Origin of the sequence: Parazoarcus communis SWub3 = DSM 12120, from assembly GCF_003226565.1 — a bacterium.
Lineage (GTDB): Bacteria > Pseudomonadota > Gammaproteobacteria > Burkholderiales > Rhodocyclaceae > Parazoarcus > Parazoarcus communis.
On sequence record NZ_QKOE01000004.1, the window covers coordinates 114,011 to 328,750 of the forward strand.

Here is a 214,740-nt window from a genome sequence, read left to right on the forward strand (position 1 = left end):
AACGGTCTTGCCGGCGGCGACATCGATCACCGAAACCTTGGCGTCTTCCTCGTTGGAAACATAGAAGCGCTTGCCGTCCGGGCTGAAGTCGAACATCTCGGGATCTTCCCCAACCGGAATCGAGCGCACGACTTCCAGCCTGGCAATGTCGATCACGTCCACCCGCTCGTCATTGCTGGCGATGACGTACAGGGTCTTGCCGTCGGCACTGCGTTTCATGTCGCGCGGGCGCTCACCGGTCTGGATCGTCCGCACCACCTGGTGGGTCTTGCCATCGAGCACGGTCACGGCATTGTCGTTCTCGCTGCTGACAAACACGTAACCGGTGCCTTTGGCGTGGGCAGCGGGCAGGCTGAGCGCCAGCATCAGGCTGGCGGCGACGGCAGAAACAAGGGGGCGGATGCGCATGGGGGTCTCCTGGATGAACGATTCTTCTGATGTAGTTTCAGGCGTTTGCCGGGGCGGGCGTGCCACTGGTGAGCTGGAGGAAGGCGCTGGCCAGCGATGACGCGCCCGTATGAGCGACAACCTCAGCCGGTGAGCCGGAGGTCAGAACCTTGCCCCGGTGCAGCACGACAACGCGGTCGGCGGCTTCGGCTTCATCCACCAGGTGCGAGGCCCACAATATGGCAACGCCCTGATCGCGCAGCGCAAGCACTTCATCCAGCAACTGGCGGCGGGATGCCGGATCGAGTCCGACAGTGGCTTCGTCCATCAGCAGCACCGCCGGGCGGTGCAGCAGGGCACGTGCGAGCTCGACCTTGCGCCGGTTGCCGCCCGACAGGGTGCGCACCTTGGCATGCTGTTGTGCGATGAGGCCAATCCGCTGCAGGACGTCCTCGATGCGGCTTGTCGACTCACGGTCGGCAATGCCATGCAGCCGGGCATGAAAGCGCAGGTTGGCTTCCACGCTCAGGTCCAGATCAAGGGTCATTTGCTGGAACACCACCCCGATACGGCCCAGGGCCTGTACCGGGGTATGTTGCATGTTGTGGCCGTCGACCCGGACCTCGCCACCGTCGGCATTGAATAACCCGGTGAGCAACTGGAACAGCGTGCTCTTGCCGGCGCCGTTCGGGCCGAGCAGGGCAAGGAACTCGCCAGGCGCAACGTCGAAGCTGACGCCCTTGAGCGCTTCGTTGGCACCGTAGGACTTGCGCACCTGGTGTAGCTGCAGCATTGGCGCAGTGCTTGCGGGCAGATCAGGCATGTAAGGCATCCTCGTCGGCAGGCTGACCCGTGGGGGGGACAAGGCCGGTCAGTAGGGTGGGGTGGTCCTGCATCAGCCGGGCGTGCAGATGGCTGATGGCTTCGTCCTCGGGGTGGCGCGGGCGGGGAAGATCGATGCGGTGTTCGAGCAGCATCGTGGCGGGGGCCGCCGACAGGAACACGACCCGGTCGGCCAGCGCCAGCGCCTCGTGCACGTCGTGGGTGACGAACAGCACGGTGGTGCCGCAGCGCTGCCACAGGTCGATCAGCATGGTGCGCAGGCGGTTGGCGGTGGGGCGGTCGAGTGAGACGAAAGGCTCATCCATCAGCAACAGGGCAGGCTCGATGACAAAAGCGCGCGCCAGGGCGACGCGGCGCTGCATGCCGCCGGACAGCCGGCCGGGATAGACGTCGAGCACATCCCCCAGCTCCATGGCTTCAAGCAGGGCTTGCGCACGCTTGCGGGCGCTTGCGTCCTTACCCGCCACCAGGCAGACGTTGTCGATGACACTCAGCCACGGCATCAAGCGCGGCTCCTGGAACATGAAACCGGTGCGTTCGCCGGGGGCGCGGCCATCGACCCGGATGTGGCCGGCGAAATCGGTGTCCAGGCCACCCACCAGATTGAGCAGGGTGCTTTTACCGCAGCCCGAAGGGCCGACGACACAGACGAACTCTCCGGTGCGTACCGACAGGCGCAGGGCGGACAAGGCGGTGTGGATGTGGCCGCCGCGATCGGGGTAGTGCTTGTGACGGATATCGATGTCGAGCATGGGTCAGTTTCTCCAGGCGCTGAGCCGGCGTTCGAGCGGGCGCATGGCCAGGGCTTCGATCAACAGCACCACGGCGGCGAATACCAGGGTGTAGGCGAGGATGCCGGTGATGTCGAAGAACTGGAAGAATACGTTGAGCTGGAAGCCCACGCCATTGCTGCGGCCGAGCAATTCCACCACGAGCACGATCTTCCAGATCAGCGACAGCCCGGACCGCGCGGCCGCCATCAGGTAGGGCGTAAGTTGTGGCAGATAGACCCGGGAGAAGCGCGTCAGTGGCGGCAAGCGGTAGGCCTGGGCAACCTGCATCAGCCTGGGGTCGATTGCGCGCGCGCCCTCGCGCACGGTGACGATGACTGTCGGTATCTTGTTGATGGCCACGGCGACGATGGCTGCGGTATCGTTGAGGCCGAACCACACGTAGCACAGGATGATGGTCACCAGCGCCGGGATGTTGAGCCCCAGCACCAGCCAGCCATCGAGGAACAGGTCCAGCCGGCGCCAGCGCCCCATTGCGATGCCGATTGCGGTGCCGATCAGCATCGCCGCCGTGAAGGCCAGCGCCACCCGCCACAGCGTGATCGCAAGATGCTGTGGCAGCGCCAAGGACTGGCTTTCCTCGACGATGCGCCCGAGCACGGCAAGTGGTGTGGGCAGCGTGCTGGTCTGCAGCAGCATTGCAGCGGCCTGCCACAGCAGTGCGAACACCAGCAGTGAAATGAGGCGCAGGCCAGCGTCACCGCCTTGTCGGGTGCGGACGGCAGGTGCCTGCTGACGCGCGGCGATCAAGTCGGGCAAGGGGGCGCCGCCTGTGCGGCTGCGGATGTTCATTGTCCCGGGGCGCCTGACCAGAAGGTGCCTTCGGCCAGGGTGTGGGTCTTGCCGACGAGGGTGGTGCCGCCCGTCGCTGCCAGGATGGCGAAGGCCTGTCGTGCAGCCTGCTCGCCCTCGGCTGGGGGGCGGCTGGGAATGCCGGCGCGAAATCCGTCGCGCAGGGCGAGGAAGGTGGCATCGTCCTCCACCCGCATCATCGGACGCAGGCGGTGCCACACCGCGTCGTCGTCGCGCATATGGGCTTTGGCGGCCAGCGAGGCACGCAGGAAACCCGTGATTGCCTTAGGGTTGTCGCGCGCCCAGCGCTCTCGGAACACCCAGCCGACCAGCGGTAGCTCGCGCTCGATGCCCAGGCCTTCGAGGATCTGCGCCATGCTCAGCATCTCGACCAGGCCGGCGCCTTGCAGACGCGCGCCGTAGTGCCAGAAATTGAGCGCGGCCGGTAGCTCTCCGCGCAGTGTCAACTCGTTGAGCAGCGGTGGGGCGACGAAGTCGGCCTGTACCAGGCTGGCGGCATCTTCACCGAGCGTGCGGCGAGCGTAGGCGCGCAGCAGCAGCCAGCTTTTGTCGAGTGGCCCTCCGGCCACCCCCACGCGTTTGCCGCGCAGGTCAGCCAGGCTGGCGATGCCGCTGTCTGGCTTCACCATCAGGCCGCCGACCGCGAGCGAATAGGGCACAAAGGTGAAATCGCGGCCTTCTGCGCGCTGCCTTGCGACCCAGATCCAGTCGTTGACGATCACATCGACCGCTTGCCCCTGAATCGCGACGTTGGTCGCATCCTTCAGTGCCAGCGGCACGATCTCCAGGCGGATGCCCTCGCGCTCGGCAAAGCCGCCGCTGCGCATGACTTCGAGTTCCCAGCTGACGGTGCCGAACTGCAGTACGCCGACGCGCACGGTCACCGGTTCGGCTGCCTGAGCCGGCAGCAGCAGGCTGCAGGCGAGCGCCAATAGCAGGGCGCGGGCTGTGATGATCAGCCTCATGGGTCTCCTCCGTCCAGGCAATGGATTTGCCTTGTTTATCGTAGCCTGCTTGACCGCCCGGTAATGCGGAATCGGGCACATGGATGGTCGGCCGGCAACATGAGCAAGCAGGCATCATGCCAATACTGGCCATGATGTACCGGATGCCTGCCTGTGTGTCAGGCGCCTGCAGCTTCGAGGAGTTCCTCGGGGATGTCTTCCGGGCCGAGTTGGCCAGCGTCATCGCCCATCAGCGCCAGTATCAGCCGGAGCCGGTTGTTGAGCTCGCTCAGATTGCCCGGCCAGCGGTTGCGCCGTAACAGCGCGAGCGCATCCGGGCAGACGTGGATGGTCCGCTCGGTGCAGGCGCTGCGCACGAAGTAGCGAACCAGTGCGTCAAAGTCGCTGCGCTCGCGCAAGGGGGGGAGTTCAATCGTGCGACCCTGATGATGTTCGAAGGTTGTGCGATCCATCCAGTTGGATGTGGTGACGTCGAGGGGGCAGCGGGTGGCCGCAACAATGCGGGTGGTCGCGCCAGCAGCGGCGAACAGCCGTGACTGCGCCGCAATGGGCATGGCGTCGATGTCGGTCAGGTAAAGCGTGCCGCCTTGCGCCTGACGCAAGGCATGGTCGATCTCGCTGTCAAGCAGCGGGCTGCTGGCCAATGCGCGGCAGTCGAGGCTGATCAGCGTGCTGTCGATACCGAAGCGCTGGCGGGACAGATGCAGCAGGTGGCGTTTGCCGGTGCCGGTTTCACCGGCGAGCAGCAGCGGACCCGCGGCGCGCTCGGCATGCCAGCTGGAGATGGCCTCGATGGCGTGGGTAATGCGCGTGTCCAGGCCCGGCATGGCATCCCAGCCGCTGCTGACTGCGGCCTGCAGGTGGGCGGGATTTGCGGCGCCTGGTCTGGAGGTCGTATTGCTGCGGGCGCGCAGATCCACCAACGCGATGCAGGTCTGGCCATGGCGGGTGCGCAATGGGAAAGGCGTTCTTCGGCCGAAAGCAGCCCAGTCGACGAGCCCTTGCCAGCGGGTGGTGAAGCTCTCGTCGCAGGATGTCTGTGGATATTCGCCCTGCAGATGGAGCAAGGCGCGTGCGGCGCGGTTGCTGGCAAGCAGTCTGCCGGATTCATCAAATACGGCCAGTGCCTCCAGCGGGCTTCCCAGCAGATCCGGACGAACGTGGAAGTGAATCGCGAGAAAGCCTTCATCGAGGCTTTCGATCAGGCGATGTTCGATGCACTCGGCCGTCGTGCGCAGCAACGCATCCGCATGCGACAGGTTGGCGCGGGCGTCGGTCGAGATGTCGAGGATGCCAGCAACTCCACCGTCGGGCGCAAAGATCGGCGTGGCAACACAGGTGAGGAAGCGGTTGCGCTCAAGATAATGCTGGGCGCCCTCCACCGCGACCGTCTGGTGGGTGACGAGTGCGGTGCCAATGGCATTGGTGCCCATTGTCGCTTCGGTCCATGTGGCGCCAGGGCCGAGGGAGACGCGTGAGGCTCGATCCAGAAACCGGGTGTCGCCGATGGCGCTCAGGATCAGGCCGTGTTCGTCGGTCAGCAGTACGGTGGAGCTGGGGCAGTCGATCTGCTGGAACAGGTTCTCGATGACCGGCCGCGAAAAGGTCAGCAGACGGGCATTGGCCTCGAGGCGGTCACGCAGATCCGCGCGACAGATCAGTGCATCGAACGGGGCGTCTTCCTGGCGCAAGCCATGCCGCTGACTGCGCGCCCAGGAGGCGTGCAGATCCACCGGCTCGGGTGCGGCCGGCATGTTGGCGGAGTGACTTGCATCGTTCATGTGCGTGTCTCATGCAGGAAGTGTGCCTTCCGCGCACGTCAACCTGGGTTTCATTGCTGGAAGTCGCGGTATTCCGATGATCCGGGGAGGTGGCCCCTGCGTCGATATGCATTTTTCTGCATAGTCGAAGTGCATCGCATTGGGACAGGTGTGCGGCAATTGAGCAGTCTGCGCAACAGTTGCGGAACACCCTGAAAACAGCTTTGAAAACAGGGTTATAGAATCCAGTTTATTGATTTAAAAGATTTAATCGGCTTGTTGAGCAGCATGGGCACAAGCTGGCATGTGACCTGCGATAAGTCCTGCAACGCAACTCGGCGTTTCCAACCCCGGATTCAGGAGACAGCAACATGATTTACGCAATGCCCGGCCAGCCTGATGCCAAGGTGCAGTTCAAGGCCAAGTACGACAACTTCATTGGTGGACAATGGGTTGCACCGATCAAGGGCGAATACTTCGATGTGATTACCCCGGTCAGTGGCCAGGTTTACACCCAGGCGGCACGCTCGACTGCGGAAGACATTGAACTGGCGCTGGATGCCGCGCATGCCGCATTCCCGAAATGGGGCAAGACTGACGCGACCACACGCTCCAATATTCTGCTGAAGATCGCCGATCGTCTTGAGCAGAACCTCGAGTTGTTGGCCTACGCCGAGACCGTCGATAACGGCAAGCCGATCCGCGAGACGCTGAACGCCGACATTCCGCTGGCTGTCGATCATTTCCGTTACTTTGCCGGTTGCCTGCGCTCGCAGGAAGGTGGAATCTCGGAGATTGATGAGAACACCATGGCCTATCACATCCACGAGCCGCTGGGTGTGGTCGGTCAGATCATTCCATGGAACTTCCCCATCCTGATGGCGGCATGGAAGCTGGCCCCGGCACTGGGTGCTGGCAATTGCGTGGTGCTCAAGCCGGCCGAGTCGACGCCGATCTCGATCCTGATTCTGGTTGATCTGATTGCCGACCTGCTGCCGCCAGGCGTGCTGAACATCGTCAATGGCCTGGGGCGTGAGGCCGGCATGCCGCTGGCGACCAGCAAGCGCATCGCCAAGATCGCCTTCACCGGCTCGACCTCGACCGGACGCGTCATTGCCCAGGCAGCAGCCAACAACCTGATTCCGGCAACGTTGGAACTGGGTGGCAAGTCGCCCAACATCTTCTTTGCCGACATCATGGACAAGGATGATGGCTTCCTCGACAAGGCCATTGAGGGCATGGTGCTGTTCGCCTTCAACCAGGGCGAGGTGTGCACCTGCCCGAGTCGCGCGCTGATCCAGGAGTCGATCTACGAAGCCTTCATCGATCGCGTGGTCAAGCGTGTTGCGGCAATCAAGCAGGGTAGCCCGCTCGATACCGAAACCATGATGGGTGCGCAGGCCTCGCAGATCCAGATGGAAAAGATCGAGTCCTACCTGAAGCTGGGCAAGGAAGAGGGGGCTCAGGTATTGATCGGTGGCGAGCGTGCCCGCCTTGGCGGTGCGATCGAGGGTGGCTACTACATTCAGCCGACGCTGTTCAAGGGCCACAACAAGATGCGCATCTTCCAGGAGGAAATCTTCGGACCAGTGCTCGCGGTGACCACCTTCAAGGACGAAGCTGAAGCGCTGGCGATTGCCAACGACACCATCTACGGCCTGGGTGCCGGGGTGTGGAGCCGCAATGGCAACGTCGCTTATCGCATGGGGCGCGCCATCCAGGCGGGTCGTGTATGGACCAACTGCTATCACGCCTACCCTGCCCATGCCGCTTTCGGCGGCTACAAGGAGTCCGGCATCGGTCGCGAAACGCACAAGGTCATGCTCGACCACTATCAGCAGACCAAGAACCTGCTGGTCAGCTACGCCGAACAGAAGCTCGGCTTCTTCTGATATTGAAGATTCCCTGCCTGTGCGCCTCAGTCAGGGATGCAAGTGTTTCTCCCTCCTCATGAAAGTGAGTTCCGGGCGGCTTAGGCCGCCCGTTTTTTTTTTGGAGCCGGGCATGGTGGATCGCGTGATTGCCACTGAGGCAGCGCTGGCGCTGATCGAGTTGCTGCGCGCCAAGCATGGTGAGTTGATGTTTCATCAGTCGGGTGGATGCTGCGATGGCAGCTCGGCCAATTGTTATCTTCCGGGCGAGATCAACGTCGGTGGCGACGTGCTGCTGGGCGAAATTGGCGGCTGTCCTTTCTACATCAGTCCCTCGCAGTACACGTACTGGAAGCACACTCAGCTGATCATCGATGCGGTCGATGCCTGTGGTGCCGGATCGTTCTCACTGGAGGAGCCCGAAGGCAAGAGTTTTCTGACCCGATCGCGCTTGTTCACTGATGAGGAATGGAGCTTGCTGAAGGATTCGCTAAGCTGAAAGACATAGATTCAAACCGGGCGCAGGGGGCTGCGTCGAACACCAAGGAGAAGACCATGAAATCTGTAATCGCACTTGCTGCCGCTGCTGGGCTGCTGCTTTCCGGGCCGGCTGCGGCTTCGCTGGAGATCGTCAAGAAGGCCCGCTGCGTGGCCTGTCATGCCGTGGATAAGAAGATGGTGGGGCCGTCCTACCGGGAGGTTGCCGAGAAATACAAGGGGCAGGCCGGTGCGGCCGAGTTGCTGGCGGGCAAGGTGCGTAATGGCGGATCAGGTGTCTGGGGCGCGATCCCGATGACCCCCAACGACGCGAGCAAGATCAGCGACGAGAATCTCAAGGCGGCGATCGAGTGGATTCTGGCGGGCGCGCCGAACTGAGAACTTGTGAAGAAATCGTAGCGAGCGGGTCGAGTGCAAGGCGCGAGCGATGCGAACGACGAGACATATCAAATGGATAGGCGAGGCGTGAGCGAGTGAGCAACGCAGCAATCGACCCGCGCAGTAGATTTATTCACAAGTTCTGAGGTGACACGTGCACCTGTTCCATTATGGAACAGGTGCTTCGCTTTGTAGCAATGATGGAGCAGCGTTTGATCAGCAGTCAGGGCCGCGACCGGGCAGCATTCGGGTCAGAACGGGGATGCCCTGGCGCTGATGAAGGATGACCGCAGCAACATGGGCGACCAGCACCGCCATCAGAGTCCATGTCAGTACGCTGTGAACCGTGCCGAACAGCGCATTGAGTGTTTCGTCCGGATAGCCCGCCTTCGGAATGGAGAGTCCGAACACCCGCATCGGATAAGGTGTGAAGCTGCTCGAAAGATAGCCACTCAAGGGGGTGAGCAGCAGCAGGAGGTAGAGCAGTCGGTGGCCCATCCGCGCCATTCCGTGCTGCCGGGGTGTCAGGCGGGGGTCTGTGGGGGGGCGATGGGTCAGTCGCCAGGCCAGCCTCAGGCCGAACAACAGTAGCGCCAGGACGCCAAGGGATTTGTGCAGGCTGATCGCCGCGCTGCGTTCTGCGCCCTTGGGTAAATCGGTCATGGTCAGGCCGAGGCCAAGCAGTGTCAGGATCAGGGCCGCATGCAGCCAGTGCAATGCAATCGAGCCCGCGTCGTAGCGAGGGGGTCTCATGAAGTCGTCTCCTTGTGAATGCCCGTGAAAAATGCCTTCAACCGCCATCGGGACGGCGGTTGAAGGCGTTGGGGTGCGGGGACGGGCGTAAGGCGGTTTGGCCCGATGAGCGGGCTCTCGGGATGCCTCAGTTGTCGCCCGGTACGCGATGGTTCGCGCCGTGGCGGCTGAAGATGCTGGCGAGTTCGCCGCTGCGCTGCAGGTCGGCCAGGGCGTCGCCCAAGGCCTTTTCCAGTGCCTGGCTCTCGGCCTTCACCGCCATGCCCAAGGGCCAGCCGGTAATGCGCATTTCGGGCATCTGCAGGGTGTCGATGACAAAACCGCTGCTGCCGGAGAGCGCGGCTTCCAGCTCGGTACGAGTGCCGATCACGGCGGCAACTTCGTCGGCTTTCAGTCCGGCAACGGCCAGTGCGATGCTGCGGTAGTGGGTGACGTTGTCACGCAGGCGGCCATTGAGCACATGGAGCATGAAGTCGCTGCCGTGGGTGTCGACTTCGGCGCCAATGCGTTCGCGGGTGAAGACTTCGAATGCGTTTGCCGCCGAGCCTGCAACGGGCGGTACGCGCTGCGGATTGCGTGCGACTGCCATGCTTTCGAGATGGTAGGGCGCAAAGATGCTGACCTTGTCGTTGGCGGCGGCCAGGTGCTTATCTACCGGGACATGCAGCATCACATCGCCTGGGCGGGTGCCCAGGTAGTGACCGCGCCAAACCATGTTGCGCAGGTCGTCGTTCATGTCCTCGTCGGCGGGGAACTCGACGAACTCCGGGCGCAGCCCCAGCTTGCCGGCCAGCGCCTTGCCGATGTCGATGTCGATACCCTTGCCCTTTACCGACCAGGGCGCAAAGTCCGCATACACCGCGATGCGCAGCGCGCCGGCTTGCTGCAGTTCGAGTCCGGCGGCACCGGCAACGCCGGGCAGCGCGGCGCTGGCCAGCAGCGCACTGCCGGCCAGCAGGAAGTGTCTTCTGTCATTCTTCATGAACAGTCTCCAGCCAGGCGCGGATGGCCCACATTGCCTCCTGCGGCAGGATACCCTCGAACGGCGGCATGTACACACGGCCGTCCCGGCTGGCGCCGTTGCGGATGCGCTGCATGAAGATTTCGTCACCATCGGCATCGTTGGGCAGGTAGCGCAGGTCGGGTGCAATGCCGCCGGATACGCCGCCCAGGCCGTGGCAGCGCGCGCAGTTCTGGTTGTATGCGGAGTCGCCGATGCGGATCGCCTCCTTGTCCTTGCTGTAGGGATTGCGTTCCAGCCAGGCTTCGCCGAGTGGCTTCAGCGTCGATACGTCCACTGCCTGGGGGGTTACATCACCGTGGGCGCCGGCCATTGATGCGGCACCGGCCAGCAATACTGCGAGGCTGGCCTTGCGCAGCGCGCGGGTGATCGTCTCCTTGTTGTACTTGTGTTCCACTTTTCTACTCCTCATGGCAAAGATTGAAGCTCTTCAATTTCGGTGTGCCGGTACCTCCGGTTAAGGGGCATACTGCAAGCGGTGTGCCACCATGTTCGACTTCCCGCGCTGGCAAGGAACTTGCTGTTCCATGGCGCGGCTTTGATCGCGGCAGTTGCTGCGATTCGAGGCAGGTGCTAAGTTTTGAGACATCCCCGTACTACAAAAATATGATCTTTTGCGGGGAGTACAAGGAGGAGGAGGAATGACGGGTCAGCTTCTGGCCGGCGGAGCGCGCGAACTGCGCGTCACCGAGGCAAGGCGGCAGTTCTTCGAGGAGGGGGCTTGTCCTGAGGGCGAGCTGCCGGCCGAGGTGCTGCGGTCGTGGTTGCGTTGCCGTGATTCGGGGGTGGACTACCAGGCTGACGGGCGTGGAGACCCTGAGGGACGTAGTGGCCTGGTTGCGGCCCGCGAGCGCAGCGAACTGCTGCTCTCCAACGCCAGTGGTGTCATGGAGCACGTGTTCGAGCAGATCCGCGCCTCGGGCAGCATGGTCATCCTGGCCGACGATCAGGGCATGATCCTGCACAGCCTGGGTGACCCGGACTTCGTCAATCGTGCGCAGCGCGTTGCGCTGCAGCCCGGTGCCCTGTGGAGCGAGTCACTGCGCGGTACCAATGCCATTGGGACGACGCTGGTCGAGGCGGCGCCGGTCGAAGTGATTGGTGCGGAACACTTTCTCGATCGCAACGGCATCCTGACCTGTAGCGCGGCACCGGTATTCAGCCCGACCGGCGAGGTGGCGGGGGTGCTCGACATCTCCGGTGACAGTCGCAGCAATCAGCGCCACACCCTGGGTCTGGTACGGCTGGCTGCGCAGTTGCTGGAAAAGCGCCTGTTCGAGATCCAGTACGCACGCGAGATCGTGGTTGCCATTCACGCCCGGCCCGAATGTATTGGCGGTTTGCAGGAAGGCTTGCTGGCGGTGTCGCCGGAAGGGCGTGTCGTGGGTGCCAACTCGATCGCCCGCGGTCTGCTCAAGTCGCTACCGGCTGGACTCGAGGCGGTGGATTTCAGCGCGGTCAGCCGGCTGGCGTTTGGCAGCTTCATCGATCGCTGTACGCGTGACCCCTATGCCTTGCAGGCCCTCGATCTGCGCTGTGGCGAACGCGTATTCGCGCGCCTGCGTGGCGCACCACCGCTGATCGGCATGGCTGCACGCGGCAATCGTCCGGCAGCGGAGTCGCCGGCTCGCGTGCAGGAGGCCGCGCCCAAACCGTGTAACCGCCGCACCGGCGAGATCACCCTTGAATGTCTGGCAACCGGCGACCCACGCCTGCAACTGGCGCTCGACCGTGCGGCGCGGATCACCGGCAAGGACATTCCCTTGTTGATTCAGGGGGAGTCCGGGGTTGGCAAGGAGCTGTTTGCGCGCGCCTTCCATTTCTCCGGTCCGCGCAGCGATGGGCCCTTTGTTGCGCTCAACTGTGCGGCCATTCCCGAGAACCTGATCGAGTCCGAGCTCTTTGGTTATGTGGGTGGGGCCTTTACCGGCGCCCGCCGCGAGGGGTCGGTGGGCAAGATCCAGCAAGCCCATGGCGGCACCCTGTTCCTTGACGAAATTGGTGACATGCCGCTGGGCATGCAGGCGCGCTTGCTGCGCGTGCTGCAGGAGCGCTGCGTGACCCCGGTGGGGGGGCAGCGCCAGATCCCGGTTGATATCTCGCTGGTGTGCGCCACCCACCGCATGTTGCGCGATGCGGTGCGTGCGGGCAGTTTCCGCGAAGATCTCTATTACCGCGTGAACGGCCTGACCGTTACCGTACCGCCCTTGCGTGACCGCACCGACATCCGATCGATCGTGGCCAACATTCTCGAGGCCGAACTGGCAGGCACGCCACGCGAGGGGCAGGTCAGCATCGGCGGGCAGGTGCTGGATTTCTTCGAACGTTACCCGTGGCCGGGTAATGTGCGCCAGTTGCAGAACGTCATCCGGGTTGCCGCAGCCCTGCTGGACGATGATGAGACCGAGATCCTGCCGGTGCATCTGCCAGAGGAGTTGTTTGGCGCCGACCCGATGGATGATGCCGAGAGTGGGCAAGGGCTGCTGCAGGACGCCGGGCAGCCCCCGCGCTCGATGGCGGCTGTCATGCCGACGGCGCAGCCTGCCCCGTTGATGGCAGCCGGTGGTGCCCGTAGCCTGGATGAGATTGAACTCGAGGCCATTGCGGTGGTGATGCGTGAGGTCGGAGGCAATGTCTCGGCAGCGGCGCGACGGCTTGGTATCAGCCGCAATACCCTGTACCGCAAGATCGGGCGCATGAGCTGAATTTTTGCCGCAGTGAGCGAGGAGGTTCCGGCGCCGGTTCCGGGACGTGAAAGCCTCGCTGTACCGTGTTTTCACCGCCAGCCGGCTTTGTTTCGAAATCAGGTATGAACCGTGCTTCATAGCTCGGGCGTCATGACCTTAAAACAACCTTTCGGAGGAGAAGATCGATGTGGAAATCGCTTCATATTGATCCCGCGAAGTGCACGGGCTGTCTGCAATGCGAGATGGCCTGTTCCTATGAGCACACCGGGGTCTTCAATCCCAGCAAGTCACGCATCAAGGTGTTCAATTTCGAGACAGAAGGGCGCAAGGTGCCCTACACCTGTACCCAGTGCACCGAAGCCTGGTGTCTGAACGCCTGTCCGGTCGATGCGATCCGGGTGGATCTCACCACCGGCGCCAAAATGGTGTTCGACGATACCTGCGTTGGCTGCAAGGTGTGCACGATCTCCTGTCCGTTCGGCACGATCAATTACAACCAGGATACCGGCAAGGTGCAGAAGTGCGACTTGTGCGAAGGCAACCCGGCCTGTGCCGAGGCCTGCCCCACCGGCGCCATCACCTATGTGGATGCTGACTGGACCGGCCTGGACAAGATGCGCGCCTGGGCTGCCAAGGCCAACACCCCCACCACTGCCTGAGGAGGACGACCATGGGTTGGAACCGTAAAGTCCTGCGCGTGAACCTCACCGCAGGCACCTGTACCGAAGAGCCGTTGAACATGCAGTGGGCGCAGGATTACCTGGGCTCGCGTGGCCTCGCCACCAAATACCTGGTGTCCGAGATCGACCCCAAGGTCGACCCGCTGTCGGCCGACAACAAGATGATCATGGCGACCGGTCCGCTGACTGGCACCATGGCCTCGACCGGGGGCCGCTACACCGTGGTTACCAAGGGGCCCCTGACCGGCGCGATCGCCTGTTCGAACTCGGGCGGCTTCTTTGGTGCCGAGCTGAAGTTCGCCGGCTGGGACATGATCATCTTCGAAGGCAAATCACCCAAGCCGGTTTATCTCTACGTTGAGAACGACAAGGCCGAGTTGCGCGATGCCGGCCATCTGTGGGGCAAGAGCTGCTGGGATACCGAAGAAACGATCAAGCACGAGTTGCAGGACCCGCTGGTGCGGGTGTCGTCGATCGGCGTCGCGGGCGAGAACCAGGTGTTGTTTGCCTGCATCGTCAACGATCTGCATCGTGCAGCTGGCCGCTCCGGCGTCGGTGCGGTGATGGGCTCGAAGAACCTGAAGGCGGTGGCACTGCGTGGTACGCAGGGCGTGTCGGGCATCAAGGATTTCCGCGCCTTCATGAAGGCCACCACCGAGGCCAAGAAAGTACTGGCCGACAATGCCGTCACCGGGCAGGGGCTGCCGAAGTACGGCACCCAGGTGCTGATGAACGTGATCAACGAGATGGGCGCGCTGCCCACCCGTAACCACCGCGACGTGCAGTTCGAGGATGCGGGCAAGATCTCTGCCGAGGCCATGCACGAGAAGCGCGAGTCCGATGGCAAGCCGCAGCTGGTGACCAACGCCGCCTGCTTTGGCTGCACCATTGCCTGTGGGCGGATCTCGGAGATCGACAAGGGCCACTTCACGGTCAAGAACAGCCCGAAGTACTGGGGCGCCTCAGGTGGTCTGGAGTACGAGGCGGCCTGGGCGCTGGGTGCAGCCAATGGTGTGGGCGACCTCGAAGCCCTGCAGTATGCCAACCTGATCTGCAACGAACAGGGCATGGACCCGATTTCCTTCGGTGCCACCGTGGGCGCGGTGATGGAACTCTACGACATGGGTGTCATCACCCGCGACATGCTCGGCATCGATGCGCCCTTCGGTTCGGCCGAAGCGCTGGCGAAGATGGTGGAGATGACCGCGCTGGGCGAGGGCTTTGGCAAGGAAATCGGTCAGGGTTCCAAGCGGCTGTGCACCAAGTTTGGCCATCCCGAGCTGTCGATGAGCGTGAAGGGGCAGGAGTTCCCCGCCTACGACTCGCGCGGCATCCAGGGCATGGGCCTGACGTACGCGACCTCCAACCGTGGTGCCTGCCACCTGCGCTCCTACACCGTGGCGTCCGAAGTGCTGGGGATTCCGGTCAAGACCGATCCCCTGACCACCGATGGCAAGCCCGAGCTGGTCAAGGCCTTCCAGGATGCCACTGCGGTGTTCGACTCGGCCGGTATCTGCGTGTTCACCAGCTTTGCCTGGACCCTGGCTGACGTGCAACCGCAACTGGATGCGGCCTGCGAGGGCGACTGGAGCATGGACAAGCTCAACGAAGTCGGCGAGCGTGTCTGGAACATGGAGCGCATGTTCAACAATGCGGCCGGTTTCACCGCCAAGGACGACAACCTGCCGCCGCGCCTGACCACCGAGCCGGCCAAGACCGGTCCGGCCAAGGGCTTGGTCAATGGTCTGGCCAAGATGTTGCCGGAGTACTATCAGGTGCGTGGCTGGACGCCGGATGGCGAGCCCACCGCGGAAACCCGCTCGCGACTCGGTCTTTAAACCTGACCTGTAAGCCATCTGGCGGCGGCAAGCTGCCGCCGCCAGTGTTGATCGTACCGCCCCGCAAGGGGCGGTACGCCCTTGCATCGAGGATGCTGCATGAAACACGTGATACTCGGTAACGGCCCCGCGGGTGTGGTGGCGGCCGAAACCCTGCGCCGCGCCGCGCCGCAGGACGAAATCGTGCTGGTGGGCAACGAGGATGCGCCGCCGTACTCGCGCATGGCCATCCCTTATCTGCTGGAAGAGAACATCGACGAAACCGGCACCTATCTGCGCAAGGCGCCGGGCCATTTCGAAAAGCTCCGTATCCGCGAATTGCGCGGTCGCGCGGTTGCACTGGATACCGACCAGCGCCGCATCCTGTTCTTCGATGGTCACTTCGAAGACTATGACCGGCTGCTGATCGCGACGGGATCGCACCCGGTGCGGCCGCCGATTCCCGGTGTGGATCTGCCCGAGGTGCAGACCTGCTGGACGCTGGAAGACGCCCGCGCCATTGCCCGCCATGCCCAACCCGGTGCCAGGGTGCTGCAACTTGGCGCCGGCTTCATCGGCTGCATCATCATGGAAGCGCTGGCCAAGCGCGGAGTCGAGCTGACAGTGGTCGAAATGGGCGACCGCATGGTACCGCGGATGATGACGCCTCAGGCAGGCGGCATGATCAAGCGTTGGGTCGAGGACAAGGGCATCCGTGTGGTGACCCAGGCGGGTGTCAGCCGCATCGACCGCCACGACGGCGACACGCCCTTGAAGGTGACCCTGACCACCGGCGACACGCTCGATTGCGATCTGGTCATCGTCGCTGCCGGGGTGGCGCCCAATGTGGCCTTTCTGGAAGGTACCGGGGTGCATGTGGCCAAGGGGGTGCTGGTGGATGACAAGCTGGAGACCAGTGTTCCGGGTATCTATGCCGCAGGTGACGTGGCCGAGGCGCCCGACCTGTTTACCGGTGCCCACCTGGTCGCGGCGATCCAGCCCAACGCAGCCGATCAGGCACGGGTGGCGGCGCTCAACATGGCCGGTCGTCAGACCCGGCTCAATGGCGTGCTGGCGATCAACGTGCTTGATACCCTGGGGCTGATCTCCACCTCTTTCGGGCAGTGGTGGGGCGAGACTGCGGACAAGGGTGGTCAGGGCGTCGAGCATGTTGACGAAACGCGCAGCCGCTATCTCAGTCTGCAGTTCAAGGACGACGTGCTGATCGGTGCAACCTCCATCGGGCTGACCGAGCATGTCGGTGCGCTGCGTGGCCTGATCCATGGTCAGGTCAGACTGGGCAAGTGGAAGGATCGCCTGCTGGAGACCCCGCTGGCCTTCGTCGAGGCTTACGTCGCCACTTCGCAGCCGATGGCGTTGACGCGTTGAGGATCGGCATGCGCATTGCCTTCAAGCTGTTTGCGTCGCTGACAGACTATCTTCCCCCCGAGCGCAAGGGCAATCGCCTGGAGCTCGAGGTGGAGGAGGGCGTGACGGTGGCCGATCTGATTCATCGCTACAACGTGCCGGAGCGCAGTGCGCATCTGGTGCTGGTCAATGGCGTCTACATTCCGCCCGCCGAGCGTATCCGCCATCGCTTGAAGGATGCCGACGAGCTGGCGATCTGGCCACCGGTTGCCGGCGGCTGAACATGGCGTTCACCCCGCGGCCGGTGCCCGTTTGCTTCGAGCGGGTACTCAGCGCCACGCCGGCGCAGTTCGAGCGCGACCTGCGCCAGGCCTGGCCTGAGGTCAGCGGCAGCGCTGCAGCTGGGCGTCTTGCCATCGAGGTGGCGCCCATGCGACTTGAACTTGAGCTGAGGGTGCTGGCTTCGCGCAGGATTGCCTTGCTTGAACTGCCGCAACTCAAGGTCTGTTACGCCTTCCAGGGTGGAGACGAGTCCGCCCGCGCACGTCTTCTTGCCCGTCTGGACCTCGCCATGCAGAAGGGAGGCGGTTGAATACGGGCATGCTCCTTGCTAAATACTCTTCGCCAAATATAAATATGACGAGGAGACAAAATGCCTTTCAAGCCAACTTGCCTGGCCGCCGCCCTGATGTCGCCGCTTGCGCTGATGTCGACAGCACAGGCTGCTTCGAACGAGGCCGTGACGCTGACCGCGGTATCAGTCAGCGGCATCCTGCCGGACGATCTTGAAGCCGTGCCAGGTTCGTTTGCCGTTGTCGACGAGCGGACCTTGCGCGAGCGCCAACCCTTTTCGGTCAAGGAGGCGCTGCATGCCGTACCTGGTCTGCATATCGTGGATGAGGACAGCTTCGGCCTGGGGCTGAACATCGGTGTGCGCGGTCTCGATCCGCGCCGCACTTCGCGCACGCTGTTGATGGAGGACGGCATGCCGCTGTTCCTGGCGCCCTATGGCGACCCCTCCGCACATTACTCGACGCCGCTCGATCGAGTGCGCCGCATCGAAGTGGTGAAGGGGTCGGGGCAGGTGCTTTACGGCCCACAGACCATTGGCGGCATGATCAACTTCGTGACCCGCCCGGTGCCAACCGATGGCGTGGCCGGCAGTGTTACCGCAACGGTCGGCAATAACGCCTTCAACAGCCTGCATGCCAATATCGGGGTGGGGGGCGAGCGCGGCGGCATCATGCTGGATGCGTTGCAGAAGCAGGGCGATGGGGTGCGCGACAATCACGACTTCAAGATTCAGGAATACACCCTGAAGGGTCAGCTGAATGTCGCCGAAGGTCATACCCTGGTCGGCAAGGTGGGCTACTACCGCGAGGATTCAAACATCTCCGAAACCGGGCTTGGTGCGGTGGAGTGGCAGGAGGACAAGTTTCAGGCGCCAACCGGCAAGAACGACGAGTTCCGGCACGAGAGAACCAGCCTGCAACTGCAACACATCTTTGACATCAAGGAAGGCGTCAGGCTCAGCACTCAGCTCTATCACGCCCATGCCGAACGGGCCTCCTTCCGCCAGATCAACGAGCCAGGCGAAGCCGGCGGGCGTTCGCGGCTTGAGCGTTGCCCGGGTGGCGTGGACAACACCAATCTGGCCAATGCCGATCTCTGTGGTGGGCGCTGGCGGCCGCGGGAGTACTCTTACTGGGGCATCGAGCCGCGGCTGGATCTGAATCACCGCCTGTTCGGCATCGACAACGTTGCCGTGTTTGGCTTGCGCCATCACGAGGAAGACATCACCCGCAAGCAGTTCCGTGGCAATACGCCTGAATTCCAGAGTCTGGGCTATGCCAAATCTGCTGTGCTGCCGCGCGAGCACATCGAGATCGACGTTGAGGCCAGGTCCTACTATGCGCAGAACACCTTCTATCTGGGTGACTGGTCGCTGACCCCCGGCTTGCGTCTCGAGGAGGTCCGGATTCGCACCGACGTCCGCCGCGCCGACGGCGAGTCGCACTCAAACCCGGAAGCGAAACTGAACAACCGCTTCACCAAGTTGTTGCCCGGCATTGGGCTGGCCTGGAACGGGCTGGCCAATACCACGGTGTTTGCAGGCGTGCACAAGGGCTTTGCACCGCCGCGTCCGGATCGCGATATCGATGCTGACGGACCGGATTCGGCCGTGGTGTCCAAGACTCGCCCGGAAGAGAGCACCAACTGGGAGTTGGGGGTGCGTTCAAGCTACTTCCGCGGTGTGACGACCGAAGCGACCTTGTTCGATACCCGATTTGACGAGATCGTGATCGGTGGCGCAACGCCGGGCACCTTCGTCAATGGCGGCAAGTCGCGCCAGGCAGGTCTGGAACTGGCCGGACGGGTCGATTTCGGCAAGATTTTCGGCACTGCCCACAATGTGTACCTGACCGCGGCCTATACCAATCTGTTCACCGCCGAGTTCCGCAAGGATGATGCGGCTCAAGGCATCCGCAGTGGCAATCGCCTGCCCTATGCGCCCAAGCACCTGGCTTCGGTGTCGGCGGGTTATCAGCATCCGTCGGGTATCGATGCGCGTCTGGGCGTCGACCATGTCAGCCGCCAGTACTCCGATGGCGCCAACACCCGACAGGAAGATCTCTCCGGCATGGAGGGCACGATTCCCGCTTATACGCTGTTGAACGCTTCGGTAAGTTACACCCCGCCGGGTCGTGGCTACACCGTCTTCCTCAGCGGGCAGAACCTGGCCAACCGCGAATATCTGGTGAGCAGGGTGGATGGCAAGGTCGCTGGGCGCGAGCGGCAGATTTTCGGCGGCGTGCGGTACAGCTTCTGAGCTGAACGGGGCCTCCGTCACGGTTGAGGAGGCCCCGTTTCCTGGGGCAGGGGGGCAACATGCCCTCCCGCCGGGCAGGATGCGCCCGCTTCAGTTATCCTGCCGCCGATGTCGATGTTCACTTCCACCTTTACCGATGCCTTTGCACTGCTCGCCACCCTGGATGAACGGGTGGCGGAGATCGTCTGGCTGTCACTGAAGGTCAGCGGGGGCGCAGTGCTGCTTGGCACCCTGATCGGTTTGCCCTTGGGTGCCTGTCTGGCGGTGGGGCGCTTCCCTGGCAAGAATCTGGCCTCGGTACTGGTCAATGGTTTGATGGGGCTACCCTCGGTGGTGGTCGGGGTGGTGGTCTATTTGTTCCTCTCGCGCTCGGGACCCTTGGGCGGCTTCGGTTTGCTTTATACCCCAAGCGCGATGGTCATTGCCCAGACCTTGCTGGTGATTCCATTGATGGCGGCAATCGCCCGGCAGGTGGTCGAGGATGTATGGCAGCGCTACGCCGAAGAGCTGGCAGTGATGCGTTTCAACTGGTGGCAGAGCGTTACCACGCTGCTCTACGATTGCCGCTACTCGCTGCTGGTTGCCGTGCTTGCCGGGTTGGGGCGGGCGATGAGCGAGGTCGGCGCGGTCATGATCGTCGGTGGCAACATCGATCGTGCCACCCGGGTCATGACCACCGCAATCGCGCTGGAAACCAGCAAGGGCGATTTGCCGCTGGCCATCGCGCTGGGTATGGTGCTGGTGCTGATCATCCTGTTGCTCAATGCGCTGGCGTTTGCCTTGCGCCATTGGGCGATGCGGCGTTTCGGCTGAGGGCGAACATGTTTCCGATCCGCATCCAGGGTTTGAGCTTTGCGCCGCAGGACCGAGCTGTTCTCGATGGCGTCGATATGACGCTTGGGGACGAAGGGATCACCCTGATCCTGGGGCCCAATGGCGCGGGCAAGAGCGTACTGTTGCGCATTCTCTGCGGGCTGGTCGAGCCTTCCGCCGGTGAGGTGAGCTGGGGCGGTGGGGCACGGCCGGCGCGTGGCGTGATGATGGTGTTCCAGCATCCGATGATGCTGCGCGCCTCGGTGCTGGACAATGTGGCTCTGGGGCTGAAGCCGCTCGGTGTGGCCGTCGCGGAGCGCCGTCGTCGCGGTATGGCGGTGCTCGAGCGAATCGGTCTGGCCCATCGTGCGCGTGACAGCGCGCCGCAGTTGTCGGGTGGCGAAAAGCAGCGTCTGGCGCTTGCCCGCGCCTGGTTGACCCGGCCCCGACTGTTGCTGCTGGATGAACCCACGGCCAGTCTGGACCCTTCGGCCACCGCCGAGGTCGAGCGCATCATTCGTGAGATCCGTACCGACGGCACTCGCATCCTGATGGTCACCCACAACCTTGGCCAGGCCACACGACTGGGCGACGACATCGTCTTTCTGGCCGATGGCAGGGTCTGCGAGCATACCCTGACGCAGCGCTTCTTCTCGCGGCCGACCTCCAACGAGGCACGTCTGTTCATCCAGGGCGAGTTGCCGTGGAACCTCGGTTTCCGGAGCTGAGGCCGGACGGCCCACATCTATCCTAGGTTGTAGTGTTTCGGCAGCCCCGCGATGTTGCTTCGAAACGACAGTCGACTGAGCTTTGGCGTCAGGTTTGATCTAGTCCAGAAAAAGGCTTCACATACATGGCTAAAGTCATAATCGCGCAATGCCGATATGCATTGCGTGCGATGTCGTTTCTGCATCGAATAACTAACAAGAAAAGCCGGAGCTCGATATGAGTAGTCTGTTTTCCTCAATGAAGGTAGGGGTACGTCTGGGGGTGTTGCAGGGGGTGTTGCTGGCCTTCATGCTGGGCATTGGTTTGCTCGGTCTGTATGGCATGGCGTCTACCGTGGCCAGCCTGCAGCGCATGCATACGGAACAGCTGACGCCGGTGCAGCGCCTGAGCGACGTGCGAGGTGCGGTACAAGGCATCAATCTCGAGTTGCTGCGCGCACTGCAACATCAGCCCGGACACGCACTGGTGGCCTTGCACAACCATCCGACTTCGCTGCATCTGGAGCGGGTGGGCAAGCATGTCGACACCCTGACCCAGTCGTGGCAGGCCTATCAGGCCGGCCGCGCAATCGGTGCGGAGGAACGGGCCCTGATCGTGCAGTTCGATGACGCCCTGAAGGAAATCGTGCCGCTGGTGCGCGACACGACGGCGGCTCTGAGCCAGGACGATTTCTCGATGACGGTGCAGCGCCGTTTCATCGTCGAGGGGCAGGCGATGATGATGTCGCGCTTCGCCTTGCTGGACAAACTGGCAGAGTTGCAGCTCAAGTCTGGCGAGCAGCTGTCGCTGGACGTTGCGGGCGAGTACCGCAGCCAGCAGTGGTTGCTGGGCGGCTTGATCGTTGCCGCAGTGCTGTTGGGGTTTGCCGTGGGCGCCGGGGTATTGCGTTCCATCACCCGTCCGCTCGACGAGGCAGTGGCCATGGCCGAGACCATTGCCGAAGGACGGCTGGATCGGCAGATTCCGTTGAGCGGCGGCAAGGACGAACTCAGCCGGTTGGGTACGGCGCTTGGGGCCATGCAGGGCAATCTGCGTCAAGTCATCGGCGAACTGCAAAATGCTGCCGAACAGCTATCGACCTCGGCCTTGCAGCTGACGGGCTCGGCTGACAGCGTGGCGAATGCTTCGGGTCAGCAGAGCGAGGCCGCAGCGTCGATGGCTGCGTCGGTCGAGGAAGTGACGGTCAGCGTCAATCATGTTGCGGATTCGGCGCGCGAAGCAGCACGACTGGCGCAGGAGGCTGGCGACCAGAGCGAACAGGGCAGCACGGTGATCAATCGTGCGGTGACCGGTATGCGCTCGATTGCCGACAGCATCCAGTCGGCCACCACCCGGATGACCGAGCTGCGTGATCGTACCGGAGAGATCTCACGCGTGGTGGGCGTGATTCGCGAGGTTGCCGACCAGACCAATCTGCTGGCGCTCAATGCTGCCATCGAGGCGGCCCGGGCGGGCGAGCAGGGCCGCGGCTTTGCCGTGGTGGCCGACGAGGTCCGCAAGCTTGCCGAGCGTACCGCGGTATCCACCACCGAAATCAGCCAGTTGATCGGCACCATCCAGCACAGTGTCGGTGACGTGTCCGGGGTGATGGAGCACTGCGCCACCAGTGCGACTGATGGGGTTGAAGTGGCCAATCAGGCCGGCGAGGCCATTGTCCGCATCAATGCCAGTGCCCAGGCAGTCGACAGCGTGGTGGGTGACATCTCCAATGCGCTGCGCGAACAGGGTGCTGCCGCCAACGACATTGCCCGCAACGTCGAACGCATTGCCGAAATGGCCGAGCAGAACGCCGGTGTGGTGGAGCAGACATCCGTCGCCGCACACAACCTGCACGACATGGCCAAGCAGATCGATGGCATGTTGCGCCGGTTCAGGATGTAAGGGGACGCCCCTGCTTGGCAGGGGTGTCTTCAGGCTTGCGAGTCGGTGGCCGTCCAGTGCCCCGACTTGCCACCCTTTTTCTCCAGCAACTGGATGCCTTCGATGCGCATGCCGCGATCGACCGCCTTGCACATGTCGTAGATGGTGAGCAGGCCGGTGCTCACTGCAGTCAGCGCCTCCATCTCGACGCCGGTGCGGCCGACGGTTTCGGCGGTGACGGTGCAGCGGATGGCGCTGCTGGCCTCGTCACTGTCGAACTCGACCGCGACCCGGGTCAGCGGGATGGGGTGGCAGAGCGGAATCAGCTCGGAGGTGCGCTTGGAACCCTGGATGGCCGCGATGCGGGCGATGCCGAGCACGTCGCCCTTCTTGGCATTGCCTGACCGGATCATGGCAAAGGTTGCGGCTTCCATCAGGATGCGGCCGGTTGCAACGGCGACGCGGCGGGTTTCGGACTTGTCGCCGACGTCGACCATGTGGGCCTGGCCTTCGTGGTCGAAGTGGGTCAGTGTGGGGTTCAGCGAGTCGCTCATCTGGATTGGGGCCGCAAGGCTACATGTCGATACACCGGCGCGGGAACACACGCCACGGGGCAGGTATCATAGCACTCCATGATGCGACGATTCCTTGCCCTGCTGCTCAGCCTGACGCTGGCGTTTCCAGCGCAGGCCTTTGACCTGCCCGATCTCGGTGATGTGGCGGCGTCCGAGTTTTCGCCTGCACAGGAGCGGCGGATCGGTGCCGAGATCATCCGCGAGATTCGCTGGCGCGATGCCGCCTACCTGGATGATCTGGAGGTCGAGGAATACGTCAACCGGTTGGGCAGGCGCCTGGTCGCAGTCAGCAACAACCCGCAGCAGTCCTTCGACTTCTTCGTGGTCAAGGATGCCACGCTCAATGCGTTTGCATTGCCGGGCGGGTATATCGGTGTGCATACCGGCCTGATCCTGGCCGCCGAGTCCGAGTCCGAACTCGCTTCGGTGCTGGGTCATGAAATCGCCCATGTCACCCAGCGTCATATTGCGCAGATCGTCGGCAAGCAGAGTCAGGCCGGCATGCTGATGCTGGCCTCCTTGCTGGTGGCCATCCTGGCTGCGCGCAGCAACTCGCAGGTCAGCGAAGCGGCGATTGCAGCCGGACAGGCCGGGGCGCTGCAATCGCAGCTGGGGTATTCGCGCGATTTCGAGCGCGAGGCCGACCGGGTGGGCCTGCAGACGCTGGATCAGGCCGGGTTCGACGTACGCGGCATGCCGTCTTTTTTTGAACGCCTGCAGCGCGCAGGGCGTTTGTATGAGAACAACGCGCCGGCCTATCTCCGGACCCACCCGCTGACCACTGAACGTATTGCCGACATGGAGAACCGGGCGGCGTCGATGCGATATCGCCAGGTACTGGATTCCGCGGATTTCGGCTACGTTCGTGCCAAGCTGCGCGTACTTGCCGTACCGCCCGTCGATGCCGTGCGTGATTTTGAAGAGCGTGCTGCACGCATGCCGGATGATGCCGCTACCCGCTACGGCCTGGCTCGCGCCTTGCTGCGTGCCGGGCGCCTTGACGAAGCCAAGGTTCGCATTGACCAACTGCGGCGCAGTGCCGAGCCGTCACCGTTTGTGGATACACTGTCGGCCGAGTTGGCCATGGCACGCCGGGACTACCGTTCTGCGCTGGCGCAGCTGGAAGGCGCGGTCAAGCGTTTCCCCGCGAGCCAGAGCCTGCGCTATGCGCTTGCCGATGCGCAGATCATTGGCGGGCAGCCGGTGCTGGCTGCAGAGGGCGTGCGTCAGGCCTTGCAGACCCGGGGTGAGGATATCCGCTTGTGGCAGCTGCTGTCGCGCGCCAATGCGGCATTGGGCAAGCGTACTGCCCAGCACCGCGCTCAGGCCGAAGTCTATGCCCTGCAGGGCGGTTATCGTGCCGCGGTGGAACAGCTCGAGATTGCGCGCAAGGCGGGCGATGGCGACTTTTATGATTTGTCGGCCGTCGATGCGCGCCTGCGCGAGATGCGGGCGCTGGTGCGCGAAGAACTACGCGAGCGCGGGATGTGAGCGGTGCCTGGGGGTGATGTGGCTTGCGATACCGGGAACATCGTCCTGACCTGAGTTAGAATCCGCAGGTTTGCACAAATAGATACCGAGGGACGAAACAATGGAGTTCGACAAGGAAGTGGATGCCCGCGGGCTGAATTGCCCGTTGCCGATCCTGCGTGCCAAGAAGGCGCTGGCCGAGGTCAAGCCGGGCCAGATCGTGCGTGTGGTGGCAACGGATCCGGGCGCGGTGAAGGATTTTCAGGCCTTTGCCAAGCAGACCGGTAACGAGCTGGTGCAGCAGGGCGAGACGGCGGACAAGGCCTTCGAGTTCTTCATGAAGCGCAAGTAAGCCGGCATTTGCCGACCTTGCCATGCAAAAAGGGCCGCGATGCGGCCCTTTTTGCATGGTGCCGCGCCCGTGGCCGCGCCCGTGGCCGCGCCCGTGGCCGGGCGCGACTGCCGTTCAGCGTCCGGCCAGCTTGGCCAGCTGCGGGCGGAGTTGCTCCAGCGTGGCCTTGAAACCGGCCAGACGGTCGCGTTCCTGCTGCACCACGGCAGCAGGCGCGCGATCGACGAAGCTGGCGTTGCCCAGCTTGCCTTCGGCCTTGCCGATCTCGCCTTCCAGGCGGGTGATCTCCTTGTTCAGACGTTCGCGCTCGGCTGCGACATCGATTTCGACCTTCAGCATCAGTCGGGTTTCGCCCGCGACGGCCACCGGGGCCAGCTCGTCGGCGCCGATCTCGGCCACGACCTGTACGTCCGACAGCTTGGCCAGGCCGGCCAGGTAGGGCGCGTAGCCGGTGAGGCTGTCGGCATCGCCTGCGGCCACCAGGGGCAGGCGCTGGGCGGGGGAGATGTTCATCTCGCCGCGCAGGTTGCGGCAGGCGTATACCAGGGCCTTGAGCTCGGCGACCCTGGACTCGGCGTCTTCGTCGATGCGGCTCATGTCGGCTTGCGGGTAGGCTGCCAGCATCAGGCTGTCGCAGTCCTTGCGGGCGGCCAGCGGTGCGACCGTGTCCCACAGCTCTTCGGTGATGAAGGGGATCAGCGGGTGGGCCAGACGCAGTACGGTCTCGAGCACGCGCAGCAGGGTGCGGCGCGTGGCGCGCTGCTGTTCCGGCGTGCCGGTCTGGATCTGTACCTTGGCCAGTTCGAGGTACCAGTCGCAGTATTCGTCCCAGACGAACTCATAGACCGTACGTGCGACCATGTCGAAGCGGTAGGCCTCGAACTGCGCGGCTACCTCGGCTTCGGTGCGCTGCAGGCGCGACACGATCCAGCGGTCGGCAAACGAGAAAACTGTTGACCTAAGCCTATCAGCGGCTGTTTCTGCAACCTCGTCGGGAACAACTCCGCAATCCTGGCCTTCACAGTTCATCAACACGAAGCGGGTCGCATTCCACAGCTTGTTGCAGAAGTTGCGGTAGCCCTCGCAGCGTGCCAGGTCGAACTTGATGTCGCGGCCCGGGCTGGCAAGGCTGGCGAAGGTGAAACGCAGCGCGTCGGTACCGAAGGCAGGGATGCCTTCGGGGAATTCCTTGCGCGTCTTCTTCTCGATGCTCTGCGCCTGCTTGGGATTCATCAGGCCGAAGGTGCGCTTCTTGACCAGTTCGTCGATGTCGATGCCGTCGATCAGGTCGATCGGGTCGAGCACATTGCCCTTGGATTTGGACATCTTCTGGCCTTCCGCGTCGCGGATCAGACCGTGCACATAGACGTGCCTGAACGGAATCTTGCCGGTGATGTGCTTGGTCATCATCACCATGCGCGCAACCCAGAAGAAGATGATGTCGAAACCGGTCACCAGCACGGTGGAGGGCAGGTAGAGGTCCAGTGCGTCGTTGCTCCTTGCCGGCCACTCGGGCGTCCAGTCCAGGGTGGAGAAAGGCCACAGGGCGGACGAGTACCAGGTGTCGAGCACGTCTTCGTCACGCCGCAGGCCCTTGCTGCGCAGGTCGGAGGCAAGCATGCGGATGTTACCGGCTTCGTCGTGGCGGCCCTGCTGTTCGGCGTGGTGGGCATTGTCTTCGAGTTCGGCAAGGCGGACTTCGAACTGCGCCAGCGCATCGGCTTCGGAGGCCGCAACGTAGACGTTCTCGAGTGCGTCATACCAGGCCGGGATGCGGTGCCCCCACCACAGCTGACGCGAGATGCACCAGTCCTGGATGTTGTTGAGCCACTGATTGTAGGTGTTGACCCAGTTCTCCGGATAGAACTTGATCTCGCCGGAGGCGACCACCTCCAGTGCCTTTTCGGTAATGCTCTTGCCGTCCGTGCCGGGCTTGCTCATGGCAACGAACCACTGATCGGTGAGCATGGGCTCGATGACCACGTTGGTGCGGTCGCCACGCGGCACCTGCAGCTTATGCGGCTTGATTTCGACCAGTGCGGCTTCAGCCTCCAGTCGCGCCACGACGGCATTGCGGGCATCGACGCGATCCAGCCCGGCCAGGTCTGCGGGCAGGGGCTGGGCGGACTTGGCGTGGCCGTCGCTGCTGTAGCACTCGGCCTGGGCCGGGATGCTGCCGTCCAGCTTGAGGATGACGATCATGTCCAGCTTGTGGCGCTGGCCCACGGCGTAGTCGTTGAAGTCGTGCGCGGGGGTTACCTTGACGCAGCCGGTGCCGAACTCACGGTCGACGTAGTCGTCGGCGATGATCGGAATGTCGCGGCCGACGATGGGCAGACGGACGGTCTTGCCAATCAGGTGGGCGTAGCGCTCGTCCTCGGGGTGCACCATCACCGCAACGTCGCCGAGCATGGTTTCGGGGCGGGTGGTGGCCACGGTAAGGCCGGTGAGGCCGTTGATCGGGCCTTCGCTGAAGGGGTAGAGAATGTGGTAAAGCTTGCCGTCCTCCTCTTCGGACACCACTTCGAGGTCAGAGACTGCGGTACCCAGCTTCGGGTCCCAGTTGACCAGGCGCTTGCCGCGGTAGATCAGGCCTTCGTTGAACAGGCGGACGAAGGTTTCGGTGACGGTCTGCGACAGGCCCTCATCCATGGTGAATCGCTCGCGCTTCCAGTCGGGGCTGGTGCCCATGCGGCGCATCTGGCGGGTGATGGTGCCGCCGGAATACTCTTTCCACTCCCACACCTTTTCCAGAAACTTCTCGCGGCCGAGGTCATGGCGGCTGACGCCCTGGGCATCGAGCTGACGCTCGACCACGATCTGCGTGGCGATGCCGGCATGGTCGGTGCCGGGCTGCCACAGCGTGTTGTAACCCCGCATGCGGTGGTAGCGGGTAAGCGCGTCCATGATGGTCTGGTTGAAACCGTGCCCCATGTGCAGCGTGCCGGTGACGTTGGGCGGCGGCAGCAGGATGCAGAAGGCGTTGGGGTTGGACGTGTCGAGGCCGGCATCGAAGTAGCCGCGGGACTCCCACTCGGGATAACGACGGGCCTCGATGGCCGCCGGCTCGAAACTCTTGGCCAGTTCCATGGTATGTACGGACGCTTGAAGGAAAGGGCGGGATTATAGCGGATGGAAGCCAGCCGCCGTGGAGGAAGGCAGGGATTCGGCGCCGCTCAGCGCTCGAGTTCGTCCAGCCGGCTGGCGATGTGGTTCGACAGGGTCGGCAGCAGTGTTGCGCGCAGGTGGGCAAGGGTTTCGATGCGCAGGCGCTCGCTCAGGCTGTCGAGCTCGCGCGATAGCAGTTGCGGTAGTTCGTTGCTCAGCCAGGTCTCGACCTCGCGCGCGATCAGGGTGTCGATCTCGACCAGGTGTTCGACCAGACGGGCGTGGTGCTGGCCGGACGGGTCGGCGACGCCCGTCTGTGGCACGGGCGCCGGGGCAAGGCTGTCCTGCAACACCGGAATCTCGTCACCGAAGTCTTCCACCACCTCGGTCAGGATGGGGATGTCGTCTTCGTCAGCATTGGCGTCAAGGTCGGGCAGGTGCTCGGTCGGCAGCGGATCGGCAGCGCGGTGGCGCCATAGCAGTGCGTTGGCCTTGTCGATGAGGTCGTCGGCAAGCTCCAGCTCGGGGGCGGCATCCGGCAGGGCATCACGGTGCCCGTCGTGCTGTCGGTTGGGCCAGTCGCTCATAGTGCAGTCCTGGTTTCGGTATCGAATGCCTTGAGCGGAAAGCCGCGGGCCTTGTACTGCATCCAGCGCGTGCGTGCGGGCAGCTTTTCGGCTTCGCTGCGGCCGATGATCTCGACCACGGTGCGGAACTGCTCGACCTCGGGCGGGATGTCCTCTGCCAGATTGAACAGCAGGTCGGTATGCGCCCAGCGGATGCCGGCTTCTGCAGTACCGATCAGCACCGGCGTCTCGGCCGCCAGCGGTGAATCGACTGCGACATGCGGGATGAAGGACAGGGGCGCAGCGGTCCACAACATCTGGTCCAGGCGGCGAGCCTGGGCTGCGTCGGCCAGGCGGATCGCGATGTGACGGCCGCCGGCCTGTGCATTGGCGACCAGCTCGCAGGTCAGCGCGAGCCGGTCCGCCGTGTTGTGGTAGAACTGCACCCGCGGCACCGTGCCTAGTCCTCGCGGCCGTCCGCCCGCCCGGCCAGGAACTCGGCCAGCAGCGGCACGGGGCGGCCGGTCGCGCCCTTGGCGTCACCCGATACCCAGGCGGTGCCGGCGATGTCAAGGTGGGCCCACTTGTAAGCCTTGGTGAAGCGGGCCAGGAAGCAGGCAGCGGTGATGGTGCCGCCGTAGCGCCCACCGATATTCCCCATGTCGGCAAAGTTGCTCTTGAGCAGGTCCTGATACTCTTCCCACAGCGGCAACTGCCAGGCGCGGTCGCCGGATTCGGTGCCGCGGCGCAGCAGTTCGGCCGCCAGCTCGTCATCGTTGGCAAGCAGGCCGCTCGGAATCTTGCCGAGTGCGACCACGCAGGCGCCGGTCAGGGTGGCGATGTCGATCACGCACTCGGGTTTGAAGCGTTCCGCGTAGGTCAGTGCATCGCACAGGATCAGACGGCCTTCGGCATCGGTGTTGAGGATCTCGATGGTCTGGCCGGACATCGAGGTCACCACGTCGCCAGGGCGGGTGGCATTGCCGCCAGGCATGTTTTCGGTGGCGGGGACGATGCCGACGACGTTGATCGGTAGTGCCATGCGGGCAAGGGCCTTGAACGTGCCGATGACGCTGGCCGCACCACACATGTCGTACTTCATCTCGTCCATTTCGGCACCCGGCTTCAGCGAGATGCCGCCGGAGTCGAAGGTGATGCCCTTGCCAACCAGCACGATGGGCCTGGCTTTGGCCTTGCCGCCCTTGTAGTGCATGACGATGAATTTGGGCGGCAGGTGCGAGCCCTTGGCAACCGACAGCAGCGAGCCCATGCCGAGCTTTTCCATGTCGGCACGCTCGAGTACTTCGACGTCGAACTTGAACTGCTTGCCCAGGGTTTTTGCGGTGTCGGCAAGGTAGGCCGGGGTGCACACATTGCCCGGCAGGTTGCCAAGATCCTTTGCCAGCGCCATGCCTTCGGCCGTCGCCTGGCCACGGCGTACCGCGGCTTCGAGTTCGGCATGAACCTTGTCGGCGATGATCAGGGTCAGCTTGCGTGCACCTTTGTCCTTCCTGTCGCTCTTGGCTGCTGCTCGCGGGGCGTCGAAACGGTATGCGGCATCGGCCAGCAGGCGGGTGGCCTGTTGCAGGCGCCAGGCCAGCGAGCGCTTGGGCAGTTCGACGTCGGCCAGGGTGATGGCGGCATCCTTGGCAACCCCGCCGGCCAGGACCTTGCCGGTGCTGGCGAGTGCGTCGCGATAGGCCTTGTCGCCAAAATCGGCCGCCTTGCCCAGGCTGACCACCAGCACGCGCTCGGCCACCGTGCCTGCCAGCTCATGCAGCATCAGCGTGGCCCCGGCCTTGTCGTCGAGGTCGCCGCGCCTGAGCAACTGTGTCAGCTTGCCCTTGGCCGCTTTGTCGATGGCCTGTGCGGCGGGGGTCAGGGTGGCGTCGGCAAACACGCCGACAACGAGAACGGCCGCCCGGACTTTTTCCGGGGAGCTGGTCTTTATGGTAAATTCCACGGGCTTGCTCCTGGGGGATGACGAGATGTCGCGATCAAGGCTGATTATGGGCCTTTGCCGGTGAAGCCGTCAAAACCGCCTGGCAAGCGCTATCCCAAAACGCATAACGGTTCCTTGTTGCGATGATCTTTCGCCGCGCACTCCTGCGGGAATTCACCCACGCGGCCGCAGCGGTGTTCGTTGCGCTGTTCGCCGTCCTGATCACCACGGTGCTGATCCGCCTGCTCGGCCAGGCTGCGGGTGGGCGCGTGCCGGCCGATGCAGTGCTGGCGCTGATCGGGTTCGGCGCACTGACCGAACTGCCCATCGTGCTGACGCTGACGGTCTTCATCGCAGTGCTGCTGTCACTGTCGCGCAGCTACCGCGATTCAGAGATGGTGGTGTGGTTCGCCTCCGGGGTGCCCCTGACGGCGTGGATCGGACCCGTGCTGCGCTTTGCCGTGCCGCTGGCGCTGGTGATCGCCGGAGTAACCCTGTTTCTGGGGCCATGGGCACAATTGAAGAATGCCGAATATCGTGAGCGCCTGGACAGCCGCGACGACACCCAGCGTGTTGCACCGGGCGTCTTTCGTGAATCCGCAGGCGCTCGCCGGGTGTTTTTTGTCGAAGTGGGTGCCGGTGAGGATGGGCGTGTGCGCAATGTCTTCGTCAGCGAGCAGAACGAAGGCAAGCTGACCGTGATCGCGGCGGCAGAGGGCTTCCTGCAAAGCGATGCGCAAGGTAACCGTTATGTCGTCCTCGAGCAGGGGCGGCGTTACGACGGTGAGCCGGGCACGCCCGCCTACCGGGTGATGAGTTTCGAGCGCTATCAGGTGCAGATCGAGCAGCCGCAATCGGCCAGTGCACTGGCCTCCAAGACACGCACCAAGCCTACCCTAGAGTTGCTGCATAATCCGGACGCGCGCAACCTGGGCGAACTGGTCGGGCGTATCGGCATGCCGCTTGCGGCCTTGCTGCTGGCTTTGCTGGCGATTCCGCTGTCTTTCGTCAATCCGCGGGCCGGCCGTACCAATAACCTGTTGATTGCGGTGCTGACTTACCTTGTTTATAGCAATGCGATCACCATCTGCCAGGCCTGGGTGGCGCAGGAGCGCATGCCTTTCGTGCTGGCGCTGCTGCTGCCGCACCTGGTGGTGATCGTCGCGATGGGGTTGATGTTCTACACGCGACTTGCGGTGTCTCCGTTCTGGAGGGCGCGCGCATGAGCCGTATCCTGATGCGCTACCTGGCGCGCGAGATCTTCGGGGCCACCGCCACGGTGCTGCTGGCCTTCCTTGGCCTGTTTGCCTTCTTCGACTTCGTGAACGAACTCGATAGCGTGGGCAAGGACGGCTATCAGCTGCATCAGGCACTGATCTATGTCGCGATGATCCTGCCTGGGCGGGTGTATGAGTTGTTGCCGATTGCGGTGCTGATCGGCTCGCTGTACGCGCTGACCACGCTCGCTCGTCACTCCGAGATTACCGTGATGCGGGCCTCAGGCCTGTCCACCTGGGTGATGCTGCGCTCCTTGTGCCTGATTGGCAGTGTGTTCGTGGTACTCACCTTCGTGTTTGGGGAATACATCGCACCACCAGCCGAGCGTGCGGCACAGCAATGGCGACTGACGGCAACCAGCTCCACGGTGTCGCAGCAGTTGCGCTCGGGCTTGTGGGTGAAGGATGGGCCGATGGTGGTCAATGTCCGCACCTTGCAGCCGGATCGCACCATGGAAGGCGTGCGCATCTACACCTTTGACGAGACCTATGCACTTGAGTCGCTGGGCGAGGCAGCGCGTGGTGAGTATGTCGAGGGTGGATACTGGCGCCTGACCGATGTCGTGCGTACGCGCTTCCATGCCGATCGCACCGAGATCGAGCGCCTGCCTGAACTTGCCTGGCGCTCGGAGCTGACGCCGGAGGTACTGAGCGTGCTGATGGTGGTGCCTGAGCGTATGTCGGTTGCAACGCTCTGGGCTTACATCAGGCACTTGCGCGACAACAGTCAGGATTCCGGGCGCTATGAGATCGCCCTGTGGAAGAAGTTGATCTACCCCTTCGCCGCACTGGTGATGATTGCACTGGCGCTGCCATTTGGTTTTACCCACGACCGCATGGGTGGGGTCAGCGTCAAGGTCTTCCTGGGCGTCATGCTCGGGGTGGGGTTCCATCTGCTGAATGGCCTGTTCTCCAACCTTGGTGCCATCAATGCATGGACACCGGCCTTGTCTGCCGTGACCCCCAGCCTGATCTTCCTGGCTGCTGCCGCTATCATGCTCTACATGGTCGAACGACGCTGAGGCGCTTGCGGCGTCAGTTGCCAGGGCAGCGGCAACTCGCTGCCTTCGAGCTGAAAGCGTGCGGCGCAGATGCCGAACGCCTGGGTCAGCATGGTGTCGGACAAGACCTCGGCCGGCGTACCGGTCGCCAGCATCCGCCCTTCGTGCAGCAAGACCAGCCGGGTGCAGAATCGTGCCGCAAGCGGCAGATCATGCAGCACCACGCCCACGGCCATGCCCGCGCCAGCCTGAGCGCGCAGCAGCGCCATGATGCGGAGTTGATGGGCAGGATCCAGTGCGGCGAGCGGTTCGTCCGCCAGCAGCACGGCGGGACCAACAGCCAATGCACGCGCCAGCATCGTGCGTGCCCGTTCGCCGCCCGACAGGCTGAGGACATTGCGCCCAGCCAGGTGTGACAGGTCGGCCGCCTCCAGTGCGTCGTCAATGGCCGCGGTATTGCGGTCTCCCGGACCGTGGGGCAAGCGGCCGAGCGCCACCGTTTCGCGCACGCTCAAGGGCCAGTGGGCGACGTGGCCTTGTGCGAGATAGGCAAGCAGACGTGCGCGTCGCTCAGGCGCAAAGGTGCGCAGCGCCTGGCCGGCCAGCGTGATCTGGCCCGCAGTGGGGGCAAGCAGGCCGATCAGGGCCTTGAACAGGGTGGATTTGCCGGCTCCGTTGGCGCCGACGATGCCGATCAGCTCACCACGCCGGACGGCAAAGTCGATGTTGTCCAGCAGGACGCGGTCGCGTAGTTCGATGCGCAAGCCTGAACAGGCAATGGCGGTCATGCAGCCTCCTGGCGGGTGCGCAGGATCAGCGCGAGAAAGAAGGGCGCTCCGACCAATGCGGTCAGCACGCCGAGCTTCAGTTCCGGGCCGGTGTTGTGGAGCAGGCGTACCGCCAGATCGGCCGCAGTCAGCAATGCCGCGCCGGCGAGTGCGGAAAGTGGCAGCAGCCGGGCAGGGTCGCCTCCGGCAAGCGGGCGCATCAGGTGAGGGGCGACGAGACCGATGAAGCCGATGCTGCCCGAAACCGAAACCGCCGCACCGACCGCTAGTGCGCTGCCGATGAGGACGCGCACACGCAGCCTTGCAAGGTCGACGCCGAGCGAGTGCGCGGTCTCCTCGCCCAGTGTCAGTGCCCGCAGACCTCGCCCGCAACCCAGCAGCAGCAAGGCGCCGAGCGCGATGAAAGGTAGCGCGAGTTCGACATCATGGCTGCTGCGGTCCGCCAGCGAGCCCAGCATCCAGAACACGATTTCGCTCAGCGCAGTGGGGTTGGGTGACCAGTTCAGCACCAGCGAGATCAGCGCACCGCACAGTGAGGACACCGCGACACCGGCCAGAATCAGTGTCGTGGTGCCAGTACGGCGTCCGGCCAGCGCAAATACGACGCCGATTGCGATCGCGGTTCCGGTGAAACCAGCGAGGGGCAAGGCCAGATAGAAAGTGTCGGCAAAGCCGGTATAGAGCGCCAGTACCGCCCCGAGTGCGGCACCGCCGGACACGCCGAGCAGCCCCGGCTCGGCAAGCGGGTTGCGTAGCAAGCCCTGCATTGCGGCCCCGGTCAGCCCCAGCGCTGAACCCACCGCAAGACACAGGATCGTGCGTGGCAGGCGGATGTCGATCAGGATGCGTTGCGGAATCGGCTCGCCGCTCAGTGCGCCGTGGAGCAGGTGTTGTGGGCTCATGTCCACGTACCCGGTGAAGAGTGAGCTGGCTGCCAGGCTCAGCAGCAGTCCGAACAGGGCCGGTGGGGCAAGGCGACAGGTCATGGGCGGGCCCCTCTGACCCGCAGTTGCTCGGCGGCATCCAGGTTCCACGGGCCGCCGCAGATGGTCTGACGGGCGGGCAGCACGAGTTCGCGCGCGCCCATTCCGGCAATGGCCGGGTGACGCAGCAGACGATTGCCAAGTGTCGGCCCCCCTTGCCGGCGATCGCTGCCGACCAGGTTGGCCGGGCCGTGCTCGACGAGTTTTTCCAGCGGCAGGGGGCCGTAGCCTGCCAGGCCGCTGCGGGCTGCACCATTCAGGTGACCGGCCGCGCTGAAGATGTCGTCGTACAGCGTGCCCGAGCCGGCGCTGTAGCCGCCTGATACAAACTGCGTGGTCACCGGGCGAGGTTCGTGGTGGGTGGCCTTGAGCTGGGCCAGGCGGGTTTCGAAGGCGTCAATGACCTGTTCGCCACGGGCTTGCTCGCCAACTGCCTCTGCGACGATGCGGATCTCGTGTGCGACCTCGTCAAAGCTGCGCGCGCCTGGCACGGCGAGCACCGGGATGCCGAAGCGGCGAAGCAGCGCGGTGGTGTGCCGTGTCGTGTAGGTGCCGACCAGGACCAGATCGGGCGCGAGCGCGAGCACCTCCTCGGCGTTGCCGCGTGCAGTGGGCAGGCCGCGCGCGGCGTCATGCATCGCCATGCTGAACGGATCCTGGCTCAGGAATGACAGCGCAACGATACGCTCGCGTTCGACCAGTTGCAGCAGGATCTGGTCGGTGCACAGGTTCAGCGAGACGATGCGTTGCGGCGCTGCGCTGGCGGTGGAGATCAGCAGGCCAAGGCACAGGCCGGCACTCAGGCGCCACATCGCGTTCAGCCGCCGCATACCAGGCCGCTGCCGCTACGATCGAGTGGGTCGGGCGGGAGCGCCAGGTAATTTTCGCGCAGATAATCCCATGCGGCCAGACGTGACCAGTCCGGTGCCGAAGCCAGACGGCCGTCGCTGCCAAGGAAGGGGTTGGGCAGGAACACCGTCATCTGCTGGTGGCCCGCTACCGTGAACAGGCGCAGCCCCCAGGATTTTGGCGCGCCGTCGCGGCCCAGCACGCGGTAAAGCTCGGCGCGCCCGGTACGGCGTTGCGCGGCGTCCTGCGGGCTGGCGCCGCTGAAATGGCCAATGCACAGGTGAAAATGCCATGCCCCGAAATCGACGGTGGCATAGCCGTCCAGCAGGCTGACCTTGACAGGGGCGTTGGGGGCGCGGATTTCCCATACCGCGCCGGGCACCAGCGTGCCAAAGTGAATATCCTGCCAGTATTGCTGGAAGACCTCTTTCAGCAGCAGCCACAAGGTGTCTTCGTCGGTCGGCAGCGGCCAGCACTGCACGCGGCCGAGGCCGGGTTCGTCGATTGCCGGCGGTGTGGCGGTGGGGGTGATGTCAGTCATGGGGGTTCCTTGAAGTGGCGCGAGGCAAGCCCGCGCCAGGGCGCGTTTTTTGTACGGATGATCAGAAGAAGCGGTATTCGACGCCGACGATGCCGTAGGTGCCAGGCTGCTTGTAGCCCAGCCCCTCGGGGGCATCGGCGTCAAACACGTTCTCCACGCGTGCATACAGCGAGACGTCCTTGCTCACTGCGTAGCGGGCGGCAACATCCACGCGCACGTAGTCGTCGATCCAGTCACGACCGGTCCAGTCCAGACGCTTGTCGGTGTAGTACGCATGGGCGCTGGCAGAGAACGGGCCCTTGACATAGAACAGCCCCAGGTTGGCCTTGTGGCGCGCGATCTGCACCGTGCGCTCGTCGTCGGCGCCCACCTTTCGGGTATGCGAGTCGGTGTAGGTGTAGTTGCCTTTCACCGTCCATGCGTCGTCCAGCGCCCACGCCAGGCTGAACTCGATGCCGCGGGTGCGCTGCTTGTCGGCGTTGGCATACTGGCCATAGCCATACGGGTTGTTGGGGTTGGCGATGCTGCTGTCGTAGATCACGACGTCGCTGACTTGCGCGTGCCACAAGGTGGCTTCCCAGTTCAGGCCCGTATTGGCGAGGTGCTGGCGTACGCCGATCTCGGTGGTGCGACCGCTTTCCGGCTTCAGTGTCACGCTACCGTAGTTAGGATTGAACAACTGCTGCAACGTCGGTGCGCGATAGCTCGTACCGTGATTGGCGAACAGGGTGAGACTGCCGAGGCGGTAACTGGCGCCCAGGCTGCCGGTGGTCTTGTCGCCCCATACATCGTAGTCGTCATGACGCAGACCCGCGGCGAGGGTGAGGCCGCTGTCACCCACGGCGTATTCGCCATTCACGTAGAAGGATCCGCGGTCTGCCTCGCCCTTCAGCGTGCCCCAGCGCCCCCATTGGCGGGTGCTCGACTCGTAGCGCTCGGCGCCTGCCAGCGCCTTCAGGCCGTCTGCTGCGTAGCGCAGGCTGTAGTCGAACTGGGTGCTGCGATCCTTGTTGTGTGCGGTCAGCGGGCTGCCACTGTCGTGGATGGGGACGGCGTCGCCCTGGTTGTAATAATCCATCCAGTTGACGGTGAAGTTGTCCCACGGCGCTGTGATGTAACCCAGCAGGCCGTCGTCGAGGTCGCGACTCTTGCGTTGGGACAGCGTCTGGCCGGCCGCCAGCCGATGGCTCAGGGTGGTGCTCAGGTGGTGTTCCACATAGGCCTGCAGGACGGCGGTCCGGGTTGTGTTGTAGGCGTTGGGATCGGGCAGCTGGCCCCCCCAGTAGGACGGGCGCGCGCTGCGTGTCACCTCGGTCAGGTGGGCGTAGTCGAAGCGGCTGTCGGTGTGCCACAGCGAGATGCCGGCGTCGATCTGTTCGGTGCTGTAGTCCGCGGCAAACTGGAAAGTCTCGTCCTTGAAGCCTTCGTACTTGTGCACCCCATCGCTATCGACCCTGGAGGCATGCACCGAAGTGCGGAGCTGCCCCGGGCCCAACTCGACCGCGTGTTGCCACGATGCCTTCAGTTTCTGCCAGCCCAGTGAGCCGGCTTCCGCGCCGACCGACAGGCGCGGGGCGCCGCCGCGTTTCGTCGTGATGGAGATGACACCTGCGGTGGCATTGGCACCGTACAGCACGGCCTGCGGGCCGCGCAGGACTTCGATGCGGGAGATGGAAGCAGGGTCCAGCTGACTGAGCAGGTTGCCGACGTCACCCGAGCCGGCCTGATTCAGCGTCACGCCATCCACCACAACCAGTACATGACCTGCGCCGAAGCCGCGCATCTTCAGATAGTTGTACTGACCCGGTCCGCCGACCTGCTTGAACTCGATGCCGGCAAGGCTGCGCAGGATCTCGGTGACGTCGGTGTAGCCGCCGCGCGCAATTTCTTCTGCTTCGACGACGGAGGCGGACTGGGTCAGCGTGGACGAGGCTTTGTCGAGTCGACTGGCCTCGATGGTCATCTCGGGCAGCAAGGTGTCAGCCGCCTGAGCCGCTGGCAGCAGGGCGAGTGCCGTGGCGGCACTCAACAAGGCGTGTTTCATGGGGCGAAGCTCCGGAGAGAACTTGCCGCAAATGAGGTTTCCGAGCGTTTCCCCGCCAGCACGGGCGAATGCACGCAGCCAAACCTGTTCAGGTGTAGCAAGGCGTATTCAGTCTGGGTGGGGCAGGTAGGCTTTAGGCAGACTCCAGATGCAGCAAATCATAAACAAGACAATTGTTTACGCTACTGCAACGGTGTTGCCGCCCATCCAGAGCCCTCGCTCGACGGTACAGTAACGACTCGCATTGGCAGGTCTCCTGGCTCACGCTTCAACGCGGACCATCACCTTCCCACCCGGATACGGGCAGTGGTATGTCGATGGCCTACTCGGCGCTTACAGTTGCGAGGACAGCCACGGAGTTTCACCGTGTTCCCTTTTTCATCCCGGATGCCTGAAAGTTTCAAGCGGGAGCGCAATGCTGGGCGGGAATATCGAGCATGCCATAGCCCGCTGTCAAGTCCCAGCAGGTGTGCGGTAGTGCACATGGCATGGCTGGAAATGGGTATGGCATGAATTCGCAGCTTGGGTTGAGTTGTGGATTGCCGCTCGTCCGCGCACCGCGTATAGTTCGGCCTGATACCGATCAGGGAGCCTTGGGGCACGTCCGTGCCCTGGGGTGAAACGGGAAGTCCGGTGACGCGAGTGCAACACGCTTGCCATTCCGGCGCAGCCCCCGCTGCTGTAAGCCTGACGGCGCCGTCAACATGTGACCCACTGGGCATTCTGCTCCGGGAAGGGCGACGGCGACCGGATGATGGCGAGCCAGAAGACCGACCCTTTTCGACTGACAGCTGAATTGCCCCGGGGTGTGGGTGGATTTGCGATGACTTGACGGTGCGGTATGGCCGTTTTTCGCGATTGGCATGGGTGCCGATCATGCGAAAGGCATCTCATGTCCTCTTGTCTGCCGGGGCTTACCAAGTCATGGAGCCAGGACGATGGAAGAGGGCAAGAAGCAGAGTCACAACGCACGCATGCAGCGCAAGAAGGAAGTCGTCGATGCGGCGATCGAGCGAGCGCAGGAAGAGCGCGGCATCGTCATCCTCATTACCGGCAACGGAAAGGGCAAGACCACATCCGCCTTTGGCACCTTGTACCGTGCGCTGGGCCATGGTCATCGGGCTGGCGTGGTGCAGTTCATCAAGGGAACCCAGGCTACCGGCGAGGTCGTCTTCCTGCGTCAGCAACCGGCGAGCGCTGCGGTGCAGTACCACGCGATGGCCACCGGCTTTACCTGGAATACCCAGAACTGGGACGCCGACAAGCGTGCCGCCGACGAAGCCTGGGCGCAGGCCGCCAGCATGCTGGCGGACCCCGCCCTCAATCTGGTGGTGCTGGACGAGCTCACCTACATGCTCAAGTACAACTATCTGGACACCGCGACAGTCGTCGAGGCCATCCGCGCTCGCCCGTCGATGCAGACCGTCATCATCACTGGTCGGGCGGCAAAGCCCGAACTGCTTGAACTGGCCGATACGGTGAGCGAGATCGCCGACTGCAAACACGCATTCAAGGCTGGCGTGAAGGCACAGCCCGGCATCGATTTCTGACCCCTGGCCGGGGTGTGGCGGGTGCTGGCATGGGCTGCGGGTCCGGTCAGCATCTGAACACCTCGTCATGCCTGCCAGGCAATCCAGACGCATTTTATTTGGACCATTGGGAGCAGTGGGCCCCCGATGCGCTCGCCCTCAAGACTTCGAACCGGAGAACATCCATGCGCGCTCAAGCCAGGATTCCTGCCACCATCGTTACCGGCTTTCTCGGTAGCGGCAAGACCACGCTGCTTCGCCATATCCTCGCCAATGCCGGCGGACGCCGCATCGCGGTGATCGTCAATGAGTTTGGCGAGCTCGGCATCGACGGCGAGATCCTGCGCGGCTGCGGCATCGGTTGTGATGAGGATGGCCGCGAGCAGGCCGGCCAGCTTTTTGAGCTAGCCAATGGCTGCCTGTGCTGCACCGTTCAGGAGGAGTTCTATCCGGTGATGCGTGAGCTGATCGCGCGTCGCGACGACATTGACCACATTCTGATCGAGACCTCGGGTCTGGCGCTGCCCAAGCCTCTGGTGCAGGCCTTCAACTGGCCGGAGGTCAAGACCGCGTGCACCGTGGATGCGGTGATCACCGTGGTGGATGTGCCTGCCGCAGCGGCCGGACAGTTCGCCGCCAACCCGTCTGCAGTGGACGCTCAGCGTCGTGCCGACCCCAACCTGGATCACGAGTCGCCGCTGCACGAGTTGTTCGAGGATCAGCTGTCGGCTGCAGATCTGGTCGTGCTGTCCAAGCTGGATCTGGTCGATGACGAGGCGCGAGCCGCGGTCGAGACGCTGTGCCGCGAGGAGCTGCCGCCCGCAGTCAAGCTGGTCGCCGCCGACCACGGCCGCATCGATCTCGACCTGATCCTCGGCCTCGAGGCTGCCGCGGAAGACAGCATCCATCTGCGTGTCAGTCATCACGACCATGAGGATGGCGAGGAGCACGATCACAATCATGAGGCCTTTCAGTCGATCTCGGTCGAGCTGCCGGTGGTGGACCGCGAGCGCCTGCTCGCCATCCTCCACGATCTGGTGCAAACCCATACGCTGTACCGGGTGAAGGGCTTCGTCGCCCTCGCCGACAAGCCGATGCGCCTGGTGGTGCATGGCGTTGGTCGTCGCTTCGACAGCTACTTCGACCGCCGCTGGCGTGCCGACGAGGCGCGCCACACCCACCTGGTGCTGATCGGCCAGGATCTCGATGCTGCACGACTGACTGAAGCGCTGCAGGGCGCCGTGTTGGCCGAGGCTGCCTGATGCATCTGCTCGCCGCCCAGCCGGGGGGATTCGTTGACGACGATTCGGTGGTCACGCGCATCGCGCAGGACCCCGCCGATATCGTCATTCTCAGCGCGGCCGACACCACCCTGGCGTTGCTCGCCGCAGCCTGCCCGGCAGACGGATTTCCCGCAGTGCGGCTGGCCAACCTGCTGCACCTGCGCCAGCCTGCCTCAGTGGATCTCTATCTTGACGAGGTGCTGCAATACGCCCGCGTGATCATCATCGATCACCTGGGCGGCGAGAGCTACTGGCCTTACGGCACCGAGCGGGTCGGTGAGCTTGCCCGTGCGCGCGGTATCGCACTGGTGATGTTCTCCGGTGACAACAGCGAAGATCTCAATCTGCTGATGAAGGGGACGGCCGACATCGACGACGCGCGCACGCTGTGGCGCTATCTGCGCGAAGGTGGGCCGGCCAATGCGCGCAACTTCTACCGTTTTCTGGGGGCGCGCTTCTTCGGCCGTACGGACACGCCTGAACCACCGCGGGCGCTACCCACCGTGGCCGTGTTCCACCCGCGCCACGATCTGGGCAGCGTTGCCGCCTGGCACGACGACTGGCAGCCGGGTGCGCCCTGCGTGCTGGTGCTGTTCTACCGCGCCCACCTGCAGGCCGGCAACACCGCGGCCTTTGCCCATCTGTGCGAGGTCCTTCAGGCACGTCGCATGAATCCGCTGCCGCTGGCGCTGACCTCGTTGAAGGACATGTTGTGTGTAGACGCGTTGCGTGCGCTGGTGGTCGAGCACAATGTCGCACTCATCCTCAATACCACCGCGTTTGCGCGTTCTGCGCTTGACGAGCCTGGCGATCACGCGCTGGCCGGTGACGTGCCGGTACTGCAGCTCATTCTTTCCGGTGGGAATGAGGCGCGTTGGCGGGACGATGCCCATGGCCTCGCGCCGCGCGACATCGCCATGCACATTGCGCTACCTGAGGTGGATGGGCGTATCGTCACCCGTGCGGTGAGCTTCAAGGGCCTGGGCCGCCATTGCGAGCGTACTCAGAGTGATGTCGTGCAGTACCGTGCCGAACCCGGGCGCATGGCTTTCGTCGCCGAGCTCGCACAGCGCTGGTGCCGTTTGCGCGCGCTGCCCAATGCCGACAAGCGCCTTGCCCTGGTACTGGCCAACTACCCCACACGCGAGGGGCGTATCGGCAATGGCGTGGGCCTCGACACTCCGGCCTCGGTGGTCACGATTCTACGTCGGCTCGCAGCCGAGGGCTATGTGGTCGATGGCATCCCGGCCGACGGCGATGCGCTGATGGCGCAGCTGCAGCAGGGTGTGACCAATGACCCGGAACACTGGGCCGTTCGCCCGGCGCATCAGAGCCTGGCTCTGGTCGATTACCTTGCCTTTTTCGACTGCCTGCCAGCGGTCAACCGCAGCGCCGTGGTCGAGCGTTGGGGCCCGCCAGAGGCGGACCCGATGTTGCGTGCGGGCCGTTTCATGCTCGCAGGATTGCGCTGCGGTCGGGTTTTCGTCGGCATCCAGCCGGCACGCGGCTATCAGCTTGATCCTGCTGCGAGCTACCACGACCCCGACCTGGTTCCGCCGCACCACTATCTGGCTTTCTATTGCTGGTTGCGTGAGGTCTGGCGTGCGGACGCCATCGTGCATGTGGGCAAGCATGGCAACCTGGAATGGCTTCCGGGCAAGAGCGTGGCGCTGTCCGAGGAATGCTGGCCGGATCTGGTATTTGGCCCCATGCCGCATCTCTACCCCTTCATCGTGAACGACCCGGGCGAGGGGACTCAGGCCAAGCGCCGCGCCCAGGCGGTGATCATCGACCACCTGATGCCGCCGCTGACCCGCGCCGAGAGCTACGGCCCCACGCGCGACCTGGAGCGCCAGGTGGACGAGTACTACGAGGCACTGATGCTCGACCCGCGTCGCGCGGCCGAGCTGCGCCGGCAGATCCTCGACCATATCGTGCGCCACGACCTGCACCGCGACCTCGGTCTTGCTGCGCCCACCACCGCCGATGAGGAGCAGCAGCTGCTCAACCGCACCGACACCTATCTGTGCGAGCTGAAAGAAGCACAGATCCGCGACGGGCTGCATGTGTTCGGCGCCTCGCCAGCAGGGCGCCTGCGCCGCGATACGCTGCTTGCGCTGGCCCGTCATCCGGTGGGCGACGGTCACGGTGCGCGCCAGGGGTTGACCCGCGCACTTGCCGCAGATTTCGCGCTGGGCGAAGGCTTTGATCCGCTGGATGCCGACTGGGGCGCGCCCTGGGCCGGGCCGCGTCCGGCGATGCTCGCCGATCTTGATGCCGGGCCGTGGCGCAACACCGGGGATACCCGCGAACGTCTCGAGTTGCTGGCGCTCGACGTGCTGGAGAACGGCCTGCCCGCGGCGCTGGCGCATGACTGGCCCCACACCCGCCCGGTGCTTGAGCGCATCGAGGCGGAGCTCGCTCCTCGCCTCGATGCCTGCGGCCGTGAGGAACTTCATCAACTGTCGCGTGGCCTTGCCGGTCGTTTTGTGCCTGCCGGGCCCAGTGGAGCGCCCACCCGTGGTCGCCCCGACGTGCTGCCCACCGGACGCAACTTCTACTCCATCGACACCCGTGCCGTACCCACCCAGACCAGCTGGACCCTGGGCCTGCGCTCGGCTGAGCGCTTGATCGAACGCTATGTGCAGGAGCACGGCGATTATCCGCGTGCCATTGGCCTGTCGGTGTGGGGGACGGCGACCATGCGCACTGGCGGTGACGACATCGCCCAGGCCTTTGCCTTGTTGGGGGTGCGACCCAAGTGGGCCGACGGTAGTCATCGGGTGAGCGATTTCGAAATCCTGCCGATGTCCTTGTTCGATCGCCCGCGTATCGACGTGACCCTGCGCGTGTCTGGCTTCTTCCGTGATGCCTTTGCCAACGTCATCCGCCTGTTCGATGCCGCGGTGCAGGCAGTGGCCGGGCTGGATGAACCTGAAGAGGTGAATCCGATCCGTGCGCGCATCGCCCGCGAAGCTGCGACGCTGGCGGCCGAGGGGCTGGATGCAGACCGTGCGCGCCGTCAGGCGGGACACCGCGTGTTCGGCGCCAGGCCGGGGGCTTACGGCGCCGGCCTGCAAGGGCTGATCGACGGGCGCAACTGGGAGACCGACGACGACCTCGCCCGCGCCTATCTGGAGTGGGGCGGTCACGCCTATGGTCAGGACGACTACGGCAGCGCCGCGCGCGACACCTTCGCACGCCGGCTTGCCGGCATCGATCTGGTGATGCACAACCAGGACAATCGCGAGCACGACCTGCTCGACTCAGACGACTACTACCAGTTTCAGGGCGGCATGGCGGCGGCGGTGCGCCATCTCGCGGGCGCCCAGCCGGCAATGTACTTTGGTGACCACAGCAACCCCGGCGCCCCCGCCATCCGCACGCTGGAAGAAGAGATCAGCCGGGTGGTGCGCAGCCGTGTCACCAACCCCAAGTGGATTGAGGGCGTGAAGCGCCATGGCTACAAGGGCGCGTTCGAGATTGCCGCCACCGTGGACTACCTGTTTGCCTACGACGCCACCGCCCGCGTGGTGCGCGATGACCAGTACGCCCGGGTGACGGATGCCTATCTGGAAGACCCCGGCACCCGGGATTTTCTGCTGCGCCACAACCCTGATGCGCTGGGTCAGATCTGCGAGCGCCTGCTCGAAGCGATGGACCGCGGCCTGTGGGCGGCGCCCGGTGACTACCGCGAACGCGTCGGGCAACACCTGCTTGCCGCCGAGCAGCAGCTGGAGGAACGTTGATCATGGACAGCCTGTTCCCCTTTACCGCGCTGCACGGTCAGCCCTTGCTGCAAACCGCACTGCTGCTGGCGACCGTCGACCCGCTGATCGGCGGCGTACTCATCGAAGGTCCGCGCGGTACGGCCAAATCCACTGCTGCGCGGGCGCTTGCTGCGCTGCTGCCGAGCGCGCGGGAAGTGGGGCGCTTCGTCAACCTGCCGCTATCGACCAGCGAGGAGCAACTGGTCGGCTCGCTGGATCTCGAAGCGGCGCTGCAGGGGGGTGAGGTGCGCTTCCGCCCGGGCTTGCTTGCCCGTGCCCATGAAGGTGTGCTCTATGTGGATGAGGTGAACCTGCTTGCCGACGGCCTGGTGGACCTGCTGCTGGATGTCTGCGCCAGTGGTGTGAACCGCATCGAGCGGGACGCTATCAGCCACGCCCACCCGGCACGCATCACGCTGGTGGGTACGATGAACCCGGAGGAGGGCGAGCTGCGTCCTCAGCTGCTCGACCGTTTTGGCCTTCTTGTGCGCCTTGGCAATGTCCTGCCGCCGGCTGAGCGCCAGGCCATCGTGCGGGCTCGCCTGGCCTTCGACGCGGACCCACGGGCTTTTTCCGAGCAGCACGCCCCGGCCCAGCAAGCGCTGGCCGAGCGCATTGTGGCCGCCCGTGCCACGTTGCCGATGATCGCTTTCAGCGACGCTGACCACGAGCGGGTGGCTGCGCTGTGCCATGCAGCTGCGGTGGAGGGCGTGCGCGCCGATCTGGTGATGCTGCGCGCGGCCCGTGCCCATGCGGCGCTTGCTGCCCGCCGTCAGATCGACGTTGCCGACATCGACGCGGTGGCCGAGCTGGTGCTGGCGCATCGCAGGCATGCTCAGGCGGCACCAGATGCGTCGGCGCCGTCGGCCGGGTCGCAAGCTGCGTCCGCGTCGCAGCACCCCGCTTCCGATCAGGCAAGTCCGGCGCAGGATGCAATGCAGCCATCTGCGGATGCCGGAGCGCCTGCCGAAGGCGATTGGGGGGCGATGCCATCGCAGGTGCTGCCCATTGCCGGGGTCAAGACCGTGAGGCCGTTGAATGCAAAAAAGTCCTGACGCGTCCTGCGGCATCCGGACCGGATGCCGCAGGACGCGGAGTCCATCCAAAACCTGGGCACCGAGGCCGCGTGGCGCGTCAAACAGGCGCGCGGATCGACTGGCTACGCACCTTGGTGGCCAAGGGGCCGGCAATGCTGGCACGGCAGCATCTGCGTCATCGTCCGCCGCCGGCCGGTGGCGCGACCTTGTATTGCCTGTTGCTCGATTGCTCGGCCTCTATGCTGCGCAGTCGACGGCTGGCACTGGCCAAGGGCTTGCTGCTGGAATGGGCCGCCGAGCGCTATCGCAGGCGCGAACCGTTTGCGGTGATTGGCTTCGGCGGCAAGGGCGCGCGTGTGCTGCAGGCCCCGCGCAAGGCGGTTGCCTTCAACGAACGATGGATCGCGCCAATCGCCGGTGGTGGTGGCAGTCCGGCGGATGCCGCGGTGGCACTGGCCGACCAGTTGCTGGCACGTCGCCGGCGCAGCAAGCCGGACGAACGGTTTGTCGTCTGCCTGCTTTCGGACGTGCGCTTCACTGCCCTGCCGCCGCGCCCACAGCAGGCCGACCATTGCACCATCATCGATTTCGACGAGGGGCCCCTTGCCCTCGGTCGGGCGCGGCAGCTTGCGCGCGCATGGCAGGCAGATCACAGATCCGCTGCCGAGCTGGTGTCGGCATGCGCCTGACGCCCTGTTGCATCACTCACGTTTGAATCCAGGAGAACGCATATGCATATCGAACCCGGCATCGTCGAAGGTGGCAAGATCCTGCTCAGCTACGGCACTGCGGCTGCGGCCATCGGTTACGGCGGCAAGCTTGCGATGGAGACCCTCAAGCGGGATGGAGGGGCGTCGCTCGTGCTGCGCGCGCTGCTTGCCACCATGCTGGTCTTTGTTTTTTTCGAAGTCTTTCCTACGCAGGCCGTTGGCGTCTCCGAGGTCCATCTGATCCTGGGCTCCACGCTGCTATTGCTGTTTGGTGCAGGTCCGACGGCCATCGGCCTGGCTGCCGGCCTGCTGGTACAGGGCGTGTTCTTTGCGCCTGATGATCTGCCGCAGTACACGATGAATGTCACCACGCTGCTGGTGCCGCTGTTCGCCATCGCCGCGCTGGCCCGGCGTATCGTGCCGGCAGACAGCGCGTACGTTGATCTGCGTTATGGCCAGGTATTCAAGCTCTCGCTGGCTTACCAGGGGGGCATTGTGGCCTGGGTGGCTTTCTGGGCCTTGTATGGTCAGGGCGTGGGTGCGGACAACCTGAATAGCGTCATGACCTTTGGTGCCGCCTACCTGCTGGTCGTCGTACTTGAACCGCTGGTCGATCTGGCCGTGCTTGCCGCCGCCAGGACCTTGCGCTCGCTCAAGGGCAGCATGGCGCTGGAGAAGCGGCTTTACGAAGGGATGCGTTGAGGCACCGTGATGCTTCCCCGTATCCACGGCCGCTGCCCGGGCGCCTTGCGCCCGATGATGTCCGGTGACGGCCTCGTCCTGCGTCTGCGCCCGCGTCTGGCGCGTTTCACCCGCGACCAGGTGCTGGGCATCTGTGATGCGGCGCAGCGTCATGGCGCTGGCGTGATCGACATCACCAGCCGTGCCAACCTGCAACTGCGCGGCATTGCCGACGCGGACTGGCCGGTCTTGCTGGCGCGCTTCGGGGATGGGGGGCTGCTCGATGAGTCGGCCGATATCGAGTCACGTCGCAATGTACTGGTGACACCCGACTGGATGCCGGGTGACGACAGCGCACGGATTGCGACCGATCTGCTCGAGCGGATTGTCGACTTGCCACCGTTGCCGGCCAAGGTGGGGTTCGCCATCGATGCCGGTCCTGCGCCCAACCTGTTGCGGGATTCGGCCGATTTCCGCATCGAGCGCGGGGCGCATGGCGGCCTGATCCTGCGTGCCGACGGCCGCCCGCACGGCGTGCCGGTAGACGCTGGCCAGGCAGTGGAGGGCCTGATTGCGCTCGCCCGCTGGTTCGTCGATAGCGGAGGCTCCGTGGCGGGACGCATGGCACGCCACCGCGCGCCGCTGCCCGAATGGGCGCGCGGCGATGCCTTGCCCGGCGCGCCAGGGCCTGCACTGCGCACGGGCGCGCATCCGCTGGGTTTCGTATGTGGCCTGCCGTTCGGCCAGGTCGAGGCCGCAAGGCTGGCACGTGCCGTCCTGGCGTGTGGCGCCACGGCCTTGCGCATCACGCCGTGGCGGCGTGTGTTGTTCGAAGGCGTGGGTGACAAGGTTCCGTCGCTCCTGGATCCGGATGTTCCGGACTTCGATGCCGTTGCGGCTGCCGGGTGGCGGGTGGAAGCCTGTACCGGCGCCCCGTTCTGTCCGCAGGCCAGCGTCGATACGCGAGCGCTGGCGTTCCGGCTGATGCGCCTTGCGCAGCGCGGAATGCTGCAAGCTCCGTCATCGGCCGGGCAGCGTGTCGTTCATGTGTCGGGCTGTGCAAAAGCCTGTGCTTACCCGCAGCCTGCGACGATCAATGTCATGGGGCACGCCGGGGCGTTCGACCTGAGCTGGCAGACGGCATCCCCGCTGCATGTCGGCCTGAGTGCCGACGCGGTTGTTTCTCATCTGGAGTGTTGTTGATGCCGTATACCTACGAGACGGATGGTGCGGCCATCTACCGCCAGTCCTTTGCCATGATCCGTGCCGAGGCCGAACTCGGCCGCTTTGCGCCGGACGAGGAGCCGGTGGCGGTACGCATGATCCATGCTGCAGGGATGGTCGAGCTGGCTGCCAGCATCGATTTTTCGCCCGGCTTTGCCGCTGCGGCCAGTGCTGCGCTCGAACGAGGGGCGCCCATCCTGTGCGATGCGCGCATGGTGTCCGAGGGGGTCACTCGTGCGCGCCTGCCAGCGTCCAATGCGGTGGTCTGCACCTTGTCGGATCCGTCGGTGCCGGCGCTTGCCGCGCGCATGGCCAACACCCGCTCGGCTGCCGCGCTGGAACTGTGGCGCCCGCTGCTGGACGGGGCGGTGGTGGCCATCGGCAATGCGCCGACCGCACTCTTTCATCTGCTCAACATGCTGGAGGCGCCGGATTGCCCCCGCCCGGCGGCCATCATCGGTTGCCCGGTCGGCTTTGTCGGCGCCCTGGAGTCCAAGGCCGCGCTGTGGGCTGCCCGTCCGGTTCCTTGCTGTGTGGTGCACGGCCGCCTGGGCGGCAGTGCCATCACCGTTGCCGCCATCAATGCACTTGCGAGTCGTATCGAATGAGCCTGATTTCCATGCCTGAGGCCTCTCAGCCCACATTTGCCACAGTCTCTGACGTGTTGACCCCCAAGCCGGCGGGGCCGGGCACGGTTCATGGTGTCGGCCTGGGCCCCGGTGCCGCCGATCTGCTCAGTGTGCGCGCCGATCGTCTGGTACGTGGCGCGCGGCATGTTGCCTACTTTCGCAAGGCCGGCCGCGCCGGCCGCGCGCGGCGCATCGTCGACGGCATGCTGCGTGAGGATGTGATCGAGTTCGCCATGGAATATCCGGTCACCACCGAGATCGCGCTCGATGACCCGCGCTACAACCAGCAACTGTCGGCTTTCTACGCCAGCTGCATCGAGCATCTGCACGCGATCACGGCCCGTGGCGAGGATGTGGTGGTGCTGTGTGAGGGCGACCCCTTCTTCTACGGCTCCTTCATGCATCTGTATTCCCGCCTGCAGGGCTTGGTGCCGGTGTGTGTGGTGCCGGGTATCACCGGCATGTCGGGTGCATGGACCGTGAGTGGGGCGCCGATCACCTGGGGAGACGACACGCTGACCGTATTGATGGCTACGTCGTCCGAGGAGGTCCTGACCCGCCGCATCCGCGACACCGATGCGCTGGTGGTGATGAAGGTTGGCCGTAACCTGCCCAAGCTTCGTCGTGCGGTGGCGGCGGCCGGACGTGAGCATGAGGCCTGGCTGGTGGAGTACGCCACCATGGCGGAGGAGCGGGTGACGCGTCTGGTCGATGTCGATAAGGTGACCCCGTATTTCTCCATTCTGCTGATCCATGGCCAGGGGCGGCGTCCATGAGCGGCTGGCTGGCAATTGCCGGGCTGGGCCCGGGCGCAGCCGAGTTGATCACACCGGAGGTCGGACAGGCATTGGCGCAAGCCACCGATATGGTCGGCTATCTGCCTTATGTCGATCGCGTGGCCGCGCGGCCGGGGCTGGTGCGGCACGCCTCGGACAATCGCGAGGAGATCGCCCGCGCACGCCAGGCCCTGCAGCTGGCGGCCGAAGGCCGGCGCGTGGTGGTGGTGTCGTCCGGCGACCCCGGCGTGTTCGCGATGGCGGCCGCAGTGTGCGAGGCGCTGGAAGACGGCCCATCGGCCTGGGGTGAAGTCGACGTGCGCGTGCTGCCGGGCATTACCGCCATGCTGGCTGCCAGCGCCCGTGCCGGTGCGCCACTGGGGCATGATTTCTGTGCCATCAACCTGTCCGACAACCTCAAGCCCTGGACATTGATCGAGCGCCGCTTGCGGCTTGCGGTGGAGGCAGATTTTGCCATTGCGCTCTACAACCCGCGCTCGAAAGCGCGCCCGGAAGGTTTTGCCAGGGCACTCGAGTTGCTGCGCCGGGTGGGCGGCGAACAGCGCCTGGTGCTCTTTGCACGTGCAGTCTCGACCCCCGAGGAGCAATTGAAGGTCGTGTCGCTGGCCGAGGCACACCCCGGGATGGCCGATATGCGCACCGTGGTCATCATAGGCTCCAGCCAGACGCGTTTGTTGTCACGCGTGGCAGGTGCGCTGCTCTACACACCGCGTTCGGTGCCGGCGGGTGTGTGATGGGTCAGCCAGTCGAGGACCGCGTCGACGGTGTGAACTTCGTTGCGCGGGGGCAGCGCAGGGCGTTCCACCATCAGTACCGGCACACGCAACTGGCGGGCAGCCAGCAGCTTGGCGCGAGCACCTTCGCCGCCGGCGTTCTTGCTGACGACAAGCTCGATGCGATGGCGCTGCAGCAGGGCAAGGTCGCCCTCGAGGGTGAACGGGCCACGATCGACCATCACATGATGGTCGGGCAGGGGGATGGCGGACGAGGGTGGGTCGACCAGGCGCAACACATAGTGATGCTGAGCTTGCGTTGCGAATTCGGCCAGATGCATGCGCCCCAGCGCCAGCAGGATGCGCTGCGGCGGACCGGTCAGCGCGGCGACTGCAGCGTCGATGTTGGCGACCTGATGCCAGCGATCGCCGGGTTCGGCCGTCCATGGCGGACGGGTCAGGGCGAGCAGCGGTACCCGCGCGATGCGGGCCGCAGCGATGGCGTGAGTGCTCATCTGTGCGGCAAAAGGGTGGGTGGCATCGATCAGGTGGGTGATGCCCTGTTCAGTCAGGTAACGGACCAGGCCGTCCACGCCGCCGAAGCCGCCCACACGTGTGGGCAGCGGTTGAATGCGGGGATCCTTGACCCGGCCGGCGTAGCTGAAGCAGGCGCGCAGCCCGCTCGCGGACAGCGCCCGGGCGAGCAGGCTGGCTTCGGTGGTGCCGCCCAGGAGCAGGATGTTGGGAGTGCGATCGGGCATGAATGAGCGCGGAAGATCCGTGTGGCTGAACATTGTCGGTATCGGCGAGGATGGCATGGCCGGCCTGTCTGCGGCAAGTCGTATGGCATTGGGTGAGGCCGAGGTGATCATCGGCGCGCCGCGTCATCTGCGCTTGCTGGAGACCAGTGGGCAGGCTGCTTCCGGGGCCGAAGGTGCCACAGCGTTCGACGACGGGGGCGCGCTGCGCGGCCGCACTGCTGCAGAACTCATCGAATGGCCGGTGCCTTTTGCCGCGGGTATCGAGCGGGTGCTCGCGCTGCGTGGACGGCGGGTGGTCATGCTTGCGTCCGGCGATCCGTTCTGGTTTGGCGCGGGCAGTGTGATCTGCCGTCACCTTGCGGCGGACGAATGGCGGGCGCTGCCCGCACCATCGGTGTTCAGCCTTGCTGCGGCGCGACTGGGCTGGGCCCTGGAACAGACGGTCTGCGTGGGGCTGCACGCCGCACCCTTCAACCGCTTGCGCCCCCAGCTTGCATCCGGTGCGCGCTTGCTGGTGCTGGTGCGTGACGGCGCTGCAGTTGGCGAACTGGCTGCCTGGCTGACGGCACAGGGCTTCGGTGCCAGCACTGTGCATGTGCTGGAGGCGCTGGGTGGGCCACGCGAGCGGATGCGCAGCCTGCGCGCTGCGGGTGGCATCGCGGACGAAGTCCTGCATCCGGTGACGGTTGGTATAGAGGCGATGGCCGCCAGTGCGGTGGCCATGCCGTGCGCTGCAGGCAGGCCTGATGGGCTGTTCGAGCACGACGGTCAGCTGACCAAGCGGCCGATGCGTGCGCTGACCCTGTCGGCACTGGCGCCACGGCCAGGCGAGCGGCTATGGGACATCGGCGCAGGATCGGGATCCATCGGCATCGAATGGTTATTGTCCCATCCGGCGAACCAGGCGGTCGGTTTCGAGGCCGATCCGCAGCGCGCCGATCGCGCCCGACGCAATGCGCTGGCGCTGGGGGCCGACCGTCTGCAGGTCGTGACCGGGCGGGCGCCCGCGGTGCTGGAGGGCCAGCCGGCGCCAGACGCGGTGTTCATTGGTGGTGGCTTGTCCGAGGCACTGTTGCAAACCCTGTGGGCGCGACTGGCGGTGGGCACGCGCTTGGTCGCCAATGCGGTGACGCTGGAGTCTGAAACCGTGCTGGCCAACTGGCACGCGAAGCATGGCGGGCATCTGCTGCGGGTGGAACTGGCCGAAGCTGCGCCACTGGGTGGCCGGCGTGGCTGGAAGGCGGCGTATCCAGTCGTGCAGTGGAGTGTGACCCGATGATCGTCGCGGGCTTTGGTTGCCGAACCGTGACCACGTCCGCCGCCTTGCATGCGGCGCTGGAGGGCGCGCGACGCGCTTTGCCGGGCGGGATGACCGTCGGTGCACTTGCGGCACCGGCGGACCGGCGCGCGCAGCTTGTCCCGCTGGCCCATGCCCTGGCCTTGCCCCTGCTGAGTGTCGGCGCGGCTGAAGTTCGTGGCCAGACGACGAAAACCATTTCCAGCCGCTGTCTTGCCGTGCGCGGCTGCGGCAGCGTGGCCGAGGCGGTTGCGCTGGCCGCTGCCGGCGCGGGCGGTCGCCTGCTCGTTACCCGTCACATTTCCCCTGATCGCACCGCAACCTGTGCAATCGCTCAAGGAGAGAACCCATGACCGTTCATTTCATTGGTGCCGGTCCCGGCGCCCCCGATCTGCTCACCCTGCGCGGTCGCGACCTGATCGCCGCCTGCCCGGTGTGCCTGTACGCCGGCTCGCTGGTGCCCGAAGCGGTGCTGGCCCACTGTCCGCCAGAGGCGCGCATCGTCAATACTGCGCCGCTGTCGCTCGACGACATTACCGCTGTGTTCGAGCAGGCCCATGCCCAGGGTCTCGATGTGGCGCGCCTGCATTCGGGCGATCTTTCGGTGTGGTCGGCCATGGGTGAGCAACTGCGTCGCCTGCGTGCGTTGGGCATCCCCTATACCGTGACGCCGGGTGTGCCTGCCTTTGCCGCGGCTGCGGCCAGCCTGGGAGCGGAGCTGACGCTGCCGGGCGTGGCCCAGTCGGTGGTGCTGACCCGTACCCCGGGGCGCGCCAGCTCGATGCCCGAGGGTGAGAGCCTGGCTCATTTTGCCCGTTCGGGTGCAACGCTGGCCATCCACCTTTCGATCCACAAGCTCGCCGAAGTGGCTGCGGCGTTGGCGCCGTTCTACGGTGCGGACTGTCCGGTCGCCGTGGTCTGGCGCGCGAGCTGGCCGGAACAGCGCATCGTGCGTGCGACGCTGGCGGATATTGCGGCGCGGGTCGATGACAGTATGGAACGCACTGCCTTGATCCTGGTGGGGTGGGTGCTGGCGGCCGAAGGCTTTGATGAAAGCCGCCTGTATACGCCGGATTATGAGCGCCGTTTCCGTCCGCAGTCCGCCGGTGCAATGCACGGTTGCACGACCGAGCAGGGCTGAGGCAGGCATGGCGGACACCCTCGAACTTCACCTGGTCGGCATCGGTACCGGCAATCCTGATCATCTGACGTTGGCTGCAATCGAGGCCTTGAATGGCGCCGATCTGATCCTGCTGCCGCGCAAGGGTGAGGACAAGGCGGATCTGGCCGACCTGCGCCGCGAGATTTGTGCGCGGGTGCTGCGTGCGGATGTGCAGGTGCTGGAGTTCGACCTGCCAGTGCGCGCTTCAGACGGAGACTACCTGGCCGCAGTAGCAGAGTGGCACGACGCGATCGCGGCCGAGTGGCAGCGCCAGATCGCATGTCATCTGCCGGAGGGGGCGTGCAGGGTGGCCTTGCTGATCTGGGGCGACCCTTCGCTTTACGACAGCAGTTTGCGTATCGCGGCACGTCTGTCGAGTCATGCGAAGACCTTGCAGATCAAGGTCGTGCCGGGTATCACCAGCATGCAGGCCCTGACTGCGGCGCATGCGATTCCCCTCAATGAGCTTGCCGAGCCGGTGTTGATCACGACCGGGCGGCGTCTGCGTGAGCGGGGCTGGCCTGCCGATGCGGCCTCGGTGGTGGTGATGCTCGATGGTGGATGTGCCTTCCAGGCACTTGATCCGGATGGGGTGTTCGTCTGGTGGGGGGCGTATCTTGGCATGCCCCAGCAGGCATTGGTGGCGGGGCCGCTTGAACTCGTGGCCGAGGAGATCGCCGAGCAGCGTGCGGTGCTGCGCGATGCTCATGGCTGGATCATGGACGTCTATCTGATGCGCAAGTCTCCCACATGAGTGATGGCGACCCGTTCTGGTAGCTTGCTCGGCAGCAAGCACGCGGTGCGCTTGGCGTGCAGGGTAAAGGGCGGTGCCATGAAAAAACGGACCCTTGCGGGTCCGTTTCTGGTGCGATTCCGGATGGAAATCAGCCTTGTTGCTTCTTGGCAGCAACCGCCTTGTAGTCCAGCTTTTCCTTGATCCGAGCCGACTTGCCCGAGCGCTGGCGCAGGTAGTACAGCTTGGCACGACGAACGTCACCGCGGCGCTTCACTTCAACCGAAGCGATCAGCGGGGAGTAGGTCTGGAACGTACGCTCGACACCCTCGCCGGAGGAGATCTTGCGGACAATGAAGGAGGAGTTGAGACCGCGGTTGCGCTTGGCGATCACGACGCCTTCGTAAGCCTGCAGACGCTCGCGGGTACCTTCCTTGACCTTCACCTGGACGATCACGGTGTCGCCGGGGGCAAATGCCGGGAAGGACTTGCCTTCGGAAACGCGGGCGATTTCTTCCTGTTCGAGTTGCTGAATCAGGTTCATGTGTTTGACTCCATCTGGTCTATTGGCCATTGGCCTTCCATGCAGAGCAGGTTGCCACCTGATGCATGCGGTTTATGATGAATCCTCAGTCGGCAAGGCCGGCTGAGGTTTCGGCTTGCTCCCGCCGGAATTCCTCCAGCAGGCGCAATTCTTCCTTGGTCAGCACACGCCCGGCGAGCAGTTCGGGGCGTCGCATCGCGGTACGTCCCAGTGCCTGCTTCAGCCGCCAGCGGCGGATCAAGGCATGGTTGCCGGACAGCAGTACATCCGGCACCCGTTCATTCTGGTAAATCTCCGGCCGCGTATAGTGCGGACAGTCCAGCAAACCGTCGGCGAAGGAGTCTTCCACGGCCGAGTCGGCGTCGTTCAGCGCGCCAGGCAACTGGCGCACGATGGCATCGAGCAGCACCATCGCAGGCAATTCGCCACCAGAGAGCACGAAGTCTCCCAGCGAGATTTCTTCGTCCACTTCACGGTCGATCAGGCGTTGATCAACCCCTTCGTAGCGTCCACATAGCAGGATCAGTCCCGGCAACTGTGCCAGTTCCATCACCCGACGGTGATGCAGCGTACGACCCTGCGGCGACAGATAGATGACCGGGCCGCTGCTGCCAAGCTGCTGCTGTTGCTGCTCACGGGCGCGGGCAATGCTGTGCGCCAGTGGGTCGGCCAGCATCACCATGCCGGGACCGCCACCATAGGGGCGGTCGTCGACCGTGCGATGCGGGTCGCTGGTGAAGTCCCGCGGGCTGTGGAACGCCAGTTCATAAAGGCGTCGGTCCAGCGCGCGCCGGGTGATGCCGCTGCCGGTAAGGGCCGCAAACATCTCCGGAAACAGGGTGATGACATCGAAGCGGCGAGGGCCGCCAGTTGCGTGAGTCACCCCGTATTCACCAGTCCTTCTGCCACGCCGTGCGGATGCTCCGGGCGGCGAGGTCAACCTCCAGGATGTAGGCGGCAACGAACGGGATCAACCGCTCCTCGTCTCCATCCTGCACCTGCAGTACATCGTGGGCACCCGTCGATAGCAGACCACTGACAGTGCCCAAGGTGTTGCCGGCTTCGTCGAATACGGTCAGGCCGACGAGGTCGCCCCAATAGTATTCGTCTACGCCAGTCCTGGGCAGTGCGTCTCGCGGTGCCGCCACATACCAGCCTTCCACGGCTTCGGCAGCGTTGCGATCAGGAACGCCCTCAAGTGTTGCGATCAGGCCCTTGCCATGCACGCGGCAATTGCCAAGCGCACGCTGGGACCATTGACTGTCCGGCGCATCCGGATCGGCGCAGATCCACCAGTGCGACATGGTCCGCCATGATTGCGGGTCATCGCCAAATGGGTGGATCTTGAGCCAACCCTGAACGCCGAAAGGGGCGACGATGCGCCCCATGACTACCATGTGTCAGCAGCCTGAATCAGGCAGCCTTGCTGGCCTGCTTGACCAGACGGGCAACGGTCGGCGACAGCTGGGCGCCGTTCTGCTGCCAGAAGGTCAGGCGCTCGGTGTTGACCACCAGGCTCTTCTCGGCGCCCGAGGCGACCGGGTTGTAGAAGCCAACGCGCTCGATGAAGCGGCCGTCACGACGGTTACGCGAATCGGCAGCAACGATGTTGTAGAACGGGCGCTTTTTGGCGCCACCACGGGCAAGGCGAATGACGACCATCTGAGTATCCTGAGATCGGTGAAGACGAAAAGCGGACGAGTATAGAGCGCCGGGGAACTTTCAGCAAGTGATGTGTCGGATTAACGGTGCTTGCGGGAATCGGAGCTGCCCACTCGTGTCGCGCCTGGTCGCGTCTTTTCCGCCAAAAAGACACGTGACCGGGTGCCTTATCCGGAAAGTTGAATAGAATGCCATTTTCGCTGCCCCCGCGGTATGAGTCGCCCGATGCCTGAATTCGCCCCTCCTGTCGATCATCTGGACGCCGTGCTGGCCTGGCTTGCTGCCGAGCCCGCCGACGATCCTGTCGTCGACCTGACCGAGTTGCGCAAGCATCTGGATCTGCCGGCCTCACAGGACATCGTCGGTACTCAACGGCTTCAGGCGCTGGATCTGCTGCGGGTGCGGGCGCTCGACATCTGCAGCCGGTTCCGTCCACGCCTGTTGACGGCAGCCTTGCCCCTGGGGCGCAGCTTGCATCTGGCTGCGGCCGATCTGGTTGAGGCGTTGCTGGTGCTGTCCGAGCACTACCGGGTGCTGCTGGGTGAATTGCAGCGCCGCTGGCTATGGTCCCGGCAGCAGGAGATGGCGGTACTCAGCGCCCAGGGGCTGCAGATGGTCGGTGAGGCGGCCATGTTGTCGGCGATGGCTGGCGCGTCGGCACCGTTCGGACTGTGGCAAAAAGCGCATGCGCTGTGGCGTGCCTCGGGGCAGATGCGCGATGGCGGCGGCGTTGAGGCGACGCCGGTGTGCCTGCATTACCTGCGACTGCTGGCGATCGCTGTGAGCCAGCCGGAAAGCCTTACCGCCCGGGAGCTGCAGTGGCTGTTCGATTTTCTCGAATCGATTGCGCTCGACGGCGAGCTATCGACCTCGCCCATTCAGCCCGAGGCCGCTTCGTACTGGATCGATCTGGCGCAGGACAGCCCGCCGATCGCGATTGCGCGCAAGGCGCCGGGGCAGGGCAGTGACATCCTGTTCTTCGGGCCGCTGGCGCTCAACCGCCAGGTCAGTGCGCGTGTCGCCTGGCTGGAAGAGAAAATCCTTGAGGCCGAGGTTGTCGGGCTCGACACCGATGGCGAGTTGCTCGATCCGGAAAGCTCCGGATTGCCCGAGGGTCTGGCACCACTTGAGGCCTTGGCGCTGCTACGTCGCTTGCGTGATCGCTGGGCGACGCCTGCCCTGCGTTCGCAGCCGCGCCGGCGGCATCAATATCGTGTTCAGGTCGGGGCCGGTATCAAGGCAGTGTGGGATCTGCTGCGAGGAACGGCGGGGGAGCCGTCGGAGTGGATGGTCTACAACGAAAGCCCTGGTGGTTACGCGATCCTCAGTGTCGGTGGCGTGGATTGCAGTCTTTCGGCCGGCATGGTGCTGGCGCTGCGGCGCGAGCCCACACAGGGATGGACGGTCTGCGTGGTGCGCTGGATCCGCAGCGACAACCCGGATCAGGTCGAACTGGGCCTGCAGGTGATCTCGCAGGGTTGTGCGGCGGTGTCGGTCGGCTTTCGCGGGGCGGATTCGCAGTCGATGTCGCCCGCCCTGATGTTGCCACCGTTGCCTGCGGTGCGTCCGCACTTTGCCATCGTGGCGCATGCTGGAACCTATGCGTCGCGACGCTTCATCCTCATTCACGAGGACAAGCATCTCTACGTCGCGCAGTGTCGGGTGCTGGGCCTCGACATGCAGACAGCCAGCATCGAACTGTTCCAGTACGAGGTCGACCCCTATCCGATCTGATGGCCTCCGGGAAGGTCATGCATGGCACTCTGGGGGGGGCGTGACGTCGCAGGTATAATCCGCGCTTTTTACCGATCACGGGTTGCCATGCGGGAAATCCTGGTGTTGTATTACAGCCATCGCGGGTCGGTGCGTGCGCTCGCTGAACAGATTGCGTATGGCATCCATCAGGTGCCGGGAATGGCTGCCAGGGTACGCACGGTTCCCCGGGTTTCCACCGTATGCGAGGCGCTGGAGAGTGATATTCCGGCCGATGGTCCGCCTTACGTCGAGATACGCGATCTGGAGGAGTGTGTTGGTCTGGCGCTGGGCAGTCCGACCCGCTTCGGCAATATGGCGGCCCCGATGAAGTATTTTCTCGATGGACTGGCAGGTGCTTGGGTCAATGGCACGCTGGCGGGCAAGCCCGCCTGTGTGTTCAGCTCCACGGCCAGCCATCATGGCGGGCAGGAGAGCACACTGCTGTCAATGATGCTGCCGTTGTTGCATCACGGCATGCTGTTGCTCGGCTTGCCATACACGGAGCCGGCATTGAACGCGACACGTACTGGCGGAACTCCCTATGGAGTGACGCATCTGGCTGGGCCGGACGGCGTGCCGGTGTTGAGCCCCGAAGAAATCACCCTGGCCCAGGCCCAGGGCCGACGCCTGGCGAGCATCGCTGCCAGACTGGAGAGTACATGCTGAGCCCCAGAGTCCTGTCCCTGATCGCCAGCGTTTCCTTGCTGGCGCTGATTGCCTTGTGCGTGCTGTGGGAGGGCTGGCTGGCGCCGCTGCGACCGGGCGGGTCATGGATGATGCTGAAAGCGGTGCCGCTGCTGCCTGCGGTATTCGGCATCCTGCGGGGCAAGCGTTATACCTACCAGTGGATGTCGATGCTGGTACTGCTCTATTTCACCGAAGGCGTGTTGCGGGCCAGCGATCCGGGCCTGACCGGTGTGCTTGCGTTGATCGAGGTGGCGCTGTCGGTGGTGCTGTTCTTCGCCACCATGCTCTATGCCCGCAACACTGCGCCATCGCGGCAGAACAAGCCGGTGTAGGGACAGCATCCACAACGAGTTGCGGAGGTGCCCGAAGCGGGATCCGAGCCCACGTCTGGCTCAGCCGATGGCGGGGTTGTCACCCCGCCCTACCTGCCCGCCCCCAAGGGCGGGATGAAATCCCGCCGGGGCTGTTTGCAAGCGTCCAGCCACTACCCCTGATTTCAAACCTGTGGGTTAAGCTTCTGGCCGCCTGCGTGCAGCTTGTTCAGAGCGTTCAGGTAAGCCTTGGCGGAGGCGACGATGATGTCGGTGTCGGCGCCCTGACCATTGACGATGCGCCCATCGCGCGACAGCCGCACGGTGACTTCGCCCTGGGCATCGGTACCGGTGGTGATGGCGTTGACCGAGTACAGCAACAGCTCCGTTCCGCTGGCGGCGACCGATTCGATGGCCTTGAAGGCGGCGTCCACCGGTCCTGAGCCGGAGGCGCTTGCGCGGGTCTCCTTGCCGCCCGCGCTCAAGGTGACTTCGGCCTGCGGCGTTTCACCGGTTTCGGAATGGAAGCGGGTGGATACCAGGCGGTAGTGCTCGACCTCGGGGGTGATGGCTTCGTCGCTCATCAGTGCATGCAGGTCTTCGTCGAAGATCTCGTGCTTCTTGTCCGCCAGTTCCTTGAAGCTGGCGAAAGCCAGGTTCAGCTGCTCTTCAGACTCAACTTCGATACCGAGTTCCTGCAACCGGGCGCGGAAGGCATTGCGGCCGGAATGTTTGCCGAGCACCAGCTTGTTGGCGCCCCAGCCCACGTCTTCTGCGCGCATGATCTCGTAGGTTTCGCGATGCTTGAGTACGCCGTCCTGGTGGATGCCGGATTCGTGCGCGAAAGCGTTGGCGCCGACGATGGCCTTGTTGGGCTGAACCGGGTAGCCGGTGATCTGCGACACCAGTCGTGATGCGGGCACGATCTGGGTGGTATCGATGCGGGTTTCAACCGGGAAGACGTCGGCGCGCGTGCGCACTGCCATGACGATCTCTTCCAGCGACGCGTTGCCGGCACGCTCACCCAGGCCGTTGATGGTGCATTCCACCTGGCGCGCGCCGGCCATCACCGCAGCCAGCGAGTTCGAGACTGCCAGGCCAAGGTCGTTGTGGCAGTGTACCGACCACACCACCTTGTCGGCATTGGGGACGCGCTCGATCAGTGTGCGCAGCGTGGCGGCGTATTGCTCGGGTACGTTATAGCCGACGGTGTCGGGCACGTTGATCGTCTTGGCGCCCGCCCGGATGACTGCGTCGAAGATCCGCACCAGGAAGTCGATTTCCGAGCGGCCGGCGTCCTCGGCCGAAAATTCGACATCGTCGGTATATTCGCGTGCCCAGCCGATGGCCTTGACCGCTTGTTCGACGACCTCGTCCGGGCTCATCCGCAGCTTCTTCTCCATGTGGATCGGGCTGGTGGCAATGAAGGTGTGGATGCGGCCGCGGGCAGCCGGGCGGATGGCCTCGCCGGAGCGGCGGATGTCGTTTTCATTGGCGCGTGCCAGCGAACAGACGGTGGACTCCTTGATGGCCTCGGCAATCGAGCGCACCGCTTCGAAGTCGCCATTGGATGCGGCAGCAAAACCGGCTTCGATCACATCTACCCGCATGCGCTCGAGTTGACGCGCGATGCGCAGCTTCTCGTCACGCGTCATCGAGGCGCCGGGGCTCTGTTCGCCGTCGCGCAAGGTGGTGTCAAAAATGATCAGCGGGTCTTTCATGGTCGGCTCCTGCATGAAGGTCGGGGCAAGATGCCCAGGCTGCCGCCGGAGGCGGCAGCGTGATGTACGGATGAAGGGGAACGGTCAGCGCGCAGTGCGTAGTCGCAGGTGACGAGGCGGTGTCGTCACCACAGGGCGTGGCGCAAGGCGGGGAAGGGCGCGGTCACAGTTCATGAGCGGCACTATAAGTCAGCGATTTGCATGGTGGCAAGAATGGGCCCGAAAGCTCGGGACTATCGCGTGTTGCGCTGGGGCGCGACAGCTGGGAGAGGCGGCTTTCCGCGACATGGGGCTGTAAGCCGGGACCGCCGATCATTCCGTCAGCCGATCAGGTGCCTGATCTCTCACCTGATCGATGCGTAGTTGTATCACCTGCGGTTCAAAAACTCAGCACGAGCCAGATCAATCCAGCGGCCAGAACCACACTTCTTTCGCTGAGAAGTAGCATGCTGAGTTACATACTTGCGTGCTGTTTGTCGTTTCGATCACGTCAATATGACCTCCGCCATAGCCATCTATTTTCCAGAAAAATACGACCCCTTTCTTTCCAGTCAGCTTGGCCGGTGCATCAGTCGCTTTGAAAATTTGGGGTTTACCCAAGGCATGCGGGCTAGCGAGCTGATCGGCCAGAAGTTTTGCGCCAGGCTCTACCGTTCGCCCCTTGTACTTGCCGTTCTTGACTTTCAGTCGCCCATGGATCGGCACGCCGGATTTGATTAGTGCCAGACTCATTCGCGTAGCGCAGGTATTCACGTACCCACTGTTTTGTTTGATCAATGCCGCTTGGTCGAGCCCAATCTCGCTATAAAGTGCTTCACCCGATACATAGTCAGACCTGAATTTATCGGAAGTGTAGTGATTGTTTTTCAGAACCACGTAGGAAGGTTTCATTTGTGCTTACCTCCGCAGGAAAGGTCCTTTTTAAGGATGTCCGTAATGACAAGCGCTGCTCTTTTTTGAAGCTGTCCTGCGTCCGCTTTCCTCATGCCTTCGTAGACAATCTCATCCAGCGAAATCGTCTTGATATGGTAGTAATCACACCAGACGATGCCCTCCGTGGCATCGAGAACACCTAGTAGGTACATCTCGGCATATCGCCTTTCCACCATGTTCTTGCTCATGTAGGCTGAAAAAAAATCGCCTGCGGTCAAATTGTTGTTCTCGATAATCAAGGACTGAGAATCTGGCAGTGGCCGCAGTAGCTTGGTCTCGGCAAGAGCGTGAATGGGAATGCCAATGCATAGAAAAAAGAGCAAAAAACGGACGGGCTTCATCATGAACTTACATCCTCGCTTTTTTGTGTAGTTAATTGGGATATTTTAACATTTTCATCATTAATGTTTTTGGCATTTTGTCAGGCGGTTGCGAGCGTCAGATGCCGGGCCTGCTAGGCCCATCTGCGCTGGCGGCCGAGCTGGCGTTGGGGTGAGGGAAATTTCGGCGGTTTCTGCTTACAACCCTACATCAGGGTTTCATGAATGCAAGCCTCATCCGCGTAGATAATGGGACATGGCTGCGTTGCCGGGAAGGACAGGGAGCACAGGGTTAAAGTTTCGTATAACTGAAACTTCACTGTCGTTATCCGTTGTTTTCTGCACCTGTCTTCGTTGTTAGCATCCTCACACCTCAACAAGGATGCATGTCATGAACCACGATCAAGCCTTCTGGTTGCCGTATACCGCAAATCGCGCTTTCTGGAAGGCGCCGCGCGTAATCACTGGTGCGCGCGGCCATTACTACACGACTGACGACGGTCGTCAGCTGCTCGACGGTTTTTCCGGGTTGTGGACCTCCGGGCTGGGACATTGCCACCCGCGCATTGTCGCCGCGGTGCAGGCACAGGTCGGTACGCTCGATTACGGCATGGGTTTCCAGGTTTCCAATGACCGCGCGATTGCGCTGGCTGCCGAGGTCGCGACGATGGCACCGGCCGGGCTGGAGCGGGTGTTCTTTACCAACTCCGGTTCGGAATCCGCCGATACCGCGTTGAAGATCGCTCTGGCTTATCACCGTGCGCGGGGTGAGGGGCAGCGCACCCGCCTGATCGGCCGCGAGCGCGGCTATCACGGGGTCAATTTCGGTGGCATGTCGGTGGGTGGCATACCGGGCAACCGCAAGGTATTCAGTGCCGCCCTGCTGCCGGGTGTTGACCATATCCGCCATACCTACAGCCCAGCCGACATGGCCTACTCGCGTGGACAACCGGTGTGGGGTGCCCAACTGGCTGAAGATCTGGAGCGTCTGGTGGCCTTGCACGACGCCTCCAACATCGCGGCGTTGATCGTTGAGCCGGTGTCCGGTTCCACCGGCATCCTGGTCCCGCCGATCGGCTATCTGCAGCGCTTGCGTGAAATTTGCGACAAGTACGGCATCCTGCTGATCTTCGACGAGGTGATCACCGCCTTTGGGCGTGTGGGGGCGCCCTTTGCGGCGGCCCGATTCGGCGTGACCCCGGACATCATCACTACCGCAAAAGGACTGACCAATGGCGTGATTCCGATGGGTGCGGTGATCGTGCGCGAGCAGGTCTATCAGGCGCTGATGCAGGGGCCGGAACATGCGGTCGAGCTGTTTCACGGCTACACCTATTCCGGCCATCCGGTCGCGGCTGCTGCGGGTCTGGCCACTTTCGAGGTCTATCGCGAGGAGGACAGCTTTGCCCGCGCCCGTGCCCTGGAGCCGGTCTTCGAAGAGGCCATTCATGCATTGAAGGGTGAGCCGCATGTGGTCGACATCCGCAACTTCGGCCTGATGGGCGGGATCGAACTGGCGCCGAGGGCGGGGGCGCCAGGGGAGCGCGGTTTCGAGGTCTTCCTGAAGTGCTTCGAGGCAGGCGTGGTGATCCGCAATGGTGGCGATATCCTGCAGTTCTCGCCCTTCCTCGATTCGACACCCGACGAACTCGGCCGTATCTTCGACACCGTGCGTACGGCTTTGCGCAGCGTGGCCTGACAGATGTCGTCCCGGTAGGCGATCTGCGTCCAGCAACAAACTCAACAGAAGACTCAAGCGAAACTCAAATCATGAATATCCTCGGTCATTACATTGCCGGCCAGCCGGTTGCCGATACGTACCGTGCTCAGCCCGTGTTCAATCCCGCACTCGGTACGCCGGTGCGTCAGGTCGCGATGGCATCGAAAGCCACCGTCGAGCAGGCCATCGCTGCCGCCGAGGCAGCGTTCCCGGCTTGGCGCAAGACACCTCCACTCAAACGGGCACGCATCCTGTTCAACTACAAGGCGCTGCTGGAGCAGCACGCCGACCGCATCGTCGCGGCCATTGTCGAAGAGCATGGCAAGGTCTGGGAGGATGCGCATGGCGAGCTCGCCCGTGGGATCGAGGTGGTGGAATATGCCTGCGGTGCGCCGGAGTTCCTCAAGGGCGAACACAGCCGTGACGTCGGGCCGGAGATCGATTCCTGGTCGGAGTTCCCACCGCTGGGTGTGGTGGCCGGCATCACCCCGTTCAATTTTCCGGCGATGGTGCCGATGTGGATGTTTCCGATGGCGCTGGCCTGTGGCAACACCTTCGTCCTGAAGCCTTCGGAGAAGGATCCGTCGGCACCGATGATCCTGGCCGAACTGCTGACCGAAGCGGGCTTGCCGCCAGGCGTGTTCAATGTGGTCAATGGCGACAAGGAGGCGGTCGATACCCTGCTGACCGATCCCCGCGTCAAGGCGGTGAGCTTTGTGGGTTCGACACCGATCGCCGAGTACATCTACGCGACCGGCACCGCACACGGCAAGCGAGTACAAGCGCTGGGCGGGGCCAAGAACCATGCAGTGGTGATGCCCGACGCTGACCTGGATAACGCGGTCAATGCCATCATGGGGGCAGCCTATGGCTCCTGCGGCGAGCGCTGCATGGCGATCTCGGTTGTGGTTGCGGTGGGCGATGCGGTGGCCGATGCTCTGGTGGCCAGACTCAAGCCCAAGGTCGAAGCGCTGCGCATCGGCAATGGCGCTGCTCGCGGGCTCGACATGGGGCCGCTGGTCACTGGCGTGCATCGCGACAAGGTGCGCAGCTACATCGACCTGGGGGCCGAAGAAGGCGCTCAACTGGTGGTCGATGGCCGCACGCTGAAGGTGGCCGGGCACGAGGCGGGCTTCTTTCTCGGTGGCACCCTGTTCGACCACGTCAGCCCGACCATGCGGGTCTACAAGGAAGAGATCTTTGGCCCGGTGCTGGCGGTGGTGCGCGTGAACACCCTTCAAGAGGCGATTGCACTGATCGATGCGCACGAGTTTGGCAACGGCACCTGCGTGTTTACCCGTGATGGCGCTGTGGCAAGGCTCTTTACCGACAGCGTGCAGGTCGGCATGGTGGGGGTGAATGTGCCATTGCCGGTGCCGGTCGCCTGCCAGAGCTTTGGTGGCTGGAAGCGCTCGCTGTTTGGTGACCTGTATGCCTACGGGCCGGATTCGGTGCGCTTCTATACCCGGCGCAAGACCCTGACCCAACGCTGGATGACGGCCGGCATCGAGAAGGCGCAGTTTGCCTTTCCCAGCAATGGTTGAGCGGAGTGCGTACATGAACGATCGTCTTGCTACCGTCGCTACGCTCGCGGTCAATGGGCCGCGCCTGTGGCAGTCGCTGATGGAGCTGGGGCAGTTGGGGGCCACCGAAAAGGGCGGCGTGTGCCGTCTGGCGCTGACCGAGCTTGACCGTCAGGCGCGTGACCTGTTTGTGGCCTGGTGCCAGGCAGAGGGCTGCAGCATCCGGATCGATCAGATCGGCAACATCTTCGCGCGCCGCCCCGGTGTGCGCGACGATCTGCCGGCGATCGGTACCGGCAGTCATATCGACACCCAGCCCACTGGCGGCAAGTTTGATGGCAATTATGGTGTGATGGCGGGGCTCGAAGTCCTGCGCACCCTCAATCAGCACGGTGTACGTACCGAAGCGCCGATCGAGGTCTGTGTCTGGACCAATGAAGAGGGCTCGCGTTTTGTGCCGGTGATGATGGGCTCCGGCGTGTATTGCGATGCCTTCACGCTGGAGCATGCGCTGACCCGCTCCGATCACGAGGGTGTGACCGTGCGCGAAGCGCTGGCGGCGATTGGCTATGCCGGAGACGTGCCAGCAGCGGTCAGTGCGGGTGCGCCCCGCTTTGGCGCCTATTTCGAAGCGCATATCGAGCAGGGGCCGGTGCTGGAAGATGCCGGTATCGTCATCGGTGCGGTCACCGGGGCACTGGGCCAGCGTTGGTACGATGTGGTCGTCAGCGGCATGGAGGCACATGCCGGCCCGACGCCGATGGGCTTGCGCAAGGATGCGCTGTTTGCCGCCACGCACCTGATGCAGGAGGTGGTGAATATCGCCATGGCGCACCAGCCCAATGGTCGCGGCACGGTGGGTTGCGTACATGTGCATCCGAACTCCCGCAATGTGATTCCGGGCAAGGTCGAGTTCACCGTCGATTTCCGCCATGCAGACGACGCGGGCCTGCTGGCGATGGATGCCGCCTTACGTCAGGCTGCGGCCGAACTGAGCGGGCGTTTTCCGGTTCAGGTCAATGTCGAGCAGGTGGTGTATTTCGAGCCAGTCGCCTTCACGCCCGCCCTGGTCGAGGCGATCCGCACCGGGGCGGACCGCGCCGGCTGCCGTCATCTCGACATTGTCAGCGGTGCAGGCCACGATGCGGTCTATGTGGCACGTACTGCACCGACGGCGATGATCTTCGTGCCGTGCAAGGATGGCATCTCGCACAACGAGATCGAGGACGCCGACCCCACCCATCTCGAGGCCGGGGCAAACGTGCTGCTGCATGCGATGCTGGAGCGGGCCGGGGTGGTCTGACGATCGTGGCGGCATCGCTCGGGTGACGCCACGATAGCGACACGGTTGGCATGCGGTTGATATGGAAGACTGAAACGGGGGCGCTCTTCTTGAAGACGTCCCCGCTCTTGCATTGCCTCACTGGCCTTGAGCGATTCTACGCGCCATGTCGATCAAGCTGCGATCGCTTCCCGCCGGGCCGAGCAGCGACAGGCCCAGCGGGGCGCCGTTGCGGCGGGTGAGAGGCATCGACAGTTGCGGAAAGCCTGACAGGCCGGCGAGGCTGAGCAGTTTGATCGCGTTGTTGCGATAGTCTTCCAGCGTGCTCTCGTCGGCGTCGCGCAGGGGGGCGATGTCGGGCATTGTCGGCAGCACCAGCACGCCATCGTGACCCAGCAGATCGGCCAGCACTGCGGTGACTTCGCGGCGGATGGCCCAGGATGATTCGAACTGGGCGTCGGTCACCTCCTTGGAGAAAGCAAAGCGTTCACGCACGCCCGGGCCGAGTGCCAGGCCGTGAGTTTCGATCAGCTCACCATCGGTCAGCCAGGCTTCACGACCCTGGATGTAACGAAAGGCCCAGTAGTTGCGCTCAAACCCTTGTGGCGCCATCAGCACCTCGGCTGCCTTGCCGAACAGGGTTTCGATGCGGGTCAGCGCGGGGCGCAGGGCTGTGACGACCTCGGCGTCCAGCAGGCCCCAGCCATCGGTCGGGGTCAGCAGTCGCGGCATCGCCGGCAGCGGTGCGGTGTCCTCGCCAAGCAACACGGCACCGACGCGGGCAAAGGTTTCTGCGTCGCGGGTAAAGTAGCCGCAGGTATCGAAACTGGGGGCCAGATCCAGTGTGGCATCCAGGCTGATGCGGCTGTGGGTGGGGCGCAGACCGAACAGGCCGCAGTGGCTGGCCGGACAGCGGACCGAGCCGCCAGTGTCGGAGCCCAGGGCAAAGTCGACCAGACCATTGGAGACGGCGGCGGCCGAGCCGGACGACGAACCGCCGGTGATGCGATCCGGCGCTCCGCCATTGATCGGCGCGCCAAAGTGCGCGTTGATGCCATTCATCGAAAATGCGAGTTCGTCGGTGTAGGTCTTGCCCAGGCAGTAAGCACCAGCGTCCAGCAGGTGCTGGACGACCGCCGCACTTCGGGTCTTGATGCCGGACAGTGCAAGCACATGCGGGTTGCCGCCGCCAGTCGGGTAGCCGGCAACATCGAACAGATCCTTGACGGCAAAGCTGAGGCCGGCGAGCGGACCGTTGGCGGCGTGGGGCAGTACCACCCCGGGGTAGGGGACGAAGGCGTGAGCGGGGTCTTTATCGAGCAGCATCGGAGTCTCTGGGGTGGGGCGCTCAATCAGCCAGCGCAGGGCTGAGGGTGTCGGGCGCAGTGTCGTGGTTCCGGTCCATCGCGCCAACGGTGGCATCGGTACGCAGGCAGCGGACCTGATGTGAAGGGCTGATCGCGACGGCTTCCGGCCGGGTCTGCAGACAGGCGGGTTGTGCATAGGCGCAGCGCTCGGCAAAGGCACAGCCCACCGGCAGGTTGGCAAGATCTGGTGGGGAGCCCGGGATACTGGCCAGTCGCGCGCCTTTGGTCATGGCACCATCGGCACGCGCCTGCATCAGTGCCAGGGTATAGGGGTGGCGCGGGTTGCGGATGACTTCGCGGGTCGGGCCTTCTTCGACGATGCGGCCGCCGTACATCACCGCGAAACGGTCGGCCACTTCCACCGCGGCGCCCATGTCGTGGGTGACGAAGAGGATGGCCAGGCCGAGTTCGCGCTGGAGTTCGCGCAGCAGCAACAGGATCTGGATCTGAACGGTGGCGTCGAGCGCGGTGGTCGGTTCGTCGGCGAGCAGGACTTGCGGCTTGCACGCCAGGGCAAGCGCGATCATCGCGCGCTGACGCATGCCACCGGACATCTCGTGTGGATAGGCGTCCAGGCGCCGTTCCGGGCTGGGAATGCGCACGCGCTCGAACAGTTCGAGGGCGCGCTTGCGTGCGTCCTCCTTGCTGATCGCTTCGTGGCGACGGATGGATTCGACGATCTGCGCGCCCACCGTATACACCGGGTCGAGCGCCAGCAGCGGTTCCTGAAAGATCATCGACGCCACCTTGCCGCGGTAATCTGCCAGCGCCTTGCTGCCCAGCGCCAGCACGTCGTGGCCGGCGATGTCGATACGGCCGTCGATACGGGTGCGGCGCTCCGGGTGCAGGCGCAGCAGCGAGCGCAGGGTCACGCTCTTGCCCGAGCCGGATTCGCCGATCAGCGCGACCGACTCGCCGCGCGCCACACTCAGATCGACACCATTGACCGCCTCCACCGGCTTTTTACCGCCGGTAAAGGTGACGCGCAGGTCGCGTACCGAGACAATGGGGGAGGCGGTCGGGTTTGAATGGGATTCGCTCATGTCGCCTCCAGTCATGCGGCGTAGATCGCGGCGCGGGCATCCGAATGTCCGCTACCGGGTTCATGGATCAGGCAGGCTGCCTCGCGCCCGTTTTCGGACTCCAGACTCGGAACCTGTTGCGCACATACCGCTTCGGCATGGGGGCAGCGGGTATGGAAGCGGCAACCCGGTGGTGGGTCGATCGGGTTGGGGGGGTCGCCCGCAAGCGGGGCTTCTTCGGTGCGGTGGTCCGGGTCCATTGACGGCATCGACGACAGCAAGGCCCGGGTGTAGGGATGCAGGGGGCGCTCGAACAATGCCTCGGCCGGACCCGTTTCCGCGACCTTGCCGAGATACATCACCATGACGCGGTCGGAAATGTAGCGCACCACGTGCAGGTCGTGGCTGATGAAGATGTAGGTGAGGCCGAACTCGTCCTTCAGGTCCATCAGCAGGTTCAGTACCTGGGCTTCGACCGATTTGTCGAGTGCCGAGACCGCTTCGTCGAGGATCACCAGGCGGGGTTCGGACGCCAGTGCGCGGGCAATATTCACGCGCTGACGCTGGCCGCCGGAGAGTTCATGCGGATAGCGCTCGGCGAAGCGGCTGGGCTCCAGTCCGACACGCGCAAGCAGGTCGCGGGCGCGGGTGAGCGCTTCACGCTTGGGCACGCCATGCACCTGCGGGCCGAAGGCGATCGAATCCTGGATGGTCAGGCGCGGGTTCAGCGACGAGTAGCTGTCCTGGAACACCATCTGCACCTGGCGACGGTATTCGCGCAGCGGCAGGGCCGGCGACCCGACGGTTTCGCCGTTGAACACGATCTCGCCTGCCGAGGGCTCGATCAGGTGCATCAGCAGGCGTGCCGTGGTGGATTTGCCACAGCCGGATTCGCCAACCACGCCCAGGGTCTCACCTTTCAGCACCTTGAAGTCGACGCCGTCGACCGCGCGCACGACCTTGCCGCCGCCGTTGAGGGTTTCGAGAAAGCTCTTCTTCAGGTCGAAATGCTTGACCAGTTTCTTTACCGTCAGCAGTGGCTGGGCCGGGCCGCCACGGTCGCCGTGAGGGTCTGCGCCGATGTGCTCGACGCTGATGCCGATACTCATGTCTGGGCCTCCGGTTTCAGTTCTTGACGTCCATGGCCGAGCGCAGGCTGTCGGACAGGAGGTTGAAGGAGATCGAGGTGATGAAGATCATCAGGCCGGGCAGGGCAGCAACCCAGGGTTGGGTGTAGATCGCCGTGCGCAGGGTGTTGAGCATCAGGCCCCATTCCGGCTCCGGCGGCTTCACCCCCAGGCCGAGGAAGGACAGGCCGGAGGCCAGGATCATCGACACCGCGATCAGGCTGGTGGAGTACACAAAGATCGGCCCCAGCACATTGCCCAGCACATGTACACGGACAATGGTGAAGGCCTCTGCACCGGAGGCACGGGCGGCCTCCACATAGTCGCGACTGCGCACCTGGGTGGTGACGCTCTCTGCGACCCGTGCGATCGGCGGGATGAATACGATGGTCAGCGACAGCAGCGCGTTGCCGATGCCGGCGCCCAGTGCGCCCGACAACGCGATCGCCAGCAGTACCGAGGGGAAGGCATACAGCACGTCGATGGTGCGCATGATCAGCGTGTTGACCAGTCCGCCGGCGTAGCCGGCAAGAATGCCGATGCCACTGCCGATGACAAAGGCGATCAGGACCGGGGTGATGCCCATGAACAGCGACAGACGGGCGCCAACCATCAGCCGCGACAGCATGTCACGACCGAGCTCGTCCGTGCCAAGCAGGTAGTTCTCGAAACCGATCGGCTTCAGGCGCTTCAGCATCGAGGCCTGGTAGGGGTCGTGCGGTGTCAGCAACGGCGCAAAGAGTGCCATCGCGACCAGCAACAGCAGCACGATGGCGGCGCCGATTGCGACCGGATCGCGTGCCAGCTTGCGCAGCACGCCGGTCCAGAACCCTGCCGAGCGCTCATAGGGCGTGTTGGCCGCCACAGCGGCCGGGGCGGTGATCGCGGTACTCATGATCGCTGGATCCTCGGGTCGATGGTGGTCTGGACGACGTCCACCAGCAGGTTGAGCAGCACGAAGAACATCGCCAGCACGAGGATGGTGCCCTGCAGCAGCGGCAGGTCGCGCTGGAAGATTGCGGAGTTGAGCAGGAAGCCGGTGCCGGGCCACGAGAACACGGTTTCAATCAGGATCGAGCCGCCGAGCAGGTAGCCCAGTTGCAGGCCCATGACTGCCAGCGCAGTCGGCGCAGCGTTCTTGACCACATGCAGGAAGATGCCGGTGTCGGTCATGCCCTTGGCCTTGAGGCCGACGACGAACTCCTGCGCCAGGATGTCGGCGACCAGCGCACGCACGGTGCGCGCGATGATGCCCATCGGGATCACCGACATGGTGATTGCGGGCAGGATCATGAACTGGATGTGTTCCCAGTCCCACGCCCAGGCATCCGAGCCGCCGGGGCCGGCGCCGGTGGCGGGCAGCCAGGCCAGCCAGGATGAGAAGATGATCACCATCACCATGCCCAGCCAGTAGTGCGGCACGCTGACGCCGAGCACCGACAATGCCGAGGCGGCACGGTCCACCCACGAGTTGCTGAAGTAGCCGGCGACGAAGCCGAACAGGCTACCCAGCACGAAGCCGATCAGCGTGGCCAGGCAGGCCAGCATCAGGGTATTGCCAACCGCCTTGAACACCTCTTCGGCAACGGGCCGGCCAGATGCGATCGAAGTGCCCAGATCGCCCTGCAGCGCACGCCACAGCCAGGTAAAGAATTGCTCCGGCCATGAGCGGTCGAAGCCGTACAGTGTCATCAGCTGGCGCTGCAACTCGGCCGAGGCGTCGGGCGGCAGGATGGCCACCAGTGGATCACCCGGCGAGATATGCACCAGCAGGAAACAGAAAAAGGCCACCCCGAGCATGATCGGGATGGTGTAGACGATGCGTCTGAGCAGGTAGAAGATCATCGGAAGCTCCGCGTCCTTGTGGGTTGGGGGCAGCGGTGGGGCGGCGTCTGGGCTGATCAGTAGGCCAGGTAGCCGCCCGGGTCGGGCGCGCGGCGGGGTTTCCGCCTGCAGGTCCGTCAGGAGGAGCGGGCCAATTCCCTTGCGGGACCGGCCGGTTCCTCCTGTTAGGACTTAGTCGATCTTCATTGGGGCGATGTCGATGAACCAGCTCTTGGGCTGGACCACGTTCTTCACCTTGGGCGACATCGCACGCGGGCCAACATCGTGCGCGATCCACACGAAGGGTGCCTCTTCCACCACCCGGGCATGCAGCCTGGCCAGTGCGGCGTCACGCGCCTTGTCGTCGAAGGCGGTGCGGGCGTCGGCAATCAGCTTGTCGAACTCCTCGTTGCCGAAGTAGCCCCAGTTGTTGGAAACCGGCGGCACGGTCTTGGTGCTGATGAAACGCACCATGGCAAAGAAGGGGTCCATGGCGGCGTAGCTGATGTTGACCGCGTGCGAGCCGTTGGCCGACGGATCCTTCGCCCCCTTGCGCCAGTTGGTAAACAGCGTGTTCCACTCGATGACGTCGAACTCGACATCGAAGAAGCACTGCTTGAGGCTTTGCTGCACGTATTCGTTCATCGGCAGCGGCTGCATCTGACCCGAACCGGAGGCCGAGATCTGCACCTTGACCTTGACCGGTTTGGCGGCGGAATAACCGGCTTCGGCCATCAGCTTCTTGGCCTCGGCGGGATCAAAGCGGATGTCGAACTTGGGATTGCCCCACCACGGGTGGCCGGGTTCGACCGTACCCTTGGGGATGCCCATCATGCCGCCCAGCATCTGCTTGAGCTCCTCACGGTTCACACACAGGTTGGCGGCGTGGCGTACGCGTTTGTCCAGCCACGGCGAGCCTTCGGCGAAGGACAGCTGCCACGGCCACACATGCGGCTGCGGGTTGCTGTGGATGACGAAGCCGCGTTTCCTGATCTGGTCCATGGCGTCGGGCGAGGGCGCCTCGATCCAGTCCACCTGGCCGGACAGCAGCGCGGCGGTGCGGGCGTTGGCCTCGGGCAGCGGCACCATGACCACCTTGTCGATGGTGGGGGTACGCTTCGGATCCCAGTAGGCGGTGTTCTTGACCATTTCCAGACGTTCACGTGGCACGAAGCGGCTCATCTTGAAAGGGCCGCTGCCGGAAGCGTCCGCAGCAAAGGCCACCCAGGCCTGCTTGGCGCGTTCGGCCGGGTCGGTCACGGTCGCAGGAACGGCCGCTAGCTTGGCCTCCCAGTGCGCAGGGGAGGCCATGAACAGATTGGTCAGGTTGAGCGGCAGGAAGGCATCGGGCTCGGAGGTGGTGAGCTCGACGGTGAGGTCGTCGATCTTCTTTGCGCTGCGCAGCGTCGGCATGCGCGAGGCGGTGACGCCGACCTGGCTGGCGTCGAAGTGCTTGGCTTCCTTGTCCAGCACCTTCTGCACGTTCCACACCACGGCATCGGCGTTGAAGGCAGAGCCGTCATGGAACTTGACGCCGGGACGCAGCTTGAACACCCATTTGGTCTTGTCGGTGGCATCCACGGCCCATGAGGTTGCCAGGCCGGGGATGAGCACGCTGGGTGCGTCAGCCTTGGACAGATCCCACTGGGTCAGCGAGTCGTACATCGGGATGCCGGTGAAGCGGTTACCTTCGAAGCCCTGGTCGGGCTGGCCGAGGGTACGCGGGATGTCGGCGGCGGTCATGCCGATGCGCAACACCTTTTCCTGCGCCATGACGGCCGTGGAGGCGCAGGACAGGGCAAGCAGGGCGCTGCCGAGCAGGGCGGGGATCATGCGGGGGGACCGGGTGACTTTGCTCATGGATTCCTCGATGGAGTGAGTGGATGTTTCAGACTGCGTTGGAAGGTGCTCTGCAAACGGTGTGCCAGTTATTGCCCAGATGGTCAGGTTTGATATTTATCTTTATGAAAATAAAGCTTTTAAATTTACAGGTCGGCTGTGCGGCATATTGCTTCTGACCGAATTCCGATATCGCATCGGTCCTGGACTGATGTGCTGTGCCCCGTTTTGGGGATCCGGGCGCTGCGCTGGTGCGCAAGCGCATTTCCCCAGATCCGTGCCCGACGGGGTGAAACATAGGCGAAGGCAATGCGTGCAAAAAACTACAAATATCGAAAACATCGTTTCCTGTTTATGAAACAATCCGGCGCATGAAACCCCGTGCCTTGCTGAACAATCTGGCAGAGGCCGATCTACGGCTGCTGCGTATCTTCATTGCCATTGCCGAGTCCGGTGGTCTGGCTGCGGCGGAACTTCGGCTCAACATCAGCCGTTCGGTGATCAGTCGTCATCTGAAGGATCTGGAAACCCGCATCGGTGTGAGACTGTGCGAGCGTGGTCGATCGGGCTTCGCGCTCACCGAGGAAGGCCATACGGTGCTGGATGCCGCACGCCGACTGCTGGCGCAGATCGAGGGCTTTCGTCGCGAGGTCGCGGGCTTGCACGGCGGCATGCGCGGCGAGCTTAACCTTGTGATCTTCGACAAGTTCATCACCAATCCCGACTGCCACCTGGCTGAGACCATTGCCGATTTCGGTTTGCAGGCACCTGGAGTGGCGCTCAATGTGCACGTTGCCAGCACCAGTCCGATCGAAAAGGGCTTGCTGGAGGGCCAGTTCCAGGTCGGCATCCACCCCTTTCACCGTGCCAGCGACAGTCTGCTGAGCTGGCCGCTGTTCAGCGAACAGATGTCCTTGTACGGCGCGCCCTCTCACCCCTTGTTGCGTGATGGCGCGATGCCGGACGAGGCCGCACTGCGCGGTGCGGGCTTGGTCGGGCTGGGCTACCACTCGCCCAACATGGAGCATTTCTGGCGTCTCGGCCTGCAGCCGGTGGCGCGTGCGCATGATCAGGAGGCCAGCGTGCTGTTGATCCGCTCCGGGCGTTACCTGGGTTTCCTGCCGGATCACTATGCCCGTGCCTTTGAGGCGGAGGGCGTGTTGCGGCGGATCCCGTCCGACACCCTGCAGTATCGATGCGACTGGGTGGTGTCGGTGGCGCGTACGCCAGCGCCGGGCCGCATTGCCCGCCATTTCACTTCCTGCCTGCGTGAGCGTCATCCGCAGGCTGGCGCGGCAGGGGAGGCGCCATGTCTCGTGTGATCCTGCTCAACAAGCCCTACGGCGTGCTGTGTCAGTTCAGTGATGACCTGGGGCGGGCGACCCTGAAGGACCATGTCGACGTGCCTGGGGTGTATGCCGCCGGCCGCCTGGATACCGACAGTGAGGGCTTGCTGCTGCTGACGGACGACGGTGCCTTGCAGCACCGTATTGCCGACCCGCGTCACAAGCAGCCCAAGACCTATCTGGTGCAGGTCGAGGGCGAGCCCTCGGACGTGGCGCTGGCGCAATTGCGTGCCGGCGTCGATCTGGGGGACTTCGTCACCATGCCGTGTCAGGCGCGCGAGCTTGCCGAGCCGGATTGGCTGTGGCCCCGTGATCCGCCAGTGCGTTTTCGCAAGACGGTGCCCACGGCCTGGCTCGAAATCGTATTGTGTGAAGGCAAGAATCGTCAGGTGCGGCGGATGACCGCGAAGGTGGGGCTGCCAACCTTGCGTCTGATCCGTGTTGCCATCGGCGACTGGTCATTGTCCGGCCTGCAGCCCGGTCAGTGGCGGGAGGCCGAGGTTCCATCGGCGCTGCGTTCTCCGGCAGCGGTCCGCTCGGTGCCGGGGCAGCGGCAAAGGTCAGCGCCCCGACAGGAAGGTGCGCGGTGGGCTGGGCGCAAGAGGTAGAATCCGGTCCGGCCTGAAATCGAGCGAGACATTGCAATGCAAGCAGCGAATTGGGGCGTCGGTGTGGCGCGAGCATGGGCGGTACTGCTGATGGCGCTGCCTGCCATGGCGGCGGCCGCAATGCCGGTGGTGGAACTGGGCGCGGGTATGTTCCGGATCCAGGTGGAGGTGGCGCATACCGATGCAAACCGCCAGTTGGGTCTGATGAACCGGCGCGAGATGCCGGCTCACAATGGTATGGTCTTCGTGTTTCCACAGGATGCGCGCCATTGCATGTGGATGCGGAACACCTTCATCCCACTGTCGGTGGCCTTTCTCGATGAGCAGGGGCGCATCCTGAACATTGCCGACATGCAGCCGCAGACCGAGGACAGTCACTGCGCGGCGGCCCCCGCGCGTTTTGCGCTGGAAATGAACCAGGGCTGGTTTCGCGAGCGCGGCCTGAAGCCGGGGGACGCGATCCGCGGTGTGGATCGTCTGCCGGCACCACGTTGAGTCTGTCCGCCTGTGTCCTCTGCAGGCACCGCCGGGGCGGTTTCTCGCGGCAAAGCGGACTGTTTGCGATTGAATTGACTGCTTTTTCCGGCGTTTATCCCGCCATGAGGCGGATGGCGTTGCCGCGATAATCTCACCATCCTGTCCTGCGTCCGTATCGTCTCCGGTACGGCGGGACGCCAGCGGAGCCGGCAGTGGCCGAAGAAAGCGATCTCGAGAAGACCGAACCAGCGTCACCGCGACGACTTGAACAAGCCCGTGAGGAAGGGCAGGTTCCGCAGTCGCGCGAGCTGTCGACCTTCTTCGTGACGGTGACTGGTGTCACTGCCTTGTGGATGCTGGGTGGCTGGATGGCGGAACGGATGTATGGCCTGATCCGCCAGGCCTTCGTTTTCGAACGCGAGATGGCGTTCGATGTGGTCTTGATGCTGGACGGCTTTCATCGCCTTCTCAGCGGGGCGTTGTTGACGCTGGTCCCGCTGTTCATGGTGTTGCTGGTGGCCGCGGTGGCGTCGCCGATCGTGCTTGGTGGCCTGGTGTTTTCGCCAAAGGCATTGGGCTTCAATTTTGGTCGCATGAACCCGATCAAGGGCATTGCGCGGATGTTTTCGGTGCATGGCCTTGCCGAGATGGTGAAGGCCATTCTCAAGTCACTGCTGATCGGTGGCATTGGCGCGATGGTGCTGTGGCTGAGCAAGGACCACCTTTTTGACCTGATGGTGGAGCCACTGGAGGTCGGCATGCCCGATTTTGCCGATACGGTGGCTTTCACCGCACTGATGATCGCGTTGAGTCTGGGCCTGCTGGCATTGATGGATGTGCCCTTTCAGCTGTGGCAATACCACAAGAAACTGCGCATGACCAAGGAAGAGGTCAAGCGCGAGGGCAAGGAGCAGGAGGGGGATCCGCAGGTCAAGGGCCGCATCCGCGCGATGCAGCGCGAGATGGCGCGGCGCCGGATGATGGCCGAGGTGCCCAAGGCCGACGTGGTGGTGACCAACCCGACCCACTTCTCGGTTGCGCTCAAGTACGACGCCGACAAGATGGCGGCGCCGGTGGTGGTGGCCAAGGGGCGTGGCGAACTGGCACTGAAGATTCGCGAGATCGCGCGCGAGAACAAGATCGCGATGCTCGAGGCGCCACCACTGGCGCGCGCGCTGTATGCGCATTGCGAGCTGGAGCAGGCCGTTCCGGCGACCCTGTTCACCGCGGTGGCCGAGGTCATGGCCTATGTGTATCAATTGAACTACTGGATGGCCAATGGCGGCCTGCCGCCCGACCCGCCTGATGAACTGCCGGTGCCGGAAGGGCTTGACCCCGGTGCCCCCGAAGAGTGATTGCCTGACCCATGGCTTCGAATAACAGCCTGAACCTGCGAGAGTTGCTGTCGCCAAGCAACCTGCGCACGCTTGCGGCACCCATCCTCATCATCATGATTCTGTCGATGATGGTGCTGCCCTTGCCGGTATTCCTGCTGGACGTGTTCTTCACGTTCAATATCGCGATTTCGGTGATGGTGATGCTGGTGGCGATGTACTCGAAGCGTCCGCTCGACTTCTCGGTGTTTCCCACCGTATTGCTGGTCACCACGCTGCTGCGCCTGTCGCTCAATGTGGCCTCGACCCGTATCGTGCTGCTGGAAGGCCACTCCGGACCGGACGCGGCCGGCAAGGTGATCGAGGCCTTTGGTGCTTTCCTGGTGGGCGGCAATACCGCGGTTGGCATCGTGGTGTTCGTGATCCTGACCCTGATCAACTTCGTCGTGATCACCAAGGGTGCCGGCCGGATTGCAGAAGTCAGCGCCCGCTTCACCCTGGATGCAATGCCCGGCAAGCAGATGGCGATCGACGCCGATCTGAATGCCGGCCTGATCGACGAGAAGACAGCCAAGGCGCGACGCAAGGAGATCGGACAGGAGTCCGATTTCTACGGCGCGATGGACGGTGCCTCGAAGTTCGTGCGTGGTGACGCGGTGGCAGGCATCCTGATTCTGGTGATCAACATCATCGGAGGCCTGTTTGTCGGGGTCATGCAGCACGACATGGCGATGGGCGAGGCGGGCCGCACCTATACTTTGCTGACCATCGGCGATGGTCTGGTCGCCCAGATTCCCGCACTGATCATCTCGGTGGCTGCGGGTCTGGTGGTGTCGCGGGTAGGGGATGAAGGCGACATCGGTGGTCAGGTGATCAATCAGGTGTTCTCCAACCCGCAGGTACTGACGCTGACCGCGATCATCATCGGCGTGCTGGGTCTGATTCCGGGCATGCCGAACCTGGTGTTCCTGCTGCTTGCGCTGGTTTTTGGCGCCTTGGCCTGGATGCGCCACAAGCGTCTTCAGGAGCCACAGGAATCGGCCGCGCCAGCCGAGGCTCAGGCTGCCGCTGCAGCACAACAGCCTGCCGAAGCGCAGGAAGCGAGCTGGAACGATGTAGCGCCAGTCGATGTGCTTGGACTTGAGGTGGGGTACCGCCTGATTCCGATGGTGGACAAGTCGCAGGACGGCGAGCTGCTCAAACGCATTCGTGGTTTGCGCAAGAAGTTCGCACAGGAGGTTGGCTTCCTGTCGTCACCGGTGCATATCCGTGACAATCTCGAACTCAAGCCCAATGCCTACCGGATTGCGCTCAAGGGCGTCGAGATCGGCGCGGGCGAAGCTTATCCCGGCCAGTTCCTGGCGATCAACCCGGGTCGTGTGTCGGGGCCGCTGCAAGGGCGCGAAACCAAGGATCCCGCCTTTGGTCTGCCGGCGTTCTGGATTGACAGTGGCGGCCGCGAGCAGGCGCATGCGCTGGGTTACACGGTGGTGGATGCAAGCACGGTGGTGGCGACGCACCTCAACCACGTCATCTTGAACCACGCATCCGAACTGCTTGGTCGGCAGGAGACCCAGGCACTGCTCGACCATATTGGCAAGGATGCGCCCAAGCTCATCGACGACCTGGTGCCCAAGCTGTTGCCGGTGTCCTCGGTGCAGCGTGTGCTGCAGAACCTGCTTGATGAAGGCGTCAATATCCGAGACATGCGCACCATCATCGAGGTACTGGCCGAGCATGCGCCGCGCACCCAGGATCCGATCGAACTCACCGCCAAGGTCCGTGAGGCCTTGGGCAGGGCGATCATTCAGGGCCTGTTTCCGGGCAATGCAGAGGTGCAGGTCATCGCACTCGAGCCGGGGCTGGAGCGCATCCTGCTGCAGGCCATGACCTCCGGTGGCGATGGTGGTGCGATCGAGCCCGGGCTGGCCGACACCTTGCTGCGGCAGACGGCGCAACTGGCCCAGCGCCAGGAAGACATCGGCCTGCCACCGGTGCTGCTGGTGCCTGCGCCCTTGCGCATGTTGCTGTCGCGCTTCCTGCGTCGCGCGGTGCCTTCGCTCAAGGTCATTTCCAATGGCGAGGTGCCGGAGTCGCGCACCATCCGCGTCACCGGCATGGTGGGCGCTGCCGCCTGATCCGGATCCCCGGCTGTCTCGCGGTCACACCATAGCGCGGTGTAGAGGGAATAGACGGGGGAAAACCGGTTTATTCCTCCCATGCAGAAAGCGCCGCCCGCGCGATACTGGACTCCAGGATGCGCTTGATGCGCAGTTGTCGGGAGATTCGTCATGAACGTGAAGCGCTACTTTGCCCCTACCGCACGCGAGGCCTTGCGTGCGTTGAAGGAGGAGCTCGGTGCCGACGCGATCGTGCTGTCCAACAGGGCGGTCGATGGCGGCATCGAGATACTGGCGCTGCCTGCCGAGGCCGTCGGTTCGCTGCATGCCAGCCGTCCTGCCGAGCCGCGGCGTGCGCCGCCAGCCCCTGCACGTGCGGCATCGCCGATCAGCGGTATCGATGACGACGATTTTCACGTCAATCTCTCCAGCTTGGCAGCAGGTGCGATTCCGCGAAATGCGACAGCGCCGCGTGTGGCCCGTGATCCGGTGGTTCGGCCTTTCGAGCCCCCCCGCATCGAGACTGCGGATTACCTGGCGCGTCAGCCTGTCGCCGCACCGGCGCCCGCGCCCGCCATGCGCCAGCCAGCTCCCGCCCGGGTCAGGGTCGAGGATGCGCACAGTCCGGCGCCGTCATTGAGCGACCCCGCGCCGCGTCGTGGGGTGGAGGATGAGCGTGTGCGGGAACTGCAGGAGGCCAACAGCCGGCTGATGCAGGAACTGAGCGGCATCCGCGGCATGATCGAACGCCAGCTGGCGGGCTTTGCCTGGGGCGAGACCCGTCGGCGCGCACCTGCGCGGGCCAACCTGCTGGGTGAGTTGCTGGAGGCAGGCTTTTCTGCGCCGACAGCCAAGCTGCTGACCGAATCGATCGCCGACGACGCGACGCCCGAAGTGGCCCATGCGGCGGTGCGGGCGATGCTCGACCGCAGGCTGCGGGCACGCTCGACCGACGACGACATCATCAACCGGGGCGGGGTGTATGCGCTGGTCGGCCCGACCGGTGTGGGCAAGACCACTACCACCGCCAAGCTTGCCGCCCGTTGCGTGGTACGCCACGGTGCGAGCCGCGTCGCCCTGATCACCACCGATGGCTACCGGATCGGGGCGCAGGAACAGTTGCGCATCTACGGCCGCATCCTGGGGGTGCCGGTGTTCTCTGTGCGCGATGGTGCCGACTTGCGTCAGACCCTGGCCGAGCTGCGCAACAAGCATATGGTGTTGATCGATACCATGGGCATGAGCCAGCGCGACCGCATGGTGGCCGAGCAGGCCGCGATGCTGAGCGGTGCGGGCGAAGTGCGTCGCCTGCTGCTGCTCAACGCCACCTGCCGCGGCGACACCCTGGACGATGTGGTCCGTGCCTACGCGGGTCCGGACCTGGCCGGTTGCATCTTCAGCAAGGTGGACGAGGCCGCGTCGCTGGCGCCGGCGATCGACGTCACCATCCGGCGCGCACTCGACATCTTCTACGTGACCAATGGCCAGCGGGTGCCGGAGGATCTCCACCTGCCCAACCGCGCCTATCTGCTGCATCGCGCCCTGCGTGAGCACGGCGGCGAATCGCCCTGGCGTCTGCACGACGACGAGGCCGGACTGATGCTCGCCGCGGCGGGCGAAGGAGCGCTGAGATGATCGACGGACGAGAAGACCAGGCGGCAGGCCTGCGCCGGTTGTTCCGGCGGACCCCGCCGGCGGTGGTGGCGCTGTATTCCACCGGTCGTCACCGGGCGGCCAATGCGATCCGTGCGGCGCATCGCATCGCCGGGCAGTCGCAACGCGTATTGCTGCTGGATGAGGCAACCGGCGATGCCGGCCTGGGCGAGGCCCTGGGGCTGCCTGCCGGGCCCGATCTGTTGCAGATGCTCGATGGGCGCCTCACCCTGGCAGGTTTGCTGCAGCCGGTGCCCGGTCTGCTTGGGCGTGTCCCCACGGCGGCAGCGGCGCTTGCCTTGCCCCTGCTCGACGATACGCGCCGCGCCTGCCTCATTGAAGCCTTGAAAGTGCTGCACCGCCATGCGGGTTTTGTGCTGATTCATGCGGGACAGGAGTCGGCCGCGGATCCTTCGCCCTTCGTCTATGCGGCCCCGCGCCGATTGCTGGTTGCCGAGGCGAGCGCATCGGGCGCGACCGAGGCTTATCGCGTGACCAAGCAGCTTGCATCGGCGGGTGCCGGTTCCCTGCATGTCGCGGTGTGTCGTGCGCGTAGCCGCAGCGATGCACAGAGTTTCTTCAGCAGTCTGCAGAGTCTGGTCAGGCGACATGTCGGCGTACCGCTGTCCTGGGTCGGCGAGGTGGAACGCGATGATCTGGCCGAGGGATTGTCGCAACCCAACACGCTGTCGTCGCCTGCCGAACCGGCAGCGGCCTTCCTGCGCAGCCTCGCATCTGGCGGCGACGACATGCGGGTTTCCAGGCGTGCGGGGTGAGTATCGTGCTGACCGCTAACTATCCTGCTGGTAATGCGTGCGGTACTGCGGGAAAATGGACCTCCCTGAACGCGCGTGCGCCTGCACCCGAGCGCGCCAAACGCAAAAAAATACAGGTCCAATGGATGTACGACGCTGAAGGTCATCTCGATACCGATCATCTGGTGGTGTCCTACGCGCCGCTGGTCAAGCGCATCGCCTATCAGTTGATGGCGAAGCTGCCGGCCAGCGTCGAGGTGGAGGACCTGATCCAGAACGGCATGATGGGCCTGCTCGACGCGATCAACCGCTACGAGGAGGGCATGGGGGCGCAGTTCGAGACTTATGCGGTACAGCGTATCCGGGGCGCCATGCTCGATGGGCTGCGGGACAACGACTGGGTGCCGCGCAGCCTGCGCCGTGACATGCGCCGTATCGAGTCGGCCATCCACATGCTGGAGCAGCAGAACGGCCGCTCTCCCAGCGAAACCGAGCTGGCGGAGGCGCTGGGCATGCCGCTGGCCGAGTACCAGCAGATGCTGCAGGAGGCACGCGGTCATCAACTAGTGTATTTCGACGACTTCGTTCATGAGGAAGGGGAGGACTACCTCGAGCGCCATCTGGGCGAGCATGAGTCCAATCCACTCGATCTGCTCGAAACCGCCGATACCCGCTCGGTGCTGGTGAAGGCGATCGAGGCTTTGCCGGAACGCGAGAAGCTCGTCATGGCCCTGTACTATGACGAAGAGTTGAACCTGCGCGAAATCGGCGAGGTACTGGGCGTGACCGAGTCAAGGGTGTGCCAGTTGCACAGTCAGGCGGTTGCCCGCCTGCGTGTGCAGGTACTGGGGGGCGCCGCTGGCAAGGCCACCGGGGCGCGGCGCGGTCGTCCGCCGAAGAATGCGGCACCGGTTGAGGGTTAGGCCATCATGAGGCCGGTCATTCATGGATAGCATCAGTCTTGTCGGTCTCACTCTCGGCATTGCCGCGATTCTGGTTGGTCAGGCGCTTGAGGGAGGGCATATCGCCTCGCTGGTCCAGCCGACGGCCTTTCTGATCGTCGTGGGTGGCACGGCTGGGGCGGTCATGCTGCAAAGCCCCCTGCCGGTGTTCCGTGAGGGCATCCGCATGGCCAAGTGGGCTTTCGTGCCCCCAGTGACCAGTCATCGGGCAATCATCGACAAGGTGGTCAACTGGAGTACGGTGGCGCGCAAGGAAGGCCTGCTGGTGCTTGAAGGGCAGATCGATGCCTTGCCCGATCCTTTCATGCGCCGCGGCCTGCAGATGCTGGTCGATGGGGTCGAGCCCGGTCGCCTGCGCGAGGTGCTCGAGGTCGAGATCGACGCCTGGGAAGGCCAGTTGAAGCAGTGCGCGAAGATCTGGGAGGGGGCCGGGGGCTATTCGCCGACCATCGGTATTCTGGGTGCAGTGATGGGCTTGATCCATGTCATGGAGAACCTGTCCGATCCGTCCAAGCTCGGTGCCGGTATTGCCGTGGCCTTTGTCGCGACCATCTATGGCGTCGGGCTGGCCAACCTGGTCTTCCTGCCCATCGCCAAAAAACTGCAGGCCCATATCGCCACCATGGTGGCGCAGCGCGAGATGTTCGTTGATGGCCTGGTGGGTATTGCCAGCGGTGACAATCCGCGCATCATTGAAAGTCGGATGCAGGGCTACGTGGTCTGAGGCCGGAGCCCATCCATCATGGCACGCAGACGCAAAAGCGAGGACGAGCATGAAAATCACGAGCGCTGGCTCGTGTCCTATGCTGACTTCATTACCTTGCTGTTTGCGTTCTTTGTCGTCATGTATTCGCTGAGTTCGCTCAACGAAGGCAAATACCGGATCCTGTCGGATTCCCTGGTGCAGGCCTTTCGCAGCGTCAATATCAATGAAAGTGGGCAGCAGATCGTGGTGCCGCCGGTAACGGTCGTGACGCCGTCGATTGCCCCGCCCGCACAGCGTAACCGCACCCCGGAAGAGGAACAGACCGAACAGCGTCGCCAGCAGACTGCTCAGCGCATGCGCAGCATGGCCGACGAGATCCGCCGTGTGCTGCAACCCTTGACTCAGGACGGGCAGGTCAGTGTCACCGAAGGTGCATTCGGCATCACGGTCGAGATCAATGCCAGCGTATTGTTCTCGCCGGGCGAGGCGGTGCTTGGAGTGCCCGCGGTGGCGGCGCTACGTGCGGTGGCGGGGGTGCTGGCGACGGCCTCGTTTCCTGTGACCATCGAAGGTCACACCGACAATATCCCGATCAATACTTTCCGTTTTCCATCGAACTGGGAGTTGTCGGCCGTGCGGGCCTCGTCGGTGGTCAGGCTGTTCATCGACTCAGGCGTCTCTCCTGAGCGCTTGACCGTGGCCGGTTACGGCGATCAGCGTCCGGTGGCGGACAACAGCACCGAAGAAGGGCGAGCGCGCAATCGCAGGGTGGCGATCATGATTGAATCCCGGGTGGCGGATGTGCCGGCCCCGGATCAGGGGCCTGGGGTGATTCCACGCAACGACCCGCTGCGCTCCATCCTGCCGCCTGCGCCGGACGGCAGCGCCCAAGCGGGCGGTTGAGTTGCCCGGCAGGTGTCGAGTCGAGGGGCTGGCCGCAGACTCGCTATCCCCCTTTGGTTGCTGGCCCACGTCAAGCTGGCTGATCGCTTGAATCCTCACCTTGTCCACCGTGGTGGCAAGGTGAGAATCGTGCTCAGTACATCCGTTCAGGCTTCAAACGGATGGCCAGGGGTGCGCCCTTGCGCGCGCGGCGATGACGCAAGCCCTCGCGCTGAGCCGGTTTCAGTGTGACGCTGGCCGGTTTGCTGCCGCGGCCGATGCCTTCGACCGTCAGCACCGCATCGTCCGCGGGCACGGCCACTGCACACAGCGTTTCTCCTTCGTCCATGCCCATGACGATGACCCCACGGCCGCCGGCCTGCACCTTCATCTCGGCGCGCGGGAAGATCAGTACCCGGCCGCCTTCCGAGGCTGCGGCAATCCATTCACCGTGGACCTTGGCCGGCGTCAACACGGTTTCGCCTTTCTCCAGCGCCATGAAGGCCTTGCCGGCGCGCTGTCGGCTGGTGGCGTCGGCCAGCGTGCAGATGAAACCATAGCTGCCGCTGTTGGCGAAGAAGTAGCGGGTGTCCGGCGCGTCGGCGAGTACCTGTGCGGGCTTGCCGCCGTCCTGGAAGTCCGCCAGGGTGGCAATCGGTACGCCGTCACCACGTCCGCCCGGTAGTTCGGCGGCCTTGATGGTATAGGCGCGGCCATGGGTATCGATCACCACCAGTGGCCAGGTGGTACGGGTTTCGAGCAGGGCGAAGGCAAAGTCGCCAGCCTTGTAGGTGATGCCGGCCGGATCGATGCCGTGACCCTGGCGTGAGCGGATCCAGCCATTCCGCGACAGGATCACGGTGATCGGTTCGTCTGGCACGCTGATCTCGGCGGGGGCGACGGCAGCAACCGCTTCGATGAGGGTGCGGCGGTCGTCGCCGTACTTCTTCGCGTCGTCGGTGATCTCCTTGAGGATCAGTCGGGTCATGGCCGGGCGACTGTCGAGCAGATGCTGCAGGCCGTCGCGCTCCTCGCGCAGTTCGGCCAGCTCCTTCTCGATCTTGAAGCCTTCCAGGCGGGCGAGCTGGCGCAGGCGGATCTCGAGGATGTCTTCGGCCTGGATATCGGTCAGGCCAAAGGCCGCGATCAGTGCCGGCTTGGGCTCGTCCGACTCGCGGATCACGCGGATCACTTCCTCGATGTGCAGGAAGGCAATCATGCGGCCTTCGAGGATGTGGATGCGGCGGTCGACCTCGTCCAGGCGGTGCCGGGTGCGACGTTCGACGGTGACGTAGCGGAAGTCGATCCACTCGCGCAGGATCTGCACCAGGTTCTTTTGCTGCGGGCGGCCGTCGCGGCCGATCATGGTCATGTTGACCGAAACCGAGGTTTCCAGGCTGGTATGGGCCAGCAGCACGGCCATGAACTCATCGCGGTTCTGGCGGCTGGATTTGGGCTCCAGCACGATGCGCACCGGCGCCTTGTCGCTGGATTCGTCACGTATGCTGTCGAGTGCGCCCAGTACCAGTTGCTTGAGGTTCTTCTGCTCCTGACTGAGTTCCTTCTTGCCCGTACGTGGCTGGGGGTTGGTCAGTGTCTCGATCTCCGACAGCACGCCGGCAGCAGAGACGCCATGCGGCAACTGGTCGACGATGACGCGCCACTGGCCGCGCGCAAGCTCCTCGAAGTGCCAGCGGGCGCGGACCCGCAGCGAGCCCCGGCCACCGGCGTAAGCGTCGCGGATCGCATCGGGCGAGGAGATCAGCTGACCGCCGCCGGGGAAGTCCGGCCCTGGCAGCAGTGGCAGGATGTCGTTTAGCCCGGCCTCCGGGTGGCGGATCAGGTGGCAGGTGGCTTCGGCGACCTCGCGCAGGTTGTGCGGCGGAATCTCGGTGGCCATGCCCACGGCGATTCCGGACGCACCGTTGAGCAGCACGAAGGGCAGGCGGGCGGGCAGCAACTGCGGCTCTTCGAAGGCGCCGTCGTAGTTGGGGACGAAATCCACCGTGCCGCGGTCGATCTCAGACAGCAGCAACTCGGCAATCGGGGTCAGGCGGCATTCGGTGTAACGCATGGCCGCGGCAGAGTCGCCGTCACGCGAGCCGAAGTTGCCCTGGCCATCGACTAGCGGATAGCGCAGTGAAAAATCCTGCGCGACCCGCACCATGGCGTCGTAGACCGAGCTGTCGCCGTGAGGGTGGTACTTACCGATGACGTCACCCACCACACGGGCTGACTTGACGTGTTTCGCGCCGGGCGACAGCCGCATCTCGCTCATTGCGTACAGGATGCGGCGCTGCACCGGCTTGAGTCCGTCCTCGACCTGGGGCAGGGCACGCGACTTGACCACGCTCATTGCGTAGGCAAGGTAGGCACGTTCGGCGTACAGGTCGAGCGGCAGGGTGCCGTCTGCACCGAGTTCGGCAGGCGGCGGAGAAGGCGGCTGCACGGGGGAAGCCGGATCGGGAGTATCGAAAATGTCGTTGCTCATCGGAGAAAGGCCGGATGGAAGCTCAATAGGGCCGTGGGCGCATGCCGCGCCGGGTGATGGGCCGGAAAGGGGGCGATCTTAACCCGAGTGAGGGGGTGGGGGACAGGCCGGAGTTGGAGCAGACGAGCACGCGGTGCTGGCTTTTGCCATCAGGGCGACAGGATCCAGGGAGGCTTTGCTCAAAGTCTGACACCTTCCCGATGAATGTTGTGTAGCAAGGCGGGGTTGGAGAACCGCTCGGGTTGCTCCCATTCATCCAGCCAGACAGGAAGTGGCGAGATCAGAATGCCCGTATCGAGCAGGACGTCGAAAGCGATGTCTGCCATAGCGAGTTTGGTGGTCTGGAAGCGCTCGTGCTCGCCACGCAACAAAACGGCAAGGTCCGCATCGCTATCCGGACGGTGCGTCCCGCGCGCACGACTGCCGTAGACGACGGCGCCCGCCACGTCATACTGGGTGCTGATGAGGGCGAGGAAACGACGGACTGCTTCCTCGGTGAGTGCATCGATCCGCTTCATTGGAGAGGCTCATCCAGTGTGCGGTCATGATATCGCGGTTGTCGTAGCGTGCCTACGGTGCACGTGCCGTGAGCTCACGATGACCACACCGAACGAGGCTTTGCCGCGTTGTTGTCGTGCGGGATGCGACGAGCCGCATCCGCTTGTCACAAGGTTGACGCACCCGGGGGTGCCAGGGTTCGTCTGGAGGGTCAGGGTTGTTCAGTCGGTCTCTGTTTCGGCGTCGTCGTCGAGCAGGGCGGCGATGACCGAGTGGCCGACGCCGTCTTCCGGGTCCAGACGCTGCAGATGGGTGACGATGTTGCGGCTGACCTCGGTGTTGTCGCGGCGCAGTTCGATGAAGGCAGTGGCTTTCAGGAAGGACAGCAGGAAGCGTTGCGGGATGGTGCGCTGGGTGGCGGAACCGACGTCGGCAAGCGTCCATTTACGCCAGTCCTGATCCACCCGGGCTTGATGTGCGGCCTCTGCAAGGCCGTCGAGCGCGGTGGCCAGGGCGTCGTCGAATTCGCGTTGCTGGTTCTGCAGCTTGAACAGGCAGCGGTAGGCGGGTAGTGATTTGGGTGAGATCTCGATCGCGTGACGGAACAGTGCGCGGGCGCGTGGTGGATCACTGCGGTGGCAGGCGACGCCTTGTTGCAGCAGCTCGTTGACGTGTGCCGGAAGCGGGCCGAAGGCGATGAGGTTCTCGGTGGACTTGGATCGGGACATGATGGCGACGCAATACACGGTGGGCAGGAGTGGCGGCTGGTCATGCCCATGCAAGACGCGTTCCTGCTGTCTTGCCTGTGTGTCGGACGCCAGCGGATCTGCTGGCATCGAAACTGCTTGCCTGATCTGGACACCATTGCGTGTGTCGCCGACCCACCCGGAACCCCGATATGAAGATCGCGATCGCGACCGAGCATTTTGAACATGTTGCAGGCCACGCTGGCAAGGTTGCTGACTGGCTGGTATTTGACTGCGAACCCGGGCAGCCGCTACCCGACCCCGCACGTATCGCGCTGGAAAAGCCGCAATTGATGCATTACTGGAAGGACGACGGCCCGCACCCGCTCGACGGAGTCGAGATCGTGGTGGCGGCAAGCGCCGGTGAGGGCTTCATCCGTCACATGCACCAGCGGGGCGCCGAGGTGCTGCTGACGGGTGAGGATGATCCGGTCGCGGCCCTGAAGTGCGTGCTGGCAGGCGAGGTGCTGCCGGACACGCGCTTCGATGTGACGACGACGCTGTGCAAGCTGAAGGATCTGTTCTCGCGTTACTGATGCGGAGCCGCCGCTGGCGGGGGCTTTAGATGTCTGCCTCGACCGAGTCGCCTTTTTCTTCCATCCAGGCGCGGCGGCCAGAGGCTTCGCCCTTGCCCATCAGCAGGGTAAACATGCGCAGGGTGTCTTCCAGGGCTTCCGGGCGGACGTGCACCGGCAGCACCCGGCGTGTGGCCGGATCCATGGTGGTTTCGCGCAGCTGGTCGGGGTTCATCTCGCCCAGCCCCTTGAAGCGGCCGATCTCGATCGCCTCGGGTTTGAAGCCTTCCTGTGCCAGACGGTCGCGGATGGCGGTCAGTTCGCCTTCGTCCAGTGCGTACAGGCGGCGCGCAGGGCGCTTCTTGCCTTGCGCTGGCACGTCGACGCGATAGAGCGGTGGCTGTGCCACATAGACATGGCCGCGCTCGATCAGCTTGGGGAAGTGGCGGAAGAACAGCGTCAGCAGCAGGGTCTGGATGTGCGCGCCGTCGACGTCCGCATCCGACATGATCACCACCTTGCCATAGCGCAGGCCGGACAGGTCGGGGTTGCTGTCGGCGCGATGCGCATCGACCCCGAGTGCCACGGCGATGTCGTGGATCTCGGCGTTGGCGAGCAGGCGATCGGGGTCGATCTCCCAGGCGTTCTGCACCTTGCCGCGTAGTGGCAGGATGGCCTGGGTTTCCTTGTTGCGGGCCATCTTGGCCGAACCGCCGGCGGAGTCGCCCTCGACCAGGAAGAGTTCGTTGTCGGCGATGTCTTCCGATTCGCAGTCGGACAGCTTGCCCGGCAGCACGGCGACGCCGGAGGTCTTTTTCTTTTCGACTTTCTGCGCGCTTTTCTGGCGGGCAAGGGCCTGCTTGATCGACAGCTCGGCAATCGCCTTGCCGGCTTCGACATGGTTGTTCAGCCAGATTTCGAACGGATCGCGAAGTTGCGCCGACACCAGCTTGACCGCCTCGCGCGAGTTGAGCTTTTCCTTGACCTGACCCTGGAACTGGGGGTCGAGCAGACGGGCTGAGAGTACGAAGCTCATCTTGCCGCAGACGTCTTCCTGCTGCAGCTTGACGCCGCGCGGCAACAGGGTGTGATGGTCGATGAAGGACTTCAGCGCTTCGAACACGCCAGCCCGCAGGCCGGATTCGTGCGTGCCGCCATTTACGGTGGGGATCAGATTGACGTAGGACTCGCTTGGCACGGCCGACTCGAACCAGGCAAGCGCCCAGGCTGCACCCTCGCCCGGGGCAAAGCTGGCGTCGTCCTTGCCCGCGTACTTTTCACCGGTGAAGATCGGGGCGACGGATTCGACGTCGCCGGCAAGCTCTTTCAGATAGCCTGCCAGGCCTTCCGGGTAACTCCAGGTCTTGGTCAGCACGGGGCCGGTGGTCTGCTCGATGTCGAGCCGCACCGCAACGCCGGACAGCAGCACGGCCTTGGAGCGCAGCAGGCGCTCGAGTTCGTTCATCGGTACCCGGGGGGACTCGAAGTACTTCGGGTCTGGCCAGACTCGCACCCGGGTGCCGGTCTGGCGGCCGCAGTCACCTTCGATGCGGACTTCTCCAATGTTTTCGCCGCCATTGGAGAAGTCGATGCGGTGAATCTTGCCATCGCGTTTGACTTCGACCTCGATACGGGTCGACAGCGCGTTGGTGACCGAAACGCCAACCCCATGCAGGCCGCCGGAAAAGGCGTAGGCCGAATTGCCCTCGCGCTTGTCGAACTTGCCGCCCGCGTGCAGGCGGGTATAGGCCAGTACCACCACGGGCACCCCTTCTTCAGGGTGGAGACCGACAGGAATGCCGCGGCCGTCGTCGGCAACGGTGACCGAGCCGTCCAGATGCAGGGTGACATGGATCTTGCGGGCGAAACCCGCCAGCGCCTCATCTGCGGCGTTGTCGATGACTTCCTGGATGATGTGTGCCGGGCTGTCGGTGCGGGTGTACATGCCGGGCCGTTCGCGGACCGGTTCGAGTCCCTTTAGGACGCGGAAGGAGGATTCGTCGTATTGCTTGCCAGCCATGGCGGGCCCTGAGTGTTGCGCGAAGGGCGCAAGGATATCAGAGCTGATCAGGCACTGCCGAGGATGCGGCCGCTGCCGGTGGGGCGGGACTGCCCGCTGGCGTCGTAGAGTTGGGGGTGATCGGCAGCAGACAACAGCACCGACAGCGCGGCCTGATTGTGCTGCATGCGTTCGGTGATCAGCTTGCCGTTCAGATCGTTGCGTTGCTGCGCCTGCCGGGCAAGGTCGAGAATCTCTTCCCAGCGCGCAAGAATGCGGGGCAGGGACGCCAGCAGGCTGCGTACCGACTGCGCGTTGTTGGGAAGACCCAGGCGGCCAAGCACCAGTGCGCGATCATCATGCAGGCGCTGCAATTGGCGGTAGCGGTCGGTCTTGTCGTGGGTGAGCGCCAGCAGTCCGTCGGTGTCACCACCAACGAGCAGACCTTCTTCACGCTCGAGCAGCGCAAGGAATTCCTTCAGCTGAATCGCCTCGGCTTCGATCAGCAGGGCGATACGCTGGATGTCGGCAGGTCCCGGTTTGTTCATGTCCGGAAGTCTAGCGCGAAATTCCTCAGATGCGCGACGACTGGTTGTCGAGCATGTTGCGTACGCTGTCGATCAGGCCGTCGGCAATCCGGTTGGCGTCGATCTTGAAACGCCCCTCGCTGATGGCGGCCTTGATCTCGGCGACCCGTCCCGCGTCCACAACGGGGGTTTCCGCAATGGCGGCTTCTGCTTTTTGCAGGCTGGACGATAGCGCCGACAATTCGACTTTCTCCGATGCACTGCCTGACTTCGCGCTGACGGCGTCCGCCTTGGCGCGGCTTTCCGAGGGCTGGACGACGCCCATCGGTTTTCCGGTACTTTCGATCTTCATGATGAAGCTCCAGATAAATCTTGTCTGACAGGTACATCGGCTACTTTCCGCAAAACTTTAGCGGATTTTTTTGCTGCGATGCAAAAAGGCTCAGAAACGGATCTCGACATTGCCGTCGGTCGTCGCCGTACCGGTGATCACCTGCCCATTGGGCATGCGTACCCGTACCGCTTCACCCGGTGATGCGTTGTTGAGCGAGCGACCTTCCCCGGCCACCTGAAAGCCCTCGCCGCGGGTGATGACCCGGACATTCTGCCCTTGCCTGACCGCCGCGGGGATACGCAGCATGTCACCGCGCAAGGGGGTGCCCTGTGCGAGCGCAAACCGGGTGTGGTGCCCGCCCGCCTGAGTCAGGTCGGTCAGCGTGTTGTCGGGCAGGGTCGCGAGGTCGCCGTGGCGGAAGCTCAGGTCAGCCGGGCCAAGTACCTGTCCCGCACGGATGGGGCGTGCGGTGACCAGGTAGTCGGCCATGACAATGATCCTGGCCTGAAGGTAGATCGTCCAGGTGATTGGCGAGTCGCAGCGCACGCCGACGCTGACCGTGCCCCAGGCGCGTGTGCCTGCGGGCAGGAAGGCCTCCATCGACGCGCAGGCGGGAAGTTGATTGCGGGCGTCCAGCGGAGCAAGTTCGATGGCGACCTTACCCGGCAGGCCCGCCGTCTCGCGTTCAAGGAATGCACGGGCGGCGGATTCGACCGGATGGCTGGCTTGCTGGGCCAGACTCAGCGACGGGAGCAGGGCGAGCACGCTTGCCGCCAGTAGCGGCAGGAGTCGTGAGGCAGGTCTTGTTGATGCATTCATGGTCGGATTGCAGCACGTTGGTCCGGCATAGGCAACCGTTCGCTGCCGATGTTCCCCGGCAATAACTGCCGGCGGACGGGCGGTCCTTGCCGCACGAAGGGTGAATTGACCGGGCTTTTCCGCCTTTATCGGCAAAAGAGGCCGTGTTCTCGAGGGCTAGACTTGGTGGCATGGAAGGTGCGTTGTGCTTGTCGAGAGCAATCCTTGCGAGAGAAGCCAAATGCACGAACAAGAACGAGGTGAAGCCATGAGAACGCTGCTCGACAACCAGTTGCGTGTGCATCAGACCGCGTTGAACCTGCAGGCGCACCGGCAGCAGTTGCTGGCGTCCAATATCGCCAATGCGGACACCCCGCACTACAAGGCCAAGGATATCGACTTCCGCGAAGCGATGCGCGGTGCGCTGGGCAAGGGGGCGATGGGCGAGCGGCTGGGCCCACTTGCGCTGGCAACGACTCGACCCGCACATATCGCGGCCGGCGGCGATTCGCATCCGCTGGAGGCGTTTGCCAAGTACCGCACCGAGTTCCAGTCGGCGGTGGATGGCAACACGGTGAATATGGATGTGGAGCGTGCTGCCTTTGCCGAGAATGCGGTGAACTATGAGGCCAGCATCACCTTCATCAACGGTTTGCTGCGTGGCATGCAGACGGCCATCTCCGGTCAGTAACCGTGTCGGGAGCGTGAATCATGAGCATGTTCAACGTCTTCAATATCGCGGGTTCTGCGCTTAATGCGCAGTCGATGCGGCTCAATACCACCGCCTCCAACCTCGCCAACGCCGACAGCGTGATCGCGGAGGATGGCCAGCCCTATCGTGCCAAGCAGGTGGTGTTTGCCGCCAAGCCGGTCAATGGTCCGGCAGCGGTTGGCGTGCAGGTGACGCAGATCGTCGAGAGTGCGGCGCCGATGCGGATGGTGTTCGAGCCCAACAACCCGGCGGCCAACGAAGAGGGCTATGTCGAGATGCCCAATGTGAATGTGGTCGAGGAGATGGTGAACATGATCTCCGCATCACGCTCTTACCAGAACAACGCTGAAGTCATGAACACGGCACGAACCTTGCTGCAGCGTACCTTGCAGATCGGCCAGTAAGGCCAACCGGCAAACTTCGCCGCCCGCAGGAGATTGAAATGAGCACCGTCGGATCCACCAGTCAGACCACGCAGAGCGTCCTCGCCGGATTGCAACGCACCGAGTCGGTCAACAAAAAAAGTACCGATGATCAGAAGACCCAGTTTCTGACCTTGTTGACCACCCAGTTGCGCAACCAGGATCCGATGAACCCGATGGAAAACGCCGAGGTCACCTCGCAACTGGCTCAGATGAGTACGGTCGATGGCATCGAGCGCCTGAACGGTTTGTTCCAGTCTTTTGTCGATGGCCAGGCTTCGGCCGACGGAGTCAATGCCGCAGCCTTGCTTGGCCGGGGTGTGCTGGTCGAGGGTAAAGCCCTCAGCCTGACCGAAGCCGGCGCAGTGGGCGGACTGGAGATCGACGGACCGGCCGACAAGGTGACCCTGACCATACGCGACAGCTCGGGTATTGCCGTTGCCAATATCGAGATGAAGGATCTTGACGCGGGCAGTCACAACTTCGTCTGGGACGGTACCGCAGACGATGGCACGCGCGCGGCAGACGGGGTGTATTCGATCAGCGTCGCAGCGACCCTTGGCGGCGAGAAGGTAACCGGCAGGACGCTGCAGTTCGCGCCTGTCACCAGCATCATCCGCGGTCCCACCAGCACCGATGTGCAGGTCGGTTCGCTCGGTATTTTCAAGCTTTCAGACATCAAGCAGATTCTCTGATCCGGAGTAGCGATCATGGCATTCCAACAAGGCCTCAGTGGCCTGGCGTCTTCTTCCAAGGCACTCGACGTCATCTCCAATAACGTCGCCAATGCCAGCACTGCCGGTTTCAAGCAAAGCTCGGTCGTGTTTGCCGACGTGTATGCGTCGGCGCTGACGGGGGCCGTGTCCACCATCCAGATCGGCATTGGCAGCACGGTAAACGCGGTACGCCAGGCCTTCACCCAGGGCAATATCACCACGACCAACAATCCATTGGATATGGCCCTGAACGGTAATGGCTTTTTTGTCATTGCCCGTAATGACGGAACGACGGCGTATAGCCGGAATGGCCAGTTCGATGTCGATAACCAGGGTTACATCATCACGCCGCTGAACGAGCGACTGGTCGGCTATCAGCGTGATGAGGCGACGGGCTTGATTCCGGCGTCTGGTGGCAGCATCGGGCCGCTGCTCATTCCTCAGAACGAGATCCAGCCCCGGGCAACGACCGATGTCGAGATCGCCGGCGCCAATCTCAACGCAGACGATGTCAATCCGGCTAACCGGGTACCGCCAGGGCCGGGCACCTTCAGCCAGACCGATCCTGACTCCTACAATGCGACCACGTCGATCGATGTGTTCGACAGTCTTGGACAGAAGCACGCATTATCGCTTTACTGGGTGCGAACCACGGCGACCGCGAATAACGAATGGACGGTCTACGCAAGTCTTGATGGTGATCCTGCGACCCAGCTCATCGATTCCGCTACGAACGCGCCGGGCACGCTGCAGTTCAGCAATCTCGGATTGTTGTCTTCAGGTACGTCGAACTTCACCTTCGAGCGGACGCTCACGACCGGTGCTGCCGACCTGTCGATGAATATCGATCTCGACAAGATGACCCAGTTCGGTTCGCCGTTCTCGGTGACCGATGTCAGCCAGGATGGCTTTACCTCTGGTCAGATTGCCGGTATCGCGATCAGCCAGGCCGGCATCATCCAGGGCAGATACACCAACGGTCAGACCCAGGATCTGGGGCAGGTGGCGCTGGTGACCTTTCGCAGTCCGAACGGGCTGACCTCGCTGGGTAACAACCTTTGGGCGGCATCGCCGGATTCCGGCCCGGCCGTACTGGGACGCCCGGGCACGGGTCTGAACGGGGTGATTTCCGCTGGCCAGATCGAAGAGTCCAACGTCGACCTGACGCAGGAGTTGGTGCAGATGATCATCCAGCAGCGCAACTACCAGGCCAATGCGCAATCCATCCGCACCCAGGACCAGATCCTGCAGACCCTGGTCAACCTCAGGTAAGACCTGAACACGGGTCGTTCGCGACCCGTTAGGAGACATCATCATGGATCGCCTGATCTACACCGCGATGACCGGCGCGCGCAGCACCATGGACCAGCAGGCCGCGGTGGCGCACAACCTGGCCAATGCCACGTCTACCGGCTTCCGCACCGAGATGCACAAGCTGCGTGCGGTCGAGATCCAGACCGAGGCTTCGCGCACCCGCGCTTTTGTTGTCGATGCCAGTGTGGCGACCGATTTTTCGCCGGGTCCGCTGCAATACACCGCGCGCCCCTACGATGTCGCGGTGGAAGGCAAGGGCTGGTTGAGCGTGCAGATGCCCGATGGTACCGAGGCCTACACTCGTGATGGCAGCCTGGAAGTCAGCCCCAATGGGGTGTTGCAGACCCGCAGCGGCCTGCCGATCGTTGGCGATGGCGGCCCGGTCACCTTGCCGCCGGACAGCGAGATTGTCATTGGCAAGGACGGTTCGATCTCTGCTCTGCAGAACGGGCTGGTCAATGTGGTGGCACAACTGAAGCTGGTGAACCCGCCCGAGGCCGATCTGGTGCGCGGCGATGATGGTCTGTTTCGCCTGCAGCAGGGTGGAGTGGCACCGGTCGATGAGAACGTGCGCGTCGCCGGCGGCTACCTGGAAGGCAGCAATGTGAACGTGGTCGACCAGATGGTGACGATGATCTCGCTTGCCCGCCAGTTCGAGATGCAGACCCGCATGCTGCAGACCGCCGAACAGAACGATCGTGCGGCAACCCAGGTGTTGGCGGCACGATGACCGGCAAACGCGATTAGCACGGTTTTTGCACTGTTAATCGCAGGATGGCCGGATGCACGGCCAGCGTAAGCTGACACCATCGAAAGCGGCAAATGCTGCCGCCCGCAACGCTAAGAGGACTTCATCATGATCCGCTCACTGTGGACCGCCCGTACCGGGCTGGATGCCCAGCAGACCTCGCTGGACGTGATTTCCAACAACCTTGCCAACGTCTCCACCAACGGCTTCAAGCGGCAGCGGGCGATTTTCGAGGACCTGCTGTACCAGACCATGCGTCAGCCGGGTGCGCAGAACACCCAGCAGAATCAGATCTCCAGTGGTCTGCAGATTGGTACGGGTGTCAAGCCGGTGGCCACCGAGCGCATCTTCACCCAGGGCAACCTGCAGCAGACCGGGGGCTCGCTTGACCTGGGCATGCAGGGTAACGGCTTCTTCCAGGTTGCGATGCCGGATGGCTCCACCGCTTATACCCGCGACGGCGCCTTTCAGCTGGACAACCAGGGCAATGTGGTGACCGCCAGTGGTTATCCGCTGGCCGACAACATCAACATTCCGGCTGATGCGATTTCGATCACCGTGGGCAAGGATGGCACGGTCAGCGTGTTGCAGCCCAATGCAGTCAATCCGGTGCAGATCGGCGCGATCCAGGTCGCAACCTTCATCAACCCGGGCGGGCTGCAGAGTGCGGGTGAGAACCTGTTCTACGAAACCGCTTCCAGCGGCGTGGCGACGCCCACCCAGCCGGGTACCAATGGGGCGGGGGTGATCAACCAGGGTTATGTCGAGACCTCCAACGTCAACGTTGCCGAAGAACTGGTCAGCATGATCGTCACCCAGCGTGCGTACGAGCTCAATTCGCGGGCGATCTCGACCTCGGACCAGATGCTGGGCCGGCTGACCCAGCTCTAAGGGGATCATCATGAGAGCCCTTGCCTTGCTCGCGCTGCTGGCCTTGAGCGGCTGCGCGTCGATGTATGCCACACCGCCGACCCAGGTGCATCAGCCAACCTCGATCCGGCCCGAGCCAAGACCGCAATATGTGACGCCCGGTGGCAGCATCTACCAGGCCAGCATGGCGCGGCCGCTGTTCGAAGACCGGCGCGCGCGCAATGTCGGCGACATCATCACCATCAACCTGGTCGAGCGCAACACGGCCCAGAAAAGTGCAAATGCCTCTGCCGCGAAAGGCTCCAGCCTGGGGGGCAGCGTCAGCCTGACTGCGCCCAATATTCCATCAGTGGCGACGTCCAAGCTCAACGGATTGGGTGCGGATATCGGTGTTGATTCGGATTTCTCGGGCTCGGGCGCCGCTGCGGCCAACAACGTGTTCAACGGTACCATCACGGTCACCGTGATTGACGTCTATCCCAATGGCAATCTGCTGGTGTCGGGTGAAAAAATGGTGGCAATCAACCAGGGGAACGAGTTCATCCGCTTCTCGGGTGTCATCAATCCGACGACGGTGACGGCCAGCAACACGGTGCAGTCCACCCAGGTCGCGGATGCGCGTATTGAATACCGCGGTAGTGGTTTCATCGACGAGTCGAACACCATGGGCTGGCTGCAGCGCTTCTTCGTCGCCTTCCTGCCGTTCTGAGGGGCTTCATCATGTTCTCCTGTCATCGCCTGATTGCCACTGCCATCACCGCCTGCTTGCTGGCGGTGTTGCCGGTCAACGCGGCTGAACGGATCAAGGATCTGGCCTCGATTGCCGGCGTGCGCGACAACCAACTGGTTGGTTACGGCCTGGTGGTGGGCCTGGATGGATCGGGTGACCAGACCACTCAGACACCCTTCACGGTGCAGAGCATCATCAACATGCTCGGCAACATGGGGGTGACCTTGCCGCCGGGCACCAACCTGCAGCTGAAGAACGTGGCTGCCGTCATGGTGACCGCCACCTTGCCACCCTTCGCACGACCGGGGCAGGCGCTGGACATTACCGTGTCGTCGATGGGCAATGCCAAGAGTCTGCGCGGCGGTACGCTGGTGATGACGCCGTTGAAGGGGGCCGATGGTCAGATCTACGCGATTGCCCAGGGCAATATGGTCGTGGGCGGTGCTGGAGCCCAGGCCGGTGGCGCAGCACAGACCATCAACCACCTGTCGGCCGGTCGGATTCCGAACGGTGCCATCGTCGAGCGGGCGGTACCTTCGGCATTGGGGCAGGGCGACTACATCGTGCTTGAGCTCAAGGACACCGATTTCGGCACCGCCAAGCGGGTGGTGGATGCGATCAACCTCACCTCGCCGGGTGCTGCAGAGGCGATCGATGGCCGCAGCATCCAGGTACGGGCGCCAATCGATGCCAACTCCCGCGTGGCTTTCCTCGGGCGTATCGAGAATCTCGAAGTCACGCCGATGCAACAGGTCGCAAAAGTCATTGTCAACTCGCGCACCGGCTCGGTGGTCATGAACCAGAAGGTGTCCTTGCAGGATTGCGCGGTGGCGCATGGCAGCCTGACCGTGACGGTCAATAACCAGACCCAGGTCAATCAGCCGCCGCCGCTGTCCGGTGGCCAGACGGTGGTGTCGCGTGCCGGGCTGGTCAATATCGACCAGGAGGGCGGGGCGCTGATGAACATCCGCGGCGGCACCAATCTGGCTGATGTGGTGAAGGCGCTCAATGCGCTTGGCGCCAACCCGATGGATCTGGTCAGCATCCTTCAGGCAATGAAATCAGCCGGCGCCCTGCGTGCCGAGCTCGAGGTGATCTGAGGCTGCCGATCATGAATCCGGGAGTGCAGCTCAACGCTTTCGACCCGAATTCGCTGGGCGATCTCAAGCGCCTGGCGCGTACCGACGGCCAGTCGGACGAGACCCTGCGTGCTGCTGCCAAGCAGTTCGAGGCGATGTTCATGCAGATGGTCATGAAGTCGATGCGGGCGGCCACGCCGGCCAGTCCCTTGACCGACAACGAGCAGAGCAAGATGTATCAGAGCCTGCTCGATCAGCAACTGGCCCTGAACATGAGCCAGGCCAAGGGCACCGGGTTGTCGGAAACCATCTTCCGGCAACTCGGTGGCGGACGCAGTGCTCCAGGATCCGGTCCGAACGAGGACGGCAGTTTTCCGCTCGACAATGTTCCCCGTATTGCCGCGGCGGCGCGCGTGCACGGAGCGTCGTCTGCTGAAGCGAAGATGGATGACACGATGGCGGACGCAGCGCCGGGTGTGGCCCGCATGCTGGCCAATGGCGCACTGGTGCCCGGGCAGCGGGATGCCCTGTCGATCAGCGAGTCGGCGGCAATGGCGGCAAAGCTTGCCGATGCCATCCGTGGCGCGCGTGAGGCCGGTGGAACCGCTTCGCAGCGGGCGCGGGAGTTCGTTGCCGAGGTCTGGCCGCACGCGGTCGAAGCCAGTCGCAAGACCGGTATTCCGCCGCAGTTCATGGTGGCTCAGGCCGCGCTTGAAACCGGATGGGGTGAAAAGCAGCTCCGCACCGCGTCCGGCGCGCCAACGCACAACCTGTTCAACATCAAGGCCGGTAGCAGCTGGACGGGCAGGGTGACCACCGTGGCGACCACCGAGTATGCAGGCGGGCGGCCTTATACCGAACAGGCGCGTTTCCGCGCCTATGGCTCGTATGCAGAATCGTTTGCCGACTACGCCAGGCTGCTGTCCACCAGCCCGCGTTACGAGGCCGTGCTCGGCCAGACCGATGCCGCCAAGTTTGCCCGCGGCCTGCAGACCGCCGGCTATGCGACCGACCCCATGTATGCCGACAAGCTGACCCGCATCATCGGCGGTGCAACCCTGAAGAGCGCATTGGCCACTTCCGGCTGATACCGCGAAGCGGCTGAATTTGCCGGTTTTTCAGTTGGCAAGCTTATTGCTGTTACTGGATAAAACCGAGAGATTCAGGGGAACATCATGGCGGGCTTGCTCAGCATCGGACTGACCGGACTCAACGCTGCGCAGAATCAGTTGTCGACGGCCAGTCACAACATCACCAATGCGAACACTGCAGGATTTCACCGGCAGTATGTGGTTCAGACCACGCAGGATCCGATGTTTACCGGTGCCGGTTTCTTTGGCAACGGGACCCGTATCGCATCGGTCAATCGCGCCTACGATCAGTTCCTGGAGAATCAGGTCGCGGTCGCTGACAATCGCCGTGCCCAGTACAGCGCCTACAACGCCCAGATCAGCCAGATCAACAATCTGCTGGCCGACCCTTCGTCGGGTCTGAGCACGGCCATGGACGGCTTTTTTGCCGGCGTGCAGGAGGTCGCGGCAAATCCGACCAGTATTGCCGCCCGTCAGGCACTGATCTCCAGCGGCGAAGCCCTGGTGACTCGTTTTCAGGCGCTGGACAGCCGTCTCAGCGAGATTCGCCAAGGAGTCGAAACCGAGATCGCTTCGACCGTGGGCCTGATCAATGCCTACGCCGGCGCGATTGCCGAGATGAACCAGCGCATCACCATCGCGCAGTCGGCCGGGGCCGGTGTCCCGGCAAATGATCTTCTGGATCAACGTGGGCAGCTTGTGGCTGAGCTGAATCAGTTGATCCGCGTCACCACCACTACCCAGGCAGACGGGTCGCTGTCGGTGTTTGTCGGTTCGGGTCAGAATCTGGTGTCCGGCAATACCACCAGCACGCTGGCTGCAGTACCCAGCGCGGAGGACCCTACCCGTTCATCGATCGCGCTGGTCTCCGCCAACGGCAACCAGATCGTGTTGCCCGAGCGTCTGCTGACCGGTGGCCAGCTTGCTGGTCTGCTGGAGTTTCGCAGTGGTTCGCTTGATGCGACGCAGAACCGCATTGGCCTGATTGCGGCCACGATCGCTTCGGCCTTCAATGAGCAACACAAGCTTGGGGTGGATCTCGACGGCGTGCTGGGGCAGGACTTCTTCCGTCTGCCGACCCCGCGGATGATTCCGTCGGGCGCTGCCGACGTGCAACTGGACAGCGCCAATATCGGTGCGTTGACCGATAGCGACTACCAGCTCGCATACGATGGCACCAATTACACCCTGACCAACCTCAATTCCAAGGCCAGTGTCGTGGTCGGCGCAGGCGCCACGGTGTCCTTCGAGGGACTGACGCTGACGACTCCGGCAACGGCAAGTCTTGCCGCCGGCGAAAGCGCCCTGATCCAGCCGACCCGGTTCATGGCACGTGACATTGCGATGGGTATTTCCGATACCCGCAAGGTCGCTGCCGGCAATCCGGTGTCGAGCAACACGCCTACCACCAATGCGGGCAACGGCAAGGTGTCGGACATCGTCATCAACGACGTCTCGGGCATGGTGAGCGCCCCCTCGACAACGCCGAACTTCGGCGCCATCACGCTGACCTTCGATAGCGCGACCAACAGTTTCTCGGTCAATCCGGCCGCAGACTTTGTCCTCAGCCCGGCCAGCTACAACCCGTCCACCGAGAGCGTGGGCAAGACCTTTACCTTGACCGGCACGACTGCACCAGCCTTGTTCGAGTTCGAGTTCACGATCTCCGGCAGCCCGGCCAACGGCGACACCTTCACGCTTCAACCCACTGAAAAGGGCGTGGCCGACAACCGCAATGCCACCCTGCTGGGGGCACTGCAGACTGCCAAGCTGCTGTTCGATAGCGGAACGGGCGGCACGGCCACCCTGGGTACCGCCTATTCGCAGATGGTCAGCACCATCGGCAATCAGGCGCGTACGGCCCAGGTCAACGAAGCCACGCAAAAGGCTTTGCTCAGCCAAGCCACCGATGCCCGTGACTCCTTGTCCGGGGTGAACCTCGATGAAGAGGCCGCCAACCTGGTGCGCTACCAGCAAGCGTATCAGGCCGCCGGCCGGGTGATGTCCATTGCTCAACGCCTGTTCGACGAAGTCCTGTCGATCGGCCGCTAATCAGGGAGACGATCATGCGTATCTCGACCAACATGATCTACGAGAAGGGCACTTCTGCGATCCAGCAGCAGTGGCAGACACTGACCCACCTTGGCCAGCAGGTGTCCACCGGTCGCCGGGTGCTTACGCCGGCCGACGATCCGATTGCCGCTGCCCGTGCGCTCGACCTGACCCAGTCGCGCGGCATCAATGCCCAGTTTGCCACCAATCAGAACTACGCCAACGACAACCTGAAGTTGCTGGAGAACAAGCTCAGCGGGGCCGGCGACATCCTGCAGTACGCGCGCGAGCGTGCCGTACAGGCGGGTAACGCGACCATGACGCCAAAGGATCTGGGCTACATCGCCACCGACATGCGGGCGCAGTTCGAGGCCTTGCTGGCGCTGGCCAATACCCAGGATGCCAACAACGAATACCTGTTCGCCGGCTACAAGTCGCAGACCAAGCCTTTTGAAGGGAATATTGCCGGCATCAGCTACCAGGGCGATCAGGGCGGGCGCACCATGCAGGTGTCCAACTCGCGCTTCATGCCGATCAGCCTGGCCGGTACTGATGTTTTCGACAACACCCGTCAGCTCGCGGGCTCGCTGTACAACTTCAACAACACCGAGAACACCGGTACCGGCTCGCTGACCCTGGCCTTCAACCCCGCCCAGCCTGCGGCGGGCGACACCGGCCGCCGCTACGACATCACATACAACGGCGCCACCTATGACGTGGTCGAGTACCAGCCGGGTGGCCTGGATGCCATTCCGGTTGCGTCCGGCCTGACCGGCCCGACGCTGAGCTTCAATGGCCTGGAGGTCAACGTTGGGGGCGCTCCCGCGGCAGGGGATTCGTTCGAGGTCATCGTTGCCTCCAAGAACGTCTTCGAGAACTTCGCCATCTTCATCGATACGCTGGAAAACCCGGGTGCCGGCGGCGCCAGCAGCGGCGTGGCTTTTGCGCTGGAGAACCTTGACTACGGCATCGAGAACGTCCTGAAGGTACGCGCCCAGATCGGCTCGCAGATGGTGGAAATCGAGCAACTGCAGTCCGTCGGCAGCGATCTTGACCTGCAGTACGCCAGCACGCTGTCGCGTCTGCAGGATGTCGACTATGCCGAGGCGATCTCCAACCTGACACAGCAGCAGACCTACCTGCAGGCGGCGCAGCAGTCCTTCCTGCGGATTACGGGTCTGTCCCTGTTCAACTTCCTGCAGTAGTTGGTTTTCCGCCGATATTCGCACAGGCGTTTTTTTCACGCCTGTGCGTCGTGATTGGTGTGCCGATCAATTGGGGTCGTAAACCACCTTTTTTCTGCCCCTTGCATTTGCACCCTCGCTAGCACAATGCATTCAAGCGAGGAAGGGTCTGCGCTGGTGTCTTGATTGCCATCCACTGGAGCAGCCCAGGAGAACCAACATGAATTCACTGTATCGGCGTGGGACTGCATTCTGCGGCCAGGGACGCATCTCTTCACGTTTGCGCCTGGCGCTTTGCTGCGCGCTGGCGTGTGCTTCCTTCACTGCTACGCCAGCGCATTCCGCCGTGTTCAGTGAGGATGATCTGCTGCTGCTGGACGTCATGCTCGAACGCCAGCGCCTGGCAACATCCATTACGGCATACAACCACAACGGCGCGCTGCTGGTTTCCCTTGCGGAGATGGGGGGGGCGCTGGAGTTCCCAATCGACGTCAATGTGGCGGCTGGACGTGCAAGCGGTTATTTCATCAATCCGCAGCGCCGGTTTGAATTGAGTCTTTCGACGTCTTCCGTCGAAGTCGATGGAAAACGGTTCTCTTACTCTGCGGATGAGGTCGTTGTTCAAGGCGATTCCATTTTCGTCGCCATCACAACGCTGGCACGCTGGTTTCCGGTTGATTTTGAACTGCAGATGCGCAGCCTCTCCATTGCGGTGGCGCCGCGTGAATCCTTGCCGGTTCAGGCCCGTGAGCAAAGGCGCAGGGAGGCGGGCCAGATCAGCATGGTCGGGCCTGCGACCCTGCCGCCTGTGAACAATGACTATCGTCTGTTGGGCCCTCACGCGCTGGATCTTGGCGTGGGCTATTCGATCCGTCGCAATCAGCGGGGTGATCAACCCACAACCGGGCTGACCTATTCCGCGCTATTGGCCGGCGATGTTGCCTACATGGATTCCAGAATCTACCTTGGCGGTGACAAAAACGACGCGCTGACGAATTTCCGGGCCAGCCTTTCACGCAGCGACCTGAACGGGCCCTTGGGGCTGCGATACGTCGAGATCGGCGACATCCTGCCGCCTCAGGTTTCGGGTGTCGTGGGTGGCAGTGTTGAACGGGGCCTGCTGATTCAAGGCGGGGGTTCTGCGACCGGCCGGGACGACCTCATCGATGGCGACCAGATCCGTATTGCCGGTGATGCGCTTGAGGGTTGGGATGTCGAACTGTTCCAGAATGGCATGCGGATCGGCTTTCAGACGGTAGGGCTGAATGGCCGCTACAGTTTCGAGAACATTGAGCCGCTTGCCGGCGAGAACGACTTCGAACTGGTGTTTTACGGTCCGAACGGTGAGCAGCGGCGGGAGAAGGTGACGCGCTACAGCGGCCTGACACCTGACCAGCCTGGCAGTGTGAGATATCAGTTTTCGGTGTCGCAAAAAGGGCAGCAACTCTATGACCCGCAGGAAGACGACTATCTGAATCAGCAGCAGGATCTGATCAGCAATCGCGGATCGTTGCGTATGGCGGCGGGGGTGGATGTCCGCGTGCTGTCGCGCTTGTCCTTGCGTGCCGCGTGGAACAGCGTGGAGGTCAACGACAAGCGGCTCAACTATTACACCCTGGGTGCGAGGGCGGGGCTGGGGCCGAGCACCTTCGGGATCGATGCCACACGCGACCCCTATGGCGGCACCCGTTGGGATGCGTCGTTGCAGCTCCCTGCCGGGCTGGATATCTGGGGCTTTGACACCCGCTTTGTGCATAGCCAGTATCTGAATTTCGTCCCCGAAGATGAGAATGACACCGAGCAGCTGAATCTGAACAGCCGTACGGGTGTGACCATCACCGGACCGATCGGCCCTGTCGCAACCCGGTTCTCGGCGTTTCACAACCGAGCGTCGGACTACAGCTACAACGTCTACACCGCGGGGTTCACCAGCCATCTGAAAGGCGTGCACTTTGGCAGCAACCTGAACTACGAACAGTTTGGCAAGGATTCCAGTGGATTCCGGGAAGAAGACCGGGTGACGGGCAACGTCTTCTTCACCAGCCGGTCGGGGCCGATCTCTTTGCGCGGTGGTGCGAACTACACGATCAGCCCGGTCAGCGAATTCAATCGCTACTACATCGACAGCAACCTGCGCGTCGCGCGTGACATGTCGATGACCTTCGGCCTGAGTTACGACCCTTTGCGCGAGATCACGCGCTACACCGCCGGTCTGAACTGGCATATGCCGCAGGTCATTCTCAGCCCAAGGTTGAACTACGATAGTGATGGGGAGTACAGCGGCTTCCTGTATGCAACCCTGTCCATGGGGCCGCGTCCCGACCGCACCGGTGTCATGTTCAGCAGCCGCTCGCTCGCCAATAATGGGGCGGTGATGGCTCGGGTATTCCTGGACAAGGATGGAAATGGCGTTTTCTCGTCCGGGGATCAAGTCCTGCAAGGCGTCAAGGTGCTTGCGCCGCAGGCCGGTAGAACCGCTACAACGGATGCCGAAGGGGTGGCACAGCTGACCGCGCTGTCGGCGGATCGACCCACAGACATCATGATCGACCCGGCATCCTTGCCGTCGACCTCGATGGTCGCGGCACATGGGGGCAACTCGGTGCAGGCCCGGGCGACGACGACGACCCTGGTCGACTTCCCGATCATGCTCACCGGCGAAATCGAGGGGCGTGTCCTGTCTCAGCGCAACGGTGGACGCGCGCCGATGGCAGGTGCCCTGGTGGAGTTACTGGATCCACAAGGGCAGGTCGTGGCATTCAAGGCCAGTGCCCACGACGGCTTCTTCGTGTTTGAAGGCGTCCCGTTCGGCAACTATACGGTGACGCTCGGCGGTACGCGGCGCACGCAGGTAGAGGCAAAACGTGTATCCCTCAGTGAGACGCGGTCGGACCTCCGGGGGGTGGACCTGCTCGTGCGTGATGTGGCCAGTGCGGCTCCGCCGGCCGCCTCGATACAGCCTGTTTCGGCCCCGCCAGTGCCGCCAGTGGCAGTGGTTCCACCCTTGCCGTCACCTCAGGCCAGCGTCAGGCCTGCCGTCCAGGAGCCTGTCCGGGTCCCGACTCAGCCTGCCGCGCCGCGTGCGGGTAGCGATGGCCGTCTGGTTCAGCTTGGTGCATTCAGTAGCGCGGAGAACGCCCAGACCGAGCTCAATCGTCTGGTCGGTCGTGGTGTCCTGCAAGCGAATCAGGCGACCATTCTGGCAAGCGATTCGACAGAGCGCGGCATTCTGCACCGCATCGTGCTGTCGCCCGGATCGGGCTCTGCAGAGTCGGCTTGCCGGACCATCAAGGTGCGTGGCGGCGCTTGCATCAGCATCGATCCCAAGGTGCTGTGAGGAGAAAACCATGGAACTCCGATTCGGGAACACACAGCATCAATGCGCAAGCCTGTCGCTTGCCGTCGGTATCGTGGTGCTGGCGGTGTCGCCGGCCTGTGCCAGTCAGGCCAACGAAGAGGGGGTGCTGGATGGTGCCTCGGTCTACATGCAGGACTATCTTTCTGATCGGCGTCGTGTGGGCTCGCTGGTTGGCAGCATCGTGGGGGGGGCCTTGACGGCACACCCGGTCGGTCCTGTGATTGGTAGCCTGGTCGGCTTCCTGATCGGCAAGAGTTCGATGTACGAGAAAGTCGACGAGCAGAAGGCCAGCGTTGTCAGCGCGGTGGACCCACGGCGTGCAATCGTGCCGCCGGGTGGGTTGCCTGCGGCCTCGGTGTCCTTCGATCCCGGGGCTGGCAGCTCGATCAGTTTTGCACCGGAGGTGCCCGTCACCCTCCCGGTGGAGGCAGCGCCACGACTTGCGACGCCTGCAGCGCCCCCAATGCAGGCGGCACCAATGCCGCAAGCCCGTCAGCCTGCACCATCCGTTGCCGTGCATCAGCCAGTATTGGCACCGTCGCCAGCCTCTCTACCCGAGATGGCCCCCGCGGTGCCTGCCCAAGTGCCTGCCTCGTCGCCCCGTGTAACCCTTGCCCAGCCAGCGCCGGCGGCGCCTGCCGCTGCAGAGCCAGTGCCGCAGGTGTTCGCCCCGACTCCTGTTCAACCCGCTTTGCCGCGGCCCGCGATGAACCGGGAGCAGATTGCCTCCCTCTGCAGTGGTGGGTCCCAGGGGCCTGTTGATCCCCGTCTGCGCAATGTCTGTTTTTATTTTCGTGGTAATTGAAGGCGTTTGACGCGAATGACGCTCATGCTCCTCTTCTTCCGCAGGCAAGATGGCGGCCAGTCCGTTCCGGCGTCCGCCGCGGAGAGGTCGTCCCCTGACATTCTTGTGAAAGCACTCAAACCATGATGGCAACGATTTCTGCTTCCAGTGCGATGGTCGAGTCCTTTCGCCAGGCTGTCTCGCATCACCAGGCAGGGCGCCTGGCCGAGGCCGAGAGCGCTTATCGCGACTTGCTGTCCAGTTGGCCCGGTCATCCAGGTGCCAGTCATAACCTGGGTTTGCTGCTGCTTGGCAAGGGGCTGCGGGAAGAGGGGCTTGCATTGTTGAGTGCGGCTTTCGACGGCGATCGACAGGTGGTGCAGTATGGTCTGAGCTATCTGGACGCCTTGCTGCATTTCGGTGATGTCGTGCGTGCGGCAGCCGTGCTGGCTGAGGCACGGGTGCGCGGTGTCGATGCCTCAGCCCTGGCGCCCAGGGCCGATCGCTTGCAGCAGTTGCAATCGCCCACCCCACAGTGGCCCACTGCAGAAGAGACCCAGCGCCTGGTCGAGTTGTTCAACGCCGGACAGCATGGAGCGCTTGAGGCCCATGCTCGCACATTGACCGAGTGCTATCCGGGTTTTGCCACTGGCTGGAAGGCGCTGGGCCTGGCACTGCACGCGCTGGAGCGGCATGATGAGGCTGCGGAGGCGCTGCGGCGCTGTACGGAGCTCAGTCCGGATGATGCCGAGGCACACAACAATCTTGGTGCCGTGTTGCAGGCCGGCCGTCGTTTTCCGGAGGCAGAGGCGTGTTTTCGCCGTGCGCTGATCCTGCAGCCTGGTTTCGCCGGTGCGCAACGCAATCTGGCTGTTGCCCTGCGTGACCAGGGGCGCCATGCCGAAGCTGAAACCTGCTTGCGCAGCCTGCTCCAGGCCCATTCCGGTGATGCACTTCTGCATAGCAACCTGGGTTTGCTGTTTGCCGTGCAAGGCAGAATGCCGGAGGCGGAGGTCTGCTATCGGAAGGCGCTTGAAATCAAACCCGATTTTGCCGAGTGTATTGCCCAACTGGCAGATGTCCATCGCGAGCTGGGCAGGCTCACCGAGGCGGAGTCGGGCTTTAATCGGGCGCTGGCACTGGATCCGGCGCTGCCTGCAGCGTTCGAAGGCCTTGCCAATCTGGCGCTGGCCAGTGGGCAGCCAGGGCGGGCCGTGGAGGCCTACTCGCGGGCAATCGAGCTGGCACCGAACCGTCTGACTGCACATAGCAGCTTGTTGTTTGCGCTGAATTACGCCAGTGGCGCATATTCGGTCGAGGCGCTGACGATCGCGAGCGCCTACGGCGAGCGTCTTGCCACGCAGGTGCGACAGCGCTACGCGGCCTGGCTTTGTACTGCACAGCCCGCGCGACTCCGTGTAGGTTTCGTATCTGGCGACTTGCGGCAGCATCCGGTCGGATTCTTCCTGGAAGGGATTCTCCCGTTGCTGGATCGCGATCGTTTCGAGCTCATCGCCTTTCCTACCGTCGATACGTCTGACCTGTTGACGGAGCAGTTGCGCGCGAGCTTTGCTGCCTGGTGTCCCATCACCCGTCTGAGTGACGATGAGGCTGCGGCGCAGATTCACGCCTACGGCGTGCATCTGCTGATCGATCTGTCGGGTCATACCGCCCATCAACGTCTGGGGGTGTTTGCCCGTCGGCCTGCGCCTGTACAACTGAGTTGGCCAGGCTACTTTGCAACGACAGGGGTTGCGGAGATCGACTGGTTCCTCGCTGATGAGGTCACTGTCCCGTCCGAGTCACGACGCTATTTTGTGGAGCAGGTCTGGTACTTGCCGGAGACTCGTTTGTGCTTTACCCCGCCGATCGATGCCCCGGCGGTTTCCCCCCTGCCCATGTCCAGCCGGCCTGGGCCGACGCTGGGGTGTTTCCAGAACCTGAACAAGGTGACCGACGACGTGTTGCGACTCTGGGCGCGGGTGCTGCAGGCGCTACCGGCGGCACGCCTGCGCCTGCAGTCGCACCAACTGCGGGAGGCCGAGGGTGTCGAGCGTATCCGGGTTCGTCTGTCGTCCTGCGGGATTGATCTGGACCGGGTCAGTCTTCACCCTGCCACCTCGCGCCTCGCATATCTGGCCGCGCATGCCGAAGTCGATTTCATCCTCGACACCTTCCCTTATACCGGCGGTACGACCAGCTGCGAAGCGTTATGGATGGGGGTGCCGACGCTGACCTTGCGCGGTGAGACACTGATCGCACGGCAGGGGGCGAGCATCATGCAGGCCGCAGGATTGAGTGCGTGGGTGGCTGACAACCCGGATGACTATGTCGCCCGAGCGGTCCGTCTTGCTGCCGATCACATTGCGCTCGCACATCTGCGTGCAGGTATGCGGGCGCGTCTCGTGCAATGTGCCCTGTTCGATACGCCGCGGTTTACCCGGCAGCTGGAGGATGCGCTGTGGGGAATGTGGCGCGAGGCGGGCTCGATCGCAAGGGTCCCGGGTTGCGAGCCACCCGTACTCGAATCATTGCAGGACGCGACGCCGTCCGAACGGGACGACCATTACGATACCCAGCAGCTGGTCGAACTGTTCAAGGCGGACAAGCACGAGGCTTTGGTTGCCCATGCTCGAGCGCTGACGCAACGGCAGCCTGGACATGGTCTGGCCTGGAAAGTGATGGGTGTGGCCTTGAGGACGCTCGGGCGGCTGGATGAGGCGCTTGCCGCAATGGAGCAGGCGGTCGAGCGCCTGCCTGAAGATGTCGAGGCGCGTGGCAATCTGGGACTGGTGCTGTTCGACCTCGGACGCCATGCGCAGGCGGCAGAATGCCAGCGACAGGCGCTTGCACTGGATCCGGCAGATCCCGACTCCATCGTCAATCTGGTCGCGGCCTTGTTTGCGCAGGGGCAGTTGGACGAAGCCCTGCAGGTCCTGCAGGATGGCGATCAGCGGATCCCGCGCAATTTCCAGATCAATCTGCGCCTGGCTGAGGTGTTCTGGCGACAGAACAGATTGTCCGAGGCCGAGACCCATCTGAAGATGGCCAGCGAGCTCAGTCTTAATGACCCGGAGGCACATTTCAAGCTGGGAACCTTGCTCTATGAGCAGCGACGCCATGGCGAAGCCGAACGGGTCTTGCGTTATGTGCTCACCTTGAAACCCGATCACGCCCGCGCGCATGGCAACCTTGGGCTCATTCAGCAGGTGCAACACCGCTATGAGGCAGCGGAGCAACATTTCCGTGATGCGCTCGCGCTTGAGCCGGAGCTGGCTGCACTGCACAGCAATCTTGGTAGTGCATTGCTCAAGCAGGGACGCCTCATCGAGGCGCTGGCGTGCTTCCGACAAGCGCTGGTTTTGCGGCCTGACTGGGCGGTCGTGCATAGCAACATTCTGTTTACGCTCAACTACGTCGCAGAGGACTCACCGCAGACGCTGCTCGAGGAGGCAAAAGCCTTCGGTTGCCGCATTGCGGTGCCGGAAGCGCGCCGTCATGCGGACTGGCGGGTACAGGCCGAGCCGGCACGGTTGCGTGTCGGCTTTGTATCCGGCGATCTGTGCCAGCACCCGGTGGGCTACTTTCTCGAGGGTATCCTGCCGGCGCTCGATCGCAGCCGGCTGGAGCTGATTGCGTATCCGACCGGGGATCGCAGCGATGTCCTGACCGAGCAGCTGAAGGCCAGTTTCTCGGCCTGGCACCCTTTGAATGAACTGGATGACGATGCAGCCGCTGCCCGGATTCGCGATGATGGCGTGCATGTGTTGATCGATCTGTCGGGTCATACCGCCCTGAACCGGCTTGAGGTGTTTGCGCGCAAGCCCGCGCCGGTACAGGTCAGCTGGCCGGGCTATTTCGCAACGACCGGTGTTGCCGAGATGGACTGGTTCATTGCCGACAGGGTGACCGTGCCGGAAACCCATCAAGGCTATTTCACCGAGCGGATCTGGTATCTGCCGGATACCCGCTTGTGCTTCACGCCGCCCGTCGATGCGCCGCCCGTTGCGCCTTTACCCATGCTGCGGAAAGGAGCCCCTGTCCTCGGGTGTTTCCAGAATCTGACCAAGGTCAGCGACGCGGTATTGCGACTCTGGGCCAGGGTGCTCGATGCCGTTCCCCAGGCGACATTGCGATTCCAGGCGCTGCAGTTGTCCGAGCCCGCGGGCCAGGCAAAGCTTCATGATCGCTTGCTGGCTTGCGGGATCGAGCCGTCACGGGTCGAAATGCATCCCTCGTCGTCCCGTCGTGACTATCTGGTTGCGCATGCTGAGGTTGATCTCATCCTCGATACCTTCCCCTTCACCGGCGGCACCACCACTTGTGAAGCCTTGTGGATGGGGGTACCGACCCTGACCCTGGCTGGTGACACGCTGATTGCCCGGCAGGGTGCGAGCATCATGCAGGCTGCCGGCTTGAGCGACTGGGTGCTTGAGTCCCACGATGCCTATGTCGAACGTGCGGTGGCCCTGCTGGCCGCGCCCGCCGAACTTGCCAGCTTGCGAAGCGGTCTGCGCGAACGCCTGTTGCGTACCGCTTTGTTTGATACCCCGCGCTTTGCCCGCCACCTTGAAGAGGTCCTGTGGGGCATGTGGCGGCATTTCACCTTCTCCGAGATCAAGGAGTAATCCCAGATGTCCTCTTCCGAATTTGTTACCGCGCTTCAGGGGCGCGGCCCCACTGCCGCCGATGATCAGGCGCTGATTGCGCTGTTCTCGGCTGGCAACATGCAGGCCTTGCTCGAGCAAGCCGGTGCTTGGGTGATGGCCCATCCGGGCTATGCGTTTGGCTGGAAGGCACAGGGGCTGGCCTTGCTGAATCTGCAGCGTCCGGATGAGGCTGCGCAGGCCCTGCGCCGGGCGCTCGATCTGCAGCCTGACGATGCCGAAGGCTGGGCGAATCTCGGCATCCTGCTACAGGAAAGCGGCAAGCTGCCCGAAGCGGAAGACGCGCTCAGACGGGCACTTGCCGTCGATTCGCAACTGGCCGCAGCGCACGGCGCACTCGGCGTGCTGTTGTCGCGTGAGGGACGGGATGATGAGGCAGAAGCCGTCCTGCGCCAGGCGTTGTCACTGCAGCCCCAGTTGCCGAGGGTCAATGGCGCCTTGGGCGAGATCCTGGCGCGCCGGGGGCAGTTTGCCGATGCCGAACAAAGCTTCAAGCAGGAGTTGGCGCTGGAACCGGGTAATCCGGCGTTGATCAACCAGATTGGCCGTCTGATCCTGCGGCAGCGGCGACTGGGCGATGCGGTGGCAGTATTCCGCTACCTTGTCGAGCTTGCACCGGACTTTGTCGAGGGGCACAACAACCTGGGCGTCGTGCTTCAGCAGGCTGGCCATCTGACGGGGGCGGAAGAGGCTTTTCGCAACGCGCTGTCCTTGCGTGCCGACAGTGCGGAGATCTACAGCAACCTCGGTAACGTATTGCAGCGCCAGGGACGTTTCATCGAGGCACAAAGTGCTTACCGGCGTGCGTTGGCACTGAACCCAAGGTTCTACGACGCCCACAGTAATCTGGTGGGCGCGATGAACGAATGCGAAAACGTGACCCCGCAGATGCGACTCAACGAAGCCCTGCGGTATGGCGAGAATCTTGCGCGCAATGTCGCTCACCGTTACTCGGAGTGGATCTGTCCGGAACAGCCTGTCCGCCTGCGGGTCGGCCTGGTGTCCGGTGACCTGCGTACCCATCCGGTGGCCTATTTCACGTTGGGGGTGTTGCGCGCGCTGGATCGATCCCGTGTGGAGGTCTTTGCCTACCCCAGTACGCTCGAGGCCGATGCAATGACAGCGGAGATCAGGGCTGCATGCGACCACTGGACACCGATCGCGGGATTGTCTGATCAGGCCGCAGCAGATCGGATCCATGCCGATGGCGTTCATGTGCTGATCGACATGTCCGGACACACGGCGGACAACCGCCTGCCGGTGTTCGCGTCACGCCCGGCACCGGTACAACTGAGCTGGCCGGGCTATTTTGCGACAACCGGGGTAGCGGAAATCGACTGGTTCCTGGCCGATGCGATCAGTGTTCCGCCTCAGCAGGCAGGCCAGTTTGTCGAGCGTATTCATTACCTGCCTGATACCCGTTTGTGCTTCACCCCGCCGCCGCAGGCCCCCGATGTTGTGCCGCCTCCACTGCTGCAACGTGGACGGCCGACATTCGGCTGTTTCCAGAACCTGTCCAAGCTCAATGATGCCGTGCTGAGCCTGTGGGCGAGGGTGCTGGTGGCCGTGCCGCAGTCCCGCTTGCGTGTCCAGAGCCGTCAACTTGACGAACCGGAGAGCCGTCAGCGTCTGATGCAGCGGATGCAGGCCTGTGGCCTGGACCTTGCGAATGTCGATCTGTATGGCGGCCTGAGCCGGGAGGACTATCTGGCTGCGTATGCCGAAGTAGACGTGGTATTGGACACCTTTCCCTACACCGGCGGCACGACGACCTGTGAGGCGCTGTGGATGGGGGTGCCGACCCTCACCGTCGTGGGCGACTCGCTGATTGCCCGTCAGGGTGCCAGTCTGATGTCGGCAGCCGGCTTGCCCGAATGGGTCTGCGAGACCGCCGATGACTACGTCGCCAAGGCGGTGGAAGTGGTTTCGGACCCTGGACATCTGGCGGAACTGCGCGCGGGTTTGCGGGCGCGGGTGAGCGCCTCGGCACTGTGCGATGCACCGCGCTTTGCCCGCCAACTCGAAGCAGCATTGTGGAGCATGTGGTCGCAACGCGATGCCGTTGGCAAGCGTTGAGCCCTCGTTTGGCGGTAATGGGTGGACCTGAACTTGATATGGACGGCTGACGCCGGACGGGAGACATGATGAGCAATACCAAGACATTCCTGCATGTGGGCTGCGGGCCCCAACGCAAGGCGGGTACGACCCGGGGCTTCAACACCGACGAATGGGTTGAACTGCGTCTGGATATCGATGAATCGGTCTCGCCAGATATTGTCGGCACCATGACCGATATGTCGGCGGTGCCCAGTGAGTCCGTGGACGCGGTCTTTTCCAGTCATAACATCGAGCATCTCTATGCGCACGAGGTGCCCGTCGCGCTGGCCGAGTTCATGCGGGTATTGAAACCGGACGGCATCGCCGTGATCACCTGCCCGGACCTGCGTTCGGTCTGCGCACTGGTCGCCGAGAACAAGCTCATCGAAGCCGCTTATGTGTCGCCTGCGGGGCCCATCACGCCGCTCGACATGCTCTATGGGCTGCGTTCCTCGATGGCACAGGGCAATCTGTTCATGGCCCACCGCTGCGGATTTACCGAAGATGTACTGAGCGGAACCCTGTATGGCGCCGGGTTCAAGATTGTTGCCACGATCAGCCGGCCGGCTGCCTTCGACCTTTGGGCAGTGGCCAGCAAGAGTCCGCGCAGCGAGGCCGAAATGCGCGACCTGGCAGCCATGCATTTTGTCCGCTGAGCTTCCTTGGAGCGCGATTCTCGAACCGGGTTGCCAGTCGTTTTGGCAGCCCGCTTTACCCTTCAGTAGCTGACGGTCAGGGTATAGCTGCCCCGGTATTCTCCATCCGCATAGCCTTGGCTGGTGGTTTCGGTTTCGAGGCTGGCGCCGACCGAGATCGACAGCGCACCCAGTGCATTGGTCTGTGCCGGTGAGGCGGGAAAGGTGGTGAAGTCCTTGACCACGAAGCGCGCGCTGGCCAGGCCGAGCGTGGTATGGGTCATGAAGATGCTGCCTGTCTGTACGTTGATGTTGATCGACGTATTGGGCGCCGCACTACTGAGCTGAAACTTGCCAGCCTGGGCACCGGTGAGCGCCAGCAGGCGTGCGCCGCCGGTGCTGACGCTGCTCAGGCTGCCATTGGGGCTGAGCGTGAGGCGAGCGGTGCCGCCCGCCGTGGGGAAGGCCGCAACCGTACCGAACGAGAGCGCCTGCTCTTCGGTCAGGGTCAGGGTAGATTGCACTTGCGCTGAGACATCCAGTTGCTCGATGAAGGTCAGGAATCCGCCTTCACTTTCCGACCAGTACGAAACACGCAATTGCGCACCACCCGTGTAAGGCGCATCGCCATAGGGTGTTCCACTGCCGCTACTTTGCAGGCGTGCGCCGAGTTTTAGCTCGGCTTCTCCAGTCAGGTTGCTGACCAGCGTCTCCGGGTGTTCCCATGCGGTCACCCGAAAAAATTCCGGCAGGCCAAAGCCGCCCTCGCTGAGTTGGGCGTCATCGATCTCGAAGCGCAGGATCACGCCGGGGGGGAAGCCGCTGAGGCGATACTCGCCTCGCGCTGCGCCCGAAATCGCGATCATCTCGCCGGAGCTTGTCAGTCCTCCCGCAGGGGACAAGCGGAGTGCAGATACGGTGGCGTTGTGACGAATTGCAAACAGGCCGAAATTCAGGGGAGTCACCGTTTCGATGGCCGGCGCTGCAAGCAACAGGTGCGGATACAAGCACACAGCGGCCAGCAGGCTTGCTAGTGCTGAGCGGGTGTAATGGGCGCTGAGTATCCGAAGCATGGAAGCCCGTGGTGTTTGACAGTAGGAGTGATAATACCGTCTGGAAAAAAAACAGGCAGGGGATTGTCCCCTGCCTGCTGAGCTTGAAGCTGGCGAAACGCGAACTTAGTAAGCTGCAGTGACTTCGAAGCTGCCGGTGTAGGTGGCGTCTTCGTACGCAATCCGCGAGCCACCGGCAACGTCGGTAACCAGGGTCGCGCCGATACCGAACGAGATGCTGGTCTGACCGAAGGCCGGGGTGATGGTGCATACGTTGCTTGAGCTGCAGTTGCCGCTGGTCGAGCCACCACTTGCTGCACCGGCACGGAAGTTACCCAGGTAGAAGCGAGCTGCCAGGGGGTCGCCGAGGCGCACTTCCACCGCGTTGGACGAACCCTGCTCGGCGAGAAGCTGGGCAACACTGCCTGCAATGGTGCCAGTTGCTTCGAGAGAAGCAAATGTTGCGGTGGGCAGCGTGATCTTCACCGGGGTCGTGCCGCCGACGGCGACGCTACCACGGGCTGCCTGCTGGCCACCTAGCGTCAGCAGCGTGAGGGTGGTCGCGCCCGAGCCCTGGACCGTGCCGTAGGTGCCGGCAGGTGCCAGATCGACATACTTGTATGCGGATGCTGCAGCCGCAGTCGCGAAAAGGGTACCAAGGTTCAGATCCTGAACCTTGGTCACGGTCAGGGTGTTTTGCACCGTGGCAGTGACGTCGAACGTGGTCTGGGCAGAAACACCACCCGCCACACCGAGGATGGCGACGGCAGCCGCAGCCTTGGGAAGGATGTTGGAACTCATGTGAATCTCCTGATTTAGTCAAGTGGTACTGCTAACAACGGCCGGCGTAAAACAATCTTGACCAACCCCGATGCCGTTACCATCAGGCTTACCTGCCTTCTCGCTCATCCCCGGTTCCTGTGGTCGGAAGGGGCCGGGAAACACTTCTGGGCAATAAGGAAGACCCTTGGTATGCAGGTGAACGGCGTCGCTACAACAAACTTTAGCCTTATTTACGGGCGGCGATGAATTTCTTGCAAGTTCAGCGTTTACGCCAGAAAACAGACATTTCGTCGATGCGCACCAGCTCGTCCTGGATGCCGTGGTGGCGGCGGAAGTCGGTGATGGCCTGTTCGCACTGCGGAAGTGCGTTGTAGTCATCCACAATGACGAATCCGCCCGGCGAGAGCTTGTGATACAGGGCATTGAGGGCATCCATCGTCGATTCGTACAGGTCGCCATCCAGGCGCAATACGGCAAGCTTGTCGATATCGGCTGTCGGCAGGGTGTCCTTGAACCAGCCCTTGAGGAACATGACCTGCTCGTCCAGCAACTCGTAGCGCTCGAACAATTCCCTGACTTCTTCCTCACTCACGGCAAGATAGGGCATGACATCGGCGGACAGATCCCAGTTTTCATCTTCTGGCAAGGAGGGCTTGGGCAGGCCCTCGAAAGAGTCGGCGACCCAGACCTTGCGGTCATGGATGTTGTGCGCCTGCAGGAAACCCCGCATGAAGATCGTGCTGCCGCCCTTCCAGACGCCGGTCTCGATGAAGTCGCCGGGAATCCGGTCGGCAAGGACCGCATTCATGCAGTCGTGCAGGTTGTCCATGCGGGCACGACCAATCATGGAGTGGGCGACAAAGGCGAAGTTTCTGGCTGCAACCAGTTCGGAAGAGGTGCCATCGGCGGTGTTGGTTCGAATCTGTATCCAGCCACCACCCCGGCGCATTTCCTGCACTCTTGCGTACAGCTCACCGTGGCGGGCGTTCAGAAATTCACGTGCCATCTCATCCAGCGTGGTCTGGCGTGGGAACAGTAACTGCATCAACAGCCCGAGGATGCGGGCCTCGTTCTCCAGGTAAAGTTCATTGAGCAGGCTCTTCTTGAGCAGGGACAGGTAACGTTCGGTCATTGCAGTCGACATGGTGGAGCCTCTTTGCACTAGGACGATCGGTTTAAGGGAACGGCTCAGCGAACCTGCAGGACCTGCTCATGCCAGAGCTTGCCGCGATATTCATCGGTGCCCTCGTAGGCCACCCGGATCAGCGCGCCGGAGGGGAAGCTGCGGTCGCGCAGGATCAGGACCAGATGGCGCTCGCCCACATCCGGGAACACGCTGATGCTCTCCTGCAGGCCGATCCTTTCCACTGGGGTGGTCATCGAGGTTTGCAGGTCGACGGTGACGCGCCCGAAGCTGCTGGTGTTGCCCTTGTGCTTCAGGGTGACGGCCAGGCGCGCATTCTGTTCGTTGCCTGTTGCCGGAATCGGGGTGACCTGGGTGATCTGGACCTCGGGTGGGGTGTCCATCTGATAGCGCACCACGACGGGAACCGCGATCGACATCTGCATGTCGAGTTGCAGCCGGACCTTGTCATCCGCATTGCCGATTTCCGACCTGGACACGGGCTCGGAGACTTCGGGAACGACCCGGAACAGCAGGTGCGAGCGGTACTCGCCAGGGGCGAGATTGCCTTCGGGGCGGAAATTGATGCGCACCGTCTGGCTGGTGTTGGGTTCGACCGTGACCTGACGGGGGGTGAAGCGCAGGTGCGGGCTGGCAGGGGGGTGCGGCACCGGGGCGCCGTCCGCAATGCGTTCGCCAACGCCGTCCCGCGTCTGGGTCTGCTCGATCCACTCCAGTCGATAGGTGCGCGAGCCGTTGCTGGGATTGCGCAGGATGAAATTTGCGGTCTCTCCGGGTTGTTGCAGCAGCAGGCGCACGGGGCTGACAAGCATGTCCGCGTGTGCCCAAGAGGTGAGCAGGCAGAACAGGATGCTGGCTGCGACCCAGTTCAGGAAAGCGGTGGGGTTGAAGCGTTTCAGGCCGGGCATGGCGCCTCCTCTGGTGTGGTCTTGTTTGTGATGAGTGTGGTGGACGTGCGATGGGCGTTTACCACGCGCGGACGTAGGCGCTTGCGCGTAGTTCGGGCTGGATCGGGAAGTCGATCTGGCCGATGGCGTGCTCGGGATAGACGTGACTGACGACGAATTCGCCAAGCGGTCGCTCCTGCCAGGTGGGGGGCGAACCAGTCACAACCGGTGTGGGTTCGTGCAGGAATACACGTAGTCGTTGCCCCGGCTCGACATTGCTGCTTGAACCGGCGTTGATCTGCAGTTTGCCGGGCGCGGCAGGCAGCAGCCTTGCCTGCATCGGCAGGCAGGCGAGTTCGTCCACTACGTCGTCAAACTGGCGGCTGATCAGCGTGTCGATGCCGGCACCGAGCGGTGATTCAGGATTTGAAGCCAGTGTGTTGCCGTCCACCCGACCCTTGATCGCATCGTGATGGGTGAGCTGCCTGATCAGGGTGCCGGAGAATCCGTCGTAAATATCGAGTACTGCCGACAAGGTGCGACGATCGGCAAAGGGTTGGGGAATGGGCTTGAACGGGCCAAGATCGATGCGGCCGCGTTGAACGCTGAGATCGTTGACTTCGCCGGCGACGATGAACTGCACGTCAAACTGACGTGCCAGCGTCCGTATTTGCTGGTGTGTATCCTCTGCCGGATTCAGTGCCAGCGAACTGCCGTCGCGGAGCAGGAATCGGTCGCTTGTCCGCAGGCGGCGCTGCAACTCGCGAGACCACGTGGAGGAGAGCCCCGGCAGATCCGCTGCCTGAAGTGGGCGGCTGACGGGCAGGCCGAGTACCAGCACTTTCTTGCGCAGTGCAAAGGGTGAGCCGGGGTCTGCCGCGCACAGCGATGAGGGACGTGCCGCCTGGCGGGCTTGCTCGGCCAGTTCGGCCTGGCGCCGGGCTTCTTCATTCTGGGGCGACGGGAGCGAAGCGCAAGCTGTCAGCAGACTGGCCGACATGACCATGGCCAGCAGACGCACGCCTGTCTGGTTGGTCTGGGGGAAGGGATAAGTCAGCGTTCGCATGATGTGAGGCCTCAGCGTGGAGGGGCCACCGGCGCCAGCGCTTCCAGCATCACTGGTACCGTATCGAAACCGCGCTCGAACAGGCTTTGTACGACGGGTCCGAAGTTGGTCATGATCAGCACGATGGCGAAGAAGCCCATGGCAAGCGTGATCGGGAAGCCCACTGCGAACAGGTTCAACTGCGGTGCAGCGCGGGTGAGGATGCCCATGGCGATGTTGGCGACCAGCAGGACCGCGATGACCGGCAGCGAGATCAGCAGGCCGGTGGCGAATACGGTCGCACCGGCGCGGGCAATGTAGCCCCAGCCATTGGCGGTAATGGGCGTGGTGCTGACCGGTAGCCAGTCGAAGCTGCGGATCAACAGGTCGATCAGGATCAGGTGGCCGTTGATGGCCAGAAAGAGCAATGTGGCGACGAGGCTGAGGAAGTCGGACAGCACCGCCGTCTGACCGCCGGCATCGGGGTCGAAGAAGATGGCGAAGGACAGGCCCATCTGCATGCCGATCAGCGAACCGGCCATATCGACCGCGGCGAACACCAGCCGCACCATGAAGCCGATGGCAATGCCGATGAACATCTGCTGCACCATGATCATCAATCCGATGCCGCCGCCCGGGGCAACGTCGGGCATTGGCGGCATCACCGGCAGCAGGGCGAGGGCAATGCCCAGGCCGATGGCCAGACGTACGCGGACCGACACGCCGCGATTGGAAAAGATGGGGGCGGTAGCGAACAGACCGAGCAGGCGGGCCAGCGGAAACATCAGCGCGGCCAGCCAGGCGTCCAGTTGTGCCGAGGTGACGTTGAGCATGATCGGATGTCTGCCGTTCAGCCAATCATGACCGGGATGGATTCGAACAGCCGGCGCATGAAGTCAGTCATCAGCGTCAACATCCAGGGGCCGGCCAGGACCATGGTGATGAAGATGGCGATCAGTTTGGGGACGAAGGAGAGCGTCATCTCGTTGATCTGGGTGGCGGCCTGGAAGATGCTGATGATCAGGCCGGTGATCAGCGCGGCGAGGAATAGCGGCGCCGAGATCATCAGTGTGACTTCGATGGCTTGGCGGCCAAGGTCGATGACAGCGGTAGGGGTCATGAGCGCGCTCCTAGATCGCGAAGCTCTGCACCAGCGAGCCGATCAGCAAGGTCCAGCCATCGACCAGCACGAACAGCATGATCTTGAACGGCAGCGAGACGATGACCGGTGACATCATCATCATCCCCATCGACATCAGCACCGACGCGACCACCATGTCGATGATGATGAAGGGGATGAAGATGATGAAGCCGATCTGGAAGGCGGTTTTCAGCTCGGAGGTGACGAAGGCGGGGATGATGACCCGCATCGGCAGATCCTCGGCCTTTTCTACCGGCGGTACCTTGGCGAGGCCGGCGAACAGGGTGAGGTCAGGCTCGCGCACTTGCTTGAGCATGAAGGCCTTGACCGGCACCGAGGCGCGCTCGAGGGCCACATCCAGGCCGATCTGACCTTCGGACATCGGCAGGTAGGCATCGGTATAGACCTTGTCTGCAACCGGCGCCATGATGAAGAAGGTCAGGAACAGGGCCAGCCCCAGCAACACCTGATTGGGTGGCGAGGTCTGGGTGCCCAAGGCCTGGCGCAGCAGCGAGAACACGATGATGATGCGGGTGAAGCTGGTCATCATCAGCACCATCGCCGGGATGAAGCTGAGCAGGGTCAGCAGCAGCAGGGTCTGGACGGTGAGGCTGTAGGTGGTGCCGCCGTTTGCTGCCGGGGCGGTGGTCAGTGCCGGCAGCACCTGGGCCGATGCGAGGCTTGGCACCAACATCAGCAGGGCAAACGGCAGCAGGCGCAACATCGATTCAGCTCGCATCGTTGCGGCGCTCCAAGGACTTGCGCAGCCAGCCGGCAAAATCATTACGTGTGCCTGCAGCGGGGGCGGTCGATGTTGGCAGCTGACTGGCATCCATGATGTGTAGCGTACGTACGTTGCCGGGTGCGACGCCCAGCACCAGAACCTGGGGACCGACCTCGACCAGGACGACACGCTCGCGCGGTCCGACCGCAGTGCTGCCCAGGATCTTCAGCGCACCACTGGCACCTTGTGCAGCTGACAGGCGCTTGATCAGCCACAGGCAGGCGATCAGCGCGGCGATGACCACTGCCAGACCAAACAACATCTGTCCCAGACTGGAGGCCAGGTCGGTGACTGGCTGTGCGGTGGCGTCGTCCGCGGCGCAGGCGCTGGCGACGGGGGTTGCGGTGAGCAGCGCACACAGGCTCAGGTGGGCCGCATATGGCCCCGAACGGTGGCAGAATCGATTGGCAGTGAGCACGGTATCAGTGGCGAATTTTTCGCATGCGTTCGGCGGGGGTGATGATGTCGGTCAGGCGGATGCCGAACTTGTCATTGACCACCACCACCTCGCCCTGCGCAATCAGGGTGCCGTTGACCAGTACGTCCATTGGCTCGCCGGCCAGACCGTCGAGCTCGACCACCGAGCCGTGGGCCAGCTGCAGCAGATTGCGGATCGACAGCTTGGTGCGACCCAGCTCGACGGTGAGCTGCACCGGAATATCGAGGATCATGTCGAAGTCGTTCAGCGTGCTCGACTTGGTGCCGCTGGAGCCGAAGTCTTCGAAGATCTGACTGGCGGGTTTTGCCTGATAGGGTGAGTCGCCCAGTGCAGCGGCCGCCAGATCGGCCGCAACCTGTGCGGCTTCGTTGTCCATGCCGGTATCTTCACTGGCGGCCTGCTCCTGCATGGCAGCGGCCCAGTCATCCTCGGTGATCTGGTTGTCGATTTCGTCAGCCATTGGGGCCTCCTGCTAGCATGTTGGGTTCGCTGTCTTCGGCAGCGAGAAAGCGATCGATCTTGATCGCGTACTGTCCGTTCTGGGTGCCATAGCGACAGTCGAGAACAGGCACGCCGTCGACCTCCGCCTTGAGAACTTCCTGCACGTTCAGCGGAATGACGTCACCCACCCGCATGTTGACGATGTCGCGTAGCGTGACTCGCGCTGAACCGAGATTGCAGGTGAGCTCGACCTCGGCGGTCTGCAACTGGCGTGACAGCAGATTGACCCAGCGCCGGTCCTGGGTCAGGTGGTCACTCTGCATCGTCGAATACAGCAGGTCGCGGATCGGTTCGACCATGGAATAGGGAAAGCAGAAGTGCATTTCCGCCTGTGCGCCACCCAGCTCAAGCGAGAAGCTGGTGGCAACGACGATTTCGGACGGCGTGGCGATGTTGGCGAACTGCGAGTTCATCTCCGAGCGGACGTACTCGAGGTCGATCTTGAAGACCGGCGCCCAGGCCTTGCTGTATTCGGTGAACACTACATTGAGCATGCCCTGGATGATGCGCTGCTCGGTGGGGGTGAAGTCACGGCCTTCCACCCGGGTGTGGAAGCGGCCATCACCACCGAACATGTTGTCCACCACCAGGAAGACCAGGTTGGGGTCGAACACCACCAGACCGGTGCCGCGCAAGGGCTTGGCGACCACCAGGTTGAGGTTGGTGGGTACGACCAGGTTACGGACGAACTCGGCGTATTTCTGCACCCGGATCGGGCCGACCGAAACCTCGGCGTTGCGGTGCATGTAATTGAACAGACCGATGCGCAGGTAGCGGGCGAAACGCTCGTTGATGAGCTCCATGGTGGGCATGCGCCCACGCACGATGCGTTCTTGCGTTGCCATGTTGTAGGGGCGAACCCCGCCGTCGTCGACCTCCTCGGCGGCGGGTTCGTCGGACTCTCCGCTGACGCCCCGGAGCAGGGCATCAACTTCTTCCTGGGAGAGAAAGTCCGAAGACATGGCAGTGCCTCGTTACTGGATGATGAACGAGTTGAACAGCACCGCCTGGATTGGCGGCTGTGCGGCGGCAATCACGCGACCGGGCTGCTGACGCGGAAAACCGAGTGACTCGTTGATCTGGTCAAGAATTTCCTGCGCGAGCAGTTCGCGGCCTTCGATGGTCTGCACCTCGGATGGCAGCTTGCTGGACAGCAGCAGGTTGATGCGGTGACGAATCTCCGGCATGAAGCCCTTGAGTGCATCGGCGGTCTTCTGGTCGGCCACACGCAGCGCGATGACCGCCTGCAGGTAGTGATCGCTGCCTTCACGGCGCAGATTGACGGTAAAGGGGTCGAGCGCGGCAAAGACGGGCGGCTTGGTCAGATCAACCGCGGTCGGTGGTGGCGGGACAAGTTGCTCGGCTGCGGCGGGCGCTTTTTCGGCGTGCTCATCGCCCCCCCCTTTCTTCAGCAGCAGCAGCGCCGCCAGCGCGCCGCCGACCAGCAGGATCAGGACCAGAACCACGATGATGATGATCAATACCATCTTGCCGCCCTTCTTGGGGGGGGCATCACCTGCGGGGGCTTCTGGTTTGGCAGGGGCTTTCGCCATGAACTTTCTCCTTTTACACGCTTCGATTATGTTCCGGATCAACCCCGGCCGAAGCGTGGAAAAGTGGGGCAGAGTTGCCCCAATTCAATCGCTTCAGACGAAGGTGTCCACGAGTCCCATCAACTGTTGCACACGCTGCGCGCCAACCGGCAAGCTGTCGGTGTCCGCCGCGCCGTGCGAGCCTCGCCCGCCGGACGAGTGCCCGCCGTGTTCCGCACCTTGCTCGGACGATGTGCCGACACTTGTCTGACCCAGGCTGATGCCCGATTGTGCCAGCAACTCGCGCAGCTTCGGCATGGACTGCTCCAGTGCGTCGCGCGCGGCCTGCGACGCGGCAACAAACTGTGCTGTGGTCTGGTCGCCATTGAGGTTGATCGACACCTCGACCTTGCCCAGGTTGGCCGGAGTCAACACCAACTCAGCCTTGCTCTCGGCCCGGCCGACCATCCACATGACCCGGTTGTTGACCTCCTCGGCCCAACCCTGCTGGTTTGCTGGTGTAGCGACCGGCAGTTGTGGCGTGGTGGCGGCACTGGTGTGCCGGGTAGGTTGCAGCATCAGGCCAGGGTGCAGGTTAGGTTGTTCGACGCTGGCTTGCGCCGATACCGAGGGGCGTTCGCCGAGCACGAGGCGCGGGTCGGCTTTGGTCTGCAGTGCAGCCGCCGCATTGGCCTGTGGTGTGTTGCTTGCCGGTGGTTCGACCTTGTCCTTGAGCAGATCGGGATTCTGAAGCGATTTGCCCGGAGTGTCACCTTTTCCGGTCAGCATGGCGCCAAGCGTCGTGTCGTCGCTGGCGATTGGCTCGGCGAGCGGGTCGGCATCATCCGCTGCGGCCGTCTGCGGCGTACCGGCAAGTGCCGGCATCAGGGCGGCAATCAATGCCGGCAGGGCGGCAAGTGCCGGCTCGCTGGCAGGGGACTCGGTGGTGTCGACGGTGGCGGTTTCGGGCTCGGCCGTGGTGCCGGTGCTGTCGCCTTGCGTTGCGTCGGCGTTCGTGTCCTGTTGTGATGTCTGCTGCCCGGTTTCACCTTTGGCAGAGGGGCGCGCCGAGGCGGGTTCGGTGTTGCGATTGCCATCTGCTGCCTGCTTGGGGCGGGACGCATTATCGCTGGATGATGCCTGAGGGCGCGGGGTTTCAGCCCGCGATGTGGCTCGATTCTGCGCGTTGGTGTTGGCAGTGCTTGCGCCGCGCTCCGCTGCGCGGCTGCTGTTCAACTGACTTTGCAGCGCGCGCTGGAAGTCGGTGGCGCTCGCACTGCGCGAGGTATTCTCGACGAGCGATGCCGTGTTCAGAAAGGCGAACGGTGATGCGGTCGCGGTGACGGGGGTGGCCATGGCAAGTGCCCTATTCAGCAAGTTTCACCCTGGCTATGCAAGCCCCGTGCCATTGCGTCTGGCCAGCGGTTTATTCGTCGTCGCGGGTCTGGTTGCGATGCTGGCGCAGCGCATGTTCGTCGGTGGATTTCTGCTCCTGGCGGGACTCACGCTGCGTCTGCTGCTGTTGATGTCGTTGCGACAGCGTATCGAAGGCCTTGACCTTGTTACGCTGTGCCATCCACACCTGCTGACCCTGGGTGGTATGTGCCCTTGACTGCTCGACGACGCGAAGCTGTGCAGCGATGGCATCATCGATGCGGTTGATGAAGGCGGTGAAGTTGCGCATTGCATCCGGGCCGATCCCGTCGCGCGTGGCCTGCACGAAGCGTTCGTGGTACTCCGCCCGGTAGGTCTTGAGCATGTCCAGCTTTTGCACACCGCTACGCTCGGACGCAATCAATTCGCCGAGTCGGCGGGCAGATTCGTCCAGTCGGGTGTTGGCGATGTCGAGCAGGGGCTGGAGCTGGAACTTCCCTGTCATGGCGTGTAGCGTCTGGAGTGATGATTCAATTGTAACCGAGCTGCTGCCACGGGCGCGGACCGATTTAACAGTGTCCGTCAGACATCCCGGGTGACGACCCGGTTCTTGCCTGCCTGTTTGGCTTCATACATGGCTGCGTCGGCCCGGGTCAGCACCTGTTCAAGGTGCTCGCCGGCGCGACGTGGGGTCACCCCGGCGCTGAAGGTGACCACCACGCGCTGTTCACCCGCCATGAAAAAGGCGCGGGTCAGCTCGCGCTGAAGGCGGACCAGCGCCTGCTCGGCTTGCTCGAGTTCTGTGTCGGGCAGGATGATGACGAATTCCTCGCCGCCATATCGTGCCAGGGTGTCCTGTGGTCGGAGGTGTTCGCGGACGACACGGGTCAGTTGGACCAGGGCTTCGTCGCCAACCTGGTGCCCCAGGGTGTCATTCAGGCGCTTGAAGTTGTCGATATCCAGCAAGGCCAGGCACGCGGGGCACTGGTAGCGTTCGCAGCGCGCGATCTCGCGCTGGAAGACTTCTTCCAGACCGCGGCGGTTCAGGGCCCCGGTCAGCTGGTCATGGCGTACCAGGCGGCTGGCCTCGTCCAGTGCCTGCTGCATCGCGGCGATCTGCGCCTCGGCCGTCATTGCACGCTGCTGGGCGGCGATGAGCTCTCCGCGTGACTGCTCGGCCTTGAACTGGATGGAGCGGGTCTCGGCCATGACTTCATCGAGCAGCGGGCCGATCTCGGTGATGTCACGCGCGGCGCTGATACGTTGGGCGCAGGCACCCATCTTGTCGTGATAGCTGCCGGTGCTGGCGGCAAAGCTGGCCAGTTGATCGACGAAGCCTGCCAGCATGGTCTTCAGCTGAGTTTGTGCTTGCACCAGATTGTGCTTGAGCTGGCTCTGCTTGTAGATGACTTCCTTCAGACGCTGTTCGGCATCGTCAATGATGCGTGGTGTGGCAGGCTTGTCTACGATGTCACGCAGGATTGCGATCTGCCCCTGCAGCCATTGGTCGTCCAGCACCAGCTCGTCGATGTTCTGCAACAGCAGGCGCAGCAGTTCGAGCAGGCCGGCACGTACTTCCGCCGCTTCGCCGGCCGTCATTTCGATGCGATGGGCAAATTTGCGCAGTTGCTGGCCGATGACCGCGAGCGTGGCGCCGTCGCTGGCGCGTCGTGCGAGGTCGGCGATCAGGCCCGCATCCTGGATCAGCTCCGGATGGTCCGCAAGAAATGCCGGAACCACTGATTGCAGCGTGAGCAGCAGGAGGTCCCGCAGGGCTTGCGCAATGCCGTCGTCAGTGCCTGCAGCGGCTAGGGTTGGTGCCGGGTTCAGGCCGGTGACCAGGGGGGCCAGCGTTGGAGCGCGAGCTTCGAACTCCGGTGCGGGTAGTTCGGGGTCGATCGGCGCCTGATCCCAGGCTCGCAGCAAGGCCTGCAGCCGGGCGAAGAGGGCGTTGCTGTCCCCGGCATTGAGCACGCGGTTCAGTGAATCCCGCTTGCGTGCGGTGGTCCAGCCCAGCTGGCGACCCTCCCACTGCCGTATCAGTTGCGGAATCAGTTCGTTCCAGGCCGGGGTTTCCTCTGCAGACAGCTGATCGAAGTAGGCGTTGAGCGCGGCCTGGGCGGCACTTGCATCCCGTGCTGCAAGTGCCTGTTCCAGCTGGCGGGCAAGGCGGGTGCGTTCGGCGTTGTTTCGCGGCAGCTGACGCGCGAGCTGACGGACGAAGGCCTCCGGAAAGGCCGTCTCAGTGGGGGTACTGCCAGCAATCTCGTGATAGATGCGCAGGTAGTTGTCGGGCGTGGGCGGTGTGCGGCTCATCGCCAGCCGCCGCAGGGTTTCGCGTGCGATTTCGGAGGGGTTGGTCAACTCGGCCATGTCGGGCCTGCAAGGATGGCGGGAGGGAGGGTCAGAGCGCGTTGATGACCCGGTTCTTGCCGGCGCGTTTGGCAGTGTACATGGCCTTATCTGCGCGGTCGATGGCGATCAAGGGGTCCTCGTCCGGATCCAGGCAGGCGACGCCCGCGCTGAAGGTGATCAACAGGCGTTGTTCATTGGCAAGGAAGAAGCGGCGGGTCAGCTCGCGCTGAAGACGGACCAGAATGGCGTTGGCTTGATCGAGATCGGTTTCGGGCAGCAGGATCAGGAACTCTTCGCCACCATAACGGGCAACGGCGTCTTGCGGGCGCAGCGTATCGCGGATGACCCCGGCCAGGTGGCGCAGTGCGTCGTCTCCGACCACATGTCCGTGCTGGTCGTTGATCTGCTTGAAATTGTCGATGTCCAGCAGTGACAGGCACAAGGATGTCCCCAGCCTGCGCATGCGCGAGATCTCGCGTGCCAGCGCTTCATCCAGACCTTTGCGGTTGAGCGCGCCGGTGAGTGGATCATGACGCACCATTTCACTGGTCTCGTCGAGCTCGCGTTGAAGGCGCAGGATGTGCTGGTTGGCAGAGCTGACCTGTTCCCGCAGCGAGCTGAGCTCTTCGCCGGAGCGGATGGCCGACTCACGCGTGTTATGGGTTTCGCGCAGGATCTCGTCGATGACGTCCGACAGTTCGCTGATGTCCTTGGCCTGCGCGATGCGGTCTGCGCTGCGTCCGAGCACCAGTTCATAATCGCCGGTGGTGGCGGAAAACGCCGAAAGCTGGTCGATGAAGCCGGCCAGCATTGATTTGAGGCGTTGCTGCGCATCGGACAGCTGGCGTTTGAGGTGTCCCTGTTTCTGGATGACGTCACGCAGGCGGTGTTCGACTTCGTCCAGCAGGCGGATGTCCAGCGGATTGACGAACACTTCGGAAATGACCGCTAGCTGACCATGCAACCAGCTGTCGTCGATGACCAATTCACGGATGTTGTCGATGATCAGGTGCAGCAGGTTGAGCAGGGCAGCGCGGATGGTCTGACGCTCCTCACCTTCCCACTCCGCACGGGCCAGCAGGTGATCGACCTGCTCGATCAGGGGGGCCAGATCGTGCCCGGGGCTCACGGCGCCCAGTGCGGCGGCGATGGCCTGGGCTTCGTTGGCCAGCTGCTGATTGTTCTCGGCAAGTGCCACGATGCCGCGGGTCAAGACCTTGTTCAGGAGCGCGGTCAGCGCCTTGCCGTTGATGTCCTTGTCCGCCACGCCGGACGCTGCGGACAGCTTGTCCGCCACGGGTGCCGCAAGTTTTACCGCCGGGTCGTCTTCGGTCTGACTCCAGCTTCGAACCAGTGCGCTCAAGCGCATGTGCAACTGGTCTGCAGCAGCGTTGGTGCCAAGTACATGCTCAAGGGCATCGCGTTTGCGTGCCTGGGTGATGCCGAGGTGGCGCCGCTCCAGTTGTTGCGTCAGCTCCCGGATCAGGGGGCTCCATTGGCGTTGTTCGCTGTCACGCCCCTCGCAAAGGGCGAGGACGGCCTGCTTCAGCGCCGGCCATTGCCCGCTTGCGACGCCGCGTTCGAACTGCTGGGCCAAACGCAGCGACTCCGGGGTGCTGCGCGGCAGGGAAGATGCGATGGCCTTGAGGGCGCGCACCGGAAAGGCTTCATCGGCGATGCTGCCGGAGATCTGATAGTAAAGCTCTCGGTAGTTGTCAGGCGTCGGGGGGACACGTTTGACCGCAAGTTGCCGCAAGGCTTCGCGTGCAATTTCAGATGGCGAGGCATTTGCTGTACCTCCGCCGCCCCCGCCCTGGTTGCGGCCTTCGGCGTCGGCTGAGCTGCCGCTCATGGGTTTGGCTGGAGGGGAGGTACGCGTCATTCGCCGTGTCCGGTCAGGGGGGGCTTGCCTACCCGGAAGGCATGGATGTCGTTCCGGGACACGCAGATTATGCCCGCGTCCCGTGCGATCACCAACACCCCTGCGTGTAGTGGGTGATCCGGTAGACCTCCCCTGGCGCAGTGGGCGCTGGCGCAATCGGCGCGGTGGTCAGGAGGCGCGCTTGAGTGTCGCAGCCAGCGGCAGGGTCAGCGCAGCGGCGAGGGCGCCGAAGCCACCTGCAATGGCAGCGAGGTTGGCCCAGTCGACCCAGTACTTGAGTTCGCCCAGCGAAGAGAGTGTCAGGCTGGGGGTCAGCAAGATCATGACGCCAGTGACCACGATGCCGATCACGATGGCAGGCCGTCGTGCTGCACACCATGCGGCCTGACCGCGAACGATGGCTACGGCCATCAGCGCGGCCCAGACTGCTCCAAGCAGGATCAGGGTGGGCAGGTACATCAGACCGAGTTCAAAGAGGATATTGAGGGCGAGCCAGATTTCGTACATGTCAGGTGCTCCGGTCAGACGCGGCCCTTGGCCACGGCGAGATAGGCGGGTTTGAGCAGGCGGTACTTCATCAGCCAGGCGAAATAGCTTTCCTGCAGCGGGTCGATCATTGGCAGCGACGGCGTCAACTTGCCGTCGTAGTCGAATTCGATCAGCAGCGCGGAGCCTTCGCGCAGCAGCAGCGGGCAGGAGGTGTAACCGTCGAACTGCTGAGAGGGTTCGCGTCCGGCGATGACGTCGACCAGATTCTGCGCGACCAGCGGAGCGCTTTTCTTGACTGTGGCGGCAGTCTTGCCGCGCGGTGTGCCGTTGATGTCGCCCAGGCCGAACACGTTGGGAAAGCGCCGGTGACGCAAGGTCTGACGGTCGACCTCCAGCCAGCCACCCGCGGCAAAGCCGCCTTCCTGCCAGGGCAGGGGGCTGTTCCTTACTGCATCCGGTGCGCGCATCGGGGGGACGACGTGAATGAAATCGTAAGACTGTTCGGTGCGTTCACCCTCCGGGCTAACAAAGGTGGCACGACGGGAACCAAGGTCGATGGCAGCCAGTTTGCTGTTGAAGTGCACCGGAATCTGCAGTGCCGCCCAGCGTGAAAGAACCTCGTCGTTGATACGGGGGACACTGAACACGTTGCCCAGCGCAGAGTGAAAATTGATGCTGGAGCCTGCGCGGGTACCGACCTGGCGCAGGCGGTCGTCGAGCATGAAGGTCATCTTCAACGGTGCACCGGCACATTTGAGTGCGGTGGCGGGCAGGGTCATCAAGGCCTCTCCGCCTTTCTGGCGGAAGGTCTCCATTGCCTGCCAACTGGCCTCGGCTGCGGTGTGGCTGTAGTACACGCTGGCCATGCCGTCCTGGCCAATGCGGTTGACGTCCATCCCTTCGATCTGGGCGTAGTCCAGATGCACGCCGGTTGCCACGACCAGATAGTCGTAGGCAATGCGTTTGCCGGTGTCGGTGATCACGGCGTTGCCGATGGGGTCGAACTCCGCGACCATCTCACGCACCCAATCGACGCCGCCGGGTTGCAGGTCGATGTTGCGATCAACCACCTTGTCCACCGGCCAGATGCCGGTGGCGACCAAGGTATAACCAGGCTGGTAATTGTGCATTTCCTTGCGGTCAACAATGGTGATGCGGGCGCCGTCGAGATCGCGCGCCAGGCGGTTGGCGATGGCGAGCCCCGCCAGGCCACTGCCGGCGATGACGATGTGGGCTGACGTCTTGACGGTGGCCCGTGCCTTGCCGCTGCTCAGGCTCAGGGCAAGGGTTCCGGCGATGGGCGCAGCAGAGGCACCCAGCAGAAAGCGGCGACGACTGCTGTCCTGTGGGTGAGTGGATAATGTTTTGGGTGGATGTTGTTTCATGATCTCCTCTCCGGCTCTTGAAGGACAGAGTCTATGTAATGAGTTTTGAGAAAATAATTATATAAGCAAAAACTTAAGTATTGTTCGGTCACATTCGTCGGGTCGTGTCTTTCAGTTGGCCGGGTTCAGCAGTTCTTCCAGCGCGGGACGCGCCAGGCGGCGAAAGGCCATTTCCGTGACGAACGCCTCGCGTGAGTGTCGGGTCACCTGAGACAGCCGACGGCGTTGTTCGCCGATGGTGCTGACGCGCTGACCGCGTATGCCATGAGCGGGAAATACCAGTGTTTCATCGGGTAAAGTCAAGATGCGCCGGGTCAGGCTGTCAAACAGCGCCCCGGCGTCGGCCTCGATGTTGCCTGCCGCACAACTGCCGATGTCAAAGACGTCCCCGCAGAACAGTCTGTCGCGCCAGCGGTAGCTGATGCAGCCGGCGGTGTGCCCGGGGGTGGCAATGGCATGGATGAGCTCGTCACCCACGGTCAGCGTGTCGTCCTCTTCGAGCAAGGTAGCCGCTTCGGGGGGGTGGGCGACAAGCTTGCCCAGTCGGATTGCGGCGCCCGTATGCTGACCCAGCGCCAGCACCTCGTGGCCATCATCGTTTGCGTGCAGATGGGTCAGCAGCACGTCACTCAGTTGCAGGCGACGCTCATCGAGCAGGGCGCAGATCAACGATCGCGATGTAGCGGGTGGATCGATCACGACGGCTCGATGGTGACCCAGATCGGCCAGCAGGTAGCCGGCGACATCATGCTGGGCATTTTCCAGAATGCGGAAGTACATGGTCGGACTTGTTGGTTCGTGTCTGCCGGCTCAGCCGATCAGCCACAGTCGCGCCAGCCCCGCAGTCAGCGCGAGCAGACACGAGGCGGGTGAGAACAGCGTGCGCCAGACGACATGCCGAGGGCGAAAGCCCACCCCGGAGATGAAGCCGGTGCTCATTGCCCAGAACAATGCGGTCGCTGCCCAGTGGTCCGCTGCGCCGGCTGCACTCGCCAGTACATTTGGATAGATCGACGTGCCCAGCATGATCATGATGGCCAGTGCCAGCAGGCCCGGACGCAAACGGCCTGCAGGTGCCGCCGGAGTGGCTGTGCTGCTCATGGCGTGCTCTCCGGATGCTCCCCGCGCGCTTCGCGCAGGGCGTCTTCGCGGGCGCTTTCGTTCTCGCCCCACAGTGCATTCAGGATGGCCAGCAGCACGGCGAAGCCGATACCCAGTACCCAGGCGAAATACCACATGGTGACGCTCCTTTATTGACCGGCTCAGTAGGCCGAGTGTTCGTTTTCGCGGATGTAGGCCGTCGTGACCTTGCCGGCCATGACTTTGTAGGCCCAACTGGTGTAAAGCACGATGATCGGCATGAAGATCAGGGTTGCCCAGAACATGATGCCCAGGGTGCGCTGGCTCGAAACCGCATCCCAGACGGTCAGGCTGGCGTCAGGCATGGTGGAGGACGGCATCACGAAGGGGAACATCGAAACCCCTGCGGTACCGATGACGCCGACGATGGCGAACGACGATGCGACGAAGGCAGCCAGCGTGCGGCGGGTGGCGACCAGTGCCAGGGCCGCGATGCCGCCAAGGTAGGCGAGGGCGGGTACGATCATCGTCAATGGGGCGGTGGCGTAGTTGGTGAGCCAGGCGCCTGGCTGTTGAGCCACGGTCTTGGACAGTGGGTTGGGGAGGGCTGCCGGGTCGATGACCGAGGTGATGGCGTAGCCGAACCCGCCTTTCGCCAGCCACACGCCGGCTGCCGAGAAGCCCAGCAACATCAACGCGCCGAAGATTAGCGCGGCAGTGACGGCCCGCCGCTGGATATCGCCTTCGGTGCGGTGAGCCAGGTAGATGGCACCATGAAAGGTGATCATCGCGGTGCTGACCACGCCGGCGAGCAAGGCAAAGGGGTTCAGCAGGCCCCAGAAACTACCGGTGTAGTACGGCACCAGGCTGTCGTCGAAGTGGAAGGGCACACCTTGCAGCAGGTTGCCGAAGGCGACGCCGAAGATCAGCGGCGGGACCGCGCCGCCAATGAACAAGCCCCAGTCCCAGGTGCTGCGCCAGGTGGCGTTGTGGATCTTGCTGCGGTAGTCGAAGCCCACCGGACGGAAGAACAGCGCCCAGAGTACCGCCAGCATTGCCCAGTAGAAACCCGAGAACGCAGTGGCATAGACGATGGGCCAGGCGGCGAAGATGGCGCCGCCGCCCGTGATGAACCAGACCTGGTTGCCATCCCAGTGTGGGCCGACGGTATTGATGACGACGCGACGTTCCTCGTCGTTGCGGCCGACAAAGGGCAGCAGGGTGCCGACGCCCATGTCGTGGCCGTCCATGATGGCAAAACCGACCAGCAGTACGCCGACCAGCAGCCACCAGATGAGTTTGAGGGTGGGGTAATCGAAGATCATGACTAGGCTCCGGATCAAGCGTGGGCGTGGTGGGCTTCGTTCAGGTAGCGGCCGGTGCCGAGACTGCCCGGGCCCTGGCGGGCGAAACGCACCATCAGGTACATCTCGACGATCAGCAGTACCGTGTAGAAGCCGACGAAACCGGCCAGCGAGCCGTAAAGGCTTTCGACCGTCAGCGTGGAGACCGACAGGTGGGTGGGGAGCACGCCGTAGATGGTCCAGGGCTGACGACCATATTCGGCGACGAACCAGCCCATCTCGCAGGCAATCCAGGGTACGGGCAGGAACCACAGTGCCCAGCGCAGCAGCCAGCGGCGCTCGGCGAAGTCGCCCTTCACCGAGTACCACAGGGCCAGGCCGAACAGCGCCAGCATGGCGAAGCCGAGCGCGACCATGATGCGGAAAGTCCAGAACAGCGGTGCGACCTTGGGCAGGGTGTCGCGGGCGGCGCGGTCGATCAGTTCAGGTGTGACTTTGTCCATCGAGCGGACATACTTCTTCAGCAGAAGCCCGAAGCCGAGGTCGGCCTGCACCTTGGCGAACTCGGTGCGCAAGGTTTCATCCTTCGGCGCCTTGCGCAGGGCTTCGAGCAGCCTGACGGCCTCGATGCCAGTGATCACGCGCTCGCGGTTGGCGGCGTAGATGGCGTTGAGGCCGGGCAGTTCCTTGTCGAGCGAGCGCGTGCCGATGAGGCCCATCACCCAGGGGATGTGGATGGCAAAGTCGTTTTTCATCTCTGCTTCGTTCGGTACGGCGATCAGGTTGAAGCTGGCCGGTGCCGGTTCGGTCTCCCACATGGCTTCCATCGCCGCGAGCTTGGTCTGCTGTGCCTCGCCCACGGTGTAACCGGATTCGTCGCCGAGCACGATGACCGAGCAGATCGAGGCAAAGCCGAAAGCTGCCGCGATCCGGAAGCTGCGTTTGGCAAACTCCACGTCACGGCCGCGCAGCAGGTAGAAGGCCGAGATCGACAGCACGAACATCGCGCCGGTCACATAACCTGCGGACACGGTATGCACGAACTTGCCCTGTGCCACCGGGTTGAAGATCACGGCCCAGAAGTCGGTGAGTTCCATGCGCATGGTTTCGAAGCTGAATTCGGCACCCACCGGGTTCTGCATCCAGCCGTTGGCGATCAGGATCCACAGCGCGGACAGATTGGTGCCCACCGCCATCAGCAGGGTGACAAGCAGGTGCTGCTGGCGCGACAGTCGATCCCAGCCGAAGAAGAACAGGCCGATGAAGGTCGACTCCAGGAAGAAGGCCATCAGGCCTTCAATGGCCAGCGGTGCTCCGAAGATGTCGCCAACGTAGTGCGAGTAATAGGCCCAGTTGGTGCCGAACTGAAATTCCAGGGTGATGCCGGTGGTGACGCCGAGGGCGAAGTTGATGCCGAACAGTTTGCCCCAGAAGCGGGTCATGTCCTTGTAGATGACCTTGCCGGTCATGACATAGACGCTTTCCATGATGACCAGCATCCAGACCATGCCGAGCGTGAGTGGCACGAACAGGAAGTGGTACATCGCAGTGGCGGCAAACTGCAACCGCGACAGGTCGACGAGTTGTTCACTGACCATGGGGTTCTCCATCAGTGTGGGTTTGTTGTTTTGCGGGAAGCGGGGCGGCAAGCTGCACTGCCATTGCGTCGTGGTCGACCGGTACGCGGAACTCGCGGACGAAGCCCCACCACAGCGCAGTGATGACGATCAGTTTGAGAATGACGACCCATACCAGATCGCGGACCAGGCGACGGTCGGTCAGACGCGGGGGTGGCAGTGACATGGCGGGCTCCAGACAGATCTGCCTGTTCCATATCAAGCACCGTGCCAGCGTGAATGACTTTGTAATAAATGTTATTAAACAGTATGTTATGAGTATGTTGCAGGTTGTGAGCTGGCATTTCAGATGCCGTGGTGGCATGATCTGGCAGTCTTCTGTCAGGAGTGGCAGTTCATGTCCAGGCCATCCGTCCCCAGTCGTGTGCTTCCCGAACTGGTTTCCTTTCTCGAAACGCTCGCCGAGCCTCACATCCTGTGCGACCGCGAATATCGGGTGATTGCCGCGAATGCGGCCTACCGGGCCAACTTCTCGACCGGACGTAGCGTGGTGGGGCGCGCCTGCTACGAGGTGTCGCACCACTACAGCGTGCCTTGCGACCAGGCAGGCGAGACCTGCCCGCTGGCGCGCAGCCTGAAGTCAGGTCAGCGCGAACGTGTGCTGCACCTGCACCACACGCCGCGCGGCGAGGAGTACGTCAACATCGAGTTGTCCCCGGTGCGCGACGGCGAGGGCGCGATTGCCTGGTTCATCGAAAAGATGGAACCGATGCATGTCGCCCGAGGGCTCTCGGATCATCGAGGGCTGGTTGGGCGGGCGCCCGCTTTTCAGTCCATGCTGGAACTGGTCGCGCGGGCAGCACCGTCGGATGCAAGCATCCTGCTTCAGGGGGAGTCCGGGACCGGTAAGGAGTTGGTCGCCAATGCGATTCACGAGGCCAGTCGGCGGGCGGAGCGCCCATTTGTCGCAGTCGATTGCTCGGGCCTGCCGGAGACCTTGTTCGAGAGCGAGGTATTTGGTCATGAGCGTGGCGCCTTTACCGGCGCCAGTGCGCGCAAGCCGGGCTTGATCGAGGCAGCCAGCGGCGGCACCTTGTTTCTGGATGAGGTGGGGGACATTCCGCTGGGCATGCAGGTCAAGCTGCTGCGGTTGCTCGAGACCGGAACCTATCGGCGGGTTGGCTCGACCGAACTGCGCAAGGCCGACATCCGCCTTGTCAGCGCGACGCACCGCCCACTTAAGGATATGGTGGAACAAGGCCAGTTCCGTCAGGATCTGTATTACCGCATCAACACCTTTCCGATCCGTGTGCCGCCGTTGCGAGACCGGATCACCGATTTGCCCATGCTGGTCGCTTCGCTGCTGGAGCGGGTGGCGCCCAAGCGCCAGCTGTCGGTCACCCCGGCAGCGATGCGTGTGCTGGCGCAATACAGCTTTCCGGGCAATGTGCGTGAGCTGCGAAATGTACTCGAGCGCGCGAGCCTGATGTGTGATGGTGAGTCGATAGGCGTGGAGCACCTGGCCGAGGAACTCAGTCAGGAGCCGCTACACGCCGTGATCGGGGTGGGTGCCCGTCCGCTCGATCTGGCGGGGATGGAGCGCAAGGCTTTGCAGGCGCTTGTGGAGGCTCATAGGGGGAGTCGCCGCGAGCTTGCGCGCAAACTGGGAGTCAGCGAACGGACGCTTTATCGCAAGCTCAAGGCGTTGGAGGCCTGAGCCGGTCACGACTGCTGTCACGAATCCGCCGAAACCGGCAGTTGAGCGACGATGTGGGCAGGGTGTGGCAGTCTTTTGTCGCGGACGGCAGGCTGTGGATGTTCATGATTCTATATAAATCATCAGGATGCGCTTCCGAAGAGCGTCGAGGCACTCTGGCACGACACTTGATAAGGGTAAGGTGTGAAGCAGGCGCGATGACGTGACGCGAATGACGTGTCGAGTCGCCGCCGACTACCCCAACCCCTGGTGATGCGCTGTTCGACGTATTGCGCATCGTGAGCCTGCTTCATTTTTTTGTGCTGTCACGTGGCGTGTTTGAATCAGGCAGGTCATAACGATCCGCGACATAGGCGGGGCCCTTCATCACGAAGACAATGACGCAGAAGATCGCCACGGTCAGAATCACGGTCCAGTGCAGCACGATTGCAGCGATGACCCAGATATCCACCATCTGCAACGCGCGTAGCGCCTCGTTGCTGCGGTCTCCCCACCAGTAGACGCGTGCCAGCAGGGCGGCCGCCATGCAGATGCTGGTACCCACCAAGGTGATCATGGGGAGTTTGCGTAGCACGGCACGCTCGGGGCCGGGTGGCTCGGTTCGAGAGCCTGGCAGGCGTTTCCAGGTTTTTTCCATGATCAGGGCTCCCGATAGCAATCTGGTATTTCGACATCCTCAAGATCCCGGGGTTCGTCCGGTGGCGTCATGAACAGGGTAGGCGGTGACCGACAAACCATAGCCGTCCATGAGGGATCGGCTCAGGTAGAATGCGCCATTCGATGACTTTTTGCAGCGCCATGACCGCCGACACTCCTTCCTCCAAGCCAGCGCTCGAGCCGCGGGCATTGCTCCAGAAACTGCAGACAGCGTCGCCGACGTTTCGCGACTGCAAACCGTTGGCAATTCGCATCGATACGGCCATCATGGAGCGCTTTCCCGAGTTCGAAAAAAAGACCCTGCGTAGTGCGTTGCGTATGCACACTGCGTCTACCCGCTACCTGAAAGCCATGGAGCGTGCATCAGAGCGCTTCGATCTGGACGGCAATGTAGCTGGCGAAGTCACGGAGGAACAACGCGCACACGCATCGACTACCCTAAAGGAGCGTTTCGCGGCGGTAGCCAAGCAGCAGCGGGCCAAGCGCGAAGAGGAAGAGGCCGCTCGCAAGAAAGAAGAGGCCGAGCGCAGGAAGCACGAGAAGTTGCAGCAACTGGTGAGCAAGTTCGGCAAGTGAGCTTCGTGCGCCCGCTTTCGAGGCTAGTAGCGGCGACGGCCCTGTCGCTGGTGGTGTCGGCGCCGGCTTGGGCTGAAACCGTGGGTGAGGTTTCCACAGTGTGGAAGCTCATTGGGCCGAATCATAAGGTGGTGGTCGAGGCATACGACGACCCGCGCGTCGAGGGGGTGACTTGCTATGTCTCCCGCGCGCGTACAGGTGGTTTGTCCGGCGCAGTTGGTCTGGCCGAAGATCGCTCGGACGCATCGATTGCCTGCCGCCAGGTTGGCCCCATCCGTTTTCGCGAGCCCGTACCGCAGCAGGAAGCGGTTTTCTCCGAACGCTTGTCCGTGCTCTTCAAGCGACTGCAGGTTGTTCGTATGGTCGACAGCCGGCGCAATGTGCTGGTCTATCTGACCTATTCCGACAAGCTGATCGAGGGCAGCCCCAAGAATAGTGTCACGGCCGTTGCCGTAGATCGCACGACACCCATCCCTTTGCGTAAGTAAGGGACCGGGTCCCGCATGGCACCGGGTCTTATCACCACAGGCTGTGCTCTTCACCCGGGCGTGTCCGCATCATCCAGGCGCCTGCCGCGCCCGCCAGCACCAGTGCAATGCCGCCACCCGTGTAACCGATACCCATGGATAGCCCGGCCAGCAGACCAAAACCCATCAACACCCGATTAACCGAAACTTTCATGCTGCCTCTCCGTGAAGGGAACAGGGAACTTCGCTACTGCTTTCGATAGCTGTAATTTTATACAGTAAACGGGAAAAGTGAACCCCAGTCTTACTGCGCTTGTGCGTCGTTGACTTCCGGTTTCTGGTACTTCAGCTATAATCGCGCCCTCATCAAGGCGCCCTTGTAGCTCAGCTGGTAGAGCAGCGGTTTTGTAAACCGAAGGTCACGGGTTCGATTCCTGTCGGGGGCACCAGTAAAATCAAGGGCTTGCAGCGATGCAAGCCCTTTGCGTTTATGGCCGGTGTTACCCTCGGGTCAGGTTTCGGCTCAACGAAATTCCGGAAATCGCATGCCTGTACCCGCCAAGCCTCTCATCACCGCAAGCGTTACGCGCCGTACTGCCTCCTTTGACGGGAGCGCAGAATAAGCTGCTCCAGGAATCTCGTTTTCCAACGCGATCGGCTTGTGATCGATGACCGATATTCGGTCGTGGATCGAGCGCAGACCTCGTTGGCGGCCGCCGAATGGGTTGTGGACATTTCTCGGCTTTTTCCCGACATCTGGAAGCAACCCGGAATGCCCGGCAAGGCGGAGCCGGAGGCCGAATCATGCATATTTCCCCAAATGTTCACTGCCGACAGTCAGAGCAGTGCGTAACAATTTATGCGAATGCTATAGCTAAAGTTACAATAGGCTTTTGGGAGTAGATAGGTCGGTCATGAAGCTGAAGATATACAGTGGTGCCGAGATCCGCGACATGCGCAAGAGGCTCGGGTTGACGCAGTCTGAGTTCTGGTCGCGCTTCCAGGTCACTCAGTCAGGATCAAGCCGGTACGAGACCGGGCGGGATATTCCGGAGCCAATCCAGTTGCTCCTCAATATTGCACTGGGCACAGACCTCAAGATGACCTCGATCGTCAATGAGTTGCGTGAGCTTCGGAAGTCCGGAAAGTAAAGGTTTCAAGGGGGCGTATGAAACGGAATATGTGACCACGCTTCGAGACCATGATTGTTGGCGTCTGTCGGGGGCTCCACGGAAAACAGGTAAAAAGACCAATCCTATCGGGTTGGCCTTTTTGCTTTCCGCCTGATGGAGTAGAGTGAAAGCGTACAGAACAAAGATATCCGGGCGGATCGGTGGGGCAGTAGCAGACTGATCTGGCGCAGGGAGGGCATATGGACGCGTTCGAACTGCAGGCTAAGGCTTTCGTTGAGCGTATCGAGACCGAGCTTGATGCGCGCAAGCTCAATTTTCCGGTGTCGATGGAGCTCTCGCTGCGTGTCAAGCGCTTGGCAGATGACCCGGATTCCAGTCTCGATCAGATCGTCACCGTGGTGCAGGCAGAGCCGGTGCTGGCAGCCAAGACGATACGCATGGCCAATACGGTTGCGCTGAATCCCTACGGCGCAGTCATCGATTCTGTCGGGATGGCGATACGACGCATTGGTCTGTCGGCGCTGCGCAGCCTTGCGCTTGCGGTCGCCGCCGAACAGATGGCTGGCGATCACCGTTCTCCCAACATGCGCATGCTGGCTTACGGGTTGTGGCTGCGATCGGTGGACGTTGCATCCTGGTGCTTTGCCCTGGCGCGTCGTACGCATGCAGCCAATCCTGACACCGCATTGCTTGCTGGCATGATGACTCACATCGGCCAGTTCTTCCTGATTGCGCGTGCGGCGGATTATCCCGAGATGGAGCACAGCATCGACCGTTTTGCTGCGTTGGTCGAGGGCTTGCACGAACGCGTCGGCATGGCTGTGCTCGAGGCGTTCGACATGCCGGAGTCCATTCTGGACAGCCTGGTGGAGGAGCAGGGCTATGTCGGCACCTGGCCGCCCGCCGAGTTGCTGCACATTGTGCGGCTGTCTGCGCTGGTATCGGAACACCCGAACCCGTTCGATCGCATGCTGGGGCGTAATCCGCCCCGCGGTCCAGCAGCATCGACGCAGTTTGGCATTGATCCGGCGGAGCTTCAGCCCTTGCTGGACGATTCACACGACGAGCGACAACAGATCCTCGATGCCGTACGCGGTTGAGCGGGCTTTTCCCTGATAGAGACTGGCGTTGGCGTGATGTATGGCGGATTGAGGCAGGCCTTGACGTCGCCTGGGTTGATTAGCGCGCGCTAAAGTTCCTGCTTGCCCTGCCGTTAGATCGCTGCCTGCATGGGGTGTTTGAACAGGGAGAATCAAAATGAACCAGTTGAAATTGCGGACGAAGATTGCGCTCCTGGTTTTCGCAGCATTTGTCGGATTGGTTGCAACCAGCCTGATCGCCGCTTTTGCGGTCAAGCAGGATCTGATGAACGGACGCAAGCTGCAGGTCGAGTCAGTCGTCCAGTCTGCCTATCAGATGGTCGCCGGACTGCAGGCTGCGGCGGCCAAGGGCGAGATCTCGGAGGACGAGGCCAGGCGTACAGCGCTGCGTGCCCTGCAATTGATGCGCTATGGCGGCACCGACGGCAAGGCAGAATATCTTTACGTCTGGACGAGCGCGGGGGTTTCGGTGATGCATCCGGTGCGACCGGAATGGGCGGGTCGAAACATGACCGAGGAGATCCGCGACGGTGCCGGGCGTTATACGATCAAGGACATCATCTCGGTCGCCAGGGCTTCGGGCAGCGGGTTTGTCGACACGTCCTTTCCGCGCCCTGGTCAGACGGTTGCGGTGGACAAGTTGCAATACATCATGACCTTTCAGCCTTGGGACTGGGTGATTGGTACAGGGGTCTATGTCGATGATGTCGCCAACGATTTTACGCGTCGCCTGACTCAGGATCTGCTGATCGCTGGTGCAATCGTGCTGGTGATCATTGGCATCGGCGTGTTCATCGCGCGCTCGGTTCTGCGCCAGATCGGTGGCGAGCCAGCTGAGGCGATGGCCTTGATGGAGCGCGCGGCGGCCGGTGATCTGACTGTCGACGTGCGTTCCGCCGTCAGCGGCAGCATGCTCAGCGGGCTGGGGCGCATGCTGGCAGCCATCCGCGACACCATCGGGCAGATCTCTGCGGGGTCGACCAAGCTCATGGAGACTGCAGAGAGCATCTCGCACGCTTCCAGCGAAGTGGCGACGGCTGCGCAGCGTCAGGCCGATTCAACATCGGCAATGGCGGCGGCCATTGAACAGATGACGGTGTCGATCAACCACATTTCAGATGGGGCCCGTGAGACCGAGCGTGATTCTTCGGTTGCAGCCGAGATGGCGGAAACCGGCGAGCGACGGGTGTCCAGTGCATCATCTGAGATGCATAGTATCGAGCGTTCGGTCAGTTCAGCAGCTGATCAGTTGCGTACGCTGGAGAGTCGTACCAACGAGATCTCGTCGATTGCCAATGTCATCAAGGAGATCGCGGCGCAGACCAATCTGCTGGCGCTCAACGCCGCCATCGAGGCCGCGCGTGCGGGGGAGCAGGGTAGGGGGTTTGCGGTAGTGGCCGACGAGGTGCGCAAGCTTGCCGAGCGAACCTCCACGGCGACCGAAGAGATCGGGGCAATGATCGGCGCCATCCAGAGCGGGACGGCGAATGCAGTTGGCGCAATGGAGGGCGTTCTGCCTCAGGTGGCGCACGGTGTCGAGTTGGCGCAGCAGGCTGCGCAGTCCTTGCGGGATATCAAGGCTGGTGCGGCCACGACGCTGGATCGCATCCGTGATGTGGCGCTTGCTACCCAGGAGCAGAGCGCTGCAAGCAATGCCATCGCGCAGCAGGTCGAGGGTATTGCCCAGATGGTGGAAGAGACCAGTGTCTCCATGCAGAATACGGCTGGCTCGGCCAACACGCTCGAGCAGGTTGCGCGGGATCTGGGTACTTTGGTCGCCCGTTTCCGTTGTTGATTCCTTGAATGGGCGGAGTCTTCCGGTCGGAAGGCCCCGCCTGCCCGGAGCGCGGATGAGTGGCTGGTTGAGGTATTGGTACGGTGTCGGGCAGCGAACGCTCAAGATATGGCTGGATGCGCAGGTGTTCATCCATGCAGCGGCACTGGCATTCTTTACCGTGTTTTCGGTTGCACCGGTGGTCATCGTTGCGGTGACCATTGTCGGTCTCGTGCTGGGAGAGCGGGCCGCCCACGGCGAGATCGCTGCCCAGCTTCAGGCGGCCATCGGCCCTGAGGCCGCGGAGGCGGTGCAGACGGCCGTGGCGGGTAGCCGCATCCAGCATTCCGGATTATTGCCGACGATAGCCGGTTTTGGTGCCATGCTGTTCGGTGCGACGACCGTGTTTGCGCAGATGCAGAATTCGCTCAATGCAATCTGGGGGGTTGCACCCAAACCCACCCGCAACAGCGTGCTGATCTTCATCAAGGGGCGCCTGTTGTCGCTGACGGTGGTGTTGGGTATCGGTTTTGTGTTGCTGGTTTCACTTGCGCTCAGCGTGGGGGTGCGCGCTGCGGTAACCTTCGCGCAAGACTGGCTGCCGCTTCCGGCTCCGGTATTGCTTGGTATCGACTGGGTGGTGTCGCTGATCGTCGTTACCCTGCTTTTTGCCACCATCTTTCGTGTGCTGCCCGATGTCATGCTGGACTGGCGTGACGTATGGCTTGGGGCCCTTGTTACCGCGTTGTTGTTTGCGTTGGGACGATCATTGATTGCCCGTTATCTGTCCACCACCGCAACTGCATCTGCCTACGGAGCGGCGGGCTCACTGGTGATGCTGCTGATGTGGGTGAATTACTCGGCGCTGATTCTGCTGTTCGGTGCGGCCTTTACCCGGGCCAACGTCGAAGCGCGGGGGGTGTCCGTGCGACCCCGGGCAATGGCAGTGTGTGTGAAGAGTGTCTTGCTCGAGGAGCAGGCCGCTGCGGCCGCTCCGGTACCGAAGCCAGTTGGGCTCAGGCTTCCGTAAGCTTCAGCAGGATATCCGCGTACCAGGCGCAGTTCAGGCCGAGGGCTTCGTCGAGCTGGCGATCGCGGGTGCCGACGTCCAGGCGGGCGGAATGCACGCCGAGCAATTGCCATGGCAGACCATCAACGCCCTCTGTCTTGTCCTTGACCCTGATGACCACGGGTCCGCCGCTACCGCCGCGATGGGTACGCGCGTCGGTCAGGAAATATCCCTCACCCTGAAAGCGCAAGCCGAAGGACGATGCCAGGCCTGCCTGACGCACGACAGGCAGGTGATGCAGGGTATCGTGAAAGCCCAAGGGGAAACCCACGATCAGGATCGAGGAGCCGACTTCGACATGCTCGTCCGGCTTGCATAGATGTTCCGGGTTGAATGCACGATAGACCGTACCTTGAGGAAGTGCGCCGCGTTCGATCTCGATCACGGCGACATCGATTTCCCCGGCCGAATCCATACCCTGACGCCATAGGCTGCGGCCCTGACGGTAAAGGGGGATGGAGAAACCGGTTGAACGGGCGATATTTTCCGAATCAACGTGTAGTTCGATTTCGATCCGGTCCGGGAAATGTCTGCTGGGCCTGTCTATCATGACGTGTCGGCTGGTGACCACGAACAGGCGAGAGCCTCGCTCGAAGAAAAATCCACTGGCATTGGTTAGCCTACGCTGCTGCTCAAAGGTGAAGATGGGCGCTGTGGTCAGCAGCAGGGGATCAATCATCGAGTGTTTCCATTCATGGTTGGAGGTGGGGGTATGCAGTCTTGCCGCTCATCCACCCAGGCGTTTGCGTCGCTGTTCGTGACGCTCCTGGGCCTCGAGGGTGTAAGTCGCAGTTGGCCGGGCGAGAAGGCGCGGGATGCCGATTGGTTCGCCTGTTTCCTCGCACCAGCCAAAAGCGTTGTTGTCGATGCGTTGCAGGGCTTCGTCAATCTTGTGCAGCAGTTTACGTTCCCGGTCACGTACGCGTAGTTCCAGCGTGTGATCTTCTTCCAGCGAGGCGCGGTCGGAGGGGTCTGGTGTACTCTCGAACTCCTGCAGATGCAGCGTGGTACTTCGAGCGGATGAGAGCAGCGCGTCGCGTTCGGCACATAAGCGGGCGCGAAAGAAGCTCAATTGCCTGGGGCTCATGTAATCGCTTTCCGGCGCAGCCATTAACTCGGCTTCCGTTGGCAGGGCTGCAGATGGGTCGGGTTGGATCGTCATGAAGGGTCTCCGGGGGCGGGGGCGTGCGGGCTGCAACTCAGTGCGCCGCAACCCGGGCGTAATCGATCGGCAACCAAGCATGAACGCGACTAGGCGGGATTGCTGTTGCCCGTCGCTCACCTTACACCCAAACGTCAAAGCGTAACCGATGAAATTAGGGCTCCAGTTGGTCACGCGTCATGGCTTGAACCGACCAAATGCTGAACCCAGGAAGTCCGCCCGCTCAGGATGCGCCTTATCCCAGGAGGCTGTCGGGCTTGAGGCCGATCTGCTGCGCCAGTGGGAGAAACGGTTCATATCCGCCCGTTTGTTCGTTGCATGGAATGAAATGCGTCTTAAAAACGGCCGAATCTGTCCTCGTTTTCCTCCCCGGCTCGCTACGATCGCTCAAGTCCGACAGCCTCCTAGAAATCCCAGCGTGATGGCGGCCAGTACAAGGTAGCGGCCGAGCTTGGCGATCAGCACGATCAGGGTGAAGCTCCAGAGCGGCTCACGCATGATGCCAGCGACGACAGTCAGCGGATCACCGATGATCGGCATCCAGCTCAGCAGAAGTGACCAGCGTCCGTAGCGGTGATACGTGCGCTGAGCGCGCTGCAATGTGCCTTCACCTACGGGAAACCAGCGGTGTTGGCGCCAGCGTTCGATATAGCGGCCGAGCAGCCAGTTCAGCATCGATCCCATGACGTTGCCGGTCGTGGCGACGGCAACAAGTGCCCATGCTGGCTGTGAGCCCAGTACCAGCAAACCCGCTAGCAGGGCTTCCGACTGCAAGGGCAGAAGGCTTGCCGCGCCAAAGGCGGTGATGAACAGGCCGAAGTAGAGGGCTAGGGATTCAAGCAAGGTCGCTTCCAACGAGTGCCTGGTCGGAGCGGAGGCGTAGACGCCGTTTCCGCGGGTTGTTGGTCTTGAAGGCTAAACCCATCGACGGGTTTGCCATTAACAAGTTTGTGCGCTCGTATGAATGTTTCGAGTGCGCCGGTTTGTGGGCGTGCAAACACTGCGCCGCGTGATACGAATTGGGGCTGGATGATATGAAGCCAGGCCTACAAAGCAAAAGGGCTTACGCATTGCGTAAGCCCTTTTGCTTTGTTTGGTTGCGGGGGCAGGATTTGAACCTGCGACCTTCGGGTTATGAGCCCGACGAGCTGCCAGACTGCTCCACCCCGCGTCGGAGAAACAGAACTATAAACAATGATCGCTCGAAGATCAAGAAAAAAGTTAAAGTTTTTTGTCAGCGATCGATTTTCCAGCTTGATCGAGCTTTGCGCTGAGCATCGCATCGCGTTTGTAAATGTCCTGTCGGAAGACGATACGGCCGTTGTCGTCAGGACCAGCGGTGAGGTAGGCGACGATGATCGGGACGGGCTGGGGAAGGTTCAGGTTGCCTGTCCGGCCGCTCGTCAGCGCCTTGTCGAAGCGGGCCAGATGGCTGTCTCCACCCGGCTCCAGCAACAGTTGGACCAGGTCGAGTGCGTTCTCCACCCGAACGCAGCCGGAGCTGAAGGTGCGCTGGGCCCGTCTGAACTGGCGCTGGTTGGGGGTGTCGTGCAGGTAGATGGCGTAGGGGTTGGCGAAGCGTATGGCGACCTTGCCCAGGGCACTGCCATCGCCAAAGTCCTGGCGCAGCGTCAGGTTGCCTGGGCGGCTCCAGTCGACGGTGGCCGGGTCCAGTTCAGTACCGTCACGGTCAAACACGCGAATGTTGCGGCTGGCGAGGTAGTTCGGGTCGGTGCTGGCCTTGGGGACGATATCCTTTTTGAGAATGGTCGGCGGCACTGTCCAGGTGGGGTTGACGGTGAGATGGGTGATCCGTGAGAACAGCTCGGGGGTTTCACGGGACGGCATGCCAACCTGGGTGCGAGCATGCCAGCGCTCGGTCTGATCGCTGAAGTAGCTGAGTCGGTAGCCGGTGACGTCCACCATCACATGATTGCCGCGCTGATGCGGCGCGATCCATCGGGCGCGCTCGAGGTTGATGCGCAGGCTCGAGAGTCGGGCTTCCCGCGTCATGTTGAGTGCGTGCAGGGTTGCTGGCCCGACAGCGCCATCGGCTTCGAGGCCGTTCTCGCGCTGAAAGGTCTTGACTGCCTCGACTAAGGCGTCGTCCATCTGATCTCCGGCCGCGTGTTCGCTGCCCAGGTGCCTGCTGGCAATCAGGCGCGTACGCAGGCCGGGCAGGCGATCATCGCGCTTGCCTGGTTTGATCGTGAGGCCGGCGGGGACTTGCGGCCACGCGTTTGGTGCCGCCTGTCGGGCGGTAATCAGCGCCTCGCGCAGCTTGAGGTAGAGCGGGGTGCTGGGCCGGAAACGCGCGAACAGCGCATCCAGGTCGTTGTCAGCCAGTGCGGCGAGGGCCTCGGTGGCCGCGGGGAGCGTGGGGGCTGCTCCGTTTGGGCCGCGCCAGTAGCCACCATCGCGCACGGGGTCCAGCACGCCATGCTGGAGGTGGGTGAGTGCAAGCAGGCAATTGCGGGTGGCTGCGAGTTCGGCGGCAAGCCGGTGTTCGGTATTGCTGGCGTGCGCGAAGTCCTGACGCAGCTGTGACAGCGCATAGTGCTCGGGGTCGAGGCCGTCGTGAGTCAGATCGGCAAGTGCGGTGAGCAGTTGTTCACGCCGTGTCGGGGACTGCCATAAGGGCGTATAGGCGCGCCTGGCGTAAACCCCGGATACGTCCGTCTCGCGCAGCTCAGGGGCAGCTTCGAATGTCTGCCGGATGGCGTCTCGAAGCGCTTCGTCAGCGTTGGCCGCGCGCACTGTCTGCAAGGCCGAAAAGACCATGCAGATCAGCAGGATAGCCCGGATTGTGAGGTTTGCCCTTTTTTCCATCTGAGAATTCATCGACTGCCTGATAAGATTCGGCCTGTTTGTGCAAAAGCTTCTGCACCAGCGGATGCTTTCCAACGATATTGACATACAAGATGGATGCCTTGCGTTTGAACGCGGGTCAATTCACGCCAAGCCGGACAAAATTCACGCATGAGCGCATTTTTTCGTCGAGCAGCCCTGCTGCTGGGGTTGCCTGTGGGCGTTTCGTTCGCCCTTCATTCCACCGCGTCGGTCGCCGCTCCACCCGATACGCTGCTGGAGGCGCAGTTGTCCGCTGCGGCCCCGGCCTTGTCGCCGCGCGTACTCAAACTGGCCTTGTCTGCGCTGCAGTGTGCGACCTCGTCGGGCGTGCCTGCGTCAGATCGTCTGGCGGTGATCGACTATTCGCTGTCCTCCAATGTGCCGCGCATGTGGGTGTTCGACCTCAGGTCGCGTCAGGTGTTGCACGAAGAGTTGGTTGCACATGGTCGCAATACCGGCGATGAACTGGCAACGGCGTTCTCCAACCGGGTCGGCAGCAACCAGACCAGTCTGGGGTTGTTCCGCACGGGTGAAACCTATACCGGGCGGAATGGGTATTCCTTGCGCATGGAAGGGCTGGAGCCGGGCATCAATGACAAGGCCTACGAGCGCGCCATCGTCATCCACGGCGCGCCCTATGTGGGGCCCGATTTCATTGCCGAAAACGGTCGGCTCGGTCGCAGTCAGGGGTGTCCGGCAGTGTCCGATGGGGTGGCCCGACGCTTGATCGATGACTTGAAGGAGGGGCAGTTTGTGTTTTCCTACTACCCCAGCCGGGACTGGCTTAATGCGTCGCGCTACTTGCACTGCAACGAGTCTGCGGTGGCTGCGGTGCGGGCGCTCGACGACGAGGGTTGACCGACTGCCGGACGGTAGCTGAGCCTGTGCTCATGTGCCGTCCGGGTTGTTAGCTGCCCTGACAGCCTCGGCGCGCGTGCGGACTTGCTGTTTGCATGATCAAGGTCTATCTTCCGGTTTGCATATTGCATTGCGCAACTGGAGCCAGGCCATGAGCAAGACGATTTTTGTCCGAACACTGTCGGTGTTGTTCCTGTCCGGACTGACGATGCCAGGTCTGGCTCAGTCACCGGTCGATCTGCCGGCGCTGGTGCTCGAGCGCGATCAGATTACCGTGTCCGGCATCTCATCAGGCGCCTACATGGCGGTGCAGTTCGGTACCGCGCATTCGTCAGCGGTCCGGGGGGTGGCTGCGACCGCGGGCGGGCCCTATTTTTGCGCAGGCCGGGATTCGTGGGCGGGGGCAGCAGTCAGCCGAGTGATCGCGCGCTGCATGCAGGGCGATCCGGATTATCCGGTACGGCCGATCAGCGCGGCCGATCTGGATACGATGACGGCGGCCACCCGGGCATGGTCCGCCCGCGGCCTGATCGATGATGTCGCTCATCTTGCCACCCAGCGCATCTGGCTGTTCCACGGTTACAACGACGGTATCGTCAAGCGTCCGGTGGGTGACGCCTTGCAGGCCTGGTACGCGGCATTCGTGCCGGCCGAACAGGTCTTCTATAAAAACGAACTGCGTGCGGCACATGCGCAGATCTCCGCCAGTTGCCCGCTGGAGCAAGGCAGCAGCTGCAACCCGTGCTCGACGACTGGCAGCAACTTCATCAACGTCTGCACTGACGGACCGGCCCCGGCGCCGGTCTATGACGCCGCAGGGGCTGCGCTGCAGTTTTTTTATGGACCGCTGACGCGCACGGTCGGTGCGCTGAGCGGGCAGATGCTGGAGTACGACCAGACGCCCTATGTACAACGTGCCGGCAAGCCGCTGACGCCGATCCGGGCCTCGATGGCCGATCGTGGTTATGTATATGTCCCTGCAGCCTGCGCCGCCGGCGAGCCTTGCCGTCTGCACATTGCCTTTCATGGTTGCCAGCAGCAGGCGGGCCGTGTCGGGCGTGCTTTTGTAGACCATGCGGGTCTCAACGAATGGGCTGATGGCAACCGTATCGTCGTGCTTTATCCGCAGGCCGAGGCGACCGTCGCAGTACCGATCACTCCGTTCAACCCTCAGGGTTGCTGGGATTGGTGGGGCTACAATGACTATGCTTTTGATATGACCGGTCGCTACGCCACGCGCGACGGTCTTCAGATTGCAGCGGTATGGCGCATGGTCGAACGGCTGGCGGGAGGTGGAGAGGGCAGGGTTCAGGCTGGGGCGCCGGTACTGCAGGCGCGCTTGATCGACCGCTCTGCCACGCAGGCTGCGCTGGCGTGGACGCCGGTCGACGGTGCGCAAGGCTATCGCGTCTATCGTGCTGACGCGGGCGGAACACCCGTGTTGCGTGCGACGGTAGAGGGTTACAGCTGGGCCGACGGTGCGCTCATGCCGCAAACCCGCTACCGCTACGAGGTGCGCACCATCGATGCCCAAGGGCGCGAGGGCGCCGCGGTTGTGCTTGAACTCGAGACCGCCGCCGCGGCACCGGAGTGCGATCCCTATTTCTCCCTGGCCAAGGATACCGTCGTGGATGCACGTGGGCGGCCGACCAGCCAGGTTTGTCCCTGAGCGATCGGTGGCGGCGGCGCCTTCAAGGGGGCGCCGCCGCCTGCCCGGTGATGACGATCAAGCCATGGCTTCGTACAAGGGCAGGGTCAGGAACTCCGGGAAGTTCTCGGTCAGGCTCATGTTCTCGAAGATGCCGGCGGCCTGGTCATAGCTTGTGGTGTCGTCACCCTGGGCGGCAACCACGGTCTTGACCTTGGCCAACTCCTCAACGATCAGCGCGCGCACCAAGGGGGCGTCGACCTTGCGACCGTCGTCGAGCACGCCCTTGGGGCTGACCACCCACTGCCACACCTGGGCGCGAGCAATTTCGGCGGTGGCGGCATCTTCCATCAGGTTGTGGATGGGCACGCAGCCATTGCCAGTCAGCCAGCTGCCCAGGTAGTGAATGCCAACGTTGATGTTGTTGCGCAGACCCGCCTCGGTAATGGGCTGTTCGGGGCGGAAGTCCAGCCACTGCGCCGGGGTGAAGTCGCCTTCAACCTGCTTGTCCCACTGGTTGGGGCGATCGCCGAGCACTTTGGTGAAGGCTTCCATGGCGATCGGCACCAGGCCCGGATGTGCGACCCAGCCGCCGTCATAGCCGTCGCTGGCGTCGCGGTTCTTGTCGTGGCGGATGCCGGCGAGGGCCTTCTCGTTGGCTTCCGGATCGTGTTTGATCGGGATCAGTGCGCTCATGCCGCCGATCGCCGGTGCGCCGCGCTTGTGACAGGCCTGCACCAGGGCAAGCGCATAGCTGCGCATGAAGGGCACTTCCATGGTGATCAGGCCGCGGTTGGCGAGGCAGAAGTTCTGGTTCTTCTTGAACTTCTTGATGCACGAGAAGATGTAGTCCCAACGCCCCGCGTTCAAGCCGGCCGAGTGTTCCCGCAACTCGTACAGGATTTCTTCCATTTCGAAGGTGGCGAGGATGGTTTCCAGCAGCACGGTGGCCTTGATGGTGCCGCGCGGCAGGTCGAGCGCATCCTGGGCCATGCAGAAGATGTCGTTCCACAGACGAGCCTCCTGATGGCTCTCGAGCTTGGGCAGGTAGAAGAAGGGGCCGGCGCCGCGGGCGATCTGCTCCCGGGCGTTGTGGAAGAAGAACAACGCAAAATCGAATAGGCCACCGGAAACGCGCTCGCCGTCGATCAGCACGTGCTTTTCGTCCAGATGCCAGCCGCGCGGGCGCACCTGCATCACCGCGATCTTGTCGTTGAGGCGATACTCCTTGCCAGCCTCGTTGGTATAGGTGATCTCGCGCCGCACCGCATCGTAGAGGTTGACCTGACCCTGGATCTGGTTGAACCAGTTCGGGCTGTTCGAGTCCTCGAAGTCGGTCATGTAGGAATCGGCGCCGGAGTTGAAGGCGTTGATGATCATCTTGCGCTCGACCGGCCCGGTGATTTCCACCCGGCGGCATTCCAGCGCCTTGGGCAGGGGCGCCACTTTCCAGTCGCCTTCGCGGATGTGGCGGGTCTCGGGCAGCAGACCGGGCATCTCGCCCGCGTCGATGCGTGCCTGGCGATCCACACGGGCGGCCAGCAGTTCGCGACGACGGGGTTCGAACGCGCGATGCAGGCGAGCAACAAAATCCAGTGCCTGCGGGCTCAGGATCTGCTCGAAGCGGGGATGGAGCGGGGCGTTGATCTGCATGCCGTGGGGCAGGATGAGACTCATGGATGGCGTCCTTGTGATGATCGTGAGCGGTGACAAGGGACGGGGGCGGGGTTGCCGTATCGGCAAGGTCCGCCACGTCCGCGATGTTCATGCTCAGCAGTCTATTGTGTATGCAGATCATCCAGAAGAAGCGATATGATCAAGTGATCTTATACTTTTAGTACAAAATGGATCAGCTCAAACAGCTCGAAAGCTTTGTCTCGGTTGCGCAGCGCGGCAGTCTGTCGGCGGCGGCGCGCGCTGCGGGCATTACCCCAGCCGTGGTCGGACGCCGTCTCGATGCGCTGGAGCAGCGCCTTGGGGTGAAGTTGCTGGTGCGCACCACGCGCAGCATCTCACTCACTTTTGAGGGCAGTGCCTTTCTCGAGGACTGCCAGCGCGTGCTCAATGATCTGTCCAACGCCGAGGCCGCGGTCAGCCTGGGTGGGGTCAAGCCCAGCGGTCACCTGCGCATTTCGGCGCCTGCCGGTTTTGGCCGTCGTCATGTGGCGCCGCTGGTGCGTGACTTCCTGGCGGCCAATCCGGAGGTCAGTTGCAGCCTTGATCTCAGCGACCGCCTGGTTGATCTGGCGAATGAGGGCCTGGATTGCGCGGTGCGTATCGGCGAGTTGGCAGACTCCAGTCTGGTGTCGGTCCGCCTGGCGGAGAACCGCCGGGTGGTGGTGGCCAGTCCAGACTACCTGGCGCGTCATGGCGTGCCGGAAACGCCTGATGACCTGGAGCAGCATGTTTGTTTGTCGCTCGGCCCGCAGCGCGGCTGGCAGTTTTCCGCTGCGGACGGCTCGCAGATCATCGTCAAGGTCGGCGGGCGGCTGGAATGTAACGATGGCGCCGTGCTGCATGAGTGGGCGCTGGCCGGGCAGGGGCTGGCCTGGCGCTCGCGATGGGAGGTGGACGCAGACCTGCGAGCAGGGCGTCTGGTCTCGGTGTTGGATGCCCACGCCGCTGCGCCCAACGGTATCTACGCGGTGTTCCCGCACCGACGCAATCTTGCACTGCGGGTGCGCGCCTTCATCGACCACCTGAAAGGCTGTTTCGGAGATCCCGCCTATTGGGCAAGGCTCTGATCCGGGGCGCACGGGCAGGGCGGCCCTCCTTTAGGGCGGCAGCGCGGCGGGAACGTCAGCGCCGGAAGGCCTCCAGCCAGCGCAGGCCGGCCTCGGTGCCCGCTGCGGGATGGTATTCGCAGCCCACCCAGCCTGTGTAGCCCAGTGCATCGATATGCGGCAGCAGCCAGGCGAAGTTGATCTCGCCGCTGCCAGGCTCATGGCGCCCTGGATTGTCGGCCAGCTGCATGTGCCCGATATGCGGCAAGGTTGCCGCGATGGTGGCTGCCAGTTCGCCTTCCATGCGTTGTGCATGATAGATGTCGTATTGCAGGAACAGGGCATCGCTGCCGACCGCGTCAATCAGCGCCAGGGCCTGGGCGCTGGTGTGGAGGTAGAAGCCGGGGATGTCGCGGGTATTGATGGGTTCGATCAGCAGCCGCAGTCCTGCCGCCTTCAGTGCATCGGCCGCGTAGCGCAGGTTGGCGACGAAGGTTTCGCGCGAGACCGCGCCCGCCTGACCTGAAGGGGGGATGCCAGCCAGGCAGTTCAGCTGTGGGCAGTCCAGTGTTGTCGCGTAGGTGATGGCCTGTTCGACACCGTGGCGAAACTCGTCGATACGTCCGGCATCGCAGGCAATGCCCCGATCACCCGCAGCCCAGTCTCCTGCAGGCAGGTTGTGCAGCACCATGCGCAGCTGGTGCTTGCGTAGCCGGGCAGCGATCTCGTGCTTGTCGAAGGCGTAGGGAAACTGGCACTCGACCGCAGTGAAGCCGGCACGCGCCGCGGCGGCAAAGCGATCGAGGAAGGCATGCTCGGTAAAAAGCAGCGAGAGGTTGGCGCTGAACTTGGGCATGGCGGCAGTTTACCCGTCACCGTCTCCGCTGTGCGCAAGGGCTCGCGTCCGACGCATGATTGCGGGGCGGAATGCGCAACATCGGTTTTTGCATATTGTTGTGATGCAGCATTCCTGATCTACTTCAACCAGCGCGTGTCGTCCGACCCGCGGGTGGTGAATGACGCACCGCTTTCTCGCTCAATTTCTCTGGATGGTGGAATGAACTCAACACGTCCCTCGCCACTGGCGTGGGCTGCCCTGGCATTGATGTCACTGATCTGGGGCTATAACTGGGTGGTGATGAAGCAGGTCATCCGTTACGTCGATCCGCTCGATTTCTCGGCGATCCGCACCTTGCTGGCCGCCGCCGCGCTATTCCTGGTCGTACTGGTGTTGCGCCGGCCGATGCGTCTGCCCGCCTTTCGCCAGGTGCTGGTACTGGGCTTGCTGCAGACGGGTGCGTTCACGGCGATGGTGCAGTGGGCGCTGGTGTCCGGCGGCGCCGGCAAAACGGCGGTGCTGGTCTATACCATGCCGTTCTGGCTGATGCCTTTGGCGTGGTGGCTACTGGATGAGCGGGTCCGTGGTGTCGAGTGGGTGGCCCTGGGTATCGCCGCGTGTGGGCTTGGACTGATCCTGGAGCCCTGGACCATGCGTGGCAGCGTGAGTAGCAATCTGCTCGCGGTCGGCGCCGGCGTGGTTTGGGCGCTGTCGTCCATCCAGGTCAAGCGCATCCGGCGGACCTGTTCGGTCGACTTGCTGGTGCTGACCGCCTGGCAGATGTTGTTCGGTGCGCTGGCGCTGGCGGCGCTCGCGCTGCTGCATCCGTCCCGTCCCATCGATCCGTCCCCCTATTTCTTTGGTGCGCTCGCCTTCAACGCATTGTTTGCCACCGGTCTGGCCTGGCTGTTGTGGTTGTATGTGCTGCAGCACCTGTCGGCCGGTATCGCGGGTCTATCGGCCTTGGGCATTCCCTTGATCGGGGCGCTCGCGGGCTGGATCGAACTGGGAGAACGCCCAAGCAGCGCAGAGCTGCTCGGCATGCTGATGATCGGCATGGGGCTGCTGCTGACCAGTCTCTGGACCCTGCGCAGCAACCGACGCCTGCCCGGCCCGCGGCAAGACTGAGGCGGATGCAGGTATACTGCCGGCATGCGGCTGTTTCCGGTGAGGAAAAGCCTGTCATCAACCCTGCGGTCCGCTACGGGCAGTGACCGCGAGCCGGTCTTCGTCGATCAGGCCGGCCAGCAATGGGAGGGTTTGTTTTCATGACTGAACAGACAGCATGGCTGGTGGGCATTTTTGCGGTGGTCCTGGCGGGTCTGGTTGGGTTCTTTGCCGGGCGTCGTTTCAGCGGCGCACGTGAGCGCATCGAGGCGCTCGAAGCCGAGGTTACACGGCAGAAGGACGAGATCAGCGGCTACAAGCGCGAGGTCGAAAAGCACTTCGACAAGACCGCGACCCTGTTTGTGTCGATGGCGGGTTCGTACAAGGAGCTGTTCGAACACCTGTCCTCAGGCTATGAGCAGTTGTCGGCCGGTTCGGCGCGAGAGCTGTTCAAGGATCGTGTGTCCAACATGTTGCTGGGCAACAACGCGGACGCTGCGGGGCGGGGTGAGGTGATTGCCGGCAGTGCACGGCAGACCTCGTCGGCCGATGTTGCCGGCGCTGCACTTGCAGGTGCCGCCGCCGGGGCTGCGGGCATGGCCTTTGCCAGCGCGGATACCGAACCTTCCGCAGCAGCACTCGCGGCTGAGGCCGATACGGTCATCGGCGACGATCGCGTCGAGCCCGGGGTGCAGGACGCGCCGACCGAACCAGGCGCTGCCGTTGCGCCGTCACTGGGTCCGGATCAGCGACCGCTGGACGAGTTCTCCGACATCGCAGCCGACGCCGAGTACGGTGGTCTCTCCAGTGCGGAGGCGCCAACTGACTTGGACGACAAGTCAGGACGCCCTGTGCCGGGGGCCGACGGCCTGCGCTGAACGTCAGGGCAGACCGACTGCGCTGAGGTCATGCCATCGGTTCAGCCCGGGTGCGCCCCAGATTCACCCCCGCAGGGTGATGACGCCTGCCGGTTCCAGGGCCACTTCGTCACAGTTGTGCCCTGGGCCGCTGCGGTCGATGACCAGAAAGTCCGACACCTCATCCAGCGCCAGTAGCGGGTGGTGCCAGACCCCGGTGGCGTAGTTCACGCCCTGATCGCCACGAGCAAGAAAAACCTGCAGGTCCTCGACGCCTGGCGCTTTGCCCGGCGGCGCCACCACCACCAGGTAGGGACGGCCGGAGAGTGGTACGAAGGCTTGTGATGCCAGCGGATGGCGCTCCATCATCTCCACCTTGAACGGCAGGGCGCGAGGCTGACCGCGGAAGATCGAGATGATCACGCGCCCATCCGCGCCCGGTTCGATGCGGGCAAGGTCGTGGTAGCGCTCGGTATTGCCGGCGTTGATGGTGAAATGGTGGACGGCCGCGCTGGCTTCGATGACCTCGCCGAACGGTGCAAAGGTCTCGCTGCTGAGCGGCTGTGGCAGGAGCTCGCGTTGCGGGTGCTGGGTCTCTGGCAAATGGATCATGTGTGCTGTCCGCATCAGTCCCTGACGACCTTCCCCCACAGACGCAGGCGCGAAACGCCTCCGTCGGGGAAAATGTTGAAGCGTACATGGGTGATCGGGCCCAGTGCGGTGATCTGCTCGCTGAAGGTGTGAATGGCGTCGGCCGTCAGCTTCTGTTCGGGCAACAGGGTGTCCCAGAACAGGCTTTGTGTGGTGATCGAGCGGTCGGTGCCGGCGCTGACGCGGGCGGCCTGAATCGAGCAGCGATCAGGGAAGTTGCCCTTGAAGAAGGCGGTGTCCACCTCGATCTTCTCAATGATGCCGGGGGCGCCCAGTTCAAGTACGCACCAGTCATTGCCGGGCTCACGGCGGCGGCGGGTCTCCCAGCCATCGCCCATATTGACACCGCGACCAGGCAGTAGCAGGGCGGCGGCGGCTGAGCCGAAGCTGGCATCGTTCCACGAGACGGCGCGGCCGCCGTTTTCCATCGCCAGCAGGTCGACCAATGCGCCGGCCAAAGCGTTCTCCAGGCCCCCAACCGGGCGCCCATAGACGCGCAGACGGGCGATGCCGCCGTCCGGGTACATGTTGACGCGCAGATGCGTCCAGACTGCGTCACTGGTGGATTCGAGCAGATGGTGGCTGTTCGGGCCCAGTGCACTTGGCGGCAGGATTTCTGTCCACGTGGCCGCCTTCAAGGCGTCGACATCATCGCTGTCGGAGACGGTTGCCTCGATCGAGACGGCGGGCGGGTAGTTGCCGGTGAAGTGGCTGGTATCAACGTCGAAGCCGCGGATGACACCCTTGACGCCAAGCTTGACCAGTGCCCAGTCGTGTCCGGCCACCCGCTTGCGACGCGACTCCCAGCCATCCATCCATTTGCCGTTGACGTCGAACTTGCCCGGCACGAACTGGGCGGGTTCGGGATTGAGCATGCGTACGACCTCGCCGAAAAAGTCGTCGGAGGCGTACAAGGCCTGGGCGCCCAGACGGGTGCTGGCAAGGTCGACCGAGCGCGAGGCCCATTCGGGCAGGTTGGCTGGGGGCGCAAAAACCGGGGCGCCGGGGGTATGGCTGGCCATGAGGGCTGTCCTTGTGGGGTGGATTTATGGGGCCGGATTGTAGGGGTGCTCGGTGATCCAGTGGCGTGCGACATCCACCCTGCGGCACACCCACACCCGGTCGTGCTTCTCGATATGGTCGAGAAAACGTTGAAGTGCGCGGAAGCGGCCAGGACGTCCGAGCAGGCGGCAGTGCATGCCGATGCTCATCATTGCCGGGCGATCCTCACCCTCGGCATACATCACATCGAACGCATCGCGCAGATACTCGAAGAACTCGTCGCCGTGCGAGAAGCCCTGTGGCAGGGCAAAGCGCATGTCGTTGGTGTCCAGCGTGTACGGCACGATCAGGTGCGGCACGCGCTGGCCATCGGTCTTCTGCACCTCGGTCCAGAATGGCAGGTCGTCGCCGTAGTAGTCCGAGTCGTACAGAAAGCCCCCGTAGTCGGCGACCAGACGGCGGGTGTTGGGCGAGTCGCGGCCGGTGTACCAGCCCAGCGGGCGCTCGCCGGTCAGGCGCTCGATGATCTCCATGCCGATGCGCATGTGTTCGCGCTCGGTCGCTTCGTCCATGCCCTGGTAGTGAATCCAGCGCCAGCCGTGGCAGGCAATCTCGTGCCCCAGTTCGCGGAAGGCGGCGGTGACTTCGGGGTGGCGTTCGAGCGCCATCGAGATGCCGAAGATCGTCATCGGCAGGCCGCGACGTTCGAACTCGCGCAGGAAGCGCCACACGGCCACGCGCGAACCGTACTCGTAGACGCCTTCCATCGACAGATGGCGGTCCGGGAAGCTGGGCGGGTTGAACAACTCGGACAGGAACTGCTCGCTGCCGGCGTCGCCATGCAGCACGCAGTTCTCGCCCCCTTCTTCATAGTTGAGTACGAACTGCACCGCAATGCGGGCACGACCGGGCCAGTTGGCTTGCGGCGGATTGCGGCCGTAGCCGATCAGGTCGCGGGGGTAGGCAGCCGATGGCAAGGTGGACGGTGACATGGCAGGACTCCTGGGCGTTCAGCCAAACTGCGCTTCGAGTCGGGCGCGGGTGATCCGGGCGATCTCGTTCAGGCAGGTTTCGAATTCGGTCTCGGCGTCGTGATTGAGCCGGCGCTCCACCGCTTCCATGATCTGGTAGCGGGTCAGACCCTTGACCGCGATCACGAAGGGAAACCCGAAGCGCGTCCGGTAGGCGGCGTTGAGTGTGCGCAGGCGTTCCAGCTCGGTCTGGCTGCATTGATCCAGCCCGGCGCCTTTCTGCTCGCCAGTGGATTCGCGGGTCAGGGTGCCGGCCTCGGCCTCCTTGCCGGCCAACTCGGGGTGGGCCCGGATCAGCGCCAGTTGTTCGTCACGACTGGCGCGGCGCATGGTGGCGACCATCGCCGCGTGCAGGGTGTCGAACGAAGCGAAGGGGCGCGCGGCCCAGCTGCGTTCCGCCACCCAGGGCGAGTGCTCGAAAATGCCGCCCAGGCGGGCAACGAATTCGGCTCGGTCCAGTGCCGACAACTGGGTGATCGGTGACGGGCTAGGGTCGGTGGGCATTGGGTTCATAGGTCTCTTCCGCTTCCCGTGAGGGGTGGGGGCTCAGTCGCGCAGTCTCGCGCCCTGGGCAAACCAGGTGGCGATCCGGGCTTTTTCGGTGGGTGTCAGTCCGGTGAGGTTGCCCAGTGGCATGTAGCCGCTGGCGACCGTCTCGGCGATCTTGGCAGCGTGTTGGCCGATCTGTTCAGGCGTTTCCAGCATCACCCCCTTGGGCGGCTGGGCAAAACCCTCCCAGGTCGGGGTCGCGGCGTGACAGCCTGTGCAGCGTTCCATCATGATGCCGTTGAGTTCGGCGAAGCTGACCTGCGGGCCGGCGCTGTCGACGGGTTTCGGTGCCATCAGCACGATCAGCGCAGCAATCAGCGCCGCTCCGGCAGCGGGTAGCCACCACTTCACCTGGCCGCGATGGCGCAGCACGAAGAACTGCCGTATCAGCACCCCGGCCAGCATCAGCACCACCAGCACCAGCCAGCCATTCGGGTGCGAGTAGGTCATCGGGTAATGGTTGCTGATCATGATGAACAGCACGGGCAGGGTGAAGTAGGTGTTGTGTACCGAACGCTGCTTGCCGATCTGACCCGGGCGCGGATCCACTGGCTGGCCACTGCGGATCTGCTCCACCATGCGTTTCTGTCCGGGAATGATGTGGATGAACACATTGGCCACCATCATCGTGCCCAGCATGGCGCCGACGTGGATGTAAGCTCCACGGGCAGAGAATACCTGGTGCAGGACCCAGTCACAGACCACCACGAAGATGAAGATGAGTGCGGCAAGCAGGTTGTCGCGGCCCATCAGGGTGCGGCACAGCAGGTCATAGACCAACCAGCCCGCGATCAGGAAGGCGACCGAAATACCGATGGCCGCGCTGGGCGCCAGATCCATGACCTGACGGTCGATCAGGTAGCTCGATGCCCCGACCCAGTAGATCACGGCCAGCAGGGCCATGCCCGATAACCAGGTGCTGTAGGCCTCCCATTTGGACCAGTGCAGGTCGTGTGACAAGGGCTCGCCCTTGGGGCCGGTGAGGAATTTCTGGCTGCAGTAGAAACCGCCGCCGTGCACCGCCCACAACTCACCGAATACCCCACGCTTTTCGTCCTCGGCCTTCTTTGGGGGCTTCAGCGAAGTGTCGAGCATCACAAAGTAGAACGAGGCACCGATCCAGGCGATGCCGGTAATCAGATGCACCCAGCGCAGCAGCAGGTTTGCCCAGTCGAGGAGGTAAGCTTCCATGGTTGTCCCGTGTTCCGTCAGCTACCGCGGTAGGTGGAGTAGCTCCATGGCGACACCAGCAGGGGTACGTGATAGTGCGCGTGTGCGTCGGCGATGCCGAAGCGCAGCACGACTTCGTCGACGAACAGCGGATCCGGCAGTGATCCGCCAAGCCGCCTGAAGTAGTCGCCCGCCGAGAACACGAGTTCGTAGACGCCGGTGGTGAAGGCGTCGCCATCGAGCAAGGGCGCGTCGCAGCGGCCGTCATGGTTGGTGACCGCGCGCAGCACCTCCTGGCGACCGCCGTCCACCCGGAACAGGGTTACGGTGATCCCGGCGCCAGGGCAGCCGTTGGCGGTGTCGAGTACGTGAGTGGTCAGCCGTCCCATGAGTTCTCCTGTTGCAGTGCGGCAATCTTGTCTGACAGAAGTTTAAGACTGCGGCGACGCTTTGGGCACGCCGTATCCGAATAAGCGGTATCTGTACCGCCATATGTCGGTCTCAAATTGCGGTGCGCTGTCGAGATTGGTGTGATCAGGCGCTTGAATGCTGCGCTAGGCTGTTGTATATTCCGCGCTCTTCGCTGCTGTAGCTCAGTTGGTAGAGCAACTGATTCGTAATCAGTAGGTCACCAGTTCGATTCCGGTCAGCAGCACCAGCTTCAGGCACTCAGGCCAGTCCATTGACTGGCCTGAGTGCTTTCTGCATTCCCTCTTGCATTCTGCAAGTCGTCTGTCCGCTGAAGCGGGCGGCCGGTTGGGGATCGTTCATTCTGCACCCGGATATCCTGACGACAGCCGTGGTGCCCTGCAGCGGGTGGCTCTTGAGTGTTTCCAGCGATTCCTCCGGTGATGAAGGCCGGCAGTGGCCCGGGCCGCTGCGGGCCCTGGCGCATCGTAACTTTCGCTATTACTTCTTCGGTCAAGCGATCTCGGTGCTCGGCTCCTGGGTGCAGCAGGTGGCGCTGTCCTGGCTCATCTACCGCTTGACCGGTTCGGTCGCGCTGCTGGGCATTACCGCGTTTGCCTCCTTGCTGCCGATCCTGATCATCGGTCCGCTTGCCGGAGCCTGGATCGACCGCCACGACAAGCGCATCCTGCTGATCATCGTGCAGGGCCTGCTCGGCCTGCAGGCAGCCACACTGTCGATCCTGACCGCGATGGATGCCATCGGCCCTCAGCTGATCGTGGCCATGGCAGTTCTGCTCGGGGTGCTGACCGCGTTCGATACCCCATTGCGGCAGGCGCAGATCGGCAGTTTCGTCGGCCGTCGTGAGGATCTGCCCAACGCGCTCGCGCTCAACGCCATGGTGTTCAATGCCGGGCGCTTTCTTGGCCCGCCGTTGGCGGGGCTGCTGTTGGGGCTGACTTCAGAGTCGATCTGTTTTGCGATCAATGCCTTGTCCTTTGGCGCACTGGCGTTCGGCGTGGCACGCATCCGGGTGACACCCGCGCCGCGTGCAGCGGGGTCGATGGGCAAGGTGTTCTCCGAAGGGCTGCGTTACGTCACCACCGAATATCCGATCAAGATGTTGATCTTCATCCTTGCCACGGTGAATATCACGGCGTCGAGCTACGCCGTGCTGCTACCGGTCTTTGCCAAGGATGTCTTTGCCGGTGATGCCCGCATGCTGGGCTGGCTGTGGGGCGCCGCAGGGGCAGGGGCGTTTCTCGGCACGGTGTTTCTGGCCACGCGGCAGCGCCTCCCGGGGCTGATCAAGGTGGTCATCGGCGGCGCAGGTCTCAGCGCGGTGGGGCTGCTGGTGTTTGCCTACAACGTCATGCTGGTGCCGGCCCTGCTGGCGATGGCGGCGGTGGGCTTTGGTATCTCGGTCTGCAATGTGGCGGTGAACATGCTGCTGCAGAGCATGGCGCCCGACCATTTGCGTGGCCGGGTCGTGTCCTTCTTCAGCTCCACCCGTTTCGGCTTCGATGCCATTGGAGGCTTGCTGGCAGGTTTGCTGGCAGCGCGTATCGGTGTTCAGGCGGCGATGCTGGTGGAAGGCCTCGTGCTGGCAGCCTTCTTTGTTTGGGCCTTGCGGCTGGTGGGCCGCCTGCGTGCAGAGGTGGTCAGACGGTCGGATCGCGCAAGTCCGGCAGATTCCTAGTCCGGTCGGGCCTCACCCCTCGCGGGGTGAGGCCGATGCGCTCAGTCCAGCAGTGCGGCGGCATGGTGCCGCAGGTGGTCGTCGATGAAACTGGCAATGAAGTAATAGCTGTGGTCGTAGCCGGCCTGCATGCGCAGGTTCAGCGGGTGACCGGCCGCGGTACAGGCAATCTGCAAGGCTTCGGGCTTGAGTTGCGCTTTCAGGAAGCTGTCGGCCTCGCCCTGATCAACCAGTAGCGGCAGGCGCTCGCTGGCCTCTGAGATCAGACGGGTGGCATCCCATGCCGCCCAGCAGCTTTCGTCCTCGCCCAGATAGCGCGAAAACGCCTTCTGACCCCAGGGGCAGTCCATCGGGTGACTGATTGGTGCAAAAGCCGAGACTGCCCGATAACGGCCTGGGTTGCGCAGCGCGCACACCAGGGCGCCATGACCCCCCATCGAGTGGCCGCTGATGCTGCGTCGGTTGTTCAGCGGCAGCTGGGCTTCAAGCAGCGCTGGCAGCTCATGCACCACATAGTCGTGCATGCGATAGTGACGGCTGTAGGGGGGCAGGGTGGCGTTCAGGTAGAAACCCGCGCCGTGGCCAAAGTCCCAGGCACCCTCCGGGTCTCCCGGAACATCTTCACCGCGGGGGCTGGTGTCCGGGGCGACCAGTGCGATGCCCAACTCAGCGGCCAGGCGCTGAGCGCCGGCTTTCTGCATGAAGTTTTCGTCGGTGCAGGTCAGTCCGGACAGCCAGTACAGCGCGGGCACCGTCCGGGTTTCGGCCTGTGGCGGCAGATACACCGCGAACACCATGTCGCAGTCCAGCGTGGCAGAGCGATGGCGGTAGCGTGTCAGCCAACCGCCGTGGCAGCGGTTGGAGCTGATCTGTTCAAGGTGCACGCTCATGATCAGAAACGGATCACCGTGCGGATGCTCTTGCCTTCGTGCATCAGGTCGAAAGCGGTATTGATGTCTTCCAGCCCCATGGTATGGGTGATGAAGGTGTCGAGCGGAATCTCGCCTTTCTGCGCCTTGGCGACGTAGCTGGGTAGTTCGCTGCGGCCGCGCACGCCGCCAAAGGCAGAGCCGCGCCACACCCGGCCGGTGACAAGCTGGAACGGACGGGTGGAGATCTCCTCTCCGGCGCCGGCCACGCCGATGATGATGGACTCACCCCATCCCTTGTGGCAGCACTCCAGCGCCGAGCGCATGACCTTGGTGTTGCCGATGCATTCGAAAGAGTAGTCGACGCCGCCGTCGGTCAGGTCGACGATGACTTCCTGTATCGGGCGGTCGTAGTCGAGCGGGTTGATGCAATCGGTGGCGCCAAGCTGGCGGGCGATCTCGAACTTGCCCGGGTTGATGTCAACCGCGACGATGCGCGAGGCCTTGGCCATCGCCGCGCCAATGATGGCCGACAGGCCGATGCCGCCCAGGCCGAATACCGCCACAGTGGCGCCCGGCTCAACCTTGGCAGTGTTCAGCACTGCGCCGATTCCCGTGGTGACGCCGCAACCAAGCAGGCAGACCTTTTCGAGGGGCGCATCCTTCTGGATCTTTGCAACGCTGATTTCCGGCAGCACGGTGTACTCGGAGAAGGTCGAGGTGCCCATGTAATGGAAGATCGGCTTGCCGTTCTTGCTGAAGCGGCTGGTGCCGTCCGGCATCAGGCCTTTGCCCTGGGTGGTGCGGATCGCCTGGCACAGGTTGGTCTTGCCCGACAGGCAGAACTTGCACTTGCCGCATTCCGGGGTATAGAGCGGAATCACATGGTCGCCGACGGCGACCGAGGTCACGCCTTCGCCGATCGCTTCGACGATGCCGCCCCCTTCGTGACCGAGGATGGACGGAAAGATCCCTTCCGGATCGGCGCCGGACAGGGTGAAGGCATCGGTGTGGCAGACGCCGGTGGCAACAATGCGTACCAGCACTTCCCCGGCTTTCGGCGGGGCGACGTCGACTTCGGTGATTTCGAGCGGCTGCTTGGCAGCCCAGGCGACGGCGGCGCGGGATTTGATCATGGTTGTCCTGTAGAGGTCGGGGTGGTTGTGATGACTCTCCATTGTAGGAAAGGCATGCGCTTGAATAATTTCCGCAGCGACAATACATTGTTGCTGCTGGGCAATAAAAAGGAAGGGACATGAGCCGTTGGGAGGGCGTCGATGCTTTCGTCGCAGTGGCCGAGAGCGGTCATTTTGCGACTGCCGCGGAACGACTCGGGGTGTCGACCTCGCATGTCAGCCGGTTGGTGGCCAAGCTGGAAGAGCGACTGCAGACCCGCCTGTTTTATCGCAGCACGCGCCGGGTATCGCTGACCGAGACCGGCCAGACCTTTCTGCAGCACTGCCGACGATTGCAGGACGGCCTGGATGAGGCCTTGCACGCGGTGCAGGATCTGGGTGGGCAGCCCAAGGGCTTGCTGCGCATGACCTGCGCACTGACCTATGGCGAGCGCTTCATCGTACCGCTGGTCAATGACTTCATCGAGCGCCATCCCCAGTTGCGGGTGGAGATCGAACTGACCAACCGCCTGCTCGACATCGTGCAGGACGGGTACGATCTGGCGATCCGTCTCGGGCGTCTGGCCGATTCCCGTCTGGTTGCGACCCGACTCGCGCCGCGCATGATGTATCTGTGCGCGTCGCCGGCCTATCTGGCCCGCCGGGGCATACCGATGCGGCTGGCTGACCTGGCCGACCATGATTGCCTGATTGGCACCTCGGATACCTGGGTTTTCCAGACGGCGGGTGAAGAGCAGTTGCTCAGGGTTGGCGGCAACTGGCGTTGCAACAGTGGGCAGGCCGTGCTGGATGCGGCATTGCGGGGGTTTGGTCTGTGCCAGTTGCCCGACTACTACGTTCTCGAGCATCTGCGGGCCGGACGTCTTCATGCTGTGCTGGCCGAGCATCAACCGCCCAATACCGCAGTCTGGGCAGTGTTTCCGCAGCAGCGTCATTTGTCACCCAAGGTCAGGTTGCTGGTCGATCACCTGCGCGAATCGCTGGCCCGTCGTCCGGAATACCGCGCCGCCACCGTGCACGAGTCGCAGGCCAGGCAGGCGATGGCCGGCCTCTTGTGCGATTCGAGAAGTTGACGTTTACGTTAACGATAACTATGTTTCGTGCTGTTCATCCGGCATGTGCCGATATCCAGAGGAAACAACGATGCAGATCGAGAACAGCGTATTCGTGGTCACGGGGGGAGGTTCGGGTCTGGGGGCTGCAAGCGCCCGGATGCTGGTGCAGGCAGGGGCCAAGGTGGTGCTTGCCGATGTCAATCAGCAAGCGGGTGAGGCGATGGTCCAGGAACTGGGGGCCGCAGCTGCGTTCGTGCTGACTGATGTGACCGACGAGACCAGTGCCAAGGCTGCGATCGACAAGGCGGTGACCGCATTTGGTGGTCTGCATGGGCTGATCAACTGTGCCGGCGTCGCACCGGCCGAGAAAGTCGTGGGGCGGGAGGCCCCGCACCGACTGGAATCCTTTGCCCGCACCATCAACATCAATCTGGTGGGCAGTTTCAACATGATGCGCCTGGCCGCCGAGGTCATGAGCAAGGCCAGCCCCAACGAGGCCGGCGAGCGGGGCGTCATCGTCAGCACGGCATCGGTGGCCGCCTTTGATGGTCAGGTCGGACAGGCAGGCTATGCGGCATCCAAGGCTGGCATCGTTGGCCTGACCCTGCCGGTTGCGCGCGAGTTGTCGCGTTTTGGCATCCGTGTGATGACGATTGCCCCGGGCATCATGGAAACGCCGATGCTGATGGGTATGCCGCAAGAGGTGCAGGACTCGTTGGGCAAGATGGTGCCGTTCCCCTCGCGCCTGGGCAAACCGGCCGAGTTTGCCGGGCTGGTACGTCACATCATCGAGAACAGCTATCTCAATGGCGAGGTGATCCGCCTCGATGGCGCCATTCGCATGGCCGCCAAATAAGTCGGACTGGCTGCAAGTTTGCCCCTGGGAGGCGGTCGGATTCAAGGTTGATCTACTGCGGCGGTGGGATGAATCGTCCCTGTTCGTCCGCTTTCCCACTCGGCGCGTTGTGGTTGCTCAAGTCCGACAGCCGCTTTGTCTGATCTGGCGCATTGGTCGCTTGGGGCAAATGTGCTAAAAGGGCGCTTCACTTTTGTGCCCTGCGGGAAACCACGCCCGACGGCTGGTGTCTCGCATCTTCATGAATACAGAAACCGTTTCCTACAGCGCGGTCGAGGAAGACCGCGACTGCTATCACTGCGGCTTGCCGATTCCGCCCGAGACCCGTCATTACGTCCGCATCGACGGACGCGATCGGCGCATGTGCTGCATCGGTTGTGAGGCGGTCGCACAGTCCATCGTCGACAATGGCCTGATCGACTATTACCGCCACCGTGATGCCATGCCCGAGACGCGTCGTGAGGCGATGCCGCTCGAGCTGCAGGAACTTGGTCTGTTCGATCATCCCGATTTCCAGAAGAGTTTCGTGCGCCCGGTGGGTGAGCACGAGCGTGAGGCCTCGCTGATCCTCGAAGGCATCACTTGTGCGGCCTGCGTGTGGCTCAACGAGCAGCATGTAGCCCGTCAGGACGGCGTGTCGGCGGTCGAGATCAACTACGCCACCCGACGGGCGCGGGTGCGCTGGGACGAACGCAAGATCAGGCTCTCGGACATCCTGGCTGCAGTGCAGGCAATTGGTTACCGCGCCTATCCTTACGATGCCGAACGGTCAGAGCAGATCGCGCACAAGGAGCGGCGCTCGATGCTGTGGCGGGTGTTCGTCGCAGGCTTTGGCATGATGCAGGTGATGATGTATGCCTTCCCGGTCTATGTTGCCGGCGAGGGCGACATGAGCGCCGAGATGGAACTCTTGATGCGCTGGGCCAGCCTGCTGCTGACCCTGCCGGTGGTGCTGTATTCGGCGGCGCCGTTCTTTCAGCGCGCGGTGCGTGACATCCGCCTGCGCCGGCTGGGCATGGATGTGCCGGTGGCGCTGGGGGTGGGCAGCGCCTTTCTTGCCAGTTTGTGGGCGACCTTGACTCACGGGCCCGAGGTCTATTTCGACTCGGTGACGATGTTCGTGTTCTTCTTGCTGGGCGGGCGCTATCTCGAGATGCTGGCGCGACAGAAAGCGGTTCGCGGCGTCGAGGAGCTCGGCAAGGTCCTGCCTGCCTTTGCTGACCGGCTTCCGGCCTGGCCAGATCAGACCAGCGAGCGCGTGCCAGTGTCGCAACTGTTGCCCGGTGACCGGGTGCGGGTGCGCCCGGGTGAGGTCGTTCCGGCCGACGGTGTGGTGATCGAAGGCCAGGGCGAAACCAATGAATCCTTGCTCACCGGAGAGAGCCGGCCGGTGAGCAAGCGGATTGGCGATGTGCTGACCGGCGGCAGCATCAATATTTCCAGCCCCCTGATATTGCGGGTCGATCAGGTGGGCGATTCCACCCGCCTTGCCGCCATCCGTCGCCTGATGGACCGGGCCGCGACCGAAAAGCCCCGCATCGCGGCGCAGTCGGATCGCGTTGCGGTGATCTTCATCGTGACCCTGCTGGTGCTGGCGACGGCGACGGGTTTGGCGTGGTACTTCATTGATCCGCAGCGCGCGCTATGGGTGTTCGTTTCCGTGCTCGTGGTTGCCTGCCCGTGCGCCTTGTCGCTGGCCACGCCCACTGCCTTGACGGTGGCAACCGATGCGCTGGCGCGCATGGGGGTGCTGGTAACCCGTGGTCATGCAATCGAAACCTTGTCCAATGCCAACCATTTTGTTTTCGACAAGACCGGTACGCTGACCTATGGGCGAATGACACTGGAAGAAGTCGTGCCACTGGCGGGCTACGACGAGACGCGTGTGCGCGCGTTGGGCGCTGCGCTGGAGCAGGGCTCGGAGCATCCGGTTGCCGCAGGCCTGAGAGGGGCCGCAGGCGATGCCGTCCTGCCGCCAGTTGGTGACCTTGCCGCGGTGACCGGGCAGGGGGTTTCCGGTTGTGTCGAGGGTCAGCAGATGTGGATTGGTCGTCCCGACTTCGTTGCAGAAGCCATCGGTCGGGACTGTCCTGCCGAACTGGCGTCGCTTGAGGTGCGAGGGGGGACGGTTGTTGCGCTTGGCGCCCGCGAGGGATGGATTGGGCTGTTCCGCCTTGCCGATGTGCCGCGCGCCGAAGCTGCAGTGCTGACTGCGAGACTGAGTGCGAGTGCCATCCCGATGTCGGTGCTGTCCGGCGATGCGCCACAGGTCGTCGGGCGTGTCGCGGGTCAGCTGGGGATTGTCGATGCGCATGGCGGCATGACGCCGCAGGGCAAGCAGGCCTACATTGCCGGTTTGCAAGGCCGGCCGGGTGCGGTGGTGGCCATGGTGGGTGACGGTGTCAATGATGCGCCGGTTCTGGCGCAGGCGCATGTGTCGGTCGCAATGGGCGGCGGTACGGACCTGGCGCGAAATCAGGCCGACATCGTGCTGTTGAGCGAAAATCTTGCCGGGTTGGGGCAGGCGGTGGATCTGGCGCGCCGTACGGTGCGCATCATTCGTCAGAACCTGTGGTGGTCGTTTGCCTACAACTTTACCTCCGTGCCGCTGGCAATGCTCGGCCTGGTGACGCCGTGGATGGCCGGCATCGGCATGGCCGGAAGTTCCTTGCTCGTCGTACTCAATGCAATGCGGCTGCAGCGCGTGCCGCGAGAAGGCAAGTAAATGGAAAGCCTGTACCTGTTGATCCCTTTGTCGGTCGTGCTGGTATTCATCATCGGCGTGCTGTTCTGGTGGTCCTTGCGCAACGGTCAGTATGACGACATGGAGGGGCCCGCCTATCGCCTGCTGCTCGACGACAAGGAAGAGTTGCCCCCATCCGAGCCCGAGAAGACGACTGCCCGCCCGGTCGATGACGGCAAAGGAGCGTCCTGAGCGACAACTGCATGCTTGTTTGATCTAGGTCAAGTCGATGACTGCTGACAATAGACATACTTCGCACATGGTTTTTGAGGTTGCTGCACAAGGGATTGTGCAGCAGGCTGCAAGGAATTTTTGTCTCTCTGTTGGGGTTGGGGGTGCGTTCGATACGCACCCTTTTTTTTCGTCCTGCACCGTGGCGGTGCCGCAGGATGGCTCAATGACCGGAAATGCCCTGTTCCAGTGCCGGCGAGCTTTCCCCGGGTCTTGCGGTGCAATACAATGTTGATCTGTGTCAAATTGTGGATCCGGTCAGCAGGTATCCTTGCCGCGCAAGATGGCTGGGATGTTTCCCTCGCGATCGGCTGTACCCAGGGGTTTTTAACTAAGAGGTGACTCACATGCAATCGCAAGCGACTTATAACTATAAAGTCGTGCGCCAGTTCGCCATCATGACGGTGGTGTGGGGCATCGTGGGCATGCTGGTCGGCGTCATCGCCGCAGCACAGCTCGTGTGGCCCGAACTGAACGTTCACGAATTCCTGCACTTCGGCAGGCTGCGTCCGCTTCACACCAATGCGGTGATCTTCGCATTTGGTGGTTGCGCACTGTTCGCCACGTCGTACTACATTGTGCAGCGTACCTGTCATACGACACTGTTCGCGCCCGCGCTTGCAGGCTTCACCTTCTGGGGCTGGCAGCTCGTGATCGTGCTGGCTGCCATCACCCTGCCGCTGGGTTATACCTCCGGCAAGGAATACGCCGAACTCGAATGGCCGATCGACATCCTGATCGCCGTGGTGTGGGTGTCCTACGCCATCGTGTTCTTCGGCACCATCGCCAAGCGCAAGATCAGCCATATCTACGTGGCCAACTGGTTTCTGGGTGCCTTCATCCTGACCGTTGCCTTGCTGCACATCGTCAACAGTGCTGCAATTCCGGTCTCCTTCTCCGGCATGAAGTCCTACTCCGCCTACGCCGGCGTTCAGGATGCAATGATCCAGTGGTGGTATGGCCACAACGCGGTGGGCTTCTTCCTGACCGCAGGCTTCCTGGGCATGATGTACTACTTCGTGCCGAAGCAGGCCGATCGCCCGGTCTACTCCTATCGTCTGTCGGTGGTCCACTTCTGGGCGCTGATCTTCACCTACATGTGGGCGGGTCCGCACCATCTGCACTACACCGCGCTGCCTGACTGGACCCAGTCCGTTGGCATGGTGTTCTCGCTGATCCTGCTTGCTCCGTCCTGGGGTGGCATGATCAACGGTGTGATGACCCTGTCGGGCGCCTGGCACAAGCTGCGTACCGACCCGATCCTCAAGTTCCTGATCACCTCGCTGTCCTTCTACGGCATGTCCACCTTCGAAGGCCCGATGATGTCGGTCAAGACGGTGAATGCACTGTCGCACTACACCGACTGGACGGTGGGCCACGTGCACTCCGGCGCGCTGGGCTGGGTGGCAATGATCTCCATCGGTTCGGTGTACTTCCTGCTGCCGCGCCTCTATGGCAAGAGCGAGATGTACAGCGTCAAGCTCATCAACACCCACTTCTGGGTGGCCACCATCGGTATCGTGCTGTACATCGCCTCGATGTGGGTGGCCGGTGTGATGCAGGGTCTGATGTGGCGCGCAACCAACCCGGACGGCACGCTGACCTACTCCTTCGTCGAGAGCGTCAAGGCAAGCTACCCGTTCTGGACCATCCGCTTCGTCGGTGGTGCGCTCTTCCTCGCTGGCATGTTCATCATGTTCTACAACATGGTGAAGACCATTGCCGGAGAAAAGGCCTACAACGCGCCGGTGGTCGCTCCTGCGGCTGCTCACGCCTAAGCGGAGAACAACAACATGGCTCAATCCAAACACGAAAAGATCGAAAAGAACGTATTCCTGATGATCGTCCTCACGCTGCTGACAGTCAGCGTGGGCGGTCTGGTGGAAATCGTTCCGCTCTTCTTCCAGCAAACCACGACTTCGCCGGTGGATTACAAGGGTAACCAGCTCAACGTGAAGCCCTACGATCCGGTTCGCCTGGTCGGCCGCGACATCTATGTGCGTGAAGGCTGCTACAACTGCCATTCGCAGATGATCCGTCCCTTCCGCGCAGAGACCGAGCGTTATGGTCACTACTCGGTGGCGGGTGAGTACATCTACGATCACCCGTTCCAGTGGGGCTCCAAGCGTACGGGTCCGGATCTGGCCCGCGTGGGCGGCCGCTATTCCGACGAATGGCAGCGTGTGCACCTGATCAACCCGCGTGACGTGGTGCCGGAGTCGAACATGCCGGCCTTCCCCTGGCTGGATCGCCCGGCCAAGGTGAGTGACATCCAGGACAAGATGCGTGCGCTCAACAAGGTTGGTCTGCACAAGTACAGCGACGAAGAGATCGCCGCCGCGCCTGCTGCAGTCGAGGGCATCACCGAACTGGACGCTGTCGTCGCCTACCTGCAGGGCATGGGTACCGCGCTGCAGAACGTACGGTAAGCACCGGAGACGCGCCGTGGATATCAACACCCTCAGAATCGTCGTGACCGTGCTGGGCTTCGTCTGCTTCCTGGGCATCTGTGCCTGGGCTTACAGCCGGCATGCCCAGGCAGGGTTCGACGAGGCGGCGCGTCTGCCCCTGAGCGATGACGATCTGCCGGCCTCTGGCCGGCTGGAAAAGGAAGGAAAAACAAATGGCTGACTTTATCAGCGGTTTCTGGAACATGTATGTGATGGTCCTTGTGGCCCTCTCCATCGCGTTCTGTGTTTTCGTGCTGGTCTCCAACATGACCAAGCGCGAGCCGGGCGAGGCCAAACTGCACGGTCACGTGTGGGATGAGACGCTTGCGGAGTACAACAACCCGTTGCCGCGCTGGTGGTTGTACCTGTTCTGGATCACCATCTTCTTCGCGATTGCGTATCTGGCGATCTATCCGGGTTTTGGTCGTGTCAATGCCGAGCGTGGCCAGCACACCCAGTACTATGCCGAAATGAAGGCGGCTGACGAGAAGTACGGCCCCATCTTCGCAAAGTACGAGAACATGGACCTGATGGCGGTGGCGGCTGACCCCGAAGCCAACGCAATGGGGCAACGCATGTTCCTGACCTACTGCGCGCAGTGTCACGGTTCGGCGGCGACGGGTGCCAAGGGCTTCCCCAACCTCACCGATAACGAGTGGAGTTGGGGTGGTGAGCCTGAGACCATCAAGACCACCATCCTGGGTGGCCGGATGGGTGTCATGCCCCCGTTTGGCCCGGCGCTCGGCGCTGAAGGCACCAAGGACGTTGCCAACTACGTGCGTTCCTTGTCCGGTCTGGCTCACGACTCCCTGCGCGCACAGCGTGGCAAGGAAGCCTTCGACCAGAACTGCGTGGCTTGCCACGGTGCTGACGGCAAGGGTAACCAGATGCTCGGTGCGGTGGACCTGACCAACAACGCCTGGTTGTACGGTTCGTCCGAAGCCACCATCATCGAGACCATCACCAACGGGCGGCAGAATCAGATGCCGGCCTTCAAGGATTTCCTCGGCGAAGCCAAGGTTCATATCCTTGCAGCCTATGTGCTGAGTCTGAACAAAGACAAGAAGTAAGTCGTGTGCTCCGGGGGCTTCTGCCCCCGGAGTTGTTTCGGTTCATAAAAATAAGAATCCACTAATAAAACGATCATGAACAGCACAGCCCCGAATCCTTCCCCGAAAGCTCCCCCGCCGCCCGAGGGCGACACCCTGTACGCGGTACGCCAGAAGGTTTACGTCCGCGCGGTGACTGGCCTGTTTGCCAACTGGCGATGGGCCTTGGTCTGGTTCACCCAGATCGTGTTTTACGGCCTGCCCTGGTTGCAGTGGAACGATCGACAGGCGGTGCTGTTTCACCTGACAGAACGCAAGTTCTATATCTTTGGCTGGGTATTCTGGCCGCAGGATGTGTTCTTCCTGGCCATCCTGCTCATCATCTCCGCGTATGCGTTGTTCTTCTTCACCGCGATTGCCGGTCGTCTGTGGTGTGGGTACGCCTGTCCGCAGACGGTATATACCGAGATCTTCATGTGGATCGAAGAGAAGATCGAAGGTGACCGCAACAAGCGCATGAAGCTGGACAAGGCGCCGATGTCCCCACGCAAGCTGGGCATCAAGGCGGCCAAATATGGCGCCTGGGGTGCCGTGGCACTATGGACCGGCTTCACTTTTGTGGGCTATTTCTCGCCGATGAGCGAGTTGCTGGCTTCCGTGGCCACACTCGGTTTCGGTCCATGGGAAATGTTCTGGATCCTGTTCTACGGCGCATTCACCTATCTGTTTGCAGGTGTGATGCGGGAGCAGGTGTGCAAGTACATGTGCCCCTACGCACGCTTCCAGGCGGTCATGTTCGACCCCGATACGCTGGTCATCACCTATGACGAAGGGCGGGGCGAACCACGAGGCGCACGCAGGAAGGGGGTGGATTCGGCGACTGCCGGCAAGGGCGACTGCGTCGATTGTGGCATCTGCGTCCAGGTCTGCCCCACTGGCATCGACATCCGCAACGGGCTGCAGTACGAGTGCATTGGCTGTGCAGCCTGTATCGACGCCTGCGACCAGGTCATGGACAAGGTTGGCTATCCGAGAGGTCTGATCCGCTACTCCACCGAGAATGCGATCAAGCGCGGATGGGGTACCAAGGAAATCATCGGCCACGTGTTCCGGCCGCGAACCCTGGTATATGGCACGGTATTGATTGCGATCTGCGTGGCCTTTGTGTGGGGTCTGGCGACTCGTGATCCGCTGCGGGTGGACATCATTCGCGATCGGGCCTCGCTGGGGCGTGAAGTTGCTGGGGGCATGATCGAGAACGTCTACCGCCTGCAGGTCATGAACATGACCGAGGTGCCACGTAACTTCGTATTCGATGTCAAGGGCATCAACGGGATCCAGATCGCGGGTGATCACCGGGTTGCGGTCGAGGCAGCAGCGACCCAGGCGGTTACCTTGCAGGTGCTTGTTCCGTATGATGCGGGTAAGCCGGGGGCAAACGAGATTGTGTTCGAGATTCATCCGGAGGATGATCCGTCCCTGAAGCTGTTTGAGAAAACGACTTTCCTCTTTCCACGCTGAGATACGAGAACGATGAGTGTAGCGATGTCCGACAAGAAGCCCGAACCCTGGTACAAGCAGGGCTGGCCCTGGTTCCTGATCTTTTTTCCGGCGACTGCCGTTGTGGCGGGTTTCATCACGCTGGCGATTGCGATCAACACCTGGGACGGGCTGGTTGTCGATGACTATTACAAGGAAGGGCGGGCCATCGTGCAGACCTTGGGTCGTGCCGAGCGTGCCCGGGAACTGGGCTTGACCGCCCAGTTCAAGGTTACTGCCGAGTCGATCCGGATCGATCTGTCGGCACTTGATCCCGCCAATGTTCCGCGTATGATCCATCTGACCATTGCTCACCCCACCCGGGGTGGTTCTGACCAGTTGCTCGACCTGACTGGCGAAGGCGGTGTGTTCGAGGCAAAGATCGAATCGCTCAGCACTGGTCGCTGGTTGTTTCAGATAGAAGACGAGTCCCGCAGCTGGAGAATGAACGGGGCCACTTATCTCCCGACAGAGACGGAATTCAGGATTGATTCATCTGGTTCTTAACCCGTCGTAAAAGGAGGTTTCATCATGGCCTGGGTTGAATTGTTCAGCACCGACATTGGTCTGCTCAGCCTGTTCACGATTGGCTTCGTCGTTGTCATGGGCGGTTATCTGTATCGCTTTGCCAAGCGCCATATTGCGGAGGACGAGCAGAAAGCGCGCGCTGCCGGGCAACGCTGAACGTTCGGTGTCGTTTCAAATCGCATCCGGTCGGAACGGTAAGGAGGATTCATCCATGCAGAAGCTGATTCAAGTGCTGTGGCCATCGTTTCTGGTGGCTGCCGTAGTGGAGGCGGTCTTCTTTACCGTGATTGACCCGCAGGCGCTTTACCTGCTGGGTGAGCCAGTTCATTACGATCCGTTGACGACTTATTCAATCGGATTCCTGGCGTTCTGGCTGATCTGCGCTGCGTCGAGTCTGACAACGCTCTACTTTCAGCGCACTGCTGACGAGATCAACCATCCGGAAGCACATTGAGCGCTCAAAACAGAACGGCCCGCATTGCGGGCCGTTCTGTTTTGAGGCAGCCGGGCTTTTCAGCGATAAACCAGCACCGGCGTCTTGCTGTGGGTCAGCACCTTCTGGGTCTCGCTGCCAAGCAGCAAGCCAGCGATGCCGCGCCGGCCATGTGAGGACATGAAGATCAGGTCGCAGCCGTGCCGGTCAGCTGCATCGATGATGGCCTCGTAGGGCACCTCGTTGACCAGGGTGTCAGTGCCGGCCATCACGCCGGCCGCGTCGGCCGCGGCCTTGGCGCGTTCGAGGATGCGCTGCGCTTCGGCCTCCGCCGAGCGAGCGAACTGTTCTGGCGTCGTAGGGTCGATCAAGGCGCCTTCGCCATAGATCGGCATCGGGAAGTCGGGTTGCGCGTAGAAGAAGGTGATACGGGAACCCGCCTCCTTGGCAAAAGACACTGCACGGGCGACGGTGCTTTCGGACAGCGGCGATCCGTCGGTTGGTACGAGAATGTGTTTGAACATGTGAGTACTCCTTGGCTCGCAATCGGTGACTGATTATAGCCACGGTCGTGTCTGTTTCAGGGTTGACGAGGGTCAACCCTGAAACAGACCAGATGATCGATCCTTGAACCGGAGGTGGAAACATGGACATCACGTTCCACGGCGCAGCGGGTGAGGTCACCGGATCATGTGCAGTCGTACGCCATGGCGGTGGGGCTTTCATGGTGGACTGTGGCATGTTCCAGGGTGGGCGCGAGGCACCACTCAAGAATCTGCGCGCATTGGATTTTGACCTTGATCAACTCGATTGCGTGCTGCTGACGCATGCGCATCTCGATCATTCTGGCCTGCTGCCGAGGTTGGTTGCGCTGGGCTATCGAGGCCCCATCTATGCGACGGCGGCCACCGTCGATCTGCTAGGCGTGATGTTGCTGGATTCCGCGCATATCCAGGAAAAGGAAAGCGAGTGGGTCAATCGCCGCAACCGCTCACGCAATGTTCGCCGGGGATGGGAGGCCGCTCCCCTTTACACGGTGGAGCAGGCACGCAGGAGCTTGCAGCACTTGAAGCCAGTGACCTACGACGCGGCGGTGCAGGTTGCGCCAGGGGTGCTGTGCCGTTTCCACGATGCCGGGCACATCCTGGGGTCAGCCATCCTCGAACTTGAAGTTGCATGTGCGGGCGGGGTGCGGCGCATGCTGTTTACCGGCGATCTCGGACAGCCGCGGCGCCCGGTGCTGCGCGACCATTGGTTGGCGCATCGCGCGGACTATCTGTGCATTGAAAGCACCTACGGCAATCGGGCCCATCGTGCGATGGATGATACCGAAGACGAACTTGTGCACGTGTTGCAGGACACGCTCATGCGCAAGGGCGGTAATGTGATCATTCCCGCATTTGCCGTGGGGCGGACGCAGGAGATGCTGTTCGTACTGGCAAAGCTGGTGCGCAGCGGGCGGATTGCAAGTCTGAATGTCGTGGTCGATTCGCCGATGGCCAGCGCCGTCACTGACCTGACACTTCAGCATGCGGACCTGTGGGATGATGAAACGCGGGAGCTCCTCGATTGGACCCGAAGCCATGCAGACCGTTTTCATGTGCGTTTCGTCGCCGACGTCGAGGAGTCCATGGCATTGAACCACCAGCCCGGTGGTCTGGTCATCATCTCTGCAAGTGGCATGTGTGATGCTGGCCGCATCAAGTACCATCTGCGTTACAACCTGGGCCGGCGCGAGTGTTCGATTGTCATCGCCGGCTTCCAGGCGGCCGGGACCTTGGGGCGCAGGTTGGTGGACAAGGCACGGGCAGTGACGGTGTTCGGCGAGCGTATCGCGGTACGGGCAGACATATATACCATTGGTGGTCTGTCGGCGCATGCCGACCAGCCCGCCCTGCTTGAATGGATGCGGCATATTGAAACACCGCCACGGCAGACTTTCCTGGTGCATGGCGAAATCGAGGCACGGCAGGCCTTCGCCGCTGAGATCACCCGGCAGCTCGGGTGGCCACAGCCGGTCATGCCGGTTGCCGGTGGGTGCCATCGCTTGACATGAACGACACGGGATACACCCTATCCCCAGGATCAAGGAGCAGCGCATGACGACGAAGACAGGTGAATCTAACCCGAGGCGACGCAAGGCAAGTGCGGGGCCCCGAAGTGGCAGTCGGCGCAGCGAGGCCCCGGAGCCTGGTCAGCTGGTGCGTCGTGCCTTGCGTGACCTGCATGACGGCGTTGAGGGCTCGCTGGATCCGCTCGGCATGAGCGCGCCGATCGTCCATGCGCAGCTTGCATGGCTTGCGCATCCGCAGGAGCTGGCCGAGCGCTTTGCCCGGTTGTCCAGCGACCTATGGACTTTGCAGATGCATTCGGTCAACCGGCTGTTCGGTTTGCAGAGTGCAGACCCGGTCACCCCCAATCCGGATGATGCCCGTTTCGCCGACCCGATATGGACTGAAGGCCCCACCTGGGATCTGACCAAGGAGTGGTACCTTGCCCTGACCCATCATACTCAGGACATGCTGTACGACACCCCCGGGTTGTCCGGCAAGGAGCGGCGACGGGCCGCCTTCTGGTGGCGGAAATGGCTCAATGCCATGGCCCCGACCAACTTCCTGCTGACCAATCCGGTGGCCATGCGCAAGGCGATCGAGACTCGTGGTGACAGCTTGGTGCGAGGTTTTCGCAACTTGCTCGACGACTTGCAGGCAGGGCAGGTACGCATGACGGATCCCAAGGACTTCTCGGTCGGTGAGAATCTCGCGACCACTCCTGGGTCCGTGGTGTTCCGCAACCGCCTGCTCGAGGTCATCCACTACGCGCCCACCCAGGCCAAGGTGCATGCCGAACCCGTCGTCATCGTCACGCCGTGGATCAACAAGTTCTACATCCTGGATCTCGTGCCCAAGAAGAGCATGATCCGCTATCTGCTCGATCAGGGGCTGGATGTCTTCATCACCAGCTGGAAGAATCCCGATGCATCGATGCGGGATTGCGGTTTCGACGACTATCTGACCGAAGGCATACAGGCGATTGTCGATACCGCACGGCAACTGACCGGCGCTGCACGGGTACATGCGGTCGGCTATTGCATCGGCGGCACGGCACTATCCATGTACATGGCCTGGGCCAACCGCCACTTTGCACCCGAAGAGGTGCCGGTTGCCGACTGGACGCTGTTTACCACCCTGGTCGATTTCCACAAGCCGGGCGACATCGAGGTGTTCATCGATGAGAGCAGTATCCGCTACCTGACCGAAAACATGGAGAAAAAGGGGTTTCTCGATGGTAAGGAGATGGCCTCGTCCTTCCGCCTGTTGCGCTCGAACAGCCTGATCTGGCACTACGTCGTGCATGGCTGGCTGTATGGCGAGACGCCACCGCCTTTCGACGTGCTTTACTGGAACATGGATACCACCCGCATGCCCTATGCGATGCATGCCTGGTATCTCAGGGAACTGTATCTGCACAACCGGCTGATTCATGCTGATGCATTGACGGTTGCAGGCGAATCGCTGGATCTCGGGCGCATCACCCAGCCGCTGTACGCGGTTGCGGCGGAAGACGATCACATCGCACCGTGGCAGCAGACTTTCCGCATCAACAACCACGTCATTGGCCCCAAGCGCTATGTGCTGTCCAGCTCTGGTCATATCCTGGGTATCGTCAATCCGGTGGTGACACCGCCCAAGCGCAAGTATTGGGTTGCCGACGTGCTCCATCGTTCGGCCACCTCCGAGCAATGGCGTTCCGAAGCCATCGAAGAGGCCGGAAGCTGGTGGACCGACTGGATGGCCTGGCTCAAACCCAAGGCTGGACCGCTGGTGGATGCGAGGCCTGCGGCAACCGACGCGTTTCCGGAGATCGCACCCGCACCGGGTCGTTATGTGCTGGAGCGTTGAGCACGCTCCGCCATTGAAGCAAAAAGGCGCGAAATGGCGAACTTGATTGCGGTCAAGTTCGCCATTTGCTTCATCTGGCAGGCTTCTAGCCTTGATGGTGGCTCAGGGCGCGTGGGTCGTGCAGGTTGATGCGTTTGCCGTGGACGCTGATCAGCTTGCGCTCCACCAGGTCATGAAAGATGCGGGAAAGTGTCTCCGGGGTCAGGTTAAGCCGCGATGCGATGACCTGCTTGCTGGTTGGCAGCGTGATCTCGCAGGGGGTGTTGTCGTCGCGGTCGGCCAGCTGGATGAGATAGCCGATTACGCGCTGGGTGCTGGAGCTGAGCGAATAGGCTTCCACGTCACGGACCAGGTTGTGCAGGCGAACCGCCATGCCGGCAAGCAGCTTGCGTGCGAAGCCAGGTTCCTTGTCGATCAGTTCTGAAACGATACCCTGCTTGATGTGCAGCAGTGTGCTGTCGCTCAGCGCCTCCGCAAAGACGGGGTAGGGGCGTTCCAGAAACATGACCGCCTCGCCAAAGCTCTGGCCGGGGCCGATGATCTCGACCACCTTTTCATTACCCTGAACGGACGAGAATGCCAGCTTGATCTGGCCTGATTGCACAAAGTAGAAGCCCTGAGGGGCATCACCGCGCTGAAACAGCAGTTCGCCCTTGCGCAGTTGCCGCTCTCTGGTGAAGTGGCTGACCCGGACGAGCTCGTCATCCGATAGCTCTCCAAACAAGGAAATCTGTCGCAGCTGGGTGGAAATGGCGGAGAGTGTCTGGTTCATGGTGAGCTCCGTAGCTTATCGGGCATGTCAAACCGGTCGCAGCGATCCCGCAGTCATCATCGGGACATGGTCGTGAAACAAGAGGGCGTCAACGTGTCGATGTATCCCATACTCAAGCATCTCCATCTCATCTGCGTGGCGCTCAGCCTTGTGGGTTTCATCATCCGGGGCGCTTGGGCCTTGACTGACAGTCCTTTGTTGAAGCACCGTCTGACCCGGGTGCTGCCCCATGTGATTGACACCGTACTGCTGCTTAGCGCGGTGGCGCTGGCGGTGATCATGGCGCAATACCCGCTGCAGGCTGGATGGGTTACTGCCAAGGTGGTCGGCCTGCTGGCCTACATCGGCCTTGGAACCCTCGCGCTCAAGCGCGGCAGGACACGGCGCGTGCGTGCAATCGCCTTCGTTGGCGCATTGCTGGTCTATGGCTGGATTGTATCGGTTGCGCTCAGCAAGCACCCTGCCGGATGGGTGGCGAGTCTGGCTGGTGGCTGATTCAACAAGCGCGCTGCTGGTGCTGGATCAGTTTCTTCAAGCCGGCATTGTCCAGGATGCGGATGTGCTTCTGCTGCACGGTGACCAGGCCTTCATCCTGAAAGCGGGAGAAGGCGCGCGATACCGTCTCCAGCTTGAGCCCCAGATACGAGCCGATTTCCTCACGGGTCATCCGCAAGTGGAATTCTGCCGCAGAGAAGCCGCGTGCGGTAAAGCGCTGGGACATGTTCAGCAGAAAGGCTGCGAGACGTTCTTCGGCGCGCATCGAGCCCAGCAGCATCATGACGCCGTGGTCGCGCACGATCTCGCGACTCATGACCTTGTGAAACTGGTGTTGCAGGCCTTCGACTTCGCGCGACAGCTCCTCGAGCCGGTCGTAGGCAATCACGCAGACTTCGCTGTCTTCAAGGGCGACCGCGTTACAGGAATGCAGCTCGGTGCTGATGCCGTCGAGCCCGAGGATTTCGCCGGTCATCTGGAAGCCGGTGACCTGCTCACGGCCATCTTCAAGCAGGACGTCGGTCTTGAACGAGCCGGTGCGGATGGCGTAGATGGCCTCGAACGGGTCGCCCGCCCGGTAGAGGGGTTGCTGCCGCTTGATCTTGCGTCGAGCGCCCACCAGATCGTCGAGCCGGTGCAGTTCGCTGTCCGACATGCCGAAAGGCAGGCACAGTTCCACCAGATTGCACTGGGCGCAGGCTGCTTTCAGCCCCACCGCGGTAATTGGCACCGTCGCCTTCATCTGCACAGTAAACTAACTCCATTTCGGCGTGGCCTACCCCCGCCGTTGATCCACGTCAACCACATTCGCCCGACTTTGTGCCATCGTACGGCACAAACTCACGCAGCACGACCATGACCAGTCAAAAAGACCTCATCTTCGATCCGCAGTTGATTCGTCGCTTCGACATCAACGGCCCCCGTTACACGTCGTATCCGACCGCAGACCGTTTCGTCGAGGCCTTCGATGCACGTGCCCTGACCGACTGGCTGGGCAAGCGCGCTGTCGGCGGGGTGAGCCGACCGCTGTCATTATACTTCCACATCCCCTTCTGCAACACGATCTGCTATTACTGTGCCTGCAACAAGATCATCACCAAGGATCACGGGCGTTCGGCCAAGTACCTGAATTATCTGGCCAAGGAAATCGCCATGCAGGCTGCCGCGCTGGGCGGAACACGGCAGGTCACCCAGTTGCATCTCGGAGGGGGGACGCCGACCTTCCTGTCCCACGACGAAATGCATCAGCTGATGGAATCCGTCCGCCAGCATTTCAATCTGGTGCCCAATGGCGAGTATTCGATTGAAGTGGACCCGCGCAAGGTGGATTTCGATACGGTCGAAATGCTCTCCGATCTGGGCTTCAACCGCATGAGTGTCGGCGTGCAGGATTTTGCCGAGGACGTGCAGATCGCGACCAATCGCATCCAGAGCGTCGACGAAACCAAGCTTGTCATCGATGCGGCCCGCGCCACCGGCTTCAAATCCATCAGCATGGATCTGATCTACGGTCTGCCCAAGCAGAATGTCATCAGTTTCAACCGTACGCTGGAAAAGGTGCTCGAGCTCTCGCCCGACCGCATCTCGCTGTACAGCTATGCACACCTGCCGGGGCTGTTCAAGCCGCAGCGCCGCATCATCCAGTCCGATCTGCCCACGGCCGACGCCAAGCTGCAGATCCTGCAGCTGGCAATCCGCCGCCTGACTGATGCGGGCTATGTCTATATCGGCATGGACCACTTCGCCAAGCCCGACGACGAATTGACGATTGCCCAGCGGCAGGGTCGTCTGCACCGAAACTTCCAGGGCTACTCCACCCAGGCTGAATGTGACCTGCTGGCTTTCGGTGTTTCAGCGATCGGCAAGATCGGGCCGGTGTATGCGCAGAACGTGAAAACGCTGGACGAATACTACGATGCGCTCGATCGCGACGAACTGCCGGTACTGCGCGGCATCGAGCTCACTGCCGACGACCTGCTGCGGCGCTCGGTGATCCAGGCGCTGATGTGCCATTTCGAACTCTCCATCGAGTCGATCGAGATCGCGCATCTGATCAACTTCCGCGAGTACTTCGCCGATGAACTCGCCGACCTGGCCGAGATGGAAAAGGCAGGCCTGCTGAAGGTCGAGGGTGACTGGATCAGCGTCATGCCGGCCGGACGCATGCTGGTACGCGGTATCGCGATGGTATTCGACCGCTACCTGCGGGCGGATCGTGAACGTGCACGCTATTCGCGCGTGATTTGAGGCAAGTGGAGCGGGGCGGCGTACAATCCGCCTTTCCACTTGTGTTCAGCTGACTGCTGCGTCTCATCTTCCATGCCAGAAACCGGTTATCTTGCCGTCTTCCTGATCGGCCTGCTGGGTGGCACGCACTGCGTGTCGATGTGCGGTGGCATCGTCGGCGCGCTGTCGGTACAGGTCCAGACGCCCGGCAGTCGTGGCCGACAGTGGCCCATTCATCTTGCCTACAATCTCGGGCGGATCACCACCTATGTGGTCATTGGCAGTCTGCTTGGTGCCCTGGGTTCGGTCGGCATGCTGTACGACGGTGTGCTGCCGGTGCAGATCACCCTGTATGTCCTCGCCAACCTGATGCTGATTGCGCTCGGACTTTACCTGACCGGCTTCACCCGGCTGCTGGTTCCGGTCGAGCGTGCCGGCCATATGCTATGGCGTCGTATCCAGCCCGCGACCCGGCGTTTCCTCCCGGCACGGTCGGTCAAGCAGGCCTTGCCGCTCGGTTTGCTGTGGGGTTTTCTGCCTTGTGGCCTGGTGTACTCCATTCTCGCCACCGCGCTGGTGACCGGTTCGGCGACGCGCGGTGCAGGCTTGATGCTGGCCTTCGGGCTGGGAACCTTGCCCAACCTGATGCTGGCTGGCATGTTGTTCAAGCGTTTTCGAGATCTGACGCGCAATGGCAAGGTGCGTTTCGCTTCCGGGCTATTGGTGCTCGGATTCGGCGTGTTCGGTCTGTTCCATGCCCCCAGTCTGGGCGGGCAATTGTGGAGCGGCATCGTATGCACGATCTGATGCTGTCTGGTCGTTCATCTGTGTCGCTGGCAGTGGTCATTGATTTCCATCCATTCAGGAGCTTGTGAAAATGAGTGAAGTCACGCTGAAGGTTGAAGGTATGAGCTGTGGGGGATGTGTGCGCAATGTCACCGGTGTCCTCACTGCACTGCCCGGTGTGGAGTCCGCCGAGGTTTCGCTGGATCAAGCCAGCGCCACGGTGCGCTTTGACCCCGCCACAATCGAGGTTTCAGCACTTCGGCATGCAATCGAAGAGGCAGGTTTCGACTCTCCGGCCTGATTTGCTCTTATAATTCGCCGACTTTTTTCCATGGGAGGGAGATATGGGTCTGGACCTCGTAAAAGCCGGCAAGGACGTGCCGAACGATATCAACGTCATCATCGAGATTCCGGCGCAAGCCGATCCGATCAAGTTCGAAGTTGACAAGGACAGCGGTGCGGTCTTTGTTGACCGCTTCATGGGTACGTCGATGCGTTACCCGATCAACTACGGTTATGTACCCCACACCGTTGCTGGCGACGGCGATCCGGTGGACGTGCTGGTGGTCACCCCTTTCCCGCTGTTCCCCGGCGCGGTCATCCGCTGCCGTCCGGTCGGCGTGCTGAAGATGGAAGACGACGGCGGTGTGGACGCCAAAGTCATCGCGGTGCCCGTGTCCAAGCTGACGCCGTTGTACGACAAGGTCCAGTCTACCGATGACCTGCCCGAACTGCTGATGAAGCAGACCGTGCATTTCTTCGAACACTACAAGGATCTGGAGCCCGGCAAGTGGGTCAAGATCCTCGGCTGGGGCACGGTTGAGGAAGCCAAGCAGGAGATCCTCAACGGCGTCGCCAACGCCGCCAAGTAAGTGCTTTGCAGCCTGATCCGATCAGGCCAGCATCACCGGAAACCCGCGCTCAGGCGGGTTTCTTTTTTCCCTCCAGCCATTCGTCGTGTACTCCGCGCCACTTCTTGGCGCCGTCCTCAGCCCGCCTTGCGAAAGGTCAGGTTGATCCGGCAGCGCTCGGTCGCGGGGTGCCAACCGTCCTTCAAGGCCAGGACGCCATGAAATCGCAGGCGGGCAGGGCCACCCCAGACCACCACATCACCATGACTCAGCCTGAAACGCCGGGTGGGGTCGTTACGCTTGAGCCCGCCAAACAGAAACACGGCTGGCAGGCCAAGCGACACGGAAACGATCGGTGCACGCATGTCACGTTCGTTTCGATCCTGATGCAGGGATAGCCGGCTACCGGCGACGTAGCGATTGATCAGGCAGGCGTCAGGCAGAAAGTCGTGGAATCCTGCCCGTGCTGCACATTCGGTGGCAAATTCGGTGAAAACGGTGGGCAATGAGGGCCAGGGTTTGCCTGTGTCCGGATCCAGTGGGCTGTAGCGGTAGCCATGAGCGTCGCTGACCCAACCGAATCGACCGCAACTGGTCGTCGCAACCGACATCGTGTAGCCGCCTGGCGTGATCATGCTGCGAAAGGGGGCTTGCTGCTCGACAGCGCGGATCTCGGCGAGCAGGGTATCGGCAATCGAGGTTGCCGCACCGCAGAGTGCGAGCGCGCCATCTGCCAAGGCGATGGATTCGCCCGTGTCCCGCCCGGGGTCGTCAAACAAATCGAGATTCAGCATGACCGGATTTTACTCGTGGGTGGCGCTGGCGCCACTGCGCCCTGCGCAGGCGATGTCAGCTTGTCGCCCGATCGGTGATCGTCTCCGGCGCGATCTCCACCCGGTTACGGCCGTTTCGTTTGGCCTGGTACATGGCCTCGTCGGCCCGGTGCAAGGTCAGCTCAGGCGCTTCACCCCGGAGGTGCATGGCGATGCCGACGCTGATGGTCAGTGGTATCTCGCCGCTTCCGGAGCTTACCGTCCGAGACTCAACCAGACCGCGCAGGCGTTCGGCAACGTTCAGTGCGTCGTTCAACGCAGTGCCAGGCAGGAAAATGGCAAACTCTTCGCCGCCAAGCCGGCCGATGACATCACTGTTACGCAGGCAGCCTGCCGCAAGCTCGACAAAGTGGCTCAGTGCGCTGTCACCGCTACGATGGCCCCAGGTATCGTTGATTCTCTTGAAATGGTCGAGATCGATGACCAGTACTGGCAGGGAGGCATGATTGCGCTGACATTGACTCACCGCCTTGTCCAGCAGCACCAGGAAGGAGCGCCGGTTGAAGACATTGGTCAGTGGATCGCGCTCGGCCAGGCGTTTCAGCGCAATGATGATGTGCTCATTGATCAGCATCAGCACGCCAAAGGCGCTCATCACCATCGCCATGATCGCTTCGAGCACCACGAACTGTGAAATGGCCAGGCGCAGGCCAGCGTCGAACACCCCTGTTGGCTCAAGGCCGAACAGCGCGGGGCGGATCAACAGGAATACGCCGTGAACACCGCTGGTGATCCCAAGAAAGTATCGTGCCGGATAGCGATTGGCACCGCCTCTGACAAGTGTTCGGGCCGCAAGCAGGAACAGGATGCCGGACACCAGACTGCCGATGGTGAAGCGGGCGCCGGGGTGCGGGACTGCAAGGGTGAAGTAGATCGCCGTGGCGATGACTACGAGCGCAGCGATGCCCGCCAACAGGCGCGGGTGAGGGGGCTTGCCAATAAAGGTTCGTGACCCAGCCAGATGCAGATAGGCAGTCAGGAAAATCAGCGTCTGGTTGATCAGTACGTTGAGAAGTTCCGGACTATGCGGGCGTGCAAGCAGATTGATGCACAGCAAGAAGCCGCACAGATAGGACCATGACCAGGATGTCAGGCCGGGAATGTTGCGGTTGTAGCGCCGGACCCCGAAAAGCACGGCAGTCACGATGCCCATGAGCATCGTTGCCATGATCAGAAGGGTTGGGCTGTGCACGTCGAGGTCCGGTGGCTGGGAATGGGGTCGCGGTAGATCGATTGTCGCGCTCACACGCGTTGCGGACTGTGAATTTCTGCAGGGCTGCCAGAATTCAGTCCTCCACCCCGGGTGGGGTGGTCAGGGCTCACCGAAAACCTGCGAGATTCTAACCCGGCCAGTCGGCTGCACCACGGATTCAGGCCGCGGCGACTTCTCCAACGCTGCATTTGGCAACGCCAAATGCAGTACGAACCAGCAAGGGGTAGCTGTCACCACTGAAACTACCGAAGTGACCGATGTTGTAGCCGACAACGTGACCGTCCACCCGGCCGATGCGCACTGGCTGACCAATGCGAAAGCCGGCATGAATGGCATGAGTGACTGCTTCTTCGATGCAGGTATGGTCGGCGGGCGAGTTGTCGTCCATGCGGCCGCCTTGCACAAGGACGAGATGTTGGGCGTTCATGATGGCCTCTGCAGAGTCGTAAGGATGCTGCTCTGTCGATTGTTATAACGGCATGTGGGGCTGTGGCTTGATTGTGGTTAACCGCAAAAAGGCAAATCGCAGGGCATTTGTCACGAAACCTTGCGGTATTACGCTTATGCAGAACCGAGTGTATCGTCAGTTTCCGTCAACGTAACGCCGCGCTGCAGCATGAATGGCAAGGGTTTACCCTTGATTGCAGCGTTCTGCCCGTGAGCGCAGCAATGCCTGCTCGCGTGTGTTGCGGGTCAGCGTCGCGGCACGCTCGAACTCGATGCGTGCCTCATCCCGACGGTTCAGACGCAATAGGAGGTCGCCCCGGACACTAGGCAGAAGGTGGTAGCCTTGCAGCGCCTGCCCGTTGCATAGGGCGTCGACAATGGCCAGCCCATCCTCGGGGCCGGAGGCCATGCCGACTGCGACTGCACGATTGAGCTCGATGATGGGTGATGGCGTCAATCGCGCAAGCGTTCCATAGAGTGCGGCGATCTGTCCCCAGTCGGTGTGCTCGGGGGCTGACGCCCGTGCGTGGCAGGCTGCAATCGCCGCCTGTAGCGTGTAGCTGCCCGGCGAACTGGGCAAGGCCTCTGCCCGGGCAAGTGCCGTCAAACCTTGGTGAATCCGGATCCGGTCCCAGCGTGATCGATCCTGGTCCATCAACAGTACGGGTTCCCCATCGGATGAGACCCGCGCCTTCAAGCGCGAGGCCTGGAGTTCCATCAGCGCGAGCAGACCAAAAGCCTCGCTTTCCCCAGGCATCAGGCCCGTCAGCATGCGCGTCAGCCGGGTGGCTTCCTCACACAGGGCGGGGCGGGTCCATTCGCCGCCGGTGGTGGCGGCGTAGCCTTCGTTGAAAATCAGGTACAGCACTTCCAGCACCGTGCCAAGACGCGGATGCAGCTCGGCAGCGGTTGGCAATTCGAAGGGAATGCGGGCCTGGCTCAAGGCCCGTTTGGCGCGGACGATGCGCTGTGCAACGGTGGGTTCCGGTTTGAGATAGGCGCGGGCGATCTCGGTTGTGCTCAGGCCCCCCATGACCCGCAGCGTCAGCATACAGCGCGACTCGGCCGGCAGCATGGGGTGGCAGGCGGTGAAGATCAAGCGCAAGGTGTCGTCACCGACCGGGTCGTCCAGGCGGGTATCGACTGCCTCGGCATGGGCCGCGGTGGCGAGCTCGTGCTGAAAGTCCAGCTCACGGCCGATCTCCATGGCCTTCTCTGCGGCGAAGCGCTTGTGCCGCAAGTGGTCCAGCGCCCGTCGCCGGGCAGTGGTCAGCAACCAGGCGCCGGGTTTTTCCGGAATGCCGTCTACCGGCCAGTGTTCGAGTGCGGCCAGTAGGGCGTCCTGCGCAAACTCCTCCGCCAGACCGACGTCGCGCACGATGCGTGCCACGCCGCCAATGATGCTGGCCGCCTCTATGCGCCATACCGCTTCGATGGCTTTGCGGCTTTCAAGGTCCTGTCGGGTCATCGCCGGCAGTGAGAGGCGGGATGCGGGATCAGCGGATGTAACAAGGCGCGCACTCGCGCACTTCCACCGTTGCCCAGCGGGTGGCAGGGCAGCGGCTGGCGATTGCGACGGCTTCCTCACGGCTGCTCACATCGAGCATGAAGAACCCACCGATCATTTCCCGCGCCTCGGTGAAGGGGCCGTCCAGCAGCTGAGGGGTGCCATTGCTTGTGGAGAGGCGTACCGCGTGTTCGTCCGGGCGCAGCGACTCGCTGGCCAGCAGGACGCCTTCCGCCTGCAGCGCCGCGGCATAATTCATCATTTCTTCGTAAAGGTGGCGGGCTTCGGTTTCGTCCCGAGTGGCGCGCTGGCCACGGGGCTCGACGATCAAAAGCAGAAAAGCCATGTCTCTTACCTCGAGCGCATCGTCATTCAGTGAAGTGTCAGGCAATTCATTGTGGATGAAGAATCACGATCGAACAAACCGTGGACGTGCATGAGCATACGGCACGGGTGCCGGGCGTTTGAATGTGGTGGGCGCATCACCCCGTTTCATTGCGAAACGGCGAGCGTTCCGACAGTTCGTCCATGTAAAAACGCATGCCTTCGGTTTCGCGGGCGAGAAAGCGATCGACCGCATCGCGAAAGCGTGGGTCTGCAATCCAGTGTGCCGAGCGCGTTGGCACGGGCTCGAGGCCGCGTGACAGTTTGTGCTCGCCCTGCGCGCCGCCTTCGAAACGCTGCAGGCCATGGCGGATGCAGTAGTCGATCGCCTGGTAGTAGCACAACTCGAAATGCAGGCAGGGCAGGTGCTCCAACGCCCCCCAGTAGCGGCCGTACAGGGCCTGCTGGTCGCACAGGAAGAAGGCCGCGGCCACTGGCTGGCCGTCGCGTTCTGCCAGCACCAGGCGCACGCCGTCGGGTAGCCTGCGTGCCAGTTCGGTAAAGAAGTCCGGGGTCAGGTAGGGCGTAGACCGGTGCTGCGCGTAGGTTGTGGCGTAGCAATGGTAAAAGAAGCGCCAGTCCTCGGTTCGGGCGCTGTGGCCATCTTCCCAGCGCAGGCTCAGTCCATGGGCGGCAGCACGGCGGCGGTCCTGGCGGATCTTCTTGCGTTTCTCGTGATTCAGATGTGCCAGAAATCCGTCGAAATCAGCGTACCCGGCGTTGTTCCAGTGAAACTGCACGCCCTGGCGCAGCATCAATCCCGCTTCACGTAGCCATTCACCCTCCTGCTCGGTCGGGAACAGCAGATGAAAGGACGACTGGCCGCTCTCCGTGACCATTGCCATCACGGCGCCCAGCAGATCGCGGCGCGCGGCATCATCCACGCCGAGCAGGCGCATGCCCGGTACCGGGCAGAAAGGCAGCGCAGCCAGCCACTTCGGATAGTAGGCCAGGCCGTGGCGGTGGTAGGCCTCCGCCCACGCCCAGTCGAACACGTATTCGCCGTAGGAGTGGTGCTTCTCGTACAGCGGCATTGCTGCGATCAACGCACCGTTGCGCCACAGCGTCGCATGGCGGGGCACCCAGCCCGTGTCGCCGCCCACGCAGCCGGTGGTCTCCAGCGTATCCAGAAAGGCATGTGACGTGCAGGGCTGGCCGTCGGTCAGTGCATCCCATTGTGCGGCGGGTAGGTCAGCCAGATGGTCAAGCAGGGCAAAGCCATTTGCGGGGCGGGAAGTCATGGCGCCTCAGGCAAGCATCTGCAACAGGGTGGGGTGCCAGATGGCTGTGTCGATATCCCCCATCTTGCGTGTGAGGCGAATCTTGTCGACGCAGCGGAGTTGGTCCAGCAGGATGCGAGCGGGCTTTCCGTGAAACTCGGTTTCCGGCCGGCAACCCAATGGCTGCCCCTTGCTGGTGATGGGGGCTACGATCACGCGAGGCAAGGCTGCGTTCATGTCGTCGGGCGAAATCACCAGTGCAGGACGGGTTTTCTGGATTTCACTGCCGACCGTCGGATCAAGATTCACCCAATAAACCTCTCCGCGACAGATGCGTGAGCCTCCCCTTACCATTCCCACTCACCCGCGTCCGCATCAACAGGGAGCGTGCCCCACGCATCCGTATCGGCCTCCGCGCGATAATGGTCGAACCAACCGGTGCGGGAGGGTTGCACCGGTTCGATGACAATGCGGGCGCCGTCCAAGCGCATCTCCACCTCGTCAGCGATACCGCACTCCGCCAATAGTGGGGCTGGAATCAGGATTCCGCGTGAATTGCCGATTTTTCTGACTGTTGTACGCATGGAGAGGTCCTGTCATGGCTGTGATAACGTTGTTATTACATCAGGAAGCGCGATCAAGATCAAGAAGGCGTATCGCTTGCCCTATTTTTGTGCAACTGCAAAATATCCTTGCTGGACCGAGGCTTGGGGTCGGTGTCCCCGGCTTATCCACAGGCTTGCTCACGGTGTATGTGCACAGCTGAGTGTGTCTTTCGGTACCGCTGGATGCCGAATCCGGCAGGGGTCAGTGCGCCGGTCGGGGGCGTGACGCGGTATAGTTGCGCCCCATGAAGACCTCGCTTTCGATCGCTGTCGCACAGCTCAATTTCACCGTCGGCGACCTGTCGGCCAATGCCGACCGTATCATCGACGCACTTCAACAGGCACGCGCCCAGGGGGCCGACCTGCTGCTGACACCCGAGCTGGCGCTGTCCGGCTACCCACCGGAAGACCTGCTGCTGCGGCCGGATTTTTACCGTGCGTGTGCCGAGCAGATGCGCCGCGTCGTCGACGCCTCCGAGGGGATCTGTGTCGTGGTCGGGCACCCGGAAGAGCGCGCGGGGGCCTACTACAACGCTGCCACCGTGATCCGCGACCGTCACACCCTGGCGACCTATCACAAGCACCTGCTGCCCAACTACGAGGTGTTTGACGAGCAGCGCTACTTCACCCCCGGTGCGGTGCCCTGCGTGTTTGAACTCAACGGCACCCGCATTGGCGTGAATATCTGCGAGGACGTGTGGGACACCGGCCCGTCCCTGCTGGCGCAGGCAGCCGGTGCAGAGATGCTGCTGTCGCTCAATGCCTCGCCGTTTCACGTTGGCAAGCAGGCTCAGCGCCACGAGGTGCTGCGCGCCCGGGTGGCGGAGACGCGCTTGCCGGTGCTGTACTGCAATATGGTGGGCGGGCAGGACGAACTGGTGTTCGATGGTGCCTCCTTCGCACTCGACCGCGACGGTGCGCTCCGATATCAGGCGCCGGTCTTCGACGAAGCACTGGATGTCATCGGCTTTGCCCATGGGGGCTGGCAATCCGGGCGTACGGTGGAGTCCGCGTCGGTCGAGTCAGATGTGTATCGGGCGCTGACGGCGGGGGTGCGCGACTATCTGGGCAAGAACCGTTTTCCGGGCGCCATCATCGGTTTGTCGGGCGGTATCGATTCGGCGTTGACGCTGGCCGTGGCGGTCGATGCGCTGGGTGCCGATCGCGTGCGCGCGGTCATGATGCCTTCACCCTATACCGCGCAGATGAGTCTGGACGATTCGCGCGAGATGGTCAGGCGCCTGGGTGTGCGCTATGACGAGATTCCCATCGAACCCGCAATGCAGGTGTTTGCCGGTCTGCTCGAGCCGCAGTTTGCCGGCCTGCCTGCAGACACCACCGAAGAGAATCTGCAAAGTCGTATCCGCGGCATGATCCTGATGGCCTTGTCGAACAAGACCGGATCGATTGTGCTGACCACCGGCAACAAGAGCGAGATGGCCACTGGCTATGCCACGCTCTATGGCGACATGGCGGGCGGCTTTGCCGTACTCAAGGATATCTACAAGACGCTGGTGTATCGGCTGTCTGACTGGCGTAATTCGGTTTCGCCGGTGATTCCGCAGAACATCATCGACCGTCCGCCCTCGGCCGAGCTCAAGCCCGACCAGAAGGACCAGGACAGCCTGCCGCCCTACGAGGTGCTCGATGCCATCATCGAGGCCTACATGGAACGCGACGAATCGCCCCGGCAGATCATCGCCGCCGGTTATCCGGAGGCCGATGTGCGTCGTACCGTCGGCATGCTCAAGCGCAACGAGTACAAGCGGCGTCAATCGCCGGTCGGCATCCGCGTGACCCCACGCGGGTTCGGCAGGGATTGGCGTTATCCGATAACATCGCGGTATCAGGATGAATATTGATTCGTGCCAATGCGCACCGCAACCGTGATTGTGCCGGCCAACAGGAGGAACACATGAAGAAGATCGAAGCCATCATCAAGCCGTTCAAGCTCGACGAAGTGCGTGAAGCGCTGTCGGAAGTCGGCATCACCGGCCTGACCGTTACCGAGGTCAAGGGCTTTGGCCGTCAGAAGGGGCACACCGAACTGTACCGGGGGGCCGAATACGTGGTCGACTTCCTGCCCAAGATCAAGGTCGAGATCGTCATCACCGACGATATCGTCGATCAGACCGTCGAGGCCATCATCAAGGCCGCTCAGACCGGCAAGATCGGCGACGGCAAGATCTTCGTGTCTTCGGTCGAGCAGGTCGTGCGCATCCGCACTGGCGAAACCAACGAAGCTGCAATTTGATCGTCACGGCCGGTCAGGCTTCAGGCCTGGCCGGTAGATTTACCGGCGGGTGCTGTTCTGCGCCCGCATCAATACCAGCAGTGCCCCACCGCCGCCATCGTGCGGGCCCGCCTGGCAGAACGCCAGAATCTCTTCCCGCTGTGCCAGCCAGCCGCGCGACAACTGCTTGAGGATGGACACCTTGCCCGGTGAGCCCAGGCCCTTGCCGTGGATCACCCGGATGCAGCGCTTGCCCTGATGCAGTGCCGACGCAAGAAAATGCGCCAGTGCCTCCCGTGCTTCGTCGCGGGTCAGCCCATGCAGATCGATCTCGCCCTGCAATACCCAGCGCCCGCGACGCAGGTCGCTCAGCACCCGGCGCGGCAACCCGGGTCGCAGGAAGGCGGCTTCGTCGCCCATGTCCAGACGATCTTCGAAGGTCAGTGGGGCCGCCAGCGACTCGTGCAAGGCTTCGCGCTCGTCGGCTTCGAGTTTCAGCGGTAGCGGGGCAGGTGTGGGTGCGTTCAGTTCGACCCGGTTGCGAGTATCGACAGGTCGTGCTCCGCGTGTCGCGAGGCGGAACAGTACAGCGGGGTCGGACAGGTCGGCATCTGCCGGCAGCACCATCGGGGGCGGTTCGGATCCGCCCAGTCGTGCAGCTTCGGCCTCTGCCTGCAGGGCGCCGATGCCGCGCGGGCGGCGTGGTGCAACGCCAAGCGCCACGCGGCCACTGTCCGCCAATGGCGTGACGTCCGCATACGCGGCTTGCAGTGGATCGAGCGGGGCACGCTTTGTCACCGGCTCCGGCACGTCGGTGTCGGCCGCTTTGGGGCGTGGCAGTGGTGCAGGGCGAGGGCGGTCCAGCTCCGCGCGACCGCCATCGTCGAGTGGTGCTACGCCCGCCAGTGACTTGCGGAACAGGGCGAGATCATCTTCTGCCGGTACCGCGTCGGCATCGGCAGAGGTAGGGGATGAGGTCTTTCGGGGCGCGGCCTTGCCTGTTGGGGCTGCAGGCTTGACCTTGAGCGCGGCCAGCGCCTTGAACGGGTTGTCTGCGCCAGCCTTGCCCGAGCGCTGGGCGGGGGCCGTGTCTTGCGAACGGGCAGGGCGGCGCGACATGGTGGAGCGCTCAGTTGCCCAAGCTGTCCAGGTAGCGCTCGGCGTCGAGCGCTGCCATGCAGCCGGTGCCGGCCGAGGTGACGGCCTGGCGGTAGATGTGGTCCTGCACGTCGCCTGCGGCAAACACACCGGGGATGCTGGTCTGGGTGGCGTTACCGTGGCGGCCGCCCTGCGTCACGATGTAGCCGCCATCCATTTCCAGCTGACCCTCGAAGATGTCGGTGTTGGGTTTGTGGCCGATGGCAATGAACACGCCCTGCAGTGCGATGTCGCGGGTGGCGCCGGTGTTGGTGTCCTTGATGCGCATGCCGGTCACGCCGGAGTTGTCGCCCAGCACTTCGTCCAGCGTGGCGTTGAGCGCAAGCTCGATCTTGCCCGCAGCAACCTTCTCCATCATCTTGTCGATCATGATCTTTTCGGCGCGGAATTTTTCGCGACGGTGGACCACGGTCACCTTGCTGGCAATGTTGGCCAGGTAGAGCGCCTCTTCAACTGCAGTGTTGCCGCCGCCGACCACGGCCACTTCCTGATTGCGATAGAAAAAACCATCGCAGGTGGCGCAGGCCGATACGCCGCGTCCGGCAAACTTTTCTTCCGAGGGCAGGCCAAGGTACTTGGCGGTCGCGCCAGTGGAGATGATCAGCGCATCGCAGGTGTATTCGCCCGAGTCGCCGATCAGCTTGAACGGGCGCTGGCCCAACTGCACGGTATGGATGTGATCAAAGATCATCTCGGTGTTGAAGCGTTCGGCATGCTTCTGGAAGCGCGCCATCAGGTCAGGGCCCATCACACCGTCGGCATCGGCCGGCCAGTTGTCAACCTCGGTCGTCGTCATCAGCTGTCCGCCCTGGGCCAGGCCGGTGATCAGCACCGGATTCAGGTTGGCGCGGGCAGCGTAAACAGCAGCGGTGTAGCCGGCGGGGCCGGAGCCAAGGATGAGCAGACGGGCGTGCTTGGTGGTCATGACGTAGGTATCCAGCGTGTGAGCAATGGCGCAGATTATAGCCGAGCCGCCATATCAGTCCGATGAATGGCGGTAATAGTCCTGAACTATGCTGAGGGTGGAGGGGCAGGCTCGAGTGCGGCCATGCGGGCTCCATGCCTGATTGCCGTCCGCATTTATTCGTTTATACTTTCGGACGAAATACACCGATACATTTTCGTTATCGAATGCGACCTTGCACGATGGAGCCTACATGAGCCAGCAGAATGCGGTTTCAACAATCGCCCTGAAGACATTCCCGCTGTTCAGCGGCCTGTCGGACGACGTGATTGCCGCTGTCGCGCGTCATGCCTTGATGCGGCGCTTCCCGCGCGGGCAGACGGTAGTGCGTGCGGGGGATCGCACCGACTATGTCTACTTTGTGCTGACGGGCAGTCTCAAGGTCGTGGTCAGCGACGAGGACGGCCGCGAGGTCATCCTGTCCATCCTGGGCCAGGGCGAACTGTTCGGCGAGATGGGCATGTTCGGCGAGCAACCGCGCTCCGCCTCGGTGGTGGCAGTGGTGGCGGCTGATCTGGTCATGATTGCCAAGCACGACTTCCGCGAACTCATGCAGGACAACTTCGAGATTGCCTGGCGCATCATGTGCAACCTCGCAGAGCGTCTGCGCAATGCCGATCGCAAGATCGAAAGCCTGGCCTTGATGGACGTCTATGGCCGGGTTGCCGGGCTGCTGCTCGAGATGTCAGAGGATGTCGATGGTGAATCGGTGGTGGTGCGCAAGATCTCCAAGCAGGACATCGCCAAGATGATCGGCGCATCGCGCGAGATGGTGTCCCGTGTCATGAAAGACCTCGGGCAGCAGGGGCTGATCGAGGAAACCCCCAATGGCATCATCCTGCGCGAACGCCTCAATGAGCTCTGAACCTGGCTGGCGTCCTCGGGCCGATTTCCGGGCCTGACCGTTGGCCGGTGCGGGTAGTTTGTTTCGCACGGCAACATCGAGGGCGGCGGGGGCGGTCCATCGCATATAATCCGGGTTGTTTCCTGTTCCGGTCGCCGATCGCCCCCTGATGCTGTCTCGTTCGTCATCCCGTTCCCAGCCTTTACCCGAGAAAATCTCGCTTTTGTTACAGGAAGCCCGTTGGCTGATCCTGGGCGTGATGTCGCTCTACATCGGGCTGGTGCTGCTCGGCTACAACAAGGCCGATCCGGGCTGGTCGCATGCTTCGGTGGTCGATCGCATCACCAATCCGGGCGGGCGGTTTGGCGCCTGGCTGGCCGATTTGCTGCTTTATCTGCACGGCGTGTCGGCGTGGTGGTGGGTCGTGTTTCTCGGCTACGGCCTGATGTGGGGCTTTCGCCGTCTCAAGAACCAGCTGACCATCGATCGCCGGTCGTTCTTCTTTGTGTTTGCCGGCTTTCTGGTGGTGTTGATCACCAGCAGCGCGCTCGAGTATCTGCGTTTCCACTCTCACGGTGCGGCCTTGCCGCTGTCGCCCGGCGGCCTGTTTGGCATGGAGCTTGGACAGCTGGTCCAGCGCAACTTCGGCTTTACCGGTGGCACCTTGCTGCTGCTGGCCCTGATGGCGGCAGGGCTGTCGCTGTTTACCGGCATCTCGTGGCTGAGTGCGGCCGAGGGTGTGGGCGCCTGGCTGGAGCAATCCGTGCTGTCGGCACAAGCCGCATGGGCGCGCTGGCAGGACCGCAAGGTGGGGCAACAGATTGCACAAAAGCGCGAAGCGGTGGTCGAAACCCGCCGGCGCAAGGTCGAGCAGGCACCGCCCGCGCCGTTGCGCATCGAACCTGCAGTGGTCGAGGTTCAGCGCTCCGAGCGGGTGGAGCGCGAGCGTCAGCAAACCCTGTTCGACGACAACCCCGAAGGCGCGATCCCGCCGCTTGGCCTGCTCGACCCGCCGACTGTCAATGGCGAGCCACCGTCGCCCGAAGCGCTGGAATTCACCTCCCGGCTGATCGAGACCAAGCTGGCTGACTTCGGTGTCGAGGTCAAGGTGCTGGCTGCGTACCCGGGGCCGGTGATCACCCGCTACGAGATCGAGCCTGCTGTCGGCGTCAAGGGCAGTCAGGTGGTCAATCTGGCCAAGGATCTTGCCCGGGCGCTGTCCATGGTATCGATCCGCATGGTCGAGACCGTGCCGGGCAAGTCCTGCATGGCGCTCGAACTGCCCAACCCCAAGCGTCAGACCGTGCGCCTGTCAGAAATCCTCGGCTCCAAGGCCTATCAGGATATGGGGTCGGCGCTGACCGTGGCGCTGGGCAAGGACATCGGTGGCCAGCCGGTCGTGGCCGATCTGGCCAAGATGCCACACCTGCTGGTGGCCGGTACCACGGGTTCGGGCAAGTCGGTCGGCGTCAATGCCATGATCCTGTCGCTGCTCTACAAGAGCGAGCCGGAGAAAGTGCGCCTGATCATGGTCGACCCGAAAATGCTGGAGCTCTCCATCTACGAGGGCATTCCGCATCTGCTCGCTCCCGTCGTCACCGACATGAAGCATGCCGGCAACGCGCTCAACTGGTGCGTCACCGAAATGGACAAGCGCTACAAGCTGATGGCGGCTGTTGGTGTGCGCAACCTGGCCGGCTTCAACAAGGCGGTGGTAGAGGCGCGCAAGCACGAGACCCCGCTGACCAACCCGTTCTCGATCACTCCGGACAACCCCGAGCCGCTCGAGACCTTGCCCTACATTGTGGTGGTGGTGGACGAGTTCGCCGACTTGATGATGGTGGTCGGCAAGAAAGTTGAAGAACTCATCGCCCGTCTTGCGCAAAAGGCGCGTGCCGCGGGTATCCATCTCATCCTTGCCACCCAGCGGCCGTCGGTGGATGTGATCACCGGCCTGATCAAGGCCAACGTGCCCACCCGTATTGCCTTCCAGGTGTCCAGCAAGATCGATTCACGCACCATTCTCGACCAGATGGGGGCCGAAGCCCTGCTGGGCATGGGCGACATGCTTTATCTGGCACCCGGTACCGGGCTGCCGGTCCGTGTGCACGGTGCCTTTGTAGCCGACGAGGAAGTACACAAGGTGGTGGATCACCTGAAGCGGCTGGGCCCGCCCGACTATATCGAGGGCATCCTGTCTGCACCTGAAGACGATCTCGAGGCCGCCCTCGGCGCTGGTGGCGAAGGCGGGGAGGAGACCGACGCGCTCTACGATCAGGCGGTCGAGATCGTCGTCAAGACGCGCCGCCCCTCCATTTCACTGGTGCAGCGCCACCTGCGCATCGGCTACAACCGGGCTGCACGCCTCATCGAGCAGATGGAGCGTGCCGGGCTCGTATCGCCCATGGGCAGCAATGGCAATCGCGAAGTCATCGTGCCGCCGAAGGAAGGAGAATGATGCGCCGGATGCTGAAGTTCCTCGTACTGGCCGCCCTGGTGTTGCCCGTCAGTCCGTCATGGGCCGCCGACGGCATCGCACAGTTGCGCCAGTTTGTTTCTGCCACCCGCAGCGCGGAGGGCGAGTTCGACCAGACCGTGATGGCCCGCTCGGGTCGCAGGCCGCAACAATCGTCGGGCACCTTTGCCTTTGCCCGTCCGGGCAAGTTCCGGTGGGAATACCAGATGCCCTATCCGCAACTGCTGGTGGGCGATGGCGAGCGTCTGTGGTCGTGGGATCGTGACCTCAATCAGGTGACGGTCCGCCCGATGGGGGATGCGCTGGGCTCCACGCCGGCCGCCATCCTGTTCGGCAAGGTCGAACTTGACCAGGATTTCGAACTTGCTGATGGCGGCACGAGCGATGGTGTGGTTTGGGTGAATGCGCGTCCGCGCAAGGCCGACAGCACCTTCGAATCAATGCGCATCGGGCTGGCCGAAGGCCAGCTGCGGCGCATGGAGTTGCGCGACAACTTTGGTCAGACCACGCTGATCGTGTTCACCCGCTGGCTGGCGAATCCGCCGCTCGATGCCACGCGCTTCCGCTTTGTGCCGCCAGAGGGGGCTGACGTGATCGGTTCCAACTGATCGCGCCACCACTCCACGCCGCTCCACGCGCCCCAAAGCCCTTCAATGACCGACCTGTTCGAAGCCCTCGAGCCGCCGCGCGTGCCGCTGGCCGAGCGTATGCGGCCGGCCACGCTGGACGACGTTGCCGGGCAGTTGCATCTGCTGGGGCCCGGCAAGCCGCTGCGGCTCGCATTTGCTTCAGGCAAACCCCACTCGATGATTCTCTGGGGGCCGCCGGGGGTGGGCAAGACCACGCTGGCGCGGCTGATGGCCAAGGGTTTCGACGCCGAGTTCGTCGCACTGTCGGCGGTGTTCTCCGGTGTAAAGGAGATCCGCGAGGCCATTCAGCAGGCGCAGGCCGCGAAGGCGCGCGGCCGCCACACCATCCTGTTTGTCGACGAAGTGCACCGTTTCAACAAGTCGCAGCAGGACGCCTTTCTGCCCTTTGTCGAGCAAGGCCTGGTCACCTTCATTGGTGCCACGACCGAGAATCCCTCGTTCGAGGTCAATTCCGCGCTGCTGTCGCGGGCTGCGGTGTATGTGCTCGAATCACTCGACGCTACTGCCATGGCCGCGCTGTTTGAACGTGCCCGGCAGACGGCCTGTCCGCAACTGGAGGTCGAGGATGATGCGCGCGAGCGCCTGATCGGCTTTGCCGACGGCGATGCCCGTCGGCTGATGAACCTGGTCGAGCAGATTCAGGTGGCAGCCGAGACGGCCGGGGTCAATCCGGTCACGGCAGACTTCGTCGATCAGGCCTTGTCACGCAATCTGCGGCGTTTCGACAAGGGCGGAGAGGCCTTTTACGATCAGATCTCTGCGCTGCACAAATCAGTGCGCGGTTCAAACCCGGACGCATCGCTGTACTGGCTGTGCCGCATGCTCGACGGCGGCGCAGACCCGCACTACCTGGGCCGGCGCCTGGTGCGGATGGCGGTGGAAGATATCGGCCTGGCCGACCCGCGTGCGCTGGAAATCTGTCTCAACGCCTGTTCCACCTACGAAAGGCTCGGCTCACCCGAGGGAGAGCTCGCGCTGGCCCAGGCCACCATCTTCCTGGCCTGTGCAGCCAAATCGAATGCGGTATACAAAGCTTACAATGCGGCGCGCAAGTTCGTTGCCGATCAGGGCTCCAAACCCGTACCCATGCATCTGCGCAATGCGCCAACCCGGTTGATGAAAGAACTGGGTTACGGCAAGGCCTATCGTTATGCACACGACGAGCCCGACGCCTACGCAGCGGGCGAGAGCTACTTGCCGGAGGGCATGGCAGCGCCTGGCTGGTATCAACCGACGCCACGCGGCATGGAAGCAAAGATCGGCGAGAAGCTCGCCTATCTTCGCAGGCTGGACGCCGCCGTTTCAGGCGCGACGCCGCCCGCCTCGCACACCGACAGACGGCGAGGCGGGGTAGAGGCAGGCAAGCCTAATGCGGCAGAGGATGATCCGTCATGAAACGGGCGCACAGCGAACGTGCGGATTCGGCCTTTTCGTTGTCGCCACGGGCGTCGGCTTTTTCGATCAGGTCGAGCATGTATTGAGTCAGCAACAACACCCCTTCGGGGGTTTGCACCAAGCCGCAGGCAACTTGCGCGGCGGCAGCATCCGGAATGCCTTCATGTTCGGCAATCAGGGCAACTTCTTCTTCGGTCAGGTCGCAGTAATCTAGGCAGTCACGAATGGATAGCATGCAGTTTCTCCTCCTGGTGTCGGCGCTGTCTGACGCAGCGTTCATTCCTCTCTAAGCCTACGCCATGGAGTACTGATTGCAAGAAAAGTTTCCCCCCAAGATTTCGCTTAAGCGATTGATTGATATAATCAATTTGTGCGCTGCGCCAATACGGTGACGTATTGTGTGCCATGCGATCGGCTGCCGGTGCTGGCGCGATCGCGGTTTTGACCCGAATATTCAGTCCTTTAACTTCATACACATCGCTCCAGGATTTCCCGATGCTCGATATCCAGATGCTTCGCAGCCAGCTCGACGTAGTGGTTGCGCGACTCGCCACCCGCGGCCTGCAGTTCGACACCGCCGCCTTTCTCGCGCTGGAGGAAGAGCGCAAGCAGTTGCAGACCCGCACGCAAGAGCTTCAGGCCCGCCGCAACAACCTGTCCAAGCAGATCGGCATGCTCAAGGGCAAGGGTGAGGACGCCTCTGCGGTGCTGGCTGAGGTCGGGCAGTTGGGCGACGAGCTCAAGGCCTGCGAGCAAGCCTTGCCGGTGGTTCTGGACAGAATGAACGCCTTTCTTGCCGGCTTGCCCAACCTGCCGCAAGAGAGCGTGCCGGTGGGCGAAGACGAAAGCGGCAACGTCGAGGTCCGGCGCTGGGGCGCACCTGCCAGCTTCGATTTCGAAGTCCGCGATCACGTCGACATCGGTGCGCGCCTTGGCCTGGATTTCGACACCGGGGCCAAACTCTCGGGTTCGCGCTTCACCTTCATGCGTGGTCAGGTCGCCCGTCTGCACCGTGCGCTTGCCCAGTTCATGCTCGACACCCAGACCGGTGAGCATGGCTACACCGAGTGCTATACCCCCTACATCGTCAATCGCGAAGTGCTCGAAGGCACGGGCCAACTACCCAAGTTCAAGGAAGACATGTTCTGGGTACTGCGTGGCGGTGACGAAGAGGTGCGCGAGCAGTACCTCATCTCCACTTCCGAGATCTCGCTGACCAACACCGTACGCGAACAGATACTGACTGCTGACGCGTTGCCGATCAAACTGACTGCACACAGCCCCTGCTTCCGCTCCGAAGCGGGCAGCGGCGGGCGCGACGTACGCGGCATGATCCGCCAGCATCAGTTCGACAAGGTCGAAATGGTGCAGATCGTCGCCCCGGATCAAAGCGAAGCTGCGCTCGAGGAAATGGTCGGCCACGCCGAAGCCATCCTGCAGAGGCTCGAGCTGCCCTACCGCGTCATCACGCTGTGCACCGGCGACATGGGCTTCTCTGCAGCCAAGACCTACGACCTCGAGGTCTGGCTGCCGGCGCAGGGTACCTATCGCGAAATCTCCAGCTGCTCCAACTGCGAATCCTTCCAGGCGCGGCGGATGCAGGCCCGGTTCAAGAACGCCCAAGGCAAGAACGAGCTCGTGCACACCCTCAACGGCTCGGGCCTCGCGGTCGGCCGTACGCTGGTCGCCGTGCTGGAAAACTACCAGCGCGCCGATGGCAGTGTCGAGGTACCCAAGGCGCTGCGCCCCTATATGGGCGGTCTTGAAGTCCTCACGCCGCAAGCGTAAGCAGCAACGGCCAATCCCCCGCCGTCCCGCGGCGGGATTGCATCCCGCCATACGATCCCCAGCAAACCCGCCGTGCTTGGTCAGCAGGCCTATTCCTGCCGGCTCAGGCGTAGTTCCGGGGTGCCCAGCAGGGGCGCCTGAAGTGGCCCGATGCGGGTCAGGATGTCGTGGTAGTTGCGCACGTTTTCAGTCATGACCACGGCCTCGCCACCGCGTGCGGGGCCGGATTTCAGGCGGGACGCGTAGTCGGGGCGCGACATCAGCGGCAGCACCGCCTTCATATCCCACCACGACGTTTCGTCTTTCCCAAGGCGTCGGGCGATCGAGCGCGCACCGTTGAAATGCCCCATGCCGAGATTGTAGGCAGCGGTCGCCATCCAAAGTCGGTCAGGCTCGGGGATTTCCTGTGGCAGTTGGTCCTGCAGCATCGCAAGGTAGCGAGCACCGCCGAGGATGCTCTGGCGCGCATCCAGCCGGTTTTGCACACCCAGCCTGTCGGCCGTCTCGGTCGTCAGCATCATCATGCCGCGTACGCCAGTGCGCGAGGTTGCCAGCGGATCCCAGTGAGACTCCTGATAGGCAATTGCGGCAAGGTAGCGCCAGTCGATGCCGGTTGCCGCTTCCGCATCCTGAAAATGGCGGATGAAGCGTGGCAGGCGCTCTTGGATGCGTGCCAGAAACGTGGCGATATCCTGATCTCGCAATCGGCGTACATAGCCGAAGTAGCGATCGGCCATACGTGAGATCAGCCCTTCCGCCTGTGCCTCGGTCAGGAAGGACTCCACTTCCGCGGCCAGGCCTCCTTCGCTGTCGATCGGCATCGCCCAGGCAATATGGCTCTTCAGGGGTAGATCATACGCAAGTGTCAGATCGGGGTTGATCCTCGACGCAAGCGCAAAGTGAATGCGGTCGGTGGCAACCAGGTCCAGCGTACCGTCGGCCACCTGGTCGAGCAGGACCTGATCGCGGCGACGTGTGTAATGCACCATCAGCGTGGGAACACGCTTGTTGATGCCTTCAAGGGCTTCTGCCGCCAGCGTGCCGCGCCGTACTGTGACCGTGCGTCCGGCCAGATCGTCCTCACGGTCGAGTTCAGGCCCTTCGCTACGGCCCGCCAGCACGAAGTCCACCTCCCGCAAGGGGGGAGACCAGCGTAGCGGAAAGCGATCGTTGCGCGCCAATGCCGCCGCAGCAAGATGAACCTCGCCGTTCAGTACCGCATCAACCGCCCGAACCGGATCCCGATACACCACGAAGCGTACCGGTACCCCCAACTTTTTGCCCAGTTCCATCAACAGATCATGTTCGAAACCCGAACGTGTGCCGTCTTCTTCCTCACGGTAGGAGATTGCATCCAGTCGGGTCGCCACACGCAACTCACCAAGCGTCCGGTAATCGGCCAGTCGGGTTGTTTCCTGTTGCCCGCAAGAAAGCAGCAACAGGGCGAGGAGGGCAAGCAGCAGTCGTCTCAAGAGGGGTCATCCGGTCGCGGTCGCAGGATTCTGCGCGCGGATCGCCGCCGATGCAATCTGCTGACGATGATGAATGAATGGTGCGGCGCCGAACCCTGGTTTGATCAAGGTCATGGAGTCACATGCGCCATCTTGGTACATTAATGTTTTCTAACTTACTGATGGATGGCGGTATGTCGAAGTCTTTTGTCCAGATCACGTCCGATATCTCACGAGCCCTGGAAACCCTGCGCGCCGAGGCGCCTGAAACCATGCAGGGTTTTGGCGCCATGGCCAAAGCCTCGATGAAGGCGGGTGCCCTGTCTGCACTCGACAAGGAACTGATTGCGCTGGCAATCGGGGTGACGGCGCGCTGCGATGGTTGTATCGGTTTTCACGTCAAGGCCTTGATCCGTCTCGGCGTCACCCGAGAACAACTGATGGAAACACTGGCCATCTGCACCTATATGGGCGGCGGTCCCGCACTGATGTACGCGGCGGAAGCCATCCGTGCATTCGAGGAAATGTCGCCGAAGGCTTAAAAAGATTGGCAGAGGGCTGTACTTTTTTAGCGAGTCGTCTATAATCGCGGCCTTCGAGCGGAGAGGTGGCAGAGTGGTCGAATGTACCTGACTCGAAATCAGGCGTACCGCAAGGTACCGTGGGTTCGAATCCCACCCTCTCCGCCAGCAGATTAAAGCGCAAAGCCCGGTTCCGAAAGGTTCCGGGCTTTTTGCTTTTCTGCACACCCGATGTGTTTTGATCAGGCGTGAGCCGAGTCATGCAACGCATTGGGGTAAATGAGCACGCCGGCGAGGCCGTTCATGCCCATTCATCCAGTAGCGATCCGTGATGGCGACAGGGAGCGCCTGAGCGTGGCTTCCCCGCGCTTCGATCGTTACGATTACAGGATCGGCGTATCCTTCTCCCCGCGCTCATACACCACGTTGGCGCGGCCGACCAGCAAGGGGTCCAGCGGGCCGATGCGGTCCAGATCCTTGTTGGTGTAGGGCAGCTTGTGCAGCACATAGCGCATCGCATTGAGGCGTGCGCGCTTCTTGCAGTCGGACTTGACCACCGTCCACGGCGAATCGGCGGTGTCGGTGTAAAAGAACATCGCCTCCTTGGCCTTGGTGTAATCGTCCCACTTGTCGAGCGAGGCCAGATCGATGGGTGACAGCTTCCACTGTTTCAGCGGATGCGATTCACGCTCCTTGAAGCGGCGGCGCTGTTCCTCGCGGCTCACCGAAAACCAGAACTTGATCAGGTGAATGCCACTGCGCACCAGATTGCGCTCGAACTCCGGCACCTGGCGCATGAACTCGTTGTATTCGTCCGGCGAGCAGAAGCCCATCACCCTTTCCACCCCGGCCCGGTTGTACCAGGAGCGGTCGAACATCGCGATCTCGCCCGCAGTGGGCAGATGCTGGATGTAACGCTGAAAATACCATTGGCCACGCTCGGTTTCGGTGGGCTTTTCCAGCGCCACCACATGCGCGCCGCGCGGGTTCAGATGTTCCATGAACCGCTTGATCGTACCACCCTTGCCGGCCGCATCCCGCCCCTCGAACAGAATCACCACGCGCTGCCCGGTTTCCTTGACCCAGGCCTGCAGCTTCAACAACTCGACCTGCAGGCGGTACTTCTGCTTCTCGTAGTTGCGCCGCGACATCAGGTTCTTGTACGGGTAACCGCCCACCCGCCAGTCATCCGCCAACTCCTCATCCGGCTTGGCACGGGGTACCGCAGGCGCGGTGCGTTCGAGCAGGGCCTGGCGCAGGCGGGCGGCATCGTCGGGCGAAGCACCGGCGAGGATGGTCTCGAGCGTCCTTGCGATGTCCTCCACCTTGCCTCCGGCTGCATTGCCCAGGATGTCGGCCACTGCAACCGCTTTGGATTCGCGCGCAGCGGCAACCGCCTGTTCGATCTCGAACTGCTCGATCGCCAGCGCATCCAGCGCGGGAGACGTGTCGCCCGCCGTGGCCCGACGAGGCTTTGCCGCCGTGCGGGCTGTGCCCGACGCCTTGGCGGGCGTCCTGCGTGGCGAGGGTTTGCCGGCTGTCGTCTTTGCAGGGCTGGGCGTGCCGGTGGTGGTGGAGGTGTTGCGGGGATCGTCAGCCTTGCTCATCGTGTGTCCTCGTATTCTTATGGGGTCGCAGTGATCACGAAGATTCTATGCCGAAGGTCGGGGCTCCGGTCTGCGCATGATCAAGTTCTCCGCAGCAAATCCCGCCCGCGGCGGTCTCTGCGCAACCTGCTTGTGCTCGTTGGCCACGTCAGCAGTTAGAATTCTGCACTGCACAAGTCATAACAAACAGGTCGCCCCTTCATGCCTCTCAGCGCCCAGGCCCGCTCCCTGCTCGACATGGTCTATCGTGTCGGTGCCCCTCGCTTTCACGAGCTGTCGCCCACCCAGGCGCGCCATTCGTTCCAGAAGCTGCAATTTGCCTTTCGTCCGGATGCGCCGGCTGTCGCCTCTGTGACCGAAGTCCCCATCGGTCGTCCGGATGGCAGCGTATTGCTGGCCCGCTACTACCGGCCGCTGCAGGCTCATCCCCGGCAAAGCCTGCCACTACTGATCTACTTTCATGGTGGTGGATGGTGCGTGGGTGACATCGAAAGCTACGACGTCCTGTGCCGCCAACTGGCCAATGGTAGCGGCTGTGCAGTGCTGTCGGTGGACTACCGCCTGGCGCCGGAGCATCCGTTTCCGGCGGCCGTCATCGATGCCCGTCTGGCGGTAGAGTGGGCTGTCGAACAGGCAGATCTGCTGGTCATCGACCCCACCCGTGTCGCGCTGGGTGGTGACAGCGCTGGCGGCAATCTGTCCATCGTCACTGCGCTCGCCCTGCGTGATGCCGGTGGGCCATTGCTGCAGTACTTGATGCTGGTCTATCCCAGCACCGAGATCGTCAGCAACCGACCTTCACGCGACGCCTACGCTGATGGTTTCTTTCTGGATCGTGAGACGCTGGACTGGTTTTTTACCCGTTACCTGCCCGAAGGCAACACCGAAGACTGGCGCGCCTCGCCCATGCGCGCCGACTCACTTGCCGGTTTGCCGCCCATGCTGTTGATGACTGCCGAATGCGATCCGCTCAGCGACGACTGTGTTGCCTTTGTCGAGCGGGTCAAGGCAGAGGGAGGCGAAGTGGATCACCGTCCGGTTGCCGGCATGGTTCATGGCTTTTTTACCTTGGGCAAGTTCTTCCCCGAAGCCAGCCAGGCCGTCGCGGATGCGGCCGCAGCGTTGGCTGAACGGCTGGGTCGGTAACGAACGGCGGGGTTGTCACCCCGCTCTACGTGGAAACACCCCGTGTGCCTTTCACCCGTCGTAGGGCGGGGTGCCAACCCCGCCGCGGTCGGAAGGGGCGTGGCGTTTGCTTAACCGCAGACGGTCGCCAGCATGGCCTGGCGCATCTCACGTGCCTGGTTGACCAGTTCTTCGAACTTGTCAGCCTCGATACCTGCAATGCAATTTTCCAGCATCTCCGGCCGGCGCTGCACGCCCAGCACCGAGTCAAAGGGATTGGGCGATTCTGCGGCCAGCGAGGCGACAAACACGATGTCGCCCAGTGTGGCGGGGGGCCAGGCGCCGCCATAGGGGTTTTCGTACTCGAACGCATCGAGCACCTCTTCGGGTAGCTCGAAGGCCTCCAGAATGGCGCGGCCAACCGGTTCGCTCCAGACTTCAACGAACTCGGCAAAACGCTCCAGGTTTTCTTCAAGGGCCGGATAGCTCGACGCTCGCGCAAGCAGGAAAAACTGGCCGATATCCACCATCATGCCGGCAAACATCGCACGATCGGGCGCCACCGTGCGCAGCTGGTGCGCAAACGCGTACGACCACGAGGCCACATCTACCGAATGCATCCACAGGCCCGATGCAATCAGACGCATGTGCTTGGAGCGGTGATCCTGCGCCAGCTGCTCGGCCGACACCGCAAACGCCAGGCAGCGCAGCGCAGCCAGACCGATGCGTTTCACGGCGGTGCCGACGTCGGCAATCTGGGTGCCGTAAGGGTTCAGCATCACCGCGTTGGCCATGCGTACCGCCTTGGCGCTGAGCACCGGCTCGGCCTTGACTACGTTGGCGATATCGTCGAGCGACGAGTTTGGATCGTCCGCCATGCGTTTGATCCGCAGCGACACATCCAGCGCGGTCGGAAAGTTCAGCCGACCGTCTTCGAGCTCGGCCTCGATCTGCTCCGAAAAAGCCTGGGCTTGCGCCTCGTAATCGTGCATCGTGGTACCCATCCGCGGTGATTTCGATCTAGTTTAGCGCGCTCACCCTCCACCGGCGAGCGCGTCAAGCAAAAAGGTCGGCTTCCAGCTCAGGCGGTCGGTTGGATCAGGATGGCCTTGCCGTCTTCCAGACGCAGCACCTGCGCCAGTGTCGCCACTGGCACGTTCAGTGCCTCGATCAGTTCGTGCCCCAGCTTGAAACGCTTTTCCACGATAAAGCCCGCACCCAGCACCTCCGCACCGGCTTCGCGTGCCATCTCCACCAGCGCCACCGCCGTGCGACCGTTGGACAGAAAGTCATCCACGATCACCACGCGTGATCCGGCAGGAATGAAACGCTGCGACAGCACCAGCTTGGTTTCGCCTCCCTTGGTAGGCGACGGAATCACCCGAGAAATAAAGGGCGATTCAACCTGCGGTGCGTACTTCTTGGCAAACACCAAGGGCACGTTCAACGCTTGCGCCACCACCAGCCCGGGGGCAATGCCGCTGGCCTCGGCGGTCAGGATCATCGACGGCTGATAGGCCGACAGGCGGCGGGCCAGCTCGCGGCCCATCTCGGCGATGAAGGACGGCTCGATGCGATGGTTCAGAAAATGGTCGATCTTGAGGATCTGATCGCCAATGATCGTCGCCTCGGCTTCGATCCGGCGTACCAGCGGCGCAAACGGCGCGCTGAGTTCGATATTGTGGGTCATGTGCGAATCCGCAAACGGATAGCCCCCGGGGTCGGGGGCACAAGCGCGGATTCTAACTCAAGCGATGTTTCGGGTGAGACGGCCGCCGCATCCGCCGGCGACTACAAGCGATAGATCGCAATTTCAGCACGCATCTCTTTGGCCAGTTGATCCAGTGCCGTCGCACCGGCAGCACTCGATTGCGCGGCGGCGCTGCACTCCTCCGCCATCTGGGCAATCTGCTCGACATTCTGCGCAATCACGTTGCTGGCCATGCCTTGCTCGCGAATCGCACTGGAAATCTCATCAACCATGGTCAAGGAACGCGCACTACCTGCACTGATCCGTTCGATCGCCTCTGTTGCGCTGCCCGCTCGACTGACGCCTTTCTCCACCATGCTCTCGGCTTCACGCATACGGGCCACTGCTTCCGTTGACAGATGGCGAACCGATGCCACCATCGAGGCGATCTCGGATGTCGATCCGCTGGTGCGCTCAGCCAGCTTTCTCACCTCGTCGGCCACTACGGCAAAACCGCGTCCTTGCTCACCGGCACGGGCCGCCTCGATCGCCGCATTGAGCGCCAGCAGATTGGTCTGGTCGGCAACATCCCGGATCACCGAAACAATCGACGAAATCCGGTCACCATGCTCCTCCAGTTCGCGGATTCGTCCCGCAACCTGTGCGACTGAGCGCGCGATGGCATTGATATCGTCAACCGTCTCACCAATGATGCGAATGCCCTGTTCCGCGAACTGTCCGGATTCGTGTGCAAGGTTGCGTGCCTCCATCGAGCGGTCGCTCACGTGGTTGATGCTGACCGTCACCTCCTCGATGGCTGCTGCCATGCCGGATGCGGCGTCGCTTTGTGAGGACGCCGCCTCTGCAACCTGCGAGGCGCTTCCCGTCATTGTCGTGGACGATGCGCCAAGCTGGTTGGCTTGTGCGGACATGCGTGAAAAGCTGTGGGATATCTTGTCGAGCAGGCGGTTGAGCGCTGCCGATGTCGTCCCGATCTCATCCTTGCCAAGCACCGGAATACGGACCGAAAGATCCTGTGTTGTCTCGATCACCTGCACCGACGCCTGGATCTGCTCGACCGAACGGCGAATGCCGCGAATCGTGGTAACGCTTAGCAGCGCAATCAGCGCCAACCCCAGCACCGAAACCCATATCGACAGTATCTCGCCCCGGCTCGCCGACTCAATCGCTTCTGCCGACGCGGCCGATGCTTCGTTGAAGTCCAGTTCCAGATGCTCATCAAGCAACTTGGCCAACGCAGCACGGCGGGCGCCCATGGGGCCGCTCAGATCCAGGGGGGTCTCGCCTGCACGAACTCGCTGAATGAACTGAGTCAGCAAGCTGACGTACTCGTCGACCAGCACCCCTTCGGCTTCATACAACTTTCGTTCGGCCTCGCTTCCGACCAGGGGTGCATAGGCGGCAAAGTTGCGCTTGAGCGCGGCAGCCTGCTGTTCCAGGCTGGATTCGAGGGATGCCTTTGCTGCAGGATCGCTTGCGAGCGTATGGCGAAACAGGGTGATGGCAAGTAGCTGCTGATCCGAGCGAATGGAATTCAATAAATGTATCGACGGGAAAACGGTATTGCTGAAACGGTCGATGACGCTCTCGCTGTGCTGTGCGCTACGTATCCCGATCACACTGACTGCCAACAGTGCAGCGATGGAAAGTGCTGCGAGGATCATGAGCTTTTTCGTAATGGTCATGCAGAAACTCCAGCAGGATCGAGTGGGCAGGATGTGTTTTTAAATGCGGTTGAATCTTATCTAAGGCGCTATTCTAAAAAGAGTTTTCAAGATCATAGTTCAGCGGAAACGTTGTTGGAAGCTCATTTGATTTGGGTTCTTGATATGTCTAAAGGTGTATAGCTTTCAATCCCCGTGATTGTCCTGTACACGAAGAGGGCAAGGCGTCTGGTCCAGGTATCACCTGAGCAAGGTGGGGAATGCCCCATCGATCTGAATCGAATTCGCTGAGCCTCTGCACTCGTTAGCCCAAGAGTCGAATTGACGGCCATCATGGTCTCTGATCGGGGCTTTGTTCCAGAATCCGCCTGCTATCCTTCAGTACAACGACAACTGCATGATCAATGCACCTGGTAGCCCGCGTACCACACACCGGTCCTCGGGCAGGGAGAATCACATGGATATCCTGTTCCGCCCCATCATGAGCCTGCTGGATCGCTTCCGCTACCCGTGGAAGTTCGCCTCCATCTGTCTGGTCTGCCTGTTGGGCACGCTGGCCTTGCTGGGACAGATCTACTTCAGCCTGACCAAGGACATCGACTTCACCCAGCGCGAGATCGCCGGCCTGGAGCTGCTCGACAAAAGCTTTTCGGTGCTGGTCATCAGTCAGCAGCACCGTGGATTGTCCTCCGGCCTGCTCGGCGGCAGCGAGGACCTGCGCCCGCGCGTGGCCGACCGCGCCAAGGCGCTGGCTGACGCCATCGCCAAGGTCGACACCGAACTGACCGGCAATGCAGACTGGGCGCCGCTTGGCGCACGCTGGCAGGACATCCGCAGCCGCCTGCAAAAGCTGCTGGCCGACGGCCTGTCAATGAAGGCGCCCGACAACTTTCGCGCCCACACCGAAACCATCGAACTGACGCTGTCCTGGATTGGCGATATCGGCAATGTCTCCAATCTGGCGCTCGACCCGGTCAGCGACAGCTACAACCTCATCGACCCCATGCTGCACGCCATCCCCGACATCACCGAGCGTCTGGGCCGCCTGCGTGGCCGGGCGACCGGCATCATTGCCCGGGGCGAACTGGCCACTGCCGACGAGCATGCCATCGTCTCGCAACTGGCCGAACTGGCCATGACCCAGGCACAGCTCAAGGACCGACTCGGTCGAGCGGCACAGGCCAACACCACCCTGCAGGCACCGCTCACCTCGGCGATCGCCGAAATCGACGCGGGTATCGCACGTCTGCGCGACACCGCGCGCAGCGAGGTGCTGGGCAGCGCATTCACTATTGCGCCGGCAGCCTTCTTCGACATTGGCACGGCTGCCATCGACGTCGTGCTCAAACACTACCGTGACACCGTGCGGCCTTCCGCGCAGCGTCTGCTGGCCGAGCGCATGGACCAGTTTCAACGCAACGTCATCAACAGCCTGCTGGTCTCCGTTGCTGCCTTGCTGATTGCCGGCTACCTGTTTGGCGGCATCTATTTTTCCATTGTCCGTTCGGTGCGCGAGCTGGTGCAGGGCGCCCAGCAGTTTGCCAGCGGCAACTACCGCGCACGGGTCAGCTTCAGCGCCCATGACGAACTGCGCATGGTGGCGGATCGTTTCAACACCATGGCCCACGATGTGGCAGAGCTGATCGGTGAAATCCAGAAAAGCGCCGTGCAGGTCGGGCGTGCCTCGGCCGAAGTCTCCGCCGCGGCCAATCAGGTTGCCGAGGGCTCCAACACCCAAAGCGAGGCCGCTACCGGCATGGCAGCAGCAGTCGAACAGATGACAGTCGGCATCGACGAGATCTCCCGCCACGCCGGTACCGCCCAGCAGCTTGCCGAGCAATCCGGGCAGCTCTCGCGTGAAGGGGGCGAGGTCATGCAGCGCACCGTGGGCGAAATGGAGCGCATCGCCGAAGCGGTCAATTCATCCGCCTCTGCCGTGGGCGAGTTGGGCGAAAAGGCGCGTCATATCAGCTCCATGGTCGAGGCCATCAAGCAGATTGCCGAACAGACCAACCTGCTGGCCCTGAACGCCGCCATCGAAGCTGCCCGTGCGGGCGAGAGTGGCCGTGGCTTTGCCGTGGTTGCGGATGAGGTGCGCAAACTGGCCGAGCGCACCGCAGGGGCAACGCAAGAGATCACCGCCATGTCCTCATCCATCCAGCAAGGTACCGAGCGCGCAGTCGTTGCCATGCAGAACGGCGTTGCCCGCGTCCGTGACGGCGCCGAATTGACCACCCAGGCCGGCCGCTCGATGGACGAAATCAACAGCGGCGCGCAAGAAGTCCTGCGCGCAGTCAGCGACATCTCGTTTGCCCTGCGCGAGCAAAGCAGCGCCAGTGCCGAAATTGCCCGCAACGTCGAGCGTATCGCCCAGATGAGCGAAGAGAACAGTGCGGCCGTGCGCGACACCGCACAGACCGCCGGCACCCTGCAAACCCTGGCCGTGGGGCTGGAGAAAAAAGTCGAGCGTTTCCAGGTCTGATGACGAAGGGGGGCGATGCCTTACGCGCCCCAGGTCGTCACCCGGCCCTTCAGATCCGCGCCCTGTGTTTATTGACGAGCCGTTGTGCTTGGCAGGCTCGGATCAAGCGGGAACACGGTATTCAAGGGCCGGGTGAATCCTGTCAGCCCTTGAGTCCTGCCTTGCCTACCAGGCCACGCAGGGTCTCCTGCAGATCGGCGGGTAGCACCACAACCTTGGCGTTGCCCGATTCGCTGAGTTTTTCCATCGCGCTGATGTATTTCTCACCCAGCAGATACAGCATCGGTGTGGTCTGATCGCCAATCGAAGACGACACCCGGCGAATCGATTCGGCCGACGCTTCGGCCAGCATCACCTGAGCGTTGGCATCGCGCTTGGCGGCCTCCAGGCGGGCTTCGGCTTCCAGAATCGCAGCCTGCTTTTCGCCCTCGGCTTTGGTCACCATCGCCTTACGCTCGCGCTCGGCGGCGGCCTGCAACTCCATCGCCCGCTGCATCGACTGCGACGGCTTGATGTCCTGGATCTCCACCGACTTCACCGTCAGCCCCCAATCCACCGCCTCGTCGGCAATGCTCTCACGCAGGCGCGCCTTGATCTTGTCACGCGACGACAGCGCCTCGTCCAACTCCATCTCGCCCACGATCGACCGCAGCGTGGTCATGATCAGGTTACGGATCGCCTCGGAAAAGTCGGTCACCCCATACACCGCCTTTACCGGATCGGTGACCTTCACAAAAGCAATTGCATTGGTCAGGATCACCGCGTTGTCACGCGTGATCACCTCCTGCTCCTGCACGTCCAGAATGATGTCCTTGGTCACCAGCTTGTAGGACACATTGTCCAGGTAGGGAATCAGAATGTTCAGCCCCGGCCGCAAAGTGCCCAGATACTTGCCCAGGCGCTCGACAATCCACTCCTCACCCTGCGGCACCAGCCGCACCCCCTTGGCAATGGTCACCACCACAAAAATCAAAATCGCAAGGGCAACGGTCAGGCCAGTCGTCATGTTTGAAGCTCCGTAAAAGAAAATCCAGAATCGCCCGCCGGTGGATGCATCATCGCACACCCGGCGGGATTCCATCCCGCCCTTGTATTTTGTTTTCGTGCAAAATCGGTTGGTGTGCGGTTTGCCGTGCTGGGTTCTCGGATGGAGCGCGTAGCGCGATTGAAGAGAGCCCAGCACGGGGCCATCCGGACGCTGCACAGTT

General features: G+C 62.8%; 207 protein-coding genes, 4 tRNA genes and 2 riboswitches (1 of these 213 running past the window's edge). Of the genes, 109 read left to right on the forward strand and 102 right to left on the reverse strand.

Going from position 1 to position 214,740, the window contains the following annotated elements:
* The 6 genes from DNK49_RS07565 to DNK49_RS07590 all read right to left on the reverse strand — a co-directional run.
* Nucleotides 1-408, reverse strand: the 5' portion of a protein-coding gene (locus DNK49_RS07565; RefSeq protein ID WP_110523734.1) for a PQQ-dependent catabolism-associated beta-propeller protein. The gene continues 579 nt to the left of window position 1, outside the view; the window shows 408 of its 987 coding nt (coding positions 1-408); the start codon lies at nt 406-408; the stop codon falls past the left edge of the window.
* A 37-nt stretch (nt 409-445) separates the two neighbouring features.
* Nucleotides 446-1,210: an ABC transporter ATP-binding protein gene (locus tag DNK49_RS07570; protein ID WP_110523735.1), complete on the reverse strand. Its 765-nt coding sequence runs from the start codon at nt 1,208-1,210 to the stop codon at nt 446-448.
* A complete protein-coding gene (locus DNK49_RS07575) occupies nt 1,203-1,982 on the reverse strand; it encodes an ABC transporter ATP-binding protein (protein ID WP_110523736.1) in 780 nt (259 codons plus the stop codon). Before DNK49_RS07575 ends, DNK49_RS07570 begins: the two co-directional genes overlap by 8 nt.
* 3 nt (nt 1,983-1,985) lie before the next feature.
* Complete coding sequence (locus DNK49_RS07580) at nt 1,986-2,813, reverse strand: ABC transporter permease (RefSeq protein ID WP_110523737.1); 828 nt, start codon at nt 2,811-2,813, stop codon at nt 1,986-1,988.
* Complete coding sequence (locus DNK49_RS07585; RefSeq protein WP_110523738.1) at nt 2,810-3,799, reverse strand: ABC transporter substrate-binding protein; 990 nt, start codon at nt 3,797-3,799, stop codon at nt 2,810-2,812. The genes DNK49_RS07580 and DNK49_RS07585 overlap by 4 nt, the downstream gene beginning before the upstream one ends.
* A gap of 158 nt (nt 3,800-3,957) precedes the next feature.
* A complete protein-coding gene (locus tag DNK49_RS07590) occupies nt 3,958-5,580 on the reverse strand; it encodes a sigma-54-dependent Fis family transcriptional regulator (protein ID WP_243632270.1) in 1,623 nt (540 codons plus the stop codon).
* A 350-nt stretch (nt 5,581-5,930) separates the two neighbouring features.
* Here DNK49_RS07590 and exaC point away from each other — a divergent pair, with 350 nt between their 5' ends.
* The 3 genes from exaC (at nt 5,931) to DNK49_RS07605 (ending at nt 8,306) form a co-directional block, all read left to right on the forward strand.
* On the forward strand, nt 5,931-7,451 hold the full coding sequence (exaC, locus tag DNK49_RS07595; protein WP_110523739.1) for an acetaldehyde dehydrogenase ExaC: 1,521 nt from the start codon (nt 5,931-5,933) through the stop codon (nt 7,449-7,451).
* 112 nt (nt 7,452-7,563) lie between these two features.
* Nucleotides 7,564-7,929, forward strand: coding sequence for a DUF779 domain-containing protein (locus DNK49_RS07600; RefSeq protein ID WP_110523740.1), 366 nt, complete (start codon nt 7,564-7,566; stop codon nt 7,927-7,929).
* A gap of 56 nt (nt 7,930-7,985) precedes the next feature.
* Nucleotides 7,986-8,306: a c-type cytochrome gene (locus DNK49_RS07605; protein ID WP_110523741.1), complete on the forward strand. Its 321-nt coding sequence runs from the start codon at nt 7,986-7,988 to the stop codon at nt 8,304-8,306.
* 216 nt (nt 8,307-8,522) lie between these two features.
* On the opposite strand, the gene DNK49_RS07610 is transcribed toward DNK49_RS07605, so the two are convergent.
* From DNK49_RS07610 to pedF, 3 genes are all read right to left on the reverse strand, one after another.
* A complete protein-coding gene (locus tag DNK49_RS07610; protein WP_110523742.1) occupies nt 8,523-9,059 on the reverse strand; it encodes a cytochrome b in 537 nt (178 codons plus the stop codon).
* Between the two features lie 127 nt (nt 9,060-9,186).
* Nucleotides 9,187-10,041, reverse strand: coding sequence for a substrate-binding periplasmic protein (locus tag DNK49_RS07615; protein ID WP_110523743.1), 855 nt, complete (start codon nt 10,039-10,041; stop codon nt 9,187-9,189).
* Entirely contained in the window at nt 10,031-10,477 is a 447-nt protein-coding gene (gene pedF, locus DNK49_RS07620; protein WP_424444995.1) for a cytochrome c-550 PedF, read from the reverse strand. Before pedF ends, DNK49_RS07615 begins: the two co-directional genes overlap by 11 nt.
* 244 nt (nt 10,478-10,721) lie before the next feature.
* Here pedF and DNK49_RS07625 point away from each other — a divergent pair, with 244 nt between their 5' ends.
* From DNK49_RS07625 to DNK49_RS07670, 10 genes are all read left to right on the forward strand, one after another.
* The gene (locus DNK49_RS07625) at nt 10,722-12,785 is read left to right on the forward strand and encodes a sigma-54-dependent Fis family transcriptional regulator (RefSeq protein ID WP_110523745.1); all 2,064 of its coding nucleotides are present in this window, start codon (nt 10,722-10,724) and stop codon (nt 12,783-12,785) included.
* A 167-nt stretch (nt 12,786-12,952) separates the two neighbouring features.
* Nucleotides 12,953-13,426: a 4Fe-4S dicluster domain-containing protein gene (locus DNK49_RS07630; RefSeq protein ID WP_110523746.1), complete on the forward strand. Its 474-nt coding sequence runs from the start codon at nt 12,953-12,955 to the stop codon at nt 13,424-13,426.
* Nucleotides 13,427-13,437: 11 nt separating this feature from the next.
* Nucleotides 13,438-15,285, forward strand: coding sequence for an aldehyde ferredoxin oxidoreductase family protein (locus DNK49_RS07635; protein ID WP_110523747.1), 1,848 nt, complete (start codon nt 13,438-13,440; stop codon nt 15,283-15,285).
* A 99-nt stretch (nt 15,286-15,384) separates the two neighbouring features.
* Nucleotides 15,385-16,653, forward strand: coding sequence for an NAD(P)/FAD-dependent oxidoreductase (locus tag DNK49_RS07640; RefSeq protein WP_110523748.1), 1,269 nt, complete (start codon nt 15,385-15,387; stop codon nt 16,651-16,653).
* 8 nt (nt 16,654-16,661) lie between these two features.
* Nucleotides 16,662-16,913 (forward strand): MoaD/ThiS family protein, encoded by a 252-nt coding sequence (locus tag DNK49_RS07645; protein ID WP_110523749.1) that lies wholly within the window; start codon nt 16,662-16,664, stop codon nt 16,911-16,913.
* A gap of 2 nt (nt 16,914-16,915) precedes the next feature.
* Nucleotides 16,916-17,224, forward strand: a complete 309-nt coding sequence (locus DNK49_RS07650) for a hypothetical protein (RefSeq protein ID WP_110523750.1) — start codon at nt 16,916-16,918, stop codon at nt 17,222-17,224.
* A 60-nt stretch (nt 17,225-17,284) separates the two neighbouring features.
* Nucleotides 17,285-19,462 (forward strand): TonB-dependent receptor family protein, encoded by a 2,178-nt coding sequence (locus DNK49_RS07655; RefSeq protein WP_110523751.1) that lies wholly within the window; start codon nt 17,285-17,287, stop codon nt 19,460-19,462.
* Between the two features lie 108 nt (nt 19,463-19,570).
* A complete protein-coding gene (locus DNK49_RS07660) occupies nt 19,571-20,275 on the forward strand; it encodes an ABC transporter permease (RefSeq protein ID WP_110523752.1) in 705 nt (234 codons plus the stop codon).
* A gap of 8 nt (nt 20,276-20,283) precedes the next feature.
* Complete coding sequence (locus tag DNK49_RS07665; RefSeq protein ID WP_110523753.1) at nt 20,284-21,003, forward strand: ABC transporter ATP-binding protein; 720 nt, start codon at nt 20,284-20,286, stop codon at nt 21,001-21,003.
* 217 nt (nt 21,004-21,220) lie between these two features.
* Nucleotides 21,221-22,885, forward strand: coding sequence for a methyl-accepting chemotaxis protein (locus tag DNK49_RS07670; RefSeq protein ID WP_243632271.1), 1,665 nt, complete (start codon nt 21,221-21,223; stop codon nt 22,883-22,885).
* Between the two features lie 29 nt (nt 22,886-22,914).
* On the opposite strand, the gene moaC is transcribed toward DNK49_RS07670, so the two are convergent.
* Nucleotides 22,915-23,418, reverse strand: a complete 504-nt coding sequence (gene moaC, locus DNK49_RS07675; RefSeq protein WP_110523755.1) for a cyclic pyranopterin monophosphate synthase MoaC — start codon at nt 23,416-23,418, stop codon at nt 22,915-22,917.
* Between the two features lie 78 nt (nt 23,419-23,496).
* Here moaC and DNK49_RS07680 point away from each other — a divergent pair, with 78 nt between their 5' ends.
* Together DNK49_RS07680 and DNK49_RS07685 are read left to right on the forward strand one after the other, a co-directional pair.
* Nucleotides 23,497-24,930, forward strand: a complete 1,434-nt coding sequence (locus tag DNK49_RS07680) for a M48 family metalloprotease (RefSeq protein WP_110523756.1) — start codon at nt 23,497-23,499, stop codon at nt 24,928-24,930.
* Nucleotides 24,931-25,030: 100 nt separating this feature from the next.
* Nucleotides 25,031-25,261: a sulfurtransferase TusA family protein gene (locus DNK49_RS07685; RefSeq protein WP_110523757.1), complete on the forward strand. Its 231-nt coding sequence runs from the start codon at nt 25,031-25,033 to the stop codon at nt 25,259-25,261.
* Nucleotides 25,262-25,375: 114 nt separating this feature from the next.
* Here DNK49_RS07685 and DNK49_RS07690 read toward each other — a convergent pair whose 3' ends face one another.
* The 4 genes from DNK49_RS07690 to DNK49_RS07705 all read right to left on the reverse strand — a co-directional run bounded on the left by DNK49_RS07690 (nt 25,376) and on the right by DNK49_RS07705 (nt 30,898).
* Complete coding sequence (locus tag DNK49_RS07690; RefSeq protein ID WP_110523758.1) at nt 25,376-28,351, reverse strand: valine--tRNA ligase; 2,976 nt, start codon at nt 28,349-28,351, stop codon at nt 25,376-25,378.
* 86 nt (nt 28,352-28,437) lie between these two features.
* On the reverse strand, nt 28,438-28,956 hold the full coding sequence (locus DNK49_RS07695) for a hypothetical protein (protein ID WP_243632272.1): 519 nt from the start codon (nt 28,954-28,956) through the stop codon (nt 28,438-28,440).
* Nucleotides 28,953-29,390 (reverse strand): DNA polymerase III subunit chi, encoded by a 438-nt coding sequence (locus DNK49_RS07700; RefSeq protein ID WP_110523759.1) that lies wholly within the window; start codon nt 29,388-29,390, stop codon nt 28,953-28,955. The genes DNK49_RS07695 and DNK49_RS07700 overlap by 4 nt, the downstream gene beginning before the upstream one ends.
* Nucleotides 29,391-29,395: 5 nt before the next feature.
* Nucleotides 29,396-30,898, reverse strand: a complete 1,503-nt coding sequence (locus tag DNK49_RS07705) for a leucyl aminopeptidase (protein ID WP_110523760.1) — start codon at nt 30,896-30,898, stop codon at nt 29,396-29,398.
* A 122-nt stretch (nt 30,899-31,020) separates the two neighbouring features.
* Between DNK49_RS07705 and lptF the strand changes: the two genes are divergently transcribed.
* Together lptF and lptG are read left to right on the forward strand one after the other, a co-directional pair.
* Nucleotides 31,021-32,103, forward strand: coding sequence for an LPS export ABC transporter permease LptF (lptF, locus tag DNK49_RS07710; RefSeq protein ID WP_110523761.1), 1,083 nt, complete (start codon nt 31,021-31,023; stop codon nt 32,101-32,103).
* Nucleotides 32,100-33,176, forward strand: a complete 1,077-nt coding sequence (gene lptG / locus DNK49_RS07715; RefSeq protein ID WP_110523762.1) for an LPS export ABC transporter permease LptG — start codon at nt 32,100-32,102, stop codon at nt 33,174-33,176. Before lptF ends, lptG begins: the two co-directional genes overlap by 4 nt.
* Here lptG and DNK49_RS07720 read toward each other — a convergent pair.
* The 5 genes from DNK49_RS07720 to DNK49_RS07740 all read right to left on the reverse strand — a co-directional run bounded on the left by DNK49_RS07720 (nt 33,155) and on the right by DNK49_RS07740 (nt 38,360).
* Nucleotides 33,155-33,943: an ABC transporter ATP-binding protein gene (locus tag DNK49_RS07720; RefSeq protein ID WP_110523763.1), complete on the reverse strand. Its 789-nt coding sequence runs from the start codon at nt 33,941-33,943 to the stop codon at nt 33,155-33,157. The two genes, lptG and DNK49_RS07720, sit on opposite strands and share 22 nt — an antisense overlap.
* Nucleotides 33,940-34,929, reverse strand: coding sequence for a FecCD family ABC transporter permease (locus DNK49_RS07725; RefSeq protein ID WP_110523764.1), 990 nt, complete (start codon nt 34,927-34,929; stop codon nt 33,940-33,942). The genes DNK49_RS07720 and DNK49_RS07725 overlap by 4 nt, the downstream gene beginning before the upstream one ends.
* Nucleotides 34,926-35,756, reverse strand: coding sequence for an ABC transporter substrate-binding protein (locus DNK49_RS07730; RefSeq protein ID WP_110523765.1), 831 nt, complete (start codon nt 35,754-35,756; stop codon nt 34,926-34,928). Before DNK49_RS07730 ends, DNK49_RS07725 begins: the two co-directional genes overlap by 4 nt.
* Nucleotides 35,744-36,316 (reverse strand): DUF7676 family protein, encoded by a 573-nt coding sequence (locus DNK49_RS07735; protein ID WP_207806917.1) that lies wholly within the window; start codon nt 36,314-36,316, stop codon nt 35,744-35,746. The genes DNK49_RS07730 and DNK49_RS07735 overlap by 13 nt, the downstream gene beginning before the upstream one ends.
* A 61-nt stretch (nt 36,317-36,377) precedes the next feature.
* Entirely contained in the window at nt 36,378-38,360 is a 1,983-nt protein-coding gene (locus tag DNK49_RS07740; RefSeq protein ID WP_110523766.1) for a TonB-dependent receptor plug domain-containing protein, read from the reverse strand.
* A 229-nt stretch (nt 38,361-38,589) separates the two neighbouring features.
* Nucleotides 38,590-38,792: riboswitch (cobalamin riboswitch) on the reverse strand.
* Between the two features lie 137 nt (nt 38,793-38,929).
* A riboswitch (cobalamin riboswitch) is annotated at nt 38,930-39,153 on the forward strand.
* A gap of 145 nt (nt 39,154-39,298) precedes the next feature.
* On the opposite strand from DNK49_RS07740, the gene cobO reads away from it, so the two are divergent.
* From cobO to cobJ, 10 genes are all read left to right on the forward strand, one after another.
* Nucleotides 39,299-39,910: a cob(I)yrinic acid a,c-diamide adenosyltransferase gene (cobO, locus tag DNK49_RS07745; protein ID WP_110523767.1), complete on the forward strand. Its 612-nt coding sequence runs from the start codon at nt 39,299-39,301 to the stop codon at nt 39,908-39,910.
* A 164-nt stretch (nt 39,911-40,074) separates the two neighbouring features.
* On the forward strand, nt 40,075-41,151 hold the full coding sequence (gene cobW / locus DNK49_RS07750) for a cobalamin biosynthesis protein CobW (RefSeq protein ID WP_110523768.1): 1,077 nt from the start codon (nt 40,075-40,077) through the stop codon (nt 41,149-41,151).
* Nucleotides 41,151-44,921, forward strand: a complete 3,771-nt coding sequence (gene cobN / locus DNK49_RS07755; RefSeq protein ID WP_110523769.1) for a cobaltochelatase subunit CobN — start codon at nt 41,151-41,153, stop codon at nt 44,919-44,921. Before cobW ends, cobN begins: the two co-directional genes overlap by 1 nt.
* A gap of 2 nt (nt 44,922-44,923) precedes the next feature.
* Entirely contained in the window at nt 44,924-45,997 is a 1,074-nt protein-coding gene (locus DNK49_RS07760; protein ID WP_110523770.1) for a magnesium chelatase ATPase subunit I, read from the forward strand.
* Between the two features lie 71 nt (nt 45,998-46,068).
* A complete protein-coding gene (locus tag DNK49_RS07765; protein WP_243632273.1) occupies nt 46,069-46,668 on the forward strand; it encodes a vWA domain-containing protein in 600 nt (199 codons plus the stop codon).
* Between the two features lie 42 nt (nt 46,669-46,710).
* Nucleotides 46,711-47,391: an energy-coupling factor ABC transporter permease gene (locus DNK49_RS07770; RefSeq protein ID WP_110523771.1), complete on the forward strand. Its 681-nt coding sequence runs from the start codon at nt 46,711-46,713 to the stop codon at nt 47,389-47,391.
* Nucleotides 47,392-47,400: 9 nt separating this feature from the next.
* Nucleotides 47,401-48,573 (forward strand): cobalamin biosynthesis protein CobG, encoded by a 1,173-nt coding sequence (locus DNK49_RS07775; RefSeq protein ID WP_211170855.1) that lies wholly within the window; start codon nt 47,401-47,403, stop codon nt 48,571-48,573.
* Nucleotides 48,573-49,202, forward strand: a complete 630-nt coding sequence (locus DNK49_RS07780) for a precorrin-8X methylmutase (protein WP_110523773.1) — start codon at nt 48,573-48,575, stop codon at nt 49,200-49,202. The genes DNK49_RS07775 and DNK49_RS07780 overlap by 1 nt, the downstream gene beginning before the upstream one ends.
* Nucleotides 49,199-49,999, forward strand: coding sequence for a precorrin-2 C(20)-methyltransferase (gene cobI / locus DNK49_RS07785; protein WP_243632274.1), 801 nt, complete (start codon nt 49,199-49,201; stop codon nt 49,997-49,999). Before DNK49_RS07780 ends, cobI begins: the two co-directional genes overlap by 4 nt.
* On the forward strand, nt 49,996-50,754 hold the full coding sequence (gene cobJ, locus DNK49_RS07790) for a precorrin-3B C(17)-methyltransferase (protein ID WP_110523774.1): 759 nt from the start codon (nt 49,996-49,998) through the stop codon (nt 50,752-50,754). The genes cobI and cobJ overlap by 4 nt, the downstream gene beginning before the upstream one ends.
* On the opposite strand, the gene DNK49_RS07795 is transcribed toward cobJ, so the two are convergent.
* A complete protein-coding gene (locus tag DNK49_RS07795) occupies nt 50,721-51,494 on the reverse strand; it encodes a cobalt-precorrin-6A reductase (RefSeq protein ID WP_243632275.1) in 774 nt (257 codons plus the stop codon). The two genes, cobJ and DNK49_RS07795, sit on opposite strands and share 34 nt — an antisense overlap.
* Nucleotides 51,495-51,513: 19 nt before the next feature.
* On the opposite strand from DNK49_RS07795, the gene cbiT reads away from it, so the two are divergent.
* The 4 genes from cbiT to cobF are packed head-to-tail and all read left to right on the forward strand — an operon-like array spanning nt 51,514 to nt 54,707.
* On the forward strand, nt 51,514-52,773 hold the full coding sequence (cbiT, locus tag DNK49_RS07800) for a precorrin-6Y C5,15-methyltransferase (decarboxylating) subunit CbiT (protein ID WP_243632276.1): 1,260 nt from the start codon (nt 51,514-51,516) through the stop codon (nt 52,771-52,773).
* Nucleotides 52,770-53,144 carry a cobalamin biosynthesis protein gene (locus tag DNK49_RS07805; RefSeq protein ID WP_110523776.1) on the forward strand — a complete coding sequence of 125 codons (375 nt, stop codon included), beginning with the start codon at nt 52,770-52,772 and terminating at the stop codon, nt 53,142-53,144. Before cbiT ends, DNK49_RS07805 begins: the two co-directional genes overlap by 4 nt.
* The gene (cobM, locus tag DNK49_RS07810) at nt 53,141-53,932 is read left to right on the forward strand and encodes a precorrin-4 C(11)-methyltransferase (RefSeq protein ID WP_110523777.1); all 792 of its coding nucleotides are present in this window, start codon (nt 53,141-53,143) and stop codon (nt 53,930-53,932) included. Before DNK49_RS07805 ends, cobM begins: the two co-directional genes overlap by 4 nt.
* 7 nt (nt 53,933-53,939) lie before the next feature.
* Entirely contained in the window at nt 53,940-54,707 is a 768-nt protein-coding gene (gene cobF / locus DNK49_RS07815) for a precorrin-6A synthase (deacetylating) (RefSeq protein ID WP_110523778.1), read from the forward strand.
* A 130-nt stretch (nt 54,708-54,837) separates the two neighbouring features.
* Here the strand turns inward: cobF and rplS are convergent, their stop codons facing one another.
* The 4 genes from rplS to rpsP form a co-directional block, all read right to left on the reverse strand.
* Nucleotides 54,838-55,230, reverse strand: a complete 393-nt coding sequence (gene rplS / locus DNK49_RS07820) for a 50S ribosomal protein L19 (protein WP_110523779.1) — start codon at nt 55,228-55,230, stop codon at nt 54,838-54,840.
* Between the two features lie 85 nt (nt 55,231-55,315).
* Nucleotides 55,316-56,113: a tRNA (guanosine(37)-N1)-methyltransferase TrmD gene (gene trmD / locus DNK49_RS07825; RefSeq protein WP_279386411.1), complete on the reverse strand. Its 798-nt coding sequence runs from the start codon at nt 56,111-56,113 to the stop codon at nt 55,316-55,318.
* 7 nt (nt 56,114-56,120) lie between these two features.
* Nucleotides 56,121-56,627, reverse strand: a complete 507-nt coding sequence (gene rimM, locus DNK49_RS07830) for a ribosome maturation factor RimM (protein WP_110523780.1) — start codon at nt 56,625-56,627, stop codon at nt 56,121-56,123.
* Between the two features lie 16 nt (nt 56,628-56,643).
* Nucleotides 56,644-56,892 carry a 30S ribosomal protein S16 gene (rpsP, locus tag DNK49_RS07835; protein WP_110523781.1) on the reverse strand — a complete coding sequence of 83 codons (249 nt, stop codon included), beginning with the start codon at nt 56,890-56,892 and terminating at the stop codon, nt 56,644-56,646.
* Between the two features lie 225 nt (nt 56,893-57,117).
* Between rpsP and DNK49_RS07840 the strand changes: the two genes are divergently transcribed.
* From DNK49_RS07840 to DNK49_RS07850, 3 genes are all read left to right on the forward strand, one after another.
* On the forward strand, nt 57,118-58,626 hold the full coding sequence (locus DNK49_RS07840; RefSeq protein WP_110523782.1) for a hypothetical protein: 1,509 nt from the start codon (nt 57,118-57,120) through the stop codon (nt 58,624-58,626).
* A gap of 87 nt (nt 58,627-58,713) precedes the next feature.
* Nucleotides 58,714-59,313 (forward strand): NAD(P)H:quinone oxidoreductase, encoded by a 600-nt coding sequence (gene wrbA / locus DNK49_RS07845; protein ID WP_110523783.1) that lies wholly within the window; start codon nt 58,714-58,716, stop codon nt 59,311-59,313.
* A complete protein-coding gene (locus DNK49_RS07850; RefSeq protein ID WP_110523932.1) occupies nt 59,310-59,666 on the forward strand; it encodes a DUF2069 domain-containing protein in 357 nt (118 codons plus the stop codon). The genes wrbA and DNK49_RS07850 overlap by 4 nt, the downstream gene beginning before the upstream one ends.
* Before the next feature lie 164 nt (nt 59,667-59,830).
* Here the strand turns inward: DNK49_RS07850 and DNK49_RS07855 are convergent, their stop codons facing one another.
* From DNK49_RS07855 to DNK49_RS07865, 3 genes are all read right to left on the reverse strand, one after another.
* A complete protein-coding gene (locus tag DNK49_RS07855) occupies nt 59,831-61,366 on the reverse strand; it encodes a 2-isopropylmalate synthase (RefSeq protein ID WP_110523784.1) in 1,536 nt (511 codons plus the stop codon).
* A 402-nt stretch (nt 61,367-61,768) separates the two neighbouring features.
* Nucleotides 61,769-62,257 (reverse strand): T6SS effector amidase Tae4 family protein, encoded by a 489-nt coding sequence (locus DNK49_RS07860; protein ID WP_110523785.1) that lies wholly within the window; start codon nt 62,255-62,257, stop codon nt 61,769-61,771.
* Nucleotides 62,254-62,643 (reverse strand): Rap1a/Tai family immunity protein, encoded by a 390-nt coding sequence (locus DNK49_RS07865; protein WP_110523786.1) that lies wholly within the window; start codon nt 62,641-62,643, stop codon nt 62,254-62,256. The genes DNK49_RS07860 and DNK49_RS07865 overlap by 4 nt, the downstream gene beginning before the upstream one ends.
* 367 nt (nt 62,644-63,010) lie before the next feature.
* Here DNK49_RS07865 and aptA point away from each other — a divergent pair, with 367 nt between their 5' ends.
* From aptA to DNK49_RS07880, 3 genes are all read left to right on the forward strand, one after another.
* Nucleotides 63,011-64,318, forward strand: coding sequence for an omega-aminotransferase AptA (gene aptA / locus DNK49_RS07870; protein ID WP_110523787.1), 1,308 nt, complete (start codon nt 63,011-63,013; stop codon nt 64,316-64,318).
* A 71-nt stretch (nt 64,319-64,389) separates the two neighbouring features.
* Entirely contained in the window at nt 64,390-65,883 is a 1,494-nt protein-coding gene (locus DNK49_RS07875; protein ID WP_110523788.1) for a CoA-acylating methylmalonate-semialdehyde dehydrogenase, read from the forward strand.
* 13 nt (nt 65,884-65,896) lie between these two features.
* Nucleotides 65,897-67,165 carry a Zn-dependent hydrolase gene (locus DNK49_RS07880; protein WP_110523789.1) on the forward strand — a complete coding sequence of 423 codons (1,269 nt, stop codon included), beginning with the start codon at nt 65,897-65,899 and terminating at the stop codon, nt 67,163-67,165.
* Between the two features lie 117 nt (nt 67,166-67,282).
* Here the strand turns inward: DNK49_RS07880 and DNK49_RS07885 are convergent, their stop codons facing one another.
* From DNK49_RS07885 to DNK49_RS07910, 6 genes are all read right to left on the reverse strand, one after another.
* Entirely contained in the window at nt 67,283-68,470 is a 1,188-nt protein-coding gene (locus DNK49_RS07885) for an amidase (RefSeq protein ID WP_207806918.1), read from the reverse strand.
* A gap of 22 nt (nt 68,471-68,492) precedes the next feature.
* Entirely contained in the window at nt 68,493-69,554 is a 1,062-nt protein-coding gene (locus DNK49_RS07890) for an ABC transporter ATP-binding protein (RefSeq protein ID WP_110523790.1), read from the reverse strand.
* Nucleotides 69,555-69,565: 11 nt separating this feature from the next.
* Nucleotides 69,566-70,642: an ABC transporter ATP-binding protein gene (locus tag DNK49_RS07895; protein WP_110523791.1), complete on the reverse strand. Its 1,077-nt coding sequence runs from the start codon at nt 70,640-70,642 to the stop codon at nt 69,566-69,568.
* 16 nt (nt 70,643-70,658) lie between these two features.
* Nucleotides 70,659-71,555, reverse strand: coding sequence for an ABC transporter permease (locus tag DNK49_RS07900; RefSeq protein ID WP_110523792.1), 897 nt, complete (start codon nt 71,553-71,555; stop codon nt 70,659-70,661).
* Nucleotides 71,552-72,505, reverse strand: a complete 954-nt coding sequence (locus DNK49_RS07905; protein ID WP_110523793.1) for an ABC transporter permease — start codon at nt 72,503-72,505, stop codon at nt 71,552-71,554. The genes DNK49_RS07900 and DNK49_RS07905 overlap by 4 nt, the downstream gene beginning before the upstream one ends.
* 171 nt (nt 72,506-72,676) lie before the next feature.
* A complete protein-coding gene (locus DNK49_RS07910) occupies nt 72,677-74,344 on the reverse strand; it encodes an ABC transporter substrate-binding protein (protein WP_243632277.1) in 1,668 nt (555 codons plus the stop codon).
* A gap of 350 nt (nt 74,345-74,694) precedes the next feature.
* Here DNK49_RS07910 and DNK49_RS07915 point away from each other — a divergent pair, with 350 nt between their 5' ends.
* The 10 genes from DNK49_RS07915 (at nt 74,695) to motD (ending at nt 85,187) form a co-directional block, all read left to right on the forward strand.
* On the forward strand, nt 74,695-75,645 hold the full coding sequence (locus tag DNK49_RS07915; RefSeq protein ID WP_110523795.1) for a LysR family transcriptional regulator: 951 nt from the start codon (nt 74,695-74,697) through the stop codon (nt 75,643-75,645).
* Nucleotides 75,633-76,277: an rRNA large subunit pseudouridine synthase E gene (locus tag DNK49_RS07920; RefSeq protein WP_110523796.1), complete on the forward strand. Its 645-nt coding sequence runs from the start codon at nt 75,633-75,635 to the stop codon at nt 76,275-76,277. The genes DNK49_RS07915 and DNK49_RS07920 overlap by 13 nt, the downstream gene beginning before the upstream one ends.
* Before the next feature lie 36 nt (nt 76,278-76,313).
* A complete protein-coding gene (locus tag DNK49_RS07925) occupies nt 76,314-76,772 on the forward strand; it encodes a DUF192 domain-containing protein (protein ID WP_110523797.1) in 459 nt (152 codons plus the stop codon).
* Between the two features lie 194 nt (nt 76,773-76,966).
* Entirely contained in the window at nt 76,967-78,109 is a 1,143-nt protein-coding gene (gene flhB, locus DNK49_RS07930) for a flagellar biosynthesis protein FlhB (RefSeq protein ID WP_110523798.1), read from the forward strand.
* An 11-nt stretch (nt 78,110-78,120) separates the two neighbouring features.
* Entirely contained in the window at nt 78,121-80,226 is a 2,106-nt protein-coding gene (gene flhA / locus DNK49_RS07935; RefSeq protein WP_110523799.1) for a flagellar biosynthesis protein FlhA, read from the forward strand.
* A gap of 153 nt (nt 80,227-80,379) precedes the next feature.
* Nucleotides 80,380-81,843, forward strand: a complete 1,464-nt coding sequence (gene flhF, locus DNK49_RS07940; protein ID WP_110523800.1) for a flagellar biosynthesis GTPase FlhF — start codon at nt 80,380-80,382, stop codon at nt 81,841-81,843.
* On the forward strand, nt 81,840-82,637 hold the full coding sequence (locus DNK49_RS07945; protein WP_110523801.1) for a MinD/ParA family ATP-binding protein: 798 nt from the start codon (nt 81,840-81,842) through the stop codon (nt 82,635-82,637). Before flhF ends, DNK49_RS07945 begins: the two co-directional genes overlap by 4 nt.
* A 125-nt stretch (nt 82,638-82,762) precedes the next feature.
* A complete protein-coding gene (locus tag DNK49_RS07950; protein WP_110523802.1) occupies nt 82,763-83,539 on the forward strand; it encodes an RNA polymerase sigma factor FliA in 777 nt (258 codons plus the stop codon).
* 22 nt (nt 83,540-83,561) lie between these two features.
* Complete coding sequence (locus DNK49_RS07955; protein WP_110523803.1) at nt 83,562-84,302, forward strand: flagellar motor protein; 741 nt, start codon at nt 83,562-83,564, stop codon at nt 84,300-84,302.
* Nucleotides 84,303-84,320: 18 nt separating this feature from the next.
* On the forward strand, nt 84,321-85,187 hold the full coding sequence (gene motD, locus DNK49_RS07960; protein ID WP_110523804.1) for a flagellar motor protein MotD: 867 nt from the start codon (nt 84,321-84,323) through the stop codon (nt 85,185-85,187).
* A gap of 133 nt (nt 85,188-85,320) precedes the next feature.
* On the opposite strand, the gene parC is transcribed toward motD, so the two are convergent.
* The 3 genes from parC to DNK49_RS07975 all read right to left on the reverse strand — a co-directional run bounded on the left by parC (nt 85,321) and on the right by DNK49_RS07975 (nt 88,883).
* Nucleotides 85,321-87,657 (reverse strand): DNA topoisomerase IV subunit A, encoded by a 2,337-nt coding sequence (gene parC, locus DNK49_RS07965; protein WP_110523805.1) that lies wholly within the window; start codon nt 87,655-87,657, stop codon nt 85,321-85,323.
* A 179-nt stretch (nt 87,658-87,836) separates the two neighbouring features.
* Nucleotides 87,837-88,175: a nucleotidyltransferase domain-containing protein gene (locus tag DNK49_RS07970; protein ID WP_110523806.1), complete on the reverse strand. Its 339-nt coding sequence runs from the start codon at nt 88,173-88,175 to the stop codon at nt 87,837-87,839.
* Between the two features lie 201 nt (nt 88,176-88,376).
* Complete coding sequence (locus tag DNK49_RS07975; RefSeq protein ID WP_133255097.1) at nt 88,377-88,883, reverse strand: tetratricopeptide repeat protein; 507 nt, start codon at nt 88,881-88,883, stop codon at nt 88,377-88,379.
* 170 nt (nt 88,884-89,053) lie between these two features.
* Between DNK49_RS07975 and DNK49_RS07980 the strand changes: the two genes are divergently transcribed.
* Entirely contained in the window at nt 89,054-89,437 is a 384-nt protein-coding gene (locus tag DNK49_RS07980) for a NifB/NifX family molybdenum-iron cluster-binding protein (protein ID WP_110523808.1), read from the forward strand.
* A 25-nt stretch (nt 89,438-89,462) separates the two neighbouring features.
* Here the strand turns inward: DNK49_RS07980 and DNK49_RS07985 are convergent, their stop codons facing one another.
* From DNK49_RS07985 to flgA, 4 genes are all read right to left on the reverse strand, one after another.
* Nucleotides 89,463-91,436, reverse strand: a complete 1,974-nt coding sequence (locus DNK49_RS07985; protein WP_110523809.1) for a DNA topoisomerase IV subunit B — start codon at nt 91,434-91,436, stop codon at nt 89,463-89,465.
* Nucleotides 91,437-91,483: 47 nt separating this feature from the next.
* A complete protein-coding gene (locus DNK49_RS07990) occupies nt 91,484-91,963 on the reverse strand; it encodes a flagella synthesis protein FlgN (RefSeq protein WP_110523810.1) in 480 nt (159 codons plus the stop codon).
* Between the two features lie 25 nt (nt 91,964-91,988).
* Nucleotides 91,989-92,294, reverse strand: a complete 306-nt coding sequence (flgM, locus tag DNK49_RS07995) for a flagellar biosynthesis anti-sigma factor FlgM (protein WP_110523811.1) — start codon at nt 92,292-92,294, stop codon at nt 91,989-91,991.
* Nucleotides 92,295-92,384: 90 nt separating this feature from the next.
* Nucleotides 92,385-93,095, reverse strand: coding sequence for a flagellar basal body P-ring formation chaperone FlgA (gene flgA / locus DNK49_RS08000; protein WP_110523812.1), 711 nt, complete (start codon nt 93,093-93,095; stop codon nt 92,385-92,387).
* A 247-nt stretch (nt 93,096-93,342) separates the two neighbouring features.
* Between flgA and flgB the strand changes: the two genes are divergently transcribed.
* From flgB to DNK49_RS08080, 16 genes are all read left to right on the forward strand, one after another.
* Complete coding sequence (flgB, locus tag DNK49_RS08005; protein WP_110523934.1) at nt 93,343-93,765, forward strand: flagellar basal body rod protein FlgB; 423 nt, start codon at nt 93,343-93,345, stop codon at nt 93,763-93,765.
* 20 nt (nt 93,766-93,785) lie between these two features.
* The gene (gene flgC / locus DNK49_RS08010; RefSeq protein WP_110523813.1) at nt 93,786-94,190 is read left to right on the forward strand and encodes a flagellar basal body rod protein FlgC; all 405 of its coding nucleotides are present in this window, start codon (nt 93,786-93,788) and stop codon (nt 94,188-94,190) included.
* A gap of 38 nt (nt 94,191-94,228) precedes the next feature.
* Entirely contained in the window at nt 94,229-94,903 is a 675-nt protein-coding gene (locus DNK49_RS08015) for a flagellar hook assembly protein FlgD (protein WP_110523814.1), read from the forward strand.
* A 15-nt stretch (nt 94,904-94,918) separates the two neighbouring features.
* Nucleotides 94,919-96,196, forward strand: a complete 1,278-nt coding sequence (gene flgE / locus DNK49_RS08020) for a flagellar hook protein FlgE (protein ID WP_110523815.1) — start codon at nt 94,919-94,921, stop codon at nt 96,194-96,196.
* A 43-nt stretch (nt 96,197-96,239) separates the two neighbouring features.
* Nucleotides 96,240-96,968 (forward strand): flagellar basal-body rod protein FlgF, encoded by a 729-nt coding sequence (flgF, locus tag DNK49_RS08025; RefSeq protein ID WP_110523816.1) that lies wholly within the window; start codon nt 96,240-96,242, stop codon nt 96,966-96,968.
* Between the two features lie 126 nt (nt 96,969-97,094).
* On the forward strand, nt 97,095-97,877 hold the full coding sequence (gene flgG, locus DNK49_RS08030; protein ID WP_110523817.1) for a flagellar basal-body rod protein FlgG: 783 nt from the start codon (nt 97,095-97,097) through the stop codon (nt 97,875-97,877).
* A 10-nt stretch (nt 97,878-97,887) separates the two neighbouring features.
* Nucleotides 97,888-98,565 (forward strand): flagellar basal body L-ring protein FlgH, encoded by a 678-nt coding sequence (locus tag DNK49_RS08035; protein WP_110523818.1) that lies wholly within the window; start codon nt 97,888-97,890, stop codon nt 98,563-98,565.
* An 11-nt stretch (nt 98,566-98,576) separates the two neighbouring features.
* Entirely contained in the window at nt 98,577-99,686 is a 1,110-nt protein-coding gene (locus DNK49_RS08040; protein ID WP_110523819.1) for a flagellar basal body P-ring protein FlgI, read from the forward strand.
* A gap of 11 nt (nt 99,687-99,697) precedes the next feature.
* Nucleotides 99,698-100,753: a flagellar assembly peptidoglycan hydrolase FlgJ gene (gene flgJ, locus DNK49_RS08045; protein ID WP_110523820.1), complete on the forward strand. Its 1,056-nt coding sequence runs from the start codon at nt 99,698-99,700 to the stop codon at nt 100,751-100,753.
* Nucleotides 100,754-100,840: 87 nt separating this feature from the next.
* The gene (flgK, locus tag DNK49_RS08050; RefSeq protein ID WP_110523821.1) at nt 100,841-102,808 is read left to right on the forward strand and encodes a flagellar hook-associated protein FlgK; all 1,968 of its coding nucleotides are present in this window, start codon (nt 100,841-100,843) and stop codon (nt 102,806-102,808) included.
* A gap of 14 nt (nt 102,809-102,822) precedes the next feature.
* On the forward strand, nt 102,823-104,013 hold the full coding sequence (gene flgL / locus DNK49_RS08055) for a flagellar hook-associated protein FlgL (protein ID WP_110523822.1): 1,191 nt from the start codon (nt 102,823-102,825) through the stop codon (nt 104,011-104,013).
* 199 nt (nt 104,014-104,212) lie between these two features.
* Nucleotides 104,213-107,329 (forward strand): SPOR domain-containing protein, encoded by a 3,117-nt coding sequence (locus DNK49_RS08060; RefSeq protein WP_110523823.1) that lies wholly within the window; start codon nt 104,213-104,215, stop codon nt 107,327-107,329.
* 10 nt (nt 107,330-107,339) lie between these two features.
* A complete protein-coding gene (locus DNK49_RS08065; RefSeq protein ID WP_110523824.1) occupies nt 107,340-108,155 on the forward strand; it encodes a hypothetical protein in 816 nt (271 codons plus the stop codon).
* A 122-nt stretch (nt 108,156-108,277) separates the two neighbouring features.
* The gene (locus DNK49_RS08070; protein ID WP_110523825.1) at nt 108,278-112,762 is read left to right on the forward strand and encodes an O-linked N-acetylglucosamine transferase family protein; all 4,485 of its coding nucleotides are present in this window, start codon (nt 108,278-108,280) and stop codon (nt 112,760-112,762) included.
* Nucleotides 112,763-112,768: 6 nt separating this feature from the next.
* Nucleotides 112,769-114,877: an O-linked N-acetylglucosamine transferase, SPINDLY family protein gene (locus DNK49_RS08075; protein ID WP_110523826.1), complete on the forward strand. Its 2,109-nt coding sequence runs from the start codon at nt 112,769-112,771 to the stop codon at nt 114,875-114,877.
* Nucleotides 114,878-114,942: 65 nt separating this feature from the next.
* The gene (locus tag DNK49_RS08080; protein ID WP_207806919.1) at nt 114,943-115,554 is read left to right on the forward strand and encodes a class I SAM-dependent methyltransferase; all 612 of its coding nucleotides are present in this window, start codon (nt 114,943-114,945) and stop codon (nt 115,552-115,554) included.
* Nucleotides 115,555-115,616: 62 nt separating this feature from the next.
* On the opposite strand, the gene DNK49_RS08085 is transcribed toward DNK49_RS08080, so the two are convergent.
* The 24 genes from DNK49_RS08085 to cydP all read right to left on the reverse strand — a co-directional run bounded on the left by DNK49_RS08085 (nt 115,617) and on the right by cydP (nt 136,513).
* Nucleotides 115,617-116,606: a DUF4402 domain-containing protein gene (locus DNK49_RS08085; protein ID WP_110523828.1), complete on the reverse strand. Its 990-nt coding sequence runs from the start codon at nt 116,604-116,606 to the stop codon at nt 115,617-115,619.
* Nucleotides 116,607-116,711: 105 nt separating this feature from the next.
* Nucleotides 116,712-117,386 carry a hypothetical protein gene (locus DNK49_RS08090; protein ID WP_110523829.1) on the reverse strand — a complete coding sequence of 225 codons (675 nt, stop codon included), beginning with the start codon at nt 117,384-117,386 and terminating at the stop codon, nt 116,712-116,714.
* Nucleotides 117,387-117,627: 241 nt separating this feature from the next.
* A complete protein-coding gene (locus DNK49_RS08095; RefSeq protein ID WP_207806920.1) occupies nt 117,628-118,512 on the reverse strand; it encodes a TylF/MycF/NovP-related O-methyltransferase in 885 nt (294 codons plus the stop codon).
* Nucleotides 118,513-118,556: 44 nt separating this feature from the next.
* Nucleotides 118,557-119,420 (reverse strand): fimbrial biogenesis chaperone, encoded by an 864-nt coding sequence (locus tag DNK49_RS08100; protein ID WP_110523831.1) that lies wholly within the window; start codon nt 119,418-119,420, stop codon nt 118,557-118,559.
* 58 nt (nt 119,421-119,478) lie between these two features.
* The gene (locus DNK49_RS08105; protein ID WP_110523832.1) at nt 119,479-120,465 is read right to left on the reverse strand and encodes a flagella assembly protein FlgT middle domain-containing protein; all 987 of its coding nucleotides are present in this window, start codon (nt 120,463-120,465) and stop codon (nt 119,479-119,481) included.
* A gap of 11 nt (nt 120,466-120,476) precedes the next feature.
* Nucleotides 120,477-121,277 (reverse strand): flagellar biosynthetic protein FliR, encoded by an 801-nt coding sequence (fliR, locus tag DNK49_RS08110; RefSeq protein WP_110523833.1) that lies wholly within the window; start codon nt 121,275-121,277, stop codon nt 120,477-120,479.
* 17 nt (nt 121,278-121,294) lie between these two features.
* A complete protein-coding gene (gene fliQ, locus DNK49_RS08115) occupies nt 121,295-121,564 on the reverse strand; it encodes a flagellar biosynthesis protein FliQ (protein ID WP_110523834.1) in 270 nt (89 codons plus the stop codon).
* 10 nt (nt 121,565-121,574) lie between these two features.
* On the reverse strand, nt 121,575-122,324 hold the full coding sequence (fliP, locus tag DNK49_RS08120; protein ID WP_279386412.1) for a flagellar type III secretion system pore protein FliP: 750 nt from the start codon (nt 122,322-122,324) through the stop codon (nt 121,575-121,577).
* On the reverse strand, nt 122,314-122,787 hold the full coding sequence (gene fliO, locus DNK49_RS08125) for a flagellar biosynthetic protein FliO (protein ID WP_243632278.1): 474 nt from the start codon (nt 122,785-122,787) through the stop codon (nt 122,314-122,316). The genes fliP and fliO overlap by 11 nt, the downstream gene beginning before the upstream one ends.
* Nucleotides 122,788-122,791: 4 nt before the next feature.
* A complete protein-coding gene (gene fliN, locus DNK49_RS08130) occupies nt 122,792-123,268 on the reverse strand; it encodes a flagellar motor switch protein FliN (RefSeq protein WP_110523835.1) in 477 nt (158 codons plus the stop codon).
* Nucleotides 123,261-124,271 (reverse strand): flagellar motor switch protein FliM, encoded by a 1,011-nt coding sequence (fliM, locus tag DNK49_RS08135; protein WP_110523836.1) that lies wholly within the window; start codon nt 124,269-124,271, stop codon nt 123,261-123,263. The genes fliN and fliM overlap by 8 nt, the downstream gene beginning before the upstream one ends.
* Nucleotides 124,272-124,283: 12 nt before the next feature.
* Nucleotides 124,284-124,862, reverse strand: coding sequence for a flagellar basal body-associated FliL family protein (locus tag DNK49_RS08140; RefSeq protein ID WP_110523837.1), 579 nt, complete (start codon nt 124,860-124,862; stop codon nt 124,284-124,286).
* Between the two features lie 93 nt (nt 124,863-124,955).
* Nucleotides 124,956-126,197 carry a flagellar hook-length control protein FliK gene (locus DNK49_RS08145; protein ID WP_110523838.1) on the reverse strand — a complete coding sequence of 414 codons (1,242 nt, stop codon included), beginning with the start codon at nt 126,195-126,197 and terminating at the stop codon, nt 124,956-124,958.
* A 70-nt stretch (nt 126,198-126,267) separates the two neighbouring features.
* Nucleotides 126,268-126,720 (reverse strand): flagellar export protein FliJ, encoded by a 453-nt coding sequence (gene fliJ / locus DNK49_RS08150; RefSeq protein WP_110523839.1) that lies wholly within the window; start codon nt 126,718-126,720, stop codon nt 126,268-126,270.
* Between the two features lie 77 nt (nt 126,721-126,797).
* Nucleotides 126,798-128,588: a GGDEF domain-containing protein gene (locus DNK49_RS08155; RefSeq protein ID WP_110523840.1), complete on the reverse strand. Its 1,791-nt coding sequence runs from the start codon at nt 128,586-128,588 to the stop codon at nt 126,798-126,800.
* Nucleotides 128,589-128,619: 31 nt separating this feature from the next.
* A complete protein-coding gene (locus tag DNK49_RS08160; RefSeq protein ID WP_110523841.1) occupies nt 128,620-130,452 on the reverse strand; it encodes a GGDEF domain-containing protein in 1,833 nt (610 codons plus the stop codon).
* 168 nt (nt 130,453-130,620) lie between these two features.
* Nucleotides 130,621-130,959, reverse strand: a complete 339-nt coding sequence (locus DNK49_RS08165) for a hypothetical protein (RefSeq protein WP_110523842.1) — start codon at nt 130,957-130,959, stop codon at nt 130,621-130,623.
* Between the two features lie 14 nt (nt 130,960-130,973).
* On the reverse strand, nt 130,974-132,326 hold the full coding sequence (locus DNK49_RS08170) for an NAD(P)/FAD-dependent oxidoreductase (protein WP_110523843.1): 1,353 nt from the start codon (nt 132,324-132,326) through the stop codon (nt 130,974-130,976).
* A gap of 111 nt (nt 132,327-132,437) precedes the next feature.
* Nucleotides 132,438-133,106: an MBL fold metallo-hydrolase gene (locus DNK49_RS08175; protein WP_110523844.1), complete on the reverse strand. Its 669-nt coding sequence runs from the start codon at nt 133,104-133,106 to the stop codon at nt 132,438-132,440.
* Between the two features lie 30 nt (nt 133,107-133,136).
* Entirely contained in the window at nt 133,137-133,427 is a 291-nt protein-coding gene (locus DNK49_RS08180; protein WP_110523845.1) for a cyd operon YbgE family protein, read from the reverse strand.
* Nucleotides 133,424-133,564, reverse strand: a complete 141-nt coding sequence (gene cydX, locus DNK49_RS08185; RefSeq protein ID WP_110523846.1) for a cytochrome bd-I oxidase subunit CydX — start codon at nt 133,562-133,564, stop codon at nt 133,424-133,426. The genes DNK49_RS08180 and cydX overlap by 4 nt, the downstream gene beginning before the upstream one ends.
* Nucleotides 133,565-133,588: 24 nt before the next feature.
* Nucleotides 133,589-134,731, reverse strand: coding sequence for a cytochrome d ubiquinol oxidase subunit II (gene cydB, locus DNK49_RS08190; RefSeq protein WP_110523847.1), 1,143 nt, complete (start codon nt 134,729-134,731; stop codon nt 133,589-133,591).
* A gap of 14 nt (nt 134,732-134,745) precedes the next feature.
* Nucleotides 134,746-136,308: a cytochrome ubiquinol oxidase subunit I gene (locus DNK49_RS08195; protein WP_110523848.1), complete on the reverse strand. Its 1,563-nt coding sequence runs from the start codon at nt 136,306-136,308 to the stop codon at nt 134,746-134,748.
* The gene (cydP, locus tag DNK49_RS08200) at nt 136,298-136,513 is read right to left on the reverse strand and encodes a cytochrome oxidase putative small subunit CydP (RefSeq protein ID WP_110523849.1); all 216 of its coding nucleotides are present in this window, start codon (nt 136,511-136,513) and stop codon (nt 136,298-136,300) included. Before cydP ends, DNK49_RS08195 begins: the two co-directional genes overlap by 11 nt.
* A 171-nt stretch (nt 136,514-136,684) precedes the next feature.
* Between cydP and DNK49_RS08205 the strand changes: the two genes are divergently transcribed.
* A complete protein-coding gene (locus tag DNK49_RS08205; protein WP_110523937.1) occupies nt 136,685-138,004 on the forward strand; it encodes a sigma-54 interaction domain-containing protein in 1,320 nt (439 codons plus the stop codon).
* Nucleotides 138,005-138,293: 289 nt separating this feature from the next.
* On the opposite strand, the gene DNK49_RS08210 is transcribed toward DNK49_RS08205, so the two are convergent.
* Nucleotides 138,294-138,641, reverse strand: a complete 348-nt coding sequence (locus tag DNK49_RS08210; protein ID WP_110523850.1) for a hypothetical protein — start codon at nt 138,639-138,641, stop codon at nt 138,294-138,296.
* Between the two features lie 161 nt (nt 138,642-138,802).
* On the opposite strand from DNK49_RS08210, the gene DNK49_RS08215 reads away from it, so the two are divergent.
* Nucleotides 138,803-139,237, forward strand: a complete 435-nt coding sequence (locus DNK49_RS08215; RefSeq protein WP_110523938.1) for a ProQ/FINO family protein — start codon at nt 138,803-138,805, stop codon at nt 139,235-139,237.
* A gap of 5 nt (nt 139,238-139,242) precedes the next feature.
* On the forward strand, nt 139,243-139,725 hold the full coding sequence (locus DNK49_RS08220; RefSeq protein WP_424445017.1) for a CreA family protein: 483 nt from the start codon (nt 139,243-139,245) through the stop codon (nt 139,723-139,725).
* 31 nt (nt 139,726-139,756) lie between these two features.
* Here DNK49_RS08220 and DNK49_RS24085 read toward each other — a convergent pair whose 3' ends face one another.
* Nucleotides 139,757-139,918: a hypothetical protein gene (locus tag DNK49_RS24085; RefSeq protein WP_165843291.1), complete on the reverse strand. Its 162-nt coding sequence runs from the start codon at nt 139,916-139,918 to the stop codon at nt 139,757-139,759.
* 159 nt (nt 139,919-140,077) lie between these two features.
* Between DNK49_RS24085 and DNK49_RS08225 the strand changes: the two genes are divergently transcribed.
* The 5 genes from DNK49_RS08225 (at nt 140,078) to DNK49_RS08250 (ending at nt 144,741) form a co-directional block, all read left to right on the forward strand.
* Nucleotides 140,078-140,153 (forward strand) — tRNA-Thr (locus DNK49_RS08225).
* 465 nt (nt 140,154-140,618) lie between these two features.
* Nucleotides 140,619-140,855 carry a helix-turn-helix domain-containing protein gene (locus DNK49_RS08235; RefSeq protein WP_110523853.1) on the forward strand — a complete coding sequence of 79 codons (237 nt, stop codon included), beginning with the start codon at nt 140,619-140,621 and terminating at the stop codon, nt 140,853-140,855.
* 221 nt (nt 140,856-141,076) lie between these two features.
* On the forward strand, nt 141,077-141,937 hold the full coding sequence (locus tag DNK49_RS08240) for an HDOD domain-containing protein (protein ID WP_110523854.1): 861 nt from the start codon (nt 141,077-141,079) through the stop codon (nt 141,935-141,937).
* Nucleotides 141,938-142,094: 157 nt separating this feature from the next.
* Nucleotides 142,095-143,732: a methyl-accepting chemotaxis protein gene (locus DNK49_RS08245; protein WP_110523855.1), complete on the forward strand. Its 1,638-nt coding sequence runs from the start codon at nt 142,095-142,097 to the stop codon at nt 143,730-143,732.
* A gap of 55 nt (nt 143,733-143,787) precedes the next feature.
* On the forward strand, nt 143,788-144,741 hold the full coding sequence (locus DNK49_RS08250) for a YihY/virulence factor BrkB family protein (RefSeq protein ID WP_110523856.1): 954 nt from the start codon (nt 143,788-143,790) through the stop codon (nt 144,739-144,741).
* Here DNK49_RS08250 and DNK49_RS08255 read toward each other — a convergent pair.
* The 6 genes from DNK49_RS08255 to DNK49_RS24090 form a co-directional block, all read right to left on the reverse strand.
* Nucleotides 144,728-145,459 carry a S1 family peptidase gene (locus tag DNK49_RS08255; RefSeq protein ID WP_110523857.1) on the reverse strand — a complete coding sequence of 244 codons (732 nt, stop codon included), beginning with the start codon at nt 145,457-145,459 and terminating at the stop codon, nt 144,728-144,730. The genes DNK49_RS08250 and DNK49_RS08255 overlap by 14 nt on opposite strands.
* Nucleotides 145,460-145,507: 48 nt before the next feature.
* On the reverse strand, nt 145,508-145,942 hold the full coding sequence (gene dksA, locus DNK49_RS08260) for an RNA polymerase-binding protein DksA (RefSeq protein WP_110523858.1): 435 nt from the start codon (nt 145,940-145,942) through the stop codon (nt 145,508-145,510).
* A 387-nt stretch (nt 145,943-146,329) separates the two neighbouring features.
* The gene (locus tag DNK49_RS08265) at nt 146,330-146,785 is read right to left on the reverse strand and encodes a YqaA family protein (protein WP_110523939.1); all 456 of its coding nucleotides are present in this window, start codon (nt 146,783-146,785) and stop codon (nt 146,330-146,332) included.
* 251 nt (nt 146,786-147,036) lie between these two features.
* Nucleotides 147,037-147,113: transfer RNA gene (locus DNK49_RS08270), tRNA-Met, on the reverse strand.
* 50 nt (nt 147,114-147,163) lie between these two features.
* Complete coding sequence (locus tag DNK49_RS08275) at nt 147,164-148,723, reverse strand: L,D-transpeptidase family protein (RefSeq protein ID WP_165843292.1); 1,560 nt, start codon at nt 148,721-148,723, stop codon at nt 147,164-147,166.
* Complete coding sequence (locus DNK49_RS24090; RefSeq protein WP_165843293.1) at nt 148,680-148,862, reverse strand: hypothetical protein; 183 nt, start codon at nt 148,860-148,862, stop codon at nt 148,680-148,682. Before DNK49_RS24090 ends, DNK49_RS08275 begins: the two co-directional genes overlap by 44 nt.
* Nucleotides 148,863-148,921: 59 nt before the next feature.
* Here DNK49_RS24090 and DNK49_RS08280 point away from each other — a divergent pair, with 59 nt between their 5' ends.
* Nucleotides 148,922-149,650, forward strand: coding sequence for a murein L,D-transpeptidase catalytic domain family protein (locus DNK49_RS08280; RefSeq protein WP_110523860.1), 729 nt, complete (start codon nt 148,922-148,924; stop codon nt 149,648-149,650).
* A gap of 151 nt (nt 149,651-149,801) precedes the next feature.
* A complete protein-coding gene (locus tag DNK49_RS08285) occupies nt 149,802-151,319 on the forward strand; it encodes an extracellular catalytic domain type 2 short-chain-length polyhydroxyalkanoate depolymerase (protein ID WP_110523861.1) in 1,518 nt (505 codons plus the stop codon).
* A 57-nt stretch (nt 151,320-151,376) separates the two neighbouring features.
* Here DNK49_RS08285 and aceB read toward each other — a convergent pair whose 3' ends face one another.
* Nucleotides 151,377-152,975 (reverse strand): malate synthase A, encoded by a 1,599-nt coding sequence (aceB, locus tag DNK49_RS08290; protein WP_110523862.1) that lies wholly within the window; start codon nt 152,973-152,975, stop codon nt 151,377-151,379.
* Between the two features lie 167 nt (nt 152,976-153,142).
* Here aceB and DNK49_RS08295 point away from each other — a divergent pair, with 167 nt between their 5' ends.
* Nucleotides 153,143-154,042, forward strand: coding sequence for a LysR family transcriptional regulator (locus DNK49_RS08295; RefSeq protein ID WP_110523863.1), 900 nt, complete (start codon nt 153,143-153,145; stop codon nt 154,040-154,042).
* Nucleotides 154,043-154,097: 55 nt separating this feature from the next.
* Here DNK49_RS08295 and hyi read toward each other — a convergent pair whose 3' ends face one another.
* Nucleotides 154,098-154,877 (reverse strand): hydroxypyruvate isomerase, encoded by a 780-nt coding sequence (gene hyi, locus DNK49_RS08300; protein WP_110523864.1) that lies wholly within the window; start codon nt 154,875-154,877, stop codon nt 154,098-154,100.
* Nucleotides 154,878-155,078: 201 nt separating this feature from the next.
* Here hyi and DNK49_RS08305 point away from each other — a divergent pair, with 201 nt between their 5' ends.
* Together DNK49_RS08305 and DNK49_RS08310 are read left to right on the forward strand one after the other, a co-directional pair.
* Nucleotides 155,079-155,987, forward strand: coding sequence for a DMT family transporter (locus DNK49_RS08305; RefSeq protein WP_110523865.1), 909 nt, complete (start codon nt 155,079-155,081; stop codon nt 155,985-155,987).
* Between the two features lie 140 nt (nt 155,988-156,127).
* Nucleotides 156,128-156,844, forward strand: coding sequence for a Z-ring associated ZapG family protein (locus DNK49_RS08310; protein ID WP_110523866.1), 717 nt, complete (start codon nt 156,128-156,130; stop codon nt 156,842-156,844).
* Between the two features lie 63 nt (nt 156,845-156,907).
* On the opposite strand, the gene DNK49_RS08315 is transcribed toward DNK49_RS08310, so the two are convergent.
* Genes DNK49_RS08315 through uraH form a run of 6 tightly spaced genes read right to left on the reverse strand, consistent with a single transcriptional unit; the run spans nt 156,908 to nt 161,615 of the window.
* Nucleotides 156,908-157,435: an ureidoglycolate lyase gene (locus DNK49_RS08315; RefSeq protein WP_110523867.1), complete on the reverse strand. Its 528-nt coding sequence runs from the start codon at nt 157,433-157,435 to the stop codon at nt 156,908-156,910.
* A 14-nt stretch (nt 157,436-157,449) separates the two neighbouring features.
* On the reverse strand, nt 157,450-158,496 hold the full coding sequence (alc, locus tag DNK49_RS08320; protein WP_110523868.1) for an allantoicase: 1,047 nt from the start codon (nt 158,494-158,496) through the stop codon (nt 157,450-157,452).
* 24 nt (nt 158,497-158,520) lie between these two features.
* Nucleotides 158,521-159,468 (reverse strand): allantoinase PuuE, encoded by a 948-nt coding sequence (puuE, locus tag DNK49_RS08325; protein WP_110523869.1) that lies wholly within the window; start codon nt 159,466-159,468, stop codon nt 158,521-158,523.
* 18 nt (nt 159,469-159,486) lie between these two features.
* The gene (gene uraD, locus DNK49_RS08330; protein WP_110523940.1) at nt 159,487-160,011 is read right to left on the reverse strand and encodes a 2-oxo-4-hydroxy-4-carboxy-5-ureidoimidazoline decarboxylase; all 525 of its coding nucleotides are present in this window, start codon (nt 160,009-160,011) and stop codon (nt 159,487-159,489) included.
* 42 nt (nt 160,012-160,053) lie between these two features.
* Complete coding sequence (locus tag DNK49_RS08335; protein ID WP_110523870.1) at nt 160,054-161,247, reverse strand: urate hydroxylase PuuD; 1,194 nt, start codon at nt 161,245-161,247, stop codon at nt 160,054-160,056.
* Between the two features lie 17 nt (nt 161,248-161,264).
* Entirely contained in the window at nt 161,265-161,615 is a 351-nt protein-coding gene (gene uraH, locus DNK49_RS08340) for a hydroxyisourate hydrolase (RefSeq protein WP_110523871.1), read from the reverse strand.
* Between the two features lie 193 nt (nt 161,616-161,808).
* On the opposite strand from uraH, the gene DNK49_RS08345 reads away from it, so the two are divergent.
* Nucleotides 161,809-161,884: transfer RNA gene (locus tag DNK49_RS08345), tRNA-Thr, on the forward strand.
* A 165-nt stretch (nt 161,885-162,049) separates the two neighbouring features.
* Nucleotides 162,050-163,333 (forward strand): MFS transporter, encoded by a 1,284-nt coding sequence (locus DNK49_RS08350; protein ID WP_243632279.1) that lies wholly within the window; start codon nt 162,050-162,052, stop codon nt 163,331-163,333.
* Nucleotides 163,334-163,374: 41 nt separating this feature from the next.
* Here the strand turns inward: DNK49_RS08350 and fghA are convergent, their stop codons facing one another.
* On the reverse strand, nt 163,375-164,223 hold the full coding sequence (gene fghA, locus DNK49_RS08355; RefSeq protein ID WP_110523872.1) for an S-formylglutathione hydrolase: 849 nt from the start codon (nt 164,221-164,223) through the stop codon (nt 163,375-163,377).
* A gap of 2 nt (nt 164,224-164,225) precedes the next feature.
* Nucleotides 164,226-165,338, reverse strand: a complete 1,113-nt coding sequence (locus DNK49_RS08360; RefSeq protein ID WP_110523942.1) for an S-(hydroxymethyl)glutathione dehydrogenase/class III alcohol dehydrogenase — start codon at nt 165,336-165,338, stop codon at nt 164,226-164,228.
* 119 nt (nt 165,339-165,457) lie between these two features.
* On the opposite strand from DNK49_RS08360, the gene DNK49_RS08365 reads away from it, so the two are divergent.
* From DNK49_RS08365 to DNK49_RS08420, 12 genes are all read left to right on the forward strand, one after another.
* Complete coding sequence (locus DNK49_RS08365; RefSeq protein WP_110523873.1) at nt 165,458-166,411, forward strand: LysR substrate-binding domain-containing protein; 954 nt, start codon at nt 165,458-165,460, stop codon at nt 166,409-166,411.
* Between the two features lie 70 nt (nt 166,412-166,481).
* Nucleotides 166,482-167,249, forward strand: coding sequence for an SDR family NAD(P)-dependent oxidoreductase (locus tag DNK49_RS08370; RefSeq protein ID WP_110523874.1), 768 nt, complete (start codon nt 166,482-166,484; stop codon nt 167,247-167,249).
* Nucleotides 167,250-167,490: 241 nt separating this feature from the next.
* Nucleotides 167,491-169,974: a heavy metal translocating P-type ATPase gene (locus DNK49_RS08375; protein WP_110523875.1), complete on the forward strand. Its 2,484-nt coding sequence runs from the start codon at nt 167,491-167,493 to the stop codon at nt 169,972-169,974.
* Entirely contained in the window at nt 169,975-170,184 is a 210-nt protein-coding gene (gene ccoS, locus DNK49_RS08380; protein ID WP_110523876.1) for a cbb3-type cytochrome oxidase assembly protein CcoS, read from the forward strand. It abuts the gene before it with no gap.
* Between the two features lie 386 nt (nt 170,185-170,570).
* Nucleotides 170,571-172,001 (forward strand): cytochrome-c oxidase, cbb3-type subunit I, encoded by a 1,431-nt coding sequence (ccoN, locus tag DNK49_RS08385; RefSeq protein ID WP_110523877.1) that lies wholly within the window; start codon nt 170,571-170,573, stop codon nt 171,999-172,001.
* A gap of 15 nt (nt 172,002-172,016) precedes the next feature.
* The gene (gene ccoO / locus DNK49_RS08390) at nt 172,017-172,652 is read left to right on the forward strand and encodes a cytochrome-c oxidase, cbb3-type subunit II (protein WP_110523878.1); all 636 of its coding nucleotides are present in this window, start codon (nt 172,017-172,019) and stop codon (nt 172,650-172,652) included.
* A gap of 16 nt (nt 172,653-172,668) precedes the next feature.
* Complete coding sequence (locus DNK49_RS08395; protein WP_110523879.1) at nt 172,669-172,854, forward strand: cbb3-type cytochrome oxidase subunit 3; 186 nt, start codon at nt 172,669-172,671, stop codon at nt 172,852-172,854.
* Nucleotides 172,847-173,743 (forward strand): cytochrome-c oxidase, cbb3-type subunit III, encoded by an 897-nt coding sequence (ccoP, locus tag DNK49_RS08400; RefSeq protein ID WP_110523880.1) that lies wholly within the window; start codon nt 172,847-172,849, stop codon nt 173,741-173,743. Before DNK49_RS08395 ends, ccoP begins: the two co-directional genes overlap by 8 nt.
* A 75-nt stretch (nt 173,744-173,818) precedes the next feature.
* Nucleotides 173,819-175,243 (forward strand): cytochrome c oxidase accessory protein CcoG, encoded by a 1,425-nt coding sequence (gene ccoG / locus DNK49_RS08405; RefSeq protein ID WP_110523881.1) that lies wholly within the window; start codon nt 173,819-173,821, stop codon nt 175,241-175,243.
* 24 nt (nt 175,244-175,267) lie between these two features.
* On the forward strand, nt 175,268-175,768 hold the full coding sequence (locus DNK49_RS08410) for a FixH family protein (RefSeq protein ID WP_207806921.1): 501 nt from the start codon (nt 175,268-175,270) through the stop codon (nt 175,766-175,768).
* 24 nt (nt 175,769-175,792) lie between these two features.
* A complete protein-coding gene (locus DNK49_RS08415) occupies nt 175,793-175,945 on the forward strand; it encodes a DUF3149 domain-containing protein (protein ID WP_110523883.1) in 153 nt (50 codons plus the stop codon).
* Between the two features lie 55 nt (nt 175,946-176,000).
* On the forward strand, nt 176,001-176,243 hold the full coding sequence (locus DNK49_RS08420; protein WP_110523884.1) for a hypothetical protein: 243 nt from the start codon (nt 176,001-176,003) through the stop codon (nt 176,241-176,243).
* 59 nt (nt 176,244-176,302) lie between these two features.
* Here DNK49_RS08420 and DNK49_RS08425 read toward each other — a convergent pair whose 3' ends face one another.
* Nucleotides 176,303-176,746 (reverse strand): universal stress protein, encoded by a 444-nt coding sequence (locus tag DNK49_RS08425; protein WP_110523885.1) that lies wholly within the window; start codon nt 176,744-176,746, stop codon nt 176,303-176,305.
* 122 nt (nt 176,747-176,868) lie between these two features.
* Here DNK49_RS08425 and DNK49_RS08430 point away from each other — a divergent pair, with 122 nt between their 5' ends.
* Entirely contained in the window at nt 176,869-178,278 is a 1,410-nt protein-coding gene (locus DNK49_RS08430) for an MBL fold metallo-hydrolase RNA specificity domain-containing protein (protein WP_110523886.1), read from the forward strand.
* Nucleotides 178,279-178,483: 205 nt separating this feature from the next.
* Nucleotides 178,484-180,124 carry a PHA/PHB synthase family protein gene (locus DNK49_RS08435; protein ID WP_243632285.1) on the forward strand — a complete coding sequence of 547 codons (1,641 nt, stop codon included), beginning with the start codon at nt 178,484-178,486 and terminating at the stop codon, nt 180,122-180,124.
* A gap of 85 nt (nt 180,125-180,209) precedes the next feature.
* Here DNK49_RS08435 and DNK49_RS08440 read toward each other — a convergent pair whose 3' ends face one another.
* On the reverse strand, nt 180,210-180,896 hold the full coding sequence (locus DNK49_RS08440) for a Crp/Fnr family transcriptional regulator (protein ID WP_110523888.1): 687 nt from the start codon (nt 180,894-180,896) through the stop codon (nt 180,210-180,212).
* 99 nt (nt 180,897-180,995) lie between these two features.
* Here DNK49_RS08440 and DNK49_RS08445 point away from each other — a divergent pair, with 99 nt between their 5' ends.
* Nucleotides 180,996-181,391 carry a SirB2 family protein gene (locus tag DNK49_RS08445; protein WP_110523943.1) on the forward strand — a complete coding sequence of 132 codons (396 nt, stop codon included), beginning with the start codon at nt 180,996-180,998 and terminating at the stop codon, nt 181,389-181,391.
* A 1-nt stretch (nt 181,392) separates the two neighbouring features.
* On the opposite strand, the gene fnr is transcribed toward DNK49_RS08445, so the two are convergent.
* Nucleotides 181,393-182,133 (reverse strand): fumarate/nitrate reduction transcriptional regulator Fnr, encoded by a 741-nt coding sequence (gene fnr, locus DNK49_RS08450; RefSeq protein WP_110523889.1) that lies wholly within the window; start codon nt 182,131-182,133, stop codon nt 181,393-181,395.
* Between the two features lie 113 nt (nt 182,134-182,246).
* Between fnr and hemN the strand changes: the two genes are divergently transcribed.
* The 4 genes from hemN (at nt 182,247) to ppa (ending at nt 185,275) form a co-directional block, all read left to right on the forward strand.
* Nucleotides 182,247-183,638, forward strand: coding sequence for an oxygen-independent coproporphyrinogen III oxidase (hemN, locus tag DNK49_RS08455; RefSeq protein WP_110523890.1), 1,392 nt, complete (start codon nt 182,247-182,249; stop codon nt 183,636-183,638).
* 72 nt (nt 183,639-183,710) lie between these two features.
* Nucleotides 183,711-184,424 (forward strand): sulfite exporter TauE/SafE family protein, encoded by a 714-nt coding sequence (locus DNK49_RS08460; protein WP_110523891.1) that lies wholly within the window; start codon nt 183,711-183,713, stop codon nt 184,422-184,424.
* Between the two features lie 70 nt (nt 184,425-184,494).
* The gene (locus tag DNK49_RS08465) at nt 184,495-184,704 is read left to right on the forward strand and encodes a heavy-metal-associated domain-containing protein (RefSeq protein WP_110523892.1); all 210 of its coding nucleotides are present in this window, start codon (nt 184,495-184,497) and stop codon (nt 184,702-184,704) included.
* Nucleotides 184,705-184,747: 43 nt separating this feature from the next.
* Nucleotides 184,748-185,275 carry an inorganic diphosphatase gene (ppa, locus tag DNK49_RS08470; RefSeq protein WP_110523893.1) on the forward strand — a complete coding sequence of 176 codons (528 nt, stop codon included), beginning with the start codon at nt 184,748-184,750 and terminating at the stop codon, nt 185,273-185,275.
* Nucleotides 185,276-185,391: 116 nt separating this feature from the next.
* Here ppa and alkB read toward each other — a convergent pair whose 3' ends face one another.
* The 8 genes from alkB to DNK49_RS08510 all read right to left on the reverse strand — a co-directional run bounded on the left by alkB (nt 185,392) and on the right by DNK49_RS08510 (nt 191,442).
* Entirely contained in the window at nt 185,392-186,048 is a 657-nt protein-coding gene (gene alkB / locus DNK49_RS08475; protein ID WP_110523894.1) for a DNA oxidative demethylase AlkB, read from the reverse strand.
* A 55-nt stretch (nt 186,049-186,103) separates the two neighbouring features.
* Nucleotides 186,104-187,255: a GGDEF domain-containing protein gene (locus DNK49_RS08480; RefSeq protein WP_207806922.1), complete on the reverse strand. Its 1,152-nt coding sequence runs from the start codon at nt 187,253-187,255 to the stop codon at nt 186,104-186,106.
* Between the two features lie 202 nt (nt 187,256-187,457).
* On the reverse strand, nt 187,458-187,727 hold the full coding sequence (locus DNK49_RS08485) for a hypothetical protein (protein ID WP_110523896.1): 270 nt from the start codon (nt 187,725-187,727) through the stop codon (nt 187,458-187,460).
* Between the two features lie 204 nt (nt 187,728-187,931).
* Nucleotides 187,932-189,215 carry an RNA polymerase sigma factor gene (locus DNK49_RS08490; protein WP_110523897.1) on the reverse strand — a complete coding sequence of 428 codons (1,284 nt, stop codon included), beginning with the start codon at nt 189,213-189,215 and terminating at the stop codon, nt 187,932-187,934.
* A 28-nt stretch (nt 189,216-189,243) separates the two neighbouring features.
* Nucleotides 189,244-189,600 carry a YciI family protein gene (locus tag DNK49_RS08495; protein WP_110523898.1) on the reverse strand — a complete coding sequence of 119 codons (357 nt, stop codon included), beginning with the start codon at nt 189,598-189,600 and terminating at the stop codon, nt 189,244-189,246.
* A gap of 136 nt (nt 189,601-189,736) precedes the next feature.
* The gene (locus DNK49_RS08500) at nt 189,737-190,879 is read right to left on the reverse strand and encodes a GNAT family N-acetyltransferase (protein WP_110523899.1); all 1,143 of its coding nucleotides are present in this window, start codon (nt 190,877-190,879) and stop codon (nt 189,737-189,739) included.
* Nucleotides 190,880-190,885: 6 nt separating this feature from the next.
* A complete protein-coding gene (locus tag DNK49_RS08505) occupies nt 190,886-191,212 on the reverse strand; it encodes a type II toxin-antitoxin system PemK/MazF family toxin (RefSeq protein ID WP_110523900.1) in 327 nt (108 codons plus the stop codon).
* Nucleotides 191,206-191,442 carry an AbrB/MazE/SpoVT family DNA-binding domain-containing protein gene (locus DNK49_RS08510; RefSeq protein WP_110523901.1) on the reverse strand — a complete coding sequence of 79 codons (237 nt, stop codon included), beginning with the start codon at nt 191,440-191,442 and terminating at the stop codon, nt 191,206-191,208. The genes DNK49_RS08505 and DNK49_RS08510 overlap by 7 nt, the downstream gene beginning before the upstream one ends.
* Before the next feature lie 266 nt (nt 191,443-191,708).
* On the opposite strand from DNK49_RS08510, the gene DNK49_RS08515 reads away from it, so the two are divergent.
* Nucleotides 191,709-193,325, forward strand: a complete 1,617-nt coding sequence (locus DNK49_RS08515) for an NAD+ synthase (RefSeq protein ID WP_110523902.1) — start codon at nt 191,709-191,711, stop codon at nt 193,323-193,325.
* 53 nt (nt 193,326-193,378) lie between these two features.
* Entirely contained in the window at nt 193,379-193,717 is a 339-nt protein-coding gene (glnB, locus tag DNK49_RS08520; protein WP_110523944.1) for a nitrogen regulatory protein P-II, read from the forward strand.
* A 39-nt stretch (nt 193,718-193,756) separates the two neighbouring features.
* On the opposite strand, the gene DNK49_RS08525 is transcribed toward glnB, so the two are convergent.
* Both DNK49_RS08525 and trxB read right to left on the reverse strand, forming a co-directional pair.
* The gene (locus DNK49_RS08525; RefSeq protein WP_110523903.1) at nt 193,757-194,815 is read right to left on the reverse strand and encodes a Smr/MutS family protein; all 1,059 of its coding nucleotides are present in this window, start codon (nt 194,813-194,815) and stop codon (nt 193,757-193,759) included.
* A 10-nt stretch (nt 194,816-194,825) separates the two neighbouring features.
* Complete coding sequence (trxB, locus tag DNK49_RS08530) at nt 194,826-195,779, reverse strand: thioredoxin-disulfide reductase (protein ID WP_110523904.1); 954 nt, start codon at nt 195,777-195,779, stop codon at nt 194,826-194,828.
* Between the two features lie 232 nt (nt 195,780-196,011).
* Here trxB and DNK49_RS08535 point away from each other — a divergent pair, with 232 nt between their 5' ends.
* The 4 genes from DNK49_RS08535 to DNK49_RS08550 all read left to right on the forward strand — a co-directional run bounded on the left by DNK49_RS08535 (nt 196,012) and on the right by DNK49_RS08550 (nt 201,183).
* Complete coding sequence (locus tag DNK49_RS08535) at nt 196,012-196,683, forward strand: Crp/Fnr family transcriptional regulator (RefSeq protein WP_110523905.1); 672 nt, start codon at nt 196,012-196,014, stop codon at nt 196,681-196,683.
* 148 nt (nt 196,684-196,831) lie between these two features.
* Nucleotides 196,832-199,120 carry a DNA translocase FtsK gene (locus DNK49_RS08540; RefSeq protein ID WP_110523945.1) on the forward strand — a complete coding sequence of 763 codons (2,289 nt, stop codon included), beginning with the start codon at nt 196,832-196,834 and terminating at the stop codon, nt 199,118-199,120.
* Between the two features lie 8 nt (nt 199,121-199,128).
* Nucleotides 199,129-199,746, forward strand: a complete 618-nt coding sequence (gene lolA / locus DNK49_RS08545) for an outer membrane lipoprotein periplasmic chaperone LolA (protein WP_243632280.1) — start codon at nt 199,129-199,131, stop codon at nt 199,744-199,746.
* 45 nt (nt 199,747-199,791) lie between these two features.
* A complete protein-coding gene (locus tag DNK49_RS08550) occupies nt 199,792-201,183 on the forward strand; it encodes a replication-associated recombination protein A (RefSeq protein ID WP_110523907.1) in 1,392 nt (463 codons plus the stop codon).
* On the opposite strand, the gene DNK49_RS08555 is transcribed toward DNK49_RS08550, so the two are convergent.
* Nucleotides 201,155-201,418, reverse strand: coding sequence for a hypothetical protein (locus DNK49_RS08555; RefSeq protein WP_110523908.1), 264 nt, complete (start codon nt 201,416-201,418; stop codon nt 201,155-201,157). The genes DNK49_RS08550 and DNK49_RS08555 overlap by 29 nt on opposite strands.
* Nucleotides 201,419-201,678: 260 nt before the next feature.
* Here DNK49_RS08555 and serS point away from each other — a divergent pair, with 260 nt between their 5' ends.
* The gene (gene serS, locus DNK49_RS08560) at nt 201,679-202,971 is read left to right on the forward strand and encodes a serine--tRNA ligase (RefSeq protein WP_110523909.1); all 1,293 of its coding nucleotides are present in this window, start codon (nt 201,679-201,681) and stop codon (nt 202,969-202,971) included.
* Nucleotides 202,972-203,060: 89 nt separating this feature from the next.
* On the opposite strand, the gene mltF is transcribed toward serS, so the two are convergent.
* A complete protein-coding gene (mltF, locus tag DNK49_RS08565) occupies nt 203,061-204,443 on the reverse strand; it encodes a membrane-bound lytic murein transglycosylase MltF (protein WP_110523910.1) in 1,383 nt (460 codons plus the stop codon).
* Nucleotides 204,444-204,616: 173 nt separating this feature from the next.
* Between mltF and DNK49_RS08570 the strand changes: the two genes are divergently transcribed.
* The gene (locus tag DNK49_RS08570) at nt 204,617-204,964 is read left to right on the forward strand and encodes a carboxymuconolactone decarboxylase family protein (RefSeq protein ID WP_110523911.1); all 348 of its coding nucleotides are present in this window, start codon (nt 204,617-204,619) and stop codon (nt 204,962-204,964) included.
* A gap of 59 nt (nt 204,965-205,023) precedes the next feature.
* Nucleotides 205,024-205,111: transfer RNA gene (locus tag DNK49_RS08575), tRNA-Ser, on the forward strand.
* 215 nt (nt 205,112-205,326) lie between these two features.
* Here DNK49_RS08575 and ppk2 read toward each other — a convergent pair.
* Entirely contained in the window at nt 205,327-206,550 is a 1,224-nt protein-coding gene (gene ppk2, locus DNK49_RS08580) for a polyphosphate kinase 2 (protein WP_110523912.1), read from the reverse strand.
* Nucleotides 206,551-206,751: 201 nt separating this feature from the next.
* On the opposite strand from ppk2, the gene DNK49_RS08585 reads away from it, so the two are divergent.
* Nucleotides 206,752-207,696 carry an alpha/beta hydrolase gene (locus tag DNK49_RS08585; protein ID WP_110523913.1) on the forward strand — a complete coding sequence of 315 codons (945 nt, stop codon included), beginning with the start codon at nt 206,752-206,754 and terminating at the stop codon, nt 207,694-207,696.
* 110 nt (nt 207,697-207,806) lie between these two features.
* On the opposite strand, the gene DNK49_RS08590 is transcribed toward DNK49_RS08585, so the two are convergent.
* The 3 genes from DNK49_RS08590 to DNK49_RS08600 all read right to left on the reverse strand — a co-directional run bounded on the left by DNK49_RS08590 (nt 207,807) and on the right by DNK49_RS08600 (nt 211,071).
* Nucleotides 207,807-208,667 (reverse strand): HDOD domain-containing protein, encoded by an 861-nt coding sequence (locus DNK49_RS08590; protein ID WP_110523946.1) that lies wholly within the window; start codon nt 208,665-208,667, stop codon nt 207,807-207,809.
* Between the two features lie 89 nt (nt 208,668-208,756).
* Nucleotides 208,757-209,365: a xanthine phosphoribosyltransferase gene (xpt, locus tag DNK49_RS08595; RefSeq protein ID WP_110523914.1), complete on the reverse strand. Its 609-nt coding sequence runs from the start codon at nt 209,363-209,365 to the stop codon at nt 208,757-208,759.
* 101 nt (nt 209,366-209,466) lie between these two features.
* Complete coding sequence (locus DNK49_RS08600; protein ID WP_110523915.1) at nt 209,467-211,071, reverse strand: methyl-accepting chemotaxis protein; 1,605 nt, start codon at nt 211,069-211,071, stop codon at nt 209,467-209,469.
* Between the two features lie 436 nt (nt 211,072-211,507).
* On the opposite strand from DNK49_RS08600, the gene DNK49_RS08605 reads away from it, so the two are divergent.
* The gene (locus DNK49_RS08605) at nt 211,508-213,532 is read left to right on the forward strand and encodes a methyl-accepting chemotaxis protein (protein ID WP_110523916.1); all 2,025 of its coding nucleotides are present in this window, start codon (nt 211,508-211,510) and stop codon (nt 213,530-213,532) included.
* Nucleotides 213,533-213,674: 142 nt separating this feature from the next.
* On the opposite strand, the gene DNK49_RS08610 is transcribed toward DNK49_RS08605, so the two are convergent.
* Nucleotides 213,675-214,538: an SPFH domain-containing protein gene (locus DNK49_RS08610; protein ID WP_110523917.1), complete on the reverse strand. Its 864-nt coding sequence runs from the start codon at nt 214,536-214,538 to the stop codon at nt 213,675-213,677.
* Nucleotides 214,539-214,740 lie beyond the last annotated feature (202 nt).

Excerpts from the sequence above, each read along its gene's own strand:
- ppk2 (WP_110523912.1), bottom strand. The coding sequence starts at position 206,550 with ATGAGCAAGGCTGACGATCCCCGCAACACCTCCACCACCACCGGCACG.
- DNK49_RS08015 (WP_110523814.1), top strand. The coding sequence starts at position 94,229 with ATGAGCACCGTCGGATCCACCAGTCAGACCACGCAGAGCGTCCTCGCC.
- aptA (WP_110523787.1), top strand. The coding sequence starts at position 63,011 with ATGAACCACGATCAAGCCTTCTGGTTGCCGTATACCGCAAATCGCGCT.
- fliJ (WP_110523839.1), bottom strand. The coding sequence starts at position 126,720 with ATGACAGGGAAGTTCCAGCTCCAGCCCCTGCTCGACATCGCCAACACC.
- DNK49_RS07735 (WP_207806917.1), bottom strand. The coding sequence starts at position 36,316 with ATGACTGACATCACCCCCACCGCCACACCGCCGGCAATCGACGAACCC.
- DNK49_RS08095 (WP_207806920.1), bottom strand. The coding sequence starts at position 118,512 with ATGTCGACTGCAATGACCGAACGTTACCTGTCCCTGCTCAAGAAGAGC.
- fghA (WP_110523872.1), bottom strand. The coding sequence starts at position 164,223 with ATGAGCGTGCACCTTGAACAGATCAGCTCCAACCGCTGCCACGGCGGT.
- DNK49_RS08365 (WP_110523873.1), top strand. The coding sequence starts at position 165,458 with ATGAGCCGTTGGGAGGGCGTCGATGCTTTCGTCGCAGTGGCCGAGAGC.
- DNK49_RS08525 (WP_110523903.1), bottom strand. The coding sequence starts at position 194,815 with ATGTCGCGCCGCCCTGCCCGTTCGCAAGACACGGCCCCCGCCCAGCGC.
- flhA (WP_110523799.1), top strand. The coding sequence starts at position 78,121 with ATGGCTTCGAATAACAGCCTGAACCTGCGAGAGTTGCTGTCGCCAAGC.
- DNK49_RS07990 (WP_110523810.1), bottom strand. The coding sequence starts at position 91,963 with ATGAACAAACCGGGACCTGCCGACATCCAGCGTATCGCCCTGCTGATC.
- DNK49_RS08585 (WP_110523913.1), top strand. The coding sequence starts at position 206,752 with ATGCCTCTCAGCGCCCAGGCCCGCTCCCTGCTCGACATGGTCTATCGT.
- flgK (WP_110523821.1), top strand. The coding sequence starts at position 100,841 with ATGGCGGGCTTGCTCAGCATCGGACTGACCGGACTCAACGCTGCGCAG.
- flgM (WP_110523811.1), bottom strand. The coding sequence starts at position 92,294 with ATGAAGATCGAAAGTACCGGAAAACCGATGGGCGTCGTCCAGCCCTCG.
- DNK49_RS07670 (WP_243632271.1), top strand. The coding sequence starts at position 21,221 with ATGAGTAGTCTGTTTTCCTCAATGAAGGTAGGGGTACGTCTGGGGGTG.
- DNK49_RS08090 (WP_110523829.1), bottom strand. The coding sequence starts at position 117,386 with ATGAGTTCCAACATCCTTCCCAAGGCTGCGGCTGCCGTCGCCATCCTC.
- trxB (WP_110523904.1), bottom strand. The coding sequence starts at position 195,779 with ATGACCACCAAGCACGCCCGTCTGCTCATCCTTGGCTCCGGCCCCGCC.
- DNK49_RS24085 (WP_165843291.1), bottom strand. The coding sequence starts at position 139,918 with ATGAAAGTTTCGGTTAATCGGGTGTTGATGGGTTTTGGTCTGCTGGCC.
- DNK49_RS08205 (WP_110523937.1), top strand. The coding sequence starts at position 136,685 with ATGTCCAGGCCATCCGTCCCCAGTCGTGTGCTTCCCGAACTGGTTTCC.
- DNK49_RS08295 (WP_110523863.1), top strand. The coding sequence starts at position 153,143 with ATGGATCAGCTCAAACAGCTCGAAAGCTTTGTCTCGGTTGCGCAGCGC.
- flgJ (WP_110523820.1), top strand. The coding sequence starts at position 99,698 with ATGAATCCGGGAGTGCAGCTCAACGCTTTCGACCCGAATTCGCTGGGC.
- DNK49_RS08180 (WP_110523845.1), bottom strand. The coding sequence starts at position 133,427 with ATGAGCAGCACAGCCACTCCGGCGGCACCTGCAGGCCGTTTGCGTCCG.
- DNK49_RS07875 (WP_110523788.1), top strand. The coding sequence starts at position 64,390 with ATGAATATCCTCGGTCATTACATTGCCGGCCAGCCGGTTGCCGATACG.
- DNK49_RS08165 (WP_110523842.1), bottom strand. The coding sequence starts at position 130,959 with ATGTACGAAATCTGGCTCGCCCTCAATATCCTCTTTGAACTCGGTCTG.
- DNK49_RS07950 (WP_110523802.1), top strand. The coding sequence starts at position 82,763 with ATGTACGACGCTGAAGGTCATCTCGATACCGATCATCTGGTGGTGTCC.
- wrbA (WP_110523783.1), top strand. The coding sequence starts at position 58,714 with ATGCGGGAAATCCTGGTGTTGTATTACAGCCATCGCGGGTCGGTGCGT.
- DNK49_RS08425 (WP_110523885.1), bottom strand. The coding sequence starts at position 176,746 with ATGTTCAAACACATTCTCGTACCAACCGACGGATCGCCGCTGTCCGAA.
- DNK49_RS08250 (WP_110523856.1), top strand. The coding sequence starts at position 143,788 with ATGAGTGGCTGGTTGAGGTATTGGTACGGTGTCGGGCAGCGAACGCTC.
- DNK49_RS08060 (WP_110523823.1), top strand. The coding sequence starts at position 104,213 with ATGAATTCACTGTATCGGCGTGGGACTGCATTCTGCGGCCAGGGACGC.
- cobJ (WP_110523774.1), top strand. The coding sequence starts at position 49,996 with ATGAGCGGCTGGCTGGCAATTGCCGGGCTGGGCCCGGGCGCAGCCGAG.
- DNK49_RS08430 (WP_110523886.1), top strand. The coding sequence starts at position 176,869 with ATGGACATCACGTTCCACGGCGCAGCGGGTGAGGTCACCGGATCATGT.
- DNK49_RS07805 (WP_110523776.1), top strand. The coding sequence starts at position 52,770 with ATGATCGTCGCGGGCTTTGGTTGCCGAACCGTGACCACGTCCGCCGCC.
- DNK49_RS08600 (WP_110523915.1), bottom strand. The coding sequence starts at position 211,071 with ATGACCATTACGAAAAAGCTCATGATCCTCGCAGCACTTTCCATCGCT.
- DNK49_RS07605 (WP_110523741.1), top strand. The coding sequence starts at position 7,986 with ATGAAATCTGTAATCGCACTTGCTGCCGCTGCTGGGCTGCTGCTTTCC.
- DNK49_RS08305 (WP_110523865.1), top strand. The coding sequence starts at position 155,079 with ATGAACTCAACACGTCCCTCGCCACTGGCGTGGGCTGCCCTGGCATTG.
- dksA (WP_110523858.1), bottom strand. The coding sequence starts at position 145,942 with ATGACGATCCAACCCGACCCATCTGCAGCCCTGCCAACGGAAGCCGAG.
- cobO (WP_110523767.1), top strand. The coding sequence starts at position 39,299 with ATGGAAGAGGGCAAGAAGCAGAGTCACAACGCACGCATGCAGCGCAAG.
- DNK49_RS07985 (WP_110523809.1), bottom strand. The coding sequence starts at position 91,436 with ATGGCTGGCAAGCAATACGACGAATCCTCCTTCCGCGTCCTAAAGGGA.
- DNK49_RS08285 (WP_110523861.1), top strand. The coding sequence starts at position 149,802 with ATGAGCAAGACGATTTTTGTCCGAACACTGTCGGTGTTGTTCCTGTCC.
- DNK49_RS08255 (WP_110523857.1), bottom strand. The coding sequence starts at position 145,459 with ATGATTGATCCCCTGCTGCTGACCACAGCGCCCATCTTCACCTTTGAG.
- DNK49_RS07590 (WP_243632270.1), bottom strand. The coding sequence starts at position 5,580 with ATGAACGATGCAAGTCACTCCGCCAACATGCCGGCCGCACCCGAGCCG.
- puuE (WP_110523869.1), bottom strand. The coding sequence starts at position 159,468 with ATGTCACCGTCCACCTTGCCATCGGCTGCCTACCCCCGCGACCTGATC.
- DNK49_RS07585 (WP_110523738.1), bottom strand. The coding sequence starts at position 3,799 with ATGAGGCTGATCATCACAGCCCGCGCCCTGCTATTGGCGCTCGCCTGC.
- DNK49_RS08445 (WP_110523943.1), top strand. The coding sequence starts at position 180,996 with ATGTATCCCATACTCAAGCATCTCCATCTCATCTGCGTGGCGCTCAGC.
- hyi (WP_110523864.1), bottom strand. The coding sequence starts at position 154,877 with ATGCCCAAGTTCAGCGCCAACCTCTCGCTGCTTTTTACCGAGCATGCC.
- DNK49_RS07885 (WP_207806918.1), bottom strand. The coding sequence starts at position 68,470 with ATGCTGCTCGATAAAGACCCCGCTCACGCCTTCGTCCCCTACCCCGGG.
- aceB (WP_110523862.1), bottom strand. The coding sequence starts at position 152,975 with ATGAGTCTCATCCTGCCCCACGGCATGCAGATCAACGCCCCGCTCCAT.
- DNK49_RS08145 (WP_110523838.1), bottom strand. The coding sequence starts at position 126,197 with ATGGCCACCCCCGTCACCGCGACCGCATCACCGTTCGCCTTTCTGAAC.
- lptF (WP_110523761.1), top strand. The coding sequence starts at position 31,021 with ATGATCTTTCGCCGCGCACTCCTGCGGGAATTCACCCACGCGGCCGCA.
- DNK49_RS08415 (WP_110523883.1), top strand. The coding sequence starts at position 175,793 with ATGGCCTGGGTTGAATTGTTCAGCACCGACATTGGTCTGCTCAGCCTG.
- DNK49_RS07645 (WP_110523749.1), top strand. The coding sequence starts at position 16,662 with ATGCGCATTGCCTTCAAGCTGTTTGCGTCGCTGACAGACTATCTTCCC.
- DNK49_RS08335 (WP_110523870.1), bottom strand. The coding sequence starts at position 161,247 with ATGGAAGCTTACCTCCTCGACTGGGCAAACCTGCTGCTGCGCTGGGTG.
- DNK49_RS08065 (WP_110523824.1), top strand. The coding sequence starts at position 107,340 with ATGGAACTCCGATTCGGGAACACACAGCATCAATGCGCAAGCCTGTCG.
- DNK49_RS08075 (WP_110523826.1), top strand. The coding sequence starts at position 112,769 with ATGTCCTCTTCCGAATTTGTTACCGCGCTTCAGGGGCGCGGCCCCACT.
- DNK49_RS08155 (WP_110523840.1), bottom strand. The coding sequence starts at position 128,588 with ATGGCCGAGTTGACCAACCCCTCCGAAATCGCACGCGAAACCCTGCGG.
- DNK49_RS07925 (WP_110523797.1), top strand. The coding sequence starts at position 76,314 with ATGCAAGCAGCGAATTGGGGCGTCGGTGTGGCGCGAGCATGGGCGGTA.
- cydB (WP_110523847.1), bottom strand. The coding sequence starts at position 134,731 with ATGATCTTCGATTACCCCACCCTCAAACTCATCTGGTGGCTGCTGGTC.
- flgA (WP_110523812.1), bottom strand. The coding sequence starts at position 93,095 with ATGAATGCATCAACAAGACCTGCCTCACGACTCCTGCCGCTACTGGCG.
- DNK49_RS07980 (WP_110523808.1), top strand. The coding sequence starts at position 89,054 with ATGAAGATCGCGATCGCGACCGAGCATTTTGAACATGTTGCAGGCCAC.
- DNK49_RS07655 (WP_110523751.1), top strand. The coding sequence starts at position 17,285 with ATGCCTTTCAAGCCAACTTGCCTGGCCGCCGCCCTGATGTCGCCGCTT.
- flgE (WP_110523815.1), top strand. The coding sequence starts at position 94,919 with ATGGCATTCCAACAAGGCCTCAGTGGCCTGGCGTCTTCTTCCAAGGCA.
- DNK49_RS07625 (WP_110523745.1), top strand. The coding sequence starts at position 10,722 with ATGACGGGTCAGCTTCTGGCCGGCGGAGCGCGCGAACTGCGCGTCACC.
- flgL (WP_110523822.1), top strand. The coding sequence starts at position 102,823 with ATGCGTATCTCGACCAACATGATCTACGAGAAGGGCACTTCTGCGATC.
- DNK49_RS08175 (WP_110523844.1), bottom strand. The coding sequence starts at position 133,106 with ATGTACTTCCGCATTCTGGAAAATGCCCAGCATGATGTCGCCGGCTAC.
- DNK49_RS08495 (WP_110523898.1), bottom strand. The coding sequence starts at position 189,600 with ATGGCTTTTCTGCTTTTGATCGTCGAGCCCCGTGGCCAGCGCGCCACT.
- DNK49_RS07665 (WP_110523753.1), top strand. The coding sequence starts at position 20,284 with ATGTTTCCGATCCGCATCCAGGGTTTGAGCTTTGCGCCGCAGGACCGA.
- ccoO (WP_110523878.1), top strand. The coding sequence starts at position 172,017 with ATGGCTCAATCCAAACACGAAAAGATCGAAAAGAACGTATTCCTGATG.
- DNK49_RS08035 (WP_110523818.1), top strand. The coding sequence starts at position 97,888 with ATGAGAGCCCTTGCCTTGCTCGCGCTGCTGGCCTTGAGCGGCTGCGCG.
- DNK49_RS08535 (WP_110523905.1), top strand. The coding sequence starts at position 196,012 with ATGAGCCAGCAGAATGCGGTTTCAACAATCGCCCTGAAGACATTCCCG.
- DNK49_RS07905 (WP_110523793.1), bottom strand. The coding sequence starts at position 72,505 with ATGATCTTCTACCTGCTCAGACGCATCGTCTACACCATCCCGATCATG.
- DNK49_RS07615 (WP_110523743.1), bottom strand. The coding sequence starts at position 10,041 with ATGAAGAATGACAGAAGACACTTCCTGCTGGCCGGCAGTGCGCTGCTG.
- DNK49_RS07690 (WP_110523758.1), bottom strand. The coding sequence starts at position 28,351 with ATGGAACTGGCCAAGAGTTTCGAGCCGGCGGCCATCGAGGCCCGTCGT.
- ppa (WP_110523893.1), top strand. The coding sequence starts at position 184,748 with ATGGGTCTGGACCTCGTAAAAGCCGGCAAGGACGTGCCGAACGATATC.
- DNK49_RS07630 (WP_110523746.1), top strand. The coding sequence starts at position 12,953 with ATGTGGAAATCGCTTCATATTGATCCCGCGAAGTGCACGGGCTGTCTG.
- DNK49_RS07660 (WP_110523752.1), top strand. The coding sequence starts at position 19,571 with ATGTCGATGTTCACTTCCACCTTTACCGATGCCTTTGCACTGCTCGCC.
- DNK49_RS07610 (WP_110523742.1), bottom strand. The coding sequence starts at position 9,059 with ATGAGACCCCCTCGCTACGACGCGGGCTCGATTGCATTGCACTGGCTG.
- DNK49_RS07910 (WP_243632277.1), bottom strand. The coding sequence starts at position 74,344 with ATGAGCAAAGTCACCCGGTCCCCCCGCATGATCCCCGCCCTGCTCGGC.
- DNK49_RS07880 (WP_110523789.1), top strand. The coding sequence starts at position 65,897 with ATGAACGATCGTCTTGCTACCGTCGCTACGCTCGCGGTCAATGGGCCG.
- DNK49_RS07635 (WP_110523747.1), top strand. The coding sequence starts at position 13,438 with ATGGGTTGGAACCGTAAAGTCCTGCGCGTGAACCTCACCGCAGGCACC.
- parC (WP_110523805.1), bottom strand. The coding sequence starts at position 87,657 with ATGAGCAACGACATTTTCGATACTCCCGATCCGGCTTCCCCCGTGCAG.
- DNK49_RS07840 (WP_110523782.1), top strand. The coding sequence starts at position 57,118 with ATGCCTGAATTCGCCCCTCCTGTCGATCATCTGGACGCCGTGCTGGCC.
- DNK49_RS07570 (WP_110523735.1), bottom strand. The coding sequence starts at position 1,210 with ATGCCTGATCTGCCCGCAAGCACTGCGCCAATGCTGCAGCTACACCAG.
- serS (WP_110523909.1), top strand. The coding sequence starts at position 201,679 with ATGCTCGATATCCAGATGCTTCGCAGCCAGCTCGACGTAGTGGTTGCG.
- DNK49_RS08160 (WP_110523841.1), bottom strand. The coding sequence starts at position 130,452 with ATGACGCGTACCTCCCCTCCAGCCAAACCCATGAGCGGCAGCTCAGCC.
- DNK49_RS07900 (WP_110523792.1), bottom strand. The coding sequence starts at position 71,555 with ATGAGTACCGCGATCACCGCCCCGGCCGCTGTGGCGGCCAACACGCCC.
- DNK49_RS08215 (WP_110523938.1), top strand. The coding sequence starts at position 138,803 with ATGACCGCCGACACTCCTTCCTCCAAGCCAGCGCTCGAGCCGCGGGCA.
- DNK49_RS08485 (WP_110523896.1), bottom strand. The coding sequence starts at position 187,727 with ATGAACGCCCAACATCTCGTCCTTGTGCAAGGCGGCCGCATGGACGAC.
- DNK49_RS08085 (WP_110523828.1), bottom strand. The coding sequence starts at position 116,606 with ATGCTTCGGATACTCAGCGCCCATTACACCCGCTCAGCACTAGCAAGC.
- uraH (WP_110523871.1), bottom strand. The coding sequence starts at position 161,615 with ATGGGACGGCTGACCACTCACGTACTCGACACCGCCAACGGCTGCCCT.
- moaC (WP_110523755.1), bottom strand. The coding sequence starts at position 23,418 with ATGAGCGACTCGCTGAACCCCACACTGACCCACTTCGACCACGAAGGC.
- DNK49_RS07695 (WP_243632272.1), bottom strand. The coding sequence starts at position 28,956 with ATGAGCGACTGGCCCAACCGACAGCACGACGGGCACCGTGATGCCCTG.
- exaC (WP_110523739.1), top strand. The coding sequence starts at position 5,931 with ATGATTTACGCAATGCCCGGCCAGCCTGATGCCAAGGTGCAGTTCAAG.
- rpsP (WP_110523781.1), bottom strand. The coding sequence starts at position 56,892 with ATGGTCGTCATTCGCCTTGCCCGTGGTGGCGCCAAAAAGCGCCCGTTC.
- DNK49_RS07650 (WP_110523750.1), top strand. The coding sequence starts at position 16,916 with ATGGCGTTCACCCCGCGGCCGGTGCCCGTTTGCTTCGAGCGGGTACTC.
- DNK49_RS07640 (WP_110523748.1), top strand. The coding sequence starts at position 15,385 with ATGAAACACGTGATACTCGGTAACGGCCCCGCGGGTGTGGTGGCGGCC.
- DNK49_RS07945 (WP_110523801.1), top strand. The coding sequence starts at position 81,840 with ATGATCGACGGACGAGAAGACCAGGCGGCAGGCCTGCGCCGGTTGTTC.
- ccoS (WP_110523876.1), top strand. The coding sequence starts at position 169,975 with ATGGAAAGCCTGTACCTGTTGATCCCTTTGTCGGTCGTGCTGGTATTC.
- DNK49_RS07685 (WP_110523757.1), top strand. The coding sequence starts at position 25,031 with ATGGAGTTCGACAAGGAAGTGGATGCCCGCGGGCTGAATTGCCCGTTG.
- DNK49_RS08310 (WP_110523866.1), top strand. The coding sequence starts at position 156,128 with ATGACTGAACAGACAGCATGGCTGGTGGGCATTTTTGCGGTGGTCCTG.
- DNK49_RS07575 (WP_110523736.1), bottom strand. The coding sequence starts at position 1,982 with ATGCTCGACATCGATATCCGTCACAAGCACTACCCCGATCGCGGCGGC.
- DNK49_RS07730 (WP_110523765.1), bottom strand. The coding sequence starts at position 35,756 with ATGCGGCGGCTGAACGCGATGTGGCGCCTGAGTGCCGGCCTGTGCCTT.
- DNK49_RS08360 (WP_110523942.1), bottom strand. The coding sequence starts at position 165,338 with ATGATCAAATCCCGCGCCGCCGTCGCCTGGGCTGCCAAGCAGCCGCTC.
- DNK49_RS08550 (WP_110523907.1), top strand. The coding sequence starts at position 199,792 with ATGACCGACCTGTTCGAAGCCCTCGAGCCGCCGCGCGTGCCGCTGGCC.
- DNK49_RS08210 (WP_110523850.1), bottom strand. The coding sequence starts at position 138,641 with ATGGAAAAAACCTGGAAACGCCTGCCAGGCTCTCGAACCGAGCCACCC.
- DNK49_RS08555 (WP_110523908.1), bottom strand. The coding sequence starts at position 201,418 with ATGCTATCCATTCGTGACTGCCTAGATTACTGCGACCTGACCGAAGAA.
- DNK49_RS08505 (WP_110523900.1), bottom strand. The coding sequence starts at position 191,212 with ATGGTAAGGGGAGGCTCACGCATCTGTCGCGGAGAGGTTTATTGGGTG.
- DNK49_RS07780 (WP_110523773.1), top strand. The coding sequence starts at position 48,573 with ATGCCGTATACCTACGAGACGGATGGTGCGGCCATCTACCGCCAGTCC.
- flgG (WP_110523817.1), top strand. The coding sequence starts at position 97,095 with ATGATCCGCTCACTGTGGACCGCCCGTACCGGGCTGGATGCCCAGCAG.
- DNK49_RS07580 (WP_110523737.1), bottom strand. The coding sequence starts at position 2,813 with ATGAACATCCGCAGCCGCACAGGCGGCGCCCCCTTGCCCGACTTGATC.
- flgC (WP_110523813.1), top strand. The coding sequence starts at position 93,786 with ATGAGCATGTTCAACGTCTTCAATATCGCGGGTTCTGCGCTTAATGCG.
- cobW (WP_110523768.1), top strand. The coding sequence starts at position 40,075 with ATGCGCGCTCAAGCCAGGATTCCTGCCACCATCGTTACCGGCTTTCTC.
- flhF (WP_110523800.1), top strand. The coding sequence starts at position 80,380 with ATGAACGTGAAGCGCTACTTTGCCCCTACCGCACGCGAGGCCTTGCGT.
- DNK49_RS08480 (WP_207806922.1), bottom strand. The coding sequence starts at position 187,255 with ATGGCAACGATGCTCATGGGCATCGTGACTGCCGTGCTTTTCGGGGTC.
- DNK49_RS07895 (WP_110523791.1), bottom strand. The coding sequence starts at position 70,642 with ATGAGTATCGGCATCAGCGTCGAGCACATCGGCGCAGACCCTCACGGC.
- DNK49_RS07860 (WP_110523785.1), bottom strand. The coding sequence starts at position 62,257 with ATGAAACCTTCCTACGTGGTTCTGAAAAACAATCACTACACTTCCGAT.
- DNK49_RS07720 (WP_110523763.1), bottom strand. The coding sequence starts at position 33,943 with ATGACCGCCATTGCCTGTTCAGGCTTGCGCATCGAACTACGCGACCGC.
- DNK49_RS07760 (WP_110523770.1), top strand. The coding sequence starts at position 44,924 with ATGGACAGCCTGTTCCCCTTTACCGCGCTGCACGGTCAGCCCTTGCTG.
- DNK49_RS07740 (WP_110523766.1), bottom strand. The coding sequence starts at position 38,360 with ATGAAACACGCCTTGTTGAGTGCCGCCACGGCACTCGCCCTGCTGCCA.
- fliQ (WP_110523834.1), bottom strand. The coding sequence starts at position 121,564 with ATGACCCCTACCGCTGTCATCGACCTTGGCCGCCAAGCCATCGAAGTC.
- alkB (WP_110523894.1), bottom strand. The coding sequence starts at position 186,048 with ATGCTGAATCTCGATTTGTTTGACGACCCCGGGCGGGACACGGGCGAA.
- fnr (WP_110523889.1), bottom strand. The coding sequence starts at position 182,133 with ATGAAGGCGACGGTGCCAATTACCGCGGTGGGGCTGAAAGCAGCCTGC.
- DNK49_RS08435 (WP_243632285.1), top strand. The coding sequence starts at position 178,484 with ATGAGCGCGCCGATCGTCCATGCGCAGCTTGCATGGCTTGCGCATCCG.
- DNK49_RS08375 (WP_110523875.1), top strand. The coding sequence starts at position 167,491 with ATGAATACAGAAACCGTTTCCTACAGCGCGGTCGAGGAAGACCGCGAC.
- DNK49_RS08440 (WP_110523888.1), bottom strand. The coding sequence starts at position 180,896 with ATGAACCAGACACTCTCCGCCATTTCCACCCAGCTGCGACAGATTTCC.
- alc (WP_110523868.1), bottom strand. The coding sequence starts at position 158,496 with ATGGCCAGCCATACCCCCGGCGCCCCGGTTTTTGCGCCCCCAGCCAAC.
- cydX (WP_110523846.1), bottom strand. The coding sequence starts at position 133,564 with ATGTGGTATTTCGCCTGGGTACTGGGTATCGGCTTCGCCGTGCTGCTG.
- DNK49_RS08465 (WP_110523892.1), top strand. The coding sequence starts at position 184,495 with ATGAGTGAAGTCACGCTGAAGGTTGAAGGTATGAGCTGTGGGGGATGT.
- lolA (WP_243632280.1), top strand. The coding sequence starts at position 199,129 with ATGCTGAAGTTCCTCGTACTGGCCGCCCTGGTGTTGCCCGTCAGTCCG.
- DNK49_RS08515 (WP_110523902.1), top strand. The coding sequence starts at position 191,709 with ATGAAGACCTCGCTTTCGATCGCTGTCGCACAGCTCAATTTCACCGTC.
- DNK49_RS07865 (WP_110523786.1), bottom strand. The coding sequence starts at position 62,643 with ATGATGAAGCCCGTCCGTTTTTTGCTCTTTTTTCTATGCATTGGCATT.
- DNK49_RS08610 (WP_110523917.1), bottom strand. The coding sequence starts at position 214,538 with ATGACGACTGGCCTGACCGTTGCCCTTGCGATTTTGATTTTTGTGGTG.
- DNK49_RS08510 (WP_110523901.1), bottom strand. The coding sequence starts at position 191,442 with ATGCGTACAACAGTCAGAAAAATCGGCAATTCACGCGGAATCCTGATT.
- DNK49_RS08245 (WP_110523855.1), top strand. The coding sequence starts at position 142,095 with ATGAACCAGTTGAAATTGCGGACGAAGATTGCGCTCCTGGTTTTCGCA.
- DNK49_RS08420 (WP_110523884.1), top strand. The coding sequence starts at position 176,001 with ATGCAGAAGCTGATTCAAGTGCTGTGGCCATCGTTTCTGGTGGCTGCC.
- fliR (WP_110523833.1), bottom strand. The coding sequence starts at position 121,277 with ATGCTCAACGTCACCTCGGCACAACTGGACGCCTGGCTGGCCGCGCTG.
- DNK49_RS07890 (WP_110523790.1), bottom strand. The coding sequence starts at position 69,554 with ATGAGCGAATCCCATTCAAACCCGACCGCCTCCCCCATTGTCTCGGTA.
- DNK49_RS07680 (WP_110523756.1), top strand. The coding sequence starts at position 23,497 with ATGATGCGACGATTCCTTGCCCTGCTGCTCAGCCTGACGCTGGCGTTT.
- DNK49_RS08240 (WP_110523854.1), top strand. The coding sequence starts at position 141,077 with ATGGACGCGTTCGAACTGCAGGCTAAGGCTTTCGTTGAGCGTATCGAG.
- DNK49_RS08275 (WP_165843292.1), bottom strand. The coding sequence starts at position 148,723 with ATGGTCTTTTCGGCCTTGCAGACAGTGCGCGCGGCCAACGCTGACGAA.
- DNK49_RS07770 (WP_110523771.1), top strand. The coding sequence starts at position 46,711 with ATGCATATCGAACCCGGCATCGTCGAAGGTGGCAAGATCCTGCTCAGC.
- DNK49_RS08370 (WP_110523874.1), top strand. The coding sequence starts at position 166,482 with ATGCAGATCGAGAACAGCGTATTCGTGGTCACGGGGGGAGGTTCGGGT.
- DNK49_RS08100 (WP_110523831.1), bottom strand. The coding sequence starts at position 119,420 with ATGCCCGGCCTGAAACGCTTCAACCCCACCGCTTTCCTGAACTGGGTC.
- fliN (WP_110523835.1), bottom strand. The coding sequence starts at position 123,268 with ATGGCTGACGAAATCGACAACCAGATCACCGAGGATGACTGGGCCGCT.
- DNK49_RS07955 (WP_110523803.1), top strand. The coding sequence starts at position 83,562 with ATGGATAGCATCAGTCTTGTCGGTCTCACTCTCGGCATTGCCGCGATT.
- glnB (WP_110523944.1), top strand. The coding sequence starts at position 193,379 with ATGAAGAAGATCGAAGCCATCATCAAGCCGTTCAAGCTCGACGAAGTG.
- DNK49_RS08500 (WP_110523899.1), bottom strand. The coding sequence starts at position 190,879 with ATGACTTCCCGCCCCGCAAATGGCTTTGCCCTGCTTGACCATCTGGCT.
- uraD (WP_110523940.1), bottom strand. The coding sequence starts at position 160,011 with ATGCCCACCGACCCTAGCCCGTCACCGATCACCCAGTTGTCGGCACTG.
- rplS (WP_110523779.1), bottom strand. The coding sequence starts at position 55,230 with ATGAACCTGATTCAGCAACTCGAACAGGAAGAAATCGCCCGCGTTTCC.
- ccoP (WP_110523880.1), top strand. The coding sequence starts at position 172,847 with ATGGCTGACTTTATCAGCGGTTTCTGGAACATGTATGTGATGGTCCTT.
- DNK49_RS08280 (WP_110523860.1), top strand. The coding sequence starts at position 148,922 with ATGAGCGCATTTTTTCGTCGAGCAGCCCTGCTGCTGGGGTTGCCTGTG.
- DNK49_RS07920 (WP_110523796.1), top strand. The coding sequence starts at position 75,633 with ATGTCTCGTGTGATCCTGCTCAACAAGCCCTACGGCGTGCTGTGTCAG.
- cobN (WP_110523769.1), top strand. The coding sequence starts at position 41,151 with ATGCATCTGCTCGCCGCCCAGCCGGGGGGATTCGTTGACGACGATTCG.
- DNK49_RS07725 (WP_110523764.1), bottom strand. The coding sequence starts at position 34,929 with ATGACCTGTCGCCTTGCCCCACCGGCCCTGTTCGGACTGCTGCTGAGC.
- cobI (WP_243632274.1), top strand. The coding sequence starts at position 49,199 with ATGAGCCTGATTTCCATGCCTGAGGCCTCTCAGCCCACATTTGCCACA.
- DNK49_RS08070 (WP_110523825.1), top strand. The coding sequence starts at position 108,278 with ATGATGGCAACGATTTCTGCTTCCAGTGCGATGGTCGAGTCCTTTCGC.
- ccoG (WP_110523881.1), top strand. The coding sequence starts at position 173,819 with ATGAACAGCACAGCCCCGAATCCTTCCCCGAAAGCTCCCCCGCCGCCC.
- flgF (WP_110523816.1), top strand. The coding sequence starts at position 96,240 with ATGGATCGCCTGATCTACACCGCGATGACCGGCGCGCGCAGCACCATG.
- rimM (WP_110523780.1), bottom strand. The coding sequence starts at position 56,627 with ATGGTAGTCATGGGGCGCATCGTCGCCCCTTTCGGCGTTCAGGGTTGG.
- hemN (WP_110523890.1), top strand. The coding sequence starts at position 182,247 with ATGACCAGTCAAAAAGACCTCATCTTCGATCCGCAGTTGATTCGTCGC.
- DNK49_RS07975 (WP_133255097.1), bottom strand. The coding sequence starts at position 88,883 with ATGTCCCGATCCAAGTCCACCGAGAACCTCATCGCCTTCGGCCCGCTT.
- DNK49_RS08540 (WP_110523945.1), top strand. The coding sequence starts at position 196,832 with ATGCTGTCTCGTTCGTCATCCCGTTCCCAGCCTTTACCCGAGAAAATC.
- cydP (WP_110523849.1), bottom strand. The coding sequence starts at position 136,513 with ATGTCACTGCCACCCCCGCGTCTGACCGACCGTCGCCTGGTCCGCGAT.
- DNK49_RS08460 (WP_110523891.1), top strand. The coding sequence starts at position 183,711 with ATGCCAGAAACCGGTTATCTTGCCGTCTTCCTGATCGGCCTGCTGGGT.
- fliM (WP_110523836.1), bottom strand. The coding sequence starts at position 124,271 with ATGTCTTCGGACTTTCTCTCCCAGGAAGAAGTTGATGCCCTGCTCCGG.
- DNK49_RS08605 (WP_110523916.1), top strand. The coding sequence starts at position 211,508 with ATGGATATCCTGTTCCGCCCCATCATGAGCCTGCTGGATCGCTTCCGC.
- DNK49_RS08140 (WP_110523837.1), bottom strand. The coding sequence starts at position 124,862 with ATGGCGAAAGCCCCTGCCAAACCAGAAGCCCCCGCAGGTGATGCCCCC.
- DNK49_RS08590 (WP_110523946.1), bottom strand. The coding sequence starts at position 208,667 with ATGCACGATTACGAGGCGCAAGCCCAGGCTTTTTCGGAGCAGATCGAG.
- fliP (WP_279386412.1), bottom strand. The coding sequence starts at position 122,324 with ATGCGAGCTGAATCGATGTTGCGCCTGCTGCCGTTTGCCCTGCTGATG.
- DNK49_RS07795 (WP_243632275.1), bottom strand. The coding sequence starts at position 51,494 with ATGCCCGATCGCACTCCCAACATCCTGCTCCTGGGCGGCACCACCGAA.
- cobM (WP_110523777.1), top strand. The coding sequence starts at position 53,141 with ATGACCGTTCATTTCATTGGTGCCGGTCCCGGCGCCCCCGATCTGCTC.
- ccoN (WP_110523877.1), top strand. The coding sequence starts at position 170,571 with ATGCAATCGCAAGCGACTTATAACTATAAAGTCGTGCGCCAGTTCGCC.
- DNK49_RS08195 (WP_110523848.1), bottom strand. The coding sequence starts at position 136,308 with ATGGTCAGTGAACAACTCGTCGACCTGTCGCGGTTGCAGTTTGCCGCC.
- DNK49_RS08410 (WP_207806921.1), top strand. The coding sequence starts at position 175,268 with ATGTCCGACAAGAAGCCCGAACCCTGGTACAAGCAGGGCTGGCCCTGG.
- DNK49_RS07855 (WP_110523784.1), bottom strand. The coding sequence starts at position 61,366 with ATGAAAGACCCGCTGATCATTTTTGACACCACCTTGCGCGACGGCGAA.
- flgB (WP_110523934.1), top strand. The coding sequence starts at position 93,343 with ATGAGAACGCTGCTCGACAACCAGTTGCGTGTGCATCAGACCGCGTTG.
- DNK49_RS07775 (WP_211170855.1), top strand. The coding sequence starts at position 47,401 with ATGCTTCCCCGTATCCACGGCCGCTGCCCGGGCGCCTTGCGCCCGATG.
- DNK49_RS07600 (WP_110523740.1), top strand. The coding sequence starts at position 7,564 with ATGGTGGATCGCGTGATTGCCACTGAGGCAGCGCTGGCGCTGATCGAG.
- cobF (WP_110523778.1), top strand. The coding sequence starts at position 53,940 with ATGGCGGACACCCTCGAACTTCACCTGGTCGGCATCGGTACCGGCAAT.
- DNK49_RS08040 (WP_110523819.1), top strand. The coding sequence starts at position 98,577 with ATGTTCTCCTGTCATCGCCTGATTGCCACTGCCATCACCGCCTGCTTG.
- DNK49_RS07970 (WP_110523806.1), bottom strand. The coding sequence starts at position 88,175 with ATGAAGCGGATCGATGCACTCACCGAGGAAGCAGTCCGTCGTTTCCTC.
- DNK49_RS08105 (WP_110523832.1), bottom strand. The coding sequence starts at position 120,465 with ATGCGAACGCTGACTTATCCCTTCCCCCAGACCAACCAGACAGGCGTG.
- DNK49_RS08235 (WP_110523853.1), top strand. The coding sequence starts at position 140,619 with ATGAAGCTGAAGATATACAGTGGTGCCGAGATCCGCGACATGCGCAAG.
- DNK49_RS08490 (WP_110523897.1), bottom strand. The coding sequence starts at position 189,215 with ATGACCCGACAGGACCTTGAAAGCCGCAAAGCCATCGAAGCGGTATGG.
- motD (WP_110523804.1), top strand. The coding sequence starts at position 84,321 with ATGGCACGCAGACGCAAAAGCGAGGACGAGCATGAAAATCACGAGCGC.
- DNK49_RS08570 (WP_110523911.1), top strand. The coding sequence starts at position 204,617 with ATGTCGAAGTCTTTTGTCCAGATCACGTCCGATATCTCACGAGCCCTG.
- lptG (WP_110523762.1), top strand. The coding sequence starts at position 32,100 with ATGAGCCGTATCCTGATGCGCTACCTGGCGCGCGAGATCTTCGGGGCC.
- DNK49_RS08315 (WP_110523867.1), bottom strand. The coding sequence starts at position 157,435 with ATGATCCATTTGCCAGAGACCCAGCACCCGCAACGCGAGCTCCTGCCA.
- DNK49_RS07915 (WP_110523795.1), top strand. The coding sequence starts at position 74,695 with ATGAAACCCCGTGCCTTGCTGAACAATCTGGCAGAGGCCGATCTACGG.
- DNK49_RS08080 (WP_207806919.1), top strand. The coding sequence starts at position 114,943 with ATGATGAGCAATACCAAGACATTCCTGCATGTGGGCTGCGGGCCCCAA.
- xpt (WP_110523914.1), bottom strand. The coding sequence starts at position 209,365 with ATGACCCACAATATCGAACTCAGCGCGCCGTTTGCGCCGCTGGTACGC.
- DNK49_RS08170 (WP_110523843.1), bottom strand. The coding sequence starts at position 132,326 with ATGAAACAACATCCACCCAAAACATTATCCACTCACCCACAGGACAGC.